The organism is Pseudomonas frederiksbergensis (assembly GCF_003732665.1).
In the GTDB taxonomy this organism is placed as follows: Bacteria; Pseudomonadota; Gammaproteobacteria; order Pseudomonadales; family Pseudomonadaceae; genus Aquipseudomonas; species Aquipseudomonas frederiksbergensis_G.
Genome location: NZ_MOBP01000023.1, coordinates 113242 through 343927, shown reverse-complemented (window position 1 = coordinate 343927; position 230686 = coordinate 113242). Strand labels below are relative to the sequence as shown.

Annotated in this window: 203 protein-coding genes and 1 tRNA gene (1 of these 204 cut by a window edge); 94 read left to right on the top strand and 110 right to left on the bottom strand. The window is 59.8% G+C overall.

What is annotated here, in order from left to right:
• Nucleotides 1–54 precede the first annotated feature (54 nt).
• Complete coding sequence (pyrC, locus tag BK665_RS31325) at nucleotides 55–1101, top strand: dihydroorotase (RefSeq protein ID WP_123410336.1); 1047 nt, start codon at nucleotides 55–57, stop codon at nucleotides 1099–1101.
• A complete protein-coding gene (gene rnt / locus BK665_RS31320) occupies nucleotides 1098–1775 on the top strand; it encodes a ribonuclease T (RefSeq protein WP_054045196.1) in 678 nt (225 codons plus the stop codon). The genes pyrC and rnt overlap by 4 nt, the downstream gene beginning before the upstream one ends.
• Nucleotides 1776–1851: 76 nt before the next feature.
• Here rnt and BK665_RS31315 read toward each other — a convergent pair whose 3' ends face one another.
• Complete coding sequence (locus BK665_RS31315) at nucleotides 1852–2454, bottom strand: peroxiredoxin (RefSeq protein ID WP_054045198.1); 603 nt, start codon at nucleotides 2452–2454, stop codon at nucleotides 1852–1854.
• Between the two features lie 313 nt (nucleotides 2455–2767).
• Here BK665_RS31315 and BK665_RS31310 point away from each other — a divergent pair, with 313 nt between their 5' ends.
• Both BK665_RS31310 and bfr read left to right on the top strand, forming a co-directional pair.
• Entirely contained in the window at nucleotides 2768–2986 is a 219-nt protein-coding gene (locus tag BK665_RS31310; RefSeq protein WP_008057530.1) for a bacterioferritin-associated ferredoxin, read from the top strand.
• Nucleotides 2987–3184: 198 nt separating this feature from the next.
• Nucleotides 3185–3658, top strand: a complete 474-nt coding sequence (gene bfr, locus BK665_RS31305; protein WP_017340571.1) for a bacterioferritin — start codon at nucleotides 3185–3187, stop codon at nucleotides 3656–3658.
• A gap of 192 nt (nucleotides 3659–3850) precedes the next feature.
• Here the strand turns inward: bfr and grxD are convergent, their stop codons facing one another.
• From grxD to plzR, 3 genes are all read right to left on the bottom strand, one after another.
• Nucleotides 3851–4192 (bottom strand): Grx4 family monothiol glutaredoxin, encoded by a 342-nt coding sequence (gene grxD, locus BK665_RS31300; RefSeq protein ID WP_033057469.1) that lies wholly within the window; start codon nucleotides 4190–4192, stop codon nucleotides 3851–3853.
• A gap of 97 nt (nucleotides 4193–4289) precedes the next feature.
• Nucleotides 4290–6395: a molybdopterin oxidoreductase family protein gene (locus BK665_RS31295; RefSeq protein WP_123410335.1), complete on the bottom strand. Its 2106-nt coding sequence runs from the start codon at nucleotides 6393–6395 to the stop codon at nucleotides 4290–4292.
• A 134-nt stretch (nucleotides 6396–6529) separates the two neighbouring features.
• Nucleotides 6530–6820: a PlzR type 4 pili assembly inhibitor gene (plzR, locus tag BK665_RS31290; protein WP_123410334.1), complete on the bottom strand. Its 291-nt coding sequence runs from the start codon at nucleotides 6818–6820 to the stop codon at nucleotides 6530–6532.
• Nucleotides 6821–7227: 407 nt separating this feature from the next.
• On the opposite strand from plzR, the gene argF reads away from it, so the two are divergent.
• Together argF and BK665_RS31280 are read left to right on the top strand one after the other, a co-directional pair.
• Complete coding sequence (gene argF, locus BK665_RS31285) at nucleotides 7228–8148, top strand: ornithine carbamoyltransferase (RefSeq protein WP_123410333.1); 921 nt, start codon at nucleotides 7228–7230, stop codon at nucleotides 8146–8148.
• On the top strand, nucleotides 8145–9254 hold the full coding sequence (locus tag BK665_RS31280) for an ABC transporter ATP-binding protein (RefSeq protein ID WP_123410332.1): 1110 nt from the start codon (nucleotides 8145–8147) through the stop codon (nucleotides 9252–9254). Before argF ends, BK665_RS31280 begins: the two co-directional genes overlap by 4 nt.
• A 119-nt stretch (nucleotides 9255–9373) precedes the next feature.
• Here BK665_RS31280 and BK665_RS31275 read toward each other — a convergent pair whose 3' ends face one another.
• A complete protein-coding gene (locus BK665_RS31275) occupies nucleotides 9374–10156 on the bottom strand; it encodes a PhzF family protein (protein WP_123410331.1) in 783 nt (260 codons plus the stop codon).
• 20 nt (nucleotides 10157–10176) lie between these two features.
• On the bottom strand, nucleotides 10177–10647 hold the full coding sequence (gene ybaK, locus BK665_RS31270; RefSeq protein WP_123410330.1) for a Cys-tRNA(Pro) deacylase: 471 nt from the start codon (nucleotides 10645–10647) through the stop codon (nucleotides 10177–10179).
• A 370-nt stretch (nucleotides 10648–11017) separates the two neighbouring features.
• Between ybaK and BK665_RS31265 the strand changes: the two genes are divergently transcribed.
• From BK665_RS31265 to BK665_RS31195, 13 genes are all read left to right on the top strand, one after another.
• Nucleotides 11018–11869, top strand: coding sequence for an MIP/aquaporin family protein (locus BK665_RS31265; protein WP_123410329.1), 852 nt, complete (start codon nucleotides 11018–11020; stop codon nucleotides 11867–11869).
• A gap of 74 nt (nucleotides 11870–11943) precedes the next feature.
• On the top strand, nucleotides 11944–13449 hold the full coding sequence (glpK, locus tag BK665_RS31260) for a glycerol kinase GlpK (protein ID WP_123410328.1): 1506 nt from the start codon (nucleotides 11944–11946) through the stop codon (nucleotides 13447–13449).
• A gap of 95 nt (nucleotides 13450–13544) precedes the next feature.
• Nucleotides 13545–14300 carry a DeoR family transcriptional regulator gene (locus BK665_RS31255; protein WP_123410327.1) on the top strand — a complete coding sequence of 252 codons (756 nt, stop codon included), beginning with the start codon at nucleotides 13545–13547 and terminating at the stop codon, nucleotides 14298–14300.
• A 297-nt stretch (nucleotides 14301–14597) separates the two neighbouring features.
• Nucleotides 14598–16136 carry a glycerol-3-phosphate dehydrogenase gene (gene glpD, locus BK665_RS31250; RefSeq protein WP_123410326.1) on the top strand — a complete coding sequence of 513 codons (1539 nt, stop codon included), beginning with the start codon at nucleotides 14598–14600 and terminating at the stop codon, nucleotides 16134–16136.
• 451 nt (nucleotides 16137–16587) lie between these two features.
• On the top strand, nucleotides 16588–17502 hold the full coding sequence (locus BK665_RS31240; RefSeq protein ID WP_123410325.1) for a glutamate/aspartate ABC transporter substrate-binding protein: 915 nt from the start codon (nucleotides 16588–16590) through the stop codon (nucleotides 17500–17502).
• 193 nt (nucleotides 17503–17695) lie between these two features.
• A complete protein-coding gene (locus BK665_RS31235) occupies nucleotides 17696–18442 on the top strand; it encodes an amino acid ABC transporter permease (protein ID WP_123410324.1) in 747 nt (248 codons plus the stop codon).
• Complete coding sequence (locus BK665_RS31230) at nucleotides 18442–19113, top strand: amino acid ABC transporter permease (protein WP_123410323.1); 672 nt, start codon at nucleotides 18442–18444, stop codon at nucleotides 19111–19113. Before BK665_RS31235 ends, BK665_RS31230 begins: the two co-directional genes overlap by 1 nt.
• A complete protein-coding gene (locus BK665_RS31225) occupies nucleotides 19110–19844 on the top strand; it encodes an amino acid ABC transporter ATP-binding protein (protein WP_123410322.1) in 735 nt (244 codons plus the stop codon). Before BK665_RS31230 ends, BK665_RS31225 begins: the two co-directional genes overlap by 4 nt.
• Before the next feature lie 215 nt (nucleotides 19845–20059).
• Nucleotides 20060–21961 carry a two-component sensor histidine kinase AauS gene (aauS, locus tag BK665_RS31215; RefSeq protein WP_123410320.1) on the top strand — a complete coding sequence of 634 codons (1902 nt, stop codon included), beginning with the start codon at nucleotides 20060–20062 and terminating at the stop codon, nucleotides 21959–21961.
• Complete coding sequence (gene aauR, locus BK665_RS31210) at nucleotides 21958–23286, top strand: two-component response regulator AauR (RefSeq protein WP_123410319.1); 1329 nt, start codon at nucleotides 21958–21960, stop codon at nucleotides 23284–23286. Before aauS ends, aauR begins: the two co-directional genes overlap by 4 nt.
• 8 nt (nucleotides 23287–23294) lie before the next feature.
• Complete coding sequence (locus tag BK665_RS31205; RefSeq protein WP_185076702.1) at nucleotides 23295–23624, top strand: GlpM family protein; 330 nt, start codon at nucleotides 23295–23297, stop codon at nucleotides 23622–23624.
• 255 nt (nucleotides 23625–23879) lie between these two features.
• Nucleotides 23880–24254, top strand: a complete 375-nt coding sequence (locus tag BK665_RS31200) for a DMT family transporter (protein ID WP_123410360.1) — start codon at nucleotides 23880–23882, stop codon at nucleotides 24252–24254.
• A complete protein-coding gene (locus BK665_RS31195) occupies nucleotides 24247–24648 on the top strand; it encodes a DMT family transporter (RefSeq protein ID WP_123410361.1) in 402 nt (133 codons plus the stop codon). Before BK665_RS31200 ends, BK665_RS31195 begins: the two co-directional genes overlap by 8 nt.
• A gap of 125 nt (nucleotides 24649–24773) precedes the next feature.
• Here the strand turns inward: BK665_RS31195 and BK665_RS31190 are convergent, their stop codons facing one another.
• The gene (locus tag BK665_RS31190) at nucleotides 24774–25526 is read right to left on the bottom strand and encodes a MipA/OmpV family protein (protein WP_123410317.1); all 753 of its coding nucleotides are present in this window, start codon (nucleotides 25524–25526) and stop codon (nucleotides 24774–24776) included.
• Between the two features lie 219 nt (nucleotides 25527–25745).
• Between BK665_RS31190 and BK665_RS31185 the strand changes: the two genes are divergently transcribed.
• From BK665_RS31185 to BK665_RS31165, 5 genes are all read left to right on the top strand, one after another.
• Nucleotides 25746–26444 (top strand): HAD-IB family phosphatase, encoded by a 699-nt coding sequence (locus BK665_RS31185; RefSeq protein ID WP_123410316.1) that lies wholly within the window; start codon nucleotides 25746–25748, stop codon nucleotides 26442–26444.
• Entirely contained in the window at nucleotides 26437–27831 is a 1395-nt protein-coding gene (locus tag BK665_RS31180; protein WP_123410315.1) for an aspartate aminotransferase family protein, read from the top strand. The genes BK665_RS31185 and BK665_RS31180 overlap by 8 nt, the downstream gene beginning before the upstream one ends.
• On the top strand, nucleotides 27828–28706 hold the full coding sequence (locus BK665_RS31175; RefSeq protein WP_123410314.1) for an alpha/beta hydrolase: 879 nt from the start codon (nucleotides 27828–27830) through the stop codon (nucleotides 28704–28706). The genes BK665_RS31180 and BK665_RS31175 overlap by 4 nt, the downstream gene beginning before the upstream one ends.
• Nucleotides 28707–28819: 113 nt before the next feature.
• Nucleotides 28820–30592, top strand: a complete 1773-nt coding sequence (locus tag BK665_RS31170; protein ID WP_123410359.1) for a sensor histidine kinase — start codon at nucleotides 28820–28822, stop codon at nucleotides 30590–30592.
• On the top strand, nucleotides 30582–31970 hold the full coding sequence (locus BK665_RS31165) for a sigma-54-dependent transcriptional regulator (protein ID WP_123410313.1): 1389 nt from the start codon (nucleotides 30582–30584) through the stop codon (nucleotides 31968–31970). The genes BK665_RS31170 and BK665_RS31165 overlap by 11 nt, the downstream gene beginning before the upstream one ends.
• Nucleotides 31971–32102: 132 nt before the next feature.
• Here the strand turns inward: BK665_RS31165 and BK665_RS31160 are convergent, their stop codons facing one another.
• The 3 genes from BK665_RS31160 to metE all read right to left on the bottom strand — a co-directional run bounded on the left by BK665_RS31160 (nucleotide 32103) and on the right by metE (nucleotide 36706).
• Complete coding sequence (locus BK665_RS31160; RefSeq protein WP_123410312.1) at nucleotides 32103–32768, bottom strand: DsbA family oxidoreductase; 666 nt, start codon at nucleotides 32766–32768, stop codon at nucleotides 32103–32105.
• Nucleotides 32769–33159: 391 nt separating this feature from the next.
• The gene (locus BK665_RS31155; RefSeq protein WP_123410311.1) at nucleotides 33160–34179 is read right to left on the bottom strand and encodes an alpha/beta fold hydrolase; all 1020 of its coding nucleotides are present in this window, start codon (nucleotides 34177–34179) and stop codon (nucleotides 33160–33162) included.
• Nucleotides 34180–34393: 214 nt separating this feature from the next.
• Entirely contained in the window at nucleotides 34394–36706 is a 2313-nt protein-coding gene (gene metE, locus BK665_RS31150) for a 5-methyltetrahydropteroyltriglutamate--homocysteine S-methyltransferase (RefSeq protein WP_123410310.1), read from the bottom strand.
• A 107-nt stretch (nucleotides 36707–36813) separates the two neighbouring features.
• Here metE and metR point away from each other — a divergent pair, with 107 nt between their 5' ends.
• Nucleotides 36814–37731, top strand: a complete 918-nt coding sequence (gene metR, locus BK665_RS31145) for a transcriptional regulator MetR (RefSeq protein ID WP_123410309.1) — start codon at nucleotides 36814–36816, stop codon at nucleotides 37729–37731.
• A gap of 104 nt (nucleotides 37732–37835) precedes the next feature.
• Here the strand turns inward: metR and BK665_RS31140 are convergent, their stop codons facing one another.
• The 4 genes from BK665_RS31140 to nosR all read right to left on the bottom strand — a co-directional run bounded on the left by BK665_RS31140 (nucleotide 37836) and on the right by nosR (nucleotide 40928).
• The gene (locus tag BK665_RS31140; RefSeq protein ID WP_123410308.1) at nucleotides 37836–38333 is read right to left on the bottom strand and encodes a GNAT family N-acetyltransferase; all 498 of its coding nucleotides are present in this window, start codon (nucleotides 38331–38333) and stop codon (nucleotides 37836–37838) included.
• Between the two features lie 2 nt (nucleotides 38334–38335).
• Nucleotides 38336–38974: a LysE family translocator gene (locus BK665_RS31135; RefSeq protein WP_123410307.1), complete on the bottom strand. Its 639-nt coding sequence runs from the start codon at nucleotides 38972–38974 to the stop codon at nucleotides 38336–38338.
• A gap of 24 nt (nucleotides 38975–38998) precedes the next feature.
• Nucleotides 38999–39421 (bottom strand): NUDIX hydrolase, encoded by a 423-nt coding sequence (locus tag BK665_RS31130; protein WP_123410306.1) that lies wholly within the window; start codon nucleotides 39419–39421, stop codon nucleotides 38999–39001.
• A 145-nt stretch (nucleotides 39422–39566) separates the two neighbouring features.
• Nucleotides 39567–40928: a response regulator c-di-GMP phosphodiesterase, NosR family gene (gene nosR / locus BK665_RS31125; protein WP_123410305.1), complete on the bottom strand. Its 1362-nt coding sequence runs from the start codon at nucleotides 40926–40928 to the stop codon at nucleotides 39567–39569.
• A gap of 258 nt (nucleotides 40929–41186) precedes the next feature.
• On the opposite strand from nosR, the gene BK665_RS31120 reads away from it, so the two are divergent.
• The 5 genes from BK665_RS31120 to BK665_RS31100 are packed head-to-tail and all read left to right on the top strand — an operon-like array spanning nucleotide 41187 to nucleotide 49579.
• Complete coding sequence (locus BK665_RS31120; RefSeq protein WP_123410304.1) at nucleotides 41187–43493, top strand: putative bifunctional diguanylate cyclase/phosphodiesterase; 2307 nt, start codon at nucleotides 41187–41189, stop codon at nucleotides 43491–43493.
• Nucleotides 43490–45364: a putative bifunctional diguanylate cyclase/phosphodiesterase gene (locus BK665_RS31115; RefSeq protein ID WP_123410303.1), complete on the top strand. Its 1875-nt coding sequence runs from the start codon at nucleotides 43490–43492 to the stop codon at nucleotides 45362–45364. Before BK665_RS31120 ends, BK665_RS31115 begins: the two co-directional genes overlap by 4 nt.
• Before the next feature lie 44 nt (nucleotides 45365–45408).
• Nucleotides 45409–46368, top strand: coding sequence for a cytochrome-c peroxidase (locus BK665_RS31110; protein WP_123410302.1), 960 nt, complete (start codon nucleotides 45409–45411; stop codon nucleotides 46366–46368).
• Nucleotides 46365–48176 (top strand): DAHL domain-containing sensor histidine kinase, encoded by a 1812-nt coding sequence (locus BK665_RS31105; RefSeq protein ID WP_123410301.1) that lies wholly within the window; start codon nucleotides 46365–46367, stop codon nucleotides 48174–48176. Before BK665_RS31110 ends, BK665_RS31105 begins: the two co-directional genes overlap by 4 nt.
• Nucleotides 48173–49579 carry an ATP-binding protein gene (locus BK665_RS31100; RefSeq protein WP_123410300.1) on the top strand — a complete coding sequence of 469 codons (1407 nt, stop codon included), beginning with the start codon at nucleotides 48173–48175 and terminating at the stop codon, nucleotides 49577–49579. The genes BK665_RS31105 and BK665_RS31100 overlap by 4 nt, the downstream gene beginning before the upstream one ends.
• A gap of 141 nt (nucleotides 49580–49720) precedes the next feature.
• On the opposite strand, the gene BK665_RS31095 is transcribed toward BK665_RS31100, so the two are convergent.
• A complete protein-coding gene (locus BK665_RS31095; protein ID WP_123410299.1) occupies nucleotides 49721–51046 on the bottom strand; it encodes an APC family permease in 1326 nt (441 codons plus the stop codon).
• Between the two features lie 207 nt (nucleotides 51047–51253).
• Nucleotides 51254–52075: a carbon-nitrogen hydrolase family protein gene (locus tag BK665_RS31090; protein ID WP_123410298.1), complete on the bottom strand. Its 822-nt coding sequence runs from the start codon at nucleotides 52073–52075 to the stop codon at nucleotides 51254–51256.
• Nucleotides 52076–52202: 127 nt separating this feature from the next.
• Between BK665_RS31090 and BK665_RS31085 the strand changes: the two genes are divergently transcribed.
• Both BK665_RS31085 and BK665_RS31075 read left to right on the top strand, forming a co-directional pair.
• Nucleotides 52203–53003: a helix-turn-helix transcriptional regulator gene (locus BK665_RS31085; RefSeq protein WP_123410297.1), complete on the top strand. Its 801-nt coding sequence runs from the start codon at nucleotides 52203–52205 to the stop codon at nucleotides 53001–53003.
• A 177-nt stretch (nucleotides 53004–53180) separates the two neighbouring features.
• Nucleotides 53181–54800, top strand: a complete 1620-nt coding sequence (locus BK665_RS31075) for an FMN-binding glutamate synthase family protein (protein ID WP_123410296.1) — start codon at nucleotides 53181–53183, stop codon at nucleotides 54798–54800.
• Between the two features lie 47 nt (nucleotides 54801–54847).
• Here the strand turns inward: BK665_RS31075 and BK665_RS31070 are convergent, their stop codons facing one another.
• From BK665_RS31070 to BK665_RS31040, 7 genes are all read right to left on the bottom strand, one after another.
• Nucleotides 54848–56266 carry a glycosyltransferase family 39 protein gene (locus tag BK665_RS31070; protein WP_185076689.1) on the bottom strand — a complete coding sequence of 473 codons (1419 nt, stop codon included), beginning with the start codon at nucleotides 56264–56266 and terminating at the stop codon, nucleotides 54848–54850.
• Nucleotides 56267–56276: 10 nt separating this feature from the next.
• The gene (locus BK665_RS31065) at nucleotides 56277–57251 is read right to left on the bottom strand and encodes a lysylphosphatidylglycerol synthase transmembrane domain-containing protein (protein WP_123410294.1); all 975 of its coding nucleotides are present in this window, start codon (nucleotides 57249–57251) and stop codon (nucleotides 56277–56279) included.
• Entirely contained in the window at nucleotides 57248–57988 is a 741-nt protein-coding gene (locus BK665_RS31060) for an SDR family oxidoreductase (RefSeq protein ID WP_123410293.1), read from the bottom strand. The genes BK665_RS31065 and BK665_RS31060 overlap by 4 nt, the downstream gene beginning before the upstream one ends.
• Nucleotides 57985–59301, bottom strand: coding sequence for an FAD-binding oxidoreductase (locus BK665_RS31055; RefSeq protein WP_375538965.1), 1317 nt, complete (start codon nucleotides 59299–59301; stop codon nucleotides 57985–57987). The genes BK665_RS31060 and BK665_RS31055 overlap by 4 nt, the downstream gene beginning before the upstream one ends.
• A 32-nt stretch (nucleotides 59302–59333) precedes the next feature.
• On the bottom strand, nucleotides 59334–60803 hold the full coding sequence (locus BK665_RS31050) for a UbiA family prenyltransferase (protein WP_123410291.1): 1470 nt from the start codon (nucleotides 60801–60803) through the stop codon (nucleotides 59334–59336).
• The gene (locus BK665_RS31045; protein WP_123410290.1) at nucleotides 60800–61174 is read right to left on the bottom strand and encodes a GtrA family protein; all 375 of its coding nucleotides are present in this window, start codon (nucleotides 61172–61174) and stop codon (nucleotides 60800–60802) included. The genes BK665_RS31050 and BK665_RS31045 overlap by 4 nt, the downstream gene beginning before the upstream one ends.
• Nucleotides 61175–61280: 106 nt before the next feature.
• Nucleotides 61281–62774 carry a glucosyltransferase domain-containing protein gene (locus tag BK665_RS31040; protein ID WP_375538961.1) on the bottom strand — a complete coding sequence of 498 codons (1494 nt, stop codon included), beginning with the start codon at nucleotides 62772–62774 and terminating at the stop codon, nucleotides 61281–61283.
• A 225-nt stretch (nucleotides 62775–62999) separates the two neighbouring features.
• Between BK665_RS31040 and BK665_RS31035 the strand changes: the two genes are divergently transcribed.
• Entirely contained in the window at nucleotides 63000–64124 is a 1125-nt protein-coding gene (locus BK665_RS31035; RefSeq protein ID WP_123410288.1) for an OpgC family protein, read from the top strand.
• Between the two features lie 55 nt (nucleotides 64125–64179).
• On the opposite strand, the gene BK665_RS31030 is transcribed toward BK665_RS31035, so the two are convergent.
• Complete coding sequence (locus BK665_RS31030) at nucleotides 64180–65601, bottom strand: amino acid permease (RefSeq protein WP_123410287.1); 1422 nt, start codon at nucleotides 65599–65601, stop codon at nucleotides 64180–64182.
• A gap of 626 nt (nucleotides 65602–66227) precedes the next feature.
• On the opposite strand from BK665_RS31030, the gene BK665_RS31020 reads away from it, so the two are divergent.
• From BK665_RS31020 to BK665_RS31000, 3 genes are all read left to right on the top strand, one after another.
• Nucleotides 66228–66686 carry an REP-associated tyrosine transposase gene (locus BK665_RS31020; protein ID WP_123410285.1) on the top strand — a complete coding sequence of 153 codons (459 nt, stop codon included), beginning with the start codon at nucleotides 66228–66230 and terminating at the stop codon, nucleotides 66684–66686.
• Between the two features lie 954 nt (nucleotides 66687–67640).
• Nucleotides 67641–70751, top strand: coding sequence for a transglycosylase domain-containing protein (locus BK665_RS31005; RefSeq protein WP_123410283.1), 3111 nt, complete (start codon nucleotides 67641–67643; stop codon nucleotides 70749–70751).
• A gap of 434 nt (nucleotides 70752–71185) precedes the next feature.
• Nucleotides 71186–75886: an NEL-type E3 ubiquitin ligase domain-containing protein gene (locus BK665_RS31000; protein WP_259699676.1), complete on the top strand. Its 4701-nt coding sequence runs from the start codon at nucleotides 71186–71188 to the stop codon at nucleotides 75884–75886.
• 125 nt (nucleotides 75887–76011) lie between these two features.
• On the opposite strand, the gene BK665_RS30995 is transcribed toward BK665_RS31000, so the two are convergent.
• The 6 genes from BK665_RS30995 to BK665_RS30970 form a co-directional block, all read right to left on the bottom strand.
• On the bottom strand, nucleotides 76012–77223 hold the full coding sequence (locus tag BK665_RS30995) for a hypothetical protein (protein WP_123410281.1): 1212 nt from the start codon (nucleotides 77221–77223) through the stop codon (nucleotides 76012–76014).
• A 22-nt stretch (nucleotides 77224–77245) separates the two neighbouring features.
• Complete coding sequence (locus tag BK665_RS30990; protein ID WP_123410280.1) at nucleotides 77246–77746, bottom strand: CS1 type fimbrial major subunit; 501 nt, start codon at nucleotides 77744–77746, stop codon at nucleotides 77246–77248.
• A 157-nt stretch (nucleotides 77747–77903) separates the two neighbouring features.
• Nucleotides 77904–78647 (bottom strand): molecular chaperone, encoded by a 744-nt coding sequence (locus tag BK665_RS30985; RefSeq protein ID WP_123410279.1) that lies wholly within the window; start codon nucleotides 78645–78647, stop codon nucleotides 77904–77906.
• A 43-nt stretch (nucleotides 78648–78690) separates the two neighbouring features.
• The gene (locus tag BK665_RS30980) at nucleotides 78691–79896 is read right to left on the bottom strand and encodes a hypothetical protein (RefSeq protein WP_123410278.1); all 1206 of its coding nucleotides are present in this window, start codon (nucleotides 79894–79896) and stop codon (nucleotides 78691–78693) included.
• A 5-nt stretch (nucleotides 79897–79901) separates the two neighbouring features.
• Complete coding sequence (locus BK665_RS30975; protein ID WP_123410277.1) at nucleotides 79902–82424, bottom strand: CS1-pili formation C-terminal domain-containing protein; 2523 nt, start codon at nucleotides 82422–82424, stop codon at nucleotides 79902–79904.
• 86 nt (nucleotides 82425–82510) lie between these two features.
• Nucleotides 82511–83005, bottom strand: coding sequence for a CS1 type fimbrial major subunit (locus BK665_RS30970; RefSeq protein ID WP_123410276.1), 495 nt, complete (start codon nucleotides 83003–83005; stop codon nucleotides 82511–82513).
• 487 nt (nucleotides 83006–83492) lie between these two features.
• On the opposite strand from BK665_RS30970, the gene BK665_RS30965 reads away from it, so the two are divergent.
• Nucleotides 83493–84065 carry a PadR family transcriptional regulator gene (locus BK665_RS30965; RefSeq protein ID WP_123410275.1) on the top strand — a complete coding sequence of 191 codons (573 nt, stop codon included), beginning with the start codon at nucleotides 83493–83495 and terminating at the stop codon, nucleotides 84063–84065.
• A complete protein-coding gene (locus BK665_RS30960; protein ID WP_123410274.1) occupies nucleotides 84062–84850 on the top strand; it encodes a siderophore-interacting protein in 789 nt (262 codons plus the stop codon). The genes BK665_RS30965 and BK665_RS30960 overlap by 4 nt, the downstream gene beginning before the upstream one ends.
• 122 nt (nucleotides 84851–84972) lie before the next feature.
• Here BK665_RS30960 and BK665_RS30950 read toward each other — a convergent pair whose 3' ends face one another.
• From BK665_RS30950 to BK665_RS30940, 3 genes are all read right to left on the bottom strand, one after another.
• Entirely contained in the window at nucleotides 84973–85617 is a 645-nt protein-coding gene (locus BK665_RS30950; RefSeq protein ID WP_123410272.1) for a Pr6Pr family membrane protein, read from the bottom strand.
• Nucleotides 85618–85619: 2 nt separating this feature from the next.
• The gene (locus BK665_RS30945) at nucleotides 85620–85850 is read right to left on the bottom strand and encodes a VF530 family protein (protein ID WP_123410271.1); all 231 of its coding nucleotides are present in this window, start codon (nucleotides 85848–85850) and stop codon (nucleotides 85620–85622) included.
• Between the two features lie 208 nt (nucleotides 85851–86058).
• Nucleotides 86059–87450, bottom strand: coding sequence for an aminotransferase-like domain-containing protein (locus BK665_RS30940; protein ID WP_123410270.1), 1392 nt, complete (start codon nucleotides 87448–87450; stop codon nucleotides 86059–86061).
• A gap of 349 nt (nucleotides 87451–87799) precedes the next feature.
• Between BK665_RS30940 and BK665_RS30935 the strand changes: the two genes are divergently transcribed.
• The 13 genes from BK665_RS30935 (at nucleotide 87800) to cmoB (ending at nucleotide 104015) form a co-directional block, all read left to right on the top strand.
• Entirely contained in the window at nucleotides 87800–89005 is a 1206-nt protein-coding gene (locus BK665_RS30935) for a benzoate/H(+) symporter BenE family transporter (protein ID WP_123410269.1), read from the top strand.
• On the top strand, nucleotides 89002–90174 hold the full coding sequence (locus BK665_RS30930) for an NAD(P)/FAD-dependent oxidoreductase (protein ID WP_123410268.1): 1173 nt from the start codon (nucleotides 89002–89004) through the stop codon (nucleotides 90172–90174). Before BK665_RS30935 ends, BK665_RS30930 begins: the two co-directional genes overlap by 4 nt.
• A 29-nt stretch (nucleotides 90175–90203) precedes the next feature.
• A complete protein-coding gene (locus tag BK665_RS30925; RefSeq protein ID WP_123410267.1) occupies nucleotides 90204–90635 on the top strand; it encodes a Rid family detoxifying hydrolase in 432 nt (143 codons plus the stop codon).
• Between the two features lie 90 nt (nucleotides 90636–90725).
• Nucleotides 90726–91979, top strand: coding sequence for a threonine synthase (thrC, locus tag BK665_RS30920; protein ID WP_123410266.1), 1254 nt, complete (start codon nucleotides 90726–90728; stop codon nucleotides 91977–91979).
• An 11-nt stretch (nucleotides 91980–91990) separates the two neighbouring features.
• Nucleotides 91991–93229: a serine hydroxymethyltransferase gene (gene glyA, locus BK665_RS30915; RefSeq protein ID WP_123410265.1), complete on the top strand. Its 1239-nt coding sequence runs from the start codon at nucleotides 91991–91993 to the stop codon at nucleotides 93227–93229.
• A gap of 323 nt (nucleotides 93230–93552) precedes the next feature.
• Nucleotides 93553–94935: a carbohydrate porin gene (locus BK665_RS30905; RefSeq protein WP_123410264.1), complete on the top strand. Its 1383-nt coding sequence runs from the start codon at nucleotides 93553–93555 to the stop codon at nucleotides 94933–94935.
• Nucleotides 94936–95127: 192 nt separating this feature from the next.
• Nucleotides 95128–97539, top strand: a complete 2412-nt coding sequence (locus BK665_RS30900) for a glucose/quinate/shikimate family membrane-bound PQQ-dependent dehydrogenase (RefSeq protein WP_123410263.1) — start codon at nucleotides 95128–95130, stop codon at nucleotides 97537–97539.
• Between the two features lie 312 nt (nucleotides 97540–97851).
• Nucleotides 97852–100269, top strand: a complete 2418-nt coding sequence (lon, locus tag BK665_RS30895; protein ID WP_123410262.1) for an endopeptidase La — start codon at nucleotides 97852–97854, stop codon at nucleotides 100267–100269.
• A gap of 182 nt (nucleotides 100270–100451) precedes the next feature.
• A complete protein-coding gene (locus tag BK665_RS30890) occupies nucleotides 100452–100910 on the top strand; it encodes a hypothetical protein (protein ID WP_123410261.1) in 459 nt (152 codons plus the stop codon).
• 185 nt (nucleotides 100911–101095) lie between these two features.
• Nucleotides 101096–101482: a protease inhibitor I42 family protein gene (locus BK665_RS30885; protein WP_123410260.1), complete on the top strand. Its 387-nt coding sequence runs from the start codon at nucleotides 101096–101098 to the stop codon at nucleotides 101480–101482.
• A 2-nt stretch (nucleotides 101483–101484) separates the two neighbouring features.
• Nucleotides 101485–102120, top strand: a complete 636-nt coding sequence (locus BK665_RS30880; protein WP_123410259.1) for a lysoplasmalogenase — start codon at nucleotides 101485–101487, stop codon at nucleotides 102118–102120.
• A gap of 162 nt (nucleotides 102121–102282) precedes the next feature.
• Nucleotides 102283–103062, top strand: coding sequence for a carboxy-S-adenosyl-L-methionine synthase CmoA (cmoA, locus tag BK665_RS30875; RefSeq protein WP_185076687.1), 780 nt, complete (start codon nucleotides 102283–102285; stop codon nucleotides 103060–103062).
• The gene (gene cmoB / locus BK665_RS30870; protein ID WP_123410257.1) at nucleotides 103059–104015 is read left to right on the top strand and encodes a tRNA 5-methoxyuridine(34)/uridine 5-oxyacetic acid(34) synthase CmoB; all 957 of its coding nucleotides are present in this window, start codon (nucleotides 103059–103061) and stop codon (nucleotides 104013–104015) included. Before cmoA ends, cmoB begins: the two co-directional genes overlap by 4 nt.
• Nucleotides 104016–104146: 131 nt before the next feature.
• On the opposite strand, the gene tadA is transcribed toward cmoB, so the two are convergent.
• The 7 genes from tadA to treP form a co-directional block, all read right to left on the bottom strand.
• Nucleotides 104147–104644 carry a tRNA adenosine(34) deaminase TadA gene (gene tadA, locus BK665_RS30860; RefSeq protein WP_123410256.1) on the bottom strand — a complete coding sequence of 166 codons (498 nt, stop codon included), beginning with the start codon at nucleotides 104642–104644 and terminating at the stop codon, nucleotides 104147–104149.
• Nucleotides 104644–106020 carry a multicopper oxidase family protein gene (locus BK665_RS30855; RefSeq protein WP_123410255.1) on the bottom strand — a complete coding sequence of 459 codons (1377 nt, stop codon included), beginning with the start codon at nucleotides 106018–106020 and terminating at the stop codon, nucleotides 104644–104646. Before BK665_RS30855 ends, tadA begins: the two co-directional genes overlap by 1 nt.
• A 223-nt stretch (nucleotides 106021–106243) precedes the next feature.
• A complete protein-coding gene (locus tag BK665_RS30850; protein ID WP_123410254.1) occupies nucleotides 106244–106534 on the bottom strand; it encodes a PTS sugar transporter subunit IIB in 291 nt (96 codons plus the stop codon).
• A gap of 2 nt (nucleotides 106535–106536) precedes the next feature.
• Nucleotides 106537–109065 carry a phosphoenolpyruvate--protein phosphotransferase gene (gene ptsP, locus BK665_RS30845; protein ID WP_123410253.1) on the bottom strand — a complete coding sequence of 843 codons (2529 nt, stop codon included), beginning with the start codon at nucleotides 109063–109065 and terminating at the stop codon, nucleotides 106537–106539.
• Between the two features lie 149 nt (nucleotides 109066–109214).
• Nucleotides 109215–110438, bottom strand: coding sequence for a maltoporin (locus BK665_RS30840; RefSeq protein ID WP_123410252.1), 1224 nt, complete (start codon nucleotides 110436–110438; stop codon nucleotides 109215–109217).
• 94 nt (nucleotides 110439–110532) lie between these two features.
• Nucleotides 110533–112182 carry an alpha,alpha-phosphotrehalase gene (treC, locus tag BK665_RS30835; protein WP_123410251.1) on the bottom strand — a complete coding sequence of 550 codons (1650 nt, stop codon included), beginning with the start codon at nucleotides 112180–112182 and terminating at the stop codon, nucleotides 110533–110535.
• Nucleotides 112183–112301: 119 nt separating this feature from the next.
• Nucleotides 112302–113744, bottom strand: coding sequence for a PTS system trehalose-specific EIIBC component (gene treP, locus BK665_RS30830; protein ID WP_123410250.1), 1443 nt, complete (start codon nucleotides 113742–113744; stop codon nucleotides 112302–112304).
• 237 nt (nucleotides 113745–113981) lie between these two features.
• Here treP and treR point away from each other — a divergent pair, with 237 nt between their 5' ends.
• Entirely contained in the window at nucleotides 113982–114686 is a 705-nt protein-coding gene (gene treR / locus BK665_RS30825) for a trehalose operon repressor (protein ID WP_123410249.1), read from the top strand.
• A gap of 72 nt (nucleotides 114687–114758) precedes the next feature.
• Here treR and guaA read toward each other — a convergent pair whose 3' ends face one another.
• The 4 genes from guaA to BK665_RS30805 form a co-directional block, all read right to left on the bottom strand.
• Nucleotides 114759–116336: a glutamine-hydrolyzing GMP synthase gene (gene guaA / locus BK665_RS30820; RefSeq protein ID WP_123410248.1), complete on the bottom strand. Its 1578-nt coding sequence runs from the start codon at nucleotides 116334–116336 to the stop codon at nucleotides 114759–114761.
• Between the two features lie 99 nt (nucleotides 116337–116435).
• Entirely contained in the window at nucleotides 116436–117905 is a 1470-nt protein-coding gene (guaB, locus tag BK665_RS30815; protein ID WP_054045343.1) for an IMP dehydrogenase, read from the bottom strand.
• Nucleotides 117906–118115: 210 nt separating this feature from the next.
• Nucleotides 118116–118664, bottom strand: coding sequence for a sugar ABC transporter ATPase (locus BK665_RS30810; protein WP_123410247.1), 549 nt, complete (start codon nucleotides 118662–118664; stop codon nucleotides 118116–118118).
• A gap of 162 nt (nucleotides 118665–118826) precedes the next feature.
• The gene (locus tag BK665_RS30805) at nucleotides 118827–119594 is read right to left on the bottom strand and encodes a sulfite exporter TauE/SafE family protein (protein ID WP_123410246.1); all 768 of its coding nucleotides are present in this window, start codon (nucleotides 119592–119594) and stop codon (nucleotides 118827–118829) included.
• A gap of 102 nt (nucleotides 119595–119696) precedes the next feature.
• On the opposite strand from BK665_RS30805, the gene BK665_RS30800 reads away from it, so the two are divergent.
• From BK665_RS30800 to BK665_RS30790, 3 genes are all read left to right on the top strand, one after another.
• On the top strand, nucleotides 119697–120641 hold the full coding sequence (locus BK665_RS30800; RefSeq protein WP_123410245.1) for a LysR family transcriptional regulator: 945 nt from the start codon (nucleotides 119697–119699) through the stop codon (nucleotides 120639–120641).
• Between the two features lie 107 nt (nucleotides 120642–120748).
• Nucleotides 120749–122128, top strand: coding sequence for an exodeoxyribonuclease VII large subunit (gene xseA, locus BK665_RS30795; protein WP_123410244.1), 1380 nt, complete (start codon nucleotides 120749–120751; stop codon nucleotides 122126–122128).
• Between the two features lie 3 nt (nucleotides 122129–122131).
• Complete coding sequence (locus tag BK665_RS30790) at nucleotides 122132–122953, top strand: peptidoglycan DD-metalloendopeptidase family protein (RefSeq protein ID WP_123410243.1); 822 nt, start codon at nucleotides 122132–122134, stop codon at nucleotides 122951–122953.
• Between the two features lie 78 nt (nucleotides 122954–123031).
• Here the strand turns inward: BK665_RS30790 and BK665_RS30785 are convergent, their stop codons facing one another.
• A complete protein-coding gene (locus BK665_RS30785) occupies nucleotides 123032–123256 on the bottom strand; it encodes a hypothetical protein (RefSeq protein WP_123410242.1) in 225 nt (74 codons plus the stop codon).
• 165 nt (nucleotides 123257–123421) lie between these two features.
• Here BK665_RS30785 and leuA point away from each other — a divergent pair, with 165 nt between their 5' ends.
• Nucleotides 123422–125104, top strand: coding sequence for a 2-isopropylmalate synthase (leuA, locus tag BK665_RS30775; protein WP_123410241.1), 1683 nt, complete (start codon nucleotides 123422–123424; stop codon nucleotides 125102–125104).
• Nucleotides 125105–125276: 172 nt separating this feature from the next.
• Here the strand turns inward: leuA and BK665_RS30770 are convergent, their stop codons facing one another.
• The 21 genes from BK665_RS30770 to trmJ all read right to left on the bottom strand — a co-directional run bounded on the left by BK665_RS30770 (nucleotide 125277) and on the right by trmJ (nucleotide 144154).
• Nucleotides 125277–126068: an amidohydrolase gene (locus BK665_RS30770; protein WP_123410240.1), complete on the bottom strand. Its 792-nt coding sequence runs from the start codon at nucleotides 126066–126068 to the stop codon at nucleotides 125277–125279.
• Nucleotides 126056–127204, bottom strand: coding sequence for a pyridoxal phosphate-dependent aminotransferase (locus tag BK665_RS30765; RefSeq protein ID WP_123410239.1), 1149 nt, complete (start codon nucleotides 127202–127204; stop codon nucleotides 126056–126058). The genes BK665_RS30770 and BK665_RS30765 overlap by 13 nt, the downstream gene beginning before the upstream one ends.
• A gap of 226 nt (nucleotides 127205–127430) precedes the next feature.
• A complete protein-coding gene (der, locus tag BK665_RS30760) occupies nucleotides 127431–128900 on the bottom strand; it encodes a ribosome biogenesis GTPase Der (protein WP_123410238.1) in 1470 nt (489 codons plus the stop codon).
• 140 nt (nucleotides 128901–129040) lie between these two features.
• Complete coding sequence (gene bamB, locus BK665_RS30755; RefSeq protein WP_123410237.1) at nucleotides 129041–130192, bottom strand: outer membrane protein assembly factor BamB; 1152 nt, start codon at nucleotides 130190–130192, stop codon at nucleotides 129041–129043.
• On the bottom strand, nucleotides 130185–130826 hold the full coding sequence (locus BK665_RS30750) for a tetratricopeptide repeat protein (RefSeq protein ID WP_123410236.1): 642 nt from the start codon (nucleotides 130824–130826) through the stop codon (nucleotides 130185–130187). The genes bamB and BK665_RS30750 overlap by 8 nt, the downstream gene beginning before the upstream one ends.
• A 40-nt stretch (nucleotides 130827–130866) precedes the next feature.
• Nucleotides 130867–132156, bottom strand: a complete 1290-nt coding sequence (hisS, locus tag BK665_RS30745) for a histidine--tRNA ligase (RefSeq protein WP_123410235.1) — start codon at nucleotides 132154–132156, stop codon at nucleotides 130867–130869.
• A 23-nt stretch (nucleotides 132157–132179) separates the two neighbouring features.
• Nucleotides 132180–133289: a flavodoxin-dependent (E)-4-hydroxy-3-methylbut-2-enyl-diphosphate synthase gene (gene ispG / locus BK665_RS30740; protein ID WP_123410234.1), complete on the bottom strand. Its 1110-nt coding sequence runs from the start codon at nucleotides 133287–133289 to the stop codon at nucleotides 132180–132182.
• Between the two features lie 3 nt (nucleotides 133290–133292).
• Nucleotides 133293–134315, bottom strand: a complete 1023-nt coding sequence (locus BK665_RS30735) for a RodZ domain-containing protein (RefSeq protein ID WP_123410233.1) — start codon at nucleotides 134313–134315, stop codon at nucleotides 133293–133295.
• Nucleotides 134315–135073 carry a type IV pilus biogenesis/stability protein PilW gene (pilW, locus tag BK665_RS30730; protein WP_123410232.1) on the bottom strand — a complete coding sequence of 253 codons (759 nt, stop codon included), beginning with the start codon at nucleotides 135071–135073 and terminating at the stop codon, nucleotides 134315–134317. The genes BK665_RS30735 and pilW overlap by 1 nt, the downstream gene beginning before the upstream one ends.
• A gap of 12 nt (nucleotides 135074–135085) precedes the next feature.
• Entirely contained in the window at nucleotides 135086–136234 is a 1149-nt protein-coding gene (gene rlmN / locus BK665_RS30725) for a dual-specificity RNA methyltransferase RlmN (RefSeq protein ID WP_123410231.1), read from the bottom strand.
• Nucleotides 136235–136262: 28 nt separating this feature from the next.
• Nucleotides 136263–136688 carry a nucleoside-diphosphate kinase gene (gene ndk, locus BK665_RS30720; protein WP_042560926.1) on the bottom strand — a complete coding sequence of 142 codons (426 nt, stop codon included), beginning with the start codon at nucleotides 136686–136688 and terminating at the stop codon, nucleotides 136263–136265.
• 92 nt (nucleotides 136689–136780) lie between these two features.
• Nucleotides 136781–136981, bottom strand: a complete 201-nt coding sequence (iscX, locus tag BK665_RS30715) for a Fe-S cluster assembly protein IscX (protein WP_123410230.1) — start codon at nucleotides 136979–136981, stop codon at nucleotides 136781–136783.
• Between the two features lie 14 nt (nucleotides 136982–136995).
• Nucleotides 136996–137337, bottom strand: a complete 342-nt coding sequence (fdx, locus tag BK665_RS30710; protein ID WP_123410229.1) for an ISC system 2Fe-2S type ferredoxin — start codon at nucleotides 137335–137337, stop codon at nucleotides 136996–136998.
• A gap of 3 nt (nucleotides 137338–137340) precedes the next feature.
• The gene (hscA, locus tag BK665_RS30705) at nucleotides 137341–139203 is read right to left on the bottom strand and encodes a Fe-S protein assembly chaperone HscA (protein WP_123410228.1); all 1863 of its coding nucleotides are present in this window, start codon (nucleotides 139201–139203) and stop codon (nucleotides 137341–137343) included.
• 51 nt (nucleotides 139204–139254) lie between these two features.
• Entirely contained in the window at nucleotides 139255–139776 is a 522-nt protein-coding gene (gene hscB, locus BK665_RS30700; protein ID WP_123410227.1) for a co-chaperone HscB, read from the bottom strand.
• Nucleotides 139777–139784: 8 nt separating this feature from the next.
• Nucleotides 139785–140108, bottom strand: coding sequence for an iron-sulfur cluster assembly protein IscA (iscA, locus tag BK665_RS30695; RefSeq protein ID WP_054045385.1), 324 nt, complete (start codon nucleotides 140106–140108; stop codon nucleotides 139785–139787).
• Nucleotides 140109–140136: 28 nt separating this feature from the next.
• Nucleotides 140137–140523: a Fe-S cluster assembly scaffold IscU gene (iscU, locus tag BK665_RS30690; protein ID WP_003443374.1), complete on the bottom strand. Its 387-nt coding sequence runs from the start codon at nucleotides 140521–140523 to the stop codon at nucleotides 140137–140139.
• Between the two features lie 83 nt (nucleotides 140524–140606).
• Nucleotides 140607–141821, bottom strand: a complete 1215-nt coding sequence (locus tag BK665_RS30685; RefSeq protein ID WP_123410226.1) for an IscS subfamily cysteine desulfurase — start codon at nucleotides 141819–141821, stop codon at nucleotides 140607–140609.
• Nucleotides 141822–141871: 50 nt separating this feature from the next.
• The gene (gene iscR / locus BK665_RS30680) at nucleotides 141872–142363 is read right to left on the bottom strand and encodes a Fe-S cluster assembly transcriptional regulator IscR (RefSeq protein WP_121734138.1); all 492 of its coding nucleotides are present in this window, start codon (nucleotides 142361–142363) and stop codon (nucleotides 141872–141874) included.
• 241 nt (nucleotides 142364–142604) lie between these two features.
• Nucleotides 142605–143381, bottom strand: coding sequence for a serine O-acetyltransferase (gene cysE, locus BK665_RS30675; RefSeq protein ID WP_123410225.1), 777 nt, complete (start codon nucleotides 143379–143381; stop codon nucleotides 142605–142607).
• A 2-nt stretch (nucleotides 143382–143383) separates the two neighbouring features.
• Nucleotides 143384–144154: a tRNA (cytosine(32)/uridine(32)-2'-O)-methyltransferase TrmJ gene (gene trmJ / locus BK665_RS30670; protein ID WP_054613614.1), complete on the bottom strand. Its 771-nt coding sequence runs from the start codon at nucleotides 144152–144154 to the stop codon at nucleotides 143384–143386.
• A gap of 145 nt (nucleotides 144155–144299) precedes the next feature.
• Here trmJ and suhB point away from each other — a divergent pair, with 145 nt between their 5' ends.
• Nucleotides 144300–145115: a type III secretion system regulator SuhB gene (suhB, locus tag BK665_RS30665; protein WP_033061458.1), complete on the top strand. Its 816-nt coding sequence runs from the start codon at nucleotides 144300–144302 to the stop codon at nucleotides 145113–145115.
• A gap of 252 nt (nucleotides 145116–145367) precedes the next feature.
• On the opposite strand, the gene BK665_RS30655 is transcribed toward suhB, so the two are convergent.
• From BK665_RS30655 to queA, 6 genes are all read right to left on the bottom strand, one after another.
• Complete coding sequence (locus tag BK665_RS30655) at nucleotides 145368–145916, bottom strand: glycine zipper 2TM domain-containing protein (RefSeq protein WP_054045393.1); 549 nt, start codon at nucleotides 145914–145916, stop codon at nucleotides 145368–145370.
• A 121-nt stretch (nucleotides 145917–146037) separates the two neighbouring features.
• Complete coding sequence (gene secF / locus BK665_RS30650) at nucleotides 146038–146952, bottom strand: protein translocase subunit SecF (RefSeq protein ID WP_123410224.1); 915 nt, start codon at nucleotides 146950–146952, stop codon at nucleotides 146038–146040.
• A 9-nt stretch (nucleotides 146953–146961) separates the two neighbouring features.
• Entirely contained in the window at nucleotides 146962–148830 is a 1869-nt protein-coding gene (gene secD / locus BK665_RS30645; protein WP_123410223.1) for a protein translocase subunit SecD, read from the bottom strand.
• A 63-nt stretch (nucleotides 148831–148893) separates the two neighbouring features.
• Nucleotides 148894–149232 carry a preprotein translocase subunit YajC gene (yajC, locus tag BK665_RS30640; protein ID WP_003185175.1) on the bottom strand — a complete coding sequence of 113 codons (339 nt, stop codon included), beginning with the start codon at nucleotides 149230–149232 and terminating at the stop codon, nucleotides 148894–148896.
• A 43-nt stretch (nucleotides 149233–149275) separates the two neighbouring features.
• A complete protein-coding gene (gene tgt, locus BK665_RS30635; protein ID WP_185076698.1) occupies nucleotides 149276–150391 on the bottom strand; it encodes a tRNA guanosine(34) transglycosylase Tgt in 1116 nt (371 codons plus the stop codon).
• A 5-nt stretch (nucleotides 150392–150396) separates the two neighbouring features.
• Nucleotides 150397–151461: a tRNA preQ1(34) S-adenosylmethionine ribosyltransferase-isomerase QueA gene (queA, locus tag BK665_RS30630; protein ID WP_123410221.1), complete on the bottom strand. Its 1065-nt coding sequence runs from the start codon at nucleotides 151459–151461 to the stop codon at nucleotides 150397–150399.
• Nucleotides 151462–151568: 107 nt separating this feature from the next.
• On the opposite strand from queA, the gene BK665_RS30625 reads away from it, so the two are divergent.
• Nucleotides 151569–151653 (top strand) — tRNA-Leu (locus BK665_RS30625).
• A 109-nt stretch (nucleotides 151654–151762) separates the two neighbouring features.
• Here the strand turns inward: BK665_RS30625 and BK665_RS30620 are convergent.
• Complete coding sequence (locus BK665_RS30620) at nucleotides 151763–152677, bottom strand: LysR substrate-binding domain-containing protein (protein ID WP_123410220.1); 915 nt, start codon at nucleotides 152675–152677, stop codon at nucleotides 151763–151765.
• Nucleotides 152678–152798: 121 nt separating this feature from the next.
• Here BK665_RS30620 and BK665_RS30615 point away from each other — a divergent pair, with 121 nt between their 5' ends.
• Complete coding sequence (locus BK665_RS30615) at nucleotides 152799–154016, top strand: cation:dicarboxylate symporter family transporter (protein WP_123410219.1); 1218 nt, start codon at nucleotides 152799–152801, stop codon at nucleotides 154014–154016.
• A 31-nt stretch (nucleotides 154017–154047) separates the two neighbouring features.
• On the opposite strand, the gene BK665_RS30610 is transcribed toward BK665_RS30615, so the two are convergent.
• Together BK665_RS30610 and BK665_RS30605 are read right to left on the bottom strand one after the other, a co-directional pair.
• Entirely contained in the window at nucleotides 154048–155658 is a 1611-nt protein-coding gene (locus BK665_RS30610; RefSeq protein ID WP_123410218.1) for an argininosuccinate lyase, read from the bottom strand.
• Nucleotides 155659–155685: 27 nt separating this feature from the next.
• Nucleotides 155686–156933: an OprD family porin gene (locus BK665_RS30605; protein WP_123410217.1), complete on the bottom strand. Its 1248-nt coding sequence runs from the start codon at nucleotides 156931–156933 to the stop codon at nucleotides 155686–155688.
• A 417-nt stretch (nucleotides 156934–157350) separates the two neighbouring features.
• Between BK665_RS30605 and BK665_RS30600 the strand changes: the two genes are divergently transcribed.
• From BK665_RS30600 to BK665_RS30590, 3 genes are all read left to right on the top strand, one after another.
• The gene (locus BK665_RS30600; RefSeq protein ID WP_123410216.1) at nucleotides 157351–157680 is read left to right on the top strand and encodes a hypothetical protein; all 330 of its coding nucleotides are present in this window, start codon (nucleotides 157351–157353) and stop codon (nucleotides 157678–157680) included.
• Nucleotides 157681–157826: 146 nt separating this feature from the next.
• On the top strand, nucleotides 157827–158327 hold the full coding sequence (locus tag BK665_RS30595) for a DUF3916 domain-containing protein (protein WP_123410215.1): 501 nt from the start codon (nucleotides 157827–157829) through the stop codon (nucleotides 158325–158327).
• A 78-nt stretch (nucleotides 158328–158405) separates the two neighbouring features.
• The gene (locus tag BK665_RS30590) at nucleotides 158406–158657 is read left to right on the top strand and encodes a hypothetical protein (protein WP_375538964.1); all 252 of its coding nucleotides are present in this window, start codon (nucleotides 158406–158408) and stop codon (nucleotides 158655–158657) included.
• A 139-nt stretch (nucleotides 158658–158796) separates the two neighbouring features.
• On the opposite strand, the gene BK665_RS34365 is transcribed toward BK665_RS30590, so the two are convergent.
• Together BK665_RS34365 and BK665_RS30585 are read right to left on the bottom strand one after the other, a co-directional pair.
• Entirely contained in the window at nucleotides 158797–159045 is a 249-nt protein-coding gene (locus BK665_RS34365) for a hypothetical protein (protein WP_148053262.1), read from the bottom strand.
• Between the two features lie 25 nt (nucleotides 159046–159070).
• Entirely contained in the window at nucleotides 159071–160639 is a 1569-nt protein-coding gene (locus BK665_RS30585; protein WP_123410214.1) for an anti-phage dCTP deaminase, read from the bottom strand.
• 712 nt (nucleotides 160640–161351) lie between these two features.
• On the opposite strand from BK665_RS30585, the gene BK665_RS30575 reads away from it, so the two are divergent.
• Nucleotides 161352–161663 carry a DUF3077 domain-containing protein gene (locus BK665_RS30575; RefSeq protein WP_123410213.1) on the top strand — a complete coding sequence of 104 codons (312 nt, stop codon included), beginning with the start codon at nucleotides 161352–161354 and terminating at the stop codon, nucleotides 161661–161663.
• A gap of 295 nt (nucleotides 161664–161958) precedes the next feature.
• On the opposite strand, the gene BK665_RS30570 is transcribed toward BK665_RS30575, so the two are convergent.
• Nucleotides 161959–162327 carry a PH domain-containing protein gene (locus tag BK665_RS30570; protein WP_123410212.1) on the bottom strand — a complete coding sequence of 123 codons (369 nt, stop codon included), beginning with the start codon at nucleotides 162325–162327 and terminating at the stop codon, nucleotides 161959–161961.
• A gap of 12 nt (nucleotides 162328–162339) precedes the next feature.
• Entirely contained in the window at nucleotides 162340–162777 is a 438-nt protein-coding gene (locus tag BK665_RS30565) for a hypothetical protein (RefSeq protein ID WP_123410211.1), read from the bottom strand.
• Nucleotides 162778–163155: 378 nt separating this feature from the next.
• Between BK665_RS30565 and BK665_RS30560 the strand changes: the two genes are divergently transcribed.
• The 4 genes from BK665_RS30560 to BK665_RS30545 are packed head-to-tail and all read left to right on the top strand — an operon-like array spanning nucleotide 163156 to nucleotide 168261.
• On the top strand, nucleotides 163156–163635 hold the full coding sequence (locus BK665_RS30560; protein WP_123410210.1) for a formate dehydrogenase subunit gamma: 480 nt from the start codon (nucleotides 163156–163158) through the stop codon (nucleotides 163633–163635).
• Nucleotides 163632–165164: a formate dehydrogenase beta subunit gene (locus BK665_RS30555; RefSeq protein ID WP_123410209.1), complete on the top strand. Its 1533-nt coding sequence runs from the start codon at nucleotides 163632–163634 to the stop codon at nucleotides 165162–165164. Before BK665_RS30560 ends, BK665_RS30555 begins: the two co-directional genes overlap by 4 nt.
• A complete protein-coding gene (gene fdhF / locus BK665_RS30550; RefSeq protein ID WP_123410208.1) occupies nucleotides 165161–168043 on the top strand; it encodes a formate dehydrogenase subunit alpha in 2883 nt (960 codons plus the stop codon). Before BK665_RS30555 ends, fdhF begins: the two co-directional genes overlap by 4 nt.
• Complete coding sequence (locus tag BK665_RS30545) at nucleotides 168040–168261, top strand: formate dehydrogenase subunit delta (RefSeq protein WP_123410207.1); 222 nt, start codon at nucleotides 168040–168042, stop codon at nucleotides 168259–168261. Before fdhF ends, BK665_RS30545 begins: the two co-directional genes overlap by 4 nt.
• 55 nt (nucleotides 168262–168316) lie before the next feature.
• On the opposite strand, the gene BK665_RS30540 is transcribed toward BK665_RS30545, so the two are convergent.
• The 5 genes from BK665_RS30540 to BK665_RS30520 all read right to left on the bottom strand — a co-directional run bounded on the left by BK665_RS30540 (nucleotide 168317) and on the right by BK665_RS30520 (nucleotide 175420).
• Entirely contained in the window at nucleotides 168317–169048 is a 732-nt protein-coding gene (locus BK665_RS30540) for a tetratricopeptide repeat protein (RefSeq protein ID WP_123410206.1), read from the bottom strand.
• Between the two features lie 83 nt (nucleotides 169049–169131).
• Nucleotides 169132–172668, bottom strand: a complete 3537-nt coding sequence (locus tag BK665_RS30535; protein WP_123410205.1) for an AAA domain-containing protein — start codon at nucleotides 172666–172668, stop codon at nucleotides 169132–169134.
• Nucleotides 172669–172802: 134 nt separating this feature from the next.
• A complete protein-coding gene (locus tag BK665_RS30530; protein WP_123410204.1) occupies nucleotides 172803–173255 on the bottom strand; it encodes a hypothetical protein in 453 nt (150 codons plus the stop codon).
• A 114-nt stretch (nucleotides 173256–173369) separates the two neighbouring features.
• On the bottom strand, nucleotides 173370–174713 hold the full coding sequence (locus tag BK665_RS30525) for an ATP-binding protein (protein ID WP_123410203.1): 1344 nt from the start codon (nucleotides 174711–174713) through the stop codon (nucleotides 173370–173372).
• Nucleotides 174710–175420 carry a response regulator gene (locus BK665_RS30520; RefSeq protein WP_123410202.1) on the bottom strand — a complete coding sequence of 237 codons (711 nt, stop codon included), beginning with the start codon at nucleotides 175418–175420 and terminating at the stop codon, nucleotides 174710–174712. Before BK665_RS30520 ends, BK665_RS30525 begins: the two co-directional genes overlap by 4 nt.
• Nucleotides 175421–175586: 166 nt before the next feature.
• Here BK665_RS30520 and BK665_RS30515 point away from each other — a divergent pair, with 166 nt between their 5' ends.
• From BK665_RS30515 to BK665_RS30480, 8 genes are all read left to right on the top strand, one after another.
• Nucleotides 175587–176378, top strand: coding sequence for an MlaA family lipoprotein (locus tag BK665_RS30515; RefSeq protein ID WP_123410201.1), 792 nt, complete (start codon nucleotides 175587–175589; stop codon nucleotides 176376–176378).
• Nucleotides 176368–176619, top strand: coding sequence for a hypothetical protein (locus BK665_RS30510; RefSeq protein WP_123410200.1), 252 nt, complete (start codon nucleotides 176368–176370; stop codon nucleotides 176617–176619). The genes BK665_RS30515 and BK665_RS30510 overlap by 11 nt, the downstream gene beginning before the upstream one ends.
• Before the next feature lie 65 nt (nucleotides 176620–176684).
• Entirely contained in the window at nucleotides 176685–178580 is a 1896-nt protein-coding gene (locus BK665_RS30505; protein ID WP_123410199.1) for an alkaline phosphatase D family protein, read from the top strand.
• 169 nt (nucleotides 178581–178749) lie between these two features.
• Entirely contained in the window at nucleotides 178750–179274 is a 525-nt protein-coding gene (locus BK665_RS30500) for a P-loop NTPase family protein (protein ID WP_259699675.1), read from the top strand.
• A 13-nt stretch (nucleotides 179275–179287) separates the two neighbouring features.
• Nucleotides 179288–179713, top strand: a complete 426-nt coding sequence (locus tag BK665_RS30495; protein ID WP_123410198.1) for a bleomycin resistance protein — start codon at nucleotides 179288–179290, stop codon at nucleotides 179711–179713.
• A complete protein-coding gene (locus BK665_RS30490) occupies nucleotides 179698–180282 on the top strand; it encodes a DedA family protein (RefSeq protein WP_123410197.1) in 585 nt (194 codons plus the stop codon). Before BK665_RS30495 ends, BK665_RS30490 begins: the two co-directional genes overlap by 16 nt.
• Before the next feature lie 197 nt (nucleotides 180283–180479).
• The gene (locus tag BK665_RS30485; protein WP_123410196.1) at nucleotides 180480–180734 is read left to right on the top strand and encodes a type II toxin-antitoxin system prevent-host-death family antitoxin; all 255 of its coding nucleotides are present in this window, start codon (nucleotides 180480–180482) and stop codon (nucleotides 180732–180734) included.
• Nucleotides 180731–180985, top strand: coding sequence for a Txe/YoeB family addiction module toxin (locus BK665_RS30480; protein ID WP_123410195.1), 255 nt, complete (start codon nucleotides 180731–180733; stop codon nucleotides 180983–180985). Before BK665_RS30485 ends, BK665_RS30480 begins: the two co-directional genes overlap by 4 nt.
• A gap of 6 nt (nucleotides 180986–180991) precedes the next feature.
• Here BK665_RS30480 and BK665_RS30475 read toward each other — a convergent pair whose 3' ends face one another.
• Nucleotides 180992–182167 carry an aspartate aminotransferase family protein gene (locus BK665_RS30475; protein WP_123410194.1) on the bottom strand — a complete coding sequence of 392 codons (1176 nt, stop codon included), beginning with the start codon at nucleotides 182165–182167 and terminating at the stop codon, nucleotides 180992–180994.
• Between the two features lie 102 nt (nucleotides 182168–182269).
• Here BK665_RS30475 and BK665_RS30470 point away from each other — a divergent pair, with 102 nt between their 5' ends.
• The 3 genes from BK665_RS30470 (at nucleotide 182270) to BK665_RS30460 (ending at nucleotide 184665) form a co-directional block, all read left to right on the top strand.
• Nucleotides 182270–183175, top strand: a complete 906-nt coding sequence (locus tag BK665_RS30470) for a LysR family transcriptional regulator (protein WP_123410193.1) — start codon at nucleotides 182270–182272, stop codon at nucleotides 183173–183175.
• Between the two features lie 75 nt (nucleotides 183176–183250).
• Entirely contained in the window at nucleotides 183251–184264 is a 1014-nt protein-coding gene (locus tag BK665_RS30465) for a sensor domain-containing diguanylate cyclase (protein ID WP_123410192.1), read from the top strand.
• Nucleotides 184261–184665 carry a GNAT family N-acetyltransferase gene (locus BK665_RS30460; RefSeq protein WP_123410191.1) on the top strand — a complete coding sequence of 135 codons (405 nt, stop codon included), beginning with the start codon at nucleotides 184261–184263 and terminating at the stop codon, nucleotides 184663–184665. The genes BK665_RS30465 and BK665_RS30460 overlap by 4 nt, the downstream gene beginning before the upstream one ends.
• Before the next feature lie 139 nt (nucleotides 184666–184804).
• Here BK665_RS30460 and msrA read toward each other — a convergent pair whose 3' ends face one another.
• From msrA to msrB, 3 genes are read right to left on the bottom strand one after another with little or no spacing between them, the layout of a single operon-like run.
• Complete coding sequence (gene msrA / locus BK665_RS30455) at nucleotides 184805–185512, bottom strand: peptide-methionine (S)-S-oxide reductase MsrA (protein WP_123410190.1); 708 nt, start codon at nucleotides 185510–185512, stop codon at nucleotides 184805–184807.
• 30 nt (nucleotides 185513–185542) lie between these two features.
• On the bottom strand, nucleotides 185543–187306 hold the full coding sequence (locus tag BK665_RS30450) for a cytochrome c biogenesis protein DipZ (protein ID WP_123410189.1): 1764 nt from the start codon (nucleotides 187304–187306) through the stop codon (nucleotides 185543–185545).
• Nucleotides 187307–187349: 43 nt separating this feature from the next.
• The gene (gene msrB / locus BK665_RS30445) at nucleotides 187350–187868 is read right to left on the bottom strand and encodes a peptide-methionine (R)-S-oxide reductase MsrB (protein WP_123410188.1); all 519 of its coding nucleotides are present in this window, start codon (nucleotides 187866–187868) and stop codon (nucleotides 187350–187352) included.
• Nucleotides 187869–188020: 152 nt separating this feature from the next.
• Between msrB and BK665_RS30440 the strand changes: the two genes are divergently transcribed.
• The 3 genes from BK665_RS30440 to BK665_RS30430 all read left to right on the top strand — a co-directional run bounded on the left by BK665_RS30440 (nucleotide 188021) and on the right by BK665_RS30430 (nucleotide 191085).
• A complete protein-coding gene (locus BK665_RS30440) occupies nucleotides 188021–188737 on the top strand; it encodes a response regulator transcription factor (protein ID WP_123410187.1) in 717 nt (238 codons plus the stop codon).
• Entirely contained in the window at nucleotides 188734–190251 is a 1518-nt protein-coding gene (locus BK665_RS30435) for a sensor histidine kinase (RefSeq protein ID WP_123410186.1), read from the top strand. The genes BK665_RS30440 and BK665_RS30435 overlap by 4 nt, the downstream gene beginning before the upstream one ends.
• 129 nt (nucleotides 190252–190380) lie before the next feature.
• On the top strand, nucleotides 190381–191085 hold the full coding sequence (locus BK665_RS30430; protein ID WP_123410185.1) for a hypothetical protein: 705 nt from the start codon (nucleotides 190381–190383) through the stop codon (nucleotides 191083–191085).
• Nucleotides 191086–191154: 69 nt separating this feature from the next.
• Here BK665_RS30430 and BK665_RS30425 read toward each other — a convergent pair whose 3' ends face one another.
• Complete coding sequence (locus tag BK665_RS30425; protein ID WP_123410184.1) at nucleotides 191155–191649, bottom strand: RidA family protein; 495 nt, start codon at nucleotides 191647–191649, stop codon at nucleotides 191155–191157.
• Between the two features lie 149 nt (nucleotides 191650–191798).
• The gene (locus BK665_RS30420; protein ID WP_123410356.1) at nucleotides 191799–192284 is read right to left on the bottom strand and encodes a RidA family protein; all 486 of its coding nucleotides are present in this window, start codon (nucleotides 192282–192284) and stop codon (nucleotides 191799–191801) included.
• 122 nt (nucleotides 192285–192406) lie between these two features.
• Between BK665_RS30420 and BK665_RS30415 the strand changes: the two genes are divergently transcribed.
• Nucleotides 192407–193816 (top strand): aminotransferase-like domain-containing protein, encoded by a 1410-nt coding sequence (locus BK665_RS30415; RefSeq protein ID WP_123410183.1) that lies wholly within the window; start codon nucleotides 192407–192409, stop codon nucleotides 193814–193816.
• Between the two features lie 179 nt (nucleotides 193817–193995).
• Here BK665_RS30415 and cyoE read toward each other — a convergent pair whose 3' ends face one another.
• From cyoE to hmpA, 7 genes are all read right to left on the bottom strand, one after another.
• Nucleotides 193996–194883 carry a heme o synthase gene (gene cyoE, locus BK665_RS30410; protein WP_123410182.1) on the bottom strand — a complete coding sequence of 296 codons (888 nt, stop codon included), beginning with the start codon at nucleotides 194881–194883 and terminating at the stop codon, nucleotides 193996–193998.
• An 11-nt stretch (nucleotides 194884–194894) separates the two neighbouring features.
• The gene (cyoD, locus tag BK665_RS30405) at nucleotides 194895–195230 is read right to left on the bottom strand and encodes a cytochrome o ubiquinol oxidase subunit IV (protein ID WP_054045505.1); all 336 of its coding nucleotides are present in this window, start codon (nucleotides 195228–195230) and stop codon (nucleotides 194895–194897) included.
• Nucleotides 195230–195856 carry a cytochrome o ubiquinol oxidase subunit III gene (locus BK665_RS30400; protein WP_123410181.1) on the bottom strand — a complete coding sequence of 209 codons (627 nt, stop codon included), beginning with the start codon at nucleotides 195854–195856 and terminating at the stop codon, nucleotides 195230–195232. The genes cyoD and BK665_RS30400 overlap by 1 nt, the downstream gene beginning before the upstream one ends.
• Before the next feature lie 3 nt (nucleotides 195857–195859).
• Complete coding sequence (cyoB, locus tag BK665_RS30395; RefSeq protein ID WP_123410180.1) at nucleotides 195860–197890, bottom strand: cytochrome o ubiquinol oxidase subunit I; 2031 nt, start codon at nucleotides 197888–197890, stop codon at nucleotides 195860–195862.
• A 3-nt stretch (nucleotides 197891–197893) separates the two neighbouring features.
• A complete protein-coding gene (gene cyoA, locus BK665_RS30390; protein ID WP_123410179.1) occupies nucleotides 197894–198838 on the bottom strand; it encodes a ubiquinol oxidase subunit II in 945 nt (314 codons plus the stop codon).
• Between the two features lie 801 nt (nucleotides 198839–199639).
• Nucleotides 199640–200149 (bottom strand): disulfide bond formation protein B, encoded by a 510-nt coding sequence (locus tag BK665_RS30380; RefSeq protein WP_123410178.1) that lies wholly within the window; start codon nucleotides 200147–200149, stop codon nucleotides 199640–199642.
• Between the two features lie 246 nt (nucleotides 200150–200395).
• Nucleotides 200396–201577: an NO-inducible flavohemoprotein gene (gene hmpA, locus BK665_RS30375; RefSeq protein WP_123410177.1), complete on the bottom strand. Its 1182-nt coding sequence runs from the start codon at nucleotides 201575–201577 to the stop codon at nucleotides 200396–200398.
• Nucleotides 201578–201725: 148 nt separating this feature from the next.
• Here hmpA and norR point away from each other — a divergent pair, with 148 nt between their 5' ends.
• The 5 genes from norR to BK665_RS30345 all read left to right on the top strand — a co-directional run bounded on the left by norR (nucleotide 201726) and on the right by BK665_RS30345 (nucleotide 206160).
• On the top strand, nucleotides 201726–203276 hold the full coding sequence (gene norR, locus BK665_RS30370) for a nitric oxide reductase transcriptional regulator NorR (protein WP_123410176.1): 1551 nt from the start codon (nucleotides 201726–201728) through the stop codon (nucleotides 203274–203276).
• Between the two features lie 189 nt (nucleotides 203277–203465).
• Nucleotides 203466–204368 (top strand): chemotaxis protein CheV, encoded by a 903-nt coding sequence (locus BK665_RS30360; RefSeq protein ID WP_123410175.1) that lies wholly within the window; start codon nucleotides 203466–203468, stop codon nucleotides 204366–204368.
• 26 nt (nucleotides 204369–204394) lie between these two features.
• The gene (locus tag BK665_RS30355) at nucleotides 204395–204853 is read left to right on the top strand and encodes a GNAT family N-acetyltransferase (RefSeq protein WP_123410355.1); all 459 of its coding nucleotides are present in this window, start codon (nucleotides 204395–204397) and stop codon (nucleotides 204851–204853) included.
• A gap of 147 nt (nucleotides 204854–205000) precedes the next feature.
• Entirely contained in the window at nucleotides 205001–205327 is a 327-nt protein-coding gene (locus BK665_RS30350; RefSeq protein WP_123410174.1) for a hypothetical protein, read from the top strand.
• An 83-nt stretch (nucleotides 205328–205410) separates the two neighbouring features.
• Nucleotides 205411–206160 carry a YkgJ family cysteine cluster protein gene (locus BK665_RS30345; protein ID WP_123410173.1) on the top strand — a complete coding sequence of 250 codons (750 nt, stop codon included), beginning with the start codon at nucleotides 205411–205413 and terminating at the stop codon, nucleotides 206158–206160.
• Between the two features lie 80 nt (nucleotides 206161–206240).
• On the opposite strand, the gene BK665_RS30340 is transcribed toward BK665_RS30345, so the two are convergent.
• Complete coding sequence (locus BK665_RS30340) at nucleotides 206241–206498, bottom strand: hypothetical protein (RefSeq protein WP_123410172.1); 258 nt, start codon at nucleotides 206496–206498, stop codon at nucleotides 206241–206243.
• A gap of 368 nt (nucleotides 206499–206866) precedes the next feature.
• Here BK665_RS30340 and BK665_RS30335 point away from each other — a divergent pair, with 368 nt between their 5' ends.
• The 7 genes from BK665_RS30335 to BK665_RS30305 all read left to right on the top strand — a co-directional run bounded on the left by BK665_RS30335 (nucleotide 206867) and on the right by BK665_RS30305 (nucleotide 216790).
• Nucleotides 206867–208027: an efflux RND transporter periplasmic adaptor subunit gene (locus tag BK665_RS30335; protein ID WP_123410171.1), complete on the top strand. Its 1161-nt coding sequence runs from the start codon at nucleotides 206867–206869 to the stop codon at nucleotides 208025–208027.
• Nucleotides 208024–211116: a multidrug efflux RND transporter permease subunit gene (locus BK665_RS30330; RefSeq protein WP_123410170.1), complete on the top strand. Its 3093-nt coding sequence runs from the start codon at nucleotides 208024–208026 to the stop codon at nucleotides 211114–211116. The genes BK665_RS30335 and BK665_RS30330 overlap by 4 nt, the downstream gene beginning before the upstream one ends.
• Before the next feature lie 9 nt (nucleotides 211117–211125).
• Nucleotides 211126–211803, top strand: a complete 678-nt coding sequence (locus tag BK665_RS30325; protein ID WP_054045531.1) for a heavy metal response regulator transcription factor — start codon at nucleotides 211126–211128, stop codon at nucleotides 211801–211803.
• Nucleotides 211793–213157, top strand: a complete 1365-nt coding sequence (locus BK665_RS30320) for a heavy metal sensor histidine kinase (protein WP_123410169.1) — start codon at nucleotides 211793–211795, stop codon at nucleotides 213155–213157. The genes BK665_RS30325 and BK665_RS30320 overlap by 11 nt, the downstream gene beginning before the upstream one ends.
• A 253-nt stretch (nucleotides 213158–213410) precedes the next feature.
• Nucleotides 213411–213635 carry a hypothetical protein gene (locus BK665_RS30315; protein ID WP_123410168.1) on the top strand — a complete coding sequence of 75 codons (225 nt, stop codon included), beginning with the start codon at nucleotides 213411–213413 and terminating at the stop codon, nucleotides 213633–213635.
• Nucleotides 213636–213855: 220 nt separating this feature from the next.
• On the top strand, nucleotides 213856–215148 hold the full coding sequence (locus BK665_RS30310; RefSeq protein ID WP_375538963.1) for an OprD family porin: 1293 nt from the start codon (nucleotides 213856–213858) through the stop codon (nucleotides 215146–215148).
• 148 nt (nucleotides 215149–215296) lie between these two features.
• Nucleotides 215297–216790 carry a sensor domain-containing diguanylate cyclase gene (locus tag BK665_RS30305; RefSeq protein WP_123410166.1) on the top strand — a complete coding sequence of 498 codons (1494 nt, stop codon included), beginning with the start codon at nucleotides 215297–215299 and terminating at the stop codon, nucleotides 216788–216790.
• 84 nt (nucleotides 216791–216874) lie between these two features.
• On the opposite strand, the gene lpxC is transcribed toward BK665_RS30305, so the two are convergent.
• The 12 genes from lpxC to BK665_RS30245 all read right to left on the bottom strand — a co-directional run.
• The gene (gene lpxC / locus BK665_RS30300) at nucleotides 216875–217786 is read right to left on the bottom strand and encodes a UDP-3-O-acyl-N-acetylglucosamine deacetylase (protein ID WP_054045542.1); all 912 of its coding nucleotides are present in this window, start codon (nucleotides 217784–217786) and stop codon (nucleotides 216875–216877) included.
• A gap of 112 nt (nucleotides 217787–217898) precedes the next feature.
• The gene (gene ftsZ / locus BK665_RS30295; protein WP_008147521.1) at nucleotides 217899–219092 is read right to left on the bottom strand and encodes a cell division protein FtsZ; all 1194 of its coding nucleotides are present in this window, start codon (nucleotides 219090–219092) and stop codon (nucleotides 217899–217901) included.
• Between the two features lie 66 nt (nucleotides 219093–219158).
• A complete protein-coding gene (gene ftsA / locus BK665_RS30290; protein ID WP_054045544.1) occupies nucleotides 219159–220418 on the bottom strand; it encodes a cell division protein FtsA in 1260 nt (419 codons plus the stop codon).
• A 15-nt stretch (nucleotides 220419–220433) separates the two neighbouring features.
• The gene (locus tag BK665_RS30285) at nucleotides 220434–221303 is read right to left on the bottom strand and encodes a cell division protein FtsQ/DivIB (RefSeq protein WP_054045546.1); all 870 of its coding nucleotides are present in this window, start codon (nucleotides 221301–221303) and stop codon (nucleotides 220434–220436) included.
• 4 nt (nucleotides 221304–221307) lie between these two features.
• Nucleotides 221308–222264, bottom strand: a complete 957-nt coding sequence (locus BK665_RS30280) for a D-alanine--D-alanine ligase (protein ID WP_123410165.1) — start codon at nucleotides 222262–222264, stop codon at nucleotides 221308–221310.
• A complete protein-coding gene (gene murC / locus BK665_RS30275) occupies nucleotides 222261–223721 on the bottom strand; it encodes a UDP-N-acetylmuramate--L-alanine ligase (protein WP_123410164.1) in 1461 nt (486 codons plus the stop codon). Before murC ends, BK665_RS30280 begins: the two co-directional genes overlap by 4 nt.
• A complete protein-coding gene (gene murG / locus BK665_RS30270) occupies nucleotides 223714–224784 on the bottom strand; it encodes an undecaprenyldiphospho-muramoylpentapeptide beta-N-acetylglucosaminyltransferase (RefSeq protein ID WP_123410163.1) in 1071 nt (356 codons plus the stop codon). The genes murC and murG overlap by 8 nt, the downstream gene beginning before the upstream one ends.
• The gene (gene ftsW / locus BK665_RS30265) at nucleotides 224774–225991 is read right to left on the bottom strand and encodes a putative lipid II flippase FtsW (RefSeq protein WP_123410162.1); all 1218 of its coding nucleotides are present in this window, start codon (nucleotides 225989–225991) and stop codon (nucleotides 224774–224776) included. Before ftsW ends, murG begins: the two co-directional genes overlap by 11 nt.
• Nucleotides 225988–227334: a UDP-N-acetylmuramoyl-L-alanine--D-glutamate ligase gene (murD, locus tag BK665_RS30260; RefSeq protein WP_123410161.1), complete on the bottom strand. Its 1347-nt coding sequence runs from the start codon at nucleotides 227332–227334 to the stop codon at nucleotides 225988–225990. The genes ftsW and murD overlap by 4 nt, the downstream gene beginning before the upstream one ends.
• A 5-nt stretch (nucleotides 227335–227339) precedes the next feature.
• Complete coding sequence (gene mraY, locus BK665_RS30255) at nucleotides 227340–228422, bottom strand: phospho-N-acetylmuramoyl-pentapeptide-transferase (protein WP_123410160.1); 1083 nt, start codon at nucleotides 228420–228422, stop codon at nucleotides 227340–227342.
• The gene (locus tag BK665_RS30250; protein WP_123410159.1) at nucleotides 228422–229789 is read right to left on the bottom strand and encodes a UDP-N-acetylmuramoyl-tripeptide--D-alanyl-D-alanine ligase; all 1368 of its coding nucleotides are present in this window, start codon (nucleotides 229787–229789) and stop codon (nucleotides 228422–228424) included. The genes mraY and BK665_RS30250 overlap by 1 nt, the downstream gene beginning before the upstream one ends.
• Nucleotides 229782–230686, bottom strand: partial view of a UDP-N-acetylmuramoyl-L-alanyl-D-glutamate--2,6-diaminopimelate ligase gene (locus tag BK665_RS30245; protein ID WP_123410158.1) — the 3' portion only. Its footprint extends 559 nt past the window's final position; only the last 905 of its 1464 coding nucleotides appear in the window; its start codon lies beyond the right edge, outside the window — the gene reads right to left on this strand; its stop codon occupies nucleotides 229782–229784. Before BK665_RS30245 ends, BK665_RS30250 begins: the two co-directional genes overlap by 8 nt.

Sequence of the window (230686 nt, the reverse complement as noted above, 5' to 3'; positions counted from 1 at the left end):
AGAGAGTCTTTTCCGGTAGCATTCCCCTCAGTTTGACCCGCCTGGAATCCCCTCATGTCCGACCGCCTGACCCTGCTGCGTCCCGACGACTGGCATATTCATCTTCGCGATGGTGCTGTTTTGTCCAATACCGTTGCGGATGTCGCGCGCACCTTTGGTCGCGCCATCATCATGCCCAACCTCGTACCTCCGGTGCGCAACGCCGCTGAAGCCGACGGCTATCGCCAGCGGATTCTCGCTGCTCGCCCGGCCGGCAGTCGTTTCGAACCGCTGATGGTGCTGTACCTGACCGACCGCACCCAGCCCGAAGAAATTCGTGAAGCCAAGGCCAGCGGTTTCGTGCACGCCGCCAAGCTGTACCCGGCCGGCGCCACCACCAACTCGGATTCTGGCGTCACCAGCATCGACAAGATTTTCCCGGCGATCGAGGCCATGGCCGAAGTCGGGATGCCGTTGTTGATCCACGGCGAAGTCACCCGTGGCGATGTCGACGTGTTCGACCGCGAAAAAATCTTCATCGATGAGCACATGCGTCGTGTGGTCGAGCGTTTCCCGACGCTCAAAGTGGTGTTCGAACACATCACCACCTCCGACGCCGTGCAGTTCGTCAACGCGGCCCCGGCCAACGTTGGCGCGACCATCACCGCGCACCATCTTCTGTACAACCGCAACCACATGCTGGTGGGCGGAATTCGGCCGCACTTCTACTGCCTGCCGATTCTCAAGCGCAACACCCACCAGGAAGCCCTGCTCGACGCCGCCACCAGCGGCAGCGCGAAGTTCTTCCTCGGCACCGACTCAGCGCCCCATGCCCAGCACGCCAAGGAAGCCACTTGCGGCTGTGCCGGTTGCTACACCGCTTTTGCGGCGATCGAGATGTACGCTGAAGCCTTCGAACAGCGCAATGCGCTGGACAAGCTCGAAGCGTTCGCCAGCCTCAACGGCCCGCGCTTCTATGGCCTGCCGGTGAACACCGATCGCATTACCCTGGTCCGCGAAGAGTGGACCGCCCCAACCAGCCTGCCATTTGGCGAGCTGACCGTAATCCCGCTGCGCGCCGGTGAAAAACTGCGCTGGCGCCTGCTGGAGGAACACGCGTGAGTGAAGACCATTTCGACGATGAACAGGACGGTCAAGGCGGTGGAGGCGGTCCTCGTCATCCAATGGCAGCCCGATTCCGTGGTTACCTGCCGGTTGTCGTCGACGTAGAAACCGGTGGCTTCAACTCGGCCACCGACGCCCTGCTGGAGATCGCGGCGACCACCATCGCCATGGACGAAAAAGGCTTCGTGTATCCCGATCACACTTACTTCTTCCGCGTCGAACCGTTTGAAGGCGCGAACATCGAAGCAGCGGCCCTGGAATTCACCGGGATCAAGCTCGATCACCCGTTGCGCATGGCCGTGAGTGAAGAGACTGCCCTGACCGATATTTTCCGCGGCATCCGCAAGGCCCTGAAAGCCAACGGTTGCAAACGGGCGATCCTGGTCGGGCACAACAGCAGCTTCGACCTGGGCTTCCTCAACGCGGCTGTCGCGCGCCTGGACATGAAACGCAACCCGTTTCATCCATTCTCCAGTTTCGACACTGCAACCCTCGCTGGTCTGGCTTACGGTCAGACCGTGCTGGCCAAGGCGTGTCAGGCAGCCGACATCGACTTCGACGGTCGCGAGGCCCACTCGGCTCGCTACGACACCGAGAAGACGGCTGAGCTGTTCTGCGGCATCGTCAATCGCTGGAAACAAATGGGCGGCTGGGAAGACTTCAACGACTGATCCGGTCGAAGGGTTTTATCCCGCCCACAAAAAAACCGGCCTCATCGGCCGGTTTTTTTATGCCTGACGCTTGGGCTTACAGGGCCGCAGCGTGCTCGGTCAGGTAAGCCGCAACACCTTCGGTGGAAGCGGTCATGCCTTTGTCGCCTTTTTTCCAGTTGGCAGGGCAAACTTCGCCGTGCTCTTCGTGGAATTGCAGCGCGTCAACCAGACGGATCAGCTCTTCCATGTTACGGCCCAGTGGCAGGTCGTTGATGATCTGCGAGCGGACAACGCCTTTATCGTCGATCAGGAACGCGCCACGGAAAGCAACGCCGTCAGCGGACTGGACGTCGTAGGCCTTCATGATTTCCTGCTTGATGTCAGCAGCCATGGTGTAGCGAACCTGGCCGATACCGCCATTGTTCACTGGGGTGTTGCGCCATGCGTTGTGGGTGAAATGCGAGTCGATCGACACGGCAACCACTTCAACGTTGCGAGCCTTGAAGTCAGCCATGCGGTTGTCCAGAGCGATCAGCTCGGACGGGCAAACGAAGGTGAAGTCCAGTGGGTAGAAGAACACCAGGCCGTATTTGCCTTTGATGGCCGACGACAGAGTGAAGCTGTCTACGATCTCGCCGTTGCCGAGTACGGCCGGTACGGTGAAGTCTGGGGCTTGCTTGCCTACGAGTACGCTCATTGAATATCTCCTGGTCTATTAACGTGAAGAACTGGATTCGCATCAGCCTGCCACCCTCAGGCGACAGCCCTGTGACACGATCCCCTTCGCAAGGACCGACCATCATACACGGCGTTTTTAAGCTGTCCTTAACGGATTTTCGGCGGCGCGTTAAATTCGGACTGTTACGGTTAATGTCGCAATGCCATGCCGGAAACCGTTCGTCAGCCACCGGTGCTCATAACGCAAAGCTTTCAGAAACCACTTTGACAATCATTCTCGTTAACATTAAGATCCATCGCAATTGAGTCACAACCAGCGACGGTTCTCACTTATGTATGTCTGCCTCTGCACTGGCGTTACCGACGGTCAAATCCGCGATGCAATCTATGAAGGTTGCTGCAGTTATAAAGAAGTCCGTCAGGCCACCGGCGTAGCGAGTCAATGCGGTAAATGTGCCTGCCTTGCCAAGGAAGTGGTACGCGAAACCCTGACCAAGCTGCAAACCGCCCAAGCCGCGATTCCATTTCCTGTTGAATTTACTGCCGCATAATTCCCGTATTTCAAAGAACCGGACCGATGTCCGGTTTTTTTATGCCTGCAAATCAATCGCTTAGGGCCAAGACGCGGAACACAAACATTCTTATTCCGATTAATTTTCATATAACTTTCAATAACTTAGGTTTGACACTCTTAATTACGCGGCTCAAACTCTGCCTTATAGTCAGTTAATAAAGGGCAGGACCCCATCATGAAAGGCGACATTACAGTCATCCAGCATCTCAACAAGATCCTTGCCAATGAGCTGGTCGCGATCAATCAATACTTCCTGCATGCACGCATGTATGAAGATTGGGGCCTGAACAAGCTCGGCAAGCACGAATACCACGAATCCATCGATGAGATGAAACACGCGGACAAGCTGATCAAGCGCATCCTGTTCCTTGAAGGCCTGCCGAACGTCCAGGATCTGGGCAAGCTGCAGATCGGCGAACACACCCAGGAAATGCTCGAGTGCGACCTGCGTATCGAACGCACCGGTCACGCGGACCTCAAGGTCGCGATCGCCCACTGCGAAACCGTCGGCGACTTCGGCAGCCGTGAACTGCTTGAAGACATTCTGGAATCCGAAGAAGAACATATCGACTGGCTGGAAACCCAATTGGGCCTGATCGATAAAGTCGGTCTTGAGAATTATCTGCAATCGCAGATGGGTGAAGAATAACAACGCTGCAGTAGCTGTGTAGGAGCTGTCGAGTGCAACGAGGCTGCGATCTTGACGATGGCAGCGGCGACATCTCAATAACTTACCAGCCGCAATAAAAAGCCCCGCCTTCTTTCGAGAGGCGGGGCTTTTTTACATCTTGAAGATCAAAAGATCGCAGCCTTCGGCAGCTCCTACAGAGCCGCCGGCATCTTAGGCTTCGGTCTTGTTAGCAGCAGCCGCTTCGACAGCGGCTTTGATCGTGGCCTGCAACGAACCGTCAGCAGCCATTTCAGTCATGATGTCGCTACCGCCGACCAGCTCACCGCCCACCCACAGTTGCGGGAAGGTTGGCCAGTTGGCGTACTTTGGCAGGTTGGCGCGGATTTCCGGGTTCTGCAGGATGTCCACGTAAGCAAACTTCTCACCACACGCCATCACGGCCTGCGCAGCCTTCGCGGAGAAGCCACACTGCGGGGCATTCGGCGAGCCTTTCATGTAAAGCAGAATGGTGTTGTTAGCAATCTGCTCTTTAATCGTTTCGATGATATCCATGGAGCACCTCGGCTGAACTTTCCGACTCAAGGGTCGGCACGGTGGCGCATTGTAACGGAAACCCGAGCGCCATGCTCGGTCTCCCCGACAGACATGCTCAAGCCGCGGCCACGGTCACCGGCACGCCGTTCAACGCCGCATTCCCCGACAACTCATCAAGCTGACACTCATCCGTCAGGTCATTAGCGCTGGACCCTGGCTGGCTGCTGGCGATCGTCATCTGCACACCCGGCCGCGCATGGCCCCAACCGTGCGGAAGGCTGACCACGCCTTTCATCATATCCAGGCTGCCGACGACTTCAACTTCGATCATCCCGACCCGGGAACTGACCCGCACCCGCTGCCCGTCGCTGAGACCGCGGCTGGCCAGGTCGTCCGGGTGCATCAGCAGTTGATGGCGCGGCTTGCCTTTCACCAGACGGTGATAGTTGTGCATCCACGAGTTGTTGCTGCGCACATGCCGACGACCAATCATCAACAGTTCATCGGCGGCCGGGGCCTGCAAGGCGGCGAAGCGCGCCAGGTCGGCAAGGATCGCGGGCGGCGCAGCCTGGATATGCTGGTTCTCTGTCTTGAGCCGTGACGCCAGGTTCGGTTTGAGCGCGCCCAAATCCACGCCGTGGGGATGATCGAACAAGGTCGCCAAGGACAACTTGTGTTCAGAAGCATCGCCATACAGGCCCATTCGCAGGCCACGGTCGATCATCTGCGCCGGGGCAATGGTCGGCTTGAGCTCCTTGCCGGTCTTGGCCGCAAACGCCTTGGCCAGCCCCACGAAAATCTCCCAGTCATGCAGCGCGCCTTCAGGCTTGGCCAGGATCGCCCGGTTGAAGCGCGTGACGTTGCGCACGGCAAACATGTTGAACGTGGTGTCGTAGTGATCGTTTTCCAGGGCCGAGGTGGACGGCAGGATCAGGTCGGCGTAGCGCGTGGTTTCATTGATGTAGAGGTCGATGCTGACCATGAACTCCAGCCCGTCCAGCGCCTGCTCCAGTTGCCGGCCGTTGGGCGTGGACAACACCGGGTTGCCCGCCACGGTGATCAGCGCCCGAACCTGCCCTTCCCCGCCGGTGAGCATTTCTTCAGCCAGGGCTGACACCGGTAATTCACCGCCGTACTCCGGACGTCCGGAGACCCGGCTCTGCCACAAGTTGAAATGCCCGCCCGAGGTAGACGCCACCAGGTCCACCGCCGGCTCGGTGCACAACGCACCGCCCACCCGGTCGAGGTTGCCGGTGACCAGGTTGATCAACTGCACCACCCAATGGCACAACGTGCCAAACGCCTGGGTCGAGACGCCCATGCGGCCATAGCACACCGCTGACGGCGCTGCGGCAAAGTCCCGGGCCAGTTGGCGAATCTGCTCGGCCGGCACGGCGCACAGCGGACTCATGACCTCGGCAGTGAAACCGGCGACCGCCGTGCGCACTTCATCCAGACCGTGCACCGGCAGGTGAGAGTCGCGGGTCAGGCCTTCGGCGAACAAGGTATTGAGCAGCCCGAACAACAACGCCGCATCACCACCGGGGCGCACAAACAGATGCTGATCGGCAATCGCCGCCGTTTCGCTGCGACGCGGATCGACCACCACGACTTTGCCGCCCCGGGCCTGAATCGCCTTCAGGCGCTTCTCGACATCGGGCACGGTCATGATGCTGCCGTTGGACGCCAGGGGATTGCCGCCCAGGATCAGCATGAAATCGGTGTGATCAATGTCCGGGATCGGCAACAGCAAACCGTGGCCATACATCAAATGGCTGGTCAGGTGATGGGGCAACTGATCGACCGAGGTCGCGGAAAACCGGTTACGGGTTTTCAGCAGGCCGAGAAAGTAATTGCTATGGGTCATCAGCCCATAGTTGTGCACGCTGGGGTTGCCTTGATAAACCGCCACCGAATTCTGCCCGTGACGCTCCTGGATCGCTGCCAGGCGTTCGGCTACGAGGTTGAAGGCGTCTTCCCACGCAATCGGCTGCCATTCGCTGCCCACGCGCTGCATCGGTTGATGCAGGCGATCCGGATCGTTCTGGATGTCTTGCAGAGCCACAGCCTTGGGGCAGATGTGGCCGCGACTGAACGTATCCTGGGGATCACCCTTGATCGAGGTGATCTGCACCTGGCCTTCGGCCTCGGTGGTTTCGATGGTCAAGCCGCAAATGGCTTCGCACAGGTGGCAGGCACGGTGATGGAGAGTCTTGGTCATGGCCAGTCTCTGTCTTGTTCTGGGCGGGCGTTATCAGCCACGGGAACAAAACTATGGCGGGCGAACCGTCGCTGCGCCAGCGACGTTCGTCTTGTGAATCGGTGGCCATCAGGCAGGCCGATGGCTATCGAGTCTCAGTTGGGCGGCAACCGGGGCGGCGCCTGCATTTGGATTTCCTGGATGGTTTCGATCTGCTCGTGGGCAACATGCACGCCCGTAAGCTCGCCGATCAGCCGCCAATGCTCATCGAGCCCGGCACTGATGGTGGCCATTCGGTCGATCATGCGTCGACCGGCGGCCTTGGTCACTTCGTCTTCACTGCGCATCAACTCAAAGGACATCGAGGTCATGGAGGCGGTGAGATGGGTCAAGGAGCGGGCGGTGAGGCCAAGTAATTCCATTAATTGCTGTTCTTTCGATTCCATTCCGGAGGCTTCCTGCGTCGCTCGAGACTTAGTTATAACCCAGCACTTTGCTTTAGCAAATGTTTCAGACGAGACACATTGCCACTACACGGCAAGAATCACAGGTCAGAAACCGACTACCTCGATGCCGTCCCCGCCCCGTTTGATTGCAATGCCAGATGGGCCCAGTGTACAAATGACGGGCTGCTATCCGGAAACAGGCTTCAAAAGCGCTACTGCGGTCGTCCCGTAGCCCCTCTGAATTTCCCTAAAAACCGTAGCCCTATTGGTAAGACGCGACATTTAATTATAAGATCGCGCCTTCCCCTATTTCGTCGCCCCGTGCGGCTTACGCCGCAGGTCTCGCCCGTTTTTCAGTTAAACAAGGCTTTGAGTATCTGCGGTCTGTTGCAAAAAGGTAGTCAATGATGAGCGCAAGGCACTTTCTCTCCCTGATGGATTGCACGCCCGAAGAGCTGGTCAGCGTGATCCGTCGAGGCGTTGAGCTCAAGGACCTGCGTAACCGCGGCGTACTGTACGAGCCTCTGAAAAACCGCGTCCTGGGGATGATTTTCGAGAAGTCCTCGACCCGCACGCGAATCTCGTTCGAAGCCGGCATGATCCAGCTCGGCGGCCAGGCGATCTTCCTCTCGCCTCGCGATACCCAGTTGGGCCGTGGCGAACCAATCGGCGACGCCGCCATTGTCATGTCGAGCATGCTCGATGCGGTGATGATCCGTACGTTTTCCCACAGCACCCTGACCGAATTCGCCGCCAATTCCCGCGTCCCGCTGATCAACGGCCTGTCCGATGACCTGCACCCGTGCCAGTTGCTGGCCGACATGCAAACCTTCCTGGAGCATCGCGGCTCGATCCAGGGCAAGACCGTGGCCTGGATCGGCGACGGCAACAACATGTGCAACAGCTATATAGAAGCGGCGATCCAGTTCGACTTCCAGTTGCGCATTGCCTGCCCTGAAGGTTACGAACCCAACCCTGAATTCATGGCCAAGGCCGGCGATCGTGTAACCATCGTCCGCGATCCTCGGGATGCCGTGCGTGGCGCGCACCTGGTCAGCACGGACGTCTGGACCTCCATGGGCCAGGAAGAAGAAACCGCCAAGCGCCTGAAGCTGTTCGCACCCTTCCAGGTTAATCGCGCCCTGCTCGACCAGGCCGCGCCGGATGTATTGTTCATGCACTGCCTGCCGGCTCACCGTGGCGAAGAAATCAGCGTCGACCTGCTGGACGACCCGCGCTCCGTGGCGTGGGACCAGGCGGAAAACCGTCTGCACGCGCAGAAAGCCCTGCTGGAGTTTCTGGTCACCCCGGCGTACCACCACGCATGAGCCAGCCTTTACTCCTCAACCTGCGCAACCTCGCCTGCGGTTATCAGGATCAACGGGTGGTGCAGAACCTCAACCTGCATCTGAACGCCGGCGACATCGGTTGCCTGCTCGGCTCCTCGGGCTGCGGCAAGACCACCACCCTGCGGGCCATCGCCGGTTTCGAACCGGTGCACGAAGGTGAAATCCAGCTCGGTGGCGAGACCATTTCCAGCGCCGGTTTTACCCTGGCTCCGGAGAAACGCCGGATCGGCATGGTGTTTCAGGATTACGCCCTGTTTCCCCATTTGAGCGTGGCCGAGAACATCGCCTTCGGCATCCGCAAGCATCCGCAAAAGGAACGGGTTACCGAAGAATTGCTGGAACTGGTCAACCTGAAAAGCCTCGGCAAGCGCTTTCCCCATGAGTTGTCCGGCGGCCAGCAGCAACGCGTCGCCCTGGCCCGTGCCCTGGCGCCGGAACCGCAACTGCTGTTGCTCGACGAACCCTTTTCCAACCTCGATGGCGAACTGCGGCGCAAGCTCAGTCATGAAGTGCGCGACATTCTCAAGGCCCGTGGCACCAGCGCGATTCTGGTGACCCACGATCAGGAAGAAGCCTTCGCCGTCAGCGATCATGTCGGGGTGTTCAAGGAAGGTCGGCTGGAGCAGTGGGATACGCCCTACAACCTGTATCACGAACCGCTGACACCCTTCGTGGCCAGTTTCATCGGCCAGGGCTACTTCATTCGCGGCCAGTTGAGCAGCCCGGAGTCGGTGCAGACCGAGTTGGGGGAGTTGCGCGGCAATCGTGCCTACACCTGGCCGATTGGCGGCGCGGTGGATGTGTTGCTGCGCCCGGACGATATCGTTTATGCGCCGGACAGCACGTTGAAAGCGCGGATCACTGGCAAGACGTTCCTGGGGGCGTCGACGCTCTATCGACTGCAATTGCCGACCGGCGCGCAACTTGAGTCAATTTTCCCGAGCCACGCTGACCATCCGGTCGGTGCACAAGTGGGGATTCGAGTGGCGGCTGAACATCTGGTGTTGTTCCAGGCATCCGGGAGCACGGCGGCACAGATTCCGGCGGTTGAATCCGGCGTCCGCCGTTACAGCACCGCCAGCTGAAAAACCCGGATCGCTAATGTGGGAGCGGGCTTGCTCGCGAAAGCGGTGTGTCAGTCCATGATTATTTCGACTGACACTCCGCTTTCGCGAGCAAGCCCGCTCCCACATTTAGATCCTGGTCAACCGAGCAACAATTTGCCACTCGCCACCAGCGTCGCCGTCCCGCCAATCTTCACCCGTTCCCCTTCCAACCGGCAGAACAACTCCCCGCCCCGGGCCGAGCACTGGTATGCCGTCAAACTCGACTTGCCCAAGCGCTTCGACCAGTACGGAATCAAACTGCAATGGGTCGAGCCGGTCACGGGGTCTTCATTGATGCCAATCGCCGGTGCGAAGTAGCGCGAGACAAAATCATGCTTGCCGCCCTTGGCAGTAACGATTGCCCCGGGCCACGGCAGTTTCGCCAACGCCGCCATGTCGGGCTTGCAATCAAGCACTGCCTGCTCGGACTCGAGCACCACCAACAGTTCGTTAGAACCCAGCACATCGACTGCCTCGACGCCCAGGGCACGCTCCACATCCAGGGTCACGCCGACTTCCGACGGCACGATCGCCGGGAAATCCAGCCACAACTGCTGGCCTTCGCGGCTGACGCTCAACGGGCCGGATTTGCAGATGAAATCCAGGCGCTCGGCCGGCTCCTTATAAACCTCAAACAACACGAATGCGCTGGCCAGGGTCGCGTGCCCGCACAACGGCACTTCGGTGGTCGGGGTAAACCAGCGGATATGCCAGGCCTGACCTTCACGCACCACGAACGCGGTTTCGGCGAGGTTGTGCTCGGCGGCGATCTTCTGCATCAACTCATCGGCGAGCCAGGCATCGAGCCGATACACCATCGCCGGGTTGCCACTGAACGGCCGATCACTGAACGCATCGACCTGATGAAACTCGAGCTGCATAGCCTTCTCCCTAAGTCAGGTCAGACGCGACCGATATCCGCAAACGTGGCCTGAGTATGTTCGGCCAACACCGCAGGCGCCAACTCCACTTCCAGACCACGACGCCCGGCACTGACAAAAATGCTGGCGAAGGGCTGCGCCGAACTATCGATAAAGGTACGCAGCCGCTTCTTCTGCCCCAGCGGACTGATGCCGCCGAGCAAGTAACCCGTCGCCCGCTGTGCCGCCGCCGGATCGGCCATCTCGACTTTTTTCACTCCCGCCGCGTGGGCCAGGTGCTTTAAATCCAGACTTCCGACGACCGGCACCACCGCCACCAGCAATTCGCCTTTCTCGCTGGCAGCCAGCAAGGTCTTGAACACCTGCGCCGGATCCAATCCCAGTTTTTCCGCGGCCTCCAGACCATAGGACGCCGACTTCGGATCATGTTCGTAACTGTGCACGCGATGTTCGGCACGAACTTTTTTCAACAAATCCAATGCAGGGGTCATGGCAGCTCCAGGCTCGGCGGCAGACAAAAAATACTGCGCTGGATTCTAGGACATTGATCGGCAAAAGGCTCTATTGCGGCGCTATTTCAAAGGCTTGGCGCGGCCCGGCCTGACAGGTTTCGGACCGCGCCGAAGAGCCATCAACACGATCATTCACCAGACGAATAGTTTAATTGTGACTGATGGTTCACTTTCGACCTTTGACAGCAGCGTTTCTTGTCTATATTTTTTCGAATGCGAATACTGTAGGAATGACCACCGAAGAAGTACTCGGCAGTAAACCAAATCAGGATGGGGATCCTGACGCGGTGAAAATCGCGCTTTGTCCATGATGACCAGGCGCCAGACAACAACAAAAAAGAGGTTTTCGATGACAACTGCTTTGAAACAACCGTCGCTCTCGAGCCAATGCATGGCCGAATTCCTGGGCACTGCCCTGTTGATCTTTTTCGGGACCGGTTGCGTTGCCGCGCTCAAGGTGGCGGGTGCCAGCTTTGGCTTGTGGGAAATCAGCATCATCTGGGGCGTTGGCGTCAGCATGGCGATCTACCTGACCGCCGGGGTTTCCGGGGCTCACCTCAATCCTGCCGTCAGCATCGCGCTGAGCATTTTCGCCGACTTCGAAAAACGCAAACTGCCCTTCTACATCCTCGCCCAAGTGGCCGGTGCGTTCTGCGGAGCGTTGTTGGTTTACACGCTCTACAGCAATCTGTTCTTCGATTACGAACAAACTCACCATATGGTCCGTGGCACCCAGGCCAGCCTTGAACTGGCGTCGGTGTTCTCCACCTTCCCGCACCCGGCCCTGTCCACGGCCCAGGCATTCCTGGTCGAAGTGATCATCACCGCGATCCTGATGGGCGTGATCATGTCCCTGACCGACGACAACAATGGCCTGCCGAAAGGCCCGTTGGCACCGCTGCTGATCGGCTTGCTGATTGCGGTGATTGGCAGCTCCATGGGTCCGCTGACCGGTTTCGCGATGAACCCTGCGCGAGATTTCGGACCCAAGCTGATGACTTTCTTCGCCGGCTGGGGTGAAATTTCCTTCACCGGCGGGCGCGATATCCCGTACTTCCTGATTCCGATTTTTGCACCGATTGTCGGTGCCTGCCTCGGCGCAGCGGCTTATCGCGGGTTGATTGCCCGTCATCTGCCGAGTGCCGAACCTGCTACAAAGGACGCAACACCGGCCATTGACGGCAAACCAAGAACTTCTTGATACCGTTGGCGCGTGATCCTGCCCATTGATCCCGCGCCTGACCTCACTCCCTTTTTTCGTCCAAGGCAATCGACATGACCGACATTCAGAATAAGAACTACATCATTGCCCTTGATCAGGGTACGACCAGCTCCCGGGCGATCATTTTCGATCGTGATGCGAACGTGGTCTGCACTGCCCAACGTGAATTCGTCCAGCATTACCCGCAAGCCGGTTGGGTCGAGCATGACCCGATGGAAATCTTCGCGACCCAAAGCGCCGTGATGGTCGAGGCCCTGGCTCAAGCCGGCCTGCACCACGACCAGGTCGCCGCCATCGGCATCACCAACCAGCGCGAAACCACCGTGGTCTGGGACAAGACCACCGGCCGCCCGATCTACAACGCGATCGTCTGGCAGTGCCGGCGCAGCACCGAGATCTGCCAGCAGCTCAAGCGTGACGGCCACGAGCAATACATCAGCGACACCACTGGCCTTGTGACTGACCCGTACTTCTCCGGCACCAAGCTCAAGTGGATTCTCGACAACGTTGAAGGCAGCCGTGAACGTGCGCGCAACGGCGAACTGCTGTTCGGCACCGTCGATAGCTGGCTGATCTGGAAATTTACCGGCGGCAAAGTCCACGTCACCGACTACACCAACGCCTCACGCACCATGCTCTTCAACATCCACTCGCTGGAGTGGGACGCGAAGATGCTGGAGATCCTCGACATCCCTCGCGAGATGTTGCCGGAAGTTAAGTCGTCGTCGGAAATCTACGGCCACACCAAAAGCGGCATCGCCATCGGCGGTATCGCCGGCGACCAACAGGCCGCCCTGTTCGGCCAGATGTGCGTCGAGCCCGGCCAGGCGAAAAACACCTACGGCACGGGCTGCTTCCTGCTGATGAACACCGGCGACAAAGCCGTGAAGTCCAAGCACGGCATGTTGACCACCATCGCTTGCGGTCCAAAAGGCGAAGTGGCCTACGCCCTGGAAGGCGCGGTGTTCAACGGCGGTTCCACCGTGCAGTGGCTGCGTGACGAACTGAAAATCATCGCCGATGCCACCGACACCGAATACTTCGCCAGCAAGGTCAAGGACAGCAACGGCGTGTACCTGGTGCCGGCGTTCACTGGCCTGGGCGCTCCGTACTGGGACCCGTATGCCCGTGGCGCGCTGTTCGGCCTGACTCGCGGCGTGCGCGTGGATCACATCATCCGCGCAGCGTTGGAATCGATTGCCTACCAGACCCGCGACGTACTCGACGCCATGCAGCAGGACTCCGGCGAACGCCTCAAGTCCCTGCGTGTGGACGGCGGTGCAGTGGCGAACAACTTCCTGATGCAATTCCAGGCCGACATCCTCGGCACCCAGGTCGAGCGTCCGCAAATGCGCGAAACCACGGCACTGGGCGCCGCTTACCTGGCTGGCCTGGCGTGCGGTTTCTGGGGCAGCCTGGACGAATTGCGCGGCAAGGCAGTGATCGAGCGCGAGTTCGAACCGTCCCTGGAAGAATCGGCGAAGGAAAAACTCTACGCTGGCTGGCTCAAAGCAGTCAGCCGCACCCGCGATTGGGAACCGCATGAAGGCGCTGAATAAGCCAAGCGCGGGACTCTTGTAGGGTTGTAACTGGTAGGGAGCAGATTCCTGCGGCATCATGGGCAAATTTTGCACGGCAGCCCAAAGGAAGCCCCATGAATCTGCCTCCCCGTCAGCAGCAAATCCTCGAACTGGTCCGCGAACGCGGCTATGTCAGCATCGAGGAAATGGCTACGCTGTTCGTCGTTACACCGCAAACCATCCGCCGCGATATTAATCAGCTCGCGGAAGCCAATTTGTTGCGTCGCTACCATGGCGGCGCAGCCTACGATTCCAGTGTCGAAAACACCGCCTACGCCATGCGCGCCGACCAGATGCGCGATGAAAAGCAGCGTATCGGCGAAGCCATCGCGGCCCAGATTCCCGATCACGCCTCCCTCTTCATCAATATCGGTACGACGACGGAATCGATTGCCCGGGCGCTGCTCAACCACAACCACCTGAAAATCATCACCAACAACCTGCACGTCGCTTCGATGCTCAGCGCCAAGGACGATTTCGATGTCCTGCTGACCGGCGGCAATGTGCGGCGCGACGGCGGTGTGGTCGGCCAGGCGAGTGTCGACTTCATTAACCAGTTCAAGGTGGATTTCGCCCTGGTCGGCATCAGCGGTATCGATGAAGACGGCAGCCTGCTCGACTTCGATTACCAGGAAGTGCGGGTGTCCCAGGCGATCATCGCCAACGCCCGGCAGGTGATTCTGGCGGCGGACTCCAGCAAATTCGGGCGCAACGCCATGATTCGCCTGGGGCCGATCAGCCTGATTGATTGCCTGGTGACTGATCAGCAGCCGGTGCCGGCGCTGGCGCAGTTGTTGATTCAGCACAAGATTCGCCTGGAAGTGGTTTAACCCGCGCCTCCATCTTCGGCGCCTATTCCGGCGCCTTCGCGAGCAAGCCCGCTCCCACAGGTTCAGCGCAACCCTTGTGGGAGCGGGCTTGCTCGCGAATACGCTCGCCCATGCGACGCATCTTTCGCGGCTTACCGCGCCTCTAAATGTTCGTAAATTTTCCTTTAGCCGCCCTTCGATCAGTATTTTCAATCGAAGTTGACTGGCTGTGCGCCGCTTTATGGGCTACCATTTTCGCAAATGAACATTAATGTTCGAATTCAAATATCGAAAATCATAAAAGCCCGAGGCCAGCCGATGCCCACTTCTACCTTGCCTACGCCCCCTCTCGCCGAGGTCTACGATATCGCCGTCATCGGCGGTGGGATCAATGGCGTGGGGATCGCAGCGGATGCCGCCGGTCGCGGCCTCTCGGTGTTCCTTTGTGAAAAAGACGACCTGGCCAGCCATACCTCGTCGGCCAGCAGCAAGCTGATCCACGGCGGCCTGCGCTACCTCGAACATTACGAATTCCGCCTGGTGCGTGAAGCCCTGGCCGAGCGCGAAGTGCTGTTGGCCAAGGCCCCGCACATCGTCAAGCAGATGCGCTTCGTGTTGCCGCACCGTCCCCACCTGCGTCCCGCGTGGATGATCCGCGCCGGTTTGTTCCTTTATGACCACCTGGGCAAGCGGGAAAAACTGGAAGGTTCGAAAAGCCTGAAGTTCGGCCCGGACAGCCCGCTGAAAAGCGAAATCACCAAGGGCTTCGAATATTCCGATTGCTGGGTCGACGATGCGCGCCTGGTTGTGCTGAACGCCATGGCCGCTCGCGAGAAAGGCGCCCACGTTCACACCCAGACCCGTTGCGTCAGCGCCCGCCGCACCAAGGGCCTGTGGCACCTGCACCTGGAACGCACCGATGGCAGTCTGTTTTCGATTCGCGCCAAAGCGTTGGTAAATGCTGCCGGGCCATGGGTCGCCAAGTTCATTCGCGACGACCTGAAGATGGATTCGCCATACGGCATCCGCCTGATCCAGGGCAGCCACCTGATCGTGCCGAAACTGTACGAAGGAGAACATGCGCACATTCTGCAAAACGAAGATCAGCGCATCGTCTTCACGATTCCGTACCTGAACCACTTCACCCTGATCGGCACCACCGACCGCGAGTACACCGGCGATCCGGCCAAAGTGGCGATCACCGAAGGTGAAACCGATTACCTGCTGAAAGTGGTCAACGCCCACTTCAAGAAGCAAATCAGCCGCGACGACATCCTGCACAGCTATTCCGGTGTGCGTCCGCTGTGCAACGACGAATCCGACAACCCGTCGGCCGTTACCCGGGACTACACCCTGGCGTTGTCCGGCAGTGGCGAAGAAGCGCCGCTGCTGTCGGTGTTCGGCGGCAAGCTGACCACCTACCGCAAACTGGCCGAGTCGGCGCTGGCGCAACTGGCCCCGTACTTCAGCCAGATCAAGCCGAGCTGGACCGCTACGGCGACCCTGCCCGGCGGCGAAGACATGACCACCCCGCAAGCACTGTGCGCGAAGATCCGCGACCAGTTTGACTGGGTGCCGACCGAAATCGCCCGCCGCTGGGCCACCACCTACGGCAGCCGCACCTGGCGCATGCTCGAAGGCGTGCAGAGCCTCAGCGACCTGGGCGAACACATCGGCGGCGGTCTCTACACCCGCGAAGTCGATTACCTGTGCAGCGAAGAATGGGCCACCACCGCCCACGACATCCTGTGGCGCCGCAGCAAACTCGGGCTGTTCACCACCCCGGATGAACAGCAGAAACTGGCGGATTACCTGAGCAAGGTCGAGCAGAACCGCAGCAAGATCGAAGCGGCCTGATCGGGAAACCGGTTAAACGAAAGCCCCTGAATCGAGAGATTCAGGGGCTTTTTGCAATCTTGATCACACCACCTATCCCCTGTGGGAGCGGGCTTGCTCGCGAAAGCGGTGTGTCAGCTAAATCAATGTCGACTGATACACCGCATTCGCGAGCAAGCCCGCTCCCACAGGGGGGATTTCGGTGTTCTGTGGATTTCATTCGGTTTTCCGAACGCGACCTGTCAGTCGATTCGGTTAACCGGATTATTCAGCAGCCAATTAATCGCCATAAATATTTAATACCCTTATAAATCAATAGCTTGATCCATGCGCCCTGGTCTGGCACGAGTCATGCTCTACACTCTTGGACGAATGTATTGTCGAGCTCACCCTGCGGGTGCCGCCACGCATTCGAAGCACAAAAGGGCCGACAAACTGGCTCCATAAAAAAAACAATGTCGAGGAAAATTTGATGCGCATCGTTCCCCATATCCTGGGCGCAGCCATTGCTGCCGCTCTGATTAGCACTCCAGTTTTCGCTGCCGAGCTCACCGGCACACTGAAGAAGATCAAAGAGTCCGGTGTGATCACCCTCGGGCATCGTGATGCTTCCATTCCGTTTTCCTACATCGCAGATGCTTCCGGCAAACCGGTCGGCTACTCCCACGATCTGCAACTGAAAATCGTCGAAGCCATCAAGAAAGACCTCGATTTGCCAAACCTCCAGGTCAAATACAACCTGGTTACCTCGCAAACCCGTATTCCGTTGGTGCAGAACGGCACCGTGGACGTCGAGTGCGGCTCCACCACCAACAACGTCGAGCGTCAGCAGCAAGTTGACTTCTCCGTCGGTATCTTCGAAATCGGTACTCGCCTGCTTTCCAAAGCGGATTCCAAGTACAAGGACTTCGACGACCTCAAAGGCAAGAACGTCGTGACCACCGCCGGCACCACGTCCGAGCGCATCCTCAAGTCGATGAACGCCGACAAGCAGATGGGCATGAACGTCATCTCCGCCAAAGACCATGGCGAGTCCTTCCAGATGCTGGAATCGGGCCGTGCCGTTGCGTTCATGATGGACGACGCCTTGCTGGCCGGTGAAGCCGCCAAAGCCAAGAACGCGAAGGACTGGGCCGTTACCGGTACTCCACAGTCCTACGAAATCTACGGTTGCATGGTCCGCAAGGGCGACGAGCCGTTCAAGAAGGCTGTCGACGACGCCATCGTGGCCACCTACAAGTCGGGCGAGATCAACAAGATCTACGAAAAATGGTTCATGCAGCCAATCCCGCCTAAAGGCCTGAACCTGAACTTCCCGATGAGCGATGAGCTCAAGGCCCTGATCGCCAATCCGACCGATAAAGCGGCTGACGACAAGAAGTCCTGATTCCTGACTAACCTTATCTCCTGAAAGGGCCACTGCCCTTTCAGGGGTTTGTCACTCCCTGCTGGCATATTTTGGAAACACTCGAACCGGTGGCTGTCGAGCCGCTCGTGTGTGCCTGGCTTTCAAAGTCAGGCGGGAACGGAGCTTCCCCAGGCGGGCACTTGTACATTGATCGATCCGAGGGGAGACCCTAATGAATTACAACTGGGACTGGGGCGTGTTCTTCAGGTCCACCGGGGTGGGCAGCGAGACTTATCTCGACTGGTACATCTCCGGGCTGGGCTGGACCATTGCCATCGCCGTCGTGGCCTGGATTATCGCGCTGACGCTGGGCTCGATCCTGGGTGTCATGCGCACCGTGCCGAACCGCGTCGTATCGGGCATCGCGACCTGCTACGTCGAACTCTTCCGTAACGTACCGCTGCTGGTTCAGCTGTTCATCTGGTACTTCCTGATACCCGACCTGCTGCCGCAAAACCTGCAGGACTGGTACAAGCAAGACCTGAACCCGACCACCTCGGCGTACCTGAGCGTGGTCGTGTGCCTGGGCCTGTTCACCGCCGCCCGGGTTTGCGAACAGGTTCGCACCGGCATCCAGGCCCTGCCCCGTGGCCAGGAATCCGCCGCCCGCGCCATGGGTTTCAAGCTGCCGCAGATTTACTGGAACGTGCTGCTGCCCCAGGCCTACCGCATCATCATTCCGCCGCTGACCTCGGAATTCCTGAACGTGTTCAAGAACTCGTCGGTGGCCTCGCTGATCGGCCTGATGGAGCTGCTCGCGCAGACCAAACAGACCGCCGAGTTCTCCGCCAACCTGTTCGAAGCCTTCACCCTGGCCACGCTGATTTACTTCACCCTGAACATGAGCCTGATGTTGCTGATGCGCCTGGTCGAGAAGAAAGTCGCCGTACCGGGCCTGATCTCGCTAGGGGGTAAATGATGGAATTCGATTTCTCGGGCATCGTCCCGTCCCTGCCGGGTTTGTGGAACGGCATGGTCATGACCCTGCAATTGATGGCGCTGGGCGTGGTCGGCGGGATCATCCTCGGCACGATCCTCGCGCTGATGCGCCTGTCCCACAACAAACTGCTGTCGAACCTGGCTGGCGCCTACGTTAACTATTTCCGTTCGATTCCGTTGCTGCTGGTCATCACCTGGTTCTACCTGGCGGTGCCGTTCGTGCTGCGCTGGATCACCGGCGAAGACACTCCGATCGGCGCATTCGCCTCGTGCATCGTGGCGTTCATGATGTTCGAAGCCGCGTACTTCTGCGAAATCGTCCGGGCTGGCGTGCAATCGATCTCCAAGGGCCAGATGGGCGCCGCCCAGGCCCTGGGCATGACTTACGGCCAGATGATGCGGTTGATCATCCTGCCGCAAGCGTTCCGCAAGATGACCCCGCTGCTGCTGCAACAGAGCATCATCCTGTTCCAGGACACCTCCCTGGTGTACGCGGTCGGTCTGGTGGACTTCCTCAATGCTTCGCGTGCCAGTGGCGACATCATCGGTCGCTCCAATGAGTTCCTGATCTTTGCAGGTCTCACGTACTTCACAATCAGCTTTGCCGCCTCGCTGCTGGTCAAGCGTCTGCAAAAAAGGTTTGCCGTATGATCTCTATCAAGAACATCAACAAGTGGTATGGCGACTTCCAGGTGCTGACTGATTGCAGCACCGAGGTCAAAAAAGGCGAAGTGATCGTTGTCTGCGGCCCGTCGGGCTCGGGCAAATCGACCCTGATCAAATGCGTCAACGCCCTGGAACCGTTCCAGAAAGGTGACGTGGTGGTCGATGGCACGTCCCTCGCCGACCCGAAAACCGACCTGCCGAAACTGCGTTCGCGCGTAGGCATGGTGTTCCAGCATTTCGAGCTGTTCCCGCACCTGTCCATCACCGAAAACCTGACCATCGCGCAGATCAAGGTATTGGGCCGCAGCAAGGAAGAAGCCACCAAGAAAGGCCTGCAACTGCTCGAACGCGTCGGCTTGTCGGCCCACGCCCACAAGCACCCCGGCCAACTCTCCGGTGGCCAGCAACAGCGTGTGGCGATTGCCCGGGCGCTGGCCATGGACCCGATCGTCATGCTGTTCGACGAACCGACCTCGGCGCTGGACCCGGAAATGGTCAACGAAGTGCTCGACGTGATGGTGCAACTGGCCCACGAAGGCATGACCATGATGTGCGTGACCCACGAAATGGGCTTTGCCCGCAAAGTGGCGGATCGCGTGATTTTCATGGACCAGGGCAAGATCATCGAAGACTGCAAGAAAGAGGAGTTCTTCGGCGACATCAGCGCCCGCTCCGAACGTGCGCAGCACTTCCTTGAGAAGATTTTGCAGCACTAAAAGCAATACACCGAACTCTGTGGCGAGGGAGCTTGCTCCCGCTGGGTCGCGTAGCGGCCCCAAAACCGGCAAACGCCTGCTGTCTGACACACCGCATTGGCCGGTTTACGACTGCTTCGCAGCCGAGCGGGAGCAAGCTCCCTCGCCACAGGTCCGCGTTCGACTGGAAACCAGAGCAAGCCTGTTGCCACGCTGGTTGACCCAAGGCATCTGTGATGAAATGCGACCCCACTCTCTATCGCGCCGCGCCGCCATCACTCGCCGTGAAACCCCGTCTGGTACGCCATCTGTTCCTGCCGCCACTGGTCATCGCCCTGATGATCGGATTGGGCTATATCGGCTTCTGGGTCAGTGAACATTACGGGATTCGCAGCCTCAGCGAGAATGGCCAGCGTCAGTTGGAACTGCACGCCCGCGCCGTCGAGAGCGAGATCAGCAAGTACACCTATTTGCCCAGCCTGCTGGAGCTTGAATCCAGTGTTTCGAAATTGCTGGACGACCCGACGCCGGAAACCCGGCAAACGGTCAACGAATACCTTGAAGGCCTGAACCGGCGCAGCCGCAGTCGGGCCATCTACGTCATGGACACCACCGGCCGCGTGCTTGCCACCAGTAATTGGCGCGACGTCGACAGTTACCTCGGTGAAGACCTGTCCTTCCGCGCCTACTTCCAGAACGCCGTGCGCGGTCAGCCGGGGCGGTTCTATGGCATCGGCAGCACCAACGGCGAACCCGGCTATTACCTGGCCCATGGCTTGGAAGAACACGGCAAGATCATTGGCGTCGCCGTGGTCAAGGTCCGGCTCGAAGCCATGGAAGAACGCTGGCAACGGGCACGCCTGGAAGCCTTCGTCAGCGATGAGAACGGCATCATCATTCTCTCCAGCGACCCGGCGCGCCGCCTCAAATCCGTGGTGCCGCTGAGTGACGAAACCAAGGAAAAACTTGCGCGCAGCCTGCAGTACTACTGGTTCCCGCTGAACGAATTGCAACCCCTGGCCCGGGAAACCCTGGCCGAAGGCGTGGAGAAGCTGACCTTCCCCGCCAACAGCGAATTGGCTGCCGACGAACAAAACATCACCTACCTGGCCCAGACCCGGCCCTTGAGCGACACACCGTGGAATTTCACCCTGCTCACGCCCCTGGCGGATTTGCGCCGTGAAGCGATCAACCAGGGGATCCTGGTGGCGGTGGCGTTTGCTTTGGTGGCGTTCCTGTTGATCGCCTGGAACGAGCGGCGCAAGGTCATCGCCACGCGCCTCGCGGCCCGGGAAGCCTTGCAGGAAGCCAACAATCAACTGGAGCGTCGGATTACCGAACGCACCACCGACCTGCGCGCCAGCAACGAACGGCTCAAGGGCCAGATCCGCGAGCGACGTCAGGCCGAAGAGACCTTGCGCCGCGCTCAGGATGAGCTGGTCCAGGCCGGCAAACTGGCGGCCATCGGCCAGATGTCCACCAGCATCGCCCATGAACTGAACCAGCCGTTGGCGGCGCTGCGGACCTTGTCCGGCAACACCGTGCGTTTCCTGGAGCGCGGGCAACTGGATGTCGCCAGCACCAATCTCAAGACCATTAATGAGCTGATCGACCGCATGGGCCGGATCACCGCCAGCCTGCGGTCCTTCGCCCGCCGTGGCGACGACAAGGGCCAGGCCAGCCTCGGCAAAGCGGTGGACGCCGCCCTGCAACTGCTCGGCAGTCGCATGGAAAGCGTTCATCTGGACCTGCACCACGACTTCAACGACGTGCAGGTGCAAATCGATCAGACGCGATTGGAGCAAATCCTGGTCAACCTGATCGGCAATGCCCTCGACGCCATGCACGCCCAACCGCTGCCGGCGCTGTGGCTGGAAGGCGAAGAGTACGACGGCAAATATCGCCTGCGGGTGCGCGACAACGGCCACGGCATCGACGCTGAAGCGCGCAAGCACTTGTTCGAACCCTTCTTCACCACCAAACCCGGCGAACAGGGCCTGGGCCTCGGCCTGACCCTTTCCGCCAGCCTGGCCGCGGCCACCGGCGGCCACTTGGGTGTCGAACACCCGGCCAGCGGTGGCACCACCTTCGTCCTCAGTTTACCGTTGGTAAGCCCCACGTCCGCCGAGCCAATATGAACAACGACCTTAGTGTGCTGATCGTCGAAGACGACCCCCATGTGCTGCTCGGCTGCCAGCAGGCGCTGACCCTGGAAGACATTCCCTGCGTCGGCGTCGGCAGCGCCGAAGAAGCCCTGGAGCGGGTCGGCGACAACTTTGCCGGGATCGTCATCAGCGACATTCGCCTGCCGGGCATCGATGGCCTGGAACTGCTGACCCGGCTCAAGGCCCGGGACCGCAGCCTGCCGGTGGTGTTGATCACCGGTCACGGCGACATCTCCATGGCGGTCGGGGCGATGCAGAAAGGCGCCTACGATTTCATGGAGAAACCCTTCTCCCCGGAACGCCTGGTGGACGTGGCCCGCCGCGCCTTGGAGCAACGCAGTCTCGCTCGCGAAGTCTCCTCGCTGCGCCGGCAACTCGCCGAGCGCGATTCCCTGGAAGGCCGGATCATCGGCCGCTCGCCGGCCATGCAGAACCTGCGGGAACTGATCGCCAACGTCGCCGATACCTCGGCCAACGTGCTGATCGAAGGTGAGACCGGCACTGGCAAGGAACTGGTCGCCCGCTGTCTGCATGACTTCAGTCGCCGCCACACCAAACAATTCGTCGCGCTGAACTGCGGCGGCTTGCCAGAGAATCTGTTCGAAAGCGAAATCTTCGGCCACGAAGCCAACGCCTTCACCGGCGCCGGCAAACGGCGGATCGGCAAGATCGAACACGCCGACAACGGCACGCTGTTCCTCGACGAAGTGGAAAGCATGCCGCTGCCATTGCAGATCAAACTACTGCGGGTGTTGCAGGAACGCACCCTCGAACGCCTCGGTTCGAACCAGAGCGTGGCGGTGGATTGCCGGGTGATCGCGGCGACCAAATCCGATCTGGACGAGTCGAGCAAAAAAGGCGAATTCCGCAGCGACCTGTATTACCGCCTCAACGTGGTGACCCTGGAATTGCCGCCGCTGCGGGAACGTCGCGAAGACATCCTGCAATTGTTCGAACACTTTCTACAGCAGTCGTCCCTGCGCTTCGACCGCGCCGTGCCCGAGCTGGACAACCAGACCCTGTCCAACCTGATGAGCCACGACTGGCCGGGCAACGTGCGCGAACTGCGCAACGTTGCCGAGCGTTTCGCCCTCGGTTTGCCGGCGTTCAAGAAGTCCGGCGCCAGCGGCAGCAACCAGGGCCTGGCCTTCGCCGAAGCAGTGGAAGCCTTCGAACGTAACCTGCTCAACGACGCGTTGCAGCGCAGCGGCGGCAACCTGACCCAGGCCAGCCTGGAACTGGGCATGGCCAAGACCACGCTGTTCGACAAAGTGAAAAAGTACGGGTTGAGTCACTGATGGACCTGATTCTAAAAGCCGCATTAGGCGCCGGCGTGGTGCTGATCCTCGCCGCCCTGGCCAAGACCAAAAACTACTACATCGCAGGCCTGGTGCCGCTGTTTCCGACCTTTGCGTTGATCGCGCACTACATCGTCGGCAAGGGCCGCTCGGTGGAGGATCTGAAGACCACCATCGTGTTTGGCATGTGGTCGATCATTCCGTATTTCGTGTACCTGGCCACGTTGTACGTGATGGTGGACCGGATGCGGCTGGAGGCTTCGCTGGCGGTGGCGGCAGTAGGCTGGTTGATCGCCGCGACGGTGCTCGTGACGGTTTGGGTTCGCCTCCACACCTGATCACCTGACCACCACAACCCAATGTGGGAGCGGGCTTGCTCGCGAACGCGGTGTGTCAGTTATCGCATTCGTTGACTGACCCACCGCTTTCGCGAGCAAGCCCGCTCCCACAAGGGAACTGATGCGCTGATGCCTGGCCCGCCCCTTGCATTTACCCCCAAAGCCCTCCCGGCCGGCCTTCATGTTCGATGACGCCGGTGTCCGGGAGCGTCCGCCAAAGGGTGAATCCTGACTGTGCCTATCCTCGATCCCGACCTGACGTTCACCGTCGTCCTGCTGGTCGCCTTTTCCATCGTGCTCGATGTCGTTGGCCAGCTCTGTTTCAAGCTTGGCCTCGACCGTTTGCCGGAACTCGAAGGCGGGTTTCGGCTGAGCGCGTTCTGGGGCCAGGTGTTCAATGCGCCGCTGCTGTGGTGCGGGATCGGCGCTTATACCCTGGAGTTTTTCGTCTGGCTGGAGGCCTTGTCCCGGGCGCCCCTGAGCCTGCTGTTTCCGGCCGGTGCCCTGGCCTATTGCGGTGTGGTGCTGGCGGGCAAAGTGGTGCTGGGGGAAACCGTCAGCCGTCGACGCTGGCTCGCGACCTTAGTGATTACGGCGGGCGTGATGCTCGTGTGTGCCGGCCATGCGTGATTCGAAATCGATGGATTGGCTGCATGGGCGGCTGGGCACGATCGTGCTCTGGGCACTGCTGATTTTCCTGGAAAGTGCCGGGCAGATTGCGACCAAGGTCGGCGGGGATCAGATCGGGCAGATGACCTTTACCCTGCATTGGCTGCAAGCGGTGATCGTCGACCCCGGCGTGCTGTTTGCGGTGGGCTGCGGTATCGGCGCGTTCTTTGTCTGGATGCTGATCTTGCGCCGTAGCAGCTTGTCCCTGGCGTTTCCCCTGAGTTCGCTGGTGTTTGTCGGCGTGTTGCTGGGGTCTTGGCTGGGATTGGGCGAGCAGATAAGCGTGCTGCACTGGGTCGGGGTGGCGGTGATTATTGGCGGGATTGCGTTGTTGGCCGAGGGTGAACAGAGTTAGCTTTGCGCTGAATTAAAGGACGCCTTCGCGAGCAAGCCCGCTCCCACAGTTGATTTGTGTCGTTCACAAAACCAATGTGGGAGCGGGCTTGCTCGCGAAGGCGCCAGCCCGGCCAATGAAATTCTCTAGTCGAACTTATAGGCCACCGCCGCCTGCACTTCCCCCTGATCCTGTTGCCCGACCTGTTTGACTATGCTGCTGTCCGCCGCCGAGCCGCTCAGGTGAATCCAACTGGCACTGGTCAGCAACGACCAATGCGCCGCCAGCGGGAATTCGAAACTCTGGGTCAACGCCACGTTCTGCAACCCACCGCCGGCGTTGTACCGGGCGATGCCCGAGGCCTGCGACTCAGCACCGCTGACGCCGAAAAACGCCTGATTCTGCTGGCCATCGGCAAAGTGTGCAGTCAGGTTGCTGCTGCCAATCACCCCGCCACCCATTGGGTAACCGATCTCGCCACCTAACCGTCCGACCACGCCGTCAGGCCCGCCAACCGCCTCGCCTACCGAAGCAAACACCCGCCAGAAATCAGCCGGCGCGTACTGCACGAAACCACCAACGACGCCCATATCCGGCACATCGTGCAAGCCCTGCAAACTGCCATTGGCGGTACGCCCCGGCAGGTAATTGGCGAACGGTCCGGCGCTGAAACCGTTGAGCTTCAAGGCACTCCAGGTCATCCCGTCGTCGGTGCTGAGGCTGACATCCCCCCAGTCCAGATCGAAATACGGCACCGGTCGGACTTCGTGGCGACTGCCGGTCGGGTCGTGGGGCTGATAGCTCAACCCCGCGCCGGCCTCCCCGGTAATACCATCGGCCAAAACATTGGCTGACACACACGCCAGCGCCGCAAACAGAGCAACCGTAATCCTCGACATGAGGCATTTCCTTAACAAGACATGCGCGCATCAATCCTCTTTTAGCCGGCCCTGCGCAAGCACTCATGTTGTTTGTAGCGACCTACAAAAATTGTAGCTTCGCCGACACACAACCCCGCCAGAACCCCGTAAATACGGGGCCAAACCCGATTGGCACAGTCCCTGCTCTACCCCTTTGGCAAGCGCAAACAGCGCGCCCTGCCCCAATAGGTAATGCAGATGAATGATTGGCATATCGTGTGTGATTTCGACGGGACCATCACCCGCACCGACGTGATCGACAGCATCCTCCAGCGCTTCGCCGACCCGAGCTGGGAAGCGATCGAAGACGAGTGGCTGCAAGGCGACATCGGTTCCCGTGAATGCCTCAGCCGCCAGCTCTCGCTGGTCAAGGCCACGCCGACCGAACTGCTCGCGTTTTTCGACACGATCGAAATCGACCCGGACTTCCCCGACTTCGTCGACCAGGTAATCGGCCTCGGCGCCACCCTCGAAGTGGTCAGCGACGGCATCGAGCAAGGCATTGCGCGGATTCTGGCGCGCAACTACGTGACCCTGCTGCCGATCCTCGCCAACCGCCTGCGCCAACTCGGCCACGAGAGCTGGCGCATCGACTTCCCGTATTCCAGCGACGCCTGCCGCGCCGCGTCCGGCAACTGCAAATGCAAGTCCACGCCCAAGGGCAAACGGGTGCTGGTGATCGGTGACGGTCAGTCGGACATGTGCGTCGCCGCCAGCGCCGATTTCGTGTTCGCCAAGGATCGCCTGGCCGAGCACTGCGAGCGCAACGGCATCGCATACGCGCGCTTCGACAGCTTCGCCGAACTCTCGGCCCTGCTGGCCAAATTGCCCGCCGCCAGCAGCGCCAACTCCACCCCTTTCAACGTCGAAACACAGGAACTCTTCCATCATGTCTGATATTCGAATCGCGACCGCCGAAGACCAGATCCTTCTGGATAAAGAAGCCAAATACTGCTCCTACGGCGACACCGTGCACTACATCGACCCGCCGCGCATTTTCAGCCGTTGCGAAGGTTCCTACGTGTGGGACACCGAAGACCAGGCCTACCTCGACCTGCAAATGTGGTACTCGGCGGTCAACTTCGGTTACGCCAACCCGCGCCTGAACAACGCGCTGAAACAGCAGATCGACACCCTGCCGCAGATCGCCAGCCAGTACCTGCACAAAGGCAAGATCGAGCTCTCCGAAATGATCGCCGTCGATGCCAAGAAGAAGTTCGGCCTCGACGGTCGCGTGCACTTCAACGTCGGCGGTTCGCAGTCCATCGAGGACTCGCTGAAGGTCGTGCGTAACGCCACCAACGGCAAGAGCCTGATGTTCGCCTTCGAAGGCGGCTACCACGGCCGTACCCTCGGCGCGTCGTCGATCACCTCCAGCTACCGCTATCGCCGCCGCTACGGCCACTTCGGCGAGCGCGCCAATTTCATCCCGTTCCCGTACCACTTCCGCGGCCCGAAAGGCATGACCAAGGAAGAATACGGCAGCCATTGCGTGCAGCAATTCGCCCGTCTGTTCGAGACCGAATACAACGGCGTGTGGGACCCGAAAGTCGGCCAGAGCGAATACGCAGCGTTCTACGTCGAACCGATCCAGGGCACCGGCGGCTACGTGATCCCGCCTATGAACTTCTACAGCGAACTCAAGCACGTGCTGGATCAGCACGGCATCTTGATGGTGGTCGATGAAATCCAGATGGGCTTCTGGCGCACCGGCAAGCTGTGGTCGATCGAACACTTCGACGTCAAACCGGACGTGATCGTATTCGGCAAGGCGCTGACCAACGGCCTCAATCCGCTGGGCGGCATCTGGGCTAAGGAAGAGCTGATCAACCCGAAAATCTTCCCACCGGGTTCGACTCACTCGACTTTCGCCTCCAACCCGCTGGGCACGGCGGTAGGCCTGGAGATGTTCAAGATGACCAGCGAAGTCGACTACGGCGCAATGGTCATGGCCAAGGGCAAATACTTCCTTGAAGGCCTGAAAGACTTGCAGAAACGCTACCCGATCATAGGCGACGTCGATGGCCTGGGCCTGGCCCTGCGCTGCGAAATCTGCGGCCCGGACGGTTTCACTCCGGACAAGGCCACCCTGGATTTCATGGTCGACGAAGGCATGAAGGGCGACATCGAAATCGATGGCAAACGCCTGGGCCTGATCCTCGACGTGGGCGGCTACTACAAGAACGTGATCACCCTGGCCCCGTCGCTGGAAATCAGCTACCCGGAAATCGACCTGGGTATCGCCCTCCTCGACCGTCTCCTGCACCGGGCGATGAAAAGATGATGCATGACGAGATCGATATGGGCGAAGGCAGCGCCGGTTTCGTTCTCGGCTCGGGCGAGGTCGCGGTGGTGTTGATCCACGGCCTCACCGGCACCCCGACGGAACTGCGTCGGGTGGCCATGGGCCTGGCGAAAGCCGGGCACACGGTCTACGTGCCGACCCTGGCCGGGCACTGCGGCGGTAATGCCGACCTGCAAGCCACCGGTTGGCGCGACTGGTACGAGAGCGCGCGCAATACGTTCGTTGGCGTGCGGCGCAAACATGAACATGTGTTCGTCGGTGGCTTGTCCATGGGCGCGGTGCTGTCGATGTATCTGGCCGCCGAGCACCCGGGGCAAATCGAAGGCTTGCTGCTGTACTCCACGACCTTGCGCTACGACGGCTGGAGCATCAACAAACTGGCGTTCCTCACGCCGTTGCTGATGCGCATCCCGTTCGGCGTGCACCTTTGCAGTTTCGAAGAAAAGCCGCCCTACGGCATCAAGAATGAACGCCTGCGGGCCATCGTCGAGCGGCAGATGAAGGAAGGCGAAAGCAGCGCCGCCGGTTTGCTGACCATGGAAGGCGTGACCGTACGCGAACTGCATCGCCTCAACGCGGTGGTGAAAAAGTGCATGCCGTCGATCACCACCCAGGCGCTGGTTCTGCACTCCATCGAGGACGACATCACCAGCCGCTGGAATGCCGATTACGTGGAACGCAAACTCGGCGGGCCGGTGGTCAAGGTGCTGCTCGACGACTGCTATCACATGATCACCGTCGACCTGCAATATCGCCGGGTGATTGAACTGAGCGTGGACTTTATCCAGCAGCGTTTCATCCAGCAGCGCTCCACCCCGCGACCTTTGCGCCGGGAATATCGGCAACTGGCCTGAGCCCATGGCGCGCCCGGTTGCAGACGGGTCGCCACCGGCGGGGCAATGTCGGCTACTGTATTGAACCAGGCAACACAATTGATCCCGCCATGGCTTTCGACAAGCGAAACCCGATGACCAAACACCGACCTGCCACCGCCCGACCCTTCGCCCTCTCCGGCTGGAGCCTGCAACGCAAACTGGTCCTGGCCTTCTGGCTGGTCAGCGTGATCCCGACCATGATCGCCGCTGAACTCGCGGCCACCACGCTGTCGCAGATTTTCGACAGCAACGTGCGCATCTGGCTGCAGGAATCGACCAAGATCGTCGAAGACGAGATCAGCGAAATCCTGCGCGACAACGCCCGGGCAGCGCAGTTGTTTTTGCGCTACACCCAGCCACCCATCGATAAAGCCTCGGTACGCCACGACCGGCTGACCACCGACATCGCCGATTCCATGGGCATCGATGTGGTCGCCCTGGTGCGCAACAGCGATCACAAAGTGGTGTTCAGCACCGCCGCCGATGACATCGTGCGCCAGATCAGCACCGCGCCCAAAGCCGTGCTGCAAACCCTGCAAATCGGCGGCGTGGCGACCGGCACCGTGGTCTCGACCTTTGAAACCGAACAGGACGGCGTCGATTACAAACTGGTGATTGCCACCTACCTCGACAACAGTTTTCTGACCAGCGTCTCCGATGTGCACTCCCTGGATTTGCGCCTGTACCTGGCCAAGGGCGATGACTTTTCCGAGATCTTCTCCAGCCAGCGTTTCGAGGATCACCCGGCGGCCGTACCGGCGAATATCGAAAAAATCCTGCGCACAACCAAACAGCCGACCGAACAATTCACCAGTCGTTACAGCGGTATCTACCGGCCGATCCTGAATGAAAATGGCGATCTCCAGGGCGTGATTTTCAGTGGTCTGTTGCGCCATACCAGCCTGGTGGGGCTGGTGAATCAGAGCAACCTGTTCATCCTGATTTTCATCCTCAGCTCGGCGGCGTCCCTGGCGGTTGGCTGGCTGGTATCCCAGCGGCTGACCAAACCATTGCGCGGACTTTCCAACGGTGTACAAGCGGTGATTGCCGGGGATTATCGCCAACGTTTGCCGGTGACCGGCGGCGATGAATTGGCCGAGTTGAGCAGCACCTTCAACCACATGAGCGAACGCCTGGGCGAGCTGCAACACCTGGAATCGCAACTGCGCCGCCGCGACCGTCTGCATGCGCTGGGCGAAGTCGCCATGGGCCTGGCCCATGAAATCCGCAACCCGTTGGGCATCATCAAGACCGCGACCCAACTGCTGCACCGGCGCGCCGATTTGCCCGAAACGGACAAGCGTCACCTGGAGTACGTGGTCAGCGAAGTCAGCCGGATCAACGACCTGATCACCGATTTCCTCGACTTCGCCAAACCCAGCGCCCCGCTGCGCACCACGCAACCGGCGCGACCGCTGGTGGATGAGCTGGTGGGGTTCTGCGCCCCGGAACTGGCCAGCCACAACATCGAAGTGCTGATCGACGACCAGGCCCCTGGCGCGACCCTGTACGCCGATGCGCGCCAGCTCAAGCAGGCCGGGCTGAACCTGATCGTCAACGCCATCGACGCCATGCCCGACGGCGGCCACCTGACCTTGGGCATCAACCGTGATGCCACGAACACCATCATCAGCGTGGCGGACACCGGCCAGGGCATCGAGCCGGACATGCTCGAACGCATTTTCACGCCGTTCGTGACCACCAAGGCCTCGGGCACCGGCCTGGGTCTGGCCAAGGTGTTTTCGATCATGGAAAACCATGACGGGCACATCGAGTGCACCAGCGAAAAAGATGCCGGCGCCACCTTCAGCCTGTACATTCCGACCCATGGCGAAGACATCGACGAGGCAAGCGATGACACATAACGTACTGGTGGTCGACGACGAGCCCAAGCTCTGCGACCTGCTGGCATCGGCCCTGAGTCAGAACGGCATCACCGTATTCACCGCCGGCAATGGCCTGCATGCGCTCAAAGTGCTGGAGTGCGAGGACATCGACCTGGTGATCAGCGACTGGCGCATGCCCGGCATGGACGGCCCGCAATTGCTCGCAGAAATCAAAACCCGGTTTCCGCAGTTGCCGGTGATCGTGATGACCGCCTACAGCACGGTGAAAAACGCCGTGCAATCGATGCGCAACGGCGCCTTCGACTACATCGCCAAGCCGTTCGATATCGATGAGCTGGACATCACCGTCAGCAAGGCCCTGCAATTTCGCGACATCCTCAAAGACAACCAGCGCATGCGCGCCGAACTCGACGAACACCAGCAGATCGACAGCCTGGTGGGCGACAGCCCGAGTTTTCGCCGGGTGCTGCACGCCATCGATTCGGTACGGGAAAGCAACGCGACGATTCTGCTGACCGGCGAAAGCGGCACTGGCAAGGAAATGGTCGCCCGGGCCATCCACAAACACGGCAACCGCGCCGACAAACCGTTCGTGGCGGTCAACTGTGCGGCGATCCCCGAAGGCTTGCTGGAAAGCGAAATGTTCGGCCATCGCAAAGGCGCGTTTACCGGCGCCGTGGCGGACCGGATCGGGCGTTTCCAGCAGGCGGACAAAGGCACGCTGTTTCTCGATGAGATCGGCGAAATGCCCTTGGCGTTGCAGGCGAAAATCCTCCGCGCCTTGCAGGAACGGGTGATCGAACCAGTGGGCGATCCCCGGGAGCGCAAAGTCGATGTGCGGGTGATCGCCGCCACCAACAAAAACCTGCTGGACGCGGTGGCCAACAAGGAATTTCGCGAAGACCTGTATTACCGCCTCAACGTGTTCCCGATCCCGCTGCCGGCCCTGCGCGAACGGGTCGAAGACATCGCCCCGCTGGCCCGGCACTTCGCTAACACGCTGGGTGCTGCGGCGGGTAAACGCTTCAGTGGTTTCAGCGCCGAGGCGTTGCAGGCCATGGCCAATTATTCGTGGCCGGGGAATATTCGCGAACTGCAAAACTGCGTGGAGCGCGCGACCATCGTCGCCAGTGGCTCGGTGATTGAAGAGGACGATCTGCCGGCGTATCTGTTTGCCTCACGGCCCGCCGACGGGGGCGTGCTGATTGAACACAACGGCGTGCCGGCGGACCTGGAAGCGGCGCTGGCAGAAGTCGAGAAAAGCTACATCCTGGCGGCGTTGCAACAAAGCAATGGTGTGCAGGCCGCGGCGGCGCAACTGATCGGGATCTCCGAGCGCAGCTTCTGGTATCGCCTGAAAAAACTGGGGATACATGTGGACAAAATCGTGCGCTGATCAAGCCATCACCCAAATCCCCTGTGGGAGCGGGCTTGCTCGCGAAGGCGATGTGTCAGCTACAGGGTTGTCGACTGACACGCCGCCTTCGCGAGCAAGCCCGCTCCCACAGGGACTGCACTCGTCGCAGGATCAGCTTACTTTCCCGCCCTTGGCCTCGCTCATGATCTGCCGGATCGCCCCGACAAACGTCTCCACCGGTTGCCCGCCCGTGACCGCGTATTGCCCGTTGAACACCACCGTCGGCACCGAACTCACGCCGCGGGACAGCCACAACTGCTCTTCTTCTTTCACTTCCTGGGTGTATTCATCCGACGCCAGAATTGCCTCGGCCCGCTGCCGGTCCAGCCCCACGCTTTCGGCGATCTGCGCCAGTTGTTGATGATTGGAAGGATTGCCGCCGTCGGTGAAGTACGCCTTGAACAACGCTTCTTTCAGATTGAACTGCAGCCCTTCCAACCCGGCCCAGTAGAGCAAGCGATGGGCGTCGAAGGTGTTGTAGATGCGGCTGTTGCCGTCGGTGCGAAAGGCAAACCCGACCTCGGCGCCACGGGCGCGGATCATCTCGCGGTTTGTCTGCGATTGTTCGGGGGTGGAGCCGTACTTTTCGCTGATGTGTTCGGTGATGTTCTGGCCGTCGGGACCCATGTTCGGGTTCAGCTCGAACGGCTGGAAACGGATCTCGGCCTGCACCTCGTCGCCCAGCAAATCCAGCGCCTTGGTCAAGCCGTACAGCCCGACCACGCACCAGGGGCACGACACATCGCTGACAAAATCGATTTTCAGGGAATTACTCATCGCAGACCTCGCAGGCTGTTTTGCGCCGGAAAGCTCGAACAATACACCCGACGGCCCGGCCTCCACACCTCCCCTGTAGGAGCAAAGCTTGCTCGCGAAGAGGCCATCACATTCAACATGAATGTCGCCTGACACACCGCCACCCTGTAGGAGCAGAGCTTGCTCGCGAAGAGGCCATCACATTCAACATGGATGTCGCCTGACACACCGCCACCCTGTAGGAGCAGAGCTTGCTCGCGAAGAGGCCATCACATTCAACATGGATGTTGGCTGACACACCGCTTTCGCGAGCAAGCTTCGCTCCTACAGGGTTCGGGGTGTGTCAGTCAGCATCGATGGGCAGGTAGACCGCTTTCGCGAGCAAGCCCGCTCCCACAAGGGGATTGGCGGGTTACAGGAGATTGGGGCTGGCCACCGGCTCAATCTGCGCCCAATGCGAGGTGTCTTCACGGTGGGTTTGCAGGTACGGCAACACCGCCGCCAGCAACGGCGCCTTGAACGCTTCCTGGAAGCGATGGGCCATGCCCGGGATCAGTTTCAACTGACTGCCGCGAATGTGCGCCGCCAGGTGTACGCCGTGCATCACCGGCAACAACGGGTCCGCCGTGCCGTGCACCACCAGGGTCGGCACGCGCAACTGGTTGAGCAATGCCACCCGGCTCGGTTCGGCGAGGATCGCCATGATCTGGCGCTTCACGCCTTCGGGGTTGAAGGCCCGGTCGTAGGAGGCCGCCGCCTGCTGCAACAGCACCTGCCGATCATCGCTGACCGACGGGCTGCCCAAGGCCGCTAGCAAATCGGCTTGCTGGGCCAACGCGATATCCCGCGTCGGTGCCCCCCGACGGGACAACAACTGCACCAACGCCGCACTCGGTGGCGGCAAGCCTTCGGCGCCGGAACTGGTCATGATCAGCGTCAGGCTCTCGACCCGCTGCGGCGCCATGGCCGCCATGTGCTGGGCAATCATCCCGCCCATGCTCGCGCCCAACACGTGGAATTGCTGAACGTGCAAGGCGTCCATCAGTCCCAGCGCGTCGCCGGCCATGTCGGTCAACGAGTACGGCGCCGACACCGGCAAGCCGAGTTTGTAGCGCAGCACTTCAAAGGTCAGGTTGGCGTTTTCCGGGGTCTGGCGCCAAGTGGACAGGCCCACATCCCGGTTGTCGTAGCGAATCACCCGAAACCCCTGCTGACACAAGGCAACCACCACCTCGTCCGGCCAGTGGATCAACTGCCCGCCCAGGCCCATCACCAGCAATAACGCCGGATCAGAGGCACGGCCAATGCTCTGGTACGCCAGGCTGACCTGCTCCAGGTCGACATGTTCAGTCGGGACATTGACATCGCAACGCGATGCCGCAAAAGAAGGCAGGCTGAAAAGCAGCGCTGCCAGGAATAGAAATACACGCATTGAAAAACACCGAAACGCAGAACCCCAGTAGAGCGCGAGTCTGATGAAGTTTGTTCAAGCGCGCTGCCACAGTTGCGTGACAGTTTGATGAAGATTGCCCAGCGGTCATTTTCGGCACCGCGTTATCGTTCATTCGCGAGCAAGCCCGCTCCCACATTGGTCCTGCGTCGTTCACAGATCCAGTGTGGGAGCGGGCTTGCTCGCGAAGGCGTCCTTAAGCCAACTGACTGCGCAACTGCCGCGCCGCTGCAACCATGTTCACCAGCGCCGCTTCCGTCTCCGGCCAGGCCCGAGTCTTCAAGCCGCAATCCGGATTCACCCACAACCGCTCGGCCGGAATGCGCTTCACCGCTTTGCTCATCAACTTGACCATCTCCGCCGTGTCCGGCACCCGTGGCGAGTGGATGTCGTAGACGCCCGGGCCGATATCGTTCGGGTAGTCGAAGGCTTCGAAGGCTTCCAGCAATTCCATGTCCGAACGGGAGGTTTCGATGGTGATCACATCGGCATCCATGTCGGCAATCGCCTTGATCACGTCGTTGAATTCGCTGTAGCACATGTGGGTATGGATCTGGGTTTCGTCCCGCACGCCAGAAGCCGTCAAGCGGAACGCCTCCACCGCCCAGTCGAGGTATTCCTGCCATTGCGCCCGGCGCAGGGGCAGGCCTTCGCGGAATGCCGCTTCATCGATCTGCACGATCTTGATCCCGGCGTTTTCCAGGTCCGTCACTTCATCACGCAGGGCCAGGGCCAGTTGTTGCGCCTGGATTTTGCGCGACACGTCTTCACGCGGGAACGACCACATCAGCATGGTCACGGGACCGGTGAGCATGCCTTTCATGACCTTGTCGGTCAGGCTCTGAGCATAAGTGATCCAGTCAACGGTCATGGCATTCGGGCGGCTCAGGTCGCCGTAGATGATCGCCGGTTTCACGCATCGCGAACCGTAGCTCTGCACCCATCCGAAACGGGTGAACAGGTAGCCGTCCAGTTGCTCGGCGAAGTACTCGACCATGTCGTTGCGCTCGGCTTCACCGTGCACCAGCACATCCAGGCCCAGGCGTTCCTGGACTTGCACCGCGTGGCGGATTTCGCTGTGCATGGCGTCGGTGTAATCGTTGGCCGACAACTTGCCTTGCTTGAACGCCTGGCGCGCGAGACGAATCGAACCGGTCTGCGGGAACGAGCCGATGGTGGTGGTCGGGAACGCCGGCAGTTGCAGGCGTGCCCGTTGTTGTTCGATGCGCTTGGCGAACGGTGAATGGCGTTGGCTGTCCTGGGCGCCGATGGCGGCAATCCGGGACTGGACTTCGGCTTTATGGATACGCGGGGATTGTGCGCGGCTGGCCTGGATCGCGCGGCTCTCGGCCAACGCGGCGTGCACCTTGGGCGACTGCGGATCGTTCAGGGCATCGCGCAGCACAGCGATTTCACCGCACTTCTGCACGGCGAAGGCCAGCCAGGATTTCAGCTCGGGATCGAGTTTGTCTTCGCGTTCCAGGTCCACCGGGCTGTGCAGCAACGAGCAGGAACTGCTGACCCACAGGTTGTCGCCAAAACGCTCTTGCGCCGGTTGCAGTTGCGCCAGCACCTGTTCCAGCTCACAGCGCCAGACGTTGCGACCGTTGACCAGACCGACCGACAGAATCTTGTAGGTCGGCAGGCGATCCAGCACTTGGCCCAGTTGCTCCGGCGCCCGCACCGCATCGATGTGCAGGCCTTGCACCGGCAGGCTGACGGCCAGGCCGAGGTTGTCTTCCAGGCCGCTGAAGTAAGTCGCCACGAGTTTTTTCAGCGGCGAATATTGAAGGATGTGATAGGCGCGTTCGAAGGCACTTTTCCAGGCTTGGGGCAGGTCGAGGGTCAGGATCGGTTCGTCGATCTGCACCCATTCCACGCCTTGCTCGGCGAGGCGACCGAGGATTTCGTTGTACACCGGCAGCAGGCGTTCCAGCAGTTCGAGTTTGTCGAAGTCGTTGCCTTTTGCCTTGCCCAGCCACAGGTAAGTCAGCGGGCCGATGATCACCGGTTTGACGTTGTGGCCCAGGGCCTTGGCTTCGGCGACTTCGTCGAACAGCTGTTCCCAGCTCAGTTTGAACTGCTGGTCAGCACTGAATTCCGGGACCAGGTAGTGGTAGTTGGTGTCGAACCACTTGGTCAGCTCTTGGGCGTATTGCGCTTTAGTGTGTTCACCACCGCAGCAGGCGGTGGTCGCGCCACGGGCCATGGCGAACAGGGTGTCGAGGGTCGGCTGGGCGTTCGCATCCAGGGTGCTGTTGAAACGCTCGGGCACCACACCGAAGGCCAGGGAATGGCTCAATACCTGGTCGTACCAGGCGAAGTCGCCGACCGGCAGCAAATCGATGCCAGCGTCTTTCTGCAATTGCCAATGGGTGGCGCGCAATTGGCGGCCGACGGCTTTCAACGCGTCCTGATCGAGATCGCCCTTCCAGTAGGATTCGAGGGCTTTTTTCAGTTCGCGGTCAGCGCCGATGCGCGGGAAACCAAGTGTGTGGGCCAGAGCCATGGTGAAGTTCTCCTTGTAAAAGATGGCCCTATTGTCGACAGCCGGGGCAACATGAGACAAACTCAACCTTTTCGTGTTGATCACAAGTTTTCCTCATGGAGCCCCCGGTGCTTGAAATCCGTCACCTGAAGACCCTGCACGCCTTGCGCGAAGCCGATAGCCTGGTGGATGCGGCCGACCGCCTGCACCTGACGCAGTCGGCGCTGTCCCACCAGTTCAAGGAACTGGAGGAACGCATGGGCATGCCGTTGTTCGTGCGCAAGACCAAACCGGTGCGTTTCACCAGCGCCGGTCTGCGCCTGCTGCAACTGGCCGACGCCACCCTGCCGCTGCTGCGTGGCGCCGAGCGCGATATCGCACGGCTGGCCGGTGGCACCGCTGGGCGTTTGCACATGGCCATCGAGTGCCACAGTTGTTTTCAGTGGCTGATGCCGACCATCGACCAGTTCCGCGACGCCTGGCCGGAAGTCGAACTCGACCTGGCTTCGGGTTTCTCCTTCGCCCCACTGCCGGCCCTGGCCCGGGGTGACCTGGATCTGGTGGTGACCTCTGATCCGCTGGAACTGGCCGGGATCACTTATGTGCCGCTGTTCACCTATGAAGCGATGCTCGCGGTGGCCAATCAGCACCGTTTGGCCAACAAGGCCTACATCGTGCCGGAGGATTTGCTCAGCGAAACCCTGATCACCTACCCGGTGGAGCGGGATCGGCTGGACATCTTCACCCGCTTCCTGGAGCCGGCCGACGTCGAACCGGCCCAGGTCCGCACCTCGGAACTGACGGTGATGATGATGCAACTGGTGGCCAGCGGTCGCGGCGTATGCGGCATGCCCCATTGGGCGCTGCATGAATACAGCTCACGGGGTTATGTGAAGGCCAAGCGGCTGGGGGAGAAAGGGTTGTTTGCGACGCTGTACGCGGGGATTCGCGCAGACATGTTGGATGCGCCGTACATGCGCGATTTCTTGCTGACGGCGAAAGACACGTCGTTCTCCACCCTCGACGGCGTCAGCGCCGTTCGCTGACTAAAAGCGCAAATCAAAAGATCGCAGCCTCGTTTCACTCGACAGCTCCTACAGGGTTTCGCGTACACCTGTAGGAGCTGTCGAGTGAAACGAGGCTGCGATCTTTAGAGCTCGCGCCACATGTGGATTTTGTCGAAGTAGTCTTCGCCGACCCGCACGGCCAACGGTTCCAGGCCGTACTGGATGAAGCCGCAACGCCGGTACAGCTTGAACGCCGCTTCATTGCCCGCCGTCACGGTCAATTGAATCAACCTCAAGCCCGGATGGTTCTGCGCTTCTGCCAGCGCCGCCTGCACCAGGTCAAACCCGAGGCCGCGCTGGCGAACCTTTCCGGACACGTACATGCCGAACAACGTCGCCTTGTGCCGGGCCTTTTCCCGGGGTTCGAAGGCCAGGCCGACGATGCCCGACAACCGGCCATCCTCGAACGCGCCGAACACCACGTCCAGCTTGCTGGTGAGCCGCGATTCCCACCAACTCAGCGGCATCACGGCACGTTCGCGCACGCTGGAGGTGAAGGCTTGCGGATGCAGGTCATAGGCTTCGAGCATCAGTGCCCGGTAATCCAGGGCGTGGCTGGCGTCCAGTCGTTCGATCCACATGCTCATGCCGCCCTGCGCTGCTCAAGCATCAGCCGCACGGCCAGCGCCGCCAATACGAAGCCCATGAAATAACGCTGCACCGCCAGCCAGGTCGGGTTGTTGACGAACCACGCGGCGATGCCCGCCGCGAAAATTGCGATCAGCAGGTTGACGCAAAAACTCACGCTGATCTGGGTCAGGCCGAGAATGATGCTCTGGGTAAACACCGAACCGTGTTCCGGGCTGATGAATTGCGGAAACACCGAGAGATAGAACACTGCGATCTTCGGGTTCAGGGCGCTGGTGAGAAAGCCCATGGTGACCAGTTTGCGCGAGGAATCCGGCGGCAACTGCTGGGCCTCGAACGGTGAACGCGCGCCGGGCCTGACCGCCTGCCAGGCCAGCCACACCAGGTACAGGGCGCCCGCCCATTTCAGCACTTCATACGCCATCGGCACCGCCAGGAACACCGCGGTCAACCCGGCCGCAGCGGCGAACAAATGCACGAAGAATCCCGCCACCACGCCGAGCAACGAGGTCACCCCGGCCTTGCGCCCCTGACAGATCGAACGGGAGATCAGGTAAATCATGTTCGGCCCCGGCGTCAGTACCATCAGCAACGCGGCGGCGGCGAAGATCAGCCAGTCTTGAAGCGGGATCATGGGCAGTCCTTGGTCTTGTCTTGATCAGGCGATCGCGGTCAACGAGGCTCGATAAAACGGCAGGATCACGTCCCGTGTCAATGGCGCCAGCGTGAGTTGGCCGTCGGTGGCCGGGTCGATCCAGCGCACCTCTTCGATCTCGGCCGCCGGGCAGACGTCTTCGTCGATGGTCAGCAGAAAGAGTTCGGCCCGTACGATGAATCCGGGCTCGTTAGCGGCCGGTGCCGAAAAATGCCCCAGGTAAGTGGCCTGCGCCGGATCAATGACCAGGTTCAGTTCTTCTTCCAGCTCCCGGGCCAGGGCGTGGACGGGAAGCTCATGGGCTTCGATCTTGCCGCCCGGTTGCATGAAGGCTTCGGTGCCGCGTTTGCGTACCAGCAAGGTGCGACCGTCGGGGCCGATCAACAGGGCGGCGGCAATGTGGATGATGCGAGGGGACGTGGACATGTGTCTGGATTGGCCTCAGTAAAAAGGCCATAAGCATAACCTGTGGGAGCGGGCTTGCTCGCGAAGGCGATTTAACATTCAACAGTGATGTTGACTGAAACACCGCTTTCGCGAGCAAGCCCGCTCCCACAAGGGATTGTGGTGTTCAGGAGGTCGCACGCTCCAACAGCGCTTCGACTTCCTCGGGGATTTTCACGAACACGCTGTATTTCGCCCCTTCCATGGTTTCAAACGCGATCAGTTTGTCCACCAACGGTGCGTTCAGCACCTTGCCGGCATTGAGCAGCAACATGCCGTTGTCGGCATTGAGGTTGCGCGCCAGGATCATGCCCGGCGCCAAGTCCCGGGTGGTCAGCACTTTGACTGACGGATCGGCCAGGGTCACGTCGCTGAGGTACGCGGCGCAGACCTGAATGAAATCCTCCACCAGTTCCGGATCGTAGAGCCGCCCGGCGTAGCTGCGGATGTACACCAGCGCTTCATCGCTGTTCATCTGCCGCTCAAGAATCAGCCCGCGCTGCAATTCGATGAAGTCCACCGCCAGTTTCAGCAACCGTGCGCCGAACGGAATCGCCTCGCCCTTGAGCCGGTCGGGGAAGCCGCTGCCGTCCCAGCGTTCCTGGTGATGCAGGATCAGGCGGGCGGCGTCTTTCATCGGGTCGAGGGTCATCAGCAGCGATTCGCTCTGCTTCGGGTACTCGCGATAACGGTCGCGGTCGATGTGATGCAGCATGTCGGACGGCGTGATCATCATGCTGTCGGTCCAGCTCAGCTTGCCGATGTTGTAGAGCGCGGCGGCCATGGTCAGGTCGCGGCTGGTGCCTTCGTCCAGGCCGTGGAGTTTGCAGTACACCCGCACCAATTCGATGATCTGCCGGTTGGTCTGCTTGGCCGGTGGCAGACGCAAGTTGGCCAGCAACGAGAACACCTCGGTGCCGGTGACATAGCTGTGCTTGAGCTCTTCATAGGCCAGGTCGAGCATGTCGGCGGTCTGTTGCAGCTCGGACGTGCGCGCCGCAACGTGTTTTTCCAGGGTGGCATTGAGGGTTTTCAGTTGATCGTTCTGCTGGCGGGTCAATTGCACCAGGCGCCGGCGTTCACATTCGGAGTGATGATGCTCCAGGGCCTGGCGCAAGGTCAGTTGCAATTCATCGTCGTTCCACGGCTTGCTGATGTAACGGTGGATCTGCCCGTCGTTGATCGCCTTGATGATTGTCGGCAGATCGGCGTAGCCGGTGAGCAGGATGCGCGTGGTCGCCGGGTAGAGCTGATGGATATGGGCCAGCAGCGTGGCCCCATCCATATTGGGCATGCGCGCGTCGCTCATCACCAGGTCAACGGGCTGTTGCGCCATGATTTCCAGGGCCTGGGCGCCGCTGGTGGCCAACAGCACATCGTAGGGCTGGCCGCGCAACAGACGACGCAGGCTGCTGAGGATTGATTCCTCGTCGTCGACCAGCAACACCTTGGGTTTATCGGTCAGATTCGTAGGGAGTTGCTCTTCCATGGCGTCACCTCGAGTGAAACGGGTCCATCGTTATGCCAGGTCAACGACAAACATCCACTCTTGCCGGAGCCTGAGCTACAGGCTAGATGATTTTCAGACACTGCCCGCAACTCATTCACTCCATTCGCCCAAGCGAACTCCTTACAAAGGACTATGCTGAGCTGACTCGGATCCACATTCTGTAACCGTTCGGCCAGGTGATCAGGGAAAGGATGCCCCTATGAACAGACCGTTTCGAATTGCTGTCACCCAGGGTGCATGCCTGTGAACGCGCTCCTGGCACGCACCAACCGGCGAATCCTCATCGTCGACGATACCGCTTCGATCCATCAGGATTTCGCGAAGATCCTCAGCCCGCAGACCATCGAGGACGACGACCTCGACAACACCGAACGGGCGCTTTTCGGATCGACGGCGGCTATCACCTTGCAAAGCTTTACCCTCGACTCGGCGTTCCAGGGGCTGGAAGCCTTGAACAAGGTCGAAGCCTCCCTGGCCAACGATATGCCTTATGCCATGGCATTTATCGACATGCGCATGCCGCCGGGCTGGGACGGCCTGGAAACCATCGAACGGCTGTGGCAGGTCGATCCCAAGCTGCAAGTGGCGCTGTGCACCGCCTATTCCGACTATTCCTGGGAAGACATCGACGAACGGCTGGAGCTGGGCGATCGCCTGTTGATCCTGAAAAAACCCTTCGATGCCATCGAAATCCGCCAGATGGCCAGCGCCCTCACGGCCAAATGGCAGATGACCGAAGACGCGGCGCTGAAGATGTCCCTGCTCGAACAAGCGGTGGAAGAGCGCACTCTGGAGCTGTCGGACGCCAACATCATCGTGCAGAACAGCCCGACCATCCTGTATCGGCTGCGCGGCGAGCCGTCGTTTCCGCTGATGTACATCTCCCACAACATTACTAAGTACGGGCACACCGCAGCCAAACTGGTGGCGTCGGCCAATTGGTCCAAGGAACTGATTCACCCCGACGACCTGGCCAAGGTCGACAGCGCCATGGAGCGGGTGCTGGACCGGCATGCCGAGGGCGCGTCCATCGAGTTCCGCATGCGCACCGGCGACGGTGCCTGGCGCTGGGTGGAAAACCGCTACATCCCGGTGCGCGACGGCGAAGGTCGCTTGCTGGAAGTCGAAGGGATCATCCTCGACATCACTGAACGCCGGCTCGCCGAAGAGAAAATCGCCCTGCTCGCCCGCACCGACGGGCTGACCGGGCTGGCCAACCGCGCCACCCTGATCGAACGGCTGCACCAGGCGTTCGCCGCCCATCGCCGGGGCGCCACCGCGTTTGCGATTTTTTACCTGGACCTGGACCACTTCAAGCGCATCAACGACACCCTTGGCCACCCGATCGGCGATCTGCTGCTGCAAGAAGTCGCCCGACGGATCAAGGCCTGTGTGCGCGAGAACGACGTGGTTGCGCGCCTCGGTGGTGACGAGTTCGCCATCCTGCAGCTCGATGTCGGTGACCCGACCCAATCGGCGGCGCTGGCGGTCAAGGTCCGCGATGCGCTGGTGGCGCCCTACTCCCTGGGCGGCAACGATGTGCGGGCCTCGGTCAGCATCGGCATCAGCAGTTGCACTTCGGACATGCTCAATGCCGACAGCCTGCTGACCCAGGCCGACATGGCGCTGTATCGCTCCAAGGAGCAGGGGCGCAACCAGTACCACTTCCACTCCGAGGAGATCAATCAGGAAGTGGTCGAGCGCATGACCATCGCCAGCGACCTGAAATCGGCCATCGAACACGAAGAACTGGAACTGCATTACTGGCCCGAAGTGGACCTGAGCACCGGCAAGATCCTCGGCATGGAGGCCCAGGTCACCTGGAACCACCCTACCCGCGGCGTCCTCGAAGGCCCGGCGTTCCTGCCGGCGGCGGAAAAAACCGGGACTATCGTCGCCCTCGGCCACTGGGTGCTGGACCGTGCCTGCCAGCAGATGCGTCAGTGGCGCGACGAAGGCATGGCGCCGCCGGTGATTGCGATCAAGTTGTCCCTGGCCCAGCTCAAGAGCGGCCCCGAGCTGATCTACGACGTGCTGCGCACCACTGCGCGTTGGGAACTGTGCCCCTGGGACCTGCGTTTCGACGTCACCGAAGCGACCCTGGCCCAGACCAAATGGACCCACAACGATGTGCTGCCGCGCCTGCGGGAGCTGGGGGTGAAGATCGCCATCGACGACTTCGGCACCGAATACTCCTCCTTCGATTACCTCAAGACCTACCAGGTCAACCACCTGAAACTGGCCCAGGCCTTTATCGACACGGCCGCCCAGGACCCGGCCAGCGCCAACACCTTGCGCGCCATCATCAACTTTGCCCGTGACGTAGGGATCGGAATCATTGCCGAAGGTGTCGAAACCCAGGAACAACGCACTTCGCTGATGGCTACCGGTTCGCCGATGAACGCCCAGGGCTATTTCTTCAGCAAAGCGGTCAGCAGCCAACAAGCCGCCGAACTGCTGAAAGCCGGGAGTATCGTGCCCTTGGGCAGCGAAACCGGTCCGCTCCTGGACAACCCGCCGCGCACCACGGAGGACAACGGATGAAGACACCCTTCGTGCGGACCAACCGGCGCATCCTGATCATCGATGACACACCGTCGATTCACCTGGATTTTCGCAAGATCCTCGACCCCGACGCGGAAGAGGAACAGTCCCTCGCCGGCACCGAGGAGGCGCTGTTCGGCACCCTGCAACCGGACCGCCTGACCTTTCAGCTCGATTCCGCCTACCAGGGCCAGGAAGCCCTGGAACTGGTCAAGCGCGCCCGGGCTGAAGGTCGCCCGTATGCCCTGGCGTTCACCGATATGCGCATGCCGCCGGGCTGGGACGGGCTGGAAACCATCGAAGAGTTGTGGAAAGCCGATCCCAGCCTGCAAATCGCCCTGTGCACCGCGTATTCGGATTACAGCTGGGAAGCCATGGCCGAACGGCTCGAGTTCGGCGATCAGCTACTGGTGTTGAAAAAACCCTTCGACAGCCTGGAAATCCGCCAGATGGCCAGTGCCCTGACCTGGAAATGGCAGATGGCCCAGGACGCGGCGATGAAAGTCCTGAGCCTGGAACAGACCATCGAAGCCCGGGTGCATGAGCTGCTCAAGGTCTCGCACCTGTTGCAATACGACATCCTCACCGAATTGCCCAACAGCACCTTGCTCGGTGATCGCCTGAACCAGTCCCTGGCTCTGTCCCGGCGCCATGACAAACAACTGGCGGTGATGTTTCTCGGGCTGGATCGCTTCAAGCGCATCAACAATGCCCTGGGCCATCCGGCCGGCGACGAAATGCTCAAACGCGTCGGCCAGAGCCTGGTGGCCACGGTGCGCGAATCCGATTCGGTATTTCGCTACGGCTCCGACGAGTTCGTGGTGATCCTGGCCGATATCCGCCACCCGCAGCAGACCAAGGGCATCGCCGAAAAACTGCTGAACGCGATCCGCGCGCCGCAACACATTGCCGGCCACGACCTGAGCGTAACCGCCAGCCTGGGGATCAGCATCTACCCCGAAGACGGCCTCGATGCCATCGTGCTGATCAAGAAAGCCGAAACCGCGATGCGCAACGTCAAGGAAAACGGTCCGAACGATTTCAGCTTTTTCATCGACGAGATGAACCAGCGCGCCCGGGACCAGCAGAGCATCGAGTCGGGCATTCGCCTGGCCCTGGAGCGCAATGAATTCGTGCTGCATTACCAGCCGAAAATGGACCTGAGCAGCGGCCAGGTGGTGGGTGCCGAAGCGCTGATCCGCTGGAAAAAACCCGGGCAAGGCTGGGTCTATCCCTCGGACTTCATCGCCGTGGCCGAAGACAGCGGCTTGATTGTGCCGCTGACCAAATGGGTGATGGCCCAGGCCTGTCGCCAGGCGTGTATCTGGACGTCCGCCGGGCTGCCGAAAATCTGCATCTCGGTGAACGTCTCGGCCATCGATTTTCGCCAACGCGACTTCGTGGAAAGCATCGAGCTGATCCTCAAGCAGACCGGCATGGACCCGACCTTGCTGGAACTGGAAATCACCGAAGGCGTGTTGATGCAGAACGTCGACGCCACCGTGACCGCCCTGAACCGGATCAAGGCCCTGGGCGTGCGCCTGGCCATCGATGACTTCGGCACCGGTTATTCCAGCCTGAGTTACCTGCGCCGGTTCCCCATCGATGTGCTGAAAATCGACCAGTCGTTCATTCGCGGCCTGAGCCGTGACAGCAGCGACGCCGCCCTGGTCAGCGCCATCATCAGTCTGGGCAAGAGCCTGAAGCTGACGGTGATCGCCGAAGGCATCGAAACCCTCGAACAACTGGATTTCCTCAAGGCCCATCATTGCGAAGAAGGCCAGGGTTACTACTTCAGCAAAGCCGTGGCGCCGGATGCCTTTGCGCATTATTTGATGTTGGTGAAGCCGCTGCCTTCAGCCCAGACATGAGCGACGCACGACGCCACCCAGGCCAACCGCCAAGGAATTATTCGATGTCGCCCAACCCTGCCTTTGCCGTTGCGGTGTTTGCGTTGGCGATCTGCCTGAGCGCCAGTGCCGCGCCGCTGGATGAACCGCTCAAACCCTTGCCTGCGGTGCCGCAGCAGAACCCGCTGCGGGTCGAACTCGGTCGCCAGTTGTTCAATGAGCCGCGCTTGTCGGTCAACAACACGCTGTCCTGTGCCAGTTGCCATCGACTGGAAAGCGGCGGCGCCGATAACAAACAGTTCTCCATCGGCTTCAACGGCCAACCGGTGCTCATCAATACCCCGAGCGTACTTAATGCGTCCCTGAATTTTCGCCAGTTTTGGAATGGCCGTGCCGACACCCTGGAAACCCAGGTCCACGAAGTGGTGCAAAGCCCCAGCGAAATGGGCAGCAATTGGGAACACGTGGTGCAGACGCTCAGCGCCGACCCGACCTACAAAACCGCGTTCGCCAAGGCCTACCCCGACGGCGTGACCATGGGCAATGTGCAAAACGCCCTGGCCAGCTACGAGCGCACGCTGGTCAGCGCCAACTCGCGCTTCGATCAGTACCTGCAAGGCAATACCGACATCCTCACCCTCGATGAAAAATACGGCTATCAGCGCTTCAAGGACTACGGCTGCATTTCCTGCCATCAAGGGGTGAACATCGGCGGCAATATGTTCCAGAAATTCGGGGTCATGGGCGATTACTTCCAGGCCCGGGGCAACCCCACCGAAACCGACCTGGGGCGCTACCTGGTGACCAAGGATGAAGAGGACCGCAACGTGTTCAAGGTCCCGAGCCTGCGCAACGTCGCCGTGACCGCGCCGTACTTCCACGACGGCTCGGCAAAAACCCTCGAAGACGCCGTGGATGTGATGTTCAAGTACCAGCTCGGCCGCGTGCCCTCGGACGAAGACAAGACCCTGATCATCAAATTTCTCAAGACCCTGACCGGTGAATGGGAGGGCAAGCCATTATGAAAATGTCCCGACGTCGCAGCCTCGCATTGCTCAGCCTGGTGGCCCTGGCGCTGGCCTCGATCCTGTTGTTCCTGTACCTCAAATCCAGTTCCGACCAGACCTCGACCTACACCGAGTCCCGGGACTTGATCGGGCGGATGAAACAGCTCAACGCGCAATGGGAAACCGAGATTCTCAAGGCGCGGATCACCCTCAATCACAACTACGATCCGCTGGTTACACCCCTGACCGAGATGACCCAGTTGTGGGAACGCTTCGACAGCATGGAATCGAACCATGGGCGCAATGAGTCGTCCGCGTGGAAGGACAGCCATGACGCATACCTGGCCGCTATCCAGGAAAAAACCCGGCTGGTGGAGCAATTCAAATCCCACAACGCGGTGCTGCGCAATTCACTGGCGTTTTTGCCCACCGCCGAAGACGACATCCAGCAACCTCTGACCCAAGTGGCGGACGGCGACCAACTGCAATTGCAAAACATCGCCACCGACACCTATGACTTGCTGCTCAGCGCCCTGGAGTTCGCCCAGGTCACCTCCGACGACAAAGCTGCCGACATCCTGGTGGGCTTGAACAAACTCGGGGTGAACAAACTGCGGCTGCCGGAGGCGTTCCACAGCCCCGTCGATATCCTGAGCAATCACATTGCGCTGATCCTGCGCGAGCAACCGATCGTCAACACCCTGCTGGCAGAGATTGAAGCCGTCCCCGTGGCCGAGCGGCTGGACGACATCACCGGTTTGCTCAACGAAGACCAGCAGGCGGCCGATGCGGTGTATCAGCGCTACCACTTCTACATGCTGGTGTTTTCCGTGTTGCTGGTGCTGGTGCTGGTGTACATGGCGATTCGGCTGATGCGCAGTTTCACCGAGATCAGCCGCGTCAACAAAGCGCTGCAAACCGCCAACGAAGACCTGGAACTGCGGGTCGAAGAACGCACCCGGGAACTCAAGGACACCCAGAGCGAACTGCTCGACACCGCGCGCCAGGCCGGCATGGCCGAGATCGCCACCAACGTGTTGCACAACGTCGGCAACGTGCTCAACAGCGTGAACATCTCCGCCGACCTGGTGACCCGCAAATTGCGCAGCAGCAAGGCCTTGGGCCTGGGCAAGGCGATGCAGTTGATCAACGAACACCCCACCGACCTGGGCAGCTTTTTGACCGAGGACGAGAAAGGCAAACTGCTGCCCGGCTACCTCAACCAACTGGTAGACGCCATCGCCCTCGAACAACAGGGCATGACCGATGAACTGGCGCAGTTGACCAAAAGCGTCGACCACATCAAGGACATCGTCGCCACCCAGCAATCCTATGCCGGGGCCAACAGCCTGATGGAGCCGGTGCATATCAGCGAGCTATTGGAAGATGCACTGCGCATGAACTCCGGCGCCCTGACCCGGCACCATGTCACGGTGGTCAAGGAGTACAGCGATGTACCCCGGGTGATGGGCGACAAACATCGCTTGCTGCTGATCCTGATCAACCTGATCAGCAACGCCAAGTACGCCATGTCCGATCTCAGCGACCGTCCACGGCAGATGACCCTGGGGGTGAAAATCGTCGACGACACCATCCTGCAAGTCAGCGTCAAGGACGACGGCGAAGGCATCCCCAAGGAAAACATGACGCGCATCTTTGCCCACGGTTTTACCACCCGCAAGGAAGGCCACGGCTTCGGCTTGCACAGCTGCGCCCTGGCCGCCATCGAGATGAACGGCCACCTCACCGCCCACAGCGACGGGCCGGGCAAAGGCGCACAGTTCACGTTGCAAATCCCCCTGAAAACCGTAGCAGGTGACGCATGAGCACCCCCTCGAATCGACGCATTTTGTTGATCGATGACACACCGTCCATCCATGTCGATTTCCGCAAGATCCTCACGCCCAGCCCGGTGCAACACGTGGAGCTGGATGAGATGGAGGCCACGCTGTTCGGTGCCGAAGCGAAATCCGCCAGCGCGCTGTTCGAACTGGACTCGGCCTTCGGCGGGCAGGAAGGCCTGGGCAAACTCAACTTCGCCCTGAAGGAAAACCGCCCCTACGCCATGGCGTTCGTCGACATGCGCATGCCCGATGGCTGGGACGGCGCACAAACCATCGAACACCTGTGGCAACAGGACCCGCGCCTGCAAGTGGTGGTGTGTACCGCGTATTCCGACTATTCGTGGGATGAACTGCTGGACCGTTTGCAGGCCCACGACCGCTTGCTGATTTTGAAAAAGCCGTTCGACAACATCGAAGTGCAGCAGATGGCCAATACCCTGCTGACCAAATGGCACATGACCGAACGGGCCAGTGTGCAGGTGGATCACCTGGGGCAAATGGTCGAACGCCGCACCCGTCAGTTCAAGGAAGCCAGCGTCGAGCTGCAACGGGAAATCGACGAGCGCAAACAGCTCGAGTCGCAATTGGTGCAGTCGGAAAAACTTGCGTCACTGGGGCAACTGGCGGCTGGCGTCGCACATGAAATCAACAACCCCATCGGTTTTATTTCCTCCAACCTCGGCTGCCTGGATGGCTACTTCAAGCAGTTGCAGGAAATGCTCGATGCCTATCGCGGTTCTGAAGAAGCGATTACTTCGCCTGAAGTGATCGAGCGACTGGCCGTGCTGCGGGAACGGGTCGAACTGGAGTTTTTGCGCGAGGACATTCCGCTGCTGATCAAGGAATCCAAGGACGGCATCAGCCGGGTCGGGCAGATCGTCAAGGACTTGAAGGATTTCTCCCGGGTCGACTCGAACCAGGAATGGCAGTGGGCCAATTTGCACCAGGGCATCGAATCCACCTTGAACATCGTCGCCAACGAACTCAAGTACAAGGCCGATGTGGTGAAGGAGTATCAGGTACTGCCGGACATCGAGTGCCTGCCGTCGCAAATCAACCAGGTGATCATGAACCTGATCGTCAACGCCTCCCAGGCGATTGGCGCGGAACGCGGCATCATCACCTTGCGCACCGGGCTGGCGGGGGAAACCGTGTGGATCGAAGTCGCCGACACCGGCTCGGGCATCGAACCCCAGACCCTGCAGAAAATCTTCGACCCGTTCTTCACCACCAAACCGATCGGCCAGGGCACCGGGTTGGGGTTGTCACTGTCGTACGGGATCGTGAAGAAACACCACGGGGATATCTCAGTGCGTAGCGTCGTCGGCACGGGCACGACGTTCCGGGTTGAATTGCCGGTGCGCCAGACCAAGTTGGCGAGCTGACCACAATTCAAATGTGAGAATACAAAACAAATGTGGGAGCGAGCTTGCTCGCGATGGCAGAGCATCAGTCAACTTTTATAGTGACTGACACTCCGCCATCGCGAGCAAGCTCGCTCCCACAGGTTATTTTCCAGGCTTGGGTTATGTGGCCTCCTGGAAATCCATCTCCGGCGGCTGGCGACGGAACCCGCCCGTCAGCACTGCCAGGTACACCACGCCAATCGCCAACCAGCTCAGGCCCAGGTAAATCGCCAGGTGATCGAGGCTGACCATCAGCCACAGGTCCGCCACCAGGCCAATGAACGGGAACACCAGGAACAGCACCAGTTCACGGGGGCCTTTTTTCTCGCCGCCGATCCAGTAATGGAAGATCACCGACAGGTTCACCAGGCTGAAGGCCAGGAACGCGCCGAAGTTGATGAACGAGGTCGAGGTGGTCACGTCCAGTTTCAGCGCCAGCAACGCCACCACCGCGCACAACAGGATGCTGTTGACCGGCGTGCCGAATTTCTCATGTAAGGTGCCGAAGAACGATTTGGGCAGCACACCGTCGCGGCCCATGGCGAACAGCAACCGCGAACCGCTGGCCTGGGCCGAAAGCCCCGAGGCGAATTGGCCGACGATCAGGCCGATCAGGAAGATCGACACAAACAGGTCGCCACCGATATTGCGCGCAATCTCGTAAGCCGCCGAGTCGACGTTATCGAACTGGAACGACGGATGGGCAATCTGCACGAAGTACGACACGCCGACAAAAATCAAACCGCCGATCAGGGTAATCAACATGATCGCCCGGGGAATCGTGCGGCGTGGGTCGCGGGTTTCTTCGGTCAAGGTACTCACCGCGTCGAAACCGAGGAACGAGTAACAGGCGATGGCTGCGCCGCTCATGATCAGCGGCATTTGCATGTCGCCGTTGAAGAACGGTTTGATCGTCCACAGCGGTGTGCTCGCGTCGCCGCCGATGTAATGGACGCACAGCACAACGAAAGCGATCAGCACCAGCGCTTGCACCAGCATCAGCAAGGCGTTGATGCCGTTGGCCAGTTTCAGGCCGACGATGTTGATCGCACTGGTAATACCGATAAACGCCAGCACCCAGATCCACTGCGGCACAGCCGGGAACGCGGAGTTAAGGTAAGCGGCGCCGATCAGCCAGATCGCCATCGGCAGGAACAGATAATCGAGCAGCACCGCCCAACCGGCGATAAAGCCGAGTTTCGGGCTGATGGCTTTGCGCACATAACTGTAGGCCGAACCGGCGACGGGGAACGCCGCCGCCATGCGCCCGTAGCTCATGGCAGTGAAGAACATCGCCACCAACGCCGCCAGGTAAGCGGCCGGAACCATGCCGGCGGTGGATTGAGCGAGGATGCCAAAGGTGCCGAGCACAATGATCGGCGTCATGTAGGCGATGCCGAACAGCACCACCGAACCCAATGACAGGGTGCGTTGCAAACGAGCCATGAGCGACTACTCCGAATTTATTAGATTTATGGCAGAGCCGAGTTCGGCGCAAGGTACGGGTGTTGCGTTGTTGTTCTTGGGTCAAACAGGTGTGTCGTCGGTGAGGGCCTCTTCGCGAGCAAGCCCGCTCCCACATTTGGAATGCGTTCCCCCTGTGGGAGCGGGCTTGCTCGCGAAGGCGTCAATCCAGTCACCACAGAAACCGGATCAGCTCGAAGGAATCAGCAGCTCCCGCAACCCGCAAGCATGTTCAACCATCTCCCCCGGCAACTTCAGCCGCTGATCATCCAGATACCGATAATCCTGCCGCGCCGCCGCCAATTGGCTCAGGTCCAGCTCAACCGCAAACTGCCCCTCCTCCCGCCCGGCTTCGAACAGCAACGTGCCCAACGGGTCTACCAGCGCACTGCCGCCGGCAAACAACAACCCGCCATCACCCGCTTCCACCCGGTTGACCATCAGCGCGAACGCCTGGTTTTCCTGGGCGCGGGCCATGATCGCGGTGCGGTGCGTCGGGCCGTAGGGGTCCATGTTGCCGTTGGTGACCAGCAGCACTTCGGCGCCCAGTTGCGCCAGGGCGCGGGCGGTTTCGGGGAATTCGATGTCGTAGCAAATCAGCAGGCCGACCCGCACCCCGTTCCACAGGCACGTGGCATAACGGTCGCCGGCCTCGTAAACGCCGCGATCCGAGGCCCACAAATGCGTCTTGCGATAGCGCAGGGCAATGCCTTCGGGGGTGATCAGCAGCGTGGTGTTGTAGAAACGGCCGTTGTCGTTCTCGGCCATGCCCACGACCACGGCGATATCGCGTTCACGGGCGGCGGCGATCACGGCGCTGACCGTCGGGCCATCCAGTGGCTCGGCAACCTGGGCCACGGTCTCTTCCGATGCGAAGCCCATCAAGTGGCCTTCCGGGAACATGATCAGTTGCGTGTCGGCGGCGCAGGCGGCGATGGCGGCCAGGGCGCGTTCGAGGTTGTAAGCCGTGTCGTTGTCACGGCCCGCCAATTGGGCGAGTTCGACCTTCATGGGTATTCCTTGTTATGAGCGCCGGGGATGCAGAAAGATTGCCCGGTCGGTGTCTGTGCGCCAGTATGCGCAGCAAGCAACCGGCCAGGGAATCACGCGGCCGGGGTAACCCGATAGGGGTAGACGCATGACACTCTCGCTGGATGACATCGCCTGGCACCGCTCGGTGGGGCAACTGATCGACGCCTTGGACAAGCCGAATTTCTGGACGCAACTGGTCCGGTTGCTGGATCAATACGTGGATTTCGACAGCTGGGTGGTGCTGCTTTTCAGCGCCGACCAGCACCCGCTGGTGTTCGCCGAATGCCCCGGCGAGGACGGCAGCCCCGATCAACTGTTCCAGGATTACCTGCGCGGCCTGTACCTGCTCGACCCGTTCTACATCGCCTGCCGCGAACAGTCGCGCACCGGGCTCTATCGCCTGTCGGAAGTCGCGCCAGAGCACTTCGAGCTGACGGAGTATTACCAGCGCTACTTTCGTCTGAATGTGGTGGCCGACGAAATCCAGTTCAATTGCCAGCTCGAAGGCGACCGCACGCTGTGCCTGTCGTTGGGCAGCAAGCAGCGTTTCAGCGGCCAGCAGATAGCCTTGCTGTCGCTGATCCAGCCGTGGGTGCTGGGCCTGTTGCGCCAGCGCCTGCCCTATGAAATCAACGAAGTCGTAGCCCTGGCCCCCGCCCCGCAACACGCCGACTGGCGCGTGCAACTGGAAGCCTCGGTGCAGCAACTCAAAGGCGCGCAACTGACCGCCCGGGAGCTGGACGTCGGAAGGTTGATGCTCAGCGGTTGCTCCAGCAAAGAAATCGCCCGTAAGCTGGAAATCTCCGTAGAAACCGTGAAAGTCCATAAGAAACACATGTACAGCAAACTGGGGATCAAGTCCCAGTCGGAGCTGTTTTCGATATTCCTGCAGGCGCAAAACGCCTGAAACACCACCGGGAGCGCTTTTCTGTGGGAGCGGGCTTGCTCGCGAAGAGGCCATCAGATTCAACATTGATGGTGGCTGACACACCGCTTTCGCGAGCAAGCCCGCTCCCACAGGGATGTCAGTGCCCCCACAGTCCACCGTGTTGCACATAACCGAGTCCGAACCCAGGGAAACCGTATGAGCCTGTCACTCCTGAGCCGCTACGCCTTCTTTGCCGCTTGCGTGATTTTCACCCTCGCCAGCCTGCCCTTCCTGCAACACGACTGGCTTTGGCCGATCACCGCCGTCACCGGCGTGCTTAGCCTCGTGGGTCTGTTCGACCTGTTGCAAAGCCCCCACGCCGTGCGGCGCAATTACCCGATCCTCGGCAATATCCGCTACCTGGTGGAAGGCATTCGCCCGGAAATCCGCCAGTACCTGCTCGAATCCGACAGCGATGCCCTGCCCTTCTCCCGGGCCCAGCGTTCGCTGGTCTACTCGCGGGCCAAGAATGAAAGCGCCGACAAACCCTTCGGCACGCTGATCGATGTGTATCAGTCGGGTTTCGAATTCATCGGCCACTCCATGCGCCCGGCGCCGTTGAGTGACCCGAGCGGTTTCCGTGTGATGGTCGGCGGCCCGCAGTGCACCCAGCCGTACTCGGCGTCGGTGTTCAACATCTCGGCCATGAGCTTCGGTTCCCTCAGCGCCAACGCCATCCGTGCGCTGAACCAGGGCGCCAAGCTTGGCAACTTCGCCCACGACACCGGCGAAGGCAGCATCAGCGCCTATCATCGGGAAAACGGCGGCGACCTGACCTGGGAACTCGGCAGCGGCTACTTCGGCTGCCGCACCGCCGACGGCCGCTTCGATCCGGAACGCTTCGCCGCCCAGGCTCAGACGCCGCAAGTGCGCATGATCGAAATCAAGATGAGCCAAGGCGCCAAACCCGGCCACGGCGGCATCCTGCCCAAGCACAAAGTCACCAAGGAAATCGCCGAAACCCGCGGCATCATGATGGGCGAAGACTGCATCTCGCCTTCACGGCACAGCGCGTTTTCCACGCCGATCGAACTGATGCACTTTATCCAGCAACTGCGCGAACTGTCCGGCGGCAAACCGGTGGGCTTCAAGTTCTGCCTCGGCCACCCGTGGGAATTCATGGGCATCGCCAAAGCCATGCTGGAAACCGGCATCCTCCCGGACTTTATCGTCGTCGACGGCAAGGAAGGCGGCACCGGCGCCGCGCCCGTGGAATTCACCGACCACATCGGCGTGCCGATGCGCGAAGGCCTGTTGTTCGTACACAACACGTTAGTGGGCCTGAACCTGCGGGACAAAATCAAACTCGGCGCCAGCGGCAAAATCGTCAGCGCCTTCGACATCGCCAGCGTCCTGGCCATCGGCGCCGACTGGGCCAACTCCGCGCGCGGCTTCATGTTCGCCATCGGCTGCATCCAGTCCCAAAGCTGCCACACCAACAAATGCCCGACCGGTGTCGCGACTCAAGACACCTTGCGCCAACGCGCATTGGTGGTGCCGGACAAGGCTCAGCGGGTGTTCAACTTCCATCGCAATACGTTGAAGGCGTTGGCTGAAATGCTGGCGGCGGCTGGGCTGGAGCATCCTTCGCAGTTGTCGGCCAAGCATTTGGTACGGCGCATGTCGGCGACCGAGATCAAGTTGTTCTCGCAGTTGCATGTGTTTTTGAAACCGGGGGAGTTGTTGACCGGGGAAGTGAATGGCGAGTTTTACTCGCGGATGTGGCAGATGGCGCGTGCGGATAGTTTTGAGCCGGGGGAAGTGGCGGCGGCTTAGCCAATAAATGGAGCGTCAGACTGTATTGATTGACACTCCATTCCAGATCAAGGACGGCTAGTGGGCGAGGTGCCGGAACAGTACTCGAGTACGGCAGAGTTCTCGAATTCTGCCGTGTGAATCAAGCTCACACCGAATTGAGCGGGATAATTGTTAATGCGTGCCCTGTCCCATTGATCTGCAATGACATAAAAACAGAACGGTGTTTGACCAGCCTTCAGGCGCGCTTCTACAGTTTCAAGATTGCTGACATCAATAGGTGCCCCCAGCAACTTTGAGTACGTTATATGCTCAGTACTAAACCGGGCATATACAGGCATATTCCTGCCGTCACTTATAACTTTCAGTGTCGGCGCGCGAAGATCGTGTTGAAGTCTCAGGGCTTCGGGCACACTGGGCTGGGTCAAAAAATAGGAGCTTGACACGACAGATATAAAAACAACAAATACTCCCTTTACAAACCGGTCTTCAACAAAATCGACTCCATAAGCAACGATAACAAGAATGGCTGGCACAAATACAATTGCGTTTTTCAAAGAAAAAATGGGTGTGTAAAACATCGACCTCACATAAGCCACTGCAAACCCTATAAGCCACCAGCACAACAATATTCCGGCTGATCCGCGATCATCAGAGCGTCGAACCATGGCATTCAAACCTACCAAAAAAAGCAAAGTACACACTAATGCCACAGACAGATCGCCAAAAGGAAGAACCCATGTATCCACGATAAATTGATTATCGGGCCTGGGTATCCATGAGTCCTTTTTTTTAAAATTGTCCAGCATAAAACTCATCGTCGGCGCAAGTGATAACACTATCAGCCCACCTGCCCCCGCCCCTAATAAAAGCATCCGACCATTAAACCCCGAACGAAATAGCTCACACAGTAGAAACATAGCCTGACTCACTACAAGTAAAACACCAAAGTAGTGAGTATTGACCAATGCCGCGCTGACCAGTGCGTAAAGCAGAGCAGTGACGGCATTAACCTTTCTTAAAAAACAGACAAACGCAACAAAAGACAAAATCGTCATCAGAACAAGTAACTCGTAGGACCTGGTATTTTGTGAAAAAAATATCAAGTAGAAATTTATGGCGGACAACCAGGCGACTAGCAACCCAACCGACGAACTGAACAATTTCACACCTAGCGCATACATTGCTGGAATAACAGCAACACCTAATAACATCGAAAAAACTCGCCCAACACGCTCTCCATAGCCAAAAACCTTATAAACACACCATAATAAAATCTGATAAAGCGGTGGATGGACATCCTCGACGGTTCTATGAAACACCGTACTCAAATCATTTTCAGGATCGCTGGCCCACGCGCTGAACAATTCATCCATCCACAAGCTCTTATCGAACAGCTTATAACTACGAAACGCCGCCCCCAACACTACAATCATCAACAATAGAACGTACATTAATGATTGCTTATTCCTTGTCAGTGCAAACATAGCGCCTCGCTCAATCATCCAAGGTGTTTACCGTGAAAGCCGGTTTATTCTTGATACGAACTAAAACGGCCGCCCCCAACCCCACCGCAAACCACAACGTCACCAACCGCAACAAAACCGTCGCCGCAATCGCATCCGGCAGCGCAACGTCACTGGACACCAACAACGCGACCATCACCGCTTCCGCACTGCCAAGTCCGCCCGGCATAAAGCTCAACGCGCCCGCGAGCATGGAAACGGCATACACAAACATCGTGAAGATCAGCGGGACGTCGAGGCCCATGGCGCTCAATATCCAATAGAACGCCAGCACTTCGAGGCTCCAGGCCAATAGACTCAACAGCGTTGTACCGATCAGACGGCGCGACGTGTGGCACCGGCGCGACTGGAGCAATACTTGAATAACGCTGCGTAATACCCGGGACGTCCAGCCGCGTCCACGAGATATTCGTTGCTCAACTAAGTCCGTCAGCTCTTGTCGGGAAACCAACAAAAAACCACAGATCACCAGCACTAGGCTGACGACAATGATCGAGAGCCACTCCGGGTGGTCGCTCAAGCCGAACAAGGCCAGTAACACCATGGCCAACAGGTCCGACAGACGCTCACTGACCAGCGCCGCGAAGCCGTTGGCATAAGGCACGCCCCAGCGTTTGAGCAACACCCCACGCAATGCTTCGCCGGCCTTGCCTGGTGTCGTGGTCAAGGCAAAACCGGCGAGGTAGATTTTCAGGCTCGGCCGCCACGGCAACGAATGTCCCAGGGCATAGAGGTAGGTCTGCCAACGCAAGAAACGCAGGCCGTAACCAGTCAGGATCAACACACCGATCTGAGCTGCGATTAGCCACCCGACCCGACTCATTGCGCCACTCACCGCCGACCAGCCGCCCCATAGGGAAGCAACGAGATAAGCCAGGGCCGAGCAAACCACCGAGCCGATCAAGACCCGATAACGCCAACCGGACAGGAACAATTCCTGATTCACAGGCTCAGCCTCTTGAACAGCCACTGCGGCAACCCGCGAATTACCCACATGATCAAGGCCCAGAACCCCGGCACGTAAAGCACCGACTTCTGGTGCTCAATGCCGGCGACGACGCGTCGGGCGACGTCCTCCGGTTGCGTGACCAACAGCGCCGGCAACGTCAGCCCTTGGGTCATCGGCGTATCGACGAAACCGGGCTTGATGGTCATCACCTGCACACCGCACTTGAACAGCCGCGCACGCAGCCCTTCGCAAAAGGCTGAAACAGCGGCTTTGGCTGAACCATACAAATAGTTGGACGAACGCCCTCGATCGCCAGCGACCGAGGAAATAACCGCCAGGGTTCCGCAACGCTGGGCAGCCATTTGATTAGCCAAAAGCGTCAACAGCGCAATCACCGACGTACCGTTATTGGCAAACTCCGCCAGAGCCACCTCGACGTTTTGTTCGCACACGGATTGATCCGGCAAGGTGCCGTGGGCGATCAGGCAGATGTCGATCGATTGCAAGGTGCGAAGGCAACGCTCCAGCATGACCGGATGTGCGGCGATATCTGTGGCGTCCATCACATGAGACGTCACCCTGCCAGCGCCTCGAACCAACAGATCAGCGCTGGTTTGCTGGATTTTCTGCACATCGCGCGCGACCAGGAAAAACTCGTTGCCCTGCTCCGCCCAGCGCCGAGCACAGGCACTGGCGATGGCCGAGGTGGCCCCCACGATCAGTATTTTTTTCATTGGATGACTCGCTGCCAAAAACGGGACATCAGCGCCGGGTCGCGCAGCGCTTCAACTTGTTCCCAGGCTGGGTAAGCCTGGCGAAAATCGCGGCCGCTCATGTGCGCGTCCTTGGCCGGGTAGAGCCGACCACCGGCCTCCCGGACGATGGCGTCCAGACGTGGCAGCAGTGTGTTCGTCAGCGCAGTGTTCTGAGGAAAATCCAGCGCCAGTGACGTTCCAGGCATCGGAAAGGACAGCAGCCCCGGCGAGGTCAAATCGCCACAGCGCTTGAGCACCGCGAGAAAGGACCCGGTGCCGCTGTGGGCAATCGCGTTGAGGAGCTGGGCCAAGGCGTCTTCGGCCGTCGTTTCGGGCAACACGCACTGGAACTGCTGGAAACCTTTGCGTCCGTAGGCCCGATTCCAATGCTCGATGCCATCCAGCGGATAGAAAAACGGGCTGTAGGGGACGATTTGGTGTACCCGAGTCGCCGGTTGCATTGCCCAATAACTGCGGTTGAAGAGGTTCAGTGAGAGCCGATTGATCAAGGACACCGGTGGCCGGATCGGCAGGCTCAGCGAGCGTGTCGGCGCGACCTGAAGCGGCCCGTTTTCACTGTGCTCGCCGACGGTAAACACCCCGCGCCCTCGCTGGCGACCCTTGGCCAGGCAATCGATCCACGCCACGCTGTATTCGTGCAAAGGGTCCAGCTCCGCCGACAACGCGAAGAATTCGCGCAGATGGTCAAACCGCACCCGAACCGTCTCGACCCGGCTGGACTGAATTCTGCGCAGACGAATGCTCACCCAACTAATAATGCCCGTCAGGCCCAACCCGCCCATCGTGGCGGCGAACCACTGCGGATTTTCCAAAGGTGAACACGTCATTGGCGGTTGCGTGGAGCGATGCAGGCCAAAGCTCAATACAGAGTGGGCAAACGTACCGCGCCGGTGATGATTCTTGCCATGCACGTCATTGGCCAGTGCGCCGCCCAGGGTCACGTGGCGTGTTCCGGGCGTGACCTCCAGAAACCAGCCATGGGGGATCGATACTTGCAGAATCTCGCCGAGGGTCACCCCCGCTTCAGCGCAAATCTGGCCGGTTTGCCAGTTTGCTTCGATCAATCGATTCAAAGGGCGCAAATGCAACACATGCGCACTGCTGGCGAGGCAGCTGTCGCCGTAACTTCGGCCGTTGCCGAATGGCAGGGTTGTGCCGTGATGACAGATTAACGTCTGCAATTGCTGCTTCAGATCACTGCGCCAGTGGCACGGGTGACCTGTCTGCCGCCCTGTGGGGTAATGCCCCCAAGGTGTTAATGGATGACTGATTGCAGGGGCCGATCCTGCATGCGCATCGCGCTTCATACCGCCAACCAGAAAATCAGCCCAAACATCACGCCCAGCGCCAGACTCAAACGATCCCGCAATGCAAACACCACCGGGTCGTCATTCATCCTGCCGCGATGGGTCAGCATCCAGATACGAGTGATCCAGAACAGCAACAACGGACAGCCAAGCCAGATCAGTTGTGGATGGCTGTAAAGCACGACGGTCGTACTGTCATGGATGTACAGCGCCAGTACCATCACCGATAGGTAACCCGAAGCAGCCCCCAGGGAAGAGAGCATCGCCAGATCGGCCGGGTAGTAATCACGGCCACCGGTTTTGCCGGTGATGCCGTTGCACAACGCGACCTGGAGTTCGGCGTAGCGCTTGACCAGTGCCAGGCTCAAAAACATGAACATCGAAAACGCCAGCATCCACACCGTCAGTTCCAGTTCGAACGCGGCGCCACCGGCAATGATGCGCAAGGTGTACAGCAGCGCCAAGGCAATCACGTCCAGGGCCATGACCCGCTTCAATACCAGCGAATAGACCAGCGTCAACACGTAGTAGGTGGCCAGCACAGCGACGAAATGCCAAGGCAAGCACCACCAGGCCCCGATAAAAGCCGTGAGCAGCAGACAGGGAAAAACGATCAGGCCGGACTTGATCGACAACTGCCCACTGGCAAACGGTCGATAGCGTTTGCGCGGATGTCTTCGATCGTCCTCCAGGTCCAGAAGGTCATTGAGGACATAGACCCCGGAGGCGCATAACCCGAAAAACACAAAAGCCAGCAGACCGTGCCAGAGCAGCAGTGAATTGCCAATCTGATGCGCGGCCAGCAACGGCACGAAGATCAGCGCGTTCTTGGCCCACTGATGGATGCGAAACGCCTTGTACCAATCCCTGACATTCATCCCCCCCGAGCGGACCACTTGCACCACGTTGTTCAGGCTTTGGGTGGCGAGCTCGACGCCCGGCGAAGGATTGACGACATAGGCCTGCTCGGCCACGCGCCAAATCGACAAGTCCTCAAGCGCATTGCCGACGTAATCAAAACCTCGCTCGCCATATATCGCCACCAGCAAATCACGCTTGTTCGTGCCCGATAAATTGCACCCAAGGCTTGTGGCCAGGACGTCATCAAACACCTTCAAATGCTCGGCAATCCGCGTCGCCAGCGAATGATGACTGGCCGTGGCCAACACAATCTTGCGCCCGTCCTTGCGTTGCGCCTCGATCAGCGCCAGTACATCGGGATCGTAGGGCAACACGGTGACGTCGATATCCGTCGCCTGCGCCAACTGTTCTTTCAAATACGCCTTGCCATGACGGAGCCAATTCAAAGGCTTCAGCCAGTGCGACGGCTGACAATGAACAAAGGCCAAGGCGCTTTCGAATAGTAGATCGGACCTGAGCAGCGTTCCGTCCAGATCGACCACGAAGGGCCGGGACGGCACGGTCAGTTGTGTCAACGGGCGCGCCGGGCGCTGAGAAGTTTTCATGTTTCACGCCCACGAAACAGCACGAACTTCGAGAAGACAAAACCGCACACCAGGCTCAACAGTGAAAACACAGTCACCGTCAGCAAACCGGGAAACCGCCACAGATCGCCGAGGCGCCCGATGCCGTAGCTCATGGCGCCCATAAGACCAATGAACAGCAGATACACGCCCACCGACACCTTGGCATCAAAGGTGTACAGCGCATTCACATAGAAGGAAAAGGACGCGGCAACGCAATATGCCGCGAAGTTGCTCGCAGCCTGCGTGAGTTCAGCGCCGGTGCTGAGGACGAAAAAGATCTGCCAATGGATGATCGCATTGGCCACGCCGATGACGCTGTAAGTGGAGAATCCTTTCCAGAAGACTTTCATGCTGGCTCTTTCCCGTCGCCGCCAGAGGTGCCTCTCAAACTAAAATCACCACCGGATGCCGTCTACTGTCAGAAATTACAGGTCTGCCCCTGTTCCGGACCAACGGTCACCATTGCAGTTCAACAATCGGCCTCGGCTCCTTCATCACGATAAAACCGTAATCACCCAGCAGATAAATCCGGTAGTACTGGCTATCCACCAATGGCACAAACCCCTGATACCCGACACGGGTTGCATTGCGCCGCTCCCGCTCGGCCACCACGTTGGTGATGCCGGCTTTCGGCAGGGTTTCGGCGAGCATGTAGTAGTCGGTGTTCAGCAAGTACTGCAGCACCGGCAGTTGCTTGAATGAACCAGCGGCAGCGGTCAGCCAGTGATCGGAGTACGCCACCGAGAGGTAAATGCGTTTGGCATCGCGCAGGGCCGGGCGGGAGGCGATGTCGTAGCTCAACGCATTGAGCGCGGTGTTGGCGAAGGTCTTCTGCATCACCAGCACCCGGCCATAGGCGAAGGACAGGGAGAGCATGGCCAGCAGCGGGATCAACAACAGCAGCGGCAGCCGTGGATGCACGGTCGCCAGCGCCGAATGGCTGAGGTAGAACAGCAGCACCAGCACCACGGAAAACCCCATCAAGGTGCGGGCGCCTTCGTTGAAGTCGCGGAAAAACAGCGCGGCGCCGGGCACCAGAAACACCACGACGGGCAAGATCAATAAGCACAGACACGCCATCACCACTCTCTTCGGCCCCGTCTGCTGCCGTTCGATGAGCAAGACGCCACCGGCAACGGCACACAGCAACAACGCCGCAAACACCCAGCCGAAGCCACCGTGAAACAGCAACATGACCTTTTCCAGCACCCGGGCCACGTTGGTCTCGACTTGCAGCAGTGGCGCCGCCCCCCAATTCAATAACGGGGTGCGGTGCTGATTCATGTAGGCCCCCGCCGTGACGAAGTAGATCAGCCAGGCCAGCGTCACTTGCGCGGCTTTCCAGCCGATCAATCGCCACCACTGGGGCCAGGGCAGTCTGGCCCCGGCGGCGCGCAGCAGCTCCAAAGCACACAAGCCGAGAAACACATTGATGCTGACTTGATACAGCCCCAACGCCAGGGCAATCAGCAACGCCGGCACGACCCATTGCTGGACCCGCGAGGCGCTGCGAAAGGTGATCGCGAAAATCACCGCCACCAGGCTCAGGGCCATGGCCGGCCCGTCGTATTGATAGGACAGGTTTTGCAGGAAGAACGGGTTGTACCAGAACCCGAGCACCACCAGGCAATGGGTCAGGGTCGGTTCGGCGAAGTAGTGGAAGGTCAGGCGGGTCAATGCCCACGACATCGCCAGCGTGGCGATCAGTAAGGGTAAGGGGAAAATGTTCGGCGCCGCACCGCTGAACGTCAGCCAGTTGTAGAACAGCTGGGTGAACAAGCGGCCTTCCTCCGACCAGCCCATGCCGGCGGCCAGTGCGCGCCAACTGTCATCGATGTAGGGATAATCCGCGAGGATCAGCGGCAGGACGTAGGCAAAGGTCGCCATGAGAAAAAACAGCCAGACCCGTCGGCCGCCGAGTTCTCTGTCGAGCCAATCGCCCATCCTCATGTCAATGCCCCTTCGGATGACTGCATTCAATCCGTGAAGCTTTGATCCTGCTGCAAGGCTTTAATCACCGTGTTTAAGATAGACGGCTATCACGGGCAATATCCCGTAATACCCCCACTTTGCAATTAACGGCCAATCACGCCACCCTGCGCCGCCGATATGGGGCACGCAACCTTTTGTGTCGCGAAATACTCCTTTTCAAAACACGTTCAAGAGCCCTCAGTCATGACATCTGAACGCGATCATCGAATCGACTTTTTCCGAGGCCTGGCCCTGATCTTCATTTTCTGGGATCACGTGCCCCACAACCCCCTCGGGCAAATCACCCTGCGTAATTTCGGCTTCAGCGACGCCGCAGAAATCTTCGTGTTTCTGGCCGGCTACGCGGCGGTCCTGGCCTACGGAAAAATCCTCCAGCGCGACGGCTATTTGATCGCCTGCCTGAAAATCCTGCGCCGCACCTGGGTGCTCTATGTGGTGCATATCTTCTTGTTGGCGATGCTGATGGGCATTGTGTTCTTCGCCAACAGCCATGTGGAAACCCGCGACCTGGTGGAAGAAATGGGCATGCACCACTTCATCACCAACCCTCAGCAAGCGTTGACGGATGAGTTGCTGCTGCGCTTCAAACCGAACCTCATGGACCCGTTGCCGCTGTACATCGTGCTGCTGGCCGGTTTGCCGTTGGCGCTGCCGCTGTTGGTACGCAAGGCGTGGGCGGTAGTGGCGCTGTCGTTGACGGTGTATCTGCTGGCGCCGTGGTTCGGCTGGAACCTGGCGGCGATCAAGGATGGCGTGTGGTATTTCAACCCCGTCGTGTGGCAATTGCTGTTTGTGCTTGGCGGCGCGGCGGCGATTTACGGGCAGCGTCCGCGATTGCCCGACACACGTTCTTTAATGCACCAGCCTTTGTTTGTCAGTGCAGCGGTGTACGTGGTGTTCGCCGGGGTGATTACGATCTCCTGGCGCTGGCCGGAAATTCACGACGCGGTAATGCCGGCGTGGCTGAGCAACCTGTTGTACCCGATCAGCAAGACTGACCTGTCGCCGGTACGGCTGGTGCATTTCCTGGCGCTGGCCTACGTCACCGCCAAGTTGCTGCCCGGCCGTAGCTGGACTCGAAACTGGTGGGCACAACAGAGTTGCCGCATGGGTCGTTACTCGCTGGAAATCTTCTGCCTCGGCGTGCTGCTGGCGCCCCTGGCGGACATGATCAACGCCATGACCAACGACGCCTTTGCCATGCAGATTTTCACGGCGCTGGTGGGGGTTGGTCTGATGGGATTGTTGGGGGCTTGGCTGGATTTCCATAAGCGGCTGACCCAATCCCCCATACCCGCGACAGTCTGAAACGAAAAAGCCCCGATCATCACGACCGGGGCTTTTGCATTTCAGGCATCAAACCTTACGAAGCCGAACGCACCGCACCTTGCGTCGCATTGGTCGGTTGCAGCTTGAACACGTAGAACAACACCGTCAGCAGTACCAGGAACGCCGGCCCCACATACAACGCCACGCGGGTGTCCGGGAAGTACGCCATCAGGCCGACCACCAGCACCAGGAATGCCAGCGCCAGATAGGAGCTGACCGGGTACAACCACATCTTGTATTTCAGCCCGGCCCGTTCGCTGGCGCTCAGGCCTTTGCGGAATTTGAGCTGAGCCAGCAGGATCATCACCCAGGTCCAGATCGCGCCGAAGGTGGCAATTGCCGTCACCCAGACAAAGACTTTTTCCGGGACCATGTAGTTGAGCAGCACGCCCAGCAACAGCACGAAGATCGACAGCAGCAACGCACGACGGGGCACGCCATTGCTGGAAGTCGTGGCAAAACCGGCCGGGGCCTGGCCGTTCTGCGCCAGGCTGTAGAGCATGCGCCCGGTGCTGAAGATGCCACCGTTGCACGACGACAGCGCCGCAGTAATCACAACGAAGTTAATGATGCCCGCCGCAGTCTTGATCCCCAGACGCTCGAAGGTCATCACGAACGGGCTGCCCTGGGTGCCGATTTCGTTCCACGGGTAAATCGACAGGATCACGAACAACGCACCGACGTAGAACAACAGGATGCGCCAGAACACCGAGCCGATCGCATTGGGGATGGTCTTCTGCGGGTTCTTCGCTTCACCGGCGGTCAGGCCGATCATTTCGACGCCGAGGTAGGCGAACATCACCATTTGCAGGGACATCAACACGCCTTGCACGCCATTGGGCATGAAGCCGCCGTGGGCCCACAGATTGGAAATCCCCAGGGCCACGCCGTCATTGCCGAAGCCGAACGCGATCACGCCGATACCGCCGATGACCATCGCAATGATGGTGACGATCTTGATCAGGGCGAACCAGAACTCGAACTCACCGAAGGCCTTCACCGCGATCAGGTTGATGGTGCCCATGCTGATCAACGCCGACAGCGCCCAGATCCAGCGCGGCACCTCGGGGAACCAGACGCCCATGTACACCGCCACCGCAGTGATTTCCGCGACGCAGGTCACCAGCCACAGGAACCAGTAATTCCAACCGGTCAGGAAACCGGCCAGGGGGCCGAGATAGTCTTGGGCGTAACGGCTGAAGGAGCCGGCGACCGGGTTGTGCACGGCCATCTCGCCGAGGGCGCGCATGATCACCAGGATCGCCAGGCCGCCAATGATGTAGGACAGCATGATCGCCGGGCCGGCCATTTCGATGGCCTTGGCCGAACCCAGGAATAGGCCGACGCCGATACAGGCACCGAGTGCCATCAAACGAATATGCCGTTCGCCCAGTTCGCGTTTAAGCGGGCCGCCCTGAGCGGCCTCGCCTTGGGGCAGATGATTGCCTGCTGGCATAGGGGTACAACCTCGTCTTGTTATTGGATGTGACCACCGAGTAAACGAAGGGCGGACCGGTAAGCCAGCGCTTCCTGATACCGGGCCTGCCTTATGGGCAAACCCGTCTTGTAGGACAAAACCTGCAAGATCAGCGGGGCGTGCAGTATAAAAAGCTTCCGACAGGCTTTTTCACTCTATAAACCACAACATTCAGGCACAACTCTCGCTAAAAGCGCTGTTTACGGAGGCGCATTACCTGAGTTTTGTAGGAATATTCGCTGCAAAAACGGCGGGGAGTATTGCACAGCATTGGTGCATCGTCATGTTACGGCGAAGGTTGGTTTTCTTTTCTCGAGAGCTCTAGTCCAGCCATTACAGACGATGCCACTCCTGTGGCGAGGGAGCTTGCTCCCGCTCGACTGCGCAGCAGTCGCAACCTTGCAATTGAGATTTTTCAGACCGACCGCGATGCCTGGATTTGGGGCTGCTTCGCACCCCTGCGGGAGCAAGCTCCCTCGCCACAGGAAATGGTTTCCACCGTGAGTCCTTCATCAAATTCGGAATATTCGGACAGCAGTTGCCGGCTCAAGTAGGAAGGGGGCGGGCTAGGGTCATTTCAGATCACTGCAAAAGGACGCAATGGAATGCAAAAACATCCAAATTCCCATCGGCTACGCCATGGACGATGTTCAGAACGGGGCCGAGGCTATCTGATCACGGCAGTCGTATATCAACGCAGGCGGGTGTTCAGTGATTGGTGCTTGGGGCGTCTATTAGTGGCTGAACTCAGACGAGCCCATGAACAACAATGGGTCAATTCGATTGCCTGGGTCATCATGCCAGACCACTTTCATTGGCTGGTGCAACTTGAGCAGCGCTCCCTGGCGCAAGTCATGCAAGCTATAAAATCCCGCAGCACATTGAGCATTAACCGAGCATCAGGCACTCAGGGGGCTTTCTGGCAAAGCGGCTACCACGACCGGGCCATCCGCGATGGTGAAGAACTTCTGCCATTTGCTCATTACATCCTCGCCAATCCGGTACGTGCAGGGCTTGTGGAGGAAGTCGGCGACTATCCGCTCTGGGATGCCTACTGGCTTTGACAGAACCTCTGAGGCTCTCTGTGGCGAGGGAGCTTGCTCCCGTTTGAGCGCGCAGCGCTCACCAAAAAGGGGCCGCTGCGCAGCCCAGCGCGAGCAAGCTCGCTCGCCACAGGGCCGTGTTCAACTTCATGACATCGCGGGCAACAAGTCCGATTTTGGCTTCGATCATCACATCTGAGCCGCACCACGCTTTGTGGCGAGGGAGCTTGCTTCCGTTTGAGCGCGCAGCGCTCTCAAAAAAGGGGCCGCTGCGCAGCCCAGCGCGAGCAAGCTCGCTCGCCACAGGGCAGTGTTCAACTTCATGACATCCCGGCAACAAGTCCGATTTTGGCTTCGATCATCACATCTGAGCCTCACCACGCTTTGTGGCGAGGGAGCTTGCTCCCGCTTGAGCGCGCAGCGCTCACCAAAAAGGGGCCGCTGCGCAGCCCAGCGCGAGCAAGCTCGCTCGCCACAGGGCAGTGTTCAACTTCATGACATCGCGGGCAACAAGTCCGATTTTGGCTTTGATCATCACATCTGAGCCTCACCACGCTTTGTGGCGAGGGAGCTTGCTCCCGTTTGAGCGCGCAGCGCTCACCAAAAAGGGGCCGCTGCGCAGCCCAGCGCGAGCAAGCTCGCTCGCCACAGGGCAGTGTTCAACTTCATGACATCGCGGGCAACAAGTCCGATTTTGGCTTCGATCATCACATCTGAGCCTCACCACGCTTTGTGGCGAGGGAGCTTGCTTCCGTTTGAGCGCGCAGCGCTCTCAAAAAAGGGGCCGTTGCGCAGCCCAGCGCGAGCAAGCTCGCTCGCCACAGGGCAGTAGTGAACTTAATAGCCTCGCTCTCCGTGGGACACAACCATTCATACGATTTCGATATTTCTCTATTCACAATTTTTTCACCATCGCCAACCACCGTCTAAGCTTCAGACAAGTCCGATCAATCTGCGTGAATGGATCAGTCGACTATGGGCGCGTTATGGCAAAGCGATTCGAGTAAAACCGTGGTTCCGACTGAACGTGTGGATGATGCGCCTTTACCTGAAAAACCCCGCCGTACCAAACACGGCTGGAAGGCGTTCTGGTTGTTGCTGCTGATTATCCTGATCGTGCTGGGCCTGGCCGCCGCGAAGGAAATGCGCACGTCGAAGTTTCAATCCCGGGAAGTCAGCAAATTTGCCGCGTCCTTGAGCTATGACCTGCAACCCGGCCCCAGCGATGCTATTCGCTACCCCGGTGCCGGACCGTTCGATTTGCGTCTGGGCTACAGCTCCATGGGGGATTTTCTGCCGCGGCTGCTCAAGCGCAACTATGTGATTGCCGCGCAAACCCGCTTTTCTCCGGCGTTGATGAAGTACACCGACAAGGGCTTTTTCGTCCCCTATTCCGAGAAAATCCAGGCCGGGCTGTCGATCACCGATTGCCGGGCCGCGCCGCTGTATCAGTTCAAATACCCGCAGCAGCTCTATTCCAGCTTCGACTCGATCCCGCCGGTGGTGGTCAACAGTTTGCTGTTCATCGAAAACCGTTTTTTGCTGGATCCAAAACAGCCCCTGGCCAACCCCGCTGTGGACTGGCCGCGCTTCGGCATGGCCGCGTGGTCCCAAGTGGCGAAGCTGATGCACTTGCCGGGGCAGTCCGCGGGCGGCAGTACCTTGGCGACGCAGCTTGAGAAATACCGTCACTCCCCCGATGGCTTGACCGTGTCCGGCGCGGAGAAGATCCGGCAGATGATTTCCGCCAGCGTGCGCGCCTATCAACCGGGGCCGCAAACCTTGCAGGTGCGGCAGAACGTGGTGCGTGATTACCTCAACAGCGTGCCGCTGTCGGCCGTTCCCGGTCACGGTGAAGTGCACGGCATGGCCGAGGGTTTGCGGGTCTGGTATGGCGCCGATTTCAACCAGGCCAATGAAACCCTGGCCAGCACCGCCACGGATCCAAAAACCATGGCCGCCAAAGGCCTGGCCCTGCGGGAAATGTTGTCGCTGATGATCGCCCAGCGTCGCCCTTCCCATTACCTGACCAAGGGCCACGAAGAACTGGCCGACCTCACCGACAGCCACATTCGCCTGCTGGCCCTGAACAATGTCATCGATGCGCCACTGGCCGCCTCGGCGCTGGCCAGTCAAGTGACGTATCGCGACTGGCAGACCCAACCGACCATCCAACCCATCGAAACCAACAAAGGCATCAGCACCGCCCGCAGCCGCTTGGCGTCGATGCTCAACCGTCCTCTGTACGACCTCGACCGCCTCGACCTGTCGGCCACCAGCACCTTGCAAAGTGACTTGCAGGCCCAGGCCACCGAATACCTCAAGCACCTGGCCGACCCGGTGTTCGCCGGGCAGATCGGCCTGATCGGCGAACGCCTGCTGACGCCCACCAGCACCACGGCGGTGCGCTACAGCTTCACCCTGTTCGAACTGACCCCGGACGGCTCCCGCGTACGGGTGCAGACCGACAGCACCGATCAACCCTTCGATATCAACGAAGGCAGCAAACTGGAATTGGGCTCCACCGCCAAGATGCGGGTGCTGACCACCTACCTGCAGATCATCTCTGAGCTGCACGACAAGTACGGCGACAAGACCGTGGCCGAGCTGAAAAAAACCGACGTGCCCGATCAGGATCGCCTGACCCGCTGGGTCGTCGATTACCTGATCCAGAACACCGACCGCAGCCTGCCAAAAATGCTCGGCGCCGCCCTTGATCGCAAATACTCCGCCAGCCCGGGCGAGGCGTTTTTCACCGGTGGCGGGTTGCATGTGTTCCACAACTTCCGTAACGAAGACAACGGCCGCATGCCGACCCTGCGCGATGCCATTCGCGAATCGATCAACCTGCCGTTCATTCGGCTGATGCGCGACATCGTGCGCTACACCACCTACTCCGGCCCCAACAGCAGCGCCGAACTGCTCAAGGACGACCGCGACCCACGCCGTCAGGAATACCTGGCGTCGTTCGCCGATAAGGAAGGCACCTCGTTCCTGCTCAAATTCTGGAAAAAATACAGGAACAAGGACACCGACTCGCGCCTGGAAACCTTCCTCGACAGCATGCGCCCGACCCCGATCCGCATGGCCGCCGTGCACCGTTATCTGTACCCGGACGCCGAGCAAGCCGCCTTCAATACCTTCGTGCGCGCGCACCTCAAAGGCGCCAAGCTCACGGAAAAACTCACTGACGAACGTCTCGAGCGCCTCTACTTGAGCTACGGCCCCGGCTCTTATGACCTGCCCGATCAGGGCTTCATCGCCAAGGTCCACCCGCTGGACCTGTGGCTGATCGGCTACCTGTTGAACCACCCGGACGCCAAGTGGAGTGAGATCGTCAAAGCCAGCCAGTTCGAGCGCCAGGAAGTTTATAGCTGGCTGTTCAAGAGCAAGCACAAGGGCGCCCGGGACAGTCGCATCCGCACCATGCTGGAGATCGAGGCGTTCCTCGACATTCATCAGCGCTGGCAGAAAGTCGGCTACCCGTTCGACCACCTGGTGCCGTCACTGGCCACGGCCATTGGCAGTTCCGGCGACCGTCCCGCCGCGTTGGCCGAGCTGATCGGCACCATCCTCAACGACGGCATTCGCATGCCCACCCTGCGGATCGACAGCCTGCATTTCGCCGCCAATACGCCCTATGAAACCCAAGTGGTGAATGACCCGAACGTCGGCAAACGGGTGATGCCGTCCGAGGTGGCCGCGGCCATGCGCGAAGCCTTGTCCCACGTGGTCGACGCCGGTACGGCAAAACGGGTGTCAGGCAGTTTCAAAACCCCGGACGGCACACCGCTGGCCATGGGCGGCAAGACCGGCACCGGGGATAACCGCATCGAAGCGATTGGCTCGGGTGGACGGATCCTCAGTTCGAAATCGATCAACCGCACCGCGACCTTTGTGTTCTACATCGGCGATCACCACTTCGGCACCTTGACCGCATTCGTGCCGGGTCGCTCCGCCGAACAATTCAAGTTCACTTCGGCGTTGCCAGTGCAGGTACTCAAGGGGATGGCGCCGATTCTGACGCCGTATTTGCAGCCGGGTCGCAACACCGAATGCGCGGCGCCGACAATGGCGCAGCGATAATGCCGAGTATCGCCGTAGCGTTTTCCTACAGCGAAAAAAGAACTACAACAATGGTGGTATTTAAATATTTTCGACATTGCGATTTTCAATCAATAACAGACGATTAGCCGGCCTCTAGAAACAGAGTTTTGAACTTTTATTCTTTACGTCAATGGTTAGCTTAGAGCCTTCCCATAACGTGAAGACTATTCACCATGCTTGAGTTACAAACAGTAAACAACTTGGCCAATCCAGACAACTCATCTAACAATAAAGGCAGGCACTACCCTTTTATCAAAGCCCGCATTAATGACTGCTTTACCCAGACCTCGTTGCAGCGAGTACAAGCGCTGGGCAATGTCCGACTGCGGCGAGAACCTTGGTTTGACAGCGCCAGCCAGGCACTGAAAGACGCAAACATAGAGGCCTGGAATACCCAGAACGCGCTGGACCAGATGCTCTTGTCACTCAAGGATGTTTATTCCTTTGCCGAGCCCTTGCTCAAGGCCGCGATCAGAATTCAATACGGACTCGACCTGAACGTCCGGGAAACCTGGCTGCATCTCTATATTTCCAAAGAGCAGCCGTGGTATGTGATTGATACATCCCAAGGGGTGACCACCCGAACGGTGTCATTGCTGGATGCCGCACTGCACAACTTTGCACGTAACGAGCACTTCGAAGCGGACTCGGAGTTTATTACCCGCCCCGATCAGCACGGGCGCTTTGAAATAACGCCGATCAAACAAACAATGACGATCAAACAGTTTCAGACACTGTGTCGCAAACTGGATATCGGCAACCGCTACAAGCGCCACCTCGAACATTACCTGCTGCCCGCCAGCCCCGTGGCCGCCGGGGCTTTGCAGCATTGGGTCAGCCTCAGCCAGAAGGCCGCGCTCAAGGCCGCCGCGCACCTGGCACTGAAGAAAAAAGACATCAGCGTCAACGCCCACAGCCTGATACTCGGCCTTATTCACGGCCTGACCAACCTGACCCTGGACGGCAAAGTCATGCAGGCCTGTGACTTGCGCCTGATGGACACCACCCTGACCGGCATCATCGTTTTTACCCCTGTCCCTGAGCAGAATCGCGGCGTCAGTCGAGTGCTGGTGTATGTCCCCCACGACCCCGAGCACCCGTTGAAGGAATACCCGTCGGCAACCGACTGCATGAGCGAGATCACACGGCAACTGCGTGAAAACACGCTGTTGCCGTCCAGTGGCACGACCTATCAGCAATTCTTCAGCCAGTTCGTCGACCAGCCACAACGCGGGCATTTTTTCGCCGGGCTGGGGCAACGCCTGAGCCAGGTGAAATGGCATGAGCGGCAACCGGCCGATCCGCTTCCCACCTGGCGGGAAATCCCTGTGTCGAAACCCGACCTGCAATTCTCTGTCGAGCCGATCACGCGCCCACTGTGGGAGCACCTGTACCAAAAAGCCCTGAACAAGATCCTCAACGACGGCCGCGCGATTGCCGTCTCCACGGCCGATACCGACAGCCGAGCGCGCTGGGCCTGGTGGGACAACTTCAAGAAAATCCTTTCCGACATTTTCAACGTTGCACTGATGGTGATGACACCGTTCGTGCCCGGTCTGGGCGAGTTGATGCTGGCGTACACCGCCTATCAACTGACCACCGATGTGATTGAAGGTGTGGTCGACCTGGCCGAAGGCCTGTGGGTCGAGGCTGCCGAACATGTGATCGGTGTGGTGACCGATGTGATTCAACTGGCGGTGTTCGCGGTCGGTGGCGCCATTGGCAACGAGTTCAAACTCAAATTGTCACCGTTGATCGAAGGCATGACGCCGGTACAACTGCCCGATGGCAAAAGCGTGCTGTGGAACCCTGACCTTGGCCCGTATCAGCAACGTCACATCACCTTGGCGGCGGATTCGACGCCCGATGCCTCGGGCCTGCATGCTAATGAGGGCCGGCACATCCTGCCGCTGGAAAATGGTCTCTACGTGGTGCACAAACGCCCTGACACCGGCGAGCAGCGCATTCTGCATCCCCGGCGTGCCGACGCCTATTCACCGAAAGTGGTCAGCAACGGCCATGGCGCCTGGCTGCTCGAAGGGGAGAATCCCCGTGCCTGGGACGCTGAAACCCTGATGAAACGGCTCGGCCACCACACCGATGGTTTCACCGCCGAGCAACTGGAAAACATCCGCTACATCAGCGGCACCGATGAGGGTTCGTTGCGCCGGATGCACGTCGAGCAAACCCCGCCCCCGCTGCTGCTGGACGACACCCTCACACGCTACAGGGCGTTCAAGGACGTCGGTGTGGCCCGCGAACGAATCCGCTCTGGCGCGGCGCTCGACCCGTCTTCCGTCTGGTTTGAACAACTGGTGACGGAACTGCCCGGCTGGCCAACGGATTACGCGCTAAACGTGTATGAGCGATCCGACCTGACTGGCATGTTTCGCACCTATGGCCATGCCCGGGCGTCCGCCAGCCAGACATTGAACATCAGCCTGGGCGATGTACTGGCGGGCAAGCTTGCGGAACGAGTGGTGGGCTTTCTGGACGACGCGAAACTGAGCGACCTGCTCGGTGCAAACCTGCCCATGGATCAGCGCGTACAAACCTTGCGTGATCGTCTGGCCGCACGGGTGGATGAGCGCAAGCCCGAGCTGTCGGACTATCTGTACCGCGCACGGGAATACCGCAACGAGGCAAACGTTCAGCGCCTGCAAACCGCCTACCCGGACCTGCCTGCCGACGTCGCCGATACGCTGCTGGCCGGCGCCGAAAAAACCGAGCTGGACACACTGGCCCAACAGCAGCGCATTCCCCTGCGCCTCAGGGCCCTGGCCCGCGAATGCGCGTTCGAAACCCGAGCGGCCAGAGCGTGCGAAGGCTTCTATGAAAAGGCCCGAATAACCCCCGACACCGAGCGCCTGGCCCTGAACGTGTTGCGCCTCAACAGCGACACGTTCAACGGGCTGCGGATCGAAGTGCGTTTCGGCACTTACGATGGCCCGTTGCGCTGTAGCGTCGGCGCCGATGACGCCGGCACCGTCAAAATCCTGGTGCGAGACGAGCACGGACGCTACAAGGGACGTGACGGCGAGAATCACAAGTTGCACGGCCCCTACAACCTGTACGAGTCAATCCTGCGCGCCATGCCCGAAGCGTCGCGTGTTGAACTCGGTTACCAGTTCGGCCAGGGCGCCTGGTTCAAGGAATGGCTGATAGCCAAATCCGAAGTGCCGGCCGAACGTCGCACCGCGTTGCTCGAACCGCCGATCCGGCCGGTGGCGCAGTGGCAGACGATGCTGTTGTTGCGCGGCCCTTTGCTGTCCAAAGGCGCCAAGACCATTGAGCAACGGGTTCAGGATCTGTACCCGCATCTCAGCGAGCGGGAGGTGGAGACCTTCACCCGCTCCCTGCCGGCTGATGCGGATGCTGTAGAGGTGATCAAAACCCTCGAACGCTCACTGAACAGGCTGCGCAATGTGCTCGGCATCTGGAAGGATCAGATGGCGGCGACCCTGCCTGACGACGCAGCCATTGCGCCCGATGCTGTGAGGCACATCGCCGAAGGCCTGGTGGAATGCTTCGAGCGCAAGCCGTGGGTGTTCGATGAACGCAGCACGCATTTTGCGGGCGGTTATGCGCTGGATCTGTCCAGCGATCTACGCAATTACAACCTGGAACGCTGGTGGAAAAAACTGCCGGACCTCAAGGATTATCTCGACCAGATCACCACGTTGAATGTGGATGGCATGACGATCTCGCAACGCTCGGACGGGATGCTCCAGGACTTCACCCAGCTTCGCCAATTCAGCGCGCGACGCTGCGGCCTGACCGGCCTGCCGGCCGGGGTCGGTAACATGCCCGCGCTTGAAACCCTGCGCCTGAGCGACAACCGCATCCGCCTGACCGACGAGGCCTTGGTGCAACTGGGTCGTCTGACCCGACTGCAAACCCTGCGGCTTGAATACAACCCGCTGGTTATCGCGCCGAATGTGGGGCGCATGCCACGCCTTAAGGTACTGAACCTGTCCTACACGGGCATCGACGCCTGGCCGGAGGGGCTGTTGGCCAAGTTTCGTCCCCGGGGATTTTTCCTTGATCTGTCGGGCAACCCGATCAGAACCATCCCCCGGGCCATCAAAGGCTCGAATAACGCGTGGACGGTCGCCCGTGCGCGACTGGACTCCAGCAAATTACTGGATGCCCACCGCCATGCCTTGCACGAGTATCGCCGCTCGGTGGGCTTGCCCCGCGAGAACCTCTACGCGCCGCTGGCGCAAAACGCACGGGACAAATGGCCGCTCAATGATGACTCGTCACTGTGGGGCAATCGCTCCCCCGGTTTGGGCAATTACCGCGCCGAAGCCTGGGACAACCTGATGAGTGAAGCCAATAGCGAGGGCTTTTTCATACTGATCGACAGCCTGACCACCTCCGCAGACTACCGGGCCGGCGGGTGGGTACGAGAGCAACTGTCGCGTCGCGTCTGGGAACTGATTGATGCCATGGACATGGACATGCCGTTGCGTGAAAAACTGTTCCGCACCGCACAGAACCCGGAAAACTGTGAGGACGCCAGTTCCGAGATCTTCAACCGCATGGGCGTACAGGCGCTTGTGTCCCAGGCGCATGCCTACTCGACGTCCGCCGCCGAACGGGAGTTGCGGTTGGTCAAGTTGAGCAAAGGCGCGACACGTCTGGACAGGGTCAACCAAATCGCCCTGGCCGATTCGCTGTTGCGCCCCAGCAGGGCCGAAGAAGTGGAAATTTACCTGGCCTATCAGACCGCTCTGGCGCAACGCCTTGGCCTGCCCTGGCAATCGGACTCCATGCTCTTCAGGGAGATTGCCGGCGTGACGGAGGAAGCCATCGACCGGGCCTACGATACCGTGCTGGAGAGAGAGAACGGCGACGGGCTGGTCAATGGCATGCTCGAACAACCGTTCTGGGAACAATATCTGCGTGAGGCCTGGCCTGAGCGGTTCGAGGCCAATGATCGCCTCTTCAATCAGCGATTGGAGCGTCTCGAAGACTTGTACGATCCCTCAGCCAGACCGGCACCGATATCCGATCAGGAATACGCGCAACGCTCCGTTGACCTGGCTTACGAAAAACTCGAGTTGGCGCGCAGCCTGAGCCGAATGCTGCTGCACAAGTACGGGCTGTAAACACCCCCAGTGCCACCGCATTAAACAACAGCGCATTGGCGCAGCAATCCCCGGCGCGACAGCCGCCGGGAGATTGCTGCGGCGCTAGGTTCAATGGCTCGGTAAAAACCTGCTCACTCGAAAGATCAGACTTCCGAATCCCAGATCACGGTGATGTTGCCTTTGTAGGGCCGGCCTTTGGAGTTGCGAATCAAAAAAGCAGTCTCAAGTTCCGGCACTTCGAAATGCAACGTCCCCGGCTTTCGATCCACGTAATGCCCCGGTTGAAACGTGCGCGATACCTGGCGGCCCAACAGCAGTCGCGTGACCGGTTGCCCGCTGCTGTCCGTCAGCCCGTTGGGCAGGCTGGCGCTGACTCTGACCAGGCTTGCGTAACCGGACTCACGGTCAATGATCCCGCAGTGCTGGCCCAGATCGAGCTCGCATTCCAGTTTCATCGTGAATCGCGATGACGCCGAGATCAGGAACGTCTGGTCGCGCAACAGGCGAGTGGGGGTGCGCCCCTGATCCAGCCAACTCTGCCAGCCCCCCAGGGGTTCCAGAATGACCTGATTGCCGCCCGGTGGCAGGTCGACTTTCAGGGTGTGTTGCACGTCGAGGACGAAGTCCAGGGTCAGGTTGCTGTCATCGGGCAGCAAGTTGCCAATGTTGAAATCCCTACCGGGGCCAACCTGGTAGTTGATCGATCCGGTGTAGAGCCCGCTCGACATACCCAGCGGGTTTGGCGTGCGTAGTTCGTAGGCGAAATCCAGGGTGCTGAACGAGATCGATGGAATTCGAAAAGACGCCAACTTGGTGCAGTTGGCTTCTACCGGGGTTTTCCAGAAAAACCGATAAGTCGAGGCGGTGTACGAGCCTACGCCGCTGTACAGGCAATTCGGTGGGGCATAGACCCAGGATTGCCCGCCCCAGAGCTTGCGGTGTCCTTCGAGGATATCGGTCTCGCCGGTCAAATTGGCGGCTGTATCGCTCAGGACGTAATTGGAGCCCATCCCGGTTATGCGCACTTCAACGATCTCGGTTTCACGGGTAGCGGCGTTGGTGACGTTCAGTTGTCGCCAGTTGGCGGGCGCTTTGATCCACATCCCCATGGGCGGCACAACCGGGCCGGCCGGCCCAAAAACAATGGGCAGCCGGATACTGAACGTGTTGTTTACCCTGCACTCATCCGGATACGTCGCGCAGTAGCCGCTGCTCGGGGTTTGATTGATAAATACGTTTTTTTGCGGCTGCGACGGATCCGGCGTGAACAGCGCCCTGATTTCCTGATTCACCGCCTGCGCCGAAGGCATGGCCAATGCGACCAACAGCGCCATCCCACCTGTGGACAATTTCATAAATATTCACCTGCCTTGTGATTTACCCACCCGGCGCCCGGGCGTTGAACAACAGCAGCACATTGCCGTAGTAGTCGCCGGCCCGATAACCGCCGGGCGGCTGTTGCGGCTCGATTTCCAGCAGCACCCGCGACCCCACCGCCGCGTCGGCGGCGGAGACCACCAGCCGAGGCTCGACGGCATGGCTCAGTTCGACGCCGTTGAAGCGCACACGCAGCGCAATATTGTCAGGCGCGTGGCCATTGGAGAGGTACGGCTGCAACTCCAGGCGCGCCTCGATGGCGCTGGTGTCGTGCCGCACATCAAAATATTTGCGCAGGCTGCCCAGCCTTGAAGTCGCGACATCCCAAGGCAAAATCTGCTGGCGCTGAATCCAGTCAGGTTCCGAGGGAATGACGTAAAACGCGCGCGTCGGCACCAGCACCGAGACTTCGAAGGTGTGCTCCTCCCGCGCCGCTATCGCCAAGAAACTCGCCGCCCCCGTTGCAGCCAACAGCGCGGCGACCATGCATTGCTTGATCATGTTTGTTACCCACAAGGTCCAATAAAAGCCAGTCAGATATGGCGCAAAACCTGTGGGAGCGAGCTTGCTCGCGATAGCGGATTGGCAGGCAAAACATCTGTTGAATGTAAAGCCGCTATCGCGAGCAAGCTCGCTCCCACAGGGATTGCGGTGTTCTTTAACGACTGGCGATCTTCAGCACTTTCTTGCTGTCGCCCTCGATCACCATGAAGCGGTACTCACGGCCCTTCTCCTTGTCGAAACCGAAGGACTTGCCCGCCAGCACATGGTGTTTGGTGGTCGGCCCGCAGTCGTTTTCATCGCTCAGCGAACAGCTTTTGAACTCGTCGACCACGACCACGGTGTTGCCGTTGTTGCGCAGGTCATAACGGCTGGCGGTGTCGCTGATGGCGGTGTCGAAACGGGCGTCCTTGGGGCGCACAAAGAAGATCGTGCCGAACCCGGTCATCACGTTGACCCCCGCCGACAAATTCTTTTTATAGTCGTCGCGCTCTTCGGTGCTGATCACGAAGTCGTCTTCCTTCTCCGGCACCACGGGCACAAAACGCACGCGAAAATAGCGCTCGGTATCGCGCTCGCCCATGAACAGCAAACGCGTGCCCTGCATGCCTTTGGCCGGCACGATCAATCGCGCCGGGCTGGCCATGACGCCTTGACGCGAAGCACCGTCCGCCGTGCTCTGGATCGGCACTTCCCGGGACGTGCCGTCAGCGTCGTAGAGAATTTCCAAAACGTTGATCTTGACGAACGCGGTGCTGTCTCCGCTGTTGAACACCCGCTTCAGGTACGTACTTTTATCGCCATCCAGATAGTCGTACACCGTGCCGACATTAATCTGCGGCCCGGCCTGCGCCGTCAGACCAAACACGCTGGCCACCCACATCAACAACAGACGCTTCATCGTTTCGAACCTCATAAAAAGTTAAAAGTGGCTCACCCGAGCGTCACACTTGCGAATCCCAGACCACCGTGATGTTGCCCTTGAAGGGCCTGCCGGCGGAGGCCCCGACCACTTGGCTGGTGCTGTGTTCCGACATCTCGAAATGCAGGGTGCCCGGCTTGCGATCGACGTAGAAACCGGGCTGGAACGGCGCTGACTCGGTACGGTTGAGTGGCATGTGGCTGACCGGGTGCCCGCTGCTGTTCACCAGCCCGTGGGGCAGGCTGACGCTGACATTCACCACCCCGCCGATGCCCGTCTGCCGATCGATAATTGCGCAACCGTTGACCAGCTCCCACTCACACTCCAGCTTCATCGTGAACCGCGATGACGCCGAGATCAGGAACGTCTGGTCGCGCAACAGGGCCGTGGGTTTGCTCCCCCGGTCCAGCCAACCCTGCCAGCCGCCCAAGGGTTCAAGAATCACTTGATTGCCACCGGGTGGAAGGTCGACTTTCAGGGTGTGTTGCACGTCGAGGACGAAGTCCAGGGTCAGGTTGCTGTCCGTGGGCTGCATGTTGCCGATATTGAAATCCGCGCCCGGGTTGAGCACATAGTTGAGCGAACCGGTGTAGAGCCCTCCGGACATACCCAACGGATTGGGCGTACGCAGTTCATAGGCGAAATCCAGTGACTCGAAAGACATCGACGGAATCCGGAAAGACGTCACCTTGGTGCAGTTGCCCGAGCTCGGGGTTTTCCAGAAAAACAGGTACGAATCGGCGGTGTAGGAACCGACGCCGCTGTACAGACAGTTGGTTGGCGCGTAAACCCAACTCTGCCCGCCCCAGAGCTTCTGGTGCCCTTCGAGATTATCGGTGACCCCCGCCAGGTTGGCAGCCGTATCACTGAGGCGGTATCTGGAGCCAATACCGCTGATGCGCACTTCAACGATCTCTGTGTGCAGGGTGTCCTTGTTGGTGACCGTCAGTTGCCGCCAGTACGCCGGGACTCTGATTGAAACCCCCGTCGTGGCGAAGATGGGGCCTCTGGGTCCGAAATTGATCGGTGCCCGGATGCTGAATGTTTCGTTCGCCCTGCACTCATCCGGATAGGTGGCGCAGTAACCACTGTTCGGCGTCTGGTTGATAAAGACATTTCGTTGCGGCTGCGCCGGATCAGGCGTGAACCGCGCCCTGATTTCCTGATTGAACGCCTGCGCCGACGGCACGACCAGCGCCAGTGCCAACCCATACATAAACCATTTCATAGGTCTTAACCCGCCTTCTGATCAGTCGACGTAACGTCGGCCAGGGTGTCCGGCGTGCACCGCAGGTCACCGATCATCAACACGTTGTTTTCGCTGCGATGACGGCTGGCGTCGAGGCGGAACTGGCACAGCAACTGGTTGCCCTGGCGCACTTCCAGGGTCGGTGAACCGGCGTTCATTTCCATGGAGAAGAAGCCGTCGACTTCGGTCACCCCGCGGCTGGCGTGGTTGATCACGTGGTGACCCTTGAGCGGCTGGCCCTGGGCATTGACCAGGCGACCGAGCACCGTCAGGGTTCGCATCACCCGCACCTTGCGGTACTCCACGCCGCCCTTGTTCAGGTGATAGCGCGTGCGCGACGGCTCGATACTGGCGTAGGGCACGTGATTGCCTTCGAAGTCGAAACTCACCGAGCTGTTCTGATAAGCCGTAATCGGGATGAAATTACGCCCCGGATGCAGGGCCGCACTGCCGCCGCTGAAATCATCGGCGCGCAGGGCGATGCCGTCGATATCCGATTCCACGTCAACAATCAGCCCCGCGCCGCGCACGTCGCTGTGGCTGGTCAGGACCATTTGCTCGCCGCCAACGGCCAGGGTGCTGTCCAGGTTCAGGCCGCCAGTGAATTTATTGTTGTAGGAGGAGCGCTGGACAAAGCCGTCGCCACGCACCGCGTCGGTGCGGAAACTGGCCAGGCTGGACATCCCCACGCCGTAGGTGTCGGTGAGGGCGGTGACCGAGACGTTTTGCAGCACGTGGTCCTTCAAATCCTTGCGCCAGCCCAGGGACGCGTTGTTATCGCGCCCGCCTTCACGGGCGGTGCGCGAGCCGATGCTGCCGGTGATTTGCTGGCCGGGCGCGCCCAAGGCCAGGTTGAGGCTCAGGTCGACCCCGCGATTGCGATCATCGCCGCTGCTGAAACTGCCGGGGCGATCAAACAGCGACAAGCGCCAATTGGCATCGCTGCCCCAGAGCACGGTGCGCTGTGTCCAGCCCAGGTCCAGGCCGACGCCTTCAACGTTGCCCTCACTGTGGGACACCCGGGCATTGATCGAACTTTTGCTGTTGAGGCGATGGTTGATCGCCAGGGACGAGTTGCTGGTTTCGCCGACAAACACATTGCGCTGGCGCACCCGGGTGCCGTCGGGCAGCACATCATAGATGTCGGTGGTGTCCAGCCAGCTACGGTTGTGGCTGACCACCACACTGCCGGAGCCGTAGTTGTAGAGACTTTGCAGGTCAACGCCGGTGCCGTGGTCCTGGGTCTGGTAGACGTTGGCGAACAGGCTGAGGTGATTGGCCAGGGTCCAGTCGATGGACGTGCCGTACTGCATCTTTTCGCGAATCTGCCGCGCCGACAGCCCGAGGATGACCCGCGGATGCAGCAGGTAATTGACCGACGCCCCGGCCGTCGCGCTGCCGCTGGCCTGTTGGTCCCAGTTGCTCAACAGCTTGGTTTCTTCGCCGGCAAACACGTTATAGCGCCAGCGCTCGTCGAGGTTGCGCCAGTTACTGGGCTTGTAGACCAGCTCTTGGGTGGTGGAGGTGGTCTGGCCGTCTTCGATCAGTCGCACTTCCACTTCATAGATGCCACCGGGCAATGGCCGGGTGTCGAGGGTTTGCAGGCCGGCGGGCACTGATTGGGTGTTGATCAGCAAGCCGTCGCGATAAATCTCCACCGAGCCCTGGCGATTGGCGGTGACGTAAATCGGATAAATGCTGGGCGCCGGGTTGTTGATCGCCAGGCTGTCGGAGCTGCCATACATGACGCCGACGGTGGTATCGGGGCTGTTGCCGAACGTGCGTGGTTGGCGGGTCAGCCCTTCGGAATTGGGGGTGAAATAGCCCAGGCGCAGGAAGTTGCCCTGCAATTCGCGCTGGGTGTAGAGCTCGTGAACCGCGTGGTAAAGCTGATCATCCGGGCCGCCGAGACGGGCCAGTTGCATGTTGAACGTCTGGCTCCAACTGCCCAGGCTGCCACTGGCCTCCAGGCCAAAGCGCCCACCCAGGTCCTGGTCCTGACCACCGTTGAGGTTGAGTTGATTGCGCAGCATCAGCCCACTGCTACCCCCTTCCGGCTGTTCGAAGTAACGCTTGACCTCGGTGTCGCGCTCGGCGTTTTCAGTGAGGATCGACAGCAGCGAATTTTCCAGGTTGTAGTGCACCGCCAGCAGTTGCTCGGGGCATTGTCGGGTGCAATCGCCCAAGGGCACTCCCGGTTTGAGATAGCTCGCCCAGGTTTCACGTTCCGCGGCGCTGAAGCGGCTGTCGCGGGTGTCGGTAAATTCGAGCAGGGTGATGCGGTCATCGCGGGACAACACGATCATCGCCTCCCCCAGGGGTTGCTGATCGAGTTCCACGCGAACCGCCAGCGGCACATCAAAAAAGTGCTCCTCGAATTCCGCCGGCAGGCCTTTGGCCTGGGCCAGCAGACTTCTCGGTGTCGTACCGGCGGAAACCGGAGCCGCGACCGCGCTGGCACAAAACAACAGCGCAAGTGCCGCCGCGATGGGAGTCATCGGGAACATGAACACGTACTCAGATTACAAACCAGTGGAAATCCGACGGGCAAACAAAGTTATCTGCCCGTCGGTTGATGCCAAGTAAGGGTAAGTTAGCGGCTTCCGCCAACTGGAGGGACGGCATCAAACATCATCGCCACCACACCGGTGTAATCGCCGGGTTGGAAAGTCGTACCCTTGGCGCTGATACGCAGTGGCGCGCGATAGTTAACGTCGGACTCGGTTTCGCCCACCACCAATTGCGGGGTGGTGGTCAGTTCCTTGCCATTGATTTCAACTTTCAGATCGATGCTGCTGGCACCGGCCATCAGCTTCGGAGCGGTCACGACACTGGCGTGTACCGAACCGTTGTTGTTGCGCACATCAAAGAAGCCGTGGACTTCATCCATGGTGCCGCTGCTTGGGCTGAAATCCATGCGCTGATCCTTGTTGACCAGGTCAGGATCGACAGGCACCACGTAGAAACCATTGGTCGGTACGTGGGCGACAATGTTGATCGAGTGACGCGCTTCACCAGCGGCGAATGCCATGGAAGAGGTCAGCGCCAGCAAAGCCAGTGGTGCAGCAACAGTCATTTTCTTGAACATCTTTAAGTACCTGTCTTGTCAATTAAGTGGCTCATTGAAAGTTCAAATCCTGTTGGGGTTTGAACTTTCAACGCCAGGGAATGATCCACCACCGCCCTCGGAAAGTAAGCAAGTAACTTCCGACGAACATGTAGTTAGATGCCTTCGCAACAGGCCAGAAAAAAGAACAAAAAAGGCAATTATTGATGGGTAGCTGTCAGCACTTACCTACAGACAGTTTTATTCAAAAAACCACACAGCCGTTTACCCAATATATACGGCCCCCTGACAACTTCCAGACTATAAACCGATGAATTAATAGAGTGATAACTTTAACTTTAAAGTTATCCGGGCTTACGCAAGCGAAAAATCGATTTGACGATGCCGGGACTGACTCACCAGCCTGGCGCCGTTCGTCGGCGCACGGAAACGTCTCTCGGAAAAGGCCTTGCCATCGCCTAAAGATATATCTTAAGTTGTATCTAAACATGACGAGAGAACTGAAAAAATGAGAGACCATCATTCCCACCGCGAACACGGTGACGGCCGCGACGGCTTTGAGAAACGCCCTGGCCGCGAACGCGGTGGACGCGGCCCACGGGTGTTCGCCCCAGGTGATCTGAAATTGCTGCTGTTGGCGTTGATCGCCGAACAGCCGTGTCACGGCTATGACCTGATCCGCCAGATCGAAGGCATGTTCGACGGCGCCTACAGCCCCAGCCCCGGGGTGATTTACCCGACCCTGACCTTCCTCGAAGAAAGCGAAATGATCACCGGCGATGCCGAGGGCGGGAAAAAACGCTACAACGTGACCGACGCCGGACGCCAATCCCTGGGCGACCAGGCGATTGCCCTGGAAGGCGTACGGATGCGCGTCGATGTGAGCAAACGTTCACTGCGCGGCCATGATCGCCCGGCAGAAATCCACGAAGCGGTGCACAACCTGCGTCATGCCCTGCAACTGCACCACGGACGCTGGAGCCCGGAAGAAATCATCCGCGTCGCCGCCCTGCTCAACAACACTGCCAAAGCCATCGTCGACGGCCCTGCCGTTCAAGCCGCACAGGAGAACGCCGAATGAATGTCGTTTTTGAAAACCAGACCATCCACCGTGTGACGCACGAGATCAAACGCCGTCGCCTGAAAGTGTTGCGAGTGGTCGACCTGACCCCACGCATGCGCCGCATTACCTTGGGCGGGCCCGAGTTGGCGGGCTTCGTCAGCCTGGGTACGGATGATCACGTCAAACTGCTTTTCCCACAGAACGCCGCAGAAACGGCCGCGCTGGAAACATTAGTACTGGGCGCCGGCAAAACCGATCAACCCCTGCCCCCCATGCGCGACTACACGCCCCGTCGCTATGACCTGGACACGCTTGAGCTGGACATCGATTTCGTCCTGCACGGCGACGGCCCTGCCTCGACCTGGGCCGAGCAAGCACAGCCCGGCCAGTTCCTGCACATCGGCGGGCCACGGGGTTCGATGATCGTGCCGGACATCTTCGACAGCTACCTGCTGATCGGCGACGAAACCGCCCTGCCCGCCATCGCCCGACGCCTGGAAGGCCTGGCGGCCAACCGCCGCGCCTTGGTCATCATCGAAGTGGAAAACGGTAGTGAACAGCAGAAACTGCAAAGCCCTGCGCAGGTGAATGTGATTTGGGTGTTGCGCGATGGCGGCCAGAACAACCTGCTGAACACCGTAAAAGAGTTGCAGGTGCCGAGCGGCAATCTGTATGCGTGGGTGGCGACCGAGACCAAGGTGTCGCGGCAAATTCGTCGGGTGCTGCTCGATGAGCATGGGCTGAATGAGCAGTTCGTCAAAGCCGTAGGCTACTGGCGGCTGGATGGCAGCGACGAGGAATAACCCCAACGCAAATCCCCTGTGGGAGCGGGCTTGCTCGCGAAGGCGGTGTGTCATTAAGCATTGATGTGACTGATACACCGCATTCGCGAGCAAGCCCGCTCCCACATTTGGAATTGTGGCGTTTACAAACTTGGTTTTCGCCAGCGATCCAGCCCAACCACCAACACCGCCATCGCGACAAACCCCGCCAATATCCCCCCGGCATTGAGAAACACCTGTGGATAACCCAGCGCCGCCACATCAATGAACGGATACGGATAAGCACTCAGCACATGCCCGCGCAGCAGCACATAGGCGAAGTACACCAGCGGGTAAATCACCCACCAGCCGATATGCCGCCAGCGCAACGTGCCTTTGGGCACGCAGCACCACCAATAAACCAGGTACAGCAGCGGCATGATGTCGTGCAGCAATTCGTCGGCGAGCAATTGCCAGCCTTCGGGGTGCCACAGATGGCGCAACAGCAGGCTGTACGCGAGCCCGACCACGACAATGCTCACGGTGATGCCGCTGCTTACTGACGGTCGCAAAAACCAGCGGCGCGCCGCCGATTCCCGGGAGGTCAGTTCGCAGGTCAGCACTACGGCTACCAAGGTGTTGGTCAGCACGGTAAAGAAGCTGAAGAAACTCACCAGCCCACCGAGCAGGCTGGCGCCGATCTCCCAGCGGGTGCCGAGAATCAGGTACATCTGAACCGTCAAACCGACCCAGCCCAGCACCGCCGCCATGGCAACAAAACGGCGCCTAGGGGCAGAAGAGATCGGCATGATCAGAGCGGACGCTTGGTACGCATCAACTTCACGTACAGCCGTTCGACCTTCTCCCGCGCCCACGGGGTTTTGCGCAGGAAGGTCAGGCTCGACTTGATGCTCGGGTCACTCTTGAAACAACGAATATCGATGCGCTCGGCCAGCCCCGCCCACTCGTAGTGTTCAACCAGGGCGTTGAGGATTTGTTCCAGGGTCACGCCGTGCAGCGGGTTGGTGTTCTGTTCGGTCATGCCGGGCCTTTGCGCGAAGAAAGAATAAAGAAGCCGCGCACCTTAGCCGAGGGTTTGGTTGGGTGGAAGCGCTCCGTTAACTGTAGGTCAACCACCAACACCCGTAGGAGCAAAGCTTGCTCGCGATGGCGGCTTAACATTCAGCATGGATGTTGATTGATACACCGCTATCGCGAGCAAGCTTTGCTCCTACGGGGGACGGCGCGGCTCAGTAATACCGTCGCGGATCGGAATCGATCAGGCTGGCGAGTTTGGTCAGGGCAAAACGCAATTCGTCCTGGCTGGTGGGCGACATCAGCACCAGCCTCACGCAACGAGTAATCCCCGAACGCTCAGCCTGGAACTGGGTGCCACTGAGCACCAGCACACCATTGGCCCGGGCGAGCATGGTGAATTCATCGCTGGTCCACGGTTCGGGCAGGGTCAGCCACACGTGGTAGGAATACGGCTGGGTCTTGAGTTCGAAATTGGCAAAGATTTCCTGGGCAATCGCCTGCCGTCCCGCCGCTTCGTTGCGCTGGATGCGGATCAGTTTCTTGTCCAGGCCTTCGGTGATCACATTGCTCGCCAGTTGCGCGGTCAGCGGCGATGGCATCCACACGCTGCTGCGCACCATCGAGGTCAGGCGCGACAGCAGTTTCGGCGGGCTATAGATGTAGCCGACACGCAGCGCCGGCATCACCGACTTCGACAGGCTGGTCAGGTACACCGAACGGTCCGGGGCAAACGCCGACAACGGCTTGATCGACGGGTCGGTGGCAAGAAAGCCATAGATGTCGTCGTCGAGGATGATGAAGTCGAATTCTTCGGCCAGTGCGGCGATTTGCGCCCGGCGTTTTTGCGACATGATCGCCGCCGTCGGGTTCTGGCAGGTCGCCACGCACACCAGCATCGCCGGTTTTTCCCGCAGGCACAGTTCGCGCAGCGCTTCGGGAATGATCCCTTCGTCGTCCATCGGCACGCCCCGCAGGCGCCGCTCCAGGCCATGGGCCAGGGAAATGATGCCGGGGTAGCAAAGCTCTTCGCAGAGCACCAGGTCGCCAGCGTTGGTCAACGCACTCATCGCCACCATCAAGCCATGCTGGGCGCCGGCGGTGATCACCACTTGCTGCCATTGCGCGTCGGGCAACGAATGACGCAACCACTGCGCCCCCGCCTCGCGATGCGCCGGATGACCGCCGTCCGGCGCGTAATCCAGGGCGCGGGCGAAATCGGTGCTCTTGGCCATGCCTACCAGGGCACCGCGCAACCAGTATTCCAGGGTTTCGCTGTAGGGCTTGATGATTGAAAGGTCGAGCAGTTCCGACTGCCCCAGGTTCAGCGGCGCGGCGGCGCTGTTGCTCGCCGGCAATTCCAGTTGCTTTTGATTCAGCACATACGTGCCGCGCCCCACTTCGCCCTGCACCAGACGCCGGCGATGGGCTTCGCTGTAGGCGCGGCTGATGGTGCCCGGCGTGACATTCAGGGTCGTGGCCAGCTCCCGCAAGGTCGGCAGGCGATCACCTTCGTTCAACACGCCGTTGCTGATATCGCGCGCCAACGCATCGGCAATCGACAAATACATCGGCTGGCTGAACTCGCTTAGCTGGGGAACCCACATGAATGATCACTGCCCATCGTAGAAATGATGAATATCCGAGCATATCACATGGAGGTTAGGCAACTAATAAATCGACCCAATCGATAAATTGAGTCGATTGATGCCGTGATTGAATCGATAGACATCTTCAACACCGGATATTTTTCAAAGATTTAATAAGCTTATAAATCAATCATTTAATTCTTAAATAAGCAAAAAACAGGCACTGATAGCAAAAAAACATCTCGTAACATCCCCGTCACCTATTGAATCAACTCAATTCATTCAAATACACTCATCTCGAATCGAAGCAATCGACTCAATCTTCCCCTGATCACTGCCCGGCCCCGCCGCGCCAAGTCGAGACATCATGGACACACTCAGAAAAGACCTATCCCTGTCAGCGGTCATTGCCGGATTCATCGCGGTGATCATTTCCTACGCCGGCCCGTTGATTATCGTGTTCCAGGCAGCCAAGGAAGCGCACCTGCCCAACGACGTGGTGTCTTCGTGGATCTGGGCGATTTCCATCGGTAGCGGGATTACCGGCCTGTTCCTGAGCTGGCGCCTGCGCATTCCGGTGATTACCGCGTGGTCAACGCCGGGCGCGGCGTTGCTGGTGTCGATGCTGCCCACCGTCAGCCTGCCCCAGGCCATCGGCGCTTATATAGTCGCCTCGGTGATCATTGCCATCGTCGGGTTGTCCGGGGCCTTCGATAAGTTGATGAGTCGCCTGCCCAAGGCCATCGCCGCCGCCATGCTCGCCGGTATCCTGTTCCGCTTCGGCGCCGAGCTGTTCACCTCGATCAAGCTGCAACCGGCGCTGGTGCTGTCGATGATCGCCGCGTACCTGATCTTCAAACGCTTTTCGCCGCGCTACGCAATCCTGTCGGTGCTGATTGTCGGCTGCGCGGTGGCCGCCTCGTTCGGCACGCTGAACAGCGGTTCGATCACCATTGACGTCGCCCACCCGATCTTCATCGCTCCGGAGTGGAGCTGGCACGCGATCATCAACATTGGCCTGCCCCTGGCCCTGGTGACCCTGACCGGCCAATACGTGCCCGGCATGGCGGTGCTGCGCACCTCCGGCTACAACACCCCGGCGCGCTCGATCATTTCCGTCACCGCGATCGGTTCGATCCTGATGGCACCGTTCGGCTCCCACGGGTTCAACCTGGCGGCGATCACTGCCGCCATCTGCACCGGCCGCGAAGCCCACGAAGACCGTGACAAACGCTACATCGCCGGGATCGCCTGCGGGGTGTTCTACATTTTGATGGGCACCTTCGGCGCGACCCTGGCCTCGGTGTTTTCCGCCCTGCCCAAAGAGCTGATAGCCTCCCTCGCCGGCCTCGCCTTGTTCGGTGCCATCAGCGCCGGGCTGACCGGTGCCATGGCCGATGAGAAACAACGGGAAGCCGCGTTGATCACCTTTTTGGTGACCGCTTCGGGCATGAGCTTCCTCGGTCTGGCCGCCGCGTTCTGGGGCCTGATCTTCGGCCTCGTCGCCCACTTCGTGCTGACCTACACCCGGGAAAGCAAAGCCGCCGCACTCGCCGAGGGCAGCCGACCATGACCGCTCGTTACGATTTCATTGTGGTCGGTGGCGGCATCGCCGGGGTCTCTGCGGCCTATGAACTGGCGGCCCACGGCAGCGTCTGCCTGCTCGAACAGGAACAGCAACTGGCTTACCACACCACCGGCCGTTCGGCGGCGATCTCCATGGAAAGCTACGGCAACCAGCAGATTCGTTCGCTGACCTGTGCCTCCCGACGCTTTTTCGAGAACCCGCCGGAAGGTTTGGCCGAACATCCATTGTGGTCGCCACGGGGCGCGTTGATCGTGGCCCAGGCGGCGCGGGTGGACAAATTGGCGGCGCGTTTCAGCGCGGTGCTCGGGCAAGTGCCGACCGCCAAGTTTCTCGACGACAAACAGGTATTGGAGTTGGTGCCGTACCTGGCCGAAGGCGCCTGGAGCGCCGGGATCTACGAGCCCAGCGCCTTCGACCTGGACGTGCACGGCATTCACGGCGCCTACCTCGGTGGCCTGCGGGCACGGGGCGGTTTGATCAAGCGTGAAGCCGAAGTGCTGCGCGGCGAGCACCGCGCCGGCCACTGGACTTTGCACACCCGGGACGGCCAACGTCTGGAGACAGCCATCGTGGTCAACGCCGCCGGCGCCTGGGCCGATGACTTCGCCGAGCGCTGCGGCGTGCCCAAGGTCGGCGTGCGCCCACTGCGGCGCACGGTGCTGGCGGTCGATCCGCAATGCGACGTGCACCACACGCCGTACCTGGGCACGGTCGACGAAGACATTTTCATCAAGCCCGAAGCCGGGCGCCTGATCGTTTCGCCCTGCGATGAAAGTCCATCGCTGCCCTGCGATGCGCTGCCTGAAGAACTGGATCTGGCGATCACCATGGATCGCCTGCAAAGCACCACGCGCCTGCGTCCGCGCTCGATCATCAACAAATGGGCGGGCCTGCGCACCTTCGTCGCCGACCGCTCCCCGGTGCTCGGCCAGGACCCGCAGCAAGAAAGCTTTATCTGGCTCGCCGCCCTCGGTGGCTACGGCATTCAAGCCGCGCCGGCCATCGCCCGACTGTGCAGCCACGCAGCGTTGGGTATCGCCATGCCGGCGGACCTGGCGGCGCTGCAACTCAACTACCAGCATTTTTCCCCGGCCCGTTGCCGCGACGAAGAATTTTCAAGCCTGGCCGTCAAGCAGGTTGCCGATTTGCACTAACCCCAACCCACTTAACAAGGAACGTCACCATGCAGACCAACGCTCAACTCCAGTCCGTCGCCAAACCTTTCCTGGGCGAAGAAAACGTGATTTTCACCGACAAGGCGCCACTGCCACTGGGCACGTATTCCCAAGGCATCCGGGTCAGTCACGGGCAAACCATCTACCTCTCAGCGCAGACCCCGGTTTCGGCGCTGAACAATGAAGTGCTGGCCCAGGATTTCGAAGGCCAGTTGCGCCAGACCCTGGACAACCTGCAGCAAATGGCCGAAGCGGCCGGCGGTACGCTGGCGAATGTGGTCAAGGTCACCGCGTTCATCACTGACTTGAGCGAGTTCCCGACCCTCAACCGCGTGATGGAAGAGTATTTCACCAAGCCCTACCCGGCCCGCACCACCGCCGGTGCCAGCGCCCTGGCGCGCAATACCCTGGTCGCCATCGACGCGATCATGGTGGTCTGAAAACACCTTCTGTCCGTGAAGTGCCCGTCGGTCCACGCGGACCGACGTCGGCAGGGAAGCACCAGCACAGCATACTTTCAGGGGGTGGCCATGAAGAATTCGTACAGAGAGTATGTGTTGCAGTGCCTGGTTTGTGATCGCAGCTACCAGCCGCACGAGGTCAGCTATTACTGCCCTCATTGCAAGATCGATGGTGCGCTCGATGCGCTTTACGACTACCCGACGCTCAAGCGCGAATGGCCCCGGGACAGCCTGGCGCACGACCAGGCCCGAGGCATGTGGCGCTATGACCGCTTGATGCCGTTGAGCTCCACGCAATTCATTCCGCCGTTACTGGTGGGCAATACGCCGCTGTATTCGCGCCCCGAGCTGCTGGGCAAGGGTGCGCGGATCAAAGTCTTTATCAAGGATGAATCCCGGCAACCCACCGGGTCGTTGAAGGACCGCGCCAGCGCCCTGGCGGTGGCCCACGCCATGCAATCCGGGGCGCGCACCGTGGCGGTGGCCAGCACCGGCAACGCCGCCTCGGCCCTGGCCGGGATGAGCGCCAGTCTGGGTTTGCACAACGTGATTTACCTGCCCAAAAGCGCGCCTCGGGAGAAGCTCGCGCAGATGCAGGGCTACGGCGCCGAGATCGTGCTGGTGGACGGTCAATACGACGAAGCCTTCGAACAATGCCTCAACGCCTGCGAAACCCACGGCTGGTACAACCGCACCACCGGGATCAATTCGTACATGAGCGAAGGCAAGAAAACCGTGGCCTTCGAAATGTGCGAACAGCTCAACTGGCAGGTGCCGGACCTAGTGTTCGTGCCGGTGGGCAACGGCTGCATTCTCGGCTCGGTCTACAAGGGCTTTTTCGACCTGCTGCAACTGGGCTGGATCGAGCGCATCCCGCGCCTGATCGGCGTGCAGGCCGAGCGCAGCAATTTCATGTACCGGGCCTGGCGCAGCGACCAGCCAATGCACCTGACCGAGCGCATCGCCCCCACCAGCCTGGCCAGCAGCATCAACGTGGCGTTGCCCCGGGATCGCCTCAAAGCCATGCGCGCCGTGACCGCCAGCGACGGCGAATTCATTTGCGTCAGTGATTCGAGCATCGTCGCCGCCGCGTCCCGCCTGGCCGCCAGCACCGGCGTGTTCCCCGAGGCCGGCGCCGCCAGTGCGTTCGCCGGGCTGCTCAAGTACGCCGAACAACACCCTGACACTGCGCAGACTGCCGTGATCCTGATCACCGGCAGCGGCCTGAAAGACACGTCCATTTTTCTATCCGACTCGACCAAGAGCCAGCCACGGGTGCAGCCGCATCACGTGCCGGCCGCGCTGGCCGAAGCGCTTACTTAAGGAACCTCAGCATGAGCCTGCAAAATTTCGACCCCGCCGTTGCCCGCCTGATTGACCGCGAACGCAATCGTCAGGAAACCCACCTGGAGCTGATCGCTTCGGAAAACTATGTCAGCGAAGAAGTGCTCCAGGCCCAGGGCTCGGTGCTCACCAACAAGTACGCCGAAGGCTATCCGGGCAAGCGTTACTACGGCGGTTGCAAGGTGGTCGACGAAATCGAAAACCTCGCCATCGAACGCGCCCGCAAGCTGTTCAACTGCGAATACGTCAACGTCCAGCCGCATTCCGGCTCCCAGGCCAACCAGGCGGTTTTTCTCGCGGTGCTGGAACCGGGCGACACCATCCTCGGCATGTCCCTGGCCCACGGCGGTCACTTGACCCATGGCGCCTCGGTGAATTTCTCCGGCAAGTTTTACAAGGCGTTTTCCTACGGGCTGGAGAAGGAAAGCGAAACCCTCGACTACGCCGAAATGGAAGCCCTGGCCCGGGAACACCGGCCGAAAATGATCATCGCCGGGGCCTCAGCCTATTCGCGGACCATCGACTTCCCGCGCTTTCGCAAAATCTGCGATGAAATCGGCGCTTACCTGATGGTCGACATGGCCCACTACGCCGGGCTGATCGCGGCGGGGGTTTATCCGTCGCCGGTGGGCATCGCCGACTTCATCACCTCCACCACCCACAAAACCCTGCGCGGCCCGCGCGGTGGCTTGATCCTGGCCAAGGCGCAATACGCCGCCCTGCTCGACAAGACGATTTTCCCGGTGTACCAGGGCGGGCCGTTGATGCACGTGATCGCCGCCAAAGCCGTGGCCTTCAACGAAGCCCTGAGCGACAGTTTCAAGCACTACCAGCAACGGGTGATCAACAACGCCCGGACCATGGCCGACATCCTCACCCGCCGGGGTTTGCGCGTGGTGTCCGGTGGCACCGATTGCCACATGTTCCTGCTCGACCTGCGCTCGATGAACATCACTGGCAAGGACGCCGAAGCACTGCTGGAAAGCGCCCACATCACCCTGAACAAGAATGCGATTCCCGATGATCCGCAGAAACCGGCGATCACCAGCGGCATCCGCATCGGCACCCCGGCCCTGACCACCCGAGGCTTCGGCGAAGCGGAATGCGCCGAAGTGGCCAACCTGATCGCCGACCTGCTGGAACAACCGAACAACGCCGCGCTGCTGGACAACACCCGGCGCCGAGTGATGCATCTGTGTGAGTGTTTTCCGGTGTATCTGTTGAGCTGATCAATACCTGAACACCCTAAATCCCTGTGGGAGCGGGCTTGCTCGCGAAGGCTGTTGAACATTCAACAGTTCTGTTGTCTGGCACACCGCTTTCGCGAGCAAGCCCGCTCCCATAGGTTGTGTATTTTTTGCCGGTTAATCCCCTGCGGCAGCCTGTCGCAGCGGACTGTTACCAAATCCGAAAAGCTGCATGTCAGTAAAAGCCCTTTCTCTCTTTGTTACAGAACATTATCCTGCCGCCCTTAAGCTGAAACGCTTCACTGCCCACGCCACCTCGTTGCGTTCAGTTCACTCCCCAGAAAAAGATCAAGAATTTCTACTTTATGCCCGATTTTCCAGCTCCGCGAGACAGCGCTGTCTTCACCCCTGTTGCCCAGCGAAAAACCCTGAACCTGCTCGGCGGCCTCAGCGCCTTCGGCCTCGCCACTTGCGTGCACGCCGCCCCGGCTTTCGACAGTGACTCCCAGTGGATGCTCGGCGACTGGAACGGCACGCGCACAGAGCTCGCGGAAAAAGGCTACGACTTCAAAGTCGATTACACCGGCGAAATGGGCAGCAACCTGCACGGCGGCTATGACCACGACCGCACGGCGCGCTACAGCGACCAGTTCGGCCTCGGCACGCACCTGGATTTGCAGAAGATCCTCGGTTGGGACGACGCTGAATTTCAGTTGACCATCACCGAACGCAACGGCAACAACATCAGCAACGACCGGATCAACGATCCACGGGTCGGCGGCTTCACTTCGGCCCAGGAAGTCTGGGGCCGTGGCCAGACCTGGCGCCTGACCCAAATGTGGTACCAGCAGAAATTCTTCGACCAGAAGCTCGACATCAAGGTCGGCCGCTTTGGCGAAGGCGAAGACTTCAACAGCTTCCCCTGCGACTTCCAGAACCTGGCGTTCTGCGGTTCGCAAGTGGGTAACTGGGTGGGTGGCATCTGGTACAACTGGCCGGTCAGCCAGTGGGCGATGCGGGTCAAATATCACCTGACCCCGGAGCTGTACGCGCAGGTCGGCGCGTATGAGCAGAACCCGTCGAACCTGGATCGCGGCAATGGCTTCAAGCTCAGCGGCAGCGGCACCCAGGGCGCGATCCTGCCGATTGAGCTGGTGTGGACGCCCAAGCTCAACGGCCTGCCCGGCGAGTACCGTGCCGGTTATTACTACAGCAACGCCAAGGCCACCGACGCCTACAAGGACAGTAATGGCCAGCCTGCGGCCCTGAGCGGCGAGGCGTACCGCAGCGCGTCGAGCAAGCACGGTGTATGGCTCGGGGTGCAGCAGCAGATCACCAGCCGCGCCAGCGACAACTCCCGAGGCTTGAGCGTGTTCGCCAACGGCACGATGCACGACAAGAAGACCAACGCCATCGACAACTACGTCCAGGCTGGCGTGGTCTACAAAGGCTTGTTCGATGCCCGGGCCAAGGACGATATCGGTTTCGCCCTGGCCCGCGTCCACGTTAACCCGGCCTACCGCAAGAACGCCGAGGCGACCAACCAGGCCCGCGCCGTTTATGACTACGACGATCCGTCGTTCCTGCCGCCGCAAGACACCGAATACAGCGCCGAACTCTATTACGGCGTGCACGTGACCAATTGGCTGACCGTGCGCCCGAACCTGCAATACATCCGCCACCCCGGTGGCGTGGACAAGGTCGATGACGCGCTGATTGGCGGGATCAAGATCCAGTCCTCGTTCTAACCACACCGCAACCCCTGTAGGAGCGAGGCTTGCCCGCGAAGAGGCCATCACATTCAACATTGATGTTGGCAGACACACCGCCTTCGCGGGCAAGCCTCGCTCCTACAGATTTAACTGAACCATGCCCGCGCCTGATCGTCATCTACAGTGAACTTGCGCGGGACTACTTAAAACGTCACGGAGAACCACACTATGAGCACTGATGGTGCTTTGAGTCGAAGCCGTCTGCTACCGAGCCTGCTCGGTATCCTGCTTCTGCTAATGGGCCTGGCCATGCTGGCCGGGGGGATCAAGCTGAGCATGCTCGGCGGCTCGCTGTATTACCTGCTGGCCGGTATCGGCCTGGCGCTGACCGGCGTGCTGCTGATTGCCGCCCGCCGCGCTGCGCTGGGCCTGTACGCACTGGTGCTGTTCGCCAGTACCGTTTGGGCGCTGTGGGAAGTCGGCCTCGACTGGTGGCAACTGGTGCCGCGCCTGGCGATGCTGTTCGCCCTGGGCATCGTCATGCTGCTGCCGTGGTTCCGCCGTCCGCTGTTGCGCACCGGTGCTGCACCGATGGGCACCGGCGCGCTGGGCGTGGCCGTGGTGCTCGCGGGCGCCGCTGCACTGGCCAGCCAATTCACCAATCCCGGTGAAACCAAGGGTCAACTGGACCGCGACAGCGTGCCGGGCATGACCAACACCGCCCCGGCCATGCCGGACGGTGACTGGAACTCCTACGGCCGCAGCGCCCACGGTGATCGTTACTCGCCACTGGCGCAGATCACCCCGGAAAACGCGCACAAGCTGGTTCCGGCGTGGACCTTCCGCACGGGCGACATTCCCGGTCCTAACGATCCGGGCGAAACCACCGCCGAAAACACCCCGCTGAAAGTCAACGGCATGCTCTACGTGTGCACGCCGCACAGCCAGGTGATCGCGCTGGACCCGGACACCGGCAAGGAAATCTGGCGTTTCGATCCGAAGCTCTCCACGCAAAACGCGGCGAACTTCAAGGGTTGGGCGCACATGACCTGCCGTGGCGTGTCGTATCACGATGACGCCGTGTACGCCTCCGAGCAGAGCCCCACCGGCAGCGCCAGCCCGGCCGCCGCCAGCAATGCCTGCCCGCGCCGGATCTTCCTGCCGACCGCCGACACCCGTCTGATCGCCCTGAACGCCGACACCGGCAAGATGTGCGAAGACTTCGGCGACAAAGGCCAGATCGACCTGCGCGCCAACATCGGCAGCTTCACCGCTGGCGGTTACTACTCCACTTCGCCTCCAGCGGTCACTAAAGACCTGGTGGTGATTGGCGGCCACGTCACCGACAACGTTTCCACCGACGAACCAAGCGGCGTAATCCGCGCGTTCGACGTGCACACCGGCAAACTGGTGTGGAACTGGGACAGCGGCAACCCGGACGATACGACGCCGATTGCCGAAGGCAAGACCTACACCCGCAACTCGCCGAACATGTGGTCCATGTTCGCGGTCGATGAAAAACTCGGCATGCTTTACCTGCCGATGGGCAACCAGACCCCGGACCAGTTCGGTGGCGCCCGCACGCCTGAGTCGGAATTGCACGCGGCCGGCCTGACCGCCCTGGACATCAACACCGGGCATGTGAAGTGGCACTTCCAGTTCACCCACCATGACCTGTGGGACATGGACGTCGGCGGCCAGCCAACCCTGATGGACCTGAAAACCGCTGACGGCGTGAAGCCAGCGGTGCTCGCATCCACCAAGCAAGGCAGCATCTACGTGCTGGACCGCAGCACCGGCCAAGCGATTGTGCCGATCAACGAAGTGCCGGTGCCACAAGGCGCTGTCGCCGGTGATCACACCTCGCCGACCCAACCGAAATCCGACCTCAACCTCATGCCACCGCCGTTGAAAGAACGCGACATGTGGGGCGTGACTCCGTTCGACCAACTGATCTGCCGGATCGACTTCAAATCCCTGCGCTACGAAGGCCCGTTCACCCCGCCATCGCTGCAAGGTTCGATCGTCTATCCGGGCAACTTCGGTGTGTTCGACTGGGGCGGTATCTCGGTTGACCCGGTGCGCCAGATTGCTTTCATGAACCCGGACTACATGGCGTTCAAATCGAAACTGATCCCGGCCGCCGAAATCGCTGCCCAAGGCCCGCGTAAAAGCGAAACCGAAGGCGTGCAGCCGAACAAAGGCGCGCCTTACGGCGTGGTCCTGGAACCGCTGCTGTCGCCAATGGGCCTGCCGTGCCAGGCACCGGCCTGGGGTTACGTGACCGCGGTGGACCTGACCACCAGCAAAGTCATCTGGAAACACAAGAACGGCACCGTGCGCGACAGCTCGCCGGTTCCGATCCCACTGAGCATGGGCGTGCCAAGCCTGGGCGGCACGTTCACCACCGCCGGTGGCGTGGCCTTCCTGAGCGGCACCCTCGACCAGTACCTGCGTGCCTATGACGTGAAAAACGGCAAGCAACTGTGGGAAGGCCGCCTGCCAGCAGGCGCGCAAACCACGCCGATGACCTACACCGGCAAAGACGGCAAGCAATACGTGCTCGTCGTCGCCGGCGGCCACGGGTCGCTGGGCACCAAGCAGGGTGACTATGTGATGGCGTACAAACTGTCCGAGTAAGTGTTAGCGGCGGTTAAACGAAAGGCGACTCCTGTGAGGGGGTCGCCTTTTTTTGTGTGAAAAGAACGCAATTTTCAATACACCACTGATCCCCTGTGGGAGCGGGCTTGCTCGCGAAAGCGGTGGGTCAGTCAGCATCACTGTTGGATGTGAAATCGTCTTCGCGAGCAAGCCCGCTCCCACAGTGAATCGGTGTTCTTCAAGACAATGACCTGTCAAAACCCTGAACACACACCCTGAAATATCCATTGCCATTGAAACCACCCCCCACCTGCCCCATCTAAGACCCATACCCCATTGCGCAGGTGCCCCATGAGCGACCAGCAAGAATTCCCTGAAGACCCGAGCGACTACGCCGAAACCGACCACATCGAACACCATTCCACCGGCAAAGGCCTTGCCCTGCCTGGCCAGAACCTGCCGGACAAGGTCTACATCATCCCGATCCACAATCGCCCGTTCTTCCCGGCCCAAGTGCTGCCGGTGATCGTCAACGAAGAGCCGTGGGCGGAAACACTGGACCTGGTGAGCAAATCCGATCATCACTCCCTGGCCCTGTTCTACATGGACACGCCCCAGGAAGATCCGCGTCATTTCAATACCGGCGCGCTGCCGGAGTACGGCACCCTGGTCAAGGTGCACCACGCCAGTCGTGAAAACGGCAAATTGCAGTTCGTCGCCCAGGGCCTGACCCGGGTGCGCATCAAAACCTGGCTCAAGCACCATCGACCGCCGTACCTGGTGGAAGTCGAATACCCGCACCAGCCCACCGAGCCGACCGATGAGGTCAAGGCCTACGGCATGGCGCTGATCAATGCGATCAAAGAACTGCTGCCGCTCAACCCGCTGTACAGCGAAGAGCTGAAGAACTACCTCAACCGCTTCAGCCCCAACGATCCATCGCCCCTGACCGACTTCGCCGCCGCCCTCACCTCCGCCACCGGTGGCGAGTTGCAGGAAGTGCTCGACTGCGTGCCGATGCTCAAGCGCATGGAAAAAGTCCTGCCGATGCTGCGCAAAGAAGTCGAAGTCGCGCGCCTGCAGAAAGAAATCTCCGCCGAAGTGAACCGCAAGATCGGCGAGCATCAGCGCGAGTTTTTCCTCAAGGAACAGCTCAAGGTCATCCAGCAGGAGCTGGGCCTGACCAAGGATGATCGCAGCGCCGACATCGAGCAGTTCGAGCAACGCCTGGAAGGCAAGGTCCTGCCGCCCCAGGCGCAAAAACGCATCGAAGAGGAAATGAACAAACTGTCGATCCTCGAGACCGGTTCGCCGGAGTACGCGGTGACCCGCAACTACCTCGACTGGGCGACCTCGGTGCCGTGGGGCGTGTATGGCGAGGACAAACTCGACCTCAAGCACGCGCGCAAGGTGCTGGATAAACACCACGCCGGCCTCGACGACATCAAGGACCGCATCCTCGAATTCCTCGCGGTCGGTGCCTATAAAGGCGAGATCAGCGGTTCCATCGTGCTGCTGGTGGGTCCGCCGGGCGTGGGCAAGACCAGCGTCGGCAAATCCATCGCTGAATCCTTGGGCCGGCCGTTCTACCGCTTCAGCCTGGGCGGCATGCGTGACGAGGCCGAGATCAAGGGTCATCGCCGCACCTACATTGGCGCGCAGCCGGGCAAACTCGTGCAGGCGTTGAAAGATGTCGAAGTGATGAACCCGGTGATCATGCTCGACGAGATCGACAAGATGGGCCAGAGCTACCAGGGCGACCCGGCCTCGGCGCTGCTGGAAACCCTCGACCCGGAACAGAACGTCGAATTCCTCGACCACTACCTGGACCTGCGCCTGGACCTGTCGAAAGTGCTGTTCGTCTGCACCGCCAACACCCTGGACTCGATCCCCGGCCCGTTGCTCGACCGGATGGAAGTGATTCGCCTGTCGGGCTACATCACCGAAGAAAAAATCGCCATCGCCAAGCGTCATCTGTGGCCGAAGCAACTGGAGAAGGCCGGCGTGTCGAAAGGCAGCCTGAGCATCAGCGACAGCGCGTTGAAAGCATTGATCGACGGATACGCCCGTGAAGCCGGGGTGCGCCACCTGGAAAAAGAACTGGGCAAACTGGTGCGCAAAGCCGTGGTCAAGTTGATCGACGAGCCGAAAGCGGTGATCAAGATCGGCCCCAAAGACCTGGAAGCCTCACTCGGTCATCCGGTGTTCCGCAACGAACAAGTGCTGTCGGGCACCGGCGTGATTACCGGGCTGGCCTGGACCAGCATGGGCGGCGCGACCCTGCCGATTGAAGCGACGCGGATTCACACCCTCAACCGTGGCTTCAAACTCACCGGGCAATTGGGCGATGTGATGAAAGAGTCGGCGGAAATCGCCTACAGCTACGTCAGCTCCAACCTGAAGTCGTTTGGCGGTGATCCGAAGTTCTTCGACGAGGCCTTCGTCCACCTCCACGTCCCGGAAGGCGCCACTCCGAAAGACGGCCCGAGCGCCGGCGTGACCATGGCCAGCGCCCTGCTCTCCCTGGCCCGTAACCAGGCGCCGAAAAAAGGCATCGCCATGACCGGCGAACTGACGCTGACCGGGCATGTCCTGCCGATTGGCGGGGTACGCGAGAAGGTGATCGCGGCGCGGCGGCAGAAGATCTTTGAACTGATCCTGCCGGAGCCGAACCGTGGCAGCTTCGAGGAATTGCCGGATTATTTGAAGGAAGGGATTACGGTGCACTTTGCCAAGCGGTTTGCGGATGTGGCGAAGATATTGTTCTGATTCAGTTGCACAGAAGTAGCGATGTAGTAAATGGCCGGTCTGAACCCCGGCCATTTTTTTATTCCGAATCGAAAGGTTTGCCAACCTATATCAAATCATTCTAAAAAACTGTCAACTTTGACAGTGGTTAGCCGCTGGTGCACTGGACACACTCCAACTCAAACATCAACGGAGTAGAGACTATGTTCAGAAACATCAACGGAAAAATTAGCTGCATCCTGGGCAGCGCCAGTAAGCCCGAAGGAGTTTCGTTTGAATCAACGGACTTATCTATCGATAGCCGGGACGCGCCAGAAGACTATGTCATTGGTTTCGACGTGAACAAAGGGAGCGACGACAGCCATAGGCGCGCGTCATTTGTTCTGCTTAGAGATATTGCCACCGGACCGCATGTGATGCACCAGGGCGCGTCTTTTTCCAGTGCGGGTTATTCGGAGCGTGCCTATGAAGGCGCAACCAAGCGAATCAATCAGTACTCTGTTATTTCCGGCGTATTAGAAATCGTGGTGACGGATATAAGTGCGGCCGTTCGAAAGTACGACATCACAGGTTTTTCACTGTCGGTAAAATCAGACATTGGTAACGCGCCAGCCATAACCGTGGAAGGAAAATTTGAGTTTTATATAAGGAAACATGATTAACAGGCGGTAAAGAGTTTTCAAGGTGCCACGACGCCGCCATCGAGAAAAACGACAGCGGCGTGCGGTACAGAATGGAAGTTGAAGTCACAGCATTAAATCCTTGGTCAACAATTACCGACTGTCACACTTTGTCTCATCTTCAGTTATGCTCGCCGTTCGTCGTGAATGCCGGAGCCACTGACCCTATGTCCCCCACCCGCCTGTTTGTCCCCCTCGCCCTGCTGGCCGCTTGCGCCACGCCGTCGAAACAGAACGTGACCGTGGAAAAACAAAGTGAATGCCCGGCCAGACTGAACAACGGGCAAAACCTGATTCTGATTCTGCCGAGCAATCCGACCACGGGTTATCGCTGGGCGATCCAGGATTCCGCCGGCGGTGTGTTGCGCGCCCTCAGCCCTGAGGTGTACAGCAACCCGGAAGACGCCGGGATCGTTGGCAGCGCCGGGATTTCAACCTGGCGTTTTCAATCCTTCGCCACCGGCACCGGGCGTTTGCGTCTGACGTATTCTCAGCCGTGGGCGCCGGAAGTGCCGGCGGTGAAAACCTTCGACTGCGCGATCTCGGTTAACTGATCGTGGGCTGGCTGATTCTGGCGCTGATGGGCGCGGTGACCTTTCTGTATGGGTTGAGCGTGCATGCCGCGCTGCTCTGCCTGCTGGTCAAACCGTTGCCGGTGCTGGCCCTGCTCGGCTGGTTGCACGACGCGCCGCCCACTGAGTATCGCCGCTGGATCAGCCTCGGCCTGATTTTCTCCCTGCTCGGTGACGTGTTGCTGGCGTGGCCGGGGGATTTGTTTGTGTTTGGGCTGGGGGCGTTTTTGGTGGCGCATCTGGCGTATCTGAAAGCGTACTTGAGCGATTGCCGGCGCTTGGCGCTGTTGCCGTTGATCCTGGCCGTGGCGGTGGGCGCGGTGCTGTTGGGGATTCTGATTTCCCACGGACTTGGGCCGTTGCTGGTGCCGGTGATTGTTTATGGCGTGGCAATCAGCGCGATGCTTTGGCGAGCACTGGCCAGGCTCGGTAGCGATGTGCCCCGGCGCTCGGCATGGCTGGCGGCGGCAGGCGCGGTGGCGTTTGTGTTTTCCGATAGCGTGATCGGGATCAGCCGGTTTGTGATGCCGTTTGAAGCGGCGCCTTATGTGATCATCCTGAGTTACTGGGTGGGGCAATGGGGGATTACGGCGTCGGCGTTCGGTCCCAAACCACGCTGAATTCTGTGGCGAGGGAGCTTGCTCCCGCTCGAGTGCGCAGCGCTCGCCAGATTTGGGGCTGCTACGCAGCCCAGCGGGAGCAAGCTCCCTCGCCACAATGGATCGCACTGTCCACTGCGGTTTATCAGACAACCCGCGCATCCCCCGGTCAATTTGGCTAAAATGCCGGCCTTTTCCACCTACGCCGCTGGAACCGCCGTGAGCAAAGAACCCGATCGCCTTTTCGCCCAGCCTTTGGCCCAGGTGCCTGACTTCGCCTTTAACGAGGACGTGGTGCGGGTGTTCCCGGACATGATCAAGCGCTCGGTGCCGGGTTACCCGACCATCGTCGAAAACCTCGGCGTGCTCGCCGCGCAGTTCGCCCAGCCCAACAGCGTGCTCTACGACCTCGGTTCGTCCCTCGGCGCCGTGACCCAGGCCCTGCGCCGTCACGTGCGTACCGACGGTTGCCGGGTGATCGCTGTGGATAACTCGGCGGCGATGGTCGAACGCTGCCGCGAATACCTCAACGGCCAGGACTCGATGTTCCAGGAGTTGCTGCCGGTTGAAGTGATCGAAGGCGACATTCTCGCCCTGCAATTCCAGCCCGCCTCGGTGGTGGCGCTGAACTTCACCCTGCAATTTATTGCCCCTGATCAGCGCACCGCGTTGCTCAGTCGCATCCGCCAGTCGTTGCTGCCCGGCGGCGCACTGATCCTGTCGGAGAAGCTGCGCTTCAACGATCTTGAAGAACACGCGTTACTCACTGATTTACACGTCGCGTTCAAACGCGCCAACGGCTACAGCGAACTGGAAATCGCCCAGAAGCGCAGCGCCATCGAAAACGTCATGAAGCCCGACAGCCTCGAAGAACACCGCGAACGCCTGCTGGCCGCCGGGTTCTCGAAAGTCGTGCCGTGGTTCCAGTGTCTTAACTTTGCCTCGTTGATTGCCTTGCCATGATTGATCTGTCCCCCCTCGCCCGCCGTCTGGCCGGCACCCCGCTGACCGATTGGGCCAACACCCTGCAAGCGCAACTCGACAAGAAAATGGAGAAGGGCCACGGCGACCTGGAGCGCTGGCAAAGTGCGCTGGACGCCTTGCCGAAGATCCAGCCGACCGAAGTCGACCTGCTCAACGGCCTGACTCTGGACACCGATTGCGACGACGAAACCCGCGCGCAGATGCGTACCGCGCTGATGGGATTGTCGCCGTGGCGTAAAGGGCCGTTCGACCTGTTCGGCGTGCACGTCGACACCGAATGGCGCTCGGACTGGAAATGGTCCCGGGTCGCGCCGCATCTGGACCTGAAGGGCAAACGCATCCTCGATGTCGGCTGCGGCAATGGCTACTACATGTGGCGCATGCTCGGCGCCGGGGCCGACAGTGTGATTGGCGTCGATCCGAACTGGCTGTTCTTCTGCCAGTTCCAGGCCGTGCAGCGCTACTTGTCCGAGCCGAATGCCTGGCACCTGCCGTTCCCCTTCGAAGACTTGCCAGCAAACATGGAAGGCTTCGACACCGTATTTTCCATGGGCGTGTTCTACCACCGCCGCTCGCCGATCGAGCATTTACTGGCGCTGAAGGATTGCCTGGTCAAGGGCGGTGAACTGGTGCTGGAGACGCTGGTGATCGAAGGCGATCAGCAGCAGGTGCTGGTGCCGGAAGACCGTTATGCGCAGATGCGTAACGTGTGGTTCCTGCCGTCGGTGCCGGCGCTGGAATTGTGGTTGCGACGTGCCGGGTTTACCGATGTTCGTTGTGTGGATGTAAGCAACACCACCGTCGAGGAACAACGCGGGACGGAGTGGATGAAGTATCAGTCGTTGAGTGATTTCCTTGATCCGGAAGATCACAGCAAGACCGTTGAAGGGCTGCCGGCGCCGATGCGTGCCGTGATCGTCGCCCGCAAGTAAACCCCGATTTCCAATCCAAAGGAGATCCCCTGTGGGAGCGAGCTTGCTCGCGATGAGGCCATAACATCCAACATCAATGTTGAATGTCAGTCCGCTATCGCGAGCAAGCTCGCTCCCACATTGTTTAGTGTTTATTCGGTGGGTTTGGCTCTTCGGGCCTTGAAGAATTCGCTGAGCACCGTCCCACACTCCTCTGCCAACACCCCGCCCTCAAACAACACCCGGTGATTCAAGAAACCCTGGGTAAAGAATTGCCCCTGGCTCTGCACAATCCCGGCCTTGGGCTCCAGGGCGCCGTACACCACCCGCGCGATCCGCGAATGCACGATCAGGCCGGCGCACATGCTGCACGGCTCCAGGGTCACGTAGAGGGTGCTGCCGGGCAGGCGATAGTTGCTGGCGGCCAGGGCGGCGGCGCGGATCGCGACCATTTCCGCGTGGGCGCTGGGGTCATGGCCGCTGATCGGGCAGTTGAAGCCGCGACCGATGATTTCCCCGTCTTGTACCAACACCGCGCCTACCGGCACTTCACCCAGCGCCGCACCTTGGGCGGCGAGGGCCAGGGCTTCGCGCATGAAATCGCGGTCGCGGCTGCGGTCGATGATGGCCGCGGGACGAATCTGACGCATCACGCCACCTCGATGGCGGCCATCAGGCCGGTTTCCATGTGGTCGATCACATGGCAGTGGAACATCCAGACGCCCGGGTTATCCGCCACCAGCGCCACTTGCGCCCGCTCGTTTTTGCCCAGCAGGTAGGTGTCGGTGAAGTACGGGATGACCTTGTGCCGGTTCGAGGCAATCACCTTGAAACTCATGCCATGCAGGTGAATCGGGTGCTGGTATTGGGTCATGTTCTTCAATTCGAAAATGTAGCTCTTGCCCTTTTCAAGCTTGGCAATCGGGCGATCGGCGCAGGTCTTGTCGGTGATGTCCCAGGCCTTGCCGTTGATCTGCCACAGGCTTGGCGGCTTGCCGTTGTCGACGTTGACCGACACCGAGCCCACCCATTCGAAATTGAAGTTGAGTTTCTCGGCATTGGCCAGGTCCGGCTCGGCCACCGGGTTGGCGGGCAGCGCGGGCGGCCATTGGGTCGGGGCGTCGCTGTTGGCCACCGAACGCAAGGTGCCCACACGTACCGGACCGTTGCGCAAGGATAGCTCTTCACCGGCCGGCGGGGCCTTGATGGCCAAGCAGATGCGCATACCGGGGCCGAGCCAGTATTCCTTGCCCAGCGGGCGCGGTTCGATGGGGTTGCCGTCCAGCGCGTAGATCTGCGCTTCGACGCCGGGGATATTGAGGCGATAGGTCAGGGTGTTGTCGAGGTTGAGGATGCGCACGCGAGTGATTTGCCCGGCGGGCAAGTCGATCACCGCTTGTGGCACGCCATTGATCGTCGATAACCGCCCCGCCGTGCCGCCACGAGCCGCTTCGCGAGGAATGCTAAAGGCGACGAACGCGCCTTCTTCATCGACGTGCCAGCTCTTTAGGCTCAGGGTTTTTTCGTACTTGAAACCGGTAGGCTCGCGCTCTTCGATAATCAGCGGGCCGACCAGGCCACGACCGAGTTCTTCGCTGCTGTTCACGTGGGGGTGATACCAGTAGCTGCCGGCGTCGGGCACGCGGAATTTGTAGTCGAAGTACTCACCCGGCAGTACTGGAAGCTGCGAGACGTAGGGCACGCCGTCCATTTCCAGCGGCAGGCGGATGCCGTGCCAGTGGATGGTGGTGGCGACCGGCAGGTGATTGATGAAACGCACCCGCAGCCATTCGCCCTGACGCACGCGCAACTCGGTGCCCGGCGCCGACGGGCCGAACGCCCAGGCTTGGGTCTTGTGCCCGGCAACCAGTTCGACGTCCAGCGGGGCGGCAATCAGTTCGTAATCGTGGCCCGCCTCGGCGTCGGCCATCTTGCCCAACCAGTAACGCGACGCGCCACCGGCCCCCACGCCAACCACCACAAGACCGGCCAGACCACCGAGTATTTGTCGACGGGTAAAGGACATGAACTCAACTACCTCACGTATCAGCGACGGGCCAGGGGCCCGCAAAAGGCGAATACGATACACCTGCGGTTGAGAAACAGTAAGGGCGGGGCGGCGGATGGCCGCAGGAGAGGTGATCGTTCCCACGCTCTGCGTGGGAATGCCTCAACGGACGCTCCGCGTTCGGCTTTGAATGGGACGCGGAGCGTCCCGGGCTGCATTCCCACGCGGAGCGTGGGAACGATCATTGTGGGAGGCCGGTGATCAAGTGTGCCACTCCGCCATCCAGCAGCATGACGCCGGGCACTCCCGCCCGATCCAACGCCTGCCGATCCACCCGCCGCACATCCCGCAACTCCACCCGCACCCGGGTCAGCGCCACCGATTTCTGCGATTTAAGGTTATCCACCCCGCCCAACGCGTCGACAATCGCCGGCGCCAACCCCGACACCATTGGCGCCACGACCTTGGGCTCATCCACCACCAGATCCGGGGTCAGGGCTTTCCAGAACGCCCGCTGCATTTTCTCGAACATGCTCAGTTCTCCAGAACCAGTGAAGTATCGACCGTGGCCTCGTGATACAGCCGCAACGCTTCGCGCACTTGCTCGGCGCTTTCCAGCCCCAGTACTTGCTGGGCGATGGCCTGGCAATCCGCCAGATCCACTTCACGCACCGCCGCTTTTACCGCCGGAATCAGCGGCACGCTCACCGACAGCTCATCCACCCCCAACCCCAGCAGCAGCGGAGTCGCCAGGGTTTCCGAGGCCAGCGCACCGCACACGCCGACCCATTTGCCATGGGCATGGGCTGCTTTGATGGTTGTGGCGATCAAGCGCAGCACCGACGGGTGAAAGCTGTCGGCCTGACTGGCGAGGCGTGGGTGATCGCGGTCCATGGCCAGGGTGTATTGAGTCAGGTCGTTGGTGCCGATGGAGAAAAAATCCACCTCGGGCGCAAACAGGTCCGCCATCAACGCAGCGGCAGGTACTTCGATCATGATCCCCAGTTTCGGCAATTCCGTGAGGCCCAGCGCCAGTGCCTCTTCCTCCAGCAGTTGCCGCGCCAGGCGCAACTCCGAGAGCTGCGCGACCATCGGCAGCATGATGTGCAAACGGGCCAGTCCAGCGCTGCTGAGGATGGCCTTGAACTGATCGCGCAGCAGTTGCGGACGCTCCAGGCACAGGCGAATCCCGCGCATGCCCAGGAACGGGTTGGTTTCGCTGTCCATCGGCACGTAGGCCAGCGGTTTGTCGCCGCCGACATCCAGGGTGCGCACCACCAGATTGCGCGTCGGGCCCAGGGCGCGGGCGATGGCGCTGTAGGTGGACGCCTGTTCGTCGTGGCTTGGCGCGTGGTGGCGGTCCAGATACAGGAACTCCGAACGCAACAGCCCAACGCCCTCGCCGCCAAGGGTCATGGCCTGTTCAGTTTCCGCCAGCGAGGCGACGTTGGCCGTGACCTCGATGTGATGACCGTCCCGGGTGCACGCGGCAAGCGAGGCGTGGGCCAGGTCCTGTTGATGGCGTTTGTGTTGTTGCTGAAGGTTGGCTTGCAGTTGTTCGATGACGGACAGATCCGGGTCCAGATGCAGCTCGCCCTTATCGGCGTCGAGCAAAACCTGGGTGCCATTGGCCAGTGTCAGCACTTGAACCGGTAAGCCGCAGATCGCCGGCAGCCCGGCGGCCCGGGCCAGAATCGCGACGTGGCTGGTGGCGCCCCCGCCGACCGTGGCGAAGCCCAGCACCTTGCGGGTATCGAGCCCGGCGGTCTGGGAGGGAGTCAGTTGTTCGGCGATCAGGATCGCGCCGTCCGGCAGATCGATTGCATGATCCTGCACACCCAGAATCTGTTTAAGCACCCGCTGACCGACATCCGCCAAGTCTGCCGCGCGCTCGGCCAACAAGGCATTGCCCATGCTTTTGAACAGAGTTGCCGTCGACTCGGTGGCCGCGCGCCAGGCGAACGCAGCGCTTTTGCCTTCGTTGATCAGCACCTGAGCCACTTCCAGCAAACTCGGGTCTTCGAGCAGTTCCTGATGCGCCTTGAAGATATCTGCTTGCGCGTCGCCAACGGCGCTGTCGCGCAGTTGTTGCAGGGCCGCCAATGCCTCGGCCAAGCCCCGGGCCAGATGATCGCGCTCAGCGTGCGGAGTGGTGCCGAGTTCAACGATGTCCAGTTTCTGTTCGGTGATCTGCACCACTTGGCCAAACGCCGATCCGGCCGATGCGCAAACCCCGCGCAACACCTTCAGCGATACACCTTCGGTCTCGTTCGCCGCAACCGGCGGCGTCACCGCTTCACCGCAACCCGACGCCAACAGCTCGGCCAGGGTCTTGATCGCTTCTTCAGCATCGGGCCCCGCCGCGCTGACTTGCACCACGTCACCGTGAGCGGTCTGCAGCGTCATGATCGCCACCAGGGATTTCGCGTTCACGCTGTCCTGCTTTTTATGCAGGAAAATACTCGCTGAAAATCTTTTGGCGGCCTGGGCAAACACCGCTGCCGGACGCGCATGCAAGCCGTTCGGGTTGGCGAGGGTCACCGGTTTGGAGAACAGTGCCTCGCCTTCCTCCGCGCCCACGTCATCCGCCGCTTGCCCTGCGGTGTTCACATCAAGCAACGGCTGGCCGCTGTCGACCACGCCCGATTCGGGCACCAGCCACGTAAACGGCTCACCGCTGACCACCAGCATCAATGTCAGCAGGCTGCGGGCGTTCAGCGCGACAAAATCGGCATCGAACTCGATCAGCGACTGGCCGACATCAACCTGCTCACCCTCCTCCACCAACCGCGTGAAGCCATCGCCCGCCAGGTTCACCGTGTCGAGGCCGATGTGCATCAACACCTGCACGCCATTTTCCCCGGTGATGCTGATCGCATGCCCACTGGCCTGCACATTGCTGACCACCCCGGCCAGCGGCGCGCACAAGGTGCTCGAAGTCGGATCGATGCACAGGCCATCGCCGATCACCCGAGTGGAAAACACCGGGTCGGGGACAAGGTCCAGTGGCATCAATACGCCGGACAGCGGCGCATGCAGTTGCAAATGTTGGGGTGTGGCCATGACGTCACCTGCTGTTTTGTTCTTTTAAAAGACGCTGCGATACCCGTAGGAGCTGCCGAAGGTTGCGATCTTTTCTCCTGGACTCGCTTGAGTCTGGAGCGAAAGATCAAAAGATCGCAGCCTTCGGCAGCTCCTACGAGGTTATGCGTTTATTTCCACCAGTACTCGACCTGCAATCCGACATTGGAACCGTGGCGCGCCGTGCCGAAGGCGCCGGTGTCGGACAACGCCGAGCCCGCCGCCAGTTCATTGGCCGCCCGTTTGGCCGCCTCGTTCCAGCTCGCATAGGTGTAATACAGACGCACCTCGGGGCGCGCCCAGAATTCCGGACCCTTGGGTGACCAGGTCGGGGCGAAGGTGAATTTGCTCAACTTGCGCGTCCCGCCGGGTGCCTCGACCTGATCGTGACCCAACTCCGTCACCAGTTTGAACTGTTCGGTGATCGCATAGGCCGGGCGCACCCCGAGGGACAGCCAGTTCTGGTCGGCGCCGTCCGGGCGAATGTCTTTCTGGTACACCGCCTCGATCTGCCCGCCGAATCGTGGCGTCACCTGCCAGTCGAAAAACTCGACCACGCGATAACTTTTATTGCGGTCGTCGAGCTGCACGTTACCGGTATAACCCAATCCGGTGCCGGGGCCTTCGCCGTACTGGAAGGCCAGTTTGTTCTTGCCGCCGAGAAAACCCTTCTGCACATGCTGGGTGGTGATCGCCCAGCCCCGGTGCGCGTCGCGGCTGTCGGGTTTGTCGATGTAGCTCAGGCCCACCTCCAGCTCACCGCCGGGGTTGGTCTTGAACCCGGCGACGTTGAAGTCATGCCGGTTGATGTAGTCCTTCTGGTACAGGTTGTCCTTGCGCGAGAACGCGTAGCTGTATTTCAGATCGCCAATCAGCACATCCTCGACACCGCCGCCGGTGGCGCTCTGGTTCCAATAGTAGAAGTCGGAAATGTGGATATCGTTCCGCTTGTAGTAGCGCCGCCCGGCCCACAGCGAACCGCCGTTGAGGCTCGGCATGTTCGACCATTGCCCGTACAACTGCGGCATGCGCACCGAGCCGTTGTCGCCGTTGAACGTCAGGTCCTTGTCGTACTGGTTATACAGGGATGCCATGCCATCGACGCTGAGCACCGAGCCGTCGTCCAGGGTGTAAAGATCCTGGCGCAATTCAAGTTCGGCGTACTGTTCGCATTCGTTGCCCAAGCGGTATTTGGTCTGCGCCCCCGGCAGTTGAAAACATTGTTGTTTGCCGCTGTTGGTCGAAGTGCCGACGCCGCTGCGCAAGTAACCGCCGAACTCCAGCGCCTGTGCTGAAAGTGGCAAAGCCAGGCACACGCCCGCGGCGACAAGGCTGCGATTTATTGTTGTTTTCAAGTGCTACCCCATTATTTTTATTGTGTGTTGCAGCAAAAACAGCGCGCAAAACTCCCCCGCGCAGTGTTCTGCGTGTTTTTGAAACGGGTCTTGTTTAGTAGTTGGTCAGGTGCAGCACGAACGACTCAAAGGGCCGTAGAAACACCTGCCGCTTACGCGACGGACAGTCCGGGTAGTTGCTGATCACCAATCGTTGCGTCATTGCTTCGCTGATCACTTCATCCGGCAACTCAACTTCACAGGTTGTGCCGTAGAAGTTGTTCAACACCAGTAATCGCTCGCCCTGACCTTCCCTTGTGTAGGCCCAGATTTGGCTGTGTTCAGGCAGCAACTGGCGGTACACACCCTCGGACATCAAGGCTTCGTCGCGGCGCAACGCGATCAACCGACGGTAGTGATGCAGCACCGATTCCGGGTCGTCGAACTGGCTGGCGACGTTGATCTGCGCGGCGTTGGCCGGCACGCTGATCCACGGTTCGGCCACGCTGAAACCCGCGTTCGGCTCGGCGTTCCAGTGCATCGGCGTACGGCCGTTGTCCCGGGATTTCTGCATGATCGCCGCCATGTTGTCGGCATCGCTGACCCCGGCGTTGCGTTGGAGGCGATGGATGTTCAGGGTCTCGACATCCCGGTACTGATCGATGTGATCGAAGCCCGGATTGGTCATGCCCAACTCTTCGCCCTGGTACACGAACGGAGTGCCCTGGAGGAAATGCAGCGCGGTGCCGAGCATCTTCGCCGACACCACTCGATGCTCGCCGTCGTGACCAAAACGCGACACCACTCGCGGCTGATCGTGGTTACACCAGAACAACGCATTCCAGCCACCGCCGGCCTGCATGCCAGTCTGCCAATCCGAAAGAATGCGCTTGAGTTGCAGGAAGTCGAAGTCGGCACGAATCCACTTTTGCAGGTTCGGGTAATCCACTTTCAAGTGATGAAAGTTGAAGGTCATCGACAGTTCTTTCGACTCGGGCCGCGAATAACGAATGCAGTGCTCAAGACTGGTGGAAGACATTTCGCCGACATTGATCAGGTCGTGGCCTTCAAACACTTCGCGGTGCATCTGCTGCAAGTACTCGTGGACGTTCGGGCCGTCGGTGTAGAAGCGCCGACCGTCGCTGTTGTCCTCGGGGAAGTCCGCCGGTTTGGAGATCAGGTTGATCACGTCCAGACGGAAACCACCGACGCCTTTGTCGCGCCAGAAGCGCATCATCTTGAACACCTCGGCGCGCACCTTGGGGTTGTCCCAATTGAGGTCAGCCTGGGTGTGGTCGAACAGGTGCAGGAAGTACTGGCCGGTCTGGGCTTCGTACTCCCAGGCCGAGCCACCGAACTTGGATTCCCAGTTGTTCGGCTGGTCGCGCCAGATGTAGAAATCGCGGTATGGGTTGTCGAGGCTACTGCGGGCCTGCTGGAACCATTCGTGCTCGATCGAGGTGTGGTTGACCACGATGTCGAGCATCAACTTGATCCCGCGCTTGCCGGCCTCGGCGATCAGCAATTCGCAATCGGCCATGGTCCCGTAGCTCGGGTCGATGGCGTAGTAATCGCTGATGTCGTAGCCGTTGTCGCGCTGGGGCGAACGCAGGAACGGCGTGATCCACAGGCAATCGACGCCCAGCCAGTGCAGGTAGTCGAGCTTGGCCACGACGCCGAGCAGATCCCCGGTAGGGTTGCCGGCGTGGCTGTGAAAGCTTTTCGGGTAGATCTGGTAGATCACCGAACGTTGCCAGTCTTGCATGGCGCTATTCCTTCCATTAATTGATGCGGTGACCGTTATGGCCCCTTCGCGAGCAAGCCCGCTCCCACATTGGAATGCGGTCAACCTGTGGGAGCGGGCTTGCTCGCGAATACGATCTGTCAGGCAACCCGAAACCCCGGCCGAACAATCTTCATGCTCAACCCACAGGTCAAAACAAACGGCACGACCATGGCGATGATCATTCCGATGACAAACATCGGGATGAACTGCGGAATGATCGAGATGAAACCGGGCAAGCCACCGACGCCAATCGCCGAGGCCTGGACCTTGTTCAGCGACAGGAAGATGCAGCCCATGGCCGAGCCGATCAGCGCTGAATAGAACGGAAATTTGTAGCGCAGGTTGACGCCGAACATCGCCGGCTCAGTGATGCCGAAGTAAGCGGAAATCGCCGAGGTCGAGGCCATGCTTTTGTCCCGCACGTTGCGGGTCATGTAGAACACCGCCAGTGCCGCGCTGCCTTGGGCGAGGTTGGACATGACGATCATCGGCCAGATAAAGGTGCCGCCCTGCGTGGAAATAAGCTGCAAGTCCACGGCGAGGAACATGTGGTGCATGCCGGTGATCACCAGCGGTGCGTAGAGCAGGCCGAAAATCGCCCCGCCGACCATCGGCGCCAGGTCAAACAGGGTGACCACGCCTTCGGTGATCAGGATCCCCAAATGCCGGGTCACCGGACCAATCACCGCCAGCGCCAGCACGCCGGTAACAACGAGAGTGGTGATTGGCACCACCAGCAATTGCACGGCATTCGGCACCCGCGCCCGCAGCCATTTTTCGATGACGCTCATCACATAGGCCGCCAGCAGGATCGGCAGGATCTGCCCTTGGTAACCGACCTTCTCGATCTTGAACCAGCCGAAAATATCGAAGTACGGCAGGCTCTGCCCATCGAGCCCAGCCACGGCCTTGCCGTAGTTCCAGGCATTGAGCAGGTCCGGGTGCACCAGCATCAGGCCAAGCACGATGCCGAGGATTTCGCTGCCGCCAAAACGCTTGGATGCCGACCAACCCACCAGGGCTGGCAGGAACACGAACGACGTGTTGGCCATCAGGTTGATCAGGCTCCAGATGCCGTCAAGGCCCGGATACGCATCGAGTAGGGTCTTGCCCTCAATGAACATGCCCTTGGCGCCAATCAGGTTGTTGACGCCCATCAACAGGCCGGCCACCACCAGCGCAGGCAGGATCGGCATGAACACGTCGGAAAACACCCGCACCAGACGCTGCATGGCGTTGATCTTGTCGGCGCTCTTTTGTTTAACGTCAGCGATGGTCGAGGCCGCGAGACCGGTTTGCCGGCGCAATTCGGCGTAGACCTTTTCTACTTCGCCGGGGCCGATCACCACCTGGAACAGGCCACCGGTGAAGAACGAGCCTTTGACCAGATCGATCTGGTTCAGCGTGGCGCTGTTGACCAGGCTCGGGTCCTTGAGGGCCAGGCGCAAACGCGTCACGCAGTGCGCGGCCTGCTCAAGGTTGTCGCTGCCACCGAGGCTGACAAGCAGCTCGCTGGCGATATTCGGATAGTCGTGGCTCATGCTTGTTCTTCCGCTGTAGTTTTTTGTTATTGGCAGCACGCCGAAACGAAAAGTACTCGTCTGTACGAGTTAAAGCAACAACTCGTACAGACGAGTTTGATTTTGTTTGTCCCGGAGCCGACCGGCGGCGAAATTTCCTACCCCTCAAGTCAAAGAAACCTATTGCCGCATGGACAATTCCCTACCCTGCCCTTAAGGTTCAAAACCTTGAGTACAGCGCGGCATAGAGCCATCCCCATGAGTAAATACAACCAGATCTACACCGATCTGCTTGCCAGCATCACCACCGAACGTCTGGAACGTGGCGCGCGGTTGCCCTCCGAAACCGAACTGATGGACAGCTACCAGGCCAGTCGCGGCACCGTGCGCAAGGCCATCGAGCAATTGCAGGAGCGTGGCTTCGCCCAGAAAGTCCACGGCAAAGGCACCTTCGTGCTGTCGACCAACCCGATCGAATTTCAATTGGGTGGCATCGTCAGCTTCCAGGAAACCTACCCACGCCTGGGCAACGACGTCAGCACCGAAGTGGTCGAGTTCGAACAGATACCGCTGGAGGGCATGCTGCTAGAGCACATCAAGGCCGACGAAGGCAGCCTGATCACGCGGATCAAACGGGTACGGCGGATCGACGGCAAACGGGTCATCCTCGACATCAACCATTTCGTCAGCGACGTGATCCCCGGCCTGTCCCGAGACATCGCCGAACAATCGATCTACGCCTTCATCGAACAAACCCTGCAACTGCAAATCGCCTACGCCCAGCGCACCATCGAAGCGGTGCCCCGGGGCAAGGACGATCAACTGCTATTGGATCTGGATGGGCAGAGCCATGTGATTGTGGTGAGTAACCAGACGTTTTTGCAGGATGGGCGGCAGTTCGAATACACCGAGTCGCGGCATACGTTGGATAAGTTCTACTTCTCCGATATTGCCCGGCGTTGAAACGCAAAAGGCCCCGTGAACAAGTGTTCACGGGGCCTTTCGGGTGTTACGGACGACTAGTTACAGCCGGGATCACTCCCACTCAATCGTCGCAGGCGGCTTGCTCGACACGTCGTAAGTCACGCGGGAGATGCCTTCGATTTCATTGATGATGCGGCCGCTGACGGTTTCCAGCAGTTCGTAAGGCAGGTGAGCCCAACGCGCAGTCATGAAGTCGATGGTTTCTACGGCACGCAGGGCCACGACCCAGGCGTAACGACGGCCATCGCCTACAACGCCAACGGATTTCACTGGCTGGAACACCACGAACGCCTGGCTGACTTTGTGATACCAGTCGGCCTTGCGCAGTTCTTCGATGAAGATGTGGTCGGCGCGACGCAGCAGGTCGGCGTATTCCTTTTTCACTTCACCGAGGATCCGCACGCCCAGGCCCGGGCCTGGGAATGGGTGGCGGTAGACCATGTCGTACGGCAGGCCGAGTTCCAGGCCCAGGCGACGAACTTCGTCCTTGAACAGTTCGCGCAGCGGCTCGACCAGTTTCAGGTTCATCTCTTCCGGCAAGCCACCCACGTTGTGGTGCGACTTGATCACGTGGGCCTTGCCGCTTTTGGCGCCAGCCGACTCGATCACGTCCGGGTAGATGGTGCCTTGGGCGAGGTACTTGATGTTGTCCAGTTTGTTGGACTGGGCATCGAAGACGTCGATGAAGGTACGGCCGATGATCTTGCGCTTCTTCTCTGGGTCGCTTTCGCCAGCCAGATTGTTCAGGAACTGATCTTCAGCGTTGGCGCGGATCACCTTGACGCCCATGTTCTCGGCGAACATGGCCATCACTTGCTCGCCTTCGTGCAGACGCAGCAGGCCGTTGTCGACGAAGACGCAGGTCAACTGGTCGCCGATGGCTTTGTGCAACAGCGCGGCAACCACCGAGGAGTCCACACCGCCGGACAGGCCGAGCAGTACGTTATCGGTGCCGACTTGGGCGCGGATGTTGGCGATGGCGTCTTCTGCAATCTTCGAAGGTGTCCACAGGGCTTCGCAGCCGCAGATGTCGAGGATGAAGCGCGACAGGATACGGCCGCCCTGCTTGGTGTGGGTCACTTCCGGGTGGAATTGCACGCCGTAGTAGCCGCGAGCGTCGTCGAACATGCCGGCAATCGGGCAGCTCGGGGTGCTGGCCAGGATGTGGAAGTCCTGTGGCATCTTGGTGACTTTGTCACCGTGGCTCATCCACACGTCGAGGCCGAACAGGCCGTCGGCGTCGATGTGGTCTTCGATGCCGTCGAGCAGGCGGCTTTTGCCGACCACGTCTACGCGGGCATACCCGAACTCACGCAGCTCGGAACCTTCGACCTTGCCACCCAGCTGTTCAGCCATGGTTTGCATGCCGTAGCAGATACCGAAAACCGGGACGCCCAGGTCAAATACGGCTTGTGGGCAACGCGGACTGTCGGCTACGTGCACGGACTCTGGGCCGCCGGCGAGAATGACGCCTTTTGGAGCGAATTCGCGAATCGCTTCGTCGTCCATGTCGAACGGATGCAGTTCGCAGTACACGCCGATTTCACGCACGCGGCGGGCAATCAGCTGGGTGTACTGGGAACCGAAATCGAGGATCAGGATGCGGTGGGCGTGAATGTCGAGGGCCATGATTCAGTCTCGTCTAAGTAATTCAGAAACAGTCGTGATTCAGAAACAACTCGGGGCTGAATAAAACAGCCCCGGTTACTTAACTTATTGCTGGAAGCCTCAACCTACGCGGTAGTTTGGCGCTTCTTTGGTGATTTGTACGTCGTGTACGTGGGACTCGGCCATGCCAGCGCCGGTGATCCGCACGAACTCAGGCTTGGTGCGCATTTCTTCGATGTCGGCACTGCCGGTGTAGCCCATCGAGGAACGCAGGCCGCCCATCAGTTGATGGATGATGGCGCTCAGGGTGCCCTTGTACGGAACACGCCCTTCGATGCCTTCCGGAACCAGTTTCTCGGCGCCTGCCGAGGAGTCCTGGAAGTAACGGTCGGAAGAGCCCTGGGCCTGGGACATTGCGCCCAGCGAACCCATGCCACGGTAAGCCTTGTACGAACGACCCTGGAACAGTTCGATCTCGCCCGGCGCTTCTTCAGTACCGGCGAACATCGAGCCCATCATCACGCAGGAAGCACCGGCCACGATGGCCTTGGACAGGTCACCGGAGAAACGGATGCCGCCGTCGGCGATCAACGGAACGCCAGAGCCTTCAAGGGCAGCGGCGACGTTGGCGATGGCACTGATTTGCGGGACGCCGACACCGGCGACGATACGGGTGGTGCAGATCGAGCCAGGGCCGATACCGACCTTGACGGCGTCAGCGCCAGCTTCGACCAGGGCCTTGGCGGCAGCGCCGGTGGCAATGTTGCCGCCGATGACCTGCACGTCCGGGAAATTCTGTTTGACCCAGCGAACGCGGTCGATCACGCCTTTGGAGTGACCGTGGGCGGTGTCGACCACCACCACGTCAACGCCAGCGTTAACCAGGGCAGCGACGCGGTCACCGGTGTCTTTACCGGTGCCGACCGCCGCGCCAACGCGCAGACGACCTTGATCGTCCTTGCTGGCCAGCGGGTAAGCCTTGGCTTTTTCGATGTCGTTGACGGTCATCATGCCTTTGAGGGCAAATTTGTCGTCGACGATCAGGACGCGTTCGATGCGGTTTTTGTGCAACAACTCGCGAACGTCGTTCTTGTCGGCGCCTTCCTTGACCGTGACCAGACGCTCTTTAGGCGTCATCACTTCACGGACGGTGGCGTCCAGACGATTTTCGAAACGTACGTCGCGGGAAGTGACGATGCCGACCAGGTCGCCATCATGCAGGACCGGAACGCCGGAGATGTTGTGCATGCGGGTCAATTCGAACAGTTCACGCACCGTGGCGTCAGCCTCGATGGTGATCGGGTCCTTGACCACGCCGGCTTCGTAACGCTTGACCTTGCGCACTTCGGCAGCTTGCTGCTCGATGGTCATGTTCTTGTGGATGATGCCGATGCCACCTTCCTGAGCCATGGCGATTGCCAGACGGGCTTCAGTGACGGTGTCCATGGCGGCAGAAACCAGAGGAATATTCAGCTCGATGCCACGGGTTAGGCGGGTCTTGAGACTGACTTCGTTAGGAAGCACCTCGGAATAACCGGGCACGAGGAGAATGTCGTCGAATGTCAGAGCTTCTTGGCTGATACGCAGCATCGCGGGGGCTCCCGAGCGGGAAAATGGAAGCGCGCCATTATAGTCAGACACCCCCTCGGGTTCAATGTAAAACTCTGTCTATTATCGACACGGTCGATCGACGGGTATTTCACATCAAAAACCTGTAGGAGCGAGGCTTGCCCGCGAAGGCGTCATCACTGGCGCTAAAAGCTTCGCGGGCAAGCCTCGCTCCTACAGGTTCGGGTTCGGTTACAGCTCGACTTTTACCAGGCTGACAGGCTGATCCAGCCAATCGGCAAACTCATCGATAAAGCTCTGCTTGAACCCGGCCTCGGCCCAGTTATTGAAGATAAAGCCCAGGTTGGAAAAGCCGCATTCCTGCAAAAACAGAAAGCCGTTGATGTCATCTTCATGCCCGCATTCAGGGCAGGTGAAGTTGTCGGTGCGCCCCGGCATCCACTCTTCCAGGCTTTCGAACAGCGCTTCGCCGATTTCCTTGCGGCATTCGGCGCACCCCGCCTCGCCCAGAAAGCCCTTGGCCGGGGTGTAGATGCAGCGTTTGGTGATGATTTCCAGGCCATTGACCGGTTCGCCGAACGGCAGCGCTTCCGGGTGCAGGACCACTGCCCGGGCGCCATCGGCCAGGGCGTAACCCATGCGATTGCCGGTGCGCCCACAGGTGGTCAGCTCTTCCTTGACGATGTTCTTGCGCACCAGCCATCGCACGACCGCCCGGGCCCGGGGTTCGTGTACCGGCAGTGTGGAGATTTTCGGGACGATGATGCTTTGGGAATTCATGGTGCAAGCCTAGTGCGTCAAATGGGAGATTGTGCGGCGTGGCGGATGACGTCTTCGCGGGCAAGCCTCGCTCCTACAAGGATCTGCGCGAAACCTGTAGGAGCGAGGCTTGCCCGCGAAAGCGACAGAACGGCCGGCAGCTTAATCCCTGACACACTCAGGTCAAGTACTCAAATACCGCCCGATCAAGGCAATCCCGCTGGCCAGCACCAACCAGGTCACCAGCCGCACAAAGGCCTCACGGGACAGTTTCATGGTCAAGCGCCGACCGATCCACAACCCCAGCGCCATGGCCGGCAACAAGCACACGGCCAATACCAACAAGGGTAGCTCGGCATACACCCCGGCGACGGCAAACAGGCTCAGACGCACCACGGTGCTGCAACTGATCAATGCACTCTGGGTCGCCCGGGCCGCGTCCTTGGGCAAGCGACTGTTCAGATAGATCGCATATAAAAAGCCGCCACTGCCAAACAACGCCCCGAACATCCCGCCCACCGTGCCCATCGGCACCGCCCAACCGGCGGATAGCTGCGTGGGCCGGGTTTTGACCCACAGGCTGTAAACCGCATAGGCACTGATAAACAGCCCCATCAACAGCAGCAACACATCGGAATGAAGGTTCAGCAGGAAGATCACCCCCAGCGTGCAGCCCACCGCCATGCACGGCAGCAGCCGCAGCAGCTCGGGTTTGGCCACGTCCCGCCGCGACGGCAGCAAGTTGCCGAACGCCGCGACGAAATCCAGCAGCACCAGCAACGGCACGATTTTCGACAGCGGCATGAACAGGATCAGGATCGGCCCCGCCACCAGCGCGGTGCCAAACCCGGCGATGCCAAACACGATGTACGCCAGGGCAATGCCCAGCCCGATCACCAGCCAATCCGTCGCGCCGAACGGCCATTGGCCCAACAACTCAAGCACATTCATTGGCAGGTTTTTCCTTGAGGACCTGTGGATGACTTTAGCCAGCGCCGAGCCTTGCGACTAATATCTTCAAAGCCGCCCACCCATCTCGAAAAGGCATGCCTTGTGCTTTCTACCCGTCAATTGCGTTATTTCGTGGAAATCGCCGAGTGCGGCAGCTTCAGCGCTGCGGCCGAACGTCTGTTTATTGCCCAGTCGGCCCTGAGCCGGCAGATCAAGGACATGGAAACCCGTCTGCAAACACCGCTGTTCGAACGCACAGCGCGCCAACCTCGACTGACGGCGGCTGGCGAAGCCTTTTTGCCCCGAGCCAGGAATCTGTTGAACGACCTGACCAAGGCCAGCGAGATGGCGACTCAGGTGGGCAACGGTCAACTCGGCATGTTGCGCCTGAGTCATTCCAGCACCGTGCCGATGAGCGGACGCTTGCTGCGGGCCATCAGTGCTTATCTGGATCAACACGCTGGTGTGTCCATGGACATCGTCAAACTGTCGTCCGAAGCCCAACTCGAAGAACTAGCCGAAGGTCGGCTCGATGTCGGCCTGTTGCGCTTGCCGGTGCTGCGCCAGCGCGAAGGGGTGCAGATTGTGCCTTTATATACCGAGCGTCTTTTACTGGCGGTGCCACCAAACCATCCCCTGGCTGTGGATAACTCGGGACAAGGCATCGATCTGGCGCAATTGAAGGATGAGGCGTTCATCTCCATTCCTCATCCGCAGCGGGGCGGTTTGAGCTATTTGTCCGCCGAGTTATGCATGCGCCAGGGGTTCTTCCCGAAAGCAGCGCGGGTGGTGTCGCGCAAAACCACGCAACTGCAATTGATCCAGGCCGGGTTCGGCATTGCGCTGTTGCCGGAGTCGATGCGAGACATCGCCCCACCCGATATCCATTTCCTGCCGCTGGCCGACCCGGATTGCCACAGCACCGTCGCCCTCGCCTGCCGGCAAAACCCCACAGCGCTGGTTCAACATTTCATCAACACCTACACAAATCCCTGTGGGAGCGGGCTTGCTCGCGAAAGCGTCGTGTCAGTCGCCATCATTGTTTAATGACCCACCGCTTTCGCGAGCAAGTCGAATCGTCGCACCGCCGCTCCCACAGGGGATTTGTGTTGATGCATGGAGATTGTCCGGCGAATGCCTTTATCATGCGCCCCATGATTAAAGATCCCTTTGCAAGACTCGGCCTGGACCGTGAAGTCCTGACTGTCAGCCAGCTCAACGGCCGCGCGCGGGTGTTGCTGGAAGACGTGTTCAGCAATATCTGGGTCGAAGGCGAAATCTCCAACCTCGCCCGCCCGGCGTCTGGCCATGTGTATTTCACCCTCAAGGACAGCGGCGCCCAGGTGCGCTGCGCACTGTTTCGGCAGAACGCGGCCAAGGTGCGCCAGGCGCTGAAGGATGGCCTGGCGGTCAAGGTGCGGGGCAAGGTTTCGCTGTTCGAGGGCCGTGGCGACTATCAACTGATCCTCGACACCGTGGAACCCGCCGGTGACGGTGCCCTGCGCCTGGCCTTCGATGCCCTGAAGGAAAAACTCAGCGCCGAAGGCCTGTTCAGCGCCGAGCGCAAAGTGCCGCTGCCGGCCCATCCGCAACGCATCGGCATCATCAGTTCGCCGACCGGCGCGGTGATCCGCGACATCATCAGCGTGTTCCGCCGTCGGGCGCCGCAGGTGCAACTGACGCTGATCCCCACCGCCGTGCAGGGCCGCGAAGCCACCGCGCAGATTGTCCGCGCCCTGAAACTGGCCGATGCACGGGGCTTCGACGCGCTGATCCTGGCCCGTGGCGGCGGTTCGCTGGAAGACCTCTGGTGTTTCAACGAAGAAGCCGTGGCCCGCGCCGTGGATGCCTGCGTGACGCCGATTGTCAGCGCCGTCGGCCATGAAACCGACGTGTCGATCAGCGACTTCGTGGCTGACGTTCGCGCCCCGACGCCTTCCGCTGCTGCTGAGCTGTTGGCCCCTGACTCCAGCGACCTGGTGCGCCGGGTCGAAAGCTTGCATCGGCGTCTGGTGATGCGCATCCGCGACCGCTTGATGCGCGATCGCCTGCGCCTGGAAGGCATGTCCCGGCGCCTGCGCCATCCCGGCGAACGCCTGCGCCAGCAAGCGCAACGCCTGGACGATCTGGACATGCGCCTGCGCCGCGCCTTCGAGCGCAGCCTCAATACCCGTCGCGAACGCCTGATTCGCCTGGAAACCCGCCTCGCCGGGCAGCATCCCGGTCGGCAATTGGCGATGTTGCGCCAGCGCCTCGACAGCCTCGCCGAACGCCTGCCCCGCTCAATGCGCGAAGGCCTCAAGGCCCGGCGCCTGCAACTGCAAAGTCAGATGCAGACGCTGCATGTGGTCAGCCCGTTGGCGACCCTTGGCCGTGGCTACAGCATTTTGCTGGACGAGCGCGGCAACGCAATCCGCAACGCCGCCCAGACCCACCCCGGCCAGCGCCTGAACGCCCGACTCGGCGAAGGCGAACTGCAAGTGCGGGTCGAAGACAATCACCTGACGCCTGTCACCCTTTCTTTACTGGATTGATCCATGCCCCGTTTCCTGGCTCCACTGTTGTTGCTGTGCCTGACCTTCAACGCCCACGCCGACAGCTACATCACCCGCCTGTTGAACAAGCCGGTGCCGGGCGGCGTGGCCGTAGTGGATTTAGGCACCGCGGCCCAGGCGCCGAAAGCCACGTATCAAGGCAAACCGGTATTGGTGGTCAAGGAACAGAGCAATTGGCTGGCCATCGTCGGCGTGCCGTTGACCGTTAAGCCGGGGACCCAGCAAGTGAGCAGCGGCGGTCGTAACTTGAGTTTCACCGTCGGTAACAAGAAATACCCGGAACAGCACATCACCCTGAAAAACACGCAGCAGGTCAATCCGAACCCGGAAAACCTCAAGCGCATCGAGGGCGAACTGGCCGAGCAAATCCAGGCCTATCGCAGCTTCAGCCCCGTCACCCCGAGCAACCTGTTGCTGGACAAACCGGTCAACGGGCCGCTGTCGAGCAAGTTTGGTGTGCGCCGCTTCTTCAATGGTGAAGAGCGCAATCCCCACGCCGGCCTGGACTTCGCGGTGCCGGCAGGCACGCCGATCAAGACCCCGGCGGCGGGCAAGGTGATTTTGATTGGTAACTACTTCTTTAACGGCAACACGGTGTTTGTCGACCATGGCCAGGGCTTTATCAGCATGTTCTGCCATATGTCGAAGATTGATGTGAAGGTCGGGCAGCAGTTGGCTCGTGGTGGCGTGGTGGGCAAGGTCGGTTCGACGGGTCGGGCGACCGGGCCGCATATGCACTGGAATGTCAGCCTGAATGATGCGCGGGTGGATCCGGCGATTTTTATTGGGGCGTTTCAGCCCTGATTAATGGGTGAGGCGACTGGCCTCTTCGCGAGCAAGCCCGCTCCCACAGTGGATTTTCGGTGTACACAGTATCTGTGTTCACATCGGCCAAAAATGTGGGAGCGGGCTTGCTCGCGAAGGCGGCGTCACAGGCAACGAATCATCAACCGTCAATTGCGCACCATCCAAACCCCACGCAAACATAAAAACAATCTCCCCACATCCCAGCAATAAAATCTCGCTAATCCCGCCTTTTCGAGTATTCCTCTCAATTTTTTTCGACTGCTTGCCAACCTCAACCCCGGCGGTTAGGGTTAAAGCCATGAAAACCTCTCACACCCTCATTCAGCTTCGCCAGCACCGCAGCCTGTGCCTCGTCAGTGCACGACTGCCAGGCTGAATCGCGGTGCCTCGCCTGACACGTTTTCCCACAACTTTTGATCCACCGGCAGGCCGCCTCTTTTCGGCCCACACAATAAGGATTTCCCGATGAGCATGCTCAAAGACCCGTCTTCGAAATACCGCGCGTTCCCGACTATCGACATCCCGGATCGCACCTGGCCGTCGAAGACCATCACCGCCGCGCCGATCTGGTGCAGCTCGGACCTTCGCGACGGTAACCAGTCGCTGATCGAGCCGATGGACGCGGTGAAAAAGCTGCGTTTCTGGAAAACCCTGGTGCAAGTCGGCGTGAAAGAAATCGAAGCGTCGTTCCCGGCCGCTTCGCAAACCGACTTCGACTTCGTGCGTACACTGATCGAAGGCGGCCACATTCCGGACGACACCACCATCCAGGTGCTGACCCAGGGCCGTGAAGACTTGATCGAGCGCACCTTCGAATCCCTGCGCGGGGCGAAGAAAGCCATCGTTCACCTGTACAACGCGACCTCCCCTTCCTTCCGCCGCATTGTCTTCAACCAGGACAAGGACGGGATCAAGGCCATCGCCGTGAACGCCGCCAAGCTGTTCGTCAAATACGCCGCCCAGCAGCCGGACACCCAGTGGACCTTCGAGTACTCGCCAGAAACCTTCAGCGCCACCGAACTCGAGTTCGCCAAGGAAGTGTGCGACGCGGTGATCGAAGTCTGGAACCCGACGCCTGAGCACAAGGTGATCCTTAACCTGCCCGCCACCGTCGAATGCGCAACCCCGAACATCTACGCCGACCAGATTGAATGGTTCGGCCGTCACATCAACCGTCGTGACAGCGTGATCATCAGCCTGCACACCCACAACGACCGTGGCACTGGCGTAGCCGCCACCGAGCTGGGCCTGATGGCCGGCGCCGACCGTGTCGAAGGCTGCCTGTTCGGCAACGGCGAGCGCACCGGCAACGTCGATCTGGTGACCGTGGCGCTGAACCTCTACACCCAGGGCATTCACCCTGAGCTGGATTTCTCCGACATCGACGGCGTGCGCAAAGTCGTCGAAGAGTGCAACCAGATCCAGGTGCACCCGCGTCACCCGTACGTCGGCGACCTGGTACACACCGCGTTCTCCGGCTCCCACCAGGACGCCATCCGCAAAGGCTTCGCCCAGCAGAAACCGGACACCCTGTGGGAAGTGCCGTACTTGCCGATCGACCCGGCCGATATCGGTCGCAGCTACGAGGCGGTGATTCGCGTCAACAGCCAGTCGGGCAAGGGCGGCATCGCTTACCTGCTGGAACAGGAATACGGCATCAGCTTGCCGCGCCGCATGCAGATCGAGTTCAGCCAGGTTGTACAACGCGAAACCGATCGCCTCGGCCTGGAAATGACCGCCCAGCAAATCCACGCACTGCTGCACAGCGAGTACTTGCAGGCCAACACTCCGTACGCGCTGGTCAGCCATCGCTTGCAGGAAGAAAACGGCAACAGCTCGGTGGAAGTGGAAGTCTCGGGCAAAGGCCAGGGCGAAACCAACCTGCACTGGCGCGGCAGGGGCAACGGTGCTCTGGAAGCCTTGGTGGCCGGCCTGCCGATCCCGGTGGAAATCATGGACTACAACGAACACGCCATCGGCGCGGGCACCAATGCCAAGGCCGCGGCCTACATCGAACTGCGGGTTGAAGGCCAGCGTGCAGTGCACGGCGTGGGCATTGATGAAAACATCACCACCGCGAGCTTCAAGGCGCTGTTTAGTGCACTGAACCGGTCGTTGAGCCAGCCGCAAGCCAAAGAAGCGGCGTAAGCGTTCGCCGGAATGCAAAAGGCCCCAAGGTGAAAACCTTGGGGCCTTTTTGTTGATCGTTCCCACGCTCCGCGTGGGAATGCCTCAAGGGACGCTCCGCGTTCCAGCTCCCGAATGGGACGCGGAGCGTCCCGGGCTGCATTCCCACGCGGAGCGTAGGAACGATCAGATCTCAGGTGAACTCGAAGGTGTCGGCATCCAGATTCGCCGGAAACCGTGTGCGATAAGCCGCCAGTTCCGCCGCATCCAGCACCACCTGAAACACACCATCGGCCTCGCCAGCACTGAGCAACGTCTCACCCTGAAAATCCAGCACCTGACTGTCGCCGGTATAGGCAAAGCCCTTGCCGTCGGTGCCAATCCGGTTCACCGCCGCGACATAGCACAGGTTCTCGATGGCCCGGGCCGGCAGCAAACGGTTCCAGTGTTGACGCCGCGCACCCGGCCAGTTGGCGGTGTAAAGCAACAGGTCCGTGTCCTGGGCATCCCGGCTCCACACCGGGAAGCGCAGGTCGTAGCAAATCAACGGCCGAATCCGCCAGCCCTTGAGTTCGAACTGCACCTGGCGCTCGCCGGGGGTGTAGTGGTTGTGCTCGCCGGCCATGCGAAACAGGTGGCGCTTGTCGTAATGCAGCACCTCGCCGTCCGGCCGCGCCCAAAGCAAGCGATTGCGGTGACTGCCGTCGGCAGCCTGGACGATGACACTGCCGGTGATCACTGCAGCGTATTTTTCAGCCTGGACCCGCAGCCATTTGCTGGTCGGACCGTTTTCCGCCTCGGCCAGCGTCTCGGACTCCATGGAAAAACCGGTGGTGAACATCTCCGGCAGGATGATCAGGTCCGCGCCGCGGGCCTGTTCCAGCAATTGCTCGAAATGCTCCAGGTTGGCCTGGCGGTCGTGCCAGACCAGGGTGGTCTGGATCAGCGCGATGTTCAGGTTGGGCAGTGCACTCAGATCACGCATAGTTTTGCCGCTGCTTCACGCAGGGTCTCCTCGCGTTTGGCGAAGCACAGGCGCACCAGGCGCTGGCCTTCGGGTGGGTTCTGGTAGAACACCGAGATCGGGATGCTGGCGACGCCGTGTTCGCGGGTCATCCACAGCGCCATCTCGACATCGTTGAGGTCCGGGCGGATCTGCGAATAATCGACCAATTGGAAATAGGTGCCGCTGACACGGGTCAAGCTGAAGCGCGAGGGTTCCAGCAGATCGCAGAACAAATCGCGCTTGGCCTGGTAGAAACCCGGCAGTTCTTCGACGTGCTCCGGGTGCTCGGCCATGAAGTCGGCCAAGGCAAATTGCAGCGGGGTCACGCCGCAGAAACTGACGTACTGGTGCACCTTGCGCAATTCCGCCGTCAGGGCCGGCGGTGCGACCACGTAACCGGTTTTCCAGCCCGTGACGTGATAGGTCTTGCCAAAGGAGCTGACCACGAACGCACGCTGATACAGTTCTTCGTGATTGAGCACGCTAACGTGAGGCACGCCGTCGAATACCAGGTGTTCGTAGACTTCATCGCTGACGAGGTAGATGTCACGATCACGAATCAAATCCGCCAACTGATCCAGCTCCGCACGGCTGATCAGCGCACCGCTCGGGTTGTGCGGCGAATTGATCACGATCATCCGCGTACGCGGCGTGATGGCCTCAGCCAGCTTCTGGAAGTCGATGGAGAAATCATCCAGCCCGAGCTGCACATGCACGCAGCGGCCACCGGCCAGCTGCACCGAGGGCTCGTAACTGTCATAGCACGGATCGAAAACGATCACTTCGTCGCCGCTGTGGATAACCGCCTGAATCGCACAGAAGATCGCTTGAGTGGCACCGGGGGTGACGGTGACTTCGAGATCAGCATCCACGCTCACGCCATAGCTGCGGGCGATCTTCGCCGCAATCTGCTGGCGCAACGCCGGCAGGCCGGTCATCGGCGAATATTGGTTGTGGCCACTGGCAATGTGTCGGCCGACCGCATCGCACAAGGCTTTGGGGGCATCGAAATCGGGAAACCCCTGGGACAGGTTGATCGCCCCGGTCTGCGCCGCGAGCTGAGACATCTGAGTGAAGATAGTGATGCCGACATTCGGCAGCTTACTGGTGATCATCGGTGGTTCCCTGCTCTACACCCGGCTCTACGGCGGCGCGGGAGAGCCCGAGGATAGCCCATACGGTGCCCATAAAAAAAGGGCGCATAAAGCGCCCTTTCTTGAACCCGGTCCCCTGTAGGAGCGAGGCTTGCCCGCGAATGCCGCACCGCGGTGTATCAGGTACACCGCGTTATCGTTCTTCGCGGGCAAGCCTCGCTCCTACAGGAGGCAGGCAGCCTGTGAATCAGCGCTTATCACGGCGCTTTTTGTCGGCTTTCTTGTGGTGCGACATCATCCGACGCTTCTTGTTGACCTGACGGTCGGTGAGCGAGGTCTTGTTGCCTTCGTACGGGTTCTCGCCGCCCTTGAACTCGATGCGGATCGGCGTACCGACCAGCTTCAAGACACGACGGTAAGTGTTTTCCAGATAGCGCACGTAAGACTTCGGCACCTTCTCGATCTGGTTACCGTGAATCACGATGATCGGCGGGTTCGCGCCACCCAAGTGGGCATAACGCAGCTTGATCCGGCGGTTGTTGACCATCGGCGGCGCGTGCTCACCGACCGCATCTTCCAGAATCGTGGTCAGGCGGTTGGTTGGCCAGCGGGTGACCGCAGATTTGAACGAGTTCTGTACCGAGGCGTAGAGGTTGCCCACGCCCGTGCCGTGCAGGGCCGAGATGAAGTGGATGTCGGCGTAGTCGACGAAGAACAGACGACGTTGCAGCTCGACCTTCACGAAGTCGCGCTCGCTCGGCGTCATGCCGTCCCACTTATTGATCGCGATAACCAGCGCACGACCCGACTCAATGGCGAAGCCCAGCAGGTTGAGGTCGTGATCGACCACGCCTTCGCGGGCGTCCATCACGAAGATCACCACGTTGGCGTCTTTGATCGCTTGCAAGGTTTTGACCACGGAGAATTTTTCGACTTCTTCGTGGATCTTGCCGCGCTTGCGCACACCGGCGGTGTCGATCAGCGTGTACTTCTCGTCGTTACGCTCGAACGGGATGTAGATGCTGTCGCGGGTGGTGCCGGGCTCGTCATACACGATGACCCGGTCTTCACCGAGCATGCGGTTGACCAGGGTCGACTTGCCGACGTTCGGCCGGCCGATGATGGCGATCTTGATCCCGTCTTTTTCGCTCGGGCCAGGAATGCGCTTGGCTTCCTCGCCTTCGGCAACGATCTCTTCCTCGCCTTCTTCCGGCTCGTCTTCGTCTTTCGGGAAGGAGCTCAGAGCAATTTCGAGCATCTGAGTGATGCCACGACCGTGGGCGCCGGCGATTGGAATCGCGTGGCCCATGCCCAACGGGGCGAACTCGGCGCGGGCCATTTCAGGGTCGATGTTGTCGACCTTGTTGGCAACCACGTAGGAACGCTTGTTACGTTTGCGCAAATGCTCGGCGATCATCTGGTCGGCGGCGGTGAAACCGGCCTTGGCATCTACCAGGAACAGAACAACATCCGCTTCTTCAATGGCCAGCAGCGACTGCTCGGCCATTTTTTCGTCCATACCGTGCTCGTCACCGGAGATACCGCCGGTGTCGACCAGAATGTAGGAACGCCCTTGCCACTTGGCCTCACCGTATTGGCGATCACGGGTCAGACCGGACAAGTCGCCGACGATGGCGTCGCGAGTCCTGGTCAGGCGGTTGAACAAGGTGGATTTGCCGACGTTCGGTCGGCCCACCAGGGCGATTACGGGAACCATGCGGCTCTCCACTTCGTTATTTCAGAAAATACAAAAGCCGCTGCTAGGCAGCGGCTGGTGCTCGGGGCAGCGCTTGAAGGCGCCGCAAGCCTTGCAGAACAAGGCCGCCTGGGGGTTAAACCCCAAGCATAGTCAAATCTTTACTTAATGGTCAGGGCTTCCAGTTTGCCGCTGTTGCCATACACATAAATCGTGTCACCCACCACCAGCGGACGGGCGCGCAGGCCGTCGCTGTCGATGCGTTCGCGGCCGACGAAACGACCGTCCACCTGGCTCAGCAGGTGCAGGTAGCCTTCCATGTCGCCGACTGCAACGTAGCTGGAGAACACTTCCGGAGCCGACAGTTGACGGCGAGCCAGCGAATCGTTGCTCCACAAGGCTGTGGTGGAACGTTCGTCGACGCCTTCAACGGTGCCCGAGGACAGGCTCACGTAGACGTTGCCAAAACCCTGGGCGACACCGGCATAGCTGGAAGCATCACGCTGCCAGAGCTGACGACCGCTTTCCAGATCCAGTGCCGCAACGCGACCCTGGTAGCTGGCAACATACAGAGTACCGCCGGACAGCAGCAGACCGCCGTCGATATCGACCACGCGCTCCAGTTCCGAACGACCCTGTGGGATCGCAACCCGTTGTTCCCACACCGGCACGCCGTTGGAAATGTCGAGCGCGACCACTTTACCGGTCGACAGGCCAGCCACCGCGAGGCGGTTGGTGACGATCGGCGCACTGGTGCCGCGCAGGGTCAGGACCGCCGGGGTGCTGTCATACAACCAGCGCTGGTTACCGGTCGCGGCATCCAGGCCGATCAGACGATCGTCCTGGGTCTGAACCACCACGACGTCGCCGTTGTTGGCTGGCGGTGCGAGGACTTCGCTGGACACGCGAGCGCGCCATTTCTCTTCACCGTTGGTGGCGTCCAGGGCAACGATTTCACCCTTGAGCGTACCGATCGTGACCAGACCGTAACCCACGCCAACGGCGCCGGAAACAGGCAGTTCCAGATCTTTCTTCCATTTCACATCGCCATTGCTACGGTCCATCGCCATCACCACACCGGTGACGTCGCCCGCATAAATGGTATCGCCGTCAATCGCCGGCACCAGCATGTTGTAGGTTTCGCCCTGACCGTCACCGATCGAACGACTCCACTGCTTGTGCAGGACCACTTCTTCTTTGAAGTCGACCAGCTCGGCCGGCGGCAATTCTTTTTTGCTGTTGCTGCTGCAACCCGCGGCCAAAATGGCCAGGGCCAGCAATGCTGCATGTTTCCAACGGATCACGTCACGCATCCCCTTTGGCCAGGTCGTCCAGCTTGATTTGGAGGCCGCCGACTGCCGCTTCATCGGACAGTGCTGCCTTGGCTTTTTGATACGCCGTGTTCGCTTCATCGGTACGACCCAACTGCACCAGCAGGTCGCCCTTGAGTTCTTCGCGAGTGGCCAGGAACGACTTGTCGGCATCGCCTTCAAGCAGTTTCAGGGCGTCTTCGACCTTGTTCTGTGCAGCCAGGACCTGAGCCAGACGCTGACGGGCGATTTCGCCCAGCGCCGGGTTGGCCGGTTTGGCGGTGATGGCTTTCAGCTCGGTGGCGGCGTCATCCAGCTTGCCGCTGTCGACCGCGACTTTCGCCACGAACAGGCTGCCGTATTGCGCGTAGGCCGAACCGCCGAACTCGCTGTTGAGCTTGCCGGCCAGGTCCGCAACGCGGGCTGCGTCAGGCTTGCCGTCAGGCGTCAGCGTGGTTTCCAGCAGTTGCTGATAGAGAATCGAGGCGCCTTGCGACTGATTGCTCTGATACTTGTGAAAGGCCTGCCAGCCGAACACGATAACCAGCGCCAACAGGCCGCCAGTGACCAGGGGCTTGCCGTTACGTGTCCACCAGTCCTTCAAATCCGCCAGTTGTTCGTCTTCGGTACTCGACACCCCAATACTCCTTAATCGCTAAATCGGCTGTTTGACAGCTTCAACCCTGCACGACGCAGGTGGCCAGGTGTGCAGCGAGCGCATCCCAGGCAATGCTTTGTTGTTCGCCCTGGCCACGCAGGGGTTTGAAACCTACCACCTGCTGGGCCATCTCGTCGTCACCGAGGATCAGCGCATACAACGCACCGCTCTTGTCGGCTTTCTTGAACTGACTTTTGAAACTGCCGGCGCCGGCATTGACTTGCAGGCGCAGGTTGGGCAACTGGTCACGCACTCGTTCACTCAAGGCCAGACCGGCCAGCTCTGCGGCTTCACCGAAGGCACAGAGATAGACGTCGACCTGACGGGAGATCTCTTGCGGGATCTGCTCCAGGGTTTCCAACAGCAATACCAGGCGCTCGATACCCATGGCGAAACCAACGCCCGGGGTCGGCTTGCCGCCCATCTGCTCCACCAGTCCGTCGTAACGACCACCGGCACACACGGTGCCCTGGGCGCCCAGTTTGTCAGTGACCCATTCGAAAACGGTCTTGCTGTAGTAATCCAGCCCGCGAACCAGCTTCGGGTTGATCACATAGGGAATGCCGGCCGCATCGAGACGAGCCTTGAGGCCCTCGAAGTGCACGCGGGATTCGTCGTCGAGGTAGTCGGCCATTTTCGGCGCGTCGACCAAAACCGCTTGAGTGTCGGCGTTCTTGGTATCCAGAACCCGCAACGGGTTGGTCTTCAGACGACGCTGGCTGTCTTCGTCGAGCTTGTCCAGGCGAGCCGAAAGGAACTCGACCAGCGCTTCGCGATATCGCCCACGGGACTCGGCGGTGCCCAAGCTGTTGAGTTCAAGCTTGACCGCATCACGGATGCCCAGCTCGCCCCACAGGCGCCAGGTCAGGATGATCAGCTCGGCGTCGATGTCCGGACCGTCGAGGTTGAACACTTCGACACCGATCTGGTGGAACTGGCGATAACGACCTTTCTGCGGACGTTCGTGACGGAACATCGGGCCGATGTACCAGAGCTTCTGCACCTGGCCGCCGCCGGTGATGCCGTGCTCGAGCACCGCACGCACGCAGGCCGCCGTGCCTTCAGGGCGCAGGGTCAGGGAATCGCCGTTGCGGTCTTCGAAGGTGTACATCTCTTTTTCGACGATGTCCGTCACTTCACCGATGGAGCGCTTGAACAGCTCGGTGAACTCGACGATCGGCATGCGGATCTGCTTGTAACCGTAGTTATCCAGCAAACGCGAGACGGTGCCCTCGAAATGACGCCACAGGGGCGTCTGCTCGGGCAGGATGTCGTTCATGCCACGTATGGCTTGCAGAGACTTGCTCACAAAAAATCCTTAAATTCGTTTGATCAGCCGCGGGCGATTACAGCCGCGTCGGCTTCGACCTTTTCGGCCGCTTTCTGGCGGATCAGCTTTTCCAGCTCGTCCACCAGATTGTCATTCGTCAGTTTCTGCGACGGCTTGCCGTCGATGTAAATCAGGTTGGGCGTGCCGCCGGTCAAGCCGATATGGGCTTCCTTGGCTTCGCCCGGCCCGTTGACCACGCAACCGATGACCGCGACATCCAGCGGCACCAGCAGATCTTCGAGGCGCCCTTCCAGCTCGTTCATGGTCTTGACCACATCGAAGTTCTGCCGCGAGCAACTCGGGCAGGCGATGAAGTTGATGCCACGGGAACGCAGGTGCAGGGATTTGAGAATGTCGTAGCCGACTTTCACTTCCTCGACCGGGTCAGCCGCCAACGAGATGCGAATAGTATCGCCAATCCCTTCGGCGAGCAGCATACCGAGGCCCACGGCGGATTTCACCGTGCCTGAACGCAAACCACCGGCTTCGGTGATGCCCAAGTGCAGCGGCTGGACGATTTCCTTGGCCAGCAAGCGGTAGGCTGCCACGGCCATGAACACGTCGGACGCCTTCACGCTGACCTTGAAGTCCTTGAAATTCAGACGTTCCAGGTGCTCGACGTGACGCAGGGCCGATTCGACCAGCGCGGCCGGGGTCGGCTCGCCGTATTTCTTTTGCAGGTCTTTTTCCAGGGAACCGGCGTTGACGCCGATGCGGATCGGGATCCCGCGGTCACGGGCGGCATCGACCACCGCACGCACGCGGTCTTCACGACCGATGTTGCCCGGGTTGATGCGCAGACAGTCAACGCCCAGTTCGGCGACGCGCAAGGCGATCTTGTAGTCGAAGTGGATGTCGGCAACCAGCGGCACCTTGACCAGTTGCTTGATCTTGCCGAAAGCCTCGGCGGCGTCCATATCCGGCACGGAAATGCGCACGATATCGACGCCTGCGGCTTCCAGGCGATTGATCTGGGCCACGGTGGCGGCCACGTCATTGGTATCGCTGTTGGTCATGCTCTGCACAGCGATGGGCGCATCGCCGCCAACAGGGACGTTACCGACCCAGATCTTGCGGGATTCGCGACGTTTGATTGGAGATTCGCCGTGCATGACTTATTGACCCAACTTCAGGCGAGCAGTCTCGCCACTGGTGAACGGAGCGACATCAACCACCTGCCCGTTGTAGCTGACCTGCGCGCCACGGGCAAAGCCCAGACGCACGGCAAACGGTGGCTTGCCGCTCACGGAAACGTTTTCGCCTTTGCGCTTGAGACCGCTCAACAGCACTTTGCCGGAGCCATCGGTCACTTGCGTCCAGCAATCGGCGGTGAACAGCAGCTGAACCTGACCCTGGCCGGCCACTGGCGCGGCGGCGGGTTGAGCAGGAGCAGCCGGGGCAACCGGCGCTGTAACGGTCGGTGCCGGTACAGCAGGAGCCGCCGGGGCCGGGGTCGCAGGAGTCGCGACAACCGGCGCAGCGCTGTGTACTGGAGCCGCAGGTGCTGGAGCAACCGGAGCAGTTGGCGCCGGCGCAGTGGCTTCGGCCGGCGCTTCAGTCGATGTCTCGGACTGCGGCAATGCGAGCGACGTCGAGCCTTCCGCCTGACCTTCCGCGACAGCCTGGTCTTCCGGCTCGTCCAGCGGATGAATCTGGGTGGTGCCGTCGGCGCCTTCCACTTCTACGTGTTCCGGAGCCAGGGTGGCCAGGTCCTTGGTGCGCAGGGAAGTTTGATCCTGCCACCAGACAAAACCGCCGCCAATCACTGCGATCAGCAATAACAGGCTGACGATGCGCAAAATCGTGTGGGAAACCCGAACCGGCTCTTCGATACGCCCCAGGCTGTGGACGTTGCTGCCCTGGGAGTCGGTGCCGGTGGATTGGTCGAACTGCTGGACCAGAACAGTCTGATCCATGCCGAGCAATTTGGCGTAGGCGCGAATGTAACCGCGAGCAAAGGTATGCCCCGGCAGCTTGTCGAACGCGCCGGCTTCCAGATTACCCAAAGAATTAACGGTGAGGTTGAGCTTGAGGGCCACTTCAGCCAGCGACCAGCCATTGCTTTCGCGGGCCTGGCGCAAAGTATCACCGGGGTTAACGCGATTCGCTGCTACAACTTCGGGATGCGCCGCTTTCATCATTGCTCCGACAGGTATTGCTGATATTCCGGCGTACCGGGATAGAGTCGTTTTAATTGCAGGCCAAAACTGGCGGCCTTGTCGCGATCTTCAAACACTTTTGCCAGCCGAACGCCGAGCAATAGACTACGTGCATTTTGTTCGGTGAGCAGGCTAAAACGGTCGTAGTAGTCACGCGCGGGCACATAATGCCTGTCTTCGTAAGACAACTCAGCCATTTCCAGCAACGCACGCGGTTGTTGGCGGTTCAATCGCAGGGCTTTTTCCAGTTGCTGCTGGGCCAGATCACGCTGGCCAAGCTTGGAAGCGGTCATGCCAAGGCTCTCGAACACCCGCGAACGCTCAGGATACAGGGTATCGGCGGCGGCCTGCTCAAAGCGTTCGTAGGCTTCCTTGTAACGTTTCTCTTCGTACAGAAAACTGCCGTAGTTGTTCAAGATGCGTGCATCGGTGGGACGGGAGGACAGCGCCTTGCGAAAATGCTGGTCGGCCAGCTCCGGTTCCATCTCGGCCTGGAACACCAGGCCCAGCGCCGCGTTGGCGTCAGGGTCCGATTCATCCAGGTCCAGGGCCTTCTTCAACGGCACTTTGGCCCGCTCGGTCATCCCTTGCTGCAAGTACCCCAGCCCCAGTTGCACGTAAGCGGCACGCGCTTCGTCGCGGCCCTTGCTGGTCTTCATCGGGTTGAAATCGCCCGACAGGACACAACCAGCACACAAGCTGGCCAACAGCACAAGCAGCGCAAAGCGCAGGGACATAGAGATCCTCTCTTAGTTGTTGTTCGCTGCGTTTTGCGCCAGATCGTTTTCGGCGCTCAATTCACGCACCGCGATATAACGTTCGCTGCGACGGGTGCGATCCAGCACCTGTCCTACCAATTGGCCACACGCGGCGTCGATATCTTCACCGCGCGTGGTGCGCACAGTGACGTTGTAGCCGGCATGGTGAAGCTGATCCTGGAAACGGCGAATGGCGTTGTTGCTTGGGCGCTCATAGCCGGAATGCGGGAACGGGTTAAACGGAATCAGGTTGATCTTGCACGGGATGTTCTTGAGCAACTCGATCATCTCGACCGCGTGTTCAACTTTATCGTTGATGTCCTTGAGCAAGGTGTACTCGATGGTCAGCACGCGTTTTTCGCCCAGGGACGACATATAGCGCTGGCACGACTCGAGCAGCATCTTAAGCGGATACTTCTTGTTGATCGGCACCAATTGGTTACGCAATGCGTCATTCGGTGCGTGCAGGGACAACGCCAGGGACACGTCGATGTGCTTGGACAGCTCATCGATCATTGGCACCACGCCCGAAGTGGACAGGGTCACGCGGCGCTTGGAGATCCCGTAGCCCAGGTCATCCATCATCAGATGCATGGCGGCCACGACGTTGTCGAAGTTCAGCAGCGGCTCACCCATGCCCATCATCACCACGTTGGTGATGGCACGGTCGGCGGTCGCCGGGATGCTGCCGAACGATTTATTGGCAATCCACACCTGGCCGATGACTTCGGCGGCAGTGAGGTTGCTGTTGAAACCTTGCTTGCCGGTGGAGCAGAAACTGCAATCCAGGGCACAGCCTGCCTGGGACGAAACGCACAAAGTGCCGCGTTTGCCCTGGGGAATGTACACGGTCTCGACGCAGCTGCCGGACGCCACGCGCACCACCCACTTACGGGTGCCGTCGGTGGAAATGTCCTCGCTGACCACTTCAGGACCGCGAACCTCAGCAATGACCTTGAGCTTGTCACGCAAGGCTTTGCTGACGTTCGTCATGGCGTCGAAATCATCGACGCCAAGGTGGTGAATCCATTTCATTACCTGACCGGCACGGAAACGCTTCTCCCCGATTGAGTCGAAGAATTTTTCCATTTCCAGCTGAGTCAGACCCAGCAGGTTAGTTTTTACAGTCGATGTAGTCATGGATTCACCTTCACTCATAAGCCAATGCTTAGCGAGTGGTTACTTCAGTAGCTGCGAAGAAGTACGAGATTTCGCGAGCAGCAGCGGCTTCGGAGTCCGAACCGTGTACAGCGTTGGCGTCGATCGAATCAGCGAAGTCAGCACGGATGGTGCCGGCAGCAGCTTCTTTAGGGTTGGTAGCGCCCATCAGCTCACGGTTCAGAGCGATAGCGTTTTCGCCTTCCAGAACCTGAACGACAACCGGACCGGAGATCATGAAGGAAACCAGATCGCCGAAGAAACCACGAGCGCTGTGCTCAGCGTAGAAGCCTTCAGCTTCGGCTTTGGACAGTTGCTTCAGTTTCGAAGCTACAACGCGCAGGCCAGCTTTTTCAAAACGAGTGGTGATCTCGCCGATAACGTTTTTTGCAACAGCGTCAGGCTTGATGATGGAGAAAGTACGTTGAACAGCCATGGTGTAACTCCAGAAACGGTAATTTGCGAAAAATTAAACCCGCGAATTATACGCGGGTTCTTGGGTATTGCCTAACTGCGTACGGTGCAGACTCAGTCTGCTTCTTCGATCCAGGCGGCCTGAATGGCTTCAAGCACCTTCTCGCCACCGCGGGTCGGATCATCACTGAACTCCGGCAATGCCAGCACCCAACGGTGCAGTTCGACGAAGTTCACGTAACGCGGATCCACATCCGGCTTGGTTTCAGCCAGTTGGATCGCGATTTCCAGCACATCAACCCATTTCAGACTCATGTCACTTCCTTGAATCAGTGCGGCGCTTCGGCTGCATGGTTGAGCGAGTATTTCGGAATTTCAACGGTCAGGTCTTCAGTCCCGACGATCGCCTGACAGCCTAGACGAGATTGCGGCTCAAGGCCCCAGGCCCGATCAAGAAAGTCTTCTTCCAGCTCATCGGCTTCTTCGAGCGAGTTGAAACCTTCGCGAACGATGCAGTGGCAAGTGGTGCAGGCACAAACGCCGCCACAGGCACTTTCCATCTCGATATGGTTGTCATGGGCCACTTCGAGAATGGACTTACCGGTTTCAGCCTCGACAACCATTCCGTCCGGGCAATGTTCGGCGTGAGGCAGAAAAATGATCTGCGGCATCAGTTATTCCTCGATTTCATTCAGGTTGCGCCCCGCCAGCGCGGCTTTCACCGTCGAGTCCAGGCGGCGGGCAGCAAAGGCGTCGGTCACTTGCGACAGACGCTTGGTCTGCTGCTCGATGGCGAAACCATCGGTGCCTTTCATCAATTCGGTCAGTTCCTGCATTTGCAACTCGATGACCATGCGCTCTTCGGCGTCGAGCAGGCGTTCGCCGTCGACATCGAGAGCACCCTGCACCGCTTCGATCAGGCGTTGGGCATCGACTTGTTGCTCACGCAACACGCGGGCGACTTTGTCGTCATTGGCGTATTCGAACGAGTCCTTGAGCATCTTGGTGATTTCACCGTCGGTCAGGCCGTAGGACGGCTTGACCTGGATGCTGGCTTCAACGCCCGAACCCAATTCACGGGCCGCAACGCTGAGCAGACCGTCGGCATCGACCTGGAAGGTCACGCGAATCTTCGCCGCACCGGCCACCATCGCCGGAATACCGCGCAATTCGAAGCGTGCCAAGGAGCGGCAGTCGCTGATCAGCTCGCGCTCGCCCTGCAGGACGTGGATCGCCATGGCCGATTGGCCATCTTTATACGTAGTGAAGTCTTGGGCGCGAGCGACGGGGATGGTGGTGTTGCGCGGAATCACCTTCTCCATCAGACCGCCCATGGTTTCCAGCCCCAGGGACAACGGAATCACATCGAGCAGCAGCAGTTCGCCACCATCGCGCTTGTTGCCCGCCAGGGTATCGGCCTGGATCGCGGCACCGATGGCCACCACTTGATCCGGATCGATCTCGGTCAGCGGCTGGCGACCAAAGGCTTCGGCGACAGCTTCGCGAACGCGAGGTACGCGGGTCGAACCGCCAACCATGACCACGGCGTGCACGTCATCCAGCTCGATGCCGGAATCACGCACCGCACGGCGGCAAGCTTTCAGGCTGCGAGCGACCATCGGCTCGATCAGCGCGTCGAAGGCTTCGCGGGTCAACGGGGCTTTCCAGTCGTCATAAGCAACTTCAACGGTCGAAACTGTGGTCAGCGCTTCTTTGGCCGCGCAGGCAGTTTGCAGCAGATGACGTTGCGCGCCCGGATCGAGGTCGGCGGACAAACCGGCGCTCTCGATGATCCAGCCAGCAATGGCGTGGTCAAAGTCATCGCCACCCAGGGCGCTGTCGCCGCCGGTGGCCAGCACTTCGAACACACCGCCGGTCAGGCGCAGAATCGAAATATCGAAGGTGCCGCCGCCCAGGTCGTAAATGGCGACCAGGCCTTCAGCATGTTGATCCAGACCGTAAGCCACAGCGGCAGCGGTCGGTTCATTGAGCAAACGCAGCACGTTCAGGCCGGCCAGTTTGGCCGCGTCCTTAGTGGCTTGGCGTTGAGCGTCGTCGAAATAGGCTGGAACGGTGATCACCGCACCGACCAATTCACCGCCCAACGTCGCCTCGGCGCGCTGACGCAGCACCTTGAGGATTTCGGCGGAGACTTCGACCGGGCTTTTCGGGCCTTGCACAGTGTCGATGAACGGCATGTGCGACTCGCCGTCGACAAAGCGGTACGGCAGTTGATCGCCCAATTGCTTGACGTCGGACAGACCACGACCCATCAAGCGCTTGACCGACAGCACGGTATTCAAGGGATCGGTAGCGGCGGACAGCTTGGCGGACTCGCCAACCTCGACGCGATCGGCGTGGTAGCGCACGGCGGACGGCAGGATGACCTGCCCGTCAGCGTCGGCCAGGGGTTCGGACAGACCACTGCGCAACGCAGCGACCAGCGAATTGGTAGTGCCCAAGTCGATCCCCACAGCCAGACGACGCTGGTGCGGTTGAGGACTTTGGCCGGGTTCGGCGATCTGCAGTAGGGCCATCGTAATCAGGACTTATCTGTATATCAGGCGTGCGACCGAAGCGGCACTGGGTTAATCGTCGAGGCGCTCTTCTAACTGGCGCACTTCGTAGGTGAGCTTGTCGAGGAACTGCATGCGCCGCATCAGGCGTTCGGCCTGCTCACGTTGCGCTGCATCATCCCAACAGGCTGCGAAGCTTTCGTTCAGCTCATCCTGCGCGACCTTCAAGCGACGCTTGAACACGGCAATGCCGGCCAGGTCGGCGCTGTCTTGCAGGTCTTCGAGTTCTTCGCGCCATTGCATCTGCTGCAGAAGAAACTCCGGATCATGCACCGTGACCTCCAGCGGCAACTCGCGACCACCCATGGCGAGCAAGTAACGCGCGCGCTTTGGGGGATTCTTGAGCGTCTGGTAGGCCTCGTTGAGGTTCGCGGATTGCTCGAGCGCCAGCCGCTGCTCGCGCTCGGAAGCGTCGGCAAAACGGTCCGGATGAACACCGCGCGCCAACTCACGATAGCGCGTGGCCAACTGCTCGAGATCCAGACGGAAGCTCGGCTGCAGTTCAAATAAAGCGAAATGACAAGGAGTACCCACGCGCAGCCTCAGATGTTGAAGCTTTCGCCGCAGCCACATTCACCGCGCACGTTGGGATTGTTGAACTTGAAGCCTTCGTTCAACCCTTCCTTGACGAAATCAAGCTCGGTGCCGTCCAGGTATGAGAGGCTTTTCGGGTCGATGATCACTTTCTCGCCGTGACTTTCGAACACCTGATCCTCTGCAACCACCTCGTCGACGAACTCCAGCACGTAGGCAAGGCCGGAACAGCCTGTGGTGCGAACACCCAGACGAATCCCTTCACCTTTGCCGCGCCCGTTGAGGGAGCGTCGCACGTGTTGAGCTGCCGCTTCTGTCATGCTGATAGCCATCGTTGACTCCTTACTCGTCGCCCAATGCTTAGATCAAGCCTTTCTTCTGCTTGTAGTCGCGAACGGCCGCTTTGATAGCGTCTTCAGCAAGTACGGAGCAGTGAATTTTCACTGGCGGCAAAGCCAGTTCTTCAGCCAACTGAGTGTTCTTGATGGTCTCTGCTTCATCCAGAGTCTTGCCTTTCATCCACTCGGTCGCCAGGGAGCTGGAGGCGATAGCCGAACCGCAACCGTAGGTCTTGAACTTGGCGTCTTCGATGATGCCTTGCTCGTTAACCTTGATCTGCAGGCGCATAACGTCGCCGCACGCCGGAGCGCCGACCATGCCAGTGCCGACATCCGGGTCTTCCGCGTCCATCTTGCCGACGTTGCGCGGGTTTTCGTAGTGGTCGATGACCTTTTCGCTGTAAGCCATGATTCTTAATCCTCACTCATCAGAGAGTCGCTCTTGAGCCCTGAAACCTTAAGTTCACAGGGCCGGTTTGCGGCGACTTGAAATCAGTGTGCCGCCCACTCGATTTTCGAAATGTCGACACCGTCTTTGTACATGTCCCACAGCGGCGACAAGGTGCGCAGCTTGGTAACGGCCTCGCAGACTTTCTGCGCGGCGTAGTCGATTTCTTCTTCGGTGGTGAAACGGCCGAAGGTGAAACGAATCGAGCTGTGTGCCAGTTCGTCGTTGCGGCCCAGGGCGCGCAGTACGTACGAAGGCTCAAGGGAAGCCGAGGTGCAGGCCGAACCGGACGAAACCGCCAGGTCTTTGAGGGCCATGATCAGCGACTCGCCTTCAACGTAGTTGAAGCTCAGGTTCAGGTTATGCGGTACGCGGGCGGTCATGCTGCCGTTGATGTACAGCTCTTCCAGGCCTTCGACCTGTTTGAAGAAGCGGTCGCTCAAGGCTTTTATGCGCACGTTCTCGGCAGCCATGTCTTCCTTGGCTACGCGGAAAGCTTCACCCATGCCGACGATCTGGTGGGTCGCCAGGGTGCCGGAACGCATGCCACGTTCGTGACCGCCGCCGTGCATGGTCGCTTCGATGCGCACACGCGGCTTGCGGCTGACGTACAGCGCGCCGATGCCTTTAGGGCCGTAGGTTTTGTGAGCGGAGAACGACATCATGTCGACCTTCAGCTTCGACAGGTCGATCTCGACCTTGCCGGTGGACTGAGCCGCGTCAACGTGGAACAGAATCCCCTTGGAGCGGGTCAGTTCGCCGATCGCTTCGATGTCGTTGATGGTGCCGATTTCGTTGTTCACGTGCATGACCGAAACCAGGATGGTGTCATCACGCAGTGCAGCTTCGATCATGGCCGGGGTGACCAGGCCATCGGTCTGAGGCTCGAGGTAGGTCACTTCGAAACCTTCACGCTCCAGTTGGCGCATGGTGTCGAGGACAGCCTTGTGCTCAATCTTGGTGGTGATCAGGTGTTTGCCCTTGGTCGCATAGAAATGCGCCGCACCCTTGATTGCCAGGTTGTCGGATTCGGTGGCACCGGAGGTCCAGACGATTTCACGCGGGTCGGCGTTGACCAGGTCGGCGACCTGACGACGGGCGTTTTCGACGGACTCTTCAGCTTTCCAGCCGAACACGTGGGAACGGGACGCCGGGTTACCGAAGTTTCCGTCGACCAGCAGGCATTCACTCATCTTTTGCGCGACACGCGGATCAACCGGGGTGGTCGCAGAGTAATCAAGGTAAATCGGCAATTTCATGGACTATCTCCTAAATCAGGCTGGCTGGCGTGCCGCTAGCTCTTTGGCTGTCATTCGACGGCGGACGCTTCAATCTTGTCCAGGCGTGGCGCCTTGCCATTGCAACGGCGCTGGTCCTGACGCTGGGCTACTTCTTGCACCTCACGGCGAGTCACAAGGTCAGCCAAGCTGATACCGCTCAGAAATTCGTGAATCTGCAGGCTCAGATCGCACCACAAGTGGTGAGTCAGGCAGGTGTCGCCTTGATGGCAATCACCCTGGCCCTGGCATTTGGTTGCATCGACCGATTCGTTTACCGCATCGATCACCTGGGCGACCTGGATGCCCTGCATCTCGCGGGACAACTGGTAGCCGCCGCCCGGGCCGCGAACGCTGGAAACCAGATTGCTACGACGCAATTTGGCGAAAAGCTGTTCGAGGTAGGACAGGGAGATGCCTTGGCGCTCGGAGATATCGGCCAGGGACACCGGCCCGTGCTGCGCGTGCAACGCCAGGTCAAGCATGGCGGTCACGGCGTATCGGCCTTTTGTAGTCAGTCTCATGGACAATTACCACGGAGTTCGGAATGGGGGCGAGTATGCTATTCCCGAGTATTTAAGTCAACTATAAGACCTAGTACTTTAGTCAGGTTTACCCGCAAAAGAGCGCGCGCATCATAGCAAAGGCTGGCGGCGTACCACCAGTAAATGCGCGTTATCGTTCTTCGCGAGCAAGCCCGCTCCCACAGAATCCGGACGCGGTCTACTGTGGGAGCGGGCTTGCTCGCGAAGGGGCCAACCCGGTCTAACTGGCCTGACTCTCATCCTTGCCTTTGACGCAGGCGAAGTCTTCTTCGCGCAGCTCAGGCAAATCCTTGGCGCAGTAATTACTACCCAGGTCCTTCAGCGCGCCGCACATGCCTTCCAGCCGACCATCGACCGCTTGCAGATGATCGAGCAGTTGACCAATGGCGCGAGCCACCGGGTCCGGCATATCTTCACCGACACCGTAGGCATCAAAACCAATCTTCTCAGCCATCGCCTTGCGCTTGGCGTCCTGCTCTTCATCGGACTTGACGATGATCCGCCCCGGAATCCCGACCACTGTCGCACCCGGCGGCACAGCCTTGGTCACCACCGCATTGGAACCAACTTTGGCTCCAGCGCCGACAGTGAACGGCCCAAGCACCTTGGCGCCCGCCCCCACGACCACGCCATCTTCCAGAGTCGGGTGACGCTTACCCTTGTTCCAACTGGTGCCGCCCAGGGTCACACCTTGGTAAAGGGTGACGTCATTACCGATTTCAGCAGTTTCGCCGATGACGATGCCCATGCCATGGTCAATAAAGAAGCGACGCCCCACCTTGGCACCCGGATGGATCTCGATCCCGGTCAACCAGCGACCGAAGTTCGACACCAGCCGCGCCAGCCACTTCCAGCCCATGCCCCACAGGGCCGACGACAGGCGATGGATCCAGATGGCATGCATGCCGGGGTAGCAAGTCAGGACTTCAAAAGCGTTACGCGCTGCTGGATCACGGTGGAAAACACTCTGGATATCTTCACGCAAACGCTCGAACATTTTTAATCCTTCCGCTTAAGAAGCTCGCCACGGGCCGCTTTCTGGGTTTCCGTGAGGATGCCACGCAATATATTCATTTCCGCCCGGCTGACCGAGCTTCGTCCGTACAACCGACGCAGGCGCGCCATCAAGTGTCGTGGCTTTTCCGGGTCGAGGAATTCAATGGCCACCAGGGTTTGTTCCAGGTGTTCATAGAATCGCTCCAGCTCATCCATGGTCGCCAGCTCGCCACTTTTGGTGGATGCCACTTCATCCTTCTCGACCTTGCTCGGCTGACCTTGGGCCGCGAGCCAGGACATGCGTACTTCATAACTCAACACCTGCACCGCTGCCCCAAGGTTCAGCGAACTGAACTCAGGGTCTGATGGAATGTGCACGTGATAATGACATCGCTGCAGCTCTTCATTGGTCAGGCCGGAATCTTCACGGCCGAAGACCAAGGCGATTTCTGCGCCTTGCGCAGCTTCCTCAACCACTTTCGTGCCGCATTCGCGGGGATCGAGCAGCGGCCAGGGAATGCGCCGGTCACGGGCACTGGTGCCCAGAACCAGATTGCAGCCGACCAAGGCATCTTCCAAGGTGGCGACGACTTGCGCGTTTTCAAGGATGTCGCCGGCACCGGAGGCGCGGGCATCGGCCTCGTGATGCGGGAACAACCTTGGTTCGACCAGCACCAGCCGCGACAGGCCCATGTTCTTCATGGCACGCGCAGCCCCGCCGATGTTGCCGGGATGGCTGGTATTGACCAGGACGACACGAATGTTATGCAGCACGGGAGGCGATCTCGAACACAAATTTGGGAGCCGAATCTTACAGCGCCCACTACCGTTAAGCTATGAAAGCGAACACCGACCTTCACCTGTAGAAAAGTTCTGATAGAATGCCCGGCTTTCTTTAACAACCTTAGGTGACACATCCATGCAGCCCATGCTGAATATCGCGCTGCGCGCCGCCCGCAGCGCCAGTGAATTGATCTTCCGCTCCATCGAGCGCCTGGATACCATCAAGGTCGACGAAAAAGACGCCAAGGATTACGTATCCGAGGTGGATCGCGCCGCTGAGCAGAAAATCATCGACGCGCTGCGCAAGGCCTACCCTACCCACGGCATTCTCGGTGAAGAAACCGGCATGCACCCGGGCAGCGGCGAAGGCGAAGACTACCTGTGGATCATCGATCCGCTGGACGGCACCACCAACTTCCTGCGCGGCATTCCTCACTTCGCTGTCAGCATCGCCTGCAAATACCGCGGTCGCCTGGAACACGCTGTTGTTCTGGACCCGGTTCGCCAGGAAGAATTCACCGCCAGCCGTGGTCGCGGCGCTCAACTGAACGGTCGTCGCCTGCGCGTCAGCGGTCGCACCAGCCTCGACGGCGCTCTGCTGGGCACTGGCTTCCCGTTCCGTGACGACCAGATGGACAACCTCGACAACTACCTGGGCATGTTCCGCGCCCTGGTTGGCCAGACCGCCGGCATCCGCCGCGCCGGTTCCGCCAGCCTGGACCTGGCCTACGTGGCTGCCGGTCGTTTCGACGCGTTCTGGGAGTCGGGCCTGTCCGAGTGGGACATGGCTGCAGGCGCCCTGCTGATCCAGGAAGCCGGCGGTTTGGTGAGCGACTTCACCGGCGGTCACGACTTCCTTGAAAAAGGTCACGTTGTTGCTGGTAACACCAAGTGCTTCAAAGCAGTTCTGACGGCGATCCAGCCGCACCTGCCGGCCTCGCTGAAACGCTAAGCGAACGCCCACAAAAAAAGCACCTTTCGGGGTGCTTTTTTTATGCCTGGAATTCGCCCCAAAACCACCACCGAACCAATGTGGGAGCGGGCTTGCTCGCGAATGCGGTGTGTCAGTCGGCGCATATGCTGAATGACACACCGCTTTCGCGAGCAAGCCCGCTCCCACAGGGGATTTGTGGTGATGCAGAAATTGGGGGCACAAAAAAAGCACCCTCGCGGGTGCTTCTTTTTGAATCAGGCAATCAGCTCATCACTGACCCGGTTCGTTCTGCGACAGGATCAACTTACCTTCCTTGTCGACCGGAATCTGGTTGCCCGGATCACGATCCATCCGCACTTTGCCTTCCTTGCCATCCAGCGAATAACGGACGTCGTAGCCGACAACCTTGTCGCTGATGTCATTCACGGTGTTACAGCGAGTCTGGGTCGTGGTGTAGGTATCGCGATTCTGCATACCTTCCTGGACCTTGTTCCCCGCATAGCCACCGCCGACAGCACCGGCAACGGTCGCGAGCTTCTTACCATTACCGCCACCGATCTGGTTGCCGAGCAAACCACCGCCCACTGCACCCAGGACCGTACCGAGGATCTGGTGTTGATCCTTGACCGGCGCCTGACGGGTCACTGCAACGTCCTTGCACACTTCACGTGGAGTCTTGATCTGTGTTTTTACCGGTTCGACGGCCAACACTTGCGCATACTCAGGGCCGCTTTTAACCAGGCTGTAGGTGGCAACAGCGCCCCCGGCAGTCACACCGACAGCACCCAGTACCGCACCAACCAGCAACGACTTGTTCACATGAACCTCCTGACCATCACATGCGGGTCAATGCCCGCGCTTCTCCCAGCCTTGGAGCATAAAAAAAGGCGCGAGTTCAACTCGCGCCTTTTTTGGCAGACAACCGGGAAAGCGATGGCCGTTATGGACGGTCGTCGACTTCCTTCTCGGTCGCCGCAGGAGGAATCAGATCCTCGCTGTTCAGGTTCAGCCAGATCAGCACCACGTTCGCGATGTAGATCGACGAGTAAGTACCCGCCAGTACACCGATGAACAGGGCAATGGAGAAGCCGAACAGGTTGTCGCCGCCGAAGAACAACAGCGCCGCGATCGCCAACAAAGTGGAGATCGAAGTGGCCATGGTCCGCAACAGGGTTTGCGTGGTCGAGATGTTGATGTTCTCGATCAGGTTGGCCTTGCGCAGGACACGGAAGTTCTCACGAACCCGGTCGAATACCACGATGGTGTCGTTAAGCGAGTAACCAATGATCGCCAGTACCGCCGCCAGTACCGTCAAATCGAAGGTGATCTGGAAGAACGACAGGATACCGATGGTCACGATCACGTCGTGGATCAGCGAAACAATGGCGCCGACCGCGAATTTCCACTGAAAGCGGAAAGCCAGGTAGATCAGGATGCCGCCCAGCGCCATCAGCATGCCGAGGCCCCCCTGGTCGCGCAGCTCTTCACCCACCTGCGGGCCGACGAACTCGACGCGCTTGACCGTCGCCGGGTTGTCGCCGCCGACCTTCAGCAGCGCTTCAGCGACCTGGTGACCCAGTTGCGGGTCTTCGCCAGGCATACGCACCAGCAGGTCAGTCGTCGCGCCAAAGCTCTGCACGATGGCTTCGTGGTAGCCCGACTCAGAGAGCTGGGTACGCACCTTGGACACATCGGCCGGACGCTCGTAGGTCAGCTCAATGAGCGTACCGCCGGTGAAGTCCAGGCCCCAGTTCATGCCCTTGTGGAAGACGCTGAAAATGGCCAGCGCACTGAGGAACAATGTGACGCCGAACGCAAAGTTGCGAACGCCCATGAAGTTGATTGTACGTAACATGGCAGCCCCTTAAATCCACAACTTCTTGAAGTCACGACCGCCGAAGATCAGGTTGACCATCGCGCGGGTCACCATGATGGCCGTGAACATCGAGGTAAAGATCCCGAGGGACATGGTCACTGCGAAGCCTTTGACGGGACCGGTGCCCATCGCAAACAGAATCCCGCCGACCAACAATGTTGTCAGGTTGGCGTCGAGAATCGCGGTGAATGCCCGGCCGAAGCCTTCGTTGATTGCCCGTTGTACCGTCATGCCCGCCGCGATCTCTTCACGAATCCGCGAGAAGATCAGAACGTTGGCATCGACCGCCATACCCATGGTCAGCACGATACCCGCGATACCCGGCAGGGTCAGTGTTGCACCCAGCAGCGACATCAGGGCCAGCAGCAGCACCATGTTCACGCCCAGCGCGACGGTGGCGATGATGCCGAAGAAGCGGTAGATGGCGATGATGAACAGCGAGACAAACAACATGCCCCACAGCGATGCATCGATACCCTTGGTGATGTTGTCGGCACCCAGGCTCGGGCCAATGGTGCGCTCTTCAGCGAAGTACATCGGTGCAGCCAGACCACCGGCACGCAGCAACAGCGCCAGTTCGGACGACTCGCCCTGACCGTTCAGGCCCGTGATGCGGAACTGAGCACCCAGCGGCGACTGGATGGTCGCCAGGCTGATGATCTTCTTCTCTTCTTTGAACGTTTGAACGGCTACGTCTTTCTCGACGCCATCGACCACTTGCTTGGTGTAAGTGGTGACAGGGCGTTGCTCGATGAAGATCACCGCCATGCTGCGACCGACGTTGCTGCGGGTTGCGCGGCTCATCAGTTCGCCACCGTGGCCATCCAGACGGATGTTCACTTCTGGCGTGCCGTGCTCGCCGAAGCCAGCCTTGGCGTCAGTGACCTGGTCACCGGTGATGATCAGGCCACGCTCGATCTGTGCCGGCGGACGCTTGCCTTCACGGAACTCGAACGATTCGGAAGTGGCTTTCGAAGCACCTGGTTCTGCAGCCAGACGGAATTCAAGGTTTGCCGTCTTGCCGAGGATACGCTTGGCTTCTGCGGTGTCCTGCACGCCCGGCAGCTCAACCACGATGCGGTTGGCGCCCTGACGCTGGACGATCGGCTCAGCAACACCCAGCTCGTTGACGCGGTTACGTACCGTGGTCAAGTTCTGCTTGATGGAGTATTCACGGATTTCCGCCAGCTTGGCCGGGGTCATCGCCAGACGCAGTACCGGTTGGCCATTCAGGTCAGCCGGAACAATGTCGAAATCGTTGAAGTTCTTGCGGACCAGCGCACGGGCCTGTTCGCGGGTTGCTTCGTCAGTGAAGCCCAACTGAATGGCGCCGCCCAGTTGCGGCAGGCTGCGATAGCGCAGTTTCTCTTTACGCAACAGGCTTTTCACATCGCCTTCGTACACTTTCAAGCGTGCGTCGAGGGCTTTGTCCATGTCCACTTCCAGCAGGAAGTGCACACCACCGGACAAGTCCAGACCCAGCTTCATCGGGTGCGCGCCGAGGCTGCGCAGCCATTGCGGGGTGGTTTGTGCCAGGTTCAGTGCAACGACGTAGTCATCACCCAATGCCTTGCGCACGACGTCTTTGGCCGGCAACTGGTCTTCAGCCTTGGTCAGGCGAATCAGCCCGCCCTTGCCGTTGGCCGACAGCGTGGCTGCCTTGACGTTGATCCCGGATTCCTTGAGCGCAGTGCTCACACGATCCAGATCAGCCTGATTGACCAACAGCGCAGTGCTTGCACCGCTGACCTGAATGGCCGGGTCATCAGGGTAAAGATTGGGAGCGGAATAAATCAGACCGACCGCCAGCACCGCCAGGATCAGAATGTATTTCCACAGAGGGTATTTGTTCAGCATCACGCCGCCCGCTTATGACGCGGGGCGCCTTGCGCGCCCCGTCGATTGAGTAGAAGTTGAAACTTAGATCGCTTTGAGCGTGCCTTTTGGCAGCGTGGCGGCGATGGCGCCTTTCTGGAACTTCATTTCCACGGTGTCGGAAACTTCCAGAACCACGAAATCATCTGCCACTTTAGTGATCTTGCCGGCGATACCACCGGTGGTCACAACTTCGTCGCCTTTTTGCAGGCTGCCGAGCAGGTTCTTCTGTTCTTTGGCGCGCTTGGCCTGTGGACGCCAGATCATCAGGTAGAAGATGACCAGGAAACCGACCAGGAAAATCCACTCAAAGCCGCCACCCATTGGGCCTGCAGCTGCCGGTGCAGCAGCGTCGGCCATGGCATTAGAGATAAAAAAGCTCATTTAGCACTCCAGTTGCAAATGTTGAATCTTGGGGTCAGAAAACTCAGTCCAAAGGCGGAACAGGTAGCCCGCGTTTGGCGTAGAAGGCATCGACAAAGGCGGCCAATGTACCCTGTTGAATAGACTCGCGCAAACCAGCCATAAGCACCTGGTAATGGCGCAAATTGTGGATGGTATTCAACATGCTACCCAGCATTTCGCCGCACTTGTCCAGATGGTGCAGATAAGCACGGGAGAAGTTCTGGCAGGTGTAGCAATCGCAGGTCGGATCCAGCGGCGAATCATCATGGCGATGGAACGCGTTACGGATCTTCAGCACGCCTGTATCAATGAACAGATGCCCATTGCGGGCATTACGGGTTGGCATCACGCAATCGAACATGTCCACACCGCGGCGCACACCCTCAACCAGATCTTCCGGTTTGCCAACGCCCATAAGGTAACGAGGTTTGTCAGCCGGCATCAGGCCCGGCAGGTAATCCAGCACCTTGATCATCTCGTGCTTGGGCTCGCCCACCGACAGACCGCCAATGGCCAGGCCATCGAAGCCGATCTTGTCGAGGCCTTCCAGGGAGCGCATGCGCAGGTCCTGGTGCATGCCGCCCTGGACGATGCCGAACAGCGCCGCCGTGTTGTCGCCATGGGCGTTTTTCGAACGCTGGGCCCAACGCAACGACAGCTCCATCGACACGCGAGCGACGTCTTCGTCAGCCGGGTACGGGGTGCATTCGTCGAAAATCATCACGATGTCGGAGCCCAGGTCACGCTGGACCTGCATCGACTCTTCCGGCCCCATGAACACTTTGGCGCCATCGACCGGAGAGGCGAAGGTCACGCCCTCCTCCTTGATCTTGCGCATCGCGCCCAGGCTGAACACCTGAAAACCACCGGAGTCGGTAAGAATCGGGCCTTTCCACTGCATGAAATCGTGCAGGTCGCCGTGCTTCTTGATCACTTCGGTGCCAGGACGCAGCCACAGGTGGAAGGTGTTGCCCAGAATGATTTCCGCGCCGGTGGCGGTGATATCCCGTGGCAACATGCCCTTGACGGTGCCATACGTGCCCACCGGCATGAAGGCCGGGGTCTCGACGGTGCCGCGCGGGAAAGTCAGACGACCGCGACGAGCCTTGCCGTCAGTGGCCAGCAATTCAAACGACATACGACTCATACAGTTTCCTCAGGGCCCGATTCTTTAGGGGCAGTCGGCGCAGGATTACGGGTGATAAACATCGCATCACCGTAGCTGAAAAAGCGGTAACCATGCTCCACCGCTGCTTTATAGGCAGCCATGGTTTCGGGATAACCGGCGAACGCCGAAACCAGCATCAACAGCGTGGATTCGGGCAAATGGAAGTTGGTGACCAGGGCATCGACCACATGAAACGGCCGGCCCGGGTAGATAAAGATGTCGGTGTCGCCACTGAACGGCTTGAGCACGCCATCGCGGGCGGCGCTTTCCAGGGAACGCACGCTGGTGGTCCCCACCGCCACCACCCGACCGCCCCGCGCACGGCAAGCGGCGACCGCATCCACCACGTCCTGGCCGACTTCCAGCCATTCGCTGTGCATGTGGTGATCTTCAAGCTTCTCGACCCGCACCGGCTGGAACGTGCCCGCGCCGACGTGCAAGGTCACGAACGTGGTCTCGACGCCCTTGGCCGCAATCGCTTCCATCAACGGCTGATCAAAATGCAGCCCCGCCGTCGGCGCCGCCACCGCGCCCAGGCGCTCGGCGTACACGGTCTGATAACGCTCGCGGTCCGAACCTTCGTCCGGGCGATCTATATAGGGAGGCAACGGCATGTGCCCGACGCGATCGAGCAGCGGCAACACCTCTTCGGCGAACCCCAACTCGAACAACGCATCGTGCCGCGCCAGCATTTCTGCCTCGCCGCCGCCGTCGATCAGGATCTTCGAGCCGGGCTTGGGCGACTTGCTGGAACGCACATGGGCCAGCACGCGATGACTGTCGAGCACCCGCTCCACCAGAATTTCCAGCTTGCCGCCGGAAGCCTTCTGGCCAAACAGCCGCGCCGGAATCACCCGGGTATTGTTGAACACCATCAAATCGCCCGGACGCAAATGCTCGAGCAAATCAGTGAAATGACGGTGTGCCAGGGCGCCGCTGACCCCATCCAGGGTCAACAGGCGACTACCGCGACGCTCGGCCAAAGGGTGGCGAGCAATCAGCGAATCAGGGAGTTCGAAAGTAAAGTCAGCAACGCGCATGATGGGGTTCGTCTAGCAGGGGCCGGAAGTCTAGCCGAAATAGTGAAAATTCTCTATGTACCTGATTGACCGACGGTAATCTCATCTCTATACTTCGCCGCCATTGAGCCCTGATGGCGGAATTGGTAGACGCGGCGGATTCAAAATCCGTTTTCGCAAGAAGTGGGAGTTCGAGTCTCCCTCGGGGCACCATCTACAAAGATCCAGCGGTTGTTACCAGCCACTGGAAAACAAATAAACCGGCACTTAGCCGGTTTTTTTGTGCCTGCGATTCCTGCGCACTCCCCTTCCCAAACCCCGCTCATGCCTTTCGATACACCCCGGCCAGCTCCCGCGCCAAACCAATGAAATTCTGCAACGGCGCCGAGGGATTGAATGCGCGCTGTACCAATGTAATGGGCGCCAACAATCTCGGTTGCGCGTCGCGGATGCGGCAATACACCACGGATTCGCGGTGTACGTCGCGCATCGACGCGGGCACCACCGAGATGCCTTCGCCGGCGGCAACCAGACTGACGTTGGTCAGCATCCGCTCCACTTCAAAAGCGATATTCGGCTCGAAACCGGCGTTCTGGCAGGCCTTGATCAGGTTTGCGTACATGCCCGGCGCGCCGGGGCGGCGGACGAGGATGAAGCGTTCGTCCTTGAGGTCGATCATGCTGATCTTGGGTTCGGCCCCTTTGAGCAACGGGTGCCCGACCGGCAGGGCCAGGAGCATTTCCTCGTTGAGCAAGCGATGGAAAGTCAGGCTTTCAGGGGCGCTGACCGGGGCGCGAAGGATGCCGATGTCGATGCGTTTTTCGGTGGTGTCTTCGGTGACTTCACGGGCGCTGCCCTCTTTGATCGACAGTTCCACGCCGGGATATTGCTCGCGGTAGGCGCGGATGATCCGCGGGATCAGCGGGTGCGCGGCGGCAGAACTGGTGAAGCCAATCACCAACGTACCTTCAATCCCCTGCGCTGCGCGGGAGGCCTTGAGGGAACCTTGCTCGACACGCGCCAGAATCGCCCGCGCTTCATCGAGGAACACCAACCCGCCAGCGGTCAGATCAACGCCTTTGGGATGGCGTTTGAACAACTCAAAACCCAACTCTCGTTCCAACGCACGAATCTGTTGGCTGAGAGGCGGCTGCTGCATATTCAGGCGCTCGGCGGCGCGGGTGATATGTCGCTCTTCGGCCACTATGATGAAATAACGTAAATGGCGAAGTTCCATGGTGGTATATCCCGTAACAAGGCCTTATTATTTGCGGCCTGAGTGAGTCTTCAGGCTGACCAATATGCCGAACATGGCCAGTCACGACAATAACAAATAATAAAAATCGCCTGGAGTACGGATGCCGTTCATTCATGCCAAAAATGGAACCCTGCCTATATTGATTGCCATTGCGTGTGGCATGACGCTGGGTCTGGTTTATCCAGAAGTGGCAATGGATATGAAACTGCTCAGCGACACTTTCATAAAAACCCTCGGCTTATTGATGCCGTTCCTGCTATTTGTCTTGGTATCCACCGGTATTGCCGGCCTCAATCGTGAACACAAACACCCCAACGTGATCTACCGTGTCGTGCTGTATTTTCAGCTGATGTCCATCGCCGCACTGGTGTTTGGAATGGCCACAGGGTTGCTGTTCAACCTTAATCACGCCGCCGTTTTTGCCGCTGCACCCACACCGGAAAAACCGCTTCACGAGCTGTCGTGGATGGCCATTTCGTCCAGTATTTACGCCGTTCTTACCCAAAGCCTGTTACTGCAGGTGATGTTGCTCGCGGTGATTTGCGGGCTGTTGCTCAAGCGTGGCGGGGCCTTCAGCAACCGATGCCTCGGTTGGCTTGAAACCGGCGTGCAGATGATGTTCCTGCTGCTGCGGATCATCTTGAAATTCGCACCGTTAGCCGCATTTGGCGCCATGGCTTTTGTCGTCGGCAAATATGGCCTGAGTTCGGTCATGCCGCTGCTTAAATTTATTGTGGTTATTTATCTGGCGTGTGGATTATTTGTCATCGTGGTATTCGCCACCATCACTCGAATGGTGGGCGTGAAATTATCAAGGCTGATTATTTACTTAAAGGAAGAGTTACTGTTAGTAACGTTCACCGGCTCATCGGTGGCAGCACTTCCAGGACTTATCGGCAAACTTGAGGCGTTAGGTTGCGATAGCCAGTTAGTGCGCCTGATATTGACCACGGGCTACACCTTTAACTTATCCGGCACCAATCTTTACCTGACCACCGCGCTGATGTTTCTTGCCCAATTGGCCGGGGTCGATATCACCGCGCCGCAACTCCTGGAGGTGCTGTTGATTTGTTTGTTTACCTCCCTCGGCGCGACCAGTGTCGCCGGTTCTGCATTGTTTACCTTGATCGCGACCCTGAGCATTCTGCAACTGGTGCCGCTGGAAGGCGTGGGGTTGCTGCTGGGGGTGGAGCGGTTGATGAAGTGCCGATCGCTGACCAATGTGTTGGGTAATGGCGTGGCATGCCTGGCGATATGCGGCTGGCAGAACTCCATTGATCGTGAGGCCTTGAACCGTGAATTTGCCGGTCTGAAGTAGCGCCGGGGTTGCCGGCGCCACATTTGATCACCTAGTTTTTGTCATCCGCCAACTTGTTGAACGCCTTGTCCAGATTGTCTTCAGCACCTTTCAGTTTTGCCCGACGCTCCACCAACCACTGCTGATCGCCATCCAGGGTTTTGCGCGCCTCGATCAGCATCCGCTTGACCTCTTCCGGCTGCGGGCCGCCCGTGCCTTTGCGGGTCTTGACCATATTGGTCGGCGACAACGCCGTCCGGAACTGCGCCTCATCCAGCGGCAAGGTGTTAGGCGTCCACTTGAACTTGTCCGCCGCCTGGCGATACAGCTTCTGCGCATCCGCATACGGGAATGTCTTCGGCGTGGTGCCGTTGCTGCGTGCTTCGGTGACGATCAGCGACGCGAAGCTATGACCAATACGGAACGGCACCTTGAATTGCCGCTCGAGAGTGTCGGCCAGTTCCATCGACGTGCTCCACTCCGACTCCAGTTCTTCCAGGGCGCGCTGCGGATTGATTTGCAGCGCATCGAGCACCGCATCCAGACTCTCGAACATCTCGCCCGTGGCGTGGAACAACCCCAACGAATCGAAGGCGAACTTGTAGTCGGTCATGCCAGTGGTGACGTTATGCGCACGCAAGGTGACGGTCTGCGACAGCCCGACGACATCCGAAGCCGATTCACGGGTGCGCATCAGCAAGCCCGGATTGCGTTTTTGCGGCATCGCGCTGCTGGTGTAAGTGGACTCTTCATCCAGCAGCAGCCACGGGCGAATCTGATGATATTGGGTGTGGATGTCGCCAATCATCGCGCCCACCCGAATCGCCGAAGACGCCGCCAGGTTCGCCGCTTCAATCGGAATGTCATAGGTCGAAACCTGGCTCGAATCCAGAGAGTTTTCCCGCACGCCATCAAACCCCAACAAATCGGCCAGTCGCTCGCGGTTCAGCGGGTAAGCGGAGTTCGCCAGCACGGCGGTGCCCATCGGGCTCTGGTTAAGGCGCACGTAGAGTTCGCGGATGCGTTGGCCATCGCGATCAAACGCGGCTTCGAACGCCAGCAAATAATGCGCATAACTGATCGGCATGGCCTGCACGCCGTTGGTATAGGCCGGCACCAGAGTGTCGACGTTCTTTTCCGCCAGGCTCAGGATGCGTTGGCGGGTGGCGTTCAGCGCCTCGCTGTAGGCCAACACCTGTGAGCGCAATTTGGCCAGGCGAAACGTCGCCAGCATGTCCTGCCGACTGCGGCCGGAGTGGATCAGCGACGCCTCGGGACCGATCTTGTCGGTCATGATTTTTTCCAGTTGCAGCACATCGCTGGGACGCACGCCGCCGGGCTGCGCGCCCTGATCGATGGCGTAACGCACGCCGCCAGCAATCTTGCGCCCCATGTCCGGCTTGACGATGCCTTCCTCAGTGAGCATCACAATCGACGCCTTGTTAATGCGGTTCAGCCAGGCGAACTGAGTTTGAGTCGGGTCGCCCTTGGCCTTGTGCGATGCCTGCGAGGTGTCCACCGAGGCGCCGACTTTCGCCGCTTGGGCCGCGCACTGTTCGGTGGTCTTGCAGGGCAGTTCGCCGGTGTCCGCAGCGTAGGCGCCGTAACTGCTGAACAGGGCGAAGACCACGGCAAGGTGGATGAGTTTTTTCTGGGTGAACATGTCAGTGCTCCGCTTTTTAATAGGGGGTTACAACAGGGTCAGGGTGTAACTGACGATGAACCGGTTCTGATCGATGTCATTGCCCTTCTCGTTGCTGCGGTACGTGCCGTTGCGCCATTTCACGCCGAGGTTCTTCAGCGCGCCGCTCTGGAACACGTAGCCGATGTCGGTGTTGCGCTCCCACTCGGTGCCTTCCACGCCTTTGGTGCGTTCGAAGTTGTCGCCCTTGAGGTAGCGCGTCATGAAGGTCAGCCCGGGCAGGCCGAGGGCGGCAAAGTCGTAGTCGTAGCGAACCTGCCAGGACTTCTCCTCGGGGTTGGCGAAGTCCGGCGAAATCATCACGTAGTTGACGAGGTAGGAATCGGTGCCATCGAGGTGCGGAAAACCGGTCGTGCCTTTCATGCGCTGATAGGCCGTGCCGAACGAGTGGCCCTGAATGCTGTAGGTAAACCGCGCACCAAAAGCCTGGTTATCGATGTTGGTGTTGCCGTCCTTACTGGAGTCGGCGTAGCGCAAATCGGTCTTGAACGACTGCGACTTGCCCAGCGGCAAGGTGTGCACCAGGTTGAAGATGTTCTGCGTGTAGTTGTCCTCCAGATGCGCGTAGTGGTAGCCGGTGGCGAGGTCCTTGGTCCACTTGTAGTTGGCACTGGCGAAGTCGAATTTGTCGCTGGGCACCGCGCCCTTGATGCCTTTGCCATCGACTTCGATGTCATCGTGACCGCTGACGTTACGCAAGGTGTTGCTGGTCAGGCGCCCCGCGTCGAAGGTCAGCCCGTCAATGTCCAAACTGCTCAACTGCGCACCGCGAAAGGTTTGCGGCAACAGGCGTCCATCGTTGGGCAGCACGGTCGGCAGCGACGGGATCAACGTCCCGACTTTCAACACACTCTTGGAAATCCGCGCCTTGGCGGTAGCGCCCATGCGGCTGTAACTGTCCGGCGCCTTGTCGCTGCCCACGGGCAACAGACCGGTATTTTGCCGATCAGGGCTGGAATCCAGCTTCAAACCCAGCAAACCAATGGCATCAACACCAAACCCCACCGGCCCTTCGGTAAAACCCGATTGATAGTTGAGAAGCAGCCCTTGTGCCCACTCATCCCGCTTGGACTGACTGGCACCGTCCTGGCGGTAATCACTGTTGAAGTAGAAATTGCGAAATTCGAGGTCGGCCTTACTGTCTTTAAGAAAGTCAGCTTCAGCGAAAGGAGAAAAGGCGAGCGACAAACCCAAAGTGGCCGACGTCAGCCCCAGGGCGATAGGTTTCTTATTCATTGTTATTCCCGATGCCTACTGCTTATTTTTAGAATTGTTTGTCCGGACGGCGACAGGGAGACGCATCCGGCATACGCAGGCTAACGAGCTGGTTTGCAGATTGAAAATATATTGAAAGTCTTGATTGCAGAGGTTTTGAGTATGACGAATCGACGGTGTTATTCGACGAACAGGAGGTAGCAAATATCAGCGACACCGCCCCTCTCACCGCTTAATATGACGCCCGCAAACCAAGGCTCCAGTCTTCCTCGGCACCGAATCACATAAGGTCTTGCTGTGCAAGGCTTTTTTTTCGCCCACACAAAAGTGACTGGCACCTCACCACCCCGTAGGAGCTGCCGAAGGCTGCGATCTTTTGATCCTGCCTTAAAGGCGCACAATCCAAACCGCTCAGCCAACGAATCAAGGATTCACACAATGGAATTGCCACTGGAAACCGTTGCCCTGTTCGCCCTCAAGCTGGCTTATGAGCGCGAGGGGGAAAGCCCGATTCTGCGGGATGATCCGATCATGAGTGATTATGAGCGGGAGGTTTTTGGGTTGTTGGTGCGGCGGGGGGATGTTGAGGGGATTCAGTTTCGGGTGATGCATTGTGTTGGGTTGGCGTTGGAGGCTATTGGTGGTGTTGAGATGCCGCTTGGGCGGGAGCTGCGTAGGTTGGCTGCTGATTTCAGTGATGCGCGGACGATGGAGGAGCTTGAAGCGCCGGTCATTGCGCTTAGGGATTACTTGAAAGATATTCAGTAAATGATCGGGTCAGGGTAAGTTTGGCGCCGCTTGTACACGACTGGTACTAGGTAAGTAGTTGGCTGACATGGAAATAATCTGTCCACGTTTACATTGCGCCAGCAGACAAATACAAAAGACTTTTTCAGCATCACAAGGACGTATCAATGCGGAAAATCGCGATAAGCAACAAGCCACTCAGAGGCATTCCCCGTCGCCTTCGTGCACTGGAACGCTGGGCCTCTGGTTTTCGCGACGAGTTTCACCCGCGATCCGCGCACATGGAGCGCTACACACATTGGAAGATCCCAGTGCACGAGGCCCTGATTCAAGGCCCTCAAGCCAGGATCGAAGTTCAAGCCTTCTGCATTCAGCAACTGCTCGAAGCCGCTAACCACCTGTCCAACGCTGCTGACCGCTCACAGGGTTACTATCGCGTCGCTTGCCTACTGGTGTGGCCATGGGTTCATCAAAGTGAAGTCACCGTCTTCTATGACCGAGACTATTATCTGGGTTTTCTCGGTGAAGCTAACGCTCTCATGCCAGAGCGGATCAGTCGTACTCTTGCGTTGCACACACCAGCAAATTTCATCGAGCACGGGCATGACGTAACTCAACCTGACGATGAGGTCGCAGTACAGTGGTGGTGCATCGGGGAACCGGCCTGATGTATTTCGCGAGCAGGCTCGCCCCCAACGGATTTGTGTTGAGTTGGCGGGCATCGCTTGTCCCGAGTGCTCTGGAGTGTGCGAAAAATAAATCTGTCCCTTTTCTCCCTGTTCGCCCTCAAGCTGGCTTATGAGCGAGAGGGGGAAAGCCCGATTCTGCGGGATGATCCGATCATGAGTGATTATGAGCGGGAGGCTTTAGGTGGTGTTGATACGCCGTTGGGGCGGGAGTTGCGTAGGTTGGCTGCTGATTTCAGTGATGCGCGGACGATGGAGCAGCTTGAAGCTCCGGTCATTGCACTCAAGGATTATCTGAAAGAAATTATTTGAATACTTGGCTGAGTGGAAACAGGAATCCAATCCGGTGCGCACGCTAAATTTGATTGCCTGACAGCGCTGCGAGCCCACATTTTCCAAGTTAAACCAACGAGGAAAACGTGAGTGCATTCGATGCTCTAAATGGAACGTCTCAAAAAAAACGAGATCGTTGGAGAATTCGTTGGATTAGCTGTGCCTGAGAACCGGAGGAACTGCGGTTCTGCGGGAAAGACAACACGACACTTCTTACGGGAACAACATCTGCGATTGCCCTGTTCGGAGTGAAATCAGCCTCGCAACCACCCACCGTGCTGCCAATTTTTGCGGAGCTTACGGCCTCAAAACAGAAGGATAGCTGCGCCATTGTCTCAGCTTCGCGTTTTTCTTCTAACCGATCCATAAACCAGCTCCTTCGCTACGAGCCTTTAAAGGCGGCAGGATTCTAGTCCCTTCACTACCAATCCTTCAAGAGTAGAGACAGCCTCCATTGAGATACGTGCCACTGGTTCTGCATCTCTTAGGATCATCCGTCCATCTTTTTTCCGACCGGCGGGATGGGCCGAAAAGAATCTGAGGAACCGTGATGGCGCCACGCCATCGAAAGGGAGCACCCGCACCTTCGAGGTATCACTCTCATTCTCAGTTATAGCATCCTGATGCAATCTGGTAGCAAGACTCTTACGGTAAGGCTCAAGAAATATCACTTCTTTAATACCCGCCGCCACCAAATGCCTAGCACACGAATGGCAGGGATAAGTGGTGACAAATAATTTCCCATTTCGAATTTTTGCGCCATCTGTTGCCCCTGCGTTGAGCAAAGCGTGCATTTCAGCATGTACTGCTCTAGAAAACTCAATCAAGCTCTTAAGCTGAGTTTTATTTCTAATAACTAATAAAGCCGCGTCTTTTTTGTCAGGAGGTATGATATCTGACTCAATCAGCTTATCCACAATGTAGGTAGATATCGCTTTCTTCTCCTGATCATTTGAACAAACACCACCCCCCATATTCCAACACCGACGATCTTCATCAGAACTAAGTCCGTCACCCTCTGTCTGATACAGCCCACCGAATGCTTTCGGAACATCATTCCATCCTGTCGATATCAACTCACCGTCTACACTAGTAATTGCAGCGCCAACTTGTCTGGAAAGGCACGCCGAATTCCTTGCTGCAGAAAAAGCAGCATACATTGCGCGCTCATTAATTGTCGGCGTGGCTATTACGGTCCCCAGCATCAAATCCAAAAAACGCCTTACTCTACTAATTCGATGTGAATCAGTTGTCTTCTCAACACGCAGAAAAAAATCGGATTGCGGAAATGTATCCTCAACGCGCTGCCCGTGATCAATCTCTTCGCCTGAATCACGATCAATAAGATCATGAATGTGCTCATTCTTTGATTCACTCTCAAGCCTGGCTATTCGCATTTCTATTGGCGAATAGACTCCTACTACATACAACATCTCTCCATATATCGATCGCAACAGACGTAGCTCGTCAACATGCTTTACAGAATCAATAATATGACACCATTTCAGTGTCACATTCGGCACTAAAACATCATCTGCATCATCCTTAAATAGGTCAGGATGTTCGGATTTTTTTGCAGCGGTCGCTTTCGCTTGCTCGGCGGCTCGGGCGACACTTATTCTCCTAACAGCCAGCTTCGCTAATACTTCATTTCCATGATCTCTGCGCAACTCATTCCCAGCCTCAATTAGTTCCTGAGTTGAACTTCCGGGACCAACGTTTTTATGACTTCGTATTTCATCACTTAGTCTAATTATCTCCACATGCTCATAGCCGTAATCCGTGCTCAACAAAAGCTCTTCGAAACTTTTAGCAACCTCATGCAGTGGCGTCCCCAAAGGACCACACAAAGCAATTACGACTTGTGGAGTCAATGTCTTCTCTATCGCAAGCACGTCATCAAATTCGCTACCAATGCTTGTTCCTCCTACCACGCGAAGCCCTGCTTCGACAGCTGCCATGAGCCACATCCTTTTTTTTGTAATTGTATTTTTTCATTAATGGTACGCCGCCACTGATCCGTTTAGCCTCTCATTCAAAAACGTCTCAGCATTTATCTTATAGCTTGGAAAAAGCTTGAGAGCATATGCAATTTCAGAATTAAAAAACTGATAACTCTTTAATTACGTCCCTATGTGGTTATTTCTATCCTTTGATCACTAGCTTGGGAACGATAAAGGAAGGCAACGGAAGCTGCATATAGGACGTTTCGGAAATAGCGGTAGGCATTTTTTACGCCCCCCCCCCGAATGGGGGAGTTCAACAGAAATTAACTTTGGTTAGGGCTTTCGGAGGTTGCATGAAAAGAGACTGCGCGATAATCTCCGGCCCGTCGCTGCCAATTCAGCGACCGGGTGTGGAAACCCGTGTAATTCAAGGCGCAACAGCGCCCCCATCACGTCTGCCGGCGCTTTTTTTGTGTCTGCGGCGTGAGTTATGGCGGCTGTGCGTGGGACGTCTTCGGGCGTGCCGGTTTCCTTGATTCCCGGTTTTCCACCCCGCGCACAGCTGTCACCCATTCGTGTGGAAACGGACGTGGCAGCTCCTCATATCAAGGAGTCTAATAATGCGCAGCATCAATCCGTACACAATTTGGCTTTCCCCTCTACGCAATCCCCAATCGCGTAACGCTTCCCCCCTGCCCCACCGCCTCTCCATCACCGGAGACGCCCAATGACCGATCAACCCGAACTCAAAACCATCGGCCTGACCCCGGCCATTTACTGTGCAGACCAGCCGCTGTTCCACGTCACTCGCGATGTGCCGCTGGGTGATGCGTTGTCGATGGCTTCGGACTTTCTGTGTCTGGCGAAGTCGCTGACCAAAGAGGCTGCGTATGACCGGGAGACTGACCGTCATGCTTGGGCGGCGCATTATTTGACGTCGTTTAGTAAGGCGTTGGTGGATGATGCGGTGAAGGTTTTGACGCGGGATCGGCCTTCGACGGTGCCGCCTAAGCGGGCGGCGGAGAAGGCTGAGGGGTAGCGGCTGGGGGTTGGGTTTGCTTGCGATGGGGTTGTGTCAGTTAGGTTTGGTGTTGGCTGATATATCGCTTTCGCGAGCAAGCTTTGCTCCTACAGGGGGCGGGTTGTGTCAGTTGGTTGATGGGTTGGCTGATATGCCGCTTTCGCGAGCAAGCTTTGCTCCTACAGGGGCGGGTTGTGTCAGTTGGTGGATGGGTTGGCTGATATGCCGCTTTCGCGAGCAAGCCCGCTCCCACATTTTGGATTGTGTTTAGTTAGTTGGAACCCCGAGTTTTCGGGGCTTTTTCGTGTTTGGGTCAGAGGACGTGTTGGGAGATCAGTTTTGAGATTTCGACCATTGATGTTCTGCCGGTGAATTCGAATTTCACTTTGCCCAGTGACGAGAAGTAGATCTCCAGTTCGGAATCCAGGTCGAACGTGCCGGAGGTTTCCACTGAGTACGCGACGATGTTTTTGTAGGGCAGTGAGGTGAAGTCTTTTTTGCTGCCGGTGATGCCCTGGACGTTGACGGCGATGATGCGTTTGTTGGTGAACACGACGCCGTCGCGCATGGATTTGTAGGCTTCGATGACGTGTTCGCCGTTGAGCAAAAGGTCGGCTACGCGTTGGGCGTATTCTTCGTTTTGCTTGAGTTTGAAGAATCCTTTGTTGTTGAAATCAATCATGTGTCGCTCCTGTTATTCGATTTGAATCGGTCCTTTGGTCCCGGCATCGCTGTCCATCCAGTAATCCTGATTCTGCAAGCGTCGATCCCCCTGAATGGTGAAGGTGATCTTGCCCTGGCGGAACTGTAGCGTGCCGTCGGTGCGCTTGGCATTCACCCGTTTGCCGTTGACCCAGACTTGTTCCTTGGCATCGATGCGGATGGTGGCGACGGTCGCGCCTTCTTCGCTCTTGGCCACCCATTGCCCGGCGTAAGGGGTTTCCATGGCGGGGTTGGTGAAGCCGGCCTTGGCGTTTTCGGCCTTGGTTTTGTGGATGTCGCAGCCTTGGGTTTCGCTGATTTGGGTGCAGCCGGATTGCTCCAGTTGTTTACGGTATTTGTCGTTGATGGCGTAGGCCGGGGCTTGGGCGGCGATCAGGAGGATCAGCGCCGGCAGGATGGCTTTCTTCATGTTGACTCCTTGGCGATCAGTTCGCGCTGAGCGGCATCGTACGTTCACTGTAGTGGGCGGGTGTGCCGTGCTTGTGCCACAAAACATTTCAGACAGTGCGCGCCTTTGTCAGTGCTCTTCTAGACTTAACGGGTGGTCGTGGAAAGAACCGAGCACGTCGCTTTTGTGCAGTTGAACCGATGCCAGCGTGGCAAGCTGCAATTTATGCCCTGAAGAGGTGCGGCGAAGACCGTACCGGGCCCAACAAGATGCCCGCTCAGGGTGCCTGGCCACCGGCCTGAAAATGCCACGATACCGTGACGTGGTGTGAACGCCGCAGCCGACACTTTCGGACAACCGACGACCTTCTGGTGTGTCCGTGACCGTGAGGAATGCTGTATGCCTGATGAGATGTTGTTGCACCTGCCGATGGTCAACAGCCTGTTGGAGCGCCATAAAGGCTCTGCGGGTGCACTGTTGCCGATCCTCCATGAGATTCAGGAGGGTATCGGTTATATCCCCGATGTCGCCATTCCCGAGATTGCCCACGCACTGAACCAGAGTCAGGCCGAGATTCGTGGGGTGATCAGTTTTTACCATGACTTCCGTACCGCGCCGCCGGCCCGACATATCTTGCGTCTGTGCCGCGCCGAGTCGTGCAAAAGCCGTGGTGCCGAGCAGTTGGCCGCGCAGTTGCGTGAGCGTCTGCAACTGGATGATCACGGCAGCAGTGCCGACGGCCGTATCAGTTTGCGTCCGGTGTATTGCCTCGGCGCCTGTGCCTGTTCGCCGGCGCTGGAGCTGGATGGTCAGGTGCATGCGCGGTTGAGCGCCGAGCGTCTGGATGCCCTGCTCGACGCTTGCCGGGAGGACGCATGAGCCTCTATCTGCCCTGTGATTCCCTGGCCCGCGCCGTCGGTGCCGATGAGGTGGCGTTGGCGCTTGCCGGTCAGGACCTGCAACGCACCAGTTCTCGCGCCCTGTATTGGCTGGAACCGCTGCTGGAAGTGGACACGCCGCAAGGTCGGATCGGCTTCGGCCCGCTAACTGCCGCTGATGTGCCTTCCGTGCTCGACGCCTTAAAAGGCGAGCCGTCCGCCCATCCGCTGGCCTTGGGTCTGGTGGAAGAGTTGCCTTATCTGAAGACCCAACAACGCCTGCTGTTCGCCCGCGCTGGCATCACTCGGCCGTTGTCGCTGGACGATTACCGAGCCCATGGCGGTTTCGAGGGTTTGAACCGGGCCGTCACGATTGGCGGCGATGAAACCGCGACGGCGGTGTTTGATTCAGGCCTGCGTGGCCGTGGCGGCGCGGCGTTCCCGGCCGGGATCAAATGGCGCACGGTGCGCGCCACTCAGGCTGTGCAGAAATACATTGTGTGCAACGCCGACGAAGGCGACTCCGGCACCTTCGCCGACCGCATGCTGATGGAAGGCGACCCCTTCCTGCTGATCGAAGGCATGGCGATTGCCGGCATCACCGTCGGCGCCAGTTACGGCTACATCTATGTGCGTTCGGAATATCCACAGGCCGTCGCGACCTTGCGCGAGGCGCTGGAGATTGCCCGGGCCAACGGTTACCTCGGCGCCAATGTCGGCGGCAGCGGTCTGGCTTTCGATATGGAAGTGCGGGTCGGTGCCGGCGCTTATATCTGCGGTGAAGAAACTGCGTTGTTGGACTCGCTTGAAGGCAAGCGCGGGATCGTTCGCGCCAAGCCGCCGATTCCCGCGTTGAAAGGTTTGTTCGGTTTGCCGACGCTGGTGCACAACGTTTTGACCCTGGCCTCGGTGCCGCTGATTCTGGCCAAGGGTGCGCAGTTCTATCGCGATTACGGCATGGGCCGTTCCCTGGGCACGATGCCTTTCCAACTGGCGGGCAACATCCGTCACGGCGGCTTGGTGGAACGGGCCTTTGGCCTGACCCTGCGCGAACTGGTGGAAGACTACGGCGGCGGCACTGCCAGTGGCCGACCGCTGAAAGCCGCACAGGTCGGCGGCCCGCTCGGCGCCTGGGTGCCGCCCGCGGATTTCGATACACCGCTGGATTACGAAGCCTTCGCCGGCATCGGCGCGATGCTCGGTCACGGTGGTGTGGTGGTGGCGGACGACAGTCTGGACATGGCACAAATGGCGCGTTTCGCCCTGCAATTCTGTGCCGAAGAATCCTGCGGCAAATGCACGCCGTGCCGCATCGGTTCGACTCGCGGCGTTGAGGTCATCGACCGCATGCTCGCCGCGCCCGACCAGAACGGTCGCGATGAGCAGGCGATCATCCTCAAGGACCTGTGCGACACGATGCAATACGGTTCGCTCTGCGCGTTGGGCGGCATGGCGCCGTTCCCGGTCGTCAGCGCCCTCAAGCACTTCCCCGCCGACTTCGGTCTGCAATCTTCGGAGGCCGACCAATGATCACCCTCTTCGACCCGAACACCGATATCGACCTGGGCACCCCGGCTCGTGAAAGCCAGGTGCAAGTCACCCTGAACATCGACGGCCGCAGCATCAGCGTGCCCGAAGGCACCTCGGTGATGCGCGCCGCCGCGTTGCTGGGCACCACCATTCCGAAACTGTGCGCCACCGACAGCCTAGAAGCCTTCGGCTCCTGCCGCATGTGTCTGGTGGAAATCGACGGCATGCGCGGCTACCCGGCGTCCTGCACCACGCCGGTCACTGAAGGCATGAGCGTGCACACCCAGACGCCGAAGCTCGCGACCCTGCGCCGCAATGTCATGGAGTTGTACATCTCCGATCACCCGCTGGATTGCCTGACCTGCTCGGCCAACGGCAATTGCGAATTGCAAACCGTCGCGGGTCAGGTTGGCCTGCGCGAGGTGCGTTACGGTTATGAAGGCGAGAACCATCTGGCGGATGTGAAAGATACGTCCAACCCGTATTTCGACTACGACCCGAGCAAGTGCATCGTCTGCAACCGTTGCGTGCGCGCCTGCGAAGAAACCCAAGGCACGTTTGCCCTGACCATCACCGGGCGCGGGTTTGAGTCCCGTGTTTCCGCTGCGGGTGGCGATAACTTCCTCGACTCGGAATGCGTGTCCTGCGGCGCCTGTGTGCAGGCCTGCCCGACTGCGACCTTGATGGAAAAATCCGTGGTCGAACTCGGCCAACCGGAACGCAGCGTCATCACGACATGCGCCTATTGCGGCGTGGGTTGCTCGTTCCGCGCCGAGATGAAAGGCGACAAACTGGTGCGCATGGTTCCGGACAAAAACGGTCAGGCCAACCACGGCCACTCCTGCGTCAAAGGACGCTTTGCCTGGGGCTACGCGACTCACCCGGATCGCATCACCAAACCGATGATCCGCAGCCACATCAACGATCCGTGGCAGGAAGTCAGTTGGGATGAAGCGGTGACCTACGCCGCCAGCGAATTCCGTCGGTTACAGCAAAAGTATGGCCGCGATTCCATTGGTGGCATCACCTCCAGCCGCTGCACCAACGAAGAAACCTATCTCGTACAAAAACTGGTGCGCGCCGCGTTCGGCAATAACAACGTCGACACCTGTGCGCGGGTCTGCCATTCGCCGACCGGTTATGGCTTGAAACAAACCCTGGGCGAATCTGCCGGGACCCAGAGTTTCGATTCGGTGATGCAGGCCGATGTGATTCTTGTGATGGGTGCCAACCCCAGCGACGCCCACCCGGTGTTCGCTTCCCAACTCAAACGCCGCTTGCGTGAAGGCGCACGGCTGATCGTCATCGATCCACGGCGCATTGATCTGGTGGACTCGGTGCACGCCCGCGCCGAACTGCACTTGGCCCTGCGTCCGGGCACCAACGTCGCCATGCTCAACGCCTTGGCCCACGTGATCGTCACCGAAGGTTTGCTCGATCAGGCCTTTATCGACGCCCGTTGCGAGGGCAGCGATTTCGCTCGCTGGAGCGAACAGGTCAGCCGTGCGGAAAACTCACCGGAAGTGCTGGGCGAAATCTGCGGCGTCGCCCCGGCCGACATTCGCGCCGCCGCTCGCCTCTATGCCAGCGCCAACAACGCGGCGATTTATTACGGCCTCGGCGTCACCGAGCACAGCCAGGGCAGCACCGCTGTGATGGGCATCGCCAACCTGGCCATGGCCACCGGCAACATCGGCCGCGAAGGCGTGGGCGTGAACCCGCTGCGGGGGCAGAACAACGTTCAGGGCTCCTGCGACATGGGCTCGTTCCCCCACGAGTTGCCCGGCTACCGCCACATTTCCAACGAAGTGGTGCGGGCGCAGTTCGAGCAGGCGTGGAACGTCACCCTGCAACCGGATCCGGGCCTGCGTATTCCCAACATGTTCGAGGCCGCGTTGGGCGGCACCTTCAAGGGTTTGTATTGCCAGGGCGAGGACATTGCCCAGAGCGATCCGAATACCCAACACGTGACCGCGGCGCTGTCGGCCATGGAGTGCGTGGTGGTGCAGGATATTTTCCTCAACGAAACCGCCCGTTTCGCCCACGTGTTCCTGCCGGGCAGTTCGTTCCTGGAAAAGGACGGCACCTTCACCAACGCCGAGCGCCGCATTTCGCGGGTGCGCAAGGTCATGGAACCGCTGGGCGGCAAGGCTGACTGGGAAGGCACCGTGGCCCTGGCCAACGCCTTGGGTTACCCGATGAACTACAAACATCCATCGGAAATCATGGATGAAATCGCCAGCCTGACGCCGACCTTCACCAACGTCAGCTATGCCGAACTGGACCGCCACGGCAGCCTGCAATGGCCGTGCAACGCCGCTGCGCCGGATGGCACGCCGACCATGCACATCGAGGAATTCGTGCGCGGCAAGGGGCGCTTCATGCTCACCGGTTATGTGCCCACCGAGGAGAAGGTCAACAATCGCTATCCACTGCTGCTGACCACCGGACGCATCCTCAGCCAGTACAACGTCGGCGCACAGACCCGGCGCACCGAGAACGTGGCGTGGCACGACGAAGATCGCCTGGAAATTCACCCGACCGACGCCGAGAGCCGTGGCATTAACGAAGGCGATTGGGTCGGCATCGGCAGCCGCGCCGGCCAGACCGTACTGCGTGCACGGGTCACCGAACGGGTCGCCCCGGGCGTGGTGTACACCACGTTCCACTTCCCGGAATCGGGGGCCAACGTGATCACCACGGATAACTCCGACTGGGCCACCAACTGTCCCGAATACAAGGTCACGGCCGTGGAAGTCAGCCGCGTCTACCACCCTTCCGAGTGGCAAAAACGCTATCAGGCCTTCAGTGACGAGCAGGACCGTTTGCTCAAGGATCGCCGCCAGGCACGTGGCGCTAAAGCGGAGGTGCGCCGATGAGCACTGAAAATCTCATCAAAATGGTCAACCAGATCGCCCAATATTTCGCCAGCGAACCGGACCAGCAAGTGGCCGTGCTCGGTGTACGCAATCATCTGCAGATGTACTGGACGCCCGGCATGCGCAAGGAATTGCTGGCCTGGCAGACGGAGCATCACGGGGAAGACCTGCATCCGCTGGCGCAGGAGGCCGTGAGCGGGGCGGGTTGGGAGGCTTAGGCTAAAACGATCCTGGGAATAGCCCCGAGTTGCTCGGGGCTTTCCTTCTTTCAAACTAGAGCTCGACCCGCTGATAAACCCCTTCAGCCCCCACATTGTGACCAAAACCGCACGACTCACCCGCCGTGCGATTTACCGTCAGCCCATCCTGTTTAATCTCGAAGTCGTATTCACAGTCGCCATCATCCCCGCTCATGGCGTAATGCGCCTTACCGTTATCAAAGCCTAATACGGTTGAAAACTCGCCGAGATTGGGACCGTAATACATCGCCATCAACCCAGCGTAATAACCCTCGAAATCAACTTGGTATTGCTTGCCTTTTGGCTTGATCGTCATCGAATTCCACAACGACGCCCCGGCATATTGCCAATACTGCCCTTGCGGTTTAGTCGACTGTTTCTCCAGGGCGTTTTTGATATCGCCACTGATCTTGCCCAGGTTGAAGATCGACTTTTTATCATTGGGCAAAATACTCAGCCACGCCCGTGCCTTCAGGTAATTGCCTTCGTGGATGTAGGTCAGTGCAACGTTGTTGTAGGCGATTGCGACTTTATCTTCGTCCAGCTGACAACTCTCAGACCAGCCAGCCTGCTGCTGATATTGCTCTCGGGCCTTGGCGTATTGCTTGAGCTTGTAATACTTCCCGCCCTCGGCGGAATACTCGCTGATCTTGAGGCAGTTGGCAGTTGCCTCTTCCTCGGTGACGTCCGCTTGAGCAAACAACGGTGTGATAAGCAGCAACAGGATCGCCTCAATCTGAAAGAGGCGGCGCCATTTAAAGTCCATATTTATTCTCTGTTTGAACGTCGAGCTTCGGCTCTGATCGCAGGGATTTGTGTGGCCTGACCGCTCACGGCCAGGCCCTGATCTCAGTGCTGCGAATCTATCCGCGCCACAAGATTATCCCGGTGCACTTTGATTTCCCCCGTCACATCCGGCCCCTTATAGACCATCGAGGTTTCATAGTTGGCCCAGTCGCCACGGTTCGCGCTAAACCAGTTGAATGACCCCATGCACAGCAAGTCATCGTCGGCCATGACGATTTTGCTGTGCACCCGGGCCACCACATGGGATTCGATACGCTGGCCTCGCAGGGCCTCAATCGCGTGTTTCAGTTCTTCTCTTCTGGCTTGAGTGCCTGGTGACTGTTCTCGAATATTGAAATCCCGGTCGGTATAAACCCGCACTTTGACGCCTCGATCAACCGCGGCTCTCATGGCTTCCCATGCGCCTATTTCGTGGATCCGTTGCAATTTAATCCAGGGCGAAACGATGTGTACTTCACGCATCGCGGTGGCCAGGGTTTTCAGCAAGAAGTCGTCGTGTGCATTCGCGTTTATCAGATGGCTAAGGGTTGACCGTGGAGACTCCAGATCTTTGCGTGGCAGGTATTCGAACGCCAGTTCACTCGCAGGATCGCGCAACAGGTACTCGGCCAGCCGGCCACGGGGCTTGCCGGCGGGCACCATGCCGAACAGGTCCATGTCGCCGAACACCAGGAAGCTGTCCTTGGCCCGGGATACCGCGACGTTGAGCATGCTCGGTCGACGGTCGATGAAACCACCATCGGCATGCTTGGAATACACCGCAGAAAAAATCACCACCGGCCGCGCCGCGCCCTGAAATGAGTGAACAGTGCCGATGGTCAGCTCCCCTTCACCTTTGCCAGTCTTGATGCCCAGTGCGGCGCATGCCTCGGCAATGGCCTGGGATTGCGCGCCAAACGGCGTGATCACCCCCACGATCTTCCACAACTCCTGACCGTAGCTGGCCTCCAGTTTCTCGCGGTGGGCTGCGATCCACGCCGCGATTGTTTCGGCTTCGAGACGGTTCATGCGGCTGCGGCCATTCTGCTGTCGGCAGATGCCATCTACATGCAGATAGCCCAAGCCTGGCAGCAGGCCACCTTGAGGTTTGGCACCCCGCTTGGGCACCAACTTGCCCTGGTAACACAGGGTGTTGCAGTAATCGACGATTGAGTCATAACAACGACGGTGTTCGTACAGGAACATGCCCCGATCCATGTCGGGGTCGTACCAATAGCGACTGGCTTTCTGGGCAATTTGCATCACGCTGCCCGATGCGGCACTCACGCCCGTGGCACTCAGTTTTTCATACGCTTCATCGATCCCCACACGTGGCAGCAGATCGGCACTCAACAGGTTGCCGATGTCCACCGAGGCCGGGATCGACCAAATCGGTTCGATTTGCAATGTGTCCCCGATGACCAAGGCTTTCTTGCCCAAGGCAAAAGAAGCGCCGGCGACTTCGGGCAACACTTGGCCGGCTTCGTCGACGATCAATAGATCGATGAGGTTGTACATGTAGTCAGGAATCAGACCGGTGCCGTTGTGCTTGCTGCCCCTCATATGCTCGGGCAGCATGAAAAAAGTCGACACGACGCAGGGTGTCAGCTTCATCCAGCGATACCATTTTTTCTCCAGGGCCTTGCGCCCGTTCTTGCCTTGATCCTTGAGGATTTTCGGCAATGTTTGCTCGACTTCAAGTAGCCAGCGCCCTTCCCAGTAATGGGTGCTCAAGAGGAAAATCGGAAAGCGAATCCGCGTGTCCGCCAACGGGTCGCAGTCGTTCAGGGTCATGTCATCGGTCACTGCATCGGGAGCCAGTCCCAGCGGCACCAATACTGATCGCCACCTCGCCAGGCAGCGCTGCAGCGCCAGCAGCAAATCCTGTGCGGCGTTGATTTTCGCCTCAAGTGCGCTGATCTCGGCGTTTGTCGTGGCGCGCCAGGTGGCTAATGTGTCGCTGATTGCCGGCACATTGGCCAATGCGAGCAACTGGGCCAGTTGAGCCTCGTTCAACAACGGCTCCGATGCCTGCAAAGCATCGTGGCTCTGTTCAAGGTGTAATCGTGCGCGAAGCAAACGCTTCTCTTGAATCGGTGCAATCCAGGCGAAGATCACGTACCACAGCGATTCGTTGGCCAAGTACTCACGGAACGATTGCTCCAGCGCTTTTTGCCGGACGCTGTTGGCCTTGAGTTTCTGTACGTTTTGCTGCGCAGCGGTGATGGCGGCTTCAGGGTCATCGCCCCATACCGCCACAAGTGCCTGGCGGGCGGTCGTCAGGGCTTGCCAGGCGCTTTCGATATTGTGTAACTCATCAGAACGAGCCAGCAGCGCCTGATGCAACTGTCCAACAACTGCTTCCACGGTGAGCGAAGGCATAGAGGGAAAGGCGATTGATGCTTTGCTCAACCACGCGTCCTTGGCCTTCTCCAGATAACTGGCAGACTCCTTATCGGCAAAGAAGCTTTGGCACTGATATTTTTTTGTCGTTTCCGCATCTGCAGATTTTTTCGGGAAATAAGCCCCGAAACTTTTGACGTCCGGCAACCAGCGGCCGGCAAATGGCCCGCTGCCCGGGGCGAAATCGGTGGCGAAGGCATCCAGAATGTTGGTCACCGCCTGGTTGTTGGTAGAGCTGGCGACAATCACCGGCGGCTCTGCTTCAGCCAGCGCAGCCTTGGCCCACAACGACGCCACCACCGATAGCAACAGGGTGGTCTTGCCCGTACCGGGCGGCCCGTTCACCCCCAGAATGTCTCCGTCATTGGAGGTCAGGAAATGTGCCAGGGCGTCACGTTGCTCACTGGCCAACGCATATTCATTGCTGGCATGCCCCAGTCGCGTGGCGAAACCGGCATTTGGCGGCAAGCAGGGTTCAGGGTCGAGGGATGTCTGACTGGCGTAGCGTTCAAAGAGTGCGCTTTGTGGGGCCGTGTCACGCAGGTGGTCATACAAACGCACAATGTGCTGACTGGCACCGGTGATCTTTTCTTCTTTGAACAGGCACCATTCATTCGATCGTTCGTAGCCGTTGTCGCCTTGCAACCAGCCTGAACTCACTTCGTCGACAAAACGCTGACAAAAACTCAGGTACGTTGCCCACTGTTCGGCATATTCGTCGGTCGCGGCGGCCTGGCCTTCTTCGGGGGGCTCGAACGCGGGCAAGGTGTTGATCGCCAAGAATCGATCAACGTCCGCGACATCGCCAAGCGCGAAACAGCCTGAGTCTAGAGGCTCCAGGATGTCCCGCGGAATAACGGTGTTTTTAGTCGGGAAAAGCTGCCCGTGACGATTGACCAGCACATGCCCAAGCAGCGGTGTAATCAGGGCATGCATCCCGTTACGGAGTTTCCCGTGTTCCAGTCGCGCCTTGAAGACCCAGGGTCGAATGGTGACTTCAAGCGTATGGCATTGCCGGGGTTCATCCTTGAATAACGCTTCGACGGTCTCGCTGCCCAAATAACCGGCATGCAAGGCTTCGAGCGGTAGGTGAACATGGCCGTCCAGGCCATCGGTGTTGAGACCGCCGTTGCCATTCTCGGCATCGACAAGGGAGTTGCGCCAGTACTTGGCGAATTTAAGAGAGTTTTCGTTCATCGTCCTGATTCAGTCGGTTCGTGCACCTGATGCCACTGAGGATGGCCAGGCGTAACGGAAAGGCCCATGCGTTCTTGCACAAGCCCATTGGCGGGAAAATCCAGAATGCGGAGACTGTTTGAGCCCCCGCTCAATCAGACCTTGGCAACCACGACTGCAGGAGCCTCAACAGTCTCGATCACACTGCCGTCATCAATGAGCAACGGTTGATCAGTCAACGCACTGTCATTGAGCAATCGCAGGGCTTTTTTCTCCTGCAACTTGGCCACCAGGCTTTCGCGATGGGTCAGGGTGTGATTGATGAAGGTGGTGCGAGAGAGGATCAAACGGACCGGGGTGGGCAGCATTTCATAGGCTTTTTCCACCAACATGATGAAGACCTCATCATCCTTGAGCTTTTCTTCGGTGACGGTCAGCAGGCCATTGACCAGGACGTTCTCGACCTTGCCCCAGTTATTGTCCAGAAACTCCGAAGCTTTCGATGTGCCCGCCGAAAAATTGCCGGCGACACTGTCCTTGGCTGCCATGGCCTTGTCGGCAATCCCGCCTGACAGGGCGCGTGCTTTATCCGTAAGCGACTTGAACATCTTCTACTCCATGAGCGTTGGATCCATTTATCGTCAGAACCTTAGCAGAGGAAAAAGTGATGGCATAGCGCCTTCACTCACAAGATGACCGAAGGCAAAAAAAGAACCTGTGCCCTACCCCACCTGCACCGGCAACACCACCAACGCCTCCAGCCCGCCCTTCGCCCGATTGCGCAGGCGCAATTCCCCGCCATGCTCCAGCACAATCGCCCGCGCCGCCGATAACCCCAAGCCAACGCCCCCGGTGCTTTTATTGCGCGAGCCTTCCAGGCGAAAGAACGGCACAAATACCTGCTCCAGACTGGCCTGGGGAATCCCCGGCCCACTGTCCCGTATTTTGATCCGCACCTGCCCGGCACTCGATTGCAGTTCAACCGCCGGTTCGCTGGCGTACTTGATCGCGTTATCCAGCAAGTTGGTCAGCACCCGTTTGAGCCCCAGCGGCCGGCCGAAGTAAACCAGCCGCAGCGGTCCATTGAAGGCAATTTCAATCTGTTGATCCCGGTAATCATCCAGCAAGGTTTGCAGCAGTTCCGCCAGGTCAAACTGGGTCGCCGGTTCAAGTCGTGCATCGTCGCGGAAAAACTCCAGCGCCGAGTTGATCATGGCCTGCATTTCATCCACATCGCGAAACAGCCGTTGCTGTTGCTCGGGGTCGTCGATGAATTCGCCGCGCAGGCGCATGCGCGTCAGGGGTGCGCGCAGGTCGTGGGAGATGGCGGCGAGCATTTGCGTGCGGTCGCGGATGAAGTGTTGCAACTGGGCCTGCATGGCGTTGAACGCGAGGATCGCCTGGCGGATTTCATGGGGGCCGAGGGGGTCGATCGGTGGGGCGCGGAAGTCGCTGCCGAAGCGTCGGGCACCTTCGGCGAAGCGCTGCAACGGGTTGGCGAGGCGGCGGGTGGCGATCAGTGCGACCAGGGCGGTGGAGATCAGCACCAGCAGGATAACGATCAGGTAGCGCGGCGTTTCGTCGAGGCCCCAACTGCGCGAGGGCGCGGAGAACATCAGCCACGACGCGTCCGGCAGTTCGACCACTAGCGCGTAGTGCGCGTCCGCCGGGTCAGTCCAGTCGGACGGCTCGTAGGCTTCGATTCGTCGGTCTGCGGATTTAAACAGCGGTTGCAGGATCGCCATGCTGGTGTGAGAAATCGGGTCATCCACTGTCGGCAAATTCAGTTCGCGCCGATCCAGGTGCCAACTGGCGGTGAAGCCTTTGTCGCTGACGGCGTGGGCCAATTGGCTGCGCAGTGGCGCCGGGGCGGCTTCGATGACGCGGGTGATGGCGGCGATTTTTTCCAGCAACCCGGTTTCGGTCAGCGGCGGCCGCGCCCACACCCCGGCCAGTTGGATAAACAGCCCGTTGAGCGCCAGGGAAATCAACATGGCCAGGATGATGGTCAACGCGATCCAGCGCGCCACCGTGTCCTGCGGCCAATGCCGTTTCAGCCAGCTCATCGCCGCGTCACGCTGGGAGTGAACAGGTAACCGCCATTGCGCACGGTACGAATCATCGCCGGGCGCTTGGTGTCGGATTCGAGTTTGCGCCGCAAGCGGCTGACCTGGACGTCGATGCTGCGATCAAACGCTTCGTGGCTATGCCCCCGCGCCAGGTCCAGCAGTTGCTCGCGGGTCAGAATCCGTTGCGGGTGTTCGACAAACACCAGCAGCAAATCGAACTCCCCGGCGGACAGCGGGATCATCACGTTGTCCGGCGAACGCAGTTCCCGGCGTGTGACGTCGAGGTGCCAATCGGCAAAATCGATCAGCGGCCGTGGGCGCTCCTGCAACACCGGGCGTCGCTCATCCACCCGGCGCAGCACGGCGCGTACCCTGGCCAGCAACTCGCGGGCATCGAACGGTTTGGTCAGGTAATCATCGGCGCCCAGCTCCAGCCCGACCACCCGGTCGCTGAGTTCGCCCATGGCGGTCAGCATGATGATCGGCAGGGCGTGGCGAATCCGCAGTTGCTGGCACAGGATCAGTCCGCTGTCGCCGGGCAGCATCACGTCGAGGATGATCAGGTCCGGCACCTGGCGCTCGATGGCCGCCCACAACGACGCGCCGTCGGTGGCGACCTCAACGCTGTAGCCGTGCTGCACGAAGAATTTTTTCAGCAGACCGAGGACCTCAAGGTCATCGTCCACGATTAAAAGGCTGTTCACCGAAGGTCACTTAAGGGCCGAATGGAACCGCCATCTAAAACCATTCCTTGCGGGCCGTCATATATTTCAATCGTGCAATAAAGCGTCAGCAGCGCAATAAACCGGACATCTTTGCGCAAGGCTTGGGGCCCAGCATCGCGGCCAATTCCTCCCGAGACTTGCGTCCATGTCGCCTTTCAACTGTGTTCCCTGGCTGGCCCGTAATACTTCGATTGCCGTGTTGGCCGCAGGATTGGCGGGTTGCAGCAGTCAACCGCCGGCCTCCTCAACCGTGACCTGCGCCGAAATCGGTTATTCGGTCTACGACCCGGCGGAACCGCTCAATCGCGGGGTCTTCGCCTTCAACCGAGTGCTCGACGACTACGCGTTGGCCCCGGTCGCTCGCGGCTATCGCTACTTGCCGGACTTTTTCCAGACGGGTGTGCATAACTTCGTCGCAAACTTCGGCGAGCCAAAGGTCTTTATCAACGACCTGCTGCAGGGCAACCCGATGCGCTCGGTCAACACCCTGGGGCGTTTCGCGCTCAATACCACCGTCGGCGTGGTCGGGTTGATCGACGTCTCCGGCAAGGTCGGCATCCCGCGCCACAACGCAGACTTCGGCCAGACCTTCGGCGTGTGGGGCATCGGCAATGGCCCGATTGTCGAACTGCCACTGTTCGGCACCTCCAACAGCCGCGACGCCGCCGGGCGCGTGTTGGGTTTTGTGGTCGACCCGTTCGGCAACAACAGCGACACCGTGGCCACCCTCTCCACGATCAACACCGTCGGCGGCATCGTCGATGGTCGCGCCGAAGCCTTGCCGCTCACTGACAGCCTGAAAAGACTGCCGGACTACTACAGCGCATTACGCAATGTAGTAGCCGAGCACCGGGCGGCGTATGTGGTGGATGGCAAACAGGGCTTGGCGCAGACGACTAAAACTCAATGCACGGGAGCGCCGGCTGATGGGTTCTGAAGGCAAGCGTCTGATATTGCAACAGCAGGTGACTCAGAACGACTCGGCCACTCTGCATTGCCGGGAGATTACGTTGCGGCTGTCGGCGGATTGTCGCGAGTTGGTGCTGAGCCGCTACACCGAACACTACGGGCCGGCGCTGGTGCGGTGGATGGAGCGCAGTCACACGGTGTCGGTGAGTGATTTGTTTCGGTGGTTGGTGGCGAATGGGGAGCGAGGCGTCATGAAGTCGGACGGCTAGTTGCAATTCATTGACATGCGCTGCGCTATCATCCCGGCATCTTTGCAGCCAGAACCCGGATATCCATGCCTTTGCCTCCGCCCGACGATCATCAATCCCTGCCACCCGTCCTCGTCGGGCCGTTGTTGCGGCGTCTGGAGCCTACGCGACTGGTGTTGTGGCTGGTAGGAACCCGGCCGTTGTCGCTGACGTTGCGTCTGCAAGGCATGAAGGACATTTCCCTGGATGCGTCGACGTGCAGCGTCATCCCGGTGGGCGCCCACGCCTTTGTGCACTTGATCGATGTATCGCTCGAAACCGCCCTGCCCTGGGACACGTTGATCGAGTACGACGTGCTGATCGACGGTTCGGGCATCGCCGACTGGGCTCCGCATTTGTTGTACGGCGACGCCCATTGCCCGAATTTCGTCCTGCGCTCTCGAATCGATCAAGTGTTGCACGGCTCCTGCCGTAAACCGCATTACCCGGCGGCGGATGGTTTGCTGTGTGTTGATCGGCTGTTGGCGACGGCGCATGAAGCGCTCGAGCGTCCGGCGCTGTTGATGATGAGCGGTGATCAGGTCTACGCCGATGACGTGGCCGGGCCGATGTTGCGGGCGATCCATGCCTTGATCCAGCGCCTGGGGCTGTTCGACGAGCACCTCGAAGGCGCCGTGGTCAGCGACAGCGCCACGCTCTACGGACACCCGGCCAGTTACTACCATCGTGCGGATTTGTTACCGGCGCTTGAGAGCAATGAAACCCTGCGCGAGCGATTTTTCGGCGGCGCCCGTAAGCCGATTTTCACCAGCAGCAGCGCCGACAATCATCTGGTGACGTTCGCCGAAGTCATGGCCATGTATCTGCTAGTCTGGTCGCCGACGCCCTGGACGTTGATCTCGCCACAACCCCCGGCGCTGACGCCCGAAAGGCTTGAGCGCTATGTGCTTGAGCAGACTCGTATCGACGAGTTCAAGGCTGGCCTCGGCGGGGTGGGCCGCGCAATGGCGCATCTGCCGTGCCTGATGATTTTCGACGACCACGATGTCACCGATGACTGGAATCTTTCCGCGCAATGGGAGGAAACGGCCTACGGCCATCCGTTCTCCAAGCGCATCATCGGCAACGCGTTGCTCGCCTATATGGTGTGCCAGGGCTGGGGTAATAACCCGGATGCGTTCGGCGCTGTGCTGGAGAAAACCCGTTTGTTGAGCGCCACCGAGCGCTACCTCGACAGCACCCTTCAAGATGAGTTGATCGACGAACTGCTGCGCTTCCAGAACTGGCATTACGTGTTGCCAACCACCCCGGCCCTGGTGGTGCTCGACACCCGCACCCGCCGCTGGCGCAGCGAGATGAACCTCAAGCAGCCTTCGGGCCTGCTGGACTGGGAAGCCCTCAGCGAGTTGCAACAGGAACTGCTGGATCACCCCTCGGCGATCATCGTTTCGCCGGCGCCGATCTTCGGCGTCAAGCTGATCGAAACCGTGCAGCGAGTCTTCAGTTGGTGCGGCTTTCCCCTGCTGGTGGACGCCGAAAACTGGATGGCCCATCGCGGCGCGGCCCAGGTGATCCTGAATATTTTCCGACACTCGCGCACACCCGGTAACTACGTGGTGCTGTCGGGCGATGTGCATTATTCCTTCGTCTACGAAGTATTTATCCGACACCGCAAGGCCGGCCCGCGCATCTGGCAAATCACCAGCAGCGGAATCAAGAACGAGTTCCCGCGAGCCTTGCTTGAATGGTTTGATCGCCTCAACCGCTGGCTCTACTCGCCCCGCTCGCCGCTGAACTGGCTGACCAAGCGCCGCCGCATGCGCATCGTCCCCCATGTTCCGGAACATGCTGAGGCGGGTGAGCGCCTGTGGAATTCGGCAGGGATCGGGCAGGTGCTATTTAATGAAAAGGGTCAGCCGCGGGAGATCTATCAGCACAACGCCGATGGTTCACCACGCACACGAATGGTTGCGCCGCAGTAGCCATTGAAGCGGTGGAGTGTCAGTCGATAACAATGGTTAAGCACAGTTCCACTGTGGGAGCGGGCTTGCTCGCGAAAACGGTATAACCTTCAACACATGTGCTGGATGTGAAGCAGCCTTCGCGAGCAAGCCCGCTCCCACATGTGCTCCTCGCTGACTTGAATAGCCAATGAACATGACTCAATCACTCGGCATGAACTTCGCCCGGACGCTGATCATCGGCAACTCCGGCGCGGGCAAGAGCTGGCTGGCCGAGCGCTTGGCCAAACGGCAGCATGTGCCGTGGATTGATCTTGACCGGGTTCACTGGATTTGCGATGAACACAGCATCGCCCGACCTCGAAATGAAGCCCTGGCAATAGCACGGGTGGCTGCCAGTGAAGAGTATTGGGTCATCGAAGGCGTCTACGGCTGGATCATCAGCGAACTGCTGCCCCAAGCGACAACGTTGATCTGGCTAAGCCCGGACGATGGCGATTGCGTCGCCCAAATCCGTCAGCGAGAAGCCCGGCGCGACGCCGACGATAAGTGGCTGATCGAGCTGCTGGAATGGGCCGGCAGCTATCGCAGCCGCGCAGGGTCCAGCGGATTCAAGGTTCATCAACGTCTGTTCCAAGGCTTTAGCGGTTCAAAACTGCAACTGACGAACCGGGCTGAAATCACAACATTCATCAACGCGTTACCCCCCCGCTAACCAAGGATGCGTCATGTTTGCACGGAGCAACTTAGTCCCCGAATTAATGGTCACCGACCTCACTGAAAGCCTGCATTTCTGGACGTTGCTGATCGGTTTCAACATCGCCTATGAACGCCCCGGTTTTGCCTACCTCAATCTCCAGGGCGTGCAGTTCATGCTTGAGCAATACCACCCGGGCGAAGGCCAGTGGCTGGCCGCGCCGCTGGAAGCACCGTTGGGGCGCGGCATCAACTTTCAGATAACCGTCAATTCGGTTGAACCCCTCCTCCAGCGACTGGCCGAAGTTCAATGGCCGCTGTTCCGGCCCTGCGCCGATACCTGGTATCGCGCGGATGCTGTGGAAGTCGGCCAACGTGAATTTCTGGTGCAGGACCCGGACGGTTATCTGCTCCGGTTGGTGGAAAGTCTGGGAGAGCGCCCGTGTTTGAACACATAGACCTGCATTATTTGCTCGGCACTTATGGTTATTGGGCGGTGTTCTTCGGCTGTTTGCTGGAGGGCGAAACCATCCTGATCCTCGGCGGCATGGCCGCTCATCAACACCTGTTGCACCTGTGGCCGGTGATTGGCTGGGCCAGCCTGGGCGGGATGCTCGGGGATCAGTTGCTGTTCTGGAGCGGGCGCTATTTCGGCGCACGCCTGTTGCCGCGCCTGCATCGACAACAAGCGGCGATCGATCGCGTGACAGGGCTGATTGCACGCTACCCCTCGACCTCGGTGTTTGCCGTACGGTTTCTGTACGGCATGCGCCTGGTCGGGCCGATGGTGATCGGAGCCAGCGGTTTATCGCCGCTACGGTTCTCGCTGTTGAATGCCTTGGGCGCGGCGGTCTGGGCCGTGGTGTTTGCCAGCGCCGGGTATTGGGCGGGAGAAGCGCTGGAGACGATGTTGGGGAATTTGAAACCCTATCGTTTGCCGATTGCGTTGGGGGTTGTGGTGTTGGCGGTGGTGGTTGCGTTGGTTCGGCATTGGCGGATGAAACATAAGGCGCGGGATGTTGAGTGATATTTTCGGGTGACGCTCGGGCTGATCACATACTTATCGGAATGGGATTACAGGGGTTGCGGAAACGTCTTGAAGAAGCTTAGGCGATACTCAATGCAGACGCGGATACATCGTCTGCGTAACGACCACTCGTAGGTATCGCCTTGTCATCCTGTACTCATTTCTGTACGTTCTTTGCATTGAGCGAGGACTACATCATGCAAACCATCAACTACACCACCGCGCGTGCACATCTGGCTGAAACCATGGATCGGGTCAATGAAGACCGTGCACCCCTCCTGGTAACTCGTCAGAAAGGCGAACCCGTGGTGATGATGTCTCTGGCGGAGTACAACGCTCTAGAGGAGACCGCGTACTTGCTACGTTCCCCGGCCAACGCTGAACGTTTGATCAAATCGATCGGCAACCTGCGAGCAGGGAAAGCCAAAGCCAGGCAACTTATTGAAGAATGAATATCGAGTTCACTACTGAAGGTTGGAACGACTACCTGTGGTTCCAGCAAAACGATAAGGCCGGGCTCAAACGGATCAACCTGTTGATCAAGGCAATACAGCGCGAACCTTTTAGCGGCCCCGGCAAGCCTGAACCGCTGAAACACAATCTGAGCGGCTTCTGGTCTCGCCGGATTACAACGGAGCATCGCTTGGTCTACGCGATCGAAGAGGGTGCGATACAGATCGTGATGTGCAGATATCACTACTGAGTATTCTCAGGCTGCCTTCAGCGCCCGGCAAACCCCTCTGACAATCATCTCCACTTCCCGCTCATCAATCGTCAGTGGCGGCAGCAAGCGAATGGTTTTGCCCCGGGTGACGTTGATCAGCAGGCCATGATCCCGGGCGGCGATCAGGGTCAGGTCGCGGATCGGTTGTTTGAGTTCGATGCCGATCATCAAACCCTGGCCGCGGATCGCCAGGACGTTCGGGTCGTCGGCCAGTTCGATGCGCAATCGGGCGAGCAGGCGTTCGCCTTTTACCTTGGCGTTTTCCAGCAGGCCTTGCTCTTCGATGATCTCCAGCACGGTGCAGCCGACCCGACAGGCCAGTGGATTGCCGCCGAAGGTGCTGCCGTGGCTGCCGGGGGTGAACAGTTCAGCCGCTTTGCCCCGCGCCAGGCAGGCGCCAATCGGCACGCCATTGCCCAAGCCTTTGGCCAGGGTCATGACGTCCGGGACGATGCCTTCGTGTTGGAACGCGAACCACTGGCCGGTGCGGCCGATACCGGTCTGGATTTCGTCGAGCATCAGCAGCCAGGCGCGCCGGGTGCAGAGTTCGCGTACAGCCTTGAGGTAACCGGGCGGCGCCAGTTGCACGCCGCTTTCGCCCTGGATCGGCTCCATCAGGATCGCCACGATTCTTGGGCCGTGGGCCTTTTGCACCTTATCCAGCGCCTTGAGATCGCCGAACGGCACCTTGACGAAATCCCCCGGCAATTCGCTGAAACCCAGGCGCACCGCCGGGCCGTCACTGGCCGACAAGGTGCCGAGGGTGCGGCCATGGAAAGCGTTTTCCATGACCACCACCAGCGGTTGTTCGATGCCTTTGTGCCAGCCGTAAAGCCGCGCAAGTTTAAGCGCCGTTTCGTTGGCCTCGGCGCCGGAGTTATTGAAAAACGCCCGGTCCATGTCTGAGAGGCGGGTCAGTTTCTGCGCCAGTTGTTGCTGCCAATCGATGCTGTACAGGTTGGAGGTGTGCAGCAGCAACCCGGCCTGTTCGCTGATGGCCGCCACGATTCTGGGATGAGAGTGACCCACGTTCGTCACCGCCACGCCCGCCACCGCATCCAGATACTCGCGCCCGGCCTGGTCCCACAGTCGCGTGCCCAGGCCTTTGCTGAAACTCAGGGCCAGGGGTTGGTAAGTGGTCATCAGGCAAGCGGCGGTCATGGCATCAAGCTCCATCAATGGTCGGTGTTTTTGCAGTATGGTTAGCCACCTGAGCTGGATAAACGTGGCAATACTTCAATCATTTAGAAGCTGGGCTTGATAATGGATTTATTCCAGGCAATGACCGTTTACGTGCGCGTAGTGGAAACCGGCAGCATGACCGCCGCCGCGTTCCAGTGCGAAATGTCCACGACCATGGTCGGTAATCACCTGCGGGCGCTGGAGCAACGCCTCGGCGTGCGCTTGCTCAACCGTACGACCCGGCGCCAGCGTTTGACCGAATTTGGCACCGCGTATTACCAGCGCTGCCTCGAAGTGTTGGGGCTGGTGGCCGACTCCGAACGCCTGGCCGAACAGGCCCTCGATGAACCGAGCGGCACCTTGCGCATCACCGCGCCGCTGACGTTTGGCACCGAGCGGCTGGCGCCGGCGCTCAGTGAATTCTCCTTGCGCTGCCCGCAGGTCAAACTGGACGTCGTGCTCACCAATGGCCGTCCGGACCTGCTGGAAAACGGTTTCGACGCGGCGATTCGCCTGGGGGCCATCGAGCCATCCAACATGATTGCCCGCCCCCTCATCGATTACACCCTGACAATGTGCGCCTCCCAGGCGTATCTGGCGCGCCGGGGCACCCCGCAAAAGCCCGAAGACCTGCAACATCATGACTGCCTGGCCTTCGCCTACCCGGCCGGCGACGACTGGCACTCGGTGGAAAAGCAATGGCGCCTGACCGGCCCTGAAGGCGAAGTGATGGTCGCAGTCAGCGGCCCGATGCTGATCAACAGCTCCGCCGGCCTGCATCAAGCGGCGCGCACCGGCATGGGCATCGTCATGGTCCCCGACGCGTTGGTGGAGCAGGACCTGAAAGACGGAACAATGGTGGCCTTGCTGCCGGACTACCAACTGCCGAGCCGGCCGATGCACCTGGTATACGCCCAGGATCGCTACCGTTTGCCGAAACTGCGCAGCTTCGTCGACTTCGCCGTGCAGATGTGGGGCAAGCACTAGCGGCAAGAAGCCGCCATGGACTAATCTGCTCGACGGGCGAGACACTTCGATATCAGGGCGGCAAGGAGAGCGGTGATGGGCGACGCATCGAATATCGAGCCGTTGAAGTTCAATCTCTCTGACTTCAACGAAGACCTGCTGCACACGATTATGGAACTGGTCAGCGACGGCATCTGGGACTGGAACGCCAACACCGGGTTCGTCTACCGCAACCCGGGCTGGTACGAAATGCTCGGCTACCCGCCGCACTCGCTGGACAACACGGTGCTGACCTGGGAAAGCGTGATGCATCCCGACGATTATGCGCGGGTCATGGCGTTGTTCGACGACTACCTGAGTCAGCGCGCCCCCGGCTATCAGGCTGAATATCGCTGCCGCCGGCAGGATGGCACTTACACCTGGATCGAAGATCGCGGCTACATCCTGGCGCGCAACGCCGATGGTTCGGTGGCACGGATGGTCGGCGCGCACCGCAGCATCGAAGACAAGAAGCGTCTGCTCGAAGAACTGCAGCGGCGCAACCACTCCCTCGAAGCCCTCGTCGAGGAGCGCACCCGGGAGCTGTCCCGGGTCAATCAGCAACTGCAAATCCAACTCGAAGAAAACCGCAAACTGGCGCAAACCGATGCCTTGACCTCGGTCGCCAACCGCTATCGCCTGGAAAAAGCCCTGCCCCAGGAATGTGACCGCGCCCAGCGTTTCCGGCAACCGCTGTCACTGATCGCCATGGACATCGACGACTTCAAAATCATCAACGATCACTACGGCCATGCACTGGGGGATGCGGCGTTGGTGCAAGTGGTCGACTGCCTGAAAAACTGCGTGCGCGACGGCGATTTGCTGGCCCGTTGGGGGGGTGACGAGTTCATTCTGATCCTGCCCAATACCTCGCTGGCCGATGCCCGCGGGCTCGCGGAAAAAATCCGTCATGACCTGACCAGCCTGCTACCCGTGGGGGACTTCCAGGTAACCCTGAGTTTTGGCGTGGTGCAACGCTTCGATGAGGAACAACAGACCGGTCTGCTGGCCCGGGCCGATCAGGCGCTGTATCGGGCGAAGGTGATGGGCAAGAATGTGATTTCCGGATGAGCGCCGGTGTACTTATTCGCGATATGACGCCTTCGGAAGTCGAATCCGTGAGGCTTTTTCTTGGGCACAATGGCTGGGCCCACCGTATCGGTTCGGCCGAGCATTTTGCGCAGCTGATTGCCAATTCCCAACGCACGGCGCTGGCGGTTAAAGACTCTCGAATCGTCGGGTTTGCTCGGGGCATTACCGACGGATTGTCCAACGGGTATCTGTCGATGGTCGTCGTGTGTGGGCAGCATCGACGTGATGGCGTAGGTCGCGCATTGGTTGAGCATGTGATGGGGGAAAACGCCGACATCACGTGGGTGCTGCGCGCAGGCCGGGAAGGTGCTTCGGCGTTTTTCTCCAGCCTGGGTTTTGAAGCCTCGACTATTGCCATGGAGCGTCGCCGGGGCAACTAGCCAAAACCGAGGCAACGCCAATCAAATGTGGGAGCGGGCTTGCTCGCGAAGGCGGCGTGTCAGTCGATGTAGATGTTGACTGATACGGCCTCTTCGCGAGCAAGCCCGCTCCCACATTGTTCTGTGACTGGCCCGAGGCTTATGACCCGGTCTTCACCAACACCGCTTTCTCCTGATAGCGATCCGGATACAGCTGCTTCAACTGCGCCACTTTCGGCATGTCGTTGATCACGATGTACGGATAGGTCGGGTGCTCGGTCAGGAAGTCCTGGTGATAATCCTCCGCCGGGTAGAAGCCGTTGTAGGTTTCCAGTTTGGTGACGATGGGTTTATTGAATAAATGCGCGGCGTCGAGCTGGGCGATGTAGGCCTGGGCGACGCGTTGCTGTTCAGGATTCTCCGGGAAAACCGCCGAGCGGTACTGGGTCCCGCTGTCAGGCCCTTGGCGGTTGAGTTCCGTGGGATTGTGGGCCACCGAGAAGTAGATTTGCAGCAGGCTGCCGTAGCTGACTTGCGTCGGATCGAAGGTGACTTCAACGGACTCCGCATGCCCGGTATCGCCCTCGCTGACCTTCTCGTATTCAGCGGTGTTGGCGGCGCCTCCGGCATAACCTGAAACAGCTTTCTTCACGCCTTTGACATGCTGGAACACACCCTGGACACCCCAGAAGCAGCCACCCGCGAACACTGCGGTTTCGCTGTGGGCCTGGGTGGTTTCGTCAAGGGTCGGTGGCGGGATGACCACGGCGTCTTCAGAAGCGCCGAAAGAGAACGCCGAGCATTGGCCGATGACGCTGGCCGCTGCCAGGCCCAGCAAGGCGCGGCGCCAGGTAAATAAAGTGTTCATGAGCTGACTCCTTGGAAAACGGGATCGTTATCAACCGAACGTAAAGGCATAGGCCGAGACGCCGGGGTCTAGAAATTCGATGCTGAAGATCCGGTCCGTTACGTCCCCGGATTGCCGCACCAGTTGATACAAACGCTGCTCGGTCACGCTGCCGCTGCCATCCGGCGCTACGTCGGTGCCGTGGGCCTCGCCCGGCGCCGTGCCGTCGATCAGGACTTTGAAGCGCACCGGTTTGCCGTCAGCACCAGGGCCGAGTACCAAATGCAGGTCGCGAGCATGGAAGCGGTAGACGATGCGGCTGGCCGCTGCGCTGGCAGTGGCGCGCTCCGGGCCGACATTCCATTGCCCACCCAGGCTCCAGTCATTGAGGGCCAGTTGCGCCGGTGGGCTGTAGGTCGCCACCTTGTCGGCCGTAAAGCCTTTTTCAGGGACAAAATTCTCCGCACGCTGATAGCCGACGTAGGTTTCCGGTGACAGCGCTTCCTGCATGTCCGGGGCGAGCTGGACGCCCTCGGCGCTGGCATTGATCAGGCCATCCGCGACCTTGGTTGCCCCTGCTTCCTTCAGCAGTTGCTGGATCACGCGCTCCGACTCGGCGTATTCGCCTTCGCCAAAGTGGTGATAACGGATGCGCCCCTGGGCGTCGGCGAAGTAGTGCGCCGGCCAGTACTCATTGTTGAACGCGCGCCAGATCTTGAAATCGTTGTCGATGGCCACCGGGTAGTTGATGCCCAGGTCCTTCATGGCTTTGGTGACGTTGCCGACATTGCGTTCGAAGGCGAACTCCGGCGCATGCACGCCAATCACCACCAGCCCCTGATCACGGTACTTTTCGGCCCAGGCTTTGACATACGGCAACGTGCGCAGGCAGTTGATGCAGGAGTAGGTCCAGAAATCCACCAGCACGACTTTGCCCTTCAGCGCCTCGGCAGTCAGCGGTGGCGAGTTGAGCCATTGCACGGCGCCATCCAGCGGTGGGAGATTGCCCTCGACGGGCAGCGTGCCCGGGGTTTTTTCCGCCACTTGCATGGCACCGCCCGCGTCCGCAATCGCCGCGCTGTTATTCGGTGATTTGCCGGCCAGTCGGCCAACCAGGGCCTGTTCAATGCCCCCGGTGGAAGCGGTCGACACACGCGCCAGAATCCCGGTGTCCAACCCCAGGGCTATCGCAGCCACCCCCGCCAGCATCATTGCGCCGAGCCCCCGGCGTACCCACTCGCCAGCACCGATGGAACGCTTCATCGCGGCGAATACCTTACCGCCCAGCAACAACGCCACGGCCAGGGACGTTGCCGCACCGGCGGCATACGCCAGCAACAACAAGGTCGTACCAATGCTCGCCCCTTGCAGCGCCGCACCGGTCAGCACCAGCCCCAGGATCGGCCCGGCGCAAGGCGCCCAGAGCAGGCCCGTGGCCACGCCAATCAGGAACGAAGCGCCAGGACGCGGCCGGGCATCGGCGCCCGCCACTTCCGATAGCCGACTGCCCGCCGCTACCAGTGGACGGGTCAGGCGATCGGCCAGTTTTGGCAGCAACAGTGTCAGGCCGAACAGCGCAACGAACACCAGTGCGAGCCAGCGACCATACTGATTGAGCTGCACCACCCAACCGCCGCCCACTGCCGCCAGCGTAGCGACGAGGGCGAAGGTCATGGCCATCCCCACCAGCAGCGGCAAGCCACTTTTCACAAATGGCTGCCCGGTGCGGGCGAAGACGAAGGGCAGTACCGGCAGGATGCACGGGCTGACAATGGTCAGCACACCACCGAAATAAGACAGAACCAGAAGCCACATAGCGTCGACCTGCATCAAGTGAAAGAACGTAAATGCCAGCGGATCAAGCCGCCTGTGGCTCGAAGGTCATTGCCAGGCCATTCATGCAATAGCGCAGGCCCGTCGGTTTAGGCCCGTCGTCGAACACATGGCCCAGGTGACCGCCGCATCGCCGGCAATGCACTTCTTCGCGCAACACGCCGAAGGAGCGGTCCTGACGCGTGGCCACGGCCTTGTCCAGCGGTGCCCAGAAACTTGGCCAACCGGTGTGGCTGTCGAACTTGGTGTCTGACGAAAACAACGCCAGATCACACCCTGCGCAAGAAAAAGTGCCTGCCCGATGTTCGTTGTTCAACGGGCTGCTGTAGGCCCGTTCGGTGCCTTCCTCGCGCAGGATTTCGTACTGCTCGGCGCTGAGGCGTGTGTGCCACTCACTGTCGGTGTGGGTCACTTCGAAAACCTGCGCCGCATCGGCGTCGCTGATCAGCGCCGAGCTCACCGAAAATTTTGGCAATACACCGATCACCAGGGCTGCAGCCCCCAGCCCGCCGCTCGTTAGAAGAAATTGTCTGCGTGAAAACATGGCCGTCTCCAAAAATCCAAAGTACCTGTCATGGAACACAGCCTAGGCTTGGGTTGATCGCCAAATCCTCACGGGGAGTTAAACAATTCGTGATAACTCCCTCCGAGGAAAACCCGCACAATGTGCCCATTCGCAACAAAGGATTGAGCTTGATGGAACAGACTAAACGCGTCCTGGTGGTCGAGGACGACCTGCATATCGCCGACCTTATCTGCCTGCATCTTCGCGATGAGCAGTTCGAGGTGGTGCATTGCGCCGATGGGGACGAAGGCATGCGCCTGTTGCAGCAAGGAAGCTGGGACGCGCTGATCCTCGACCTGATGCTGCCCGGTGTCGATGGCCTGGAAATCTGCAAACGCGCCCGGGCCATGGCCCGCTACACGCCGATCATCATCACCAGTGCGCGCTCCAGCGAATTGCACCGCATTCTGGGCCTGGAGCTGGGGGCCGACGATTACCTGGCCAAGCCGTTTTCCATGCTCGAGCTGGTGGCCCGGGTCAAGGCGCTGCTGAGGCGGGTCGATGCCATGGCCCGCAACCTGAAGATGGACGCCGGCAGCCTGATCGTCGACGGCCTGTCCATCGACCCGATCACCCGGGAAGTGTCCCTCGACGGCCGCCGTCTGGACCTCACGCCACGGGAGTTCGACCTGTTGTATTTCTTCGCCCGCCAACCGGGCAAGGTGTTTTCACGCATGGACCTGCTCAACGCCGTGTGGGGCTACAGCCACGAAGGCTATGAGCACACGGTCAACACCCACATCAATCGCCTGCGGGCCAAGATCGAAACCGATCCGGCCCAACCGGTGCGCATCCTCACGGTGTGGGGGCGCGGCTATAAATTCGCGGTACTTGAGGACCAGCCATGAGATTGACCCTGACCCAGCGCCTGTCCCTGGTGTTCGCCGTGTTGCTGCTGGTGTGCTGCGGCACCTCGGCGTGGATGCAGGTGCGCGCCAACCAGATGCATGAGCTGGAAGTGGTGCAAGGGTTGTCTCGCGACCTGGCCCAGCACATCGCCCACGACACGGTGCTGATGGACACCAAGGGCCTGATGCCCAATGCCGTGCGCGACCTGTTCAACCAGTTGATGCTGGTCAACCCGAGTGTCGAGGTCTATCTGCTGGACAGCGAAGGCAAGATTGTCGGCAGCGCCGCGCCGGAAGGCCGGATACGCCGCAACCAGGTCGATCTGCAGCCGATCCGGCATTTACTCAAGGGCGATGCCCTGCCGATCCTCGGCGACGACCCGCGCAGCATCGATGGCCGCAAGGTGTTCAGCGCCGCGCCGCTGCAGGTCGACGGCAAACCGGCCGGTTACCTGTATGTGGTGTTGCTCAGCGAAGAACATGACCGCTTCGCCGAACGCGGTGCCACCAGCGCCGCGCTCAATACCGCGCTGCTGTCCATCGGTCTGGTGGCGCTGTTGTGCCTGATTGCCGGCCTCACGGCTTTTGCCCTGATCACCCGGCCATTGCGGCGCTTGACCGAGACCGTCAGCCAGTTCGACATCGACGGCGTGCCGGTCACGCCACCGACGCCAGCCCCGGCGGACAAAGCCGCCAGCCATGACGAGATTGCCGTGCTCGACGCCGCGTTCCGGCAGATGCAAACCCGCCTCGGTGAACAATGGCGCTCGTTGACCCGCCAGGACCAGGAACGCCGCGAACTGGTGGCAAACATCTCCCACGACCTGCGTACCCCCCTGGCCTCGCTGCACGGTTACCTGGAAACCCTGTCGCTCAAGGACGCCACGCTCTCCCCCGCCGACCGCCGGCGCTACCTGGGCATTGCCCTGGATCAGAGCCGCAAGGTCGGTGGTCTGGCGCAATCGCTGTTGGAGTTGGTGCGCCTGGAACACGGCTTTGTGCAACCGGTGCTGGAGCGGTTCTCCATGACCGACCTGGTGCAGGACATCTTCCAGAAATTCGAACTCACCGCCGAAGCGCGACAGGTGGAACTCAAGGCGACCTTCGCCCCCAACGTTTCCGCGGCCTGCGCCGACCTGGGGCTGATCGAACGGGTGCTGACCAACCTGTTCGACAACGCCCTGCGCCATACGCCCCAGGGCGGTGAAATCGAACTCAGCCTGCGACCTCAAGGTGCACTAGTCGAAGTGACCATCAGCGACACTGGCCCCGGTATCGCCGCCGAACTGCGCGAAGGCCTGTTCCTGCGGCCGTTCAACATTGGCGGTGCGCGGCGCGATGGCGGGTTGGGGTTGCGGATCGTCCATCGGATCCTGCAACTCCATGGCCGCGACATCCAACTGGTCGATGTTCCGGGGCGCGGCGCAACCTTCCGCTTCACGTTACCCGTGGACGAGCAAACCGCTGAGCAAGGGCTGGTTCGTTCGATGAATCTGAATTCGCCGGGGGCATAGGAGCATTCAAATACACCCACTCGCCTGTTGCCCCGTGACAACGCCGTCCCGGTCCAATAGATTAGGCGCCCTGAAAAGGCCCAGCGCTTTCTCGCCTCAACTCAAGTTAAAAGAAGTAGTGAAATTTCAATGTCCGATTCCAACACCGCTGAATCCGTAGTCACCTTGTCGTCCAAAGCGGAATACGAAAACTCCATCAATCTTTCACAGCACGTGCCCCAGGCCAAGACCATCAGCGAGATGGTCCTGGATGCTTTCCAGTCGACCCGGGAAAGTGACCAGATTCGCGAGCTGCGCGCCGCGATTCGCCAGGCTCACGACAACTTCGACGACGATAAAGCCTACGAACTGATGGGCGAACTCAAGCAACTCAAGGATGCCGAGGCCTCCGACATTGCTGCCCTGGAAGACCTGAGCAGCAAATTCCCGATCAGCCGCATCCTGTCCAGCTTCAAGGACGACCCGGCGTTCCAGGAAATCGTTTATGGCCTGGCGCTGAAGGTGCTGAACCAGACGCATCAAGCCATCAGCAACCCGAGCAGCGGCAAGAGCAAGGTGGCTCGCGCCAAGAAAGAAGTCGAAGTGTTCACCATCAGCAAGGATGGCGTGAACGTCACCCTGCCGCTGCGCACGCCGCGCTCACGCCTGAACGTTGACCGCGAAGCCCTGGAATTCCTCGGTTTCACTTTCGTCGGCGAAGGCGAGGAAGCGGAACTGGAAAACGAAACCTTCCTGGACAATGCCGGGACGGAACAAGCGGTCAACCGCAAGAACATCATCACCGCGCTGCAACAGCAAACCGCGTTTGAGGGTTACAGCATTACCGCGCAGTAAAAGCCCCACCATCAAAAAGCCCCGCGCTGAACTTCAGCGCGGGGCTTTTTGTTGTCCGAAATCGAAGCGTCAAATCGCTGGAGGGCGCAACGCGGCGATCATATCCAGCTCTAACGCTGCATTCTTCGGCAGTTGATAAACGCCGATGGTCGTTCGGGTATGTTTCCCGGCATCGCCCAACACATGCCTGAATACATCCGAGGCACCATTGGCCACTTCGCTCAGGTCAACAAAGTCCGCCGTGCACTTCACATACACCGTGATCCGCAGCAGCGCCTTGATTTTGTCCAGGGAACCGATGGTATCGACGATCAATGCCAGCCCCCGCATCGCACAAATGCTGGCGGCGACTTGCGCATCGGCCAGGGTCAATTCCAGGCCAACCCGGCCGGGAAACTGGACCTTGCCATGCTTACGCGGCGCCAGGCCGCTGACATACAGTTCATTGTTATGCCGAACCAGAGGCTCGAAATGCCAACCGATGGTGCTCTCGCCGTAGATGTCGTAATCGAGTTCAGTGGCCAGGGCGATAAAGCGTTCATCGCACGTCATGTGGTCAGTCATTTCTTCCCCGCCCCGCCTCTGTACTCATCCATTAACCAGCCCCGCTTCCGACAGATTAGCCCAAGGTGGCTCTTCGCCACGCCAAACAATGAAAAAGCCCCGCAATTCTCACGAATGCGGGGCTTTTTATCGCCGGACGTGTGCGGTGACTAGGGTTGCAACGCCACGATCATGTCCACTTCCACCGGGGCATTTTTCGGTAGCTGGTAAACGCCGACGGTGGTTCGGGTATGTTTACCGGCATCGCCCAGCACATGGGTAAAGACATCCGACGCGCCGTTGGCCACTTCGCTCAGGTCAACGAAATCAAAGGTGGATTTGACATGGACCGTGATACGGATCAGTGACTTGATTTTATCCAGTGACCCGACGGCATCCATGATCAGCGCCAGGGCGCGGATCGCACTGATGCTGGCGGCGGCTTGCGCATCGGCAAGGTTGAGTTCCAGGCCGACGCGGCCGGGATACTGGATTTTGCCGTTCATGCGTGGCACCAGGCCACTGACATACAGCTCATTGCCATGCCAGACCAGCAGGGAATAGTGCCCGCCAGCGGTGTTCTCATCGTAGATGTCGAAGCCGTGCTCCTGGGCCAGCTCGATAAAGCGTTCGTCGCGGGTGGTTGGCTTGTTCATTTGCGGCACCTTCTCGATCATTCATGCAAAACGCGCTTTCGAGGGTAGGCACAGACGCTTGCCTTGAGCAGAGCAAGTTCGTATAGAATCCAGCGAACTTTACTGCCAGGGAGACCAGTAAAATGCAGGCTCAACGTGCGGTCATCGCCGCCATCGAGTTCCAGCCAGGCGTGCCGCTGGTGCAGCAGATCGTCGAGCAATTGTCGGTCGCCATCAGCCAGGGAGGGCTGCCCCACGGCGCCAAGTTGCCGCCGATTCGCGAACTCGCCGAGTTGTTGAACGTCGGCAAATCCACGGTGGTCGATGCCCTCGACCACTTGCGGGCCAAGGGTCTGGTGGTTTCGCGCCAGGGTTCGGGGCATTACGTGCACCGTTCCAGCACCACGATCCCGACCGAAGCCGGCCCCGACTTGCAACCCCAGGACACCCTCAGCGTAGTCCGTCGCGCCGTGCTGCAGGACAACGGCGCCCTGCGCCCCGGTTGCGGTTTTTTGCCCTCCTCCTGGTTGCCCGCCGAAGAACTGCTCAAAGCCGTGCGCGGCACCCTGCGCGCCACCGCCCTGCGCATGGGCGAATACGGCGTTGTCGGCGGTTACCTGCCGCTGCGCCAGGCGTTGCGGGTCAAACTGTCGGCCCACGGCATCGAGGCGCCGGTCGAGCAGATCATCACCACTGCCAACACCATGCAAGCCATCGACATGCTGATGCGCCTGCTGATCAAACCCGGCGACACGGTGCTGCTCGACGATCCCTGCTACTTCAACATGCACGCCAACCTCGCGTTGCATGGCGCCAAAGTCATCACCGTGCCGCGTCAATGCGACGGCCTCGACCTGGAAGCCTTCGAACGACAGCTGATCGCCCACAAGCCCGTGCTGTACATGACCAACAGTACTTTGCATAACCCCACCGGGCATTCGTTCTCCCCGGCGCAGGTTTATCGCTTGACGGAGTTGAGTCGCCGCTACGGTTTCCACATTGTCGAAGACGATTTGTACGGCGACCTGCAACAGCGCCGCACCCCTCGTCTGGCGGCGAGCGGGCTCGACAACGTGAGCTACGTGGCCGGTTTTTCCAAGACCCTGACCGCCAATAGTCGGGTCAGCTACGCCGTGCTCTCGCCACAACTGGCGGCACGGCTGATCACCCTGAAAATGGCCTGCGGCGGCGTGACCTCGGAATTTGCCGAGCAGATTACCTGCACGATGCTCAGCAACGGGAGCTATGCCAAACATACGCGGCGCACGGTGGATCGGCTGTATGAGTCGAGCAGCCGCGTATCGCGATGGCTGGTCGAAGCCGGGTGCTCGGTGTCCTCCCTGCCCGGCGAAGGTCTGTTTATCTGGACGCGTTTACCGCAAGGGCTGCACGCCGAAACACTGGCGCGCAAAGGCATGGAAAACGACCTCGTCCTCGCACCTGGCACCTTGCTCAGCAAGGCACCGCATGCCAGTCAACACTTGCGATTCAACGTCGCGCACAGTGATAACGCAGAGGTTCGGGAGCGGTTTTTTCGGTTGCTGGATCGCTGAGTTTTTCTGATGCACCGTGTTGCCCCATTCGCGAGCAAGCCCGCTCCCACAGGGGAACGCATTGCGACTGTGGGAGCGGGCTTGCTCGCGAAGAAGGCACCTCGGTCCCCCGGAAAACACCCAATAAAAAACCCCGCTCTCCTCTCGAAGGGCGGGGTTTTTCGTACAGCGGCTAAACCTTAAGGCGCGTAAGTCAGCAACAGCTCACTCGGCACTTTGAAGTCCAGCGACATCATTACGCTCAGCGCGGTAATGGTGAAGATCGAGAACACGAACAGCTTGCGTGCCCAGACCGTGTCATCAACTGCCTTGTAGCCGGTCCAGGCCATGTACAACCAGTACATGCCCATGGCCGCGGCGACGGCGAGGTAGCTCATGCCGGCGTAGCCACTGAAAGTCAGCATCAACGTCGCAACCAGGAAGGCCAGGATGTAGAGCAGGATGTGCTTCTTCGCTACTTGAATCCCGCGCTTCACTGGCAACACCGGAATCGATGCGGCCAGGTAATCGTTGAAGCGGAAGATCGCGATGGCGTAGGAATGCGGCATCTGCCACAGGCTGAACATCACCAGCAACGTCAGCGCGGCCATGTCGAAGCTGTTGGTCACGGCAACGTAACCAATCACCGGCGGCATGGCGCCCGACAGACTGCCCACCAGCGTGCCGTGAACCGACTTGCGCTTGAGGTACAGGCTGTAGAAGCCAACGTAGATGACGAAACCGATCACTGCGAACAGCGCGGCCAACGGGTTGGCCACCTTGTACAACAGTGCAACGCCGGCGATACCCAGGACGGTCGCGTAGATCAGGGCCAGTTTCAGGGAGATCAAGCCCTGGACCAGCACCCGGTTCTTGGTGCGTTCCATCTTCAGGTCGATGTCGCGGTCGATGCAGTTGTTGAACACGCAACCGGAAGCCACCACCAGGGACGTGCCGATCATGGCGGCCAGGAAGATGGCCAGATCGACATGCCCTTTCGAGGCCAGGAAAAATCCGCCCGCCACAGAAAGCACGTTACCGAAAATGATCCCCGGTTTGGTGATTTGGATAAAGTGCTTAAAGGACATCCGGACTTTCCTCAGTGCGCCATCATGACGGTGTGGATGCTGAACATGATCCACAGCGACAAGCCAACCAGCAGGACGATCACCATCGCAGCGAACACAAACGCAATCACGTTGTTACGCTGGGCGGCGGAGCGGTCCAGGTGGAGGAAGTACACCAGGTGAACCAGCACCTGGATCACTGCGAAGGCCAGTACGATCCACAGCGTCCAGACTTTCGGCAGCGATGGGTACATCACCAGGCCGAACGGAATGATCGTCAGGATCACCGACAGGATGAAGCCGATGGCGTAGGACTTTACGCTGCCATGACCGGCGTCGTGGCTATCGTGGGAATGTGCATTAGCCATTACAGGGTCCCCATCAGGTAAACAACGGTGAATACGCAGATCCAGACCACGTCCAGGAAGTGCCAGAACAGGCTCAGGCAGCTCAGGCGGGTCTTGTTGGTCGACGTCAGGCCGTGCTTGTTGACCTGATACATCATGATCGCCATCCAGATCAGACCGCTGGTCACGTGCAGACCGTGGGTGCCGACCAGGGTGAAGAACCCGGACAGGAAGCCGCTGCGGTTAGGACCGTAGCCTTCGGAGATCAGCATGTGGAACTCGTTGATCTCCATGCCGATGAAGCCCAGGCCGAACAGGAAAGTGATGGCCAACCAGCCCAGTACCGCTTTCTTGTTGCCCTTGAACAACGCCAGCATGGCGAAGCCGTAGGTGATCGAGCTGAGCAACAGGCAGGCGGTTTCGCCCAGCACGTATGGCAGCTCGAAGATGTCGTGGCCCGACGGGCCACCCGCTACGTTGTTAACCAGTACCGCGTACACCGCGAAGATCGACGCAAACAAAATGCAGTCGGTCATCAGGTAGAGCCAGAAACCGAATACGGTCATCTCGCCCGAGTCGTGGTGATGGTCATCGTGCCCATGTCCATCGACATGGGTGTGTCCAGCATTGGTCACTAAGTTCGACATGGTTTAAGCCTGTTCCAACGAGGTTTCAACACGGGTGGCGCCAGCCGGGATTTTCCCTGCTGCTACCAGACGCTTGTGCTGCTCGGCTTCGATGCGCTCGATCACGTCGACCGGCACCATATAGCCCTGGTCATCACGGGCAGCATGGATCACGAAGTAGATCACGGTCCCGGCGAGGCCGAAGATGGCCATCCACCAGATGTGCCAGATCATGGCGAAACCGAACACGGTCAACAGAGCACCCATGACCAGACCGGTCGCGGTGTTGTTTGGCATGTGGATCGGCTCGTACTTGGCTGGAGCCTGGTACGCAGTACCGTTTTCCTTGGCTTCAGTGAACGGGTCGATGCCTGGAGCTTTCGGCAATACCGCGAAGTTGTAGAACGGCGGTGGCGACGAGGTCGACCATTCCAGGGTATGGGCATTCCACGGGTCGCCGTGTTCGCACATGTTCTCTGGCTTTTTGCGGTCACGCACACTGACGTACAGCTGGATCAACTGGCAGGCAATACCGACGGCGATCATGACCGCGCCGAACATTGCAACGTGCAGGTAAGGCACCCACTCAGGGTTGGTGGTGGCGTTCAGACGACGGGTCATGCCCATGAAGCCCAGTGCATAGAGCGGCATGAACGCGACGAAGAAGCCCGAGATCCAGAACCAGAACGCTGCCTTGCCCCAACCTTCGTGCAGCTTGAAGCCGAACGCTTTAGGGAAGAAGAAGGCGAAACCAGCGATGTAGCCAAAGACTGCGCCGCCGATGATCACGTTGTGGAAGTGAGCGATCACGAACAGGCTGTTGTGCAGTACGAAGTCAGCACCTGGAATGGCCAGCAGTACGCCGGTCATGCCGCCGATGGCGAAGGTCACCATGAAGCCCAGGGTCCAGAGAACCTGGCTGGTGAACTGCAGACGACCGCGATAGATGGTGAACAGCCAGTTGAATAGCTTCACCCCCGTCGGAATCGAAATCAGCATCGTCGCCAGGCCGAAGAAGGCGTTGACGCTGGCACCCGAACCCATGGTGAAGAAGTGGTGCAGCCAGACCATGAAGCCCAGGATCGAGATTGCGCCCGAGGCGTAGATCATCGAGTGGTGGCCGAACAGACGCTTGCCGGAGAAGGTCGAGATGACTTCGGAGAAGACCCCGAACGCCGGCAGAATCAGGATGTAAACCTCGGGGTGACCCCAGGCCCAGAACAGGTTGACGTACATCATTGGATTGCCACCAAGTTCATTGGTGAAAATGTGGAAATCCATGTAACGGTCAAGCGTCAGCAGAGCCAAAGTAGCGGTCAGGATCGGGAACGAAGCCACGATCAGCACGTTGGCCCAGGTGCAGGTCCAAGTGAAGATCGGCATGTCCATCATCTTCATGCCTGGAGTACGCATCTTCAGCACGGTGGCCAGGAAGTTGACCCCGGTCAGCGTCGTACCTAGACCCGATAGCTGCAGTGCCCAGATGTAGTAGTCCACACCCACGCCCGGGCTGTAGCCCAGTTCCGACAGCGGCGGATACGCAACCCAACCGGTACGGGCGAATTCGCCGACACCCAGGGACACGTTCACCAGCACAACGCCGGACACCAGCAGCCAGAAGCTCAGGGAGTTCAGGAACGGGTAGGCAACGTCACGGGCGCCGATCTGCAGCGGCACTGCAAGGTTCATCAGGCCGGTGAAGAATGGCATCGCCATGAAGATGATCATGATCACACCGTGGGCGGTGAAGATCTGGTCATAGTGTTCAGGCGGCAGGTAGCCAGGCGAACCCTCGGTGGCCAGGGCCAACTGGGAACGCATCATGATGGCGTCGGCAAAACCGCGCAGCAGCATGACCATGGCGACGATGATGTACATCACGCCGATTTTCTTGTGGTCGACCGACGTCAGCCACTCGGTCCACAGGTAGGTCCACTTCTTGAAATAGGTGATCAGCCCGAATACCGCCAGACCACCGAGCGCGATCATGGCGATGGTAATCATCACGATCGGCTCGTGGAACGGGACCGCTTCCCAACTTAATTTACCAAACATCGTTTACTCCTCTGCCCCGGCAGCTGAATGCGAACTCATGTCCATCCCTTCCATGGCGGCCACTTCGTGCTCTTTTTTCTCGTGATGCACGGGCTTGCCCGGTTTCATGCCTTCGTACTTGTCGACGATGATCTGGAACAGGTTTGGCGTGAACGAGGAGTAGAGCTCGACTGGGTTGTTCTGGCTTGGTTTGGAAAGGGCTTCGTATTCAGCTTTTTCCAGCTGTTTAGGTGCCTTCTTGACATCACTGACCCAGGTATCGAAATCCGCCTGGGAAGTGGCGATAGCTTTGAACTTCATGCCGGTGAAACCCGCGCCGCTGTAGTTGGCGGAGATACCGTCGAATTCAGCGTTCTGGTTGGCAATCAGGTGCAGCTTGGTTTCCATGCCCGCCATCGCGTAGATCTGGCCACCCAGGCCCGGGATGAAGAACGAGTTCATCACGGTGTCGGAGGTGATTTTGAAATTGATCGGCGTGTTGGCCGGGAACACCAGTTTGTTAACGGTGGCGATGCCTTGTTCCGGGTAGATGAACAGCCACTTCCAGTCCATGGCGACCACTTCAACGGTGATCGGCTTGACGTCGGATTCCAGCGGCTTGTACGGGTCCAGGGCGTGGGTCGAAATGTAGGTCACATAACCCAGGGCAATGATGATCAGGACCGGAACAGCCCACACCGCGATTTCAATCTTGGTGGAGTGCGACCATTTAGGCGCGTACACCGCGTTCGGGTTGGAAGCGCGATATTTCCAGGCGAACAGGAACGTCATGACGATGACCGGCACAACGACCAACAGCATCAGCAGCGTTGCGGTGATGATCAGGTTTCGCTCATCCAGGCCGACCTGGCCCTTGGGGTCGAGCAAGGTCATGTTGCAGCCTGACAGCAACAACGTGCCGAGCAGCGGCAATAAGCCTAGTAGTCTGGGGTACCTGTTTTTACTCATCTCACGACCTCTAAAGCAGCTTGCGCAATGCAGTTGGGTTTTGATCGCCAACACTTCACCCTGCCAAGGGTTGGCATTTTTCTTGGATTGAATAAGGGCTGCCCGTCGCGCGTCAGACGCTGTTCGACAAATCCTGGGCTAGCGGTGAGTTCTTATTCGAATTCGTGGTCAAAGGCCTTGTTACAGACCAATTCCATTTGGTGCGGATAGTCGGAAAGGCACCGACACCTGGGAGTCGCATAAAGCTGTTAAGCCTCTCGACGCCCTATCTGCTCAGTCGAGAGCAGCGCCGGGAATTCAGTGCGGGCGATTGTAGATACGTCGCGACGCATAAACCATGTCTCATCCCGAAATAATTTTTATCCATTCCAGCAACAATCATTAACGGATTTTGCAAAAGTTCAGCATGGTATCGAAATTAATTCTCAACAAAAACACCAAAATTTGTGGGGCTACCACCCCCGGTTCAGACAGCCTTCATGGCGTCAGGCCATCCGCCACTCCCGGCAAAGCCCCGATCAGCAAGGGGTGTGGCGATTCACCAAGTCCTGTTAAAACTGCCTGTTACACCATGAAGATGAACAAATGAGTGGAGGCTCAAACCGGGACAAATCGTTGCGTAGCTATGCACCAATTCCGTCCTTGGAAATGCCTTGCGACACTCAAGCTGTGACAACATGTCGCACACGTTGCGCACCCTTCCCTGTCGCACATCACGCTCTGTTTAACCCGACCCTGAAATGCAAAACGCCCCGGCCCTCTCAACGAGGACCGGGGCGTTTTTTTGCTTAACGTTGCGGGTTAGCGCAATGCCTTGCGGTTACGCGTCACCAGCAGCGGCACCAGCACCACCACCAACACAAAGGACACCAGCGCCCACTGTGCCAGGGACAGGCCGAGGATCGGCGGGTACGGTGTGTCGCAGAAGCCATCGACCTGGAAAACCAGCGGGAAGACCTTCGCCAGTGGCAGGCCATCGACAATCGGCTGCAACACATCGACGCCACAGCTGACCGCCGGGTAGAACTGCGTATAGACGTGATGCCCGGCCGCCGCAACGCCGCCGAGCGCGGCGATGACCACCAGCACCTCGAACACAGTGAGGCTGCGACGGGTACGCATGGCCGCGCCGATAAAGGCAAAAATGGCGATCAGCAACAATGCATAACGCTGCAGGATGCACAGTGGGCACGGCGCTTCTTCCAGCACCACTTGCATGTACAGCGCACCGCCGATCAGCGCCAGGCAGATGATGCCCAGCAACACCAGATATCGCCGCTCACGGCCCAAGCGCATCGTTTCGTCATTCATCGCGTATCCCTTCTAAATATCGATTGCCGGAAGTCTACACGCAGACCATGGCGGTTGAGAGCCTGGCGCGCGCCGGTAGATGTCGGGGAATAGACGATAGGTTGGTTAAGGAGGGATTAACTTTTGTTTGTTTCCAGAATTTAAGACCGCGATGCGGCCATTCGCGAGCAAGCCCGCTCCCACAGGGGAACGCATTCCAATGTGGGAGCGGGCTTGCTCGCGAAGCAGGCGACTCGGTCTCCAGACTTACTCCAGAGCAGAAGCCGGCCCAAAGAACTCATAGCGACTCTGCTTCTCCGGCACCCCCAGCGCTTTCAAGTGGCGCTTGATCGCCGCCATAAACCCTTTCGGCCCCAGGAAATAAGCATCCAGGTCCCGCTGTTGCGGCAACCACTCGCCCAGTTGCTCCTGGCTCAACATCCCGACCTTGTCCGCCGCCGGGCTCACGCCGTCATCTTCGGCGTAGCAATAGAAGCGCTTGAGTTGCGGATGACGCGCAGCCAGACCGTCGATCCAGTCACGGAACGCATGGACGCTGCCATTACGCGCGCAGTGGATAAAGTGCACCGGCCGCTCGGTGGCCAGGGCCGCTTCGAGCATGGCCAGGGTCGGGGTGATGCCGACGCCGCCGCTGATCAGCACCAGCGGTTTGTCGCTGGCGGTCAGGGTGAACTCCCCCGACGGCGGGAACAGTTGGATGCTGGCGCCCACATGCAGTTGGTCGTGCAAATGGTTGGAGGCGCGGCCACCGGCTTCGCGCTTGACGCTGATGCGGTACTGGCCGTTGTCCGACAGGGACGACAACGAGTAATTGCGACGAATCTCTTCGCCATCGAGGACCAGTTTCATGCCGATGTATTGGCCGGGCTCGGCGGCGAGAATCGGGCCTTTGTCAGCGGGTTCGAAGTAGAACGAGATGATTTCCGCGCTTTCCTCGACCTTGGCCGCGACGATGAACTCCCGCGCCCCGCGCCAGCCGCCCGGAGCCTGTTCTTTCTGGTCGTAGATGCTGGTTTCGGCACCGATCAGGATGTCGGCCAATTGGTTATAGGCCGCGCCCCAGGCGCCGATCACTTCAGGGGTGGCAATTTCTTCGCCCAGCACTTCAGCGATGGCGCGCAGCAGGCAGGTGCCGACAATCGGGTAATGTTCCGGGAGGATTTGCAGGGCCACGTGCTTGTTAATGATCTTGGCCACCAGATCGCCCAACTGGTCGAGCTGATCGATGTGCCGCGCATACATCAACACGCCGTTGGCCAGGGCGCGGGGCTGATCGCCGCTGGCCTGGTGGGCCTGGTTGAACAACGGACGGACTTCCGGGTATTCGGAGAGCATCATGCGGTAGAAGTGGGTGATCAGCGCTTCGCCACCGCTTTCCAGCAGCGGCACGGTCGATTTGACGATGGCACGGTCTTGAACGCTAAGCATTAGGGCAACTCCTGAGTTTCGATGTGAATGCTCTATGCTTATCAGTTTCCATGCCAACAATTAACGCCATATAAATCAACAGCTTAAAGTCTACGTAGTCATATCGACACAGACTGCTTTATAGTCATCCCGACTACACGGAGTCACTATGACTGCAAAATCCCTGCTCACCGCCCTGCTGCCCCTGGTCTCGGACCTGTCCCGCGAACTGCCCGAGGGCGAGCGCTATCGGCGCCTGCTCGAAGCCATGCGCGCCCTGCTGCCGTGTGATGCCGCCGCCCTGCTGCGCCTCGACGGCGAATGGCTGGTGCCGTTGGCCGTCGACGGTTTGAGCACCGACACCCTGGGCCGGCGCTTCAAAGTCAGCGAACATCCGCGCTTCGAAGCCTTGCTCAGTAGCCCCGGCCCGACCCGTTTCGCCGCCGACAGCGAATTGCCCGACCCTTATGACGGCTTGGTCGATGGCCTCGACGAGCACCTGGAAGTCCACGATTGCATGGGCTGCCCGCTGTTTATCGACGAGCGCCCGTGGGGCCTGCTGACCCTCGATGCCCTGGACCCGGAACGCTTCGAGCCCATCGAACTGGACGCCCTGCAAGCCTTCGCCAGCCTCGCCGCCGCCACCGTTAACGCTGCCGAACGCATCCAGCGCCTGGCCAATCGTGCTGAAGACGAACACCAGCGCGCCGAGGTTTACCGCCAGGCCAGCGGCCAGCAGAACCGCGAGATGATCGGCCAGAGCAAGGCCCATAAACGTTTGGTGGAAGAGATCAGCCTGGTGGGCGGCAGCGACTTGACCGTGCTGATCACCGGGGAAACCGGGGTCGGCAAGGAACTGGTGGCCCAGGCGATCCATGCCGCTTCCTCCCGCGCCGACAAACCGATCATCAGCCTCAACTGCGCCGCCCTGCCGGACACCTTGGTCGAGAGCGAATTGTTCGGCCATGTACGTGGCGCCTTCACCGGGGCAACCAGCGACCGTCGTGGCAAATTTGAACTGGCCAATGGCGGCACGCTGTTTCTCGATGAAGTCGGCGAATTGTCCCTGACCGTGCAGGCCAAGTTGTTGCGGGTGCTGCAAAGCGGTCAATTGCAGCGCCTGGGTTCGGATAAAGAGCATCAAGTGGACGTGCGGCTGATCGCGGCGACCAACCGTGACCTGGCCGAAGAAGTGCGCAGTGGCCGCTACCGCGCCGATTTCTATCATCGCCTGAGCGTTTACCCGCTGCTGGTCCCGGCCCTGCGGGATCGCGGGCGGGATGTGTTGCTGCTCAGCGGCTTCTTCCTGGAACAGAACCGCTCGCGCATGGGCCTTAATAGCCTGCGCCTGAACAGCGATGCCCAAGCGGCGTTGCTCGCCTATCAATGGCCGGGGAACGTGCGGGAACTGGAACACTTGATTGGCCGCAGTGCGTTAAAGGCCCTGGGCAACTGCAAGGAACGGCCGAAGATTCTCAGTTTGAGTGCGGCGGATCTGGATTTGCCTCACGGCAGTATTGAAGTGCCAACCGAGCAACCGGTCGTCAGCCCTGTGGCTTTAGTCGCAGGTGACTTGCGGGCGGCAACCGAGGATTATCAGCGCCGACTGATCAACGCCTGTCTGGAACGCCATCACAACAATTGGGCCAGCGCGGCCCGTGAGCTAGGCTTGGATCGGGCGAATCTGGGGCGTATGGCCAAGCGATTGGGGATGAAGTGAGGGCCCCTTCGCGAGCAAGCCCGCTCCCACAGGGGGACCGCATTCCAATGTGGGAGCGGGCTTGCTCGCGAAGGCGCCCGACCATTCACCCGAAATCCTAAAGCCTGCCCTTAACAAGTCGATAACCCGGCATCAATAGTTTTTGGCGACTCTTCACTCGCCCATCACCTTTCGCCAAAGAAGGTTTTTATGTCCACCACCAAAGCCCGCGCAGATTCACTTTCGCTTCTTCTGTTTACCTTGCGCAGCGGCAAGCTGATGGCAATCAACCTGCTGAAAGTCAGTGAGATCATCCCCTGCCCGCCGCTGACCAAGCTGCCGGAGTCGCACCCCCACGTCAAAGGCATCGCCACCCTGCGCGGCACGTCGTTGTCGGTGATCGACCTGAGCCGTGCCATCGGCGAGCGGCCGCTGGAAGATCCCAACGGTGGCTGCCTGATCGTCACCGACGTCAGCCGCTCCAAGCAGGGCCTGCATGTTCAAGCCGTGAGCAAGATCGTGCACTGCCTGACCACCGACATCCGTCCGCCACCCTTCGGTTCCGGCGGCGTGCGCTCGTACATTACTGGCGTGACGTCGGTCGACGGCGTGCTGGTGCAGGTGCTGGACATCGAAAAGGTGATCCACGGCATCGCTCCGGCGCAGATTGAAATGGCCCCGACCGAATTGAGCATGGAAGACGCCGAAGTGCTGGGCAATGCGCGCATCCTGGTGGTCGATGACAGCCAGACCGCGTTGCAGCAATCGGTGCACACCCTGCGCAACCTCGGCCTGCAATGCCACACCGCCCGCAGCGCCAAGGAGGCCATTGATTGCCTGCTGGACCTGCAAGGCACGGCGCAGCAAATCAACCTGATCGTCTCGGACATCGAAATGTCGGAGATGGACGGCTACGCCTTCACCCGCACCCTGCGCGAAACCCCGGACTTCTCGCACCTCTACGTATTGCTGCACACCTCGCTGGACAGCGCGATGAACAGCGAAAAGGCGCGTCTGGCCGGGGCCAACGGGGTGCTGACCAAGTTCTCCTCGCCAGAACTGACCAAGTGCCTGATCGAAGCCGCCAAGGCTGTCGCCGAACAGGGTTACTGAGTTTGGCCGAGGATTTCTGCTTCCTGATGCGGCGCAACCTTGCCGAGGCTGTGCCAGACATCGCTTGGCCCAAAGGTATTGAGCTGACGCAATACCGCCCCGAACTCGCCGAAGTTGTGCATCACTTGATGGAACTGGGTAATCGAGAAGGCGGCGGTCGCGTGCCGGCGCTGGAGGTCTGGCAACAGCGTTTTGAAACCGATCCGGAATACGATCCGAGCCTGTGCTTTATCGCGCTGGATGGCGAAGGGATCGTCGGCGTTTGTCAGTGCTGGACCAGCGCCTACATCAAGAACCTGGTGGTGTATCCCCGTGCCCAGGGCCTCGGACTGGGCCGCGCCTTGCTGCTGAATGCTTTCAAAGCGTTTCAGCAACGGCGCGAAGGCTTTGTCGATTTGAAGGTTTTGGAAGACAACCTTCGGGCCCGGCGATTGTATGAAAGTGCCGGAATGCGGGTGGTTCGCCGGGAGCCGGTGCCGGCCTGACAAACCGCCTTCGCGAGCAAGCCCGCTCCCACAGGGGAATGCATTCCAATGTGGGAGCGGGCTTGCCCGCGAAGAGGCCCGCACAAACACCCCATCACCATCAGGCATACTCCAGCCCTTGGCCAACACACACAAGGATGCCCACTGATGAAAACCACCACCCTGTTCTTCCTCAGCCTCACCGCCCTCGCCACCCAGGCCCACGCCTCCAGCCCCGACGCCTGGGCCGCCTATGACAAAGCCGTACTCACCAGTTGCACCAAGGCCAGCGGCCTGAAGGACGCCAAACCCGTCGGCACCGCCGCGCAATTCGACGACCGCGTCGGCTACACCGCCCTCCTGCTGCAAGGCCAATACCCGCAAAAACACATGAAGGGCCAGCAAGGCACCGAGTTGTGCCTCTATAACAAACAAAGCAAAACCGCCTACGTCACAGAATGGGACTCGATCCGCCCCGCCGCGAAAAAGCCGTGAGTGGCGCATAACTTGCTTCGAGACCTGCCTTGGCGACGGCTTTGCGTCGCCATTCCATGACCTCACCGGCGACTGATCGACCCATGAACACGACGTTTTCCTGCGTAGGTTGCGGCAAGTGCTGCAACGACCACCACGTGCCCCTGACCCTGGCGGAAGCTCGCATGTGGGCGAACGATGGCGGTCAGGTGATCGTGCTGGTGGAAGGCTTCCTGGGTAATGGGCTGGGCTTGCCACTGTTGCAACGGGACCACGCCGAGCGCCGCTCGGTAGTGGTGCGCAGCGGTGCAATCGAAGCCCACGTGGCGATTACCTTCGCTGCGTACAACGTCGGTCCCTGCCGGAATCTTGACGAAGACAACCTCTGCCGCATCTACGAACGCCGGCCGCTGGTGTGCCGCATCTATCCGATGGAAATCAATCCGCACATCCCGCTCAACCCGGCGGTGAAGGAATGCCCGCCCGAGTCGTGGGAACAAGGGCCGGACCTGATTGTGGGCGGTGCATTGGTGGACCAGGAACTGGTGGCGTTGATCCAGCGCTCGCGCCAGGCGGATCGTGACGAGGTGCAGACCAAGGATGCGATTTGCGGGTTGCTGGGGATTCGCACCACCGCGCTGAAAGGCGACGGGTTTACCGCATATTTACCGGAGATGGGCGCTTTTGCTTCCGTCATCGATCAGGTCGTGGCGCAGCCGTTGGCAGCACCGAAAGGCGAATGGTTGTTTCATGTCTCGGGCGATGACATTGCCGGGCAAGTGCTGGCGGCGGGAGCTGAAGTGGCGACCGAAGCGCCGGTGAACTATACGTTTATCTCGTTGCGGGCGGCTTGATCCCGCTGATATAGCGCCCGTAATGGCCGCCACACAGACCGAACCCAACACGCCCTGCTCCAGCCAAAAGCGGCTGGCTGTCAGCGTTTGCCCATCGAACGTCGAGTACCCGGTGGCGCGGCGCCAGGGGTTTTGGTGTGGCCGTTCTTGGCGCCGTTCTTGTACCACGGCTGGCTGGCGTTCTTGGCCGCAGCCAGTTCGCCCGGTTTGAACGGAAACTTGAACGCCGGGATCGCGGCTTTGGTTTCGCTGTCTGCGCTGGAGTCGACGCTGTCTGGCAGGTCTGCCGGGTCGTCGCTCAAGGCGTCGGCGACTGGCGGTTGTGTCGGGGAAGTCATGAAAGCTCCGGGTGGTGCACAAAGAGTCGGGCCCGGTGGGTGGGCCGCGAAAGGCGCGAGTATACCCGGGTCGGGGGCGGCAAGCTGCAAGCGGCGAGTTTCAAGCGACAAGTAGTCGGTCTGGGGGTTCTGTGGCGACGGGTCTGACGCCTTCGCGGGCAAGCCTCGCTCCTACAGGGGAATGCATTCCAAATGTAGGAGCGAGGCTTGCCCGCGAAGAACGATAACGGGGTCCATCTGAATGACGGCAGGCCCAAACTGACAGCCCCGTCAGTTAGCAGTCACCTTCCTGACCGGGTAACAGGACTATAAGGGGAGGTATAAAATCTGACCCTATTCCCGTCCCTCTAGCCCGGCGCCCCACTCGCATGCGAATTCAGAAAAAATCCGCGTTGATCGCAGCTCCTCTGATTGTCCTGGCAGCGCTGGGTCTGTGGTACGCGACCAAACCGGCCACCGCCAAACTGGCGGCCCCGACCGCCATTCCGGTGCGGGCCGTGACGGTCACCGAGAAAGATGTGCCGCGTTATGTCAGCGGCATCGGCTCGGTGCTGTCCCTGCACAGCGTGGTGGTGCGGCCGCAGGTCGACGGCATCCTCACCAAGTTGCTGGTCAAGGAAGGTCAATTGGTCAAGGCCGGCGACCTGCTCGCCACCATCGACGACCGCTCGATCCGCGCCAGCCTCGATCAGGCCCGCGCCCAACTCGGCGAAAGCCAGGCGCAGCTGCAAGTGGCGCTGGTCAACCTCAAGCGCTACAAACTGCTGAGCGTCGACGATGGCGTGTCCAAGCAGACCTACGATCAGCAACAAGCCCTCGTCAACCAGCTCAAAGCCACCGCCCAGGGCAATCAAGCGTCCATCGACGCGGCCCAAGTGCAACTTTCCTACACGCAGATTCGCTCCCCGGTCACCGGTCGCGTCGGTATTCGTACCGTCGACGAAGGCAATTTCCTGCGCATGGCCGACGCCCAAGGGCTGTTCACCGTGACCCAGATCGACCCGATTGCCGTGGAGTTTTCCCTGCCACAGCAAATGCTGCCGACCCTGCAAGGCCTAATCGGCGACCCGCAACGCGCCCAGGTTAAGGCTTACATCGGCGCCGACACCGATGGCGAAACCGGCAACCTGCTGGGCGAAGGCCACCTGACCCTGATCGACAACCAGATCAACGCCAACACCGGGACCATCCGCGCCAAGGCTGAATTCAACAACCCCGGCCAGAAGCTTTGGCCCGGCCTGCTGGTGACGGTAAAGATTCAGACAGCGCTGGATAAAGATGCGCTGGTGGTGCCGCCGACTGTCGTACAGCGCGGGCTCGATCAACACTTTGTGTACCGGATCAACGGCGATAAGGTCGAGACCGTGCAGGTTCAGATGGTTTACCAGGGCAGCGGCCAGGACATCATCACCGGGGTCAAACCCGGCGACGTGCTGGTCAGCGACGGCCAGTCGCGGCTCAAGCCCGGTTCGACGGTGCAGGTGCTGACCGACCCGCCGCAAGTGGTGCAAGCGGAGCCTAAACAATGAGAGGGCCATCGGCGTGGTGCATCGATCACCCGGTCGCCACTATCCTGCTGACGTTTGCCCTGGTGCTGCTGGGCGTGATCGCTTTCCCACGCCTGCCCATCGCACCGCTGCCGGAAGCGGAATTCCCGACCATTCAGGTCAATGCGCAATTGCCCGGCGCCAGCCCCGACACCATGGCTTCGTCCGTGGCCACGCCGCTGGAGGTGCAATTCAGCGCCATCCCCGGCATGACCCAGATGACGTCCAGCAGCGCCCTCGGTTCCAGCCTGCTGACCCTGCAATTCACCCTCGATAAAAGCATCGACACCGCCGCCCAGGAAGTCCAGGCCGCGATCAACACCGCCGCCGGCAAACTGCCAAAGGACATGCCGACCCTGCCGACCTGGAAGAAGGTCAACCCGGCGGACAGCCCGGTGTTGATCCTCAGCGTCAGCTCGACGCAAATGCCCGGCACCGAACTCAGTGACCTGGTGGAAACCCTGCTCTCGCGTCAGATCAGTCAGATCGACGGTGTAGGCCAAATCAACATCACCGGTCAGCAACGTCCGGCGATTCGCGTCCAGGCTTCGGCGGACAAACTCGCCGCCATCGGCCTGACCCTGGCTGACATTCGCCTGGCGATTCAGCAGACCAGCCTCAACCTGGCCAAAGGCGCGTTGTACGGGGAGTCGAGCATTTCGACCCTGTCCACCAACGACCAGTTGTTCCACCCCGACGAATACAGCCAACTCATCGTTTCCTACAAGGACGGTGCACCGGTTCACCTCAAAGATGTCGCCAAAGTCGTCAACGGTTCGGAAGATGCCTACGTCCAGGCCTGGGCTGGGGATCGGCCCGGGGTCAATCTGGTGATTTCCCGGCAACCGGGGGCGAACATTGTCGAGACCGTGGATCGCATTCAAGCCGCACTGCCGGGCCTGGAAGCAATGCTGCCGGCCTCTGTCGAGGTCAAGGTGTTGATTGACCGCACCCAGACTATCCGCGCATCGCTGCATGAAGTGGAAATCACCCTGCTGATCGCGATCATGCTGGTGGTGGCGGTGATGGCGTTGTTCCTGCGCCAATGGTCGGCGACCATGATTGTGTCGGCGGTGCTCGGTGTGTCGCTGACCGCCAGTTTCGCCCTGATGTACATCATGGGCTTCAGCCTGAATAACCTGACCCTGGTGGCCATCGTGGTGGCGGTGGGGTTTGTGGTGGACGATGCGATTGTGGTGGTGGAGAACATTCACCGTCACCTGGAGGCCGGCGACGGCATGCGCGAAGCGGCGATCAAGGGCGCCGGCGAGATTGGCTTCACCGTGGTCTCGATCAGCTTCTCCCTGGTGGCGGCGTTTATTCCGCTGCTGTTCATGGGCGGTGTGGTTGGGCGGTTGTTTAAAGAATTCGCCCTGACCGCGACTTCGACCATCATGATTTCGGTGGTGGTATCCCTGACCCTGGCGCCAACCCTGGCCGCGCTGTTTATGCGTGCGCCGGTGCATCACGCCCACAGCAAAAAGACTTTCGGAGATCGCTTGCTGGCCGGCTATGAAAAATACCTGCGCCGCGCCCTCGCCCATCAGAAAACCATGATCGGCGTATTCTGCCTGTCGCTGTGTCTGGCCATTGCCGGTTACATCTTTATCCCCAAAGGCTTCTTCCCGATCCAGGACACCGGTTTCGTCCTTGGCACCACCGAAGCGGCTGCGGACATTTCCTACGGCGACATGGTAAAAAAACACCTGGCGATGGCGGAAATTGTCGCGGCAGATCCAGCGGTGCAGGCGTTTTCCCACTCCGTCGGCGTTTCCGGCAGCAACCAGACCATTGCCAACGGCCGGTTCTGGATTGCCCTGAAAAAACGCGGCGACCGTGATGTGACCGCCAGCCAGTTCATCGACCGGATTCGCCCGCAACTGATGAAAGTCCCCGGCATCGTGCTGTACCTGCGCGCCGGCCAGGACATCAACCTCAGCTCCGGCCCGAGCCGCGCCCAGTACCAATACGTGCTCAAGAGCAACGACGGCCCGACGCTCAGCACCTGGACCCAGCGCCTGACGGACAAACTGCGGACCAACCCGGCGTTCCGCGACATTTCCAACGACCTGCAACTGGGCGGCAGCATCACCCACATCAGCATCGACCGCAGCGCGGCGGCGCGTTTTGGTCTGACCGCCAGCGATGTCGACGAGGCGCTGTACGACGCCTTCGGCCAGCGGCAGATCAACGAGTTCCAGACCCAGATCAACCAGTACAACGTGATCCTGGAACTGGACACCAAGCAGCGGGGCAAGGCCGAAAGCCTGAACTATTTCTACCTGCGCTCGCCGTTGAGCGGTGAGATGGTGCCGTTGTCGGCGCTGGCGAAGTTCGATGCCCCGACCATTGGCCCGCTATCCATCGCCCACGACGGGATGTTCCCGGCGGCCAACCTGTCGTTCAACCTGGCGCCCGGCGTTGCCTTGGGCGACGCGGTGATTTTGCTCAATCAGGCCAAGGCCGAAATCGGCATGCCGACGGCCATCAGCGGCAACTTCCAGGGCGCGGCCCAGGCGTTCCAGAGTTCCCTGGCCAGCCAGCCGTGGCTGATTCTCGCGGCGCTGGTGGCGGTGTACATCATTCTCGGCGTGCTTTATGAAAGCTTCGTGCATCCGCTGACCATCATCTCGACCCTGCCGTCGGCGGGGCTTGGGGCGGTGATCATGCTGTGGATCTGGGGCCAGGACTTTTCAATCATGGCGTTGATCGGCCTGGTGCTGCTGATCGGCATCGTCAAGAAGAACGGCATCCTGATGATCGACTTCGCCCTCGAAGCCCAGCGCAAGGGTGGCTTGCCGCCGGAAGAGGCGATTTTCCAGGCCTGTATCACCCGGTTCCGCCCGATCATCATGACCACCCTCGCCGCCCTGCTCGGCGCGTTGCCGCTGATGCTCGGCTACGGCACCGGTGCCGAACTGCGCCAGCCATTGGGGATTGCGGTGGTCGGCGGCCTGCTGGTGAGTCAGGCGCTGACGCTGTTTACCACTCCGGTCATATACTTGTGGCTCGAGCGACTTTTCCATAGACCCAAACCAGAGCCACTGCCGGCACTGGCGACCACAGACTGAGGCGGGGTCATGCGCGTTCTGATTATCGAAGATGAAGAAAAAACCGCGGATTACCTGCATCGCGGCCTGACGGAACAGGGTTACACCGTGGACTTGGCGCGGGACGGCGTCGAAGGCCTGCACCTGGCGCTGGAAAGCGACTACGCGGTGATCATCCTCGACGTGATGTTGCCGGGCCTCGACGGCTTCGGCGTGTTGCGGGCGTTGCGCGCGCGCAAGCAAACCCCGGTGATCATGCTCACCGCCCGCGAGCGTGTCGAAGACCGGATCAAAGGCCTGCGCGATGGCGCCGACGACTACCTCGGCAAACCGTTTTCCTTCCTGGAACTGGTGGCGCGCCTGCAAGCGTTGACTCGACGCAGCGGCGGCCATGAACCGGTGCAAGTGAGCATCGCCGATCTGTGGATCGATTTGATCAGCCGCAAGGCCACCCGCGCCGGCACGCGCCTGGACCTGACGGCCAAGGAGTTCTCGCTGCTCAGCGTATTGGCGCGGCGCCAGGGTGAAATCCTCTCGAAAACGGCGATTGCCGAGATGGTCTGGGACATCAATTTCGACAGCGACGCCAACGTCGTCGAAGTCGCGATCAAACGCCTGCGAGCCAAGCTCGACGGGCCGTTCGACGAGAAGTTGCTGCACACCATTCGTGGCATGGGTTATGTGCTGGAGAGTCGCGGTGTCCAGTAATTCCATCGCGCTGCGCCTGAGCGGGATGTTCACGCTGGTGGCGCTGCTGGTTTTTCTGTTGATTGGCTGGGCGTTGTACCAGCAAGTCGACAAAGGCCTGGGACTGTTGCCCGAAGCCGAGCTGGATGCGCGTTACAGCGTGCTCGAATCCACGGTCGGTCGTTACGGCACGCCTGAGCATTGGGTGAAGATCAACAACAAGCTCAAGTTGCTCGGTGAAGAAGACAAGCGCATCAGTTTCTGGATCATCAGCGGCAATCCGCAGTATGAATACGGCAACATCACCCCGCAGATCCGCGCCTTCGCCGAAGGGCCGCTGGGCCGGCGCGACATGCAGTTGCCGGACCATGCCGCGCCGCTGAAAGTGCTGGTCAGCCAGTTTCCGGCCAAGGACCAGCGCCCGCCGTTGCGCTTCATGATCGGCATCGATACCGAGACGTTTCTACAGACCCAGCATCATTTGCTGATTGCCCTGATCAGCCTGGCGATTGTCGGTGTGTTGCTGGCCTCGGCCTTGGGTTATTGGGTGGCGCGGATCGGGCTCAAGCCATTGATCAAGTTGTCCCAGGAAGCCCAGCGCCTGGCGCCGCCGTTGCGTTCCGGGCGCTTGCGGTTGTCGCCGTTGCCGCCGGAGCTGGATCAGTTTGTCAGTTCGTTCAACTCCACGCTGGAGCGGGTTGAGCAGGCTTATTCGCGACTGGAGTCGTTCAACGCCGACGTCGCCCATGAACTGCGCTCGCCGCTGACCAACCTGATTGGCCAGACCCAGGTCGCGCTGACTCGCGGGCGCTCCGCCGAACACTATTTCGAAGTGCTGCAATCGAACCTGGAAGAGCTGGAACGGCTGCGCTCGATCATCAATGACATGCTGTTCCTCGCCAGCGCCGACCAGGGCAGCAAGGCCACCAAGCTGACCTCCACGTCCCTGGCCGATGAAGTGGCAACGACTTTGGAGTATCTGGATTTCATTCTCGAAGACGCGCAGGTTCAAGTGCAGGTCAGCGGTGATGCCCAGGTGCGGATTGAGATTGCGCACTTACGTCGGGCGTTGATCAATTTGCTGAGCAACGCGGTGCAACACACCGAGCCCGGGCAGGTGATTCAGGTGCAGATCGAGGTGGCGGAACATCAGGTGAGTATCGGCGTGGCCAACCCCGGCTCGCCGATTGCCAGTGAGCATCTGCCACGCTTGTTTGAGCGGTTTTACCGGGTCGACGCTTCACGCAGCAACAGCGGCAACAACCACGGGCTCGGTTTGGCGATTGTGAAAGCGATTGCGCTGATGCATGGCGGGGACGTGTTTGTGCGCAGTGATCATGGGATGAATACCTTCGGGATTCATCTCCCCGTCTGACTGTGGCGAGGGGGCTTGCCCCCGTAGATCGTTCCCACGCTCTGCGTGGGAATGCAGCCCGGGACGCTCCGCGTCCCATTGGAACGCGGAGCGTCCCTTGAGGCATTCCCACGCAGAGCGTGGGAACGATCAAAGGCTGCGATCTTTGCTTTATCCGCAACAGTCCTTTCTGAAATCCGCTCTGTTTCCCATCGTCCTCGGACCTTAACCTTGGCGCACTAAACAGCACTTGCCAAGCAAGAAGGTTTTAAAGATGTCCAACACCATGGGTATTGCCAGCGCTTTCGTTTTGTCCACTTTGTTCCTGTCTCCGGTCGCCATGGCGGAAGAATCGCCGTCCTTCGTCGCACAGAATGCGGCGCGGGCCAAGGCCTTCCAACAGTCCCAGGCCGAGATGACCGCCAAAGCCCAAGACGCTGCACAAACCCCTCAAGCGTCCACTTCTGCGACCCAGCCACAGGTTGAGAAAGACAGCTGATCCACCGTATCGCTCAGTTTCCCTCGACACTTTTCATCGGCTCTTCCCTTTGGAAAGTTGTCTTCAAAGCCGCTGCTATCAGCGGCTTTTTTTATTGTGCAGAAAACACGCCCCGCTTCGTCTCCCTAAACAAGAAGTAAAAAACGTCGATCCATGAACTGACGTTAATGACCCAAAAGGAGCTGTACCGCACGTGTCTTTTTCTCTGAAACTCAGCCCAATGTTCATTGCAATCGCTGCAACGATGGCCACCAACACCCAGGCCGCCGATGAATCCAGCCGCGAAGGTTTTGTCGAAGGGTCGAGCCTCAACCTCAATGCCCGCAACTACTACATGAACCGCAACCGGCACCAGAACACCGACGACAACATCGAATGGGGCCAAGGCTTTCTCGGCAAGTTCGAATCCGGTTTCACCCCAGGCACGGTCGGTTTCGGTATCGACGCCCACGCCATGCTCGGGTTGAAACTTGACGGCGGTGGCGGCACTGACGGTTCGAGCATCCTGCCGATCAGCGATGGCAACGGCAAAGCGCCGGGCTCGTTTTCCACGGCCGGCGGTACGTTGAAAATGCGTGCCTTCGACACCGAATTGAAGGCCGGCGATCTGTTCCTCACCAACCCGGTGATCGCCGGTGGCGAAACCCGCATGCTGCCCCAGACCTTTCGCGGCGTCAGCCTGACCAACCACAGCTTCGACGGTTTCCTGATCGAAGGCGGCCAGGCCAGTTTCACCAAGCCTTACAACCAGAGCGGCCGCACGCGGATCGGCACGTCCTACGGCAGCCTGGCCGACGGCGACGAGAGCCAGCACCTGAACTGGGCCGGCGTGGCCTGGAGCGGTTTGCCGGGCCTGACCAGCAGCCTGTACGCCGCCGAGCTCAAGGACATCTGGAACCAGTACTACTACGATCTGGACTACACCTACGCGGTCAATGACCTGATCAGCCTCAACCCGGGCCTGCACGTCTATCACACCCAAGACACCGGCGATGCGCTGCTCGGCAACATCGACAACAACACCTACAGCCTGCATTTCACCGTGGGCGTGGGCAATCACAGCGTCACCGCCGCGTACCAGCGGGTCAACGGCAATACGCCGTTCGACTACATCAGCCAGGGCGACAGCATCTTCCTCGATAACTCCCAGCAATACTCGGACTTCAACGGCCCCAACGAGCGCTCGTGGAAGCTCAAGTACGCCTACGACTTCGTTGGCCTCGGCTTGCCCGGCCTGACCTCGGCGGTGTCCTACTCCCGGGGTGAAACCGACCTGACCAAGGTCGACCCGGACAGCAAAGGCTACGCCTCGTGGTACAGCGCCGACGGTAAACATGCCAAGCACTGGGAGCGCGACATCGACCTGAAATACGTCGTCCAGGGCGGCAAGGCCAAGGACCTGGCGCTACGCCTGCAATGGGCGACCAACCGCGGCGGCAACGGCTACGGCGCGCTGGATCAGGACACCGACGAATACCGCGTGATCGTCGACTACCCGCTGAATGTCTTCTAAGCTTTACTAAGCAAAAGGCCAGCATGTTTTGCTGGCCTTTTTTTTATTTGGCCTTTATACAAGCGCTCTGGACGCGACCGGCCTCTGGGACTCTGCCCAATACTTGTAAAAAAACTTTCATAACGTCTTATTTGCAGAAGTCAGAACCATGAGTGTGAGCAATTTGAAATCGCTGGATCCGGTCGGCTCGACACGATCCGAGCGACTTCTGGTTCTCGGCAGTGTGCTGTTGGTGATTGCGATACTCAGCATCGTGACCTTCCTGCTGATCCGTGAGCGCGCCAACGCCGAATTGTCCGCCGCTCGCGCCGCCAGCAACATCGTGCAATTGATCGACGCCGATGTGCTGCGCAATGTCGAACTCTATGATTTGTCCCTGCTGGGTTTGATCGCGGCCTACCAGCGAGAAGATCTCAAGAGCGTTTCTCCCGCCATTCGCCATCTGGCCTATTTCGATCGCGCCACTGCCGCGCCTTATAAGGGCGACATTTTGTTGCTCGACAACAAGGGCGACGTGATCGCCGACTCGGCTTCGGTAGAGCCCAGGCGAGGCAACTACGCCGACCGCGAATACTTCCAGTCTCACGTAAACAACCCGGACCCGGGCATGTTCATCAGCCCCCCCTTCATAGCCAGGTCAACCGACAAGGATTGGCGTATCAGTTTCAGTCGACGGGTAAGCAGTTCCAAGGGTGAGTTTCTGGGGGTCGCCGAGGCCGCCATGCGTTTGAGTTACTTCGATCAGTTGTTCAACGGTTTGAGCATCGGCCGCGACAGCACGGTCAATCTGATCAGCAAGAACGGGATTCTCCTGGCCCAGCAACCACGTCTGGCCGAAGAACTGATCGGCAAAGATTTCAGTAACCGCCCTAATTTCCAGCGCATCGTCAAAGAAGGCAACGGCAGCTTCAGCGGCATGTCCGATCGACACCGTGACGAGCGCCTGTACACCTTCTCCAAGGTCGGGAATTTGCCGTTGATCGTCATCGTTGCGCTGTCCAGCGATGAAGTCTTTGCAGCCTGGAAGCGCACTGCGGTGGTGGTCAGCTCGGCAACGCTTGCCTTGTGCGTGAGCCTGCTGTGGCTGACGTGGTCGCTGCGCCGGGAATTGCGCCGCCGTCACAACGCCGAGCACGAGCTGAAGCAACTGGCCGCTACCGATGCATTAACGGGGCTGGCCAACCGCCGAATGCTGGATCAGGCCCTGCGCCACGAATGGTTTCGCGCCCAGCGTTCCGGCATGCCGTTGTCGGTGTTGATGATCGATGCTGACCATTTCAAGGCGTTCAACGATCGCCATGGCCATCAGGCCGGCGACGAAGCGCTGCGCTCGTTGGCCAAGGTCATCATTGCCCACGTCCGACGACCGGCAGACCTGGCTGCCCGTTACGGCGGAGAAGAGTTTTCGGTGATCCTGGCGGAAACCGATGGCGCGGGTGCGCGGCAGATCGCCGAAGCCATTCGTGTGGCAGTTGAGCAACTGCCGTTGGTGGCGGGTGCGCAGTCGCCGATGACTGTCAGTATCGGGATTAGCACCTGGACAAGTGCGAGCGAGATCAGCCTGGAGCAATTGTTGTTTGCGGCCGACAAGGCGTTGTATCAGGCCAAGGAAGGGGGGCGCAATCGGGTGGTGGCCGGATGATCGTTCCCACGCTCTGCGTGGGAACGATCGGGCATAAAAAAAGGCCACCCGAAGGCAGCCTTTAAAAACTAGAGAGGTTTTTGCTTACACGGCCGCAACAGGACGCATGTAAGAGATCGGTGCAGTGCTGGCGTCTTCGAAAGTCACGACTTCCCAAGCATCTGTCTGCTCAATCAACTTGCGCAGCAGCTGGTTGTTCAATGCATGTCCGGACTTGAAGCCCTTGAACTCACCAATCAGGCTATTGCCCAGCAGGTAGAGGTCACCAATTGCATCGAGGATCTTGTGCTTCACGAATTCGTCTTCATAGCGAAGGCCGTCTTCGTTCAGTACACCATCCGCGTCGACCACAATAGCGTTTTCAACGCTGCCGCCGAGTGCGAGGTTGTGCTTGCGCAGGTACTCGATGTCACTCATGAAACCAAAGGTACGGGCGCGGCTGACTTCTTTTACGAACGAAGTGCTGGAAAAATCCACGCTTGCACTTTGTGTGCGGTTACGGAAAACCGGGTGATCGAAATCGATCTCGAAGCTCACTTTGAAACCTTCGAAAGGGACGAAAGTGGCGCGCTTGTCGCCGTCTTCCACTGTCACTTCCCGCAGGATCCGGATGAACTTCTTGGCGGCGTCCTGCTCTTCCAGGCCGGCCGATTGAATCAGGAATACGAAAGGTCCAGCGCTACCATCCATGATCGGGACTTCGGACGCGGAGAGCTCGACGTAGGCGTTATCGATGCCCAGGCCAGCCATGGCCGAGAGCAAGTGCTCCACCGTGTCCACTTTGACGTCACCGTTGACCAGCGTGGTCGACATCGTGGTTTCGCCAACGTTTTCCGCGCGAGCAGGAATCTGCACCACAGGGTCCAGATCGGCACGAACAAACACGATGCCGGTGTCGATAGGTGCAGGCTTGAGGGTCAGGTATACCTTCTCCCCGGAGTGCAGGCCTACACCTGTGGCACGGATAATATTTTTCAGTGTGCGTTGTTTAATCATGGCTTGGGCCGCTTCAGCGCAAATTGCGAACTGGTATCAACAAAGGCTGGCGATGATAGCAGACCATGCCTTTGCTGAACACCAATCACCTTCATAGCCCTGATACATTCCATCAATCAGCCTGACGACGCAGGAATGCCGGGATGTCCAGGTAATCCAAATCGTCTTGCGGATTCATCTTCGCGGCAGTCGCAGCACCGGCCTGAGCCTGGTTGCGCATGACGGTCGGACGGTCCAGGTCACGGTAGTTCACAGCCGGCGCGTCCTGACGCGAAGGCGCTTGTTGCTGCGGCTGCGAGGCCACGGACGTGTGCATGGTGTTGTCGATCACCTTCACAGGCTTCTCGATTTTCGCACCCAGACCCGTGGCAACCACGGTTACGTGCAGCTCGTCGCGCATGTCCGGATCGATAACCGTACCGACCTTGACCATGGCGTGCTCGGAAGCGAAGGCTTCGATGATGCTACCCACGTCGGAGTACTCACCCAGGGACAGGTCAGGACCGGCGGTGATGTTCACCAGGATGCCGCGTGCACCTTGCAGGTTCACGTCTTCGAGCAACGGGTTGCGAATGGCCGCTTCGGTGGCCTCGCGTGCACGGTTCGGACCGCTGGCGCAGCCAGTGCCCATCATCGCCATGCCCATTTCGCTCATGACAGTCCGTACGTCGGCAAAGTCGACGTTGATCATGCCCGGACGTTTGATGATGTCGGAGATACCGCGAACGGCACCGGCCAGTACATCGTCAGCCTTGGCGAAAGCCGACAGCAGGCTCGCGTCTTTACCGAGGATGGTCAGCAGCTTCTCGTTGGGAATGGTGATCAACGAGTCGACGCTTTCAGACAGCAGACGGATACCTTCGTCGGCGATCTGCATACGCTTGCGGCCTTCGAACGGGAACGGACGAGTCACCACCGCAACGGTGAGGATCCCCATTTCCTTGGCCACTTCGGCGATGATCGGCGCAGCACCAGTACCCGTGCCGCCGCCCATGCCGGTGGTGATGAACACCATGTTGGTGCCCTGCAGGACTTCGGCAATGCGCTCACGGTCTTCGAGAGCGGCCTGACGACCTACTTCAGGGTTGGCGCCGGCGCCCAGACCTTTGGTCACGCCGGTGCCCAGTTGCAGGATGGTCCGCGCGCCGATGGATTTCAGCGCCTGGGCATCAGTGTTGGCGCAGATGAATTCAACGCCTTCAATGTTGCTCTTGACCATGTGGTTGACAGCGTTGCCGCCGCCTCCGCCAACACCGATAACTTTAATAACCGGGCTTGCGGGGATGTTGTCTACGAGTTCGAACATTTTCCCTCTCCTTACATTCTCTAGTTTTTTCGCCTACTGCGTTTGTTGCGGTGTTGCGGTAATTCTTTAGAAGTTGCCTTGTACCCAGCTCTTGATGCGATCGAGCAAGGCGGGTTTGGCTTCTTCATTGCTGTAACTGTCGCGGCTGCTGATGCCCGAGAACGAAATCCCGTCGGACTGCTTTTGCAGGCCGTACATCAACAGGCCAACGCCAGTGGAATAAATCGGGTTGCGGACCACGTCATCCAGGCCCTTGACGCCGTGCGGCACGCCCAAGCGGACTGGCATGTGGAAGATCTCTTCGGCCAGTTCGACCGCGCCTTCCATTTTCGACGTACCGCCAGTCAGCACGATGCCGGCCGGGATCAGATCTTCGTAGCCGCTGCGACGCAGTTCGGCCTGGATCAGCGTGAACAGCTCGTCGTAACGCGGCTCGACCACTTCGGCCAGGGCCTGGCGGGACAGCTCGCGGGGTGGACGGTCGCCAACGCTTGGCACCTTGATGGTTTCACCGGCACCGGCCAGTTTGGCCAGGGCGCAGGCGTAGCGAATCTTGATTTCTTCGGCGTACTGGGTCGGGGTGCGCAACGCCATGGCGATGTCATTGGTCACCTGGTCGCCCGCAATCGGGATCACCGCGGTGTGACGGATCGCGCCTTCGGTGAAGATCGCGATGTCGGTAGTACCGCCACCGATGTCCACCAGGCACACGCCCAGTTCTTTCTCGTCGTCGGTCAGGACCGAGTAGGCCGAGGCCAGTTGCTCGAGAATGATGTCGTCGATTTCCAGGCCGCAGCGGCGCACGCATTTTTCAATGTTCTGTGCGGCGTTGACGGCGCAGGTGACTACGTGGACCTTGGCTTCCAGACGTACGCCCGACATGCCCAGGGGCTCACGAACGCCTTCCTGGTTATCGATCACGTAATCCTGCGGCAGGGTGTGCAGCACGCGCTGGTCAGCCGGGATCGCCACGGCCTGGGCGGCGTCGAGAACGCGCTCAAGGTCGGCGGCGCTGACTTCGCGATCACGAATCGCCACGATGCCGTGGGAGTTCAGGCTGCGGATGTGATTGCCGGCCACGCCGACGAACGCCGAGTGGATCCGGCAACCGGCCATCAGCTGCGCTTCTTCGATGGCGCGCTGGATCGACTGCACGGTGGACTCGATGTTCACCACCACGCCTTTCTTCAGGCCGCGGGACGGATGAGTGCCGATCCCGACGATTTCCAGCGTGCCGTCGTCCGAAACCTCGCCGACCAGCGCCACCACCTTGGAGGTGCCGATATCGAGACCGACGATCATTTTGCCGCTTTGCACGTTTGCCATGGGTCCTGCCTCTTCTTAATTCTTCGCGACAGCGGGTTGGGCTGTCGTGGGCGCTACAGGTTCCCGCCAGCCAACAGCGAGGCCGTTGGCGTAGCGCAGATCGATGCGCGCAATGTTCGTAATCTGTTCTTTAAGCGTCTTGTCGTAGATGGCAATGAAGCGGCGCATCTTTTCCACCAGGTTGCCGCGTCCCAGCAGCAGTTCGATCCCCGGGCCAGAACTACCGGCACCGGTGGTCAGGAACCAGCTGCCTCGTTCACGCAATTCCAGGCGTGCAATCGAGAAGCCCAATGGCCTGAGCATCTGGCTCAGCACCTGGTATTGCTGCATCACCTGCTGCTGGGCCCGTTGTGGGCCGAACAGCTGTGGCAAGTGTTCGTAGTTCGCCAGCTCACGCGGGGTGAACGCCTGGCCCTGGTTGTTCAACAGCGATTCATCACCCCAACGGGCCACCGGCAGTTGTTCTTCCAGGCGAATCACCACCTGGTCCGGCCACACCCGACGCACTTCGGCGTGGGCAATCCATGGCATCGTTTCAAGCTCGGTGCGCATGCTCTCCAGGTCGATGGTGAAGAAGCTCGACGCCACGTAGGGGGCGATGCGCTGCTGCACGGCTTGCTGGCTGATGTAACTCAAATCGCCCTGCACGTTGATCTTGGTGATCGGCCGGTCGGCATAAGGCAGCAAACGCTGCGCGCCTTCGTAAGTACCGAAGCCCAGCGCGACCAGCAGCACCGGCCAGAACAAGGCTTTGAGAAAACCAAAATTGGCTTTCGGCAGGCGCGCAGACATCGGCTCTTTGGCCACCATTCGGCTGGCACCCCGCGGCACCGGCTTGCGGCCGGGTGGTGCGGGGGGCTGATGTCTCAACTGAGCGCCTTGCATGGTCTTACCCTCGCGGCTCAATGCTGGCGGCCAAAATGGCCAGAACCAATTGCTGGAAATCCAGACCGGCGGCACGGGCCGCCATCGGCACCAGGCTGTGATCGGTCATGCCCGGCGCGGTGTTGACTTCCAGGAACCAGAACTGCCCGTCGGCGTCCTGCATCACGTCTGCCCTGCCCCAACCGGCGATACCCAGCGCCTCACAGGCTTTCGCCGTCAGGTCCATCAGTTCTTTTTCTTTGGTGCTGCCCAGGCCACACGGGATCCGGTACTGGGTATCGGAAGCCACGTACTTGGCGTCGTAGTCGTAGAAGCTGTGCGTCGTGCCCAGGGCAATCGGTGGCAACACCTGGTCACGCAGGGTGGCGATGGTGAACTCCGGACCTTGAATCCATTGCTCGACCAACACTTGCGAATCGTAGGTACTGGCCGCTTTCCATGCGTCGATCAACTCAGACGCGGAAGTCACTTTGGCCATCCCGATACTTGAACCTTCATGGGCCGGTTTGACGATCAAAGGGAAGCCCAGTTCCGTGGCCGCCGAAATACAATCGGCCTCGGAACTCAGTACGGCGTGGCGTGGCGTCGGAATCCCGAGGCTGTGCCAGACCTGCTTGGTGCGCAGCTTGTCCATGGCCAAAGCCGAGGCCAGGATGCCGCTACCGGTGTAGGGAATGCCCAGGCATTCGAGCAGGCCCTGCATGCTGCCGTCTTCACCGCCACGACCGTGGAGGATGATGAAGGCGCGGTCGATTTTTTCGTTCAGCAAACGCTGCAGCAGGTCATCGCCCACGTCGAGGCCGAACGCGTCCACACCAGCGCTTTGCAGCGCTGTGAGAACCGCATTGCCCGACTTCAAGGAAACCTCACGCTCGGCACTCTTGCCGCCGAACAGCACGGCGACGCGGCCGAAGTCTTTCGGCGCGAGGGTGGAGACGAGGTTGGCGTAAGCAGCAGTCATTTCAACTTCCCCACGGTCGGTGCGGCAACGGCACCGACGAACAACGGACTGTTCAACAGTTTTGGTGCGAGACCGCCGATATCACCGGCGCCCTGGCACAGCAGGATGTCGCCGGCACGCAGCAGCGGCTTGACGATTGGCGCCAGGTCAACGCCGCGCTCGATGTAGATCGGGTCCAGTTGACCGCGCTGACGGATGCTGTTGCACAGCTTGCGGCTGTCGGCGCCCGGGATCGGTTCTTCACCGGCCGGGTAGACTTCCATCAGCAGCAGCACGTTGGCATCGGCCAGGACATTGACGAAATCGTCGTACAGGTCGCGGGTGCGGCTGTAGCGGTGCGGCTGGTAAACCATCACCAGGCGACGCTCCGGCCAACCACCGCGCACGGCTTTGATCACGGCGGCGACTTCGGTCGGGTGGTGACCGTAGTCGTCCACCAGCATCACACTGCCGCCGTCCACCGGCAGTTCGCCGTAGACCTGGAAGCGTCGGCCGACACCCTGGAACCCGGACAGGCCCTGGACGATGGCTTCATCGCTGACACCCTCGTCGGAGGCGATGCAGATGGTCGCCAAGGCGTTCAATACGTTGTGGTTGCCCGGCATGTTCACCGAGACATCCAGCGGCTCGCGCTCAGGACGCAGCACGGTGAAGAAGGTCTGCATGCCTTGCTGGCGCACATTGATCGCACGCACGTCGCAGTCATCGCCGAAGCCATAGGTGACTGTCGGGCGCTTGACCAGCGGCAGGATTTCACGCACCACCGGATCGTCCAGGCACACCACCGCCAATCCGTAGAACGGCAGGTTGTGCAGGAACTCGACGAAGGTTTTCTTCAATACATTGAAGTCACCACCGTAGGTGGCCATGTGATCGGCGTCGATGTTGGTGACCACGGCCACCAGCGGCTGCAAGTGCAGGAAACTCGCATCGCTTTCATCGGCTTCGGCGATCAGGTAGCGACTGGTGCCGAGCTGGGCATTGGTGCCCGCGGCATTCAGGCGGCCACCGATGACGAACGTCGGGTCCAGGCCACCGGCCGCAAACACCGAAGCGATCAGGCTGGTGGTGGTGGTCTTGCCGTGCGTACCGGCGACGGCAATGCCGTGGCGGTAGCGCATCAGCTCGGCGAGCATTTCCGCACGAGGCACCACCGGGATACGGCGCTCAAGGGCAGTGGCGACTTCCGGGTTGGAAGTGTTCACGGCACTCGACACCACCAGCACGTCGGCGGCAGCGGCGTTTTCGGCGCGGTGGCCGATATAAATGTGTGCACCGAAAGATTCCAGGCGCTCAGTCACCGGCGAAGCTTTGAGGTCGGAACCGGACACTTCATAGCCCAGGTTCAACAACACTTCGGCGATGCCGCACATGCCCACGCCGCCGATACCGACGAAGTGGATGCGACGGATGCGGCGCATTTCCGGTTGCGGCATGGCTTTCTGATTCTCAACCATGGGCCACCTCCAGGCAGGTGTCGACGACGTTACGGGTTGCATCGGGTTTCGCCAGGCGGCGGGCCGCGTTGGCCATGTCATTGAGTCGTTGCGGTTGCATCAAAACCTCTGTCAGGCGTGCTGCAAGATCTGCGGCGCCAGTCGTTCTTTGCGGCATCAGGAAGGCAGCGCCTTCACGGGCCAAATATTCGGCGTTGCGGGTCTGGTGATCGTCGATCGCGTGGGGCAATGGCACCAGCATCGAGGGCAGACCGGCGGCGGCCAGTTCACTGATGGTCAATGCACCGGCACGGCACACCACCAGGTCGGCCCAGCCATAGGCTTGGGCCATGTCTTTGATGAAAGGCTGCACTTGCGCCTCGACGCCAGCCTCGCGATAGCGCTGCGCAGTCACTTCATCGTGGTTTTTGCCGGCCTGATGAAACACCTCCGGACGCAGGTCGACGGCGACTTGCGACAGGGCTTCAGGCAGCAACTTGTTCAACGGTTCTGCGCCCAGGCTTCCGCCCAGGATCAGCAAACGCGCCTTGCGACCGGCCAGGGCCGGGCGCGGTGTTTCGAGGAACAGCTCGGTGCGCACCGGGTTACCGGTGGTCCGACGGCTGTCCGACAGGGTAAAGGTGTCGGGGAACGCTTCACACACCCGGGCGGCCAACGGCATGAGTAACCGATTGGCGGTGCCGGCCACGGCGTTCTGCTCGTGAACGATGACCGGCACACCGGACAATTTGGCTGCGACGCCACCGGGGCCAGTCACATAACCACCGAAGCCGACCACGCACACCGGCCGCAGCTTGCGAATGATCGCCCGCGCCTGCCAGACCGACTTGAGCAGCATGAACGGCGCCTTGAGCAGCGACAGCTTGCCCTTGCCCCGCAAACCGCTGGCATTGATGCGATGCAGCTCAAGACCGGCCGCCGGGACCAGGTCGTTCTCAATGCCACGCGGCGTGCCGAGCCAATGCACGGTGTAGCCCCGGGCCTGGAATTCCCGCGCACAGGCCAACGCCGGGAACACATGCCCGCCAGTGCCGCCCGCCATGATCAATACGTTAGCGCCCATGGGGTGGCTCCTCGGCGAAGTCACTTTCATGGAACTCCATCTCTTCACTGCCCAGGTGGGTTCGACTCTCCCACTCGATACGCAGCAACAAGCCGAGACAGGCACAGCAAATCACCAACGAACTACCGCCATAACTGAGGAACGGCAGGGTCAGCCCCTTGGTCGGCAGCAGGCCGACGTTCACCCCGATGTTGATCAGGAACTGACCAATCCACAGGAACGACAGGCCATACGCGATGTACGCGGCGAAGAATTGTTTGGCCTTCTCGGCCCAGAATCCGATGTACATGCCACGAATACACACGAAAACGAACAGCGCGACGGTGCACAGGGAACCCACGGCCCCCAGCTCTTCGGCCAGCACCGAGAACACGAAGTCAGTGTGGGCTTCCGGCAGGTAGAACTGCTTCTGCACGCTGTTGCCCAGGCCTACGCCCAGCCATTCGCCGCGACCGAACGCGATCAAGGCCTGGGACAGTTGATAGCCGGCGCCGAACTGGTCGGCCCACGGATCGGCGAAGTTGGTCAGACGCGCCATCCGATACGGCTGCACCTGGATCAACAGCACCACCGCCGCCACCGCCAGCACCACCATCAAGGAGAACCGGAATAGCCCGACCCCGCCAAGGAACAGCATCGCCGCCGCAGCGCCCATCATCACGACGGTGGCACCGAAGTCCGGCTCCATCAGTAACAGGCCCGCCATCGGCAGCAACACGATGAACGGCTTGAAGAAGCCCATCCAGCTTTCGCGTACTTCTTTCTGGCGCCGCACCAGGTAACCGGCGAGGTAGATCACCACGAATACCTTGGCGATCTCGGACGGCTGCACGTTAAAGAAGCTGAAACCGATCCAGCGCATCGAACCGTTCACTTCACGGCCGATGCCGGGGACGATCACCATCACCAGCAAACCGAAGGCACCCAGCAGCATCAGCCAACCCAGGCGCTGCCAGGTGGCAATCGGGATCATCATGGTGACGATGCAGGCACCCAGGCCCAGCACGATGTAGATCAGGTGGCGAATCATGTAATACAGGGCACTGCCCGACTGCACCGCCGCCACTTCGGTGGAAGCGGAGGCAATCATGACCAGGCCCAGACCGAGCAACGCCAGGCAACCGGCGAGCATCGGGAAGTCGAGGTCGATGCCGCGCCCGGTGATGATCGGCGATGGGTACGGCTTGATGATATTTCGCAGGCTCATGCCAGTTCCTCCACAGCGCGGACGAACTGGTGACCACGGTCTTCGTAATTCTGGAACATGTCGAAACTGGCGCAGGCCGGCGACAACAGCACGGCATCGCCCGGGTGCGCAGTGGCGCGGCATTGTTCCACCGCTTCGGCCAGCGAACCGACACGGATCAGTGGCACGGCGTCGCCAATGGCCTCGCCGATCTTGTCGGAGTCACGCCCCATCAAAATGACGGCGCGGCAGTTGGCCGCCACCGGGTCACGCAAATCCTTGAACTCGGCACCCTTGCCGTCGCCACCGGCGATCAGCACCAGTTTGCCGTCGATGTCCGCGCCCAGGCCTTCGATGGCGGCCAGTGCGGCGCCGACGTTGGTGGCTTTGGAATCGTTGTAGTAGCTCACGCCATCGAGATCGCGAACCCACTGGCAGCGATGCTCAAGCCCGGCGAACGTGCGCAGGCTCGCGAGCATGGCGTCGAATGGCAGGCCAACAGCGTGCCCCAGGGCCAACGCGGCAAGTGCGTTGGACTGGTTATGGGCGCCACGAATCTTCAACTCGCGCACCGGCATCAGGTTCTGGAATTCGAACGCGAGGTATTTCTCGCCGTCTTCTTCGCGGATACCGAATGCCTTGAAATCGGGTTTGCTCAAGCCAAAGGTCCAGCACGGCTGGCCCTCGCCCATCAACGGACGGCTAAGAGCATCCTGGCGGTTGACCACGAACTGCTTGGCTCCACGGAAGATCCGGTGCTTGGCCAAGTGATAGGCCGGCAGGCCGCTGTAGCGGTCCATGTGGTCTTCGCTGACATTGAGCACGGTGGCCACTTCGGCGCCGAGGTGATCGGTGGTTTCGAGCTGGAAGCTCGACAGTTCCATCACGTACAACTCGACGTCGTCGCTGAGCAGATCCAGCGCCGGCGTACCGAGGTTGCCGCCGACCGCCACACGCTTGCCCGCCGCCGCGGCCATTTCGCCGACCAGGGTGGTGACGGTGCTTTTCGCGTTGGAACCACTGATGGCGACAATCGGCGCCTTCGCGTTACGCGCGAACAGCTCGATGTCGCCGGACAGCTTCACGCCACGGGCGGCGGCAGCCTGCAGGGCCGGGGTCGCCAGCGCCAGGCCGGGGCTCACGTAGAGCTCGTCGGCACGGCACAGGAACTCGACGTCCAGCTCGCCACAACGCACTTCCACGTGGGGATAGTCACGCTTGAGCGTGGCCAGTTCCGGTGGATTTTCCCGCGTATCGGCCACGGCAAACGACGTGCCCCGGTTCGCCAGGAAGCGAACCAGGGACATGCCGCTCTTGCCGAGGCCGACAACGATGCGGAAGTGGTCAGAAGCGATCAGAGACACTCGTTCTACCTCAGCTTCAGGGTGGCAAGGCCGACCAGTACGAGAATCACGGTGATGATCCAGAAACGGACGATCACCCGAGGCTCGGGCCAACCCTTGAGTTCAAAGTGGTGGTGAATCGGTGCCATGCGGAATACGCGGCGCCCGGTCAACTTGAAGGACGCGACCTGGATGACAACGGACAGGGTTTCCATCACGAACACGCCGCCCATGATGAACAGGACGATTTCCTGACGGACGATCACCGCGATAGTGCCCAGGGCCGCGCCCAGCGCCAGCGCGCCGACGTCGCCCATGAACACTTGCGCCGGATAGGTGTTGAACCAGAGGAAACCCAGGCCCGCACCGATCAACGCGCCGCAGAACACGATCAGCTCGCCCGCACCCGGCACATACGGGATCAGCAAGTATTCAGCGAATTTCACGTTACCGGACAGGTAGCAGAAGATCCCCAGCCCGCCGCCGACCATCACCGTCGGCATGATCGCCAGGCCGTCGAGGCCATCCGTCAGGTTGACGGCGTTGCTCGAACCGACGATCACGAAATAGGTCAGGACCACGAAGCCTGCGCCCAGCGGAATGCTGTAGTCCTTGAGCATCGGCAGGATCAGGGTGGTTTCCACCGGGGTGGTCGCGGTCATATAAAGGAACAGCGCCGCCGCCAGGCCGAACACTGACTGCCAGAAATACTTCCAGCGGCTTGGAAGGCCTTTGGAGTTTTTCTCGATCACTTTGCGGTAGTCGTCGACCCAACCGATGGCGCCGAACAGCAAGGTCACCAGCAACACGGTCCAGACATAACGGTTGCTCAGGTCCGCCCAGAGCAAAGTACTGACGCCGATGGACGACAGGATCAGCGCGCCACCCATGGTCGGCGTGCCTGACTTGGAAAGGTGCGATTGCGGGCCATCGTTACGAACGGATTGACCGATCTGACGGTTCTGCAAGGTGCGGATCATCCACGGGCCATAGCACAGCGACAAAACCAGCGCGGTCAGCACACCGAGGATCCCGCGCAGGGTCAGGTACTGGAAGACCGCGAAGCCTTTGTAGAACTGTTGCAAGTACTCCGCTAACAGCAGCAGCATTAATGTTTCTCCAGACTGGACCCGCACAAAGCGGCGACGATGTTTTCCATCGCCGCGCTGCGCGAGCCCTTGATCAAAATAGTGGTGTTTGTATCTTGCTCGGCGCCCAGTGCCTCGATCAGCTCAGCCTGAGTGCTGAAGTGACGGGCCTGCGGGCCGAATGCGTTCACGGCGTGAGCCATCAGCGGCCCCACGGCATAAAGCGCGGAAACCTTGCCACGGGCGTACTCGCCCACGTCGCGGTGCCCCTGCTGCGCCCAGTCGCCCAACTCGCCGATATCCCCGAGCACCAGAACGGTGCGGCCGGAAAAGCCGGCGAGTATATCAACGGCGGCGCACATCGAGGTGGGGTTCGCGTTGTAAGTGTCATCAATCACGCGCATGCCGTTGGTCGCCAGTTGCGCAACGGTGCGACCCTTGACCGGTTGTACCGCGCCCAGGCCTGTGGCGATGCCGAACAGCGAGACGCCCAAGGCATGCGCGGCAGCGGCAGCGGCCATGGCATTCGCGACGTTATGGGTGCCGAGCAGGTTCAGTTGAACCCGTTCCACACCTTCAGGACTGTGCAGGTTGAACGACGGGCAACCGCGAGCATCGCGGTCCAGATCGCTGGCGTAGAAGTCGGCGCTCGGGTTGTTCAAGGCAAACGTCAGCACTTTGCGGCCGGCGGCGCGGGCCTTCCAGATGCCGAACGCCTTGTCGTCGAGATTGAGAACGGCGACGCCATCAGCGTCCAGCCCTTCGATAATCTCGCCCTTGGCTTCGACGATTTTGTCCGGCCCGCCGAATTCGCCAACATGGGCGGTCCCGGCGTTGTTGAGAATGGCCACATGGGGCTTGGTCATGGCCACGGTGTAGGCAATTTCGCCGAGCCGCGAAGCCCCCAGTTCGATCACGGCGGCGGTGTGTTCCGGCGCGAGTTCGAGCAGGGTCAGCGGTACGCCGAGGTCGTTGTTCAGGTTGCCACGGGTCGCATGCACCGGACCGCGAGTGCGCAGGATGCTCGCAAGCATTTCCTTGACCGTGGTCTTGCCGCTGGAACCCGTGACGGCCGCCACCGGATTGCTGTAAGCCGCACGATTGAGCGCACCCAATTGGCCGAGGGCCTGACGGGCATCTTTCACCAGCAGTTGCGGCAGCGTGCTGTCGGCGACTTCGCGCTCGACCAATGCGGCCACGGCGCCTTTACCTGCCACGTCATTCAGATAGTCGTGACCATCGAAACGCGGGCCGGTCAGGGCAATAAACAGTTGGCCAGGCTTGATCGCACGGCTGTCGATGCTGACACCGTCGAAACTGGCGTCGGCGGCAATCAGGCGGGCATTCAGCGCGCCGGTCAGTTCGCTCAGTTTCAAGGCTTTAAGCATGGGCGACCTCCCAGGCGGTCAAGGCGTGATCGGCCTCGACCAGATCGGAGAAGGCATGGCGTTCGCCGTTGATTTCCTGATAGTCCTCGTGACCTTTACCGGCCAGGACAATCACGTCATCGGCCGAAGCACTGGCGATCAACTGGGCAATCGCCTGGCCACGGCCAGCGACGAAAGTGACTTTATCCACAGCGGTGAAACCGGTGCGGATGTCGTCGAAGATCACCGATGGATCTTCGGTGCGCGGGTTGTCGTCGGTGACCAGTACGCCATCGGCCAGACGCTCGACCACTTCGGCCATCAACGGACGCTTGCCGCGATCGCGATCACCGCCGCAACCGAACAAACACAGCAACCGACCCTTGGCGTGTGGACGCAGTGCCAACAAGACTTTTTCCAGGGCATCCGGGGTGTGGGCGTAATCGACCACCACCAGCGGCTGGGTGCCGCCGCCCAGGCGCTGCATGCGACCGGCCGGGCCTTCGAGTTTCGGCAGGACCTTGAGGATTTCGTCCAGCGCGTAGTCCAGGCCGAGCAAGCCACCGACTGCGGCCAGGATATTGCTCAGATTGAAACGCCCGAGCAACGTGCTGCGCAAATGGTGCTCGCCTTGGGGCGTGACCAACGTGGCGCGCACGCCTTCGTCGTCGAACTGCGCTTCACGGCAATACAGGTAGGCACTGGCGTCTTCCAGGCTGTAGGTGATCAGCCGCGACTCACGCTTGTCCGCCGCCAGTTGCCGGCCGAATTCGTCGTCGAGGTTGATTACCCGGCATTTCAAATCGTTCCAGGCAAACAGCTTGGCCTTGGCTTCGCCGTAGGCCTGCATGGTGCCGTGGTAATCCAGATGGTCACGGGACAGGTTGGTCATCACCGCCACATCGAATGCCAATGCAG

Coding starts and splice junctions, on each gene's coding strand:
- BK665_RS31105 (WP_123410301.1), top strand. CDS start 46,365: ATGAAAATGTCCCGACGTCGCAGCCTCGCATTGCTCAGCCTGGTGGCC.
- nosR (WP_123410305.1), bottom strand. CDS start 40,928: ATGGAAGAGCAACTCCCTACGAATCTGACCGATAAACCCAAGGTGTTG.
- pilW (WP_123410232.1), bottom strand. CDS start 135,073: ATGTCCCTGCGCTTTGCGCTGCTTGTGCTGTTGGCCAGCTTGTGTGCT.
- BK665_RS30465 (WP_123410192.1), top strand. CDS start 183,251: ATGGGCGACGCATCGAATATCGAGCCGTTGAAGTTCAATCTCTCTGAC.
- cyoD (WP_054045505.1), bottom strand. CDS start 195,230: ATGGCTAATGCACATTCCCACGATAGCCACGACGCCGGTCATGGCAGC.
- fdhF (WP_123410208.1), top strand. CDS start 165,161: ATGATCACCCTCTTCGACCCGAACACCGATATCGACCTGGGCACCCCG.
- BK665_RS30615 (WP_123410219.1), top strand. CDS start 152,799: ATGCCGTTCATTCATGCCAAAAATGGAACCCTGCCTATATTGATTGCC.
- BK665_RS31115 (WP_123410303.1), top strand. CDS start 43,490: ATGAAGACACCCTTCGTGCGGACCAACCGGCGCATCCTGATCATCGAT.
- ndk (WP_042560926.1), bottom strand. CDS start 136,688: ATGGCTGTTCAACGTACTTTCTCCATCATCAAGCCTGACGCTGTTGCA.
- BK665_RS31190 (WP_123410317.1), bottom strand. CDS start 25,526: ATGTCGAGGATTACGGTTGCTCTGTTTGCGGCGCTGGCGTGTGTGTCA.
- BK665_RS30735 (WP_123410233.1), bottom strand. CDS start 134,315: ATGAAAGCGGCGCATCCCGAAGTTGTAGCAGCGAATCGCGTTAACCCC.
- BK665_RS31275 (WP_123410331.1), bottom strand. CDS start 10,156: ATGCAGCTCGAGTTTCATCAGGTCGATGCGTTCAGTGATCGGCCGTTC.
- BK665_RS30600 (WP_123410216.1), top strand. CDS start 157,351: ATGGAATTGCCACTGGAAACCGTTGCCCTGTTCGCCCTCAAGCTGGCT.
- BK665_RS30420 (WP_123410356.1), bottom strand. CDS start 192,284: ATGAACAAGCCAACCACCCGCGACGAACGCTTTATCGAGCTGGCCCAG.
- BK665_RS30460 (WP_123410191.1), top strand. CDS start 184,261: ATGAGCGCCGGTGTACTTATTCGCGATATGACGCCTTCGGAAGTCGAA.
- BK665_RS30285 (WP_054045546.1), bottom strand. CDS start 221,303: ATGCAAGGCGCTCAGTTGAGACATCAGCCCCCCGCACCACCCGGCCGC.
- BK665_RS30540 (WP_123410206.1), bottom strand. CDS start 169,048: ATGGACTTTAAATGGCGCCGCCTCTTTCAGATTGAGGCGATCCTGTTG.
- BK665_RS31310 (WP_008057530.1), top strand. CDS start 2,768: ATGTATGTCTGCCTCTGCACTGGCGTTACCGACGGTCAAATCCGCGAT.
- glyA (WP_123410265.1), top strand. CDS start 91,991: ATGAGCCTGCAAAATTTCGACCCCGCCGTTGCCCGCCTGATTGACCGC.
- BK665_RS30480 (WP_123410195.1), top strand. CDS start 180,731: ATGAATATCGAGTTCACTACTGAAGGTTGGAACGACTACCTGTGGTTC.
- BK665_RS31230 (WP_123410323.1), top strand. CDS start 18,442: ATGGAATTCGATTTCTCGGGCATCGTCCCGTCCCTGCCGGGTTTGTGG.
- BK665_RS30430 (WP_123410185.1), top strand. CDS start 190,381: ATGTCCGATTCCAACACCGCTGAATCCGTAGTCACCTTGTCGTCCAAA.
- BK665_RS30330 (WP_123410170.1), top strand. CDS start 208,024: ATGAGAGGGCCATCGGCGTGGTGCATCGATCACCCGGTCGCCACTATC.
- BK665_RS30965 (WP_123410275.1), top strand. CDS start 83,493: ATGAGAGACCATCATTCCCACCGCGAACACGGTGACGGCCGCGACGGC.
- BK665_RS30565 (WP_123410211.1), bottom strand. CDS start 162,777: ATGAAGAAAGCCATCCTGCCGGCGCTGATCCTCCTGATCGCCGCCCAA.
- mraY (WP_123410160.1), bottom strand. CDS start 228,422: ATGCTGCTGCTGTTAGCGGAGTACTTGCAACAGTTCTACAAAGGCTTC.
- BK665_RS30485 (WP_123410196.1), top strand. CDS start 180,480: ATGCAAACCATCAACTACACCACCGCGCGTGCACATCTGGCTGAAACC.
- BK665_RS30925 (WP_123410267.1), top strand. CDS start 90,204: ATGCAGACCAACGCTCAACTCCAGTCCGTCGCCAAACCTTTCCTGGGC.
- BK665_RS31120 (WP_123410304.1), top strand. CDS start 41,187: ATGCCTGTGAACGCGCTCCTGGCACGCACCAACCGGCGAATCCTCATC.
- BK665_RS30890 (WP_123410261.1), top strand. CDS start 100,452: ATGTTCAGAAACATCAACGGAAAAATTAGCTGCATCCTGGGCAGCGCC.
- BK665_RS30530 (WP_123410204.1), bottom strand. CDS start 173,255: ATGTTCAAGTCGCTTACGGATAAAGCACGCGCCCTGTCAGGCGGGATT.
- BK665_RS30555 (WP_123410209.1), top strand. CDS start 163,632: ATGAGCCTCTATCTGCCCTGTGATTCCCTGGCCCGCGCCGTCGGTGCC.
- cyoA (WP_123410179.1), bottom strand. CDS start 198,838: ATGAGTAAAAACAGGTACCCCAGACTACTAGGCTTATTGCCGCTGCTC.
- aauS (WP_123410320.1), top strand. CDS start 20,060: ATGAAATGCGACCCCACTCTCTATCGCGCCGCGCCGCCATCACTCGCC.
- secF (WP_123410224.1), bottom strand. CDS start 146,952: ATGTTACGTACAATCAACTTCATGGGCGTTCGCAACTTTGCGTTCGGC.
- BK665_RS30595 (WP_123410215.1), top strand. CDS start 157,827: ATGCGGAAAATCGCGATAAGCAACAAGCCACTCAGAGGCATTCCCCGT.
- ispG (WP_123410234.1), bottom strand. CDS start 133,289: ATGCACGGCGAATCTCCAATCAAACGTCGCGAATCCCGCAAGATCTGG.
- BK665_RS31265 (WP_123410329.1), top strand. CDS start 11,018: ATGACAACTGCTTTGAAACAACCGTCGCTCTCGAGCCAATGCATGGCC.
- xseA (WP_123410244.1), top strand. CDS start 120,749: ATGATTAAAGATCCCTTTGCAAGACTCGGCCTGGACCGTGAAGTCCTG.
- BK665_RS30945 (WP_123410271.1), bottom strand. CDS start 85,850: ATGACCGAACAGAACACCAACCCGCTGCACGGCGTGACCCTGGAACAA.
- BK665_RS30425 (WP_123410184.1), bottom strand. CDS start 191,649: ATGACTGACCACATGACGTGCGATGAACGCTTTATCGCCCTGGCCACT.
- BK665_RS31005 (WP_123410283.1), top strand. CDS start 67,641: ATGGGCGCGTTATGGCAAAGCGATTCGAGTAAAACCGTGGTTCCGACT.
- BK665_RS31295 (WP_123410335.1), bottom strand. CDS start 6,395: ATGACCAAGACTCTCCATCACCGTGCCTGCCACCTGTGCGAAGCCATT.
- BK665_RS31000 (WP_259699676.1), top strand. CDS start 71,186: ATGCTCTTGTCACTCAAGGATGTTTATTCCTTTGCCGAGCCCTTGCTC.
- msrA (WP_123410190.1), bottom strand. CDS start 185,512: ATGAACACTTTATTTACCTGGCGCCGCGCCTTGCTGGGCCTGGCAGCG.
- glpD (WP_123410326.1), top strand. CDS start 14,598: ATGCCCACTTCTACCTTGCCTACGCCCCCTCTCGCCGAGGTCTACGAT.
- BK665_RS30335 (WP_123410171.1), top strand. CDS start 206,867: ATGCGAATTCAGAAAAAATCCGCGTTGATCGCAGCTCCTCTGATTGTC.
- BK665_RS30970 (WP_123410276.1), bottom strand. CDS start 83,005: ATGTTCAAGAAAATGACTGTTGCTGCACCACTGGCTTTGCTGGCGCTG.
- ptsP (WP_123410253.1), bottom strand. CDS start 109,065: ATGGCCACACCCCAACATTTGCAACTGCATGCGCCGCTGTCCGGCGTA.
- BK665_RS30990 (WP_123410280.1), bottom strand. CDS start 77,746: ATGATCAAGCAATGCATGGTCGCCGCGCTGTTGGCTGCAACGGGGGCG.
- BK665_RS30305 (WP_123410166.1), top strand. CDS start 215,297: ATGAGTGTGAGCAATTTGAAATCGCTGGATCCGGTCGGCTCGACACGA.
- BK665_RS30310 (WP_375538963.1), top strand. CDS start 213,856: ATGTTCATTGCAATCGCTGCAACGATGGCCACCAACACCCAGGCCGCC.
- BK665_RS30805 (WP_123410246.1), bottom strand. CDS start 119,594: ATGAATGTGCTTGAGTTGTTGGGCCAATGGCCGTTCGGCGCGACGGAT.
- BK665_RS30790 (WP_123410243.1), top strand. CDS start 122,132: ATGCCCCGTTTCCTGGCTCCACTGTTGTTGCTGTGCCTGACCTTCAAC.
- treR (WP_123410249.1), top strand. CDS start 113,982: ATGAGTAAATACAACCAGATCTACACCGATCTGCTTGCCAGCATCACC.
- BK665_RS30900 (WP_123410263.1), top strand. CDS start 95,128: ATGAGCACTGATGGTGCTTTGAGTCGAAGCCGTCTGCTACCGAGCCTG.
- BK665_RS31240 (WP_123410325.1), top strand. CDS start 16,588: ATGCGCATCGTTCCCCATATCCTGGGCGCAGCCATTGCTGCCGCTCTG.
- BK665_RS31185 (WP_123410316.1), top strand. CDS start 25,746: ATGAATGATTGGCATATCGTGTGTGATTTCGACGGGACCATCACCCGC.
- cyoB (WP_123410180.1), bottom strand. CDS start 197,890: ATGTTTGGTAAATTAAGTTGGGAAGCGGTCCCGTTCCACGAGCCGATC.
- BK665_RS30500 (WP_259699675.1), top strand. CDS start 178,750: ATGAACATGACTCAATCACTCGGCATGAACTTCGCCCGGACGCTGATC.
- glpK (WP_123410328.1), top strand. CDS start 11,944: ATGACCGACATTCAGAATAAGAACTACATCATTGCCCTTGATCAGGGT.
- argF (WP_123410333.1), top strand. CDS start 7,228: ATGAGCGCAAGGCACTTTCTCTCCCTGATGGATTGCACGCCCGAAGAG.
- BK665_RS30950 (WP_123410272.1), bottom strand. CDS start 85,617: ATGCCGATCTCTTCTGCCCCTAGGCGCCGTTTTGTTGCCATGGCGGCG.
- BK665_RS31085 (WP_123410297.1), top strand. CDS start 52,203: ATGACACTCTCGCTGGATGACATCGCCTGGCACCGCTCGGTGGGGCAA.
- lpxC (WP_054045542.1), bottom strand. CDS start 217,786: ATGATTAAACAACGCACACTGAAAAATATTATCCGTGCCACAGGTGTA.
- BK665_RS30545 (WP_123410207.1), top strand. CDS start 168,040: ATGAGCACTGAAAATCTCATCAAAATGGTCAACCAGATCGCCCAATAT.
- BK665_RS30575 (WP_123410213.1), top strand. CDS start 161,352: ATGACCGATCAACCCGAACTCAAAACCATCGGCCTGACCCCGGCCATT.
- BK665_RS30525 (WP_123410203.1), bottom strand. CDS start 174,713: ATGAGCTGGCTGAAACGGCATTGGCCGCAGGACACGGTGGCGCGCTGG.
- BK665_RS30345 (WP_123410173.1), top strand. CDS start 205,411: ATGAACACGACGTTTTCCTGCGTAGGTTGCGGCAAGTGCTGCAACGAC.
- ftsA (WP_054045544.1), bottom strand. CDS start 220,418: ATGGCAAACGTGCAAAGCGGCAAAATGATCGTCGGTCTCGATATCGGC.
- guaB (WP_054045343.1), bottom strand. CDS start 117,905: ATGCTGCGTATCAGCCAAGAAGCTCTGACATTCGACGACATTCTCCTC.
- BK665_RS31110 (WP_123410302.1), top strand. CDS start 45,409: ATGTCGCCCAACCCTGCCTTTGCCGTTGCGGTGTTTGCGTTGGCGATC.
- tadA (WP_123410256.1), bottom strand. CDS start 104,644: ATGCGTCAGATTCGTCCCGCGGCCATCATCGACCGCAGCCGCGACCGC.
- BK665_RS31100 (WP_123410300.1), top strand. CDS start 48,173: ATGAGCACCCCCTCGAATCGACGCATTTTGTTGATCGATGACACACCG.
- BK665_RS30340 (WP_123410172.1), bottom strand. CDS start 206,498: ATGACTTCCCCGACACAACCGCCAGTCGCCGACGCCTTGAGCGACGAC.
- BK665_RS30960 (WP_123410274.1), top strand. CDS start 84,062: ATGAATGTCGTTTTTGAAAACCAGACCATCCACCGTGTGACGCACGAG.
- plzR (WP_123410334.1), bottom strand. CDS start 6,820: ATGGAATCGAAAGAACAGCAATTAATGGAATTACTTGGCCTCACCGCC.
- lon (WP_123410262.1), top strand. CDS start 97,852: ATGAGCGACCAGCAAGAATTCCCTGAAGACCCGAGCGACTACGCCGAA.
- BK665_RS31255 (WP_123410327.1), top strand. CDS start 13,545: ATGAATCTGCCTCCCCGTCAGCAGCAAATCCTCGAACTGGTCCGCGAA.
- BK665_RS31155 (WP_123410311.1), bottom strand. CDS start 34,179: ATGCGTGTATTTCTATTCCTGGCAGCGCTGCTTTTCAGCCTGCCTTCT.
- BK665_RS31165 (WP_123410313.1), top strand. CDS start 30,582: ATGACACATAACGTACTGGTGGTCGACGACGAGCCCAAGCTCTGCGAC.
- BK665_RS30350 (WP_123410174.1), top strand. CDS start 205,001: ATGAAAACCACCACCCTGTTCTTCCTCAGCCTCACCGCCCTCGCCACC.
- BK665_RS30905 (WP_123410264.1), top strand. CDS start 93,553: ATGCCCGATTTTCCAGCTCCGCGAGACAGCGCTGTCTTCACCCCTGTT.
- BK665_RS30360 (WP_123410175.1), top strand. CDS start 203,466: ATGTCCACCACCAAAGCCCGCGCAGATTCACTTTCGCTTCTTCTGTTT.
- BK665_RS31095 (WP_123410299.1), bottom strand. CDS start 51,046: ATGGCTCGTTTGCAACGCACCCTGTCATTGGGTTCGGTGGTGCTGTTC.
- BK665_RS31130 (WP_123410306.1), bottom strand. CDS start 39,421: ATGTCCACGTCCCCTCGCATCATCCACATTGCCGCCGCCCTGTTGATC.
- BK665_RS30930 (WP_123410268.1), top strand. CDS start 89,002: ATGACCGCTCGTTACGATTTCATTGTGGTCGGTGGCGGCATCGCCGGG.
- rlmN (WP_123410231.1), bottom strand. CDS start 136,234: ATGACTACATCGACTGTAAAAACTAACCTGCTGGGTCTGACTCAGCTG.
- BK665_RS30440 (WP_123410187.1), top strand. CDS start 188,021: ATGGAACAGACTAAACGCGTCCTGGTGGTCGAGGACGACCTGCATATC.
- BK665_RS30985 (WP_123410279.1), bottom strand. CDS start 78,647: ATGAAGCGTCTGTTGTTGATGTGGGTGGCCAGCGTGTTTGGTCTGACG.
- BK665_RS31020 (WP_123410285.1), top strand. CDS start 66,228: ATGCAAAAACATCCAAATTCCCATCGGCTACGCCATGGACGATGTTCA.
- yajC (WP_003185175.1), bottom strand. CDS start 149,232: ATGAGCTTTTTTATCTCTAATGCCATGGCCGACGCTGCTGCACCGGCA.
- leuA (WP_123410241.1), top strand. CDS start 123,422: ATGAGCATGCTCAAAGACCCGTCTTCGAAATACCGCGCGTTCCCGACT.
- BK665_RS31035 (WP_123410288.1), top strand. CDS start 63,000: ATGACATCTGAACGCGATCATCGAATCGACTTTTTCCGAGGCCTGGCC.
- fdx (WP_123410229.1), bottom strand. CDS start 137,337: ATGCCGCAGATCATTTTTCTGCCTCACGCCGAACATTGCCCGGACGGA.
- BK665_RS31090 (WP_123410298.1), bottom strand. CDS start 52,075: ATGAAGGTCGAACTCGCCCAATTGGCGGGCCGTGACAACGACACGGCT.
- BK665_RS30585 (WP_123410214.1), bottom strand. CDS start 160,639: ATGGCAGCTGTCGAAGCAGGGCTTCGCGTGGTAGGAGGAACAAGCATT.
- BK665_RS30765 (WP_123410239.1), bottom strand. CDS start 127,204: ATGATCACCAGTAAGCTGCCGAATGTCGGCATCACTATCTTCACTCAG.
- grxD (WP_033057469.1), bottom strand. CDS start 4,192: ATGGATATCATCGAAACGATTAAAGAGCAGATTGCTAACAACACCATT.
- BK665_RS30250 (WP_123410159.1), bottom strand. CDS start 229,789: ATGCTTAAAGCCTTGAAACTGAGCGAACTGACCGGCGCGCTGAATGCC.
- BK665_RS31315 (WP_054045198.1), bottom strand. CDS start 2,454: ATGAGCGTACTCGTAGGCAAGCAAGCCCCAGACTTCACCGTACCGGCC.
- queA (WP_123410221.1), bottom strand. CDS start 151,461: ATGCGCGTTGCTGACTTTACTTTCGAACTCCCTGATTCGCTGATTGCT.
- BK665_RS30315 (WP_123410168.1), top strand. CDS start 213,411: ATGTCCAACACCATGGGTATTGCCAGCGCTTTCGTTTTGTCCACTTTG.
- norR (WP_123410176.1), top strand. CDS start 201,726: ATGACTGCAAAATCCCTGCTCACCGCCCTGCTGCCCCTGGTCTCGGAC.
- BK665_RS30435 (WP_123410186.1), top strand. CDS start 188,734: ATGAGATTGACCCTGACCCAGCGCCTGTCCCTGGTGTTCGCCGTGTTG.
- BK665_RS30885 (WP_123410260.1), top strand. CDS start 101,096: ATGTCCCCCACCCGCCTGTTTGTCCCCCTCGCCCTGCTGGCCGCTTGC.
- BK665_RS31040 (WP_375538961.1), bottom strand. CDS start 62,774: ATGAGGATGGGCGATTGGCTCGACAGAGAACTCGGCGGCCGACGGGTC.
- BK665_RS30515 (WP_123410201.1), top strand. CDS start 175,587: ATGTCGCCTTTCAACTGTGTTCCCTGGCTGGCCCGTAATACTTCGATT.
- BK665_RS30770 (WP_123410240.1), bottom strand. CDS start 126,068: ATGCGTGATCTGAGTGCACTGCCCAACCTGAACATCGCGCTGATCCAG.
- BK665_RS30325 (WP_054045531.1), top strand. CDS start 211,126: ATGCGCGTTCTGATTATCGAAGATGAAGAAAAAACCGCGGATTACCTG.
- BK665_RS30995 (WP_123410281.1), bottom strand. CDS start 77,223: ATGAAATTGTCCACAGGTGGGATGGCGCTGTTGGTCGCATTGGCCATG.
- aauR (WP_123410319.1), top strand. CDS start 21,958: ATGAACAACGACCTTAGTGTGCTGATCGTCGAAGACGACCCCCATGTG.
- cysE (WP_123410225.1), bottom strand. CDS start 143,381: ATGTTCGAGCGTTTGCGTGAAGATATCCAGAGTGTTTTCCACCGTGAT.
- BK665_RS30400 (WP_123410181.1), bottom strand. CDS start 195,856: ATGTCGAACTTAGTGACCAATGCTGGACACACCCATGTCGATGGACAT.
- BK665_RS30940 (WP_123410270.1), bottom strand. CDS start 87,450: ATGTGGGTTCCCCAGCTAAGCGAGTTCAGCCAGCCGATGTATTTGTCG.
- bamB (WP_123410237.1), bottom strand. CDS start 130,192: ATGCGTGACGTGATCCGTTGGAAACATGCAGCATTGCTGGCCCTGGCC.
- BK665_RS31175 (WP_123410314.1), top strand. CDS start 27,828: ATGATGCATGACGAGATCGATATGGGCGAAGGCAGCGCCGGTTTCGTT.
- ybaK (WP_123410330.1), bottom strand. CDS start 10,647: ATGACCCCTGCATTGGATTTGTTGAAAAAAGTTCGTGCCGAACATCGC.
- cmoA (WP_185076687.1), top strand. CDS start 102,283: ATGCCGGCCTTTTCCACCTACGCCGCTGGAACCGCCGTGAGCAAAGAA.
- BK665_RS31235 (WP_123410324.1), top strand. CDS start 17,696: ATGAATTACAACTGGGACTGGGGCGTGTTCTTCAGGTCCACCGGGGTG.
- hmpA (WP_123410177.1), bottom strand. CDS start 201,577: ATGCTTAGCGTTCAAGACCGTGCCATCGTCAAATCGACCGTGCCGCTG.
- BK665_RS34365 (WP_148053262.1), bottom strand. CDS start 159,045: ATGGATCGGTTAGAAGAAAAACGCGAAGCTGAGACAATGGCGCAGCTA.
- guaA (WP_123410248.1), bottom strand. CDS start 116,336: ATGGCCCTCGACATTCACGCCCACCGCATCCTGATCCTCGATTTCGGT.
- BK665_RS30560 (WP_123410210.1), top strand. CDS start 163,156: ATGCCTGATGAGATGTTGTTGCACCTGCCGATGGTCAACAGCCTGTTG.
- murC (WP_123410164.1), bottom strand. CDS start 223,721: ATGGTTGAGAATCAGAAAGCCATGCCGCAACCGGAAATGCGCCGCATC.
- BK665_RS31030 (WP_123410287.1), bottom strand. CDS start 65,601: ATGCCAGCAGGCAATCATCTGCCCCAAGGCGAGGCCGCTCAGGGCGGC.
- BK665_RS30810 (WP_123410247.1), bottom strand. CDS start 118,664: ATGAATTCCCAAAGCATCATCGTCCCGAAAATCTCCACACTGCCGGTA.
- hscA (WP_123410228.1), bottom strand. CDS start 139,203: ATGGCCCTACTGCAGATCGCCGAACCCGGCCAAAGTCCTCAACCGCAC.
- BK665_RS30620 (WP_123410220.1), bottom strand. CDS start 152,677: ATGGAACTTCGCCATTTACGTTATTTCATCATAGTGGCCGAAGAGCGA.
- BK665_RS30605 (WP_123410217.1), bottom strand. CDS start 156,933: ATGAATAAGAAACCTATCGCCCTGGGGCTGACGTCGGCCACTTTGGGT.
- BK665_RS30980 (WP_123410278.1), bottom strand. CDS start 79,896: ATGAAATGGTTTATGTATGGGTTGGCACTGGCGCTGGTCGTGCCGTCG.
- BK665_RS30495 (WP_123410198.1), top strand. CDS start 179,288: ATGTTTGCACGGAGCAACTTAGTCCCCGAATTAATGGTCACCGACCTC.
- BK665_RS30850 (WP_123410254.1), bottom strand. CDS start 106,534: ATGTTCGAGAAAATGCAGCGGGCGTTCTGGAAAGCCCTGACCCCGGAT.
- pyrC (WP_123410336.1), top strand. CDS start 55: ATGTCCGACCGCCTGACCCTGCTGCGTCCCGACGACTGGCATATTCAT.
- BK665_RS30570 (WP_123410212.1), bottom strand. CDS start 162,327: ATGATTGATTTCAACAACAAAGGATTCTTCAAACTCAAGCAAAACGAA.
- thrC (WP_123410266.1), top strand. CDS start 90,726: ATGAAGAATTCGTACAGAGAGTATGTGTTGCAGTGCCTGGTTTGTGAT.
- cmoB (WP_123410257.1), top strand. CDS start 103,059: ATGATTGATCTGTCCCCCCTCGCCCGCCGTCTGGCCGGCACCCCGCTG.
- BK665_RS30505 (WP_123410199.1), top strand. CDS start 176,685: ATGCCTTTGCCTCCGCCCGACGATCATCAATCCCTGCCACCCGTCCTC.
- suhB (WP_033061458.1), top strand. CDS start 144,300: ATGCAGCCCATGCTGAATATCGCGCTGCGCGCCGCCCGCAGCGCCAGT.
- BK665_RS30470 (WP_123410193.1), top strand. CDS start 182,270: ATGGATTTATTCCAGGCAATGACCGTTTACGTGCGCGTAGTGGAAACC.
- BK665_RS30785 (WP_123410242.1), bottom strand. CDS start 123,256: ATGGCTTTAACCCTAACCGCCGGGGTTGAGGTTGGCAAGCAGTCGAAA.
- BK665_RS30685 (WP_123410226.1), bottom strand. CDS start 141,821: ATGAAATTGCCGATTTACCTTGATTACTCTGCGACCACCCCGGTTGAT.
- BK665_RS30535 (WP_123410205.1), bottom strand. CDS start 172,668: ATGAACGAAAACTCTCTTAAATTCGCCAAGTACTGGCGCAACTCCCTT.
- BK665_RS30855 (WP_123410255.1), bottom strand. CDS start 106,020: ATGTCCTTTACCCGTCGACAAATACTCGGTGGTCTGGCCGGTCTTGTG.
- treP (WP_123410250.1), bottom strand. CDS start 113,744: ATGAGCCACGACTATCCGAATATCGCCAGCGAGCTGCTTGTCAGCCTC.
- BK665_RS31045 (WP_123410290.1), bottom strand. CDS start 61,174: ATGAAAGTCTTCTGGAAAGGATTCTCCACTTACAGCGTCATCGGCGTG.
- BK665_RS31180 (WP_123410315.1), top strand. CDS start 26,437: ATGTCTGATATTCGAATCGCGACCGCCGAAGACCAGATCCTTCTGGAT.
- BK665_RS30355 (WP_123410355.1), top strand. CDS start 204,395: ATGCGGCGCAACCTTGCCGAGGCTGTGCCAGACATCGCTTGGCCCAAA.
- BK665_RS31075 (WP_123410296.1), top strand. CDS start 53,181: ATGAGCCTGTCACTCCTGAGCCGCTACGCCTTCTTTGCCGCTTGCGTG.
- BK665_RS31195 (WP_123410361.1), top strand. CDS start 24,247: ATGCGTGATTCGAAATCGATGGATTGGCTGCATGGGCGGCTGGGCACG.
- der (WP_123410238.1), bottom strand. CDS start 128,900: ATGGTTCCCGTAATCGCCCTGGTGGGCCGACCGAACGTCGGCAAATCC.
- tgt (WP_185076698.1), bottom strand. CDS start 150,391: ATGTCGTTTGAATTGCTGGCCACTGACGGCAAGGCTCGTCGCGGTCGT.
- msrB (WP_123410188.1), bottom strand. CDS start 187,868: ATGTTTTCACGCAGACAATTTCTTCTAACGAGCGGCGGGCTGGGGGCT.
- ftsZ (WP_008147521.1), bottom strand. CDS start 219,092: ATGTTCGAACTCGTAGACAACATCCCCGCAAGCCCGGTTATTAAAGTT.
- BK665_RS31225 (WP_123410322.1), top strand. CDS start 19,110: ATGATCTCTATCAAGAACATCAACAAGTGGTATGGCGACTTCCAGGTG.
- treC (WP_123410251.1), bottom strand. CDS start 112,182: ATGCAAGACTGGCAACGTTCGGTGATCTACCAGATCTACCCGAAAAGC.
- BK665_RS31140 (WP_123410308.1), bottom strand. CDS start 38,333: ATGTGGATCGAACGACTGGACGCCAGCCACGCCCTGGATTACCGGGCA.
- iscR (WP_121734138.1), bottom strand. CDS start 142,363: ATGAGACTGACTACAAAAGGCCGATACGCCGTGACCGCCATGCTTGAC.
- BK665_RS30975 (WP_123410277.1), bottom strand. CDS start 82,424: ATGTTCCCGATGACTCCCATCGCGGCGGCACTTGCGCTGTTGTTTTGT.
- iscA (WP_054045385.1), bottom strand. CDS start 140,108: ATGGCTATCAGCATGACAGAAGCGGCAGCTCAACACGTGCGACGCTCC.
- cyoE (WP_123410182.1), bottom strand. CDS start 194,883: ATGTCCTTTAAGCACTTTATCCAAATCACCAAACCGGGGATCATTTTC.
- BK665_RS31160 (WP_123410312.1), bottom strand. CDS start 32,768: ATGAGTAATTCCCTGAAAATCGATTTTGTCAGCGATGTGTCGTGCCCC.
- BK665_RS30415 (WP_123410183.1), top strand. CDS start 192,407: ATGCAGGCTCAACGTGCGGTCATCGCCGCCATCGAGTTCCAGCCAGGC.
- BK665_RS30380 (WP_123410178.1), bottom strand. CDS start 200,149: ATGAATGACGAAACGATGCGCTTGGGCCGTGAGCGGCGATATCTGGTG.
- BK665_RS30280 (WP_123410165.1), bottom strand. CDS start 222,264: ATGACTGCTGCTTACGCCAACCTCGTCTCCACCCTCGCGCCGAAAGAC.
- BK665_RS30935 (WP_123410269.1), top strand. CDS start 87,800: ATGGACACACTCAGAAAAGACCTATCCCTGTCAGCGGTCATTGCCGGA.
- bfr (WP_017340571.1), top strand. CDS start 3,185: ATGAAAGGCGACATTACAGTCATCCAGCATCTCAACAAGATCCTTGCC.
- murG (WP_123410163.1), bottom strand. CDS start 224,784: ATGGGCGCTAACGTATTGATCATGGCGGGCGGCACTGGCGGGCATGTG.
- BK665_RS31280 (WP_123410332.1), top strand. CDS start 8,145: ATGAGCCAGCCTTTACTCCTCAACCTGCGCAACCTCGCCTGCGGTTAT.
- BK665_RS30450 (WP_123410189.1), bottom strand. CDS start 187,306: ATGTGGCTTCTGGTTCTGTCTTATTTCGGTGGTGTGCTGACCATTGTC.
- ftsW (WP_123410162.1), bottom strand. CDS start 225,991: ATGAGCCTGCGAAATATCATCAAGCCGTACCCATCGCCGATCATCACC.
- iscX (WP_123410230.1), bottom strand. CDS start 136,981: ATGAGTCTGAAATGGGTTGATGTGCTGGAAATCGCGATCCAACTGGCT.
- metE (WP_123410310.1), bottom strand. CDS start 36,706: ATGGCTCTGGCCCACACACTTGGTTTCCCGCGCATCGGCGCTGACCGC.
- BK665_RS31135 (WP_123410307.1), bottom strand. CDS start 38,974: ATGATCCCGCTTCAAGACTGGCTGATCTTCGCCGCCGCCGCGTTGCTG.
- BK665_RS31060 (WP_123410293.1), bottom strand. CDS start 57,988: ATGAAAAAAATACTGATCGTGGGGGCCACCTCGGCCATCGCCAGTGCC.
- iscU (WP_003443374.1), bottom strand. CDS start 140,523: ATGGCTTACAGCGAAAAGGTCATCGACCACTACGAAAACCCGCGCAAC.
- BK665_RS30610 (WP_123410218.1), bottom strand. CDS start 155,658: ATGTTCACCCAGAAAAAACTCATCCACCTTGCCGTGGTCTTCGCCCTG.
- BK665_RS31070 (WP_185076689.1), bottom strand. CDS start 56,266: ATGTTTGCACTGACAAGGAATAAGCAATCATTAATGTACGTTCTATTG.
- BK665_RS31170 (WP_123410359.1), top strand. CDS start 28,820: ATGACCAAACACCGACCTGCCACCGCCCGACCCTTCGCCCTCTCCGGC.
- BK665_RS30510 (WP_123410200.1), top strand. CDS start 176,368: ATGGGTTCTGAAGGCAAGCGTCTGATATTGCAACAGCAGGTGACTCAG.
- BK665_RS30475 (WP_123410194.1), bottom strand. CDS start 182,167: ATGACCGCCGCTTGCCTGATGACCACTTACCAACCCCTGGCCCTGAGT.
- BK665_RS31050 (WP_123410291.1), bottom strand. CDS start 60,803: ATGAAAACTTCTCAGCGCCCGGCGCGCCCGTTGACACAACTGACCGTG.
- secD (WP_123410223.1), bottom strand. CDS start 148,830: ATGCTGAACAAATACCCTCTGTGGAAATACATTCTGATCCTGGCGGTG.